Raw genomic sequence first — 222,680 nt, 5'->3', positions numbered from 1 at the left:
GAAGCCCCAGGAGGACCGCGATCCCGAGGTGCAGGCTCACCAGCATGATCAGGACGGGGTACTTGAGCCTGCCGAACAGGACGAACGGGAACGCGACCTGCAGCAGCACCGTCAGGTAACCGGCGATGGCCACCGCGACCGGGTGTTCGTCCAACAGGAGGGACAGCGCGGGCCACGGGCGGAAGAGGTCGAGGTTCAGCACGTAGTGGAGGGCGGTGCCGTTGCCCCAGGAGTCGCCCTGCACCTTGTAGAGGCCGGCGCATCCGTAGAGGAAGCAGACCTGGGCGGCGATGACGAACATGCCGCAGTTGTGCAGCACGGTGCTCGCGGTGTCGCGGAACTCTCGGAACCGGCGCCGGTGCCGGCCGCCGTCCACCGCCGCACCCGCCTTCCTGCGTGAGTCCAGCGACCAGCGGCGGCCGCACGCGGTGAAGACGAGGTACACGGCCATGAGGAGGAAGAGGTTGTCGCCTCCGTCCGTCATGAAGACCGCCCGGGCGTGGAACGACGCCACCACGACCGCGAACAGCACGGACACCGCTCTGGTGCGCCAGCCCAGCATGAACAGGGCGGACGTCACGACGGCAGCCGCGTAGCAGGTCTCGAAGTACGCCCGGCTGTCGGACAGCGTGAGGATGCTGAACCACTCGGTCTGGTCGAACAGCTGCCGCGCCAGCGCGGGCGTCCAGGGCGATCCCGGGCCCCAGATCTCGTCGCGGTGCGGAAACTCGCGCAACAGGAAGACGAGGTAGAGCAGCCCGTACCCGATGCGCAGGACCGCGGCGGCGTACAAGGAGACCGGCCGGTCGACGAGCAGGGCGATGAGCACGCTCATCCGGTCGAGTACGCGCTGCCCTGCCGGTGCCGGTGCCGGGTCAGTCCGTTCCATGGGGGGCCACCTTCCACCAGGGCAGGTAACGGGTGTCGATGGGGGCGGCCGGGCGGGCAGCGCCCGAGGCCGTCGGAGCGGCGACGGGGAGCGTGATCACCCGCAGCTGGATGGAGTCGAAGGGGCCGCGCCGGTGGGCGGCGACGCGGGCGGCCGCGATGTTGCGCAGGTACGTCCGCATCATGACGGCACGCTCCGAATGCGGCTCGTCGTCACCGCCGAACGCTTCGAGGTAGGAACTCCAGGAGCGGCGGAGCATGTTCTGCGCCGTGTGGCTCGGGAAGGCGTTGTGCTCGACGGCGGACTTGTCCACGGCGCTCAGGTCGAACCAGCCGCTCGTCCGCACGCTGCCGTCAGGGGCGGTGTGCCTGGTCCTCGCCGAGATCTGCCGGTTGACCGACTCCGGGTCCGGGGCGAAGAGGCGCCAGTTCTGCTCGAAGAGCGGATAGACCCATGCGTTGACCGGCCCGCTGTACAGCTGTGAGACGACGTTCGCCGGAGCCACGTGCAGGAAGACCACGAGCACATGGATCAGCGTGGCCGCCAGGCACAGCACGACGACGGCCGCTGTTCCCGGCCCGGGCGGCGGGCGTCGCGGCCCGCGGTCACCCGAGACCGATTCCGGACCACCGTCACGGCGCTTCCCCGCCGGCTCGGCTCCTGAGTGCTCCGTTCCCTCCACGTCCGCTGAAGTGACGCCACTCGGCACGACCCCACCCGGCCTTCCCATCCCGACTGTTCATCCATCCGATCCTTCCGGCTTGCGCGAGCGGCGCGCGGCGGAACCGAGGACGGTCCGCCGCGCGCCCCCGTCCTACTGGTGTGTCACGCGTGACCGCCTGGCCGTGCAGGCCCCCGCGGGAGCCACGCGCGACTCACCGTCCTCGGTCCACCCTGTGTGGGGAGTGGTCACCCGTCGTGGCCCGGGCCGTCGTGCTCACCGTGCTGATCCCCGTGGTCGGGCCGGCCCGGCTTTTCGTGCCCGTCGTGGCCGGGTCCGCCGGGTCCGTCGTGCCCGTCGTGGCCGTCGTGACCGGGCCGGCCGGGGCCGTCGTGACCGGGTCCGCCGGGTCCGTCGTGCCCGTCGTGCCCGTCGTGACCGGGCCGGCCGGGGCCGTCGTGACCGGGTCCGCCCGGACCGTCGTGCCCGGGCCAGCCGGGCTTGTCCGGCCAGCCGGGCCATCCGGGCTTGCCGGGCTTGCCCGGGGGCGGCTTGGGAATGCCGCCGGTCACGCCACCGTTGATCCCGCCCGTCGTCGCGCCCGTGACGCCACTCGTGGTGGTACCCGCGATGAGGCCGCCGCTCGTCGTCACGCCGCCGAGCACGCCGCCGAGAAGACCGCCGTTGGATCCACCCGTCGTCGTACCGCCGAGGACGCCACCAGTCGTGGTGCCTCCCGTCGTGGGGCCACCGGTCGTCGTGCCACCGGTCGTGGGGCCACTGGTCGTGGTTCCACCGGTCGTGGGGCCACCGGTCGTCGTGCCGCCCGTCGTCGTACCCCCGAGAACGCCCCCGAGGACGCCACCGGTCGTCGTGCCGCCGGTGGTGCCGCCGGCACACGATCCGCGGTTGATCTCGTTGGTGTCCATGGTCACCGCACCGTTGCGGGCCAGTGCCCGTCCGTCGATGTCCGCGCCCGTGGTCAGAGTGATGGAGGTGAGGGCCATGATGGTGCCGATGAAGTCGGTCTCGGTGCCGAGCGTGGCCGAACTGCCGATCTGCCAGAACACGTTGCACGGCGAGGCCCCGTTGATGAGGGACACGCTGCTGGAGCTCGCCGTTGTCAGTGCCGAACCGACCTGGAACACCCACACGGCGCTGGGGTCGCCCTGGGCGTCCAGGGTGAGCGTGCCGGTGAGTCCCAGGGTGGACGGGGCGGTGTACACACCCGGAACCAGCGTCAGGCCTCCGGCGTCCGGGGGAAGGATCGCGTCCGAGGCCTGCCCGGCGGCGTTGTTGTACGCCACGACCAGGTCGCGCTTGGCCCCGAGGCCCACGGCGTCGATCGGGCCGGCGTGCACGGTGCCGTTCACGGTGCCGGGCGGAAATCCGCTGATGGCGGTCCCCGGGCTCACCCCGAGGTCGCCGGTGATCACCGAGGGGCCGGTGTTGGTGATCTCCGAGCCGGCCAGCACGGCAAAGCTGGCGGCTGTGCCCAGAGGTACGGGTGTTGCGATCGCATGCGCCCGGATCGGCGTCACGGCGACCACGGCAGAGGCGATCACCGTGGCCAGTGCCGTCGCGATCCAGACGGGCGTCGTGCGCTTGAGCGCCGCGCCAGAGATTTTCAGCGTCATCGAGGGGGCCAACTCCTGTGAGTGGATGGTGGCGTATCTGATGGTCTCGGCCGCATGGGGCCGTCTCACTGTCGCTGGCATATTACGCAGCAACCTGCAAAAGGCCCGGGATTTGTCCGGCGATTTCTTCGCCCTCCGGCATTCGCCTCTACGGGTGAATAATCCAAATAGCCGAACGGCTTTAATGGGCCGTGTGGGGGAAATGGTGATCCCGCGTGTCCACGGCCCGGGCGGTGAGGATCCGTGAGGCGACGACGCCTGTGAGAGTGGCTGGAGCCCGTGCGCGACACGGTGCCGGGGCGGCTCCAACTGCCCCCGCCCCATGGCGGTCTGCTCGCCGGAGCAGGATCCCCCACCGTCGGCAGGCGCCGACTGGGTCGGAACTACGCCGGCTCCGGCAGACCAGCGGCATGACGACGCAGCAGGTGGCGGAGCGCCTGCGACCCGCTGCGCGTGTGGGCCGTACTGGTGAAGCGGCACTGCGGCGCGTCGTGGGCAGCCGCGAGGTCATGCGCCGAACAGCTGGAGCACCTGAACGGCCTCGGTGGCCGGCCGCACATCACCGTGCAGGTCCTCCGTCACGAGGTGGGGACGCACCCGGGCGTGGCCGGACAGTTTTCGCTGCTCGAATTCTCCGACGCCACCGATGCGAGCGTGGTGTATCCGGAGAGGTTCACCAGTGACCTCTACCTGGAGAAGCAATCCGACGCGCGTCTCTTCGGCGATATGTGTGCCCATTTGCAAGCCCAGGCGCTGCCCCCCGACAGCACCCGCGAGTTCCTGGCCGATGTGGTGAAGACATACCTCGGCACGAAATTCCCGGCGGCGCCCTGAGGAGCGGTGCCGGGTCGGTCGTACGCGCCTTCGACGTGGGGGCCGTGCGACGACGCGGGTGTGTGGCTTCCAGGGCGGCACGGTCCTACCGTGGAGAAACAGCCACCAGACCTCTGGAGCGCGCCATGCTCGTCATGTTCGGACTCGTCCTCCTGATCGCCGCGCTGGTCGTCGGCGTGGCCGGTGTCCTCACCAACGACGGCACCGCCCACCAGCTGACCAGCGGATTCTCCGTACTCGACTACAACGTCACCGGCTCCACGGGCACCCTCTTCCTCTACGGCATCGTCGTGGGGGCAGTGGGCCTGCTCGGGTTGAGCCTTGTCGTGGCCGGTGCCCGCCGTACCTCTCACCGCGGCCATGACGCACGCCGCGGACGCGCGGCGCGGCGGGGGACAGCCGCCGCCGACTACGACGACCGCGCAGACGTCGTGAACCGGCGTGACACCGGCGGCCCGGAGACGACGGGTGGGCGTGAGCCCCACCCGGAGGGCGAGCGCCGCAGGCGGCTCAACCCGTTCAGGCATCGACCGGAACCCCGGTAGCCCGCCGCATACCGGCACACGACCTATGAAGGGTGGCCAGCGATGGGTATGGGCAAGAAGATCGCGCACAAGGCCGAGGCGGTCAAGGGCGGCGCCAAGAAGACCGTCGGCCGTGTCACCGGTAGCCGGCACCTGCGGGCCGAAGGCCGTGGTGACCAGATCAAGGGCAATGTCAAGCAGGCCGCGGCGAAGATCAAGGACGCCTTCAAGCACTGACCACTGCGCCCGCCCTGTCGACCTCGCGGCAGGGCCCTGGAGGTGCCGACTATGGCCATCAGGAATGGTGCCGCCCAGGCCAGGTCCCAAGGGCGGCGTGTGTCCAACAGCCGCGCCATGGAGGTCCTGTCCAGGGTCGGACTCACCGCGCGGGGGGTGATCTACGTGCTGGTGGGGCTGCTGGCCGTGCAGATGGGTTTCGGCGGTGGCAGTGGCAAGGAGGCCGACCGGTCCGGTGCGGTGCGGACCATCGGCGAGCAGCCGTTCGGCCGCGTGCTGCTGTGGGCGCTGGTGGTGGGGCTGGCGGCCATGGCGCTGTGGAGGCTGTCCGAGGCCGCGTTCGGACAGGCGGTGACGGGCGGTGACAGGTGGACCCGGCGCCTGGGCTCTCTGGGGTTGGCGGTCTTCTACACCGTGATCTGTATCGGCGTGGTGCAGACCGCGCTGGTTGGCGGATCCGCCGGAGGCCGTCCCGGCGATGAGACGTCGAAGGAGTACACCGCAAGGGTGCTGGACTGGCCCCTCGGGCGGGTGCTCGTCGGCGTGGTCGGAGGCGGCCTGGTCATCGTCGGTCTGGTGACCATGGTGCGCAGTGTGATGCGGAAGTTCGAGGAGAATCTCCGGACGGGCGAGATGAGCGGGCCGACGCGGCGGGTCGTCGCGGGGCTGGGCATCGTCGGCGGCGTGGCGTGCGGCGTGGTCGCGGCGGCGGCCGGGCTTTTCGTCCTGCTGGCCGCTGTGCAGTTCGACGCCGCCCGGGCCAAGGGCCTGGACGAGACGCTGCGTTCGTTCGCCACCACACCCGCCGGGCCCGTGCTGCTGATCGCCGCGGCGGTGGGCCTCCTGCTGTTCGGCCTCTACTCCTTCTGCGAAGCCCGCTGGCGCAAAGCCCCTGAGCACGGCGTCTCGGCGGAGCAGCCGACCGAGGCCCCGGGCTCCGAGGACCGCCCCGGTGCACCCTAGCGAGGGCGCCTCTTCCGATGCCGTGGGCCGCTCGTCTCCGTTGGGGCGCTTGCGCAGCGGGATCCGCCGCTCGCGGGCAGGGCGCAGGTGGGGGTGGGGCAGCGATGTCGATCTGTGGCAGCGTGCACTGGGATTCGCGGCGCTCGGCTTCCTGACACTGGTGCCACTGCTGATCGTCGTGTCCGCGGCCGATCCGGCGAGCGGACGAGGGTTCGCGCAGTGGCTGGGAGACGGGCTCGGCGTCTCGGCGGCCGCCAGGGGGGAGATCGAGCGGTTGTTCGCCCTGCCGGGTCAGGCGTGGCGGACCACCACCGCGTTCGGCCTCGCCGTCCTCGCCGTGTTCGGTCTGTCGTTCGGGGCGGCGGTGCAGAGCGGCTACGAGAAGGTCTGGGACCTGCCCCCGGCCCGGTGGTGGGCCGGATGGCGGCACGTGCTGTGGCTCGCCGTCCTCATGGGGTCCTCTTCCTGTCCGCGCTCACACCCCCGTGGCGGGATCCCTCGGTACGGGGGGTGGTGGCGGTGGTCAGCGGCACCCTGTTCTTCTGGTGGTCCCAGCGGCTGCTGCTCGGTGGCCGGGTCGCCTGGGCCGCCCTGCTGCCCGGGGCGTTCGCCACCATGCTGGGGCTCCTCGGCCTCAGGCTGTTCTCCCGGCTCGTGTTCTCACCGCTGATCGCATCCAGCGCCGTCACCTACGGCCCGTTCGGAACGGTCCTGGTCATCCAGTCCTGGCTGGTGGGCGTGGGCATCGTCGTGTTCGGCGGCGCCCTGGCCGGCCGACTCCTCCACGACGAGTTCCCCCGCCTGGCGCGGGCGCCGAAGCACCGAGGGTGAGCGCGGCGTGGAGCGGGCGCCGCCGGCGCGACGGCGTTTCTCCCTGCCGTGTCCCTATGCGTCGGCCGCGGCGGGGTCGAGGGAGTCGACGTCCTCCATGAAGGACAGCATCCGGGCGTTGACGACATCGGGATGGTCGATCTGCGGGCCGTGTCCGGTGGCGGTGACGATCTCGGCGCGGGCCCCGGGGACCAGGCGCGGTACGCGTTCCAGTTGCCGCTTGGGGTGTACGAGCAGGCTGTGCTTGCCCATGATCACGTAGAGCGGGGTCCGGATGGAGCGCAGCGCGTCCTCGGCCAGCGGCAGGGGTGCGGGGCGGCGGATCCGGTACGCGCGGGCGCCCAGCTGGATCCACTTGCGCATCTCGGGGACGGCGAGCACCGGCTGGTCCAGCCACCTGGCGAGCCGGGGGCGCAGCGCCTTCGGGGCGAAGGTGGCGAACAGGCTCACGAAGACCCAGGCGAAGAAGCGCAGGCCGACCTTCTCCAGGCCGCCGGGGTCGAGGGCGGTGACCGAGGCGAGCCGTCCGGGCCGCCGGTGGGCCTGGTTGAGGACGAGCCAGCCGCCGTAGGAGGAGCCGACGAGGTGTACCCGGTCGAGGCCGAGTGCTTCGAGGGCCTCGTCCATCCACTGGGCGGCGCGCTCGGGCTGCCACATGGGCTCCCGGTGGACGCTGCGGTTGGCGTCGCCCGGGGTGTCGAGGGCGTAGACGGGGCGGTCGAGGCTGAGCCCGGGGGTGTTGGGGTACCACATCGCCGAGCTGTAGCCCGCGCCGTGGATCAGGACGATCGGGGTCCGGGACTCGGCCGCGGGGTCCGCGGGCCCGTACCGGTAGACGTGGGTGGTGCCGAAGCTCGTCTCGACGTCCGTCTCGGAGCGGACGGGTGCCCCCATCGCGTAGAGGACCTCTTCGGCGGCGAAGTAGCGGTCGCGCAGGGTGTCGTTGACGTAGCGGCCGACATCGCGGCGTACGCGGGCGGTGTTCTCGGGCACGGCGGCACCTCCTGTGAAGATCCGTTCTTCGTGGTACGACCGTATCATCAATGTGGTACGTCGGTATCATGAAGGTGTCCGGGTAGCGGAGCGCGCCCACTGTCGACAGGCGGAGATGCGGAAACATGCCGAAGCGTGTGGACCACGAGGAGCGGCGTGCGCAGATCGCCGAGGCGCTCATCCGGGTCGCGGGGCGGCGGGGGCTGCATGCCGTCGGGATGCGCGATGTGGCCGCGGAGGCCGGTGTGTCGCTCCGGCTCGTGCAGTACTACTTCGAGACCAAGGAGAAGCTGCTCTTCTACGGCCTGCGGCACCTCACCGACCGCTTCACCGCGCGGGTGGGCGCCCGTCTGGCCGCCGCGGGACCGGACCCGGGCCCCCGCGCCACGGTGGAGGCACTGCTGCTGGCCTCGCTCCCGACCGACGAGGAGAGCCGTACGTTCCACCTGCTGTACAGCTCCTACGCGATCCTGTCCGTGACCGACGGGGCGCTGGCCGCCCAGCCCTTCATCGACAACCCCGACGCCGCGGAGAACGCCCTGACCGGACTCCTCGAACAGGCGCAGGAGGCCGGCCTGGCCGACCCGGACGCCGACGCGCGCACTGAGGCGATCAGCCTGCTGGCGATGACGGCGACCATGGGCACCAGCATCCTCGTGGGCCAGCGGAGTCCGGAGGCCACGGTCGCGGTGCTCCGTCACCACCTGGACCGGATCTTCACGCCCCCCGCGACGCCCGGGAGGGGAACGGGACGGGCCTGACGCCGGGGGGCGCCGCCCGTGGCCGACGGGCGGGCGGCACGCGGAGGAAGCCCGCTCCGCTGCACCGGACGCCGTTCATCCCCAGGTGCGTGAGCACAGCACGAGGCGGTAGCCGTCCGGGTCGGCGACCGTCACCCCGTGCTCGTCCCAGTACGGGTTGTGGGCCGGGACCCGGGTGCCGCCGGCCTCCGTGAGACGGTCGATCAGGGCGTGGTCCACCGGCTTGCCGAGGTAGACGACGAACAGGTCGTCCACCGTCGGGGTCGGCTCCATCGGGTGGTCCGGGTCGTGCGTCAGCTCGAAGTGCCAGGTGCCGCCGGCCGGGCCGAGCATCAGCAGGTCGTGCTCGCCCGGCGCGCGCTCGGTCGTCCGCCACAGGACGGTCAGGCCGAGGCCGTCCTTGTAGAAGCGTTCGGCGGCGGCGAGGTCCCGCGAGGGCCGTGCGACCCGGATCGGGGCCGCGGAGTCGATCACGCGGAACGCTCCAGGGCGGCACGCCAGACGGGGCTGTCGACGTAGTGGTTGTCGAAGCGCTCCGAGGACTCGGCGATCTCCTTCGGGTCCGCCTCGCCGCGCATCACCCGGCCGAGCAGGCGCAGGTAGTCGAACCTGCCCATGCCGGGGGTGAAGACGAAGAGGACGTCCGCCTCACAGCCCGGGGCGGCCGCGAAGGCGTGCGGCGTGTGGGGCGGCACCGCGAGGAAGTCGCCCTCCTTCAGGATGGTGACCTCCTCGCCCACCAGGACCTGCAGGGCCCCGCTGATCACGAAGAACAGTTCTGTCGACCGGGTGTGGAAGTGGGCCGGCGCTCCCACCGCGCCCTCGGCGAAGGTGGACCGGTAGCTCGTGATGCCGCCTTCCGTGCCGTCCGAGTCGGCCAGGAGGGTCATCACGCTGCTCGGGTCGGCACAGGTCTCGGCATCCGCGTGGCGGGTGAGCACCGCCGCCGGAGGAGTCTGGGACGCGGGCACGGCGGGTGTCGCTTCGTTCATGATCATGATCCTAGGGTGGTGGGTGGTGGGTGGTGGTCGTACAGGTCGTCACGGGTGTCGCGTCGGAGGCCGGGCGGGCCTTTTCAGCCGCCTGGTGCGACCAGGACCGCGATCGCCGGGCCGAAGGCGCCGCCGAGCTGGTAGCAGAGGTTGAACAGCCCTGTCGCCGTAGGGCGTTGGGCGGGCGGCGCGGCCCGGGTGGCGTACACCGCGAGCGTCGCCTGGCCCGCGCTCGTCGCGAGGACGGCGAGCGCCGCGACCGGCAGGAGCAAGGGCGGCCAGGGGGTGAGTGCCGCGGTGAGCGGGGCCAGTGCTCCGGTCGCGAGCAGGACGGTCAGCACGCGCGGGCGGCTCATCCGGGCCGAGGCGGCGGCCAGCGCCATGGAGAGCGCCGAGCCCGCGAGGAGGGCGACCAGCTGACCGGTGCCGATGGTGGCGATCGGCCAGTCGGTACGGTCGCGCAGCAGCTGCGGGACGGTGAAGAGCAGTGTGAAGTACGAGGTGGCCAGGGTGCAGGCGAGCGCGGCGGAGAGGACGAACGTCCGGTTGCGCAGCAGCGATGCCGGGACGGAGCCCGTGGGGCGGGACCGGATGTGCAGGGCCAGCAGCACGGCCATGACCGACGAGGCGGACACCGCCGCGAGCGGGTAGCGCGGGATGAGGACCAGGGCCGTCGCCGTCAGGGCCAGCAGGCCGGCTCCCCGGCCGTCGAAGGGGGTGCTCTGTCGCGGGGCGGACAGGTCGGCGCGGCGCATGACGGCAGGAACGGCGAGGAGCGCGACCGCCCCGACGGCGAGGGATGCCCGCCAGGAGGCCGAGTCCGCGATCGTCGAACCGAGCAGCGGCCCGACCGCCCCCAGCGTTCCGAAACCCGCCGAGATCACGCCCATCCGGCGGACCGAGCCGGCCAGGCTCATCGCCGCGGTGACCAGACCGGCGCCGCCCACCGCCTGGCCCGCCCTGCCCGCCATGGCCACGGGCAGCCAGGGCGCCACGGCGACGACCGCGGTGCCGGCCACGACCAGTGCCGCGCTCAGCCGGAGCACGCTGCCCAGCCCGCGGCGGCGCAGCAGGCCCGCCATCAGCGGGGTGCCGACGGCTACGGCCCAGGCGAAGACGGTCACCAGCCAGGTCGCCGTGGCGGTGCGGATGCCGAGCGAGCCGGCCATGTCGGGAAGGATCAGGACCGGGCTGTTGGCGCTCGCGGCGAGCGGAGTGGCCAGCAACGCCAGCCATACGACAGGGACGTGGCGCCGATGTGCCGGCACGTCGGCCGCGGAGGGCGGGGTCCGCACGGCGTGGCGGGTATGGGTCGCGGACACCGGCTCACTCCTGTCGTTCAGCCTTGATAATCTCAACGTTGAGATAAAACCAGCTCGACTCTCTCAGCGTCAAGTATCTGAACGTTGAGAAGATGTCCATTGAGAGGAGTACCGGATGAGCGACGCCGTGGACGCGATCATCGGGCAGTGGGTCAAGGAGCGCCCCGACGTGGCGGAGGACCTCTGGCCGGTGGAACTCTTCGCCCGGATCCAGCGGCTGGCCCGGGTCGTCGACAAGTCCGCCAAGGCTTCCGCCGCCGCGCACGGAGTGGAGCACGGCGAGTTCGACGTGCTCACCACGCTGCAGCGCTCCGGGCCGCCCTACGCCCTCACGGCCGGGGCCTTCCTCAAGGCATCCATGGTGACCTCCGGTGCGATCACCAACCGCATCGACAGGATGGAGGCCAAGGGCCTGGTCGAGCGGGTGCGCGAGGACGACGACCGGCGCACCATCAAGATCCGCCTCACGGAACACGGACACGAGGTCACCCGGGCCGCCTTCGCCGACCATCTGGCGAACTACGCACGGCTGCTCGCCGACGTGGACCGCGACCTGGTCGCGAAGACCGCCGAGGGCCTCCGGCAGGTACTGGAGGCCCTCGGCGACACCAGCATCAAGTGACGGCCGTCCCCGTCTCGGCCTAAGGGCAGGCTCAGGAGGCGGCGGGGCTCCATGACTCGAAGTGGAACGCGCTGATGAAGCAGTCCCTGGGCTGCTGGATCGCGAAGGTGATGCAGTCGAGCAACGACTGGGCCGCAACGGGAGATCGCCCATCGCGCGCGACGGCGTCCCACCCCGGGGACAGGATGTCGCCGGAGCTGTCGAAGTCGGGCGGGAACAGGGAGATGACCCGGACCCCCTGGGGCCGCAACCGGCGCGACAGCGCCTCCGTGAATGCGCGTTGGGCGTTCTTGGCGGCGTAGTACGCCTCGTGGGCACTGGCGTGCCGGGCGCCGGGGACCCCGCAGTCGGAGACCATCGTGACCACGTCGGGCCGGCTGGATGCCATCAGCAGCGGCAGCAGGTTCTCGGTGACCAGGACGGTGCCGGTGCCGCCCGACGCCATGGTGTCGACGACGTCCTCGTCCGAGGCGGAGAGCAGGTCGGGACCTTCGAGCCAACGTGCCCCGTTGTTGACGAGTACGTCGATGTGGTCCGTGTGCTCGGGGAGTTCCTCGGCGAAGCTCCGCATCGAGGCGGTGGTGTCCTGGCCTTTGGAAGGAATCCTGACAGGCATCACGCGAGTCATTCCGCGTATGGCGCCGGCCCCTGCCGACCGGGTGGGCCGCGGTGGTCAGGGGTGCGTGCGCGGTGATCACCGGTCCGGAGCGTTCACCCGGCGGGTATACCCTGCTCGATGGTCTATGTCCCGTGCGTACCGAAAGGAAGGTGAGATCCACGATGTGTGGTGAACCTCCCAGTCGCGTGCCGCGGGACACCGCCACGACCTGCCCCTAGGCGGATCGGAAGGCGGTGTCGGCGGCGTGCCCCGTGCATCCCCAACGCCTCTCCTCCCTCCCCGCCTGCGGAAGGACTCCGTCGTGTCCGAGCGCCGTCCCCTGCGTGCCCTGCGCGCGTTCAAGAAGCCCGCCAAGCGTCCCGCCCCTCCCCGTCCCACCGCCGCCCGGCCCGGACCGGCCGCGGCGGCCGAGCCGCGGGCGGCCCGCGGGTCCAGCGTCATCACTGCCGCGATCTACCGCGACGGCGTGCGCACCAGCACCCACGACTCGCTCGCCGAGACCTTCGGCACACTGCGCGAAGCGGACGGCGGCATGGCGTGGATCGGCCTGCACCGGCCGACCGAGGCCGAGCTGCAATCCGTGGCGGAGGAGTTCGACCTGCACCCCCTGGCGGTGGAGGACGCCCTGGAGGCCCACCAGCGCCCCAAGCTGGAACGCTACGGCGACACCCTCTTCGTCGTCCTGCGCGCCGCCCGGTACCTGGACGACGCCGAGGAGGTCGACTTCGGCGAGCTGCACGTCTTCGTCGGACCCGACTTCGTGATCACCGTCCGCCACGGCGCCGCCCCCAACCTGGCCGCCGTCCGACGCCGCATGGAGGACGCCCCGGACCTCCTCAAGCAGGGCCCCGAAGCGGTGCTGTACGCGATCCTCGACGCGGTGGTCGACGGTTACGCGCCCGTGGTGGCCGGCGTGGAGAACGACGTCGACGAGATCGAGACCGAGGTCTTCCGCGGCGACCCCAAGGTCTCCCGCCGCATCTACGAGCTCTCCCGGGAGATGGTGGAGTTCCAGCGGGCCACCCGCCCGCTGAACCGGATCCTCGAAGGGCTGTCCGCCGGGTTCGAGAAGTACGGCATCGACGAGGAACTGCGCCGCTACCTGCGCGACGTCGCCGACCACGCCACCCACGTCAGCGAACGCGTCGACGGCTTCCGCCTGGCGCTCCAGGACATCCTCGCCGTGAACGCCACGCTCGTCACCCAGCAGCAGAACGAGGAGATGAAGGCGCTCGCCGAGTCCAGCCACGCGCAGAACGAGGAGATCAAGAAGATCTCCTCCTGGGCCGCCATCCTCTTCGCCCCGACCCTGGTCGGCACGATCTACGGCATGAACTTCGAGAACATGCCCGAGCTCAAATGGGCCGCCGGCTACCCCTTCGCCCTGGCGCTCATGGGCGTGGTGTGCGTCAGTCTGTACGTGGTCTTCAAGCGCAGGGACTGGCTCTGAACCGGTAGGGAGGGAGACGGACGGGAGCGGTGTCGTCCGGTCGCTCCGCGGGTCGGCGCGTCGACTGCCGCGGAATCCGACCAAGCCCCTGCCAGTGACCCGGGTCTGGGGTTTGGCGTTAGGTCGGCAGGTGGCGTCCTGGTCCGACGATGCCGCCCTTGTCGGTATCCGATGCCCGGCGGGCTGTGCTGGAGTCCGCGGACGGGGTATGTGGGCCGACGCGAGACCGCGACCGTGTAACGCCTCCGTCGACCGGGAGAGAAGCATGACCATCAAGGACATCGGGCCGGAACCTCAAAGCTTCGACCTCGAGAAGGCGACGCTCGAGAACACGAGCTATCGCGCGGTCGCCTGGTCCGGGAAGTACCTTCAACTGACCCTCATGTCGATTCCGGTGGGTGAGGACATCGGCTTGGAGGCGCACCCGGAGACCGACCAGTTCCTCCGGCTCGACGCGGGCCGGGGCCGCGTCCAGATGGGCCGCACGAAGGATCGACTCGACTTCGACCGGGAGGTCGAGGACGGCTGGGCAGTCTTCGTGCCCGCCGGCACCTGGCACAACGTCACCAACATCGGTGACGAGACGCTGCAGCTCTACGCCGTGTACGCGCCGGTCCACCACGCTTCGGGCAAGGTCCATGGGACGGCCGCCGACGCGGAGCGCGACGAGGACTCAGGCAACGACGAGCCGCCAAACTGGTCGGTCCAGCCTGCCCAGCAGCCATCGGACGAGCACGCCTGACCGGCGAGGCCCGTCACGCCGGTAGGGACGCGTCAGCGGTGCTCCGGGCCTACTCGCACGAGCCGGACGGACTGCTGGCGGCGGACGCGGACGTGAGGAGCGGAAACGTGATCAGGTCATCCGGTTGGTGGCAGATCATGTGACTTCTCGAGGAACCCACGGAGTACCTGACCCAGGACGTCCGGCTGTTCCAGATGAACGTCGTGTCCTGTCCCAGGGAGACTCAAGGCCACGGTCTCCGGCCGTCGCCGGAGCATCTCGTCGACCTCTTCGGGCGGGATGATGCCGGACTGGCCCAGGACGGCCAGGACCGGGCAGGTCACCTTCGACCACTCCCTCCAGAAGGACCGCTGGGAAATCTCCGCCAGCGACGCGACCATCACGCCGCGGTCGAAGCGCGGCCACCAGCCGCCGTCGCGCTCCACCAGGCCGACCGCCCAGCCCTCGCCGACCGGACCGCCGCCGAGAAACTCGACGGCGGCCTCCCGTGAAGGGAACGGCGTGGGCCAGGAATCGAGCCATCCGCCTATTTCTGCCTGCACGTTACGGTTCGGACCGCCCGGCCCGGCCTCCACCAGGACGAGCGCACGGAACAGCCCGGGGTGCGCGGCGGCGGCGAGCATGGCGGTGTGGCCGCCCAGCGACTGGCCCACCAGGACGGGTTGCTGCAGACCGAGCTGTTCGAGTACGGCGGCGGTGTCGGCGACGTACGCGGCCCGGGACACGTCCTGCGGGCGGCGCTCGCTGGCACCGTGGCCGCGCTGGTCGACGGCGATGACCCGGTAGCGGGAGCTCAGGTCTCGGGCGATGGCGTCCCACTCGCCCGCGTGGCCGGCCAGCCCGTGCAGCAGGACTACGGACGGTCCCGGACCTCCCCAGTCACGGCAGGAAATGCGGACACCCTCACGGACGACGATCTGCTCTGACCACGTCATGCGGGATCCTTCAGGCGGTGGGCCGGGCTGGGGAGGTGGCGGAGTTCGGGGGCGCTGGTGTCGGCAGAGTCGTCCGGGCCGATACGTGCCGGCAGGCCGAAGAGCGGGAACAGGCGCTCGGTGTCACGGAAGGCGTTGATGCCGCTGATGCGGTTGCCGCAGATCTCGATGACCTGGAGTGCCCAGGGTTCGTAGCCCGTTCCGTCGGCGCTGGGCCGGTACTGGCCGAAGGCAGGGGTGCCGTTCGCGGTGGTCGGGATCAAGCGGGAGCCGCGGCAGCCGACGGCGGGGCCGGTCAACCACGCCTGAATGTCGGAGACCCCGCGCATCCACTTCGCGTACGGGGGCAGGCACAGCGTGGCGTCCACGTGGAGCAGCATGTTCAGCTCCTCCATGTCGTAGCGGGAGAAGGCCGCGGCGTACCGCTCGGCCAGCACGCGGCGTACGGCATCGGACGGCCGTGGGCCCGGGGCGTCGACGGGTCCGCGGTGCGCGGCCAGCCTGGCACGGGCCCGCTGCAGCGCGCTGTTGACCGAGGCGATGGTCGAGTCGTGCAGGTCGGCGACCTCGCGGGCCGAAAAGGCCAGCACGTCCCGGAGGATTAGCGTGGCCCGCTGCTTGGGCGGCAGGTGCTGGAGTGCTGCGACGAACGCCAGCCGTACGGATTCGCCCGCTGCCACGGTTGCCTCGGGGTCCCCTCCTGGACAGGGCCCGATCCACGCGGCGGCGTCCTCCGGGGCGCCGGGGAGCGCGGCTCCGGGTGACGGCTCCCTGAGGTCCATCGGCAGAGCCCGCCGCCCGGCCGCTGCCAGGGCGTCCAGACACACGTTGGTGGCGATGCGGTAAACCCACGACCGCAGTGACGACCGTCCCTCGAACCGCTCGATGTTCCGCCAGGCCCGGACCATCGTCTCCTGCACGGCGTCCTCGGCCTCGGCGTACGAGCCGAGCATGCGGTAGCAATACCCGGTCAGTTCTGCCCGGTGCTTCTCCAGCCCGACCGCCGTCTCGCGCTCGCGGTCGCCCACGGCAAGATCCTTCACGCTTGATTCCGCCCCCTGATGCACTGTCCGAGGCCACCGACCAGGTGACTACCAGAGATGTCCTCGGCTGCACGAAATTACCGGCCGACAGGGGCGCACGGCCAGTGATCAAGATTCAGATCACGTCGACGGCCGTCAGGAAGCTGGCGCTCCGGACGACACAAAGGCCCCAGGTTTGTGACCTGGGGCTTCGTCGTGGAGCGGAAGGCGGGAATCGAACCCGCACCCCGTGCAGGGCGGGAGTGTTCCGCGACGCGCAGCGTGCAACGGCTCTTCCGGCAGACCGCGTTGAGCAGGCGTGCCGGCCGCGTACATCGACGCGGGTACTGTCCCCACCCTCCGCGTCGAGGGCGACACCAAGTCGGCGGCGGGAGTCCGCACCATCCACCTGCCGTCCTTCCTCTACATGGAGGTCAAGCGGCACCTGGACGGGATCGCGGAGGAGAAGCCGGACGGCGCGCTCCTGTTCGTGGGGGAGGAGGGGCGCCGCTCCGGTGCACCACCTTCGGCCGGAAGTGGGCCAAGGCCCGCCGCCGGGGTCGGCCTGCCGAAGGACTTCCGCTGCCGTTCAGATACTTGTCCATGCCTCGAGGAAGGCTTTCCGCCCGGCCGGATCGGCTGATTTGTGGTCCGCGTGCAGGACGCGCCAGGCCGTGAGTTCGAGGTCCCGGAGCCACAGTTCGCCGATGACCTGCGTTTTCAGGTCCGGGAGGTGGTCGGACTCGGCAAGTGCCTGGCCGATGACCTCTCCGGCTGCGATGCGCTGGGGCGGCGTCATCTCGTCGACAGCCGAAAGGATCTGCCCGGCGAGACCGGTGCCTTCTCCGGACAGGGAACTCAGCACGAAGGCCTTGATGTTGGCGGGCAGCAGGTAGAGAGAGCCCGAGGACCTCCACAACTCCGACCAGAAGCGTTCTCCGGCCGCGGTGGGAGCGGGGAGAGCGGCCAGCAGCCCGAGGAGGTGTGCGGTGGCCGCGTAGCCGTCGGAGTGGGCCGATGCGACGACGGCGATGTCCGCGACGCGCTCCACATCGATGTGGCCGGCTTCGAGGCGCGGGTCCAGTCCCAGTCGCTGTTCCAGCTGATGGGAAAGGGGGACGGATGCGTGGGAGCGGAACTCGGGAAGCATCGGCGTTCCTTGACCGTAGGAGAGCGGAGAGACCCGTTCGGGAGCCCTGATCGTTCCCCTGGCCCGTCGAATTACACGACTTCCAGGACCCCAGTTGGTGGCAGACCGCCAGGACCGGAACCATGGGGCGGCTGAACCGGCCACGTCAGGCGAAGCCGGTCCGGCGGTCTGCGGCCGACCTGGTCGAGCGGGCGGCCGATCTGGTGGAGCCGATCAAGCCGAAGCTACGAGGCTGGTTTCAGGCGGGAATGGTCCCCGCATCGCTGGCTGCGGGCAGCGTCCTCATCTGCCTGGCAGGGACACCGCAGGCCGCTCTGGCCTGCAGCGTGTACTCCGTCACCGCCTGGCTGCTGTTCGGGACGAGTGCCGTCGCACCGAGGCGACGGGCACACTCACCTCAGGCCGAGGCCGAGACCGACAGACAGGACGATTCGGCTACGCGGTGGTATTCGGCGTTGATGCGCTGCGCTTCTTCGAGCTGGTCCTCGAGGATCACGATGCGGCAGGCGGCCTCGATGGGGGTGCCCTGGTCGACGAGTTCCCGGGCGCGGGCGGCGGTGCGCAGCTGGTAGCGGGAGTAGCGGCGGTGGCCGCCCTCGGAGCGGAGCGGGGTGATGAGGCGGGCCTCTCCGAGGGCGCGGAGGAAGCCGTGGGTGGTGCCGAGCATCTCGGCGGCCCGGCCCGTCGTGTAGGCGGGGTAGTGGTCGTCGTCGAGACGGCCGAACGAATCGTCTGCTGTCATCGCACCTCACTGCGAAACAGGGGGAGGAAACGGGCGAGAACGTGCGGAGGGGCCCTGGTGCGTACAGCACCAGGGCCCCGAAGGAACTGCTACACCATCTGCCGGCCCTAGTCCTGCGCCGGCCTTCTGTGTCCGCCGACCCGGCCGAACTGCTGCCGGGAGTGCGGGGATCGCGGTTGCTTGACCGGAGACCACCTCACTATCGATGTCCTGCGGTACCCGGGCTCCGACTTCCGCCCGGGCGATCCTGATGGTGCTCTGCTCCTCCGTTCTTCCCTCGGTGATCAACTGCTTGCCCTACGGGAGATACCGCTCACTGCGGGGTACTGCACTCACTGCTGTACTGCTGGAACTGCGTTACTGCTTGCCCTACTGGTACTGCTTCTTTTGCGAACTGCTCAGTGACCTCACCCAGCGCCACTCTTCGGCAGCCAGCCCCGTTGCCCATCCTGCATCTGCTCTGGCTTAGAACCCCACTGCCGAACTTCCCGGTGCGCGCGCCCGCAGCCGACGCCTTCACCGAGGTGCTGCTCACTGACTTCACTGCTGGCACTGCGAACTGCGCTTACTGCGGTACTGCTCGTGGCGGCCCCTGATCACTGCGGGCCACCCGGTCCGGTCGTCAGCCCCGTCGCCGTCCTGCAACCACTCTGGCTTCGAAACTCCACCACCGCACCGTCCTGCGCACTGCAAATGCGGGTACTGCTGCCCGGCAGTTCGTCTCTGCCAGGCCCTACTGTCTCTCTGCGTTACGAGAGAAACTGTAACGACGGCACAGCCCAATGTCTACTCCGGCCGTTATAGATTTTCCGGTGTGCTGAGGACAGCTAGGCCTCAGCGGTCGGCCCAGCATGCCGTGAGCAGCTTGCACCGCAGGTCAGGCGATGGCCGCAGGAGCCGCGGACACCGTGGTCTTGGTCGTGTCCGAGCTCGTCACGAACGCCCTGCGCCGCGCGTGCGCACCCCTGAATGGACGGTGGCACCGGGGGATTCGGCCGGCCCCTCGTCAACCGACTCGCCCGAGCGACCGCGGTCACCCGTCCGGCCTGCGGCGGGAAGACGGTGAGTGCCCTTCTCGCCCGGCGCGACCTCTGGAGCGGGCGGAAAGGCCGGTGAATAGAATCGGCTCTCATGTCGAAGCCTGACCAGCTGCTCGTTGATGTCGCCACCCTGGTGGAGTCCGGGCAGAGCAATCAGATGTCCCTGACGGTGGTCACCAGCGGTGCCGTCATCACCGGTCGGCTGGCCCCCGAAGCCGTGTGGAGGCAGCGGGTGTCGGAGGTCCTGACGGACTCGCCCCGCCTGGCCGAGTTCTCCGGCGCCTTCACCGCCACGACTCGCCGGGACGGGCCGCCAACCCATCTGCACTTCCATGTGGCCCGCATCCTGCAGGGCACGGTGGGGATCCCGGAGACGGGTGGGATGTATCGAGTCTCGATCGCGGATGTCAGTGCCTGGACCGTGGGCGACTTCAGCTACTCCGACCACTGACCCTGCGCCGCGCAGAGAAAGCCGTCGGTACGCGGGAGGGCCCGACCGGCACGTGCCGGTCAGGCCCTCGTCGCTGTGTCCGTCCCGGCTCGCGCCGCGCCGGTCCCGCCCGAGCAGATGGTCCGCGCGGGCGCTGGTCATGACGGCCGGGGCCACCTCGACGGTCATGTCGTCACAAACCTGTGGACCGGCTGCTTCCTGGCGTCCAGCGTCAAAAGGTGCCTCCTGCTTCTCAGGCCGCCGCGTCGAAGGCGGTCTGTCGCAGGCTCGCGCGCCGGGCGGCCGAGATGGGCCGGCGCCGACCGCGAGGCCGTGTTGCGCTTGGGCCGCTCGGCCACCGGTGCGGTGATGGTGACCGGGATGCCGGAGGGTGCCTGGGCGCCGGTGATGCGGCTCAGGGCGAAGGCCTCGACGGCGGGCAGCGCGGGGGTGATCGTCTTCGGCGGTGCGAACTCGCCCTGGATCGCGGCGGGCCGCGGCCGTAGCCGCCCGAACGGCTCGGACCTCCGGAACGGCTCGGCGGACGAGCCGAAGCGGCTGCCCTGCCCCGAACCGGCGCCGGTGCCAATAGCGGGGCCGCCGGTGCGGCCGCGGGTGCGAGAGGAGCGCTCGGTCGTACGTGCGGGGTTCATGCGGAACCTTCCCTGATGCGGCACGTATCAAGGAATTCCCGCAGCGTAGGAGCGGCGCACGGAATTGCGGGAACGGGCCGAATGGGATGCGATAGCGGATCTGGCGGACAGGAATCTGTCGGGCTCAGACGCTGAAATAAGGTGGCGTCATGCGGACGCGACAACCAAGGAAAAAAATCGGGTGCAGTCCGAGAGGGCCAGTCGGCCGGATCTCTCAATGCTTGATACCGCGGGTGAACGCACCGCGGGAAACGCATGCAGCTGGGGCCCGCACCCCGAGGGATGCGGGCCCCAGCTGCAGAATGTGTGTCAGCGTCAGGCGGGAACGATGTTCTCGGCCGTCGGGCCCTTCTGGCCCTGCGCGATGTCGAAGGTGACCTTCTGGCCCTCGTTCAGCTCGCGGAAGCCCTGGGCGGCGATGTTCGAGTAGTGGGCGAACACGTCAGCGCCGCCACCGTCCTGCTCGATGAAGCCGAAACCCTTTTCCGCGTTGAACCACTTGACGGTACCAGTAGCCATGTCATATCTCCTTTGGGGCAATACATCAACGTCTGCACTGTGCGGACGTCGTGTCGCCGCGATGATGCCCCGCCCGGAAATTGACCGGGAAATACGAAGCGCTTCCTGCGGCCCGAAGTCCGACTGGAGGCGCTTGAAGTTTCTTGGGTACCAAAACTGCAACCGAGATCGACACTAGCACGCTCCAGCGGCTTGTGTGCGTTGAACATTTCCGCCTGCGGTGCGGCGGTAGAAACTCTCCCCGCGGGGTCCGTTAAATTCTTCGGTCGCGGTGACAGATATTGATTCACTCCCGAGCGCGGCGTTTTCACAGTTCGCCGTCGGCTGCAGGATGCGGTCTGCCGACGAGACGGTGCAGGCGCCGGACGCTGGATGGCGGCGGACATCGAGTGCGGCGGGGCTCTGACAGTCCGGCCTCGCGTGGCGTTCTCGTGGGCCGATATGCCTGAGCCGGCGGTGCCTACTGCTTTTCGGCGGCCCGGCGGAGCAGGGCAATCGGTTGGTCGACCGACGTCGACCTGGTCTTCATCCCGTAGGGCTCCTGCTCGTCCTCGCTGAGCACTTCGCGGCTGTCCGGGTCGCGGGCGATGTGGACCTGCATGTAGGGGATGGTGTCTCCCCGAGCGAAGAGTTAACCCTCGCGCCATTTCGGGATGACCCACCACATGGCCGCCCAGTCGGGAGCCTGCGTCATGTTCATGATCGCGCTGCTGCGACAGATCCTCGAGCGGTAGCGAAAGAAGTCATCGCCGGGGCTCGCCAGCCAGGGTGGGGCGTCCCAGACGTGCTTTCGATCGGCGGAGTCCACGTCCCACGAGTACGGGACCTTGGGCGGGGCGACGTACGGGGTGTACATGGCGGAGTACGCCACGCTCGCGGAACCGATGAGCGCTGACAGGGCGACTCCGGTCGCGAAGCTCTTCGGGTGCGGGATCCCCCGCCAGACCTTGTGCCGGCTCACTTCCCACAGTGCCCAGACGGACCACACCACCAGGGAGACCCATGACCCTGTGGCCATGGCGACAGGGCGGCGGCGGGACCGTCGGGAGGGCATCGGGCGGTGTTCAGGCGGCGCCGGGGTCGTACATGGACAGGGAGGCCTTGACCTCGCGGGCGTATGGGCCTTCCCACCAGGGGATCGTCTCCACCAGGACCGGTTTGGTGCCCGAGGCCAGGACGAGGGCCCGGCCGGGGGGCATCGAGCCCAGGTCGGAGACCTGCAGGACGCGTTCGCGGCGGACCGACTCGTTCACCGTGCGGTTGCCGGACCAGCCGCCGAACTCGGACTCCCGCGTCGCGGAGTACTCGCGAAGCTCGTACTCGCCCGCGAGCTCCGAGAGGTCGCCGAGGAAGCGGGTGTCGGAGACACCGCCGCCGTAGACCCGGATGTTCGCGGCGGACCAGAGCTTCTCCATGCCGCGGTCCCCCCACACCTCGACGCCTTGGGCCCAGGACTGGAGGATGGTCATCAGGACGATGCCGCGCGAGCCGTAGTGCGAGTAGAGGTCGGGCAGCGCGCGCCAGCGGCAGACGTTCGCCGCCTCGTCCAGGACGCCGACCATCGGGAGCGACAGCCGGCCGCCGCGCTGGGTGGTGGCGTACTCCTCGGCCGCCTCGACGACGGCCACGGTCAGGGCCGTCACCAGCGGGCCCGCGGAGTCACTGCCCTCGCGGGAGAGCGAGTAGAGCGTCGAGCGGGTGCGGACGAACTCGCGGGGATCGAACTCGGGGCGGTCGTCGGTCGGGCCGAGCGGGGTCACCCACTTGTTGACCTCGGGGTTGATCAGGCAGGACGCCATCTGCTGGGCGACGCCGTAGATGCCGCTGCGCTGCTTGTCGGGAGCCGTGATCACGCCGTTCAGGGAGTCGGCGGGCATGACGTGCCCGGCGCCGCGCAGGATGCGCTCGGGGGTGTCGTCCTTCGGGTTGGACAGCCAGGTGTAGATCTGGGTGATGGAGGTCTTGGCGGTCGCCGCCGCGAGCAGCAGGTTGGCGAGGAGGTCCTGGCCGGCCGGATCGAAGAACGCGTCGGTGGAGGCGTCGGCGTCGCGCGAGCCCGAGGCGAAGTGGTCGGCCAGCTTGCGGGCCTTGGCCACGTCGGTGACGTACGAGAGGGGGTTCCACCACCAGGCCGGCGGCTCCTGGGCCACCTGCTGCGGGTCGAAGACCCACACCTGCCCGTGGGCCTGGCGAGGTCCGCGCGTGCCGTCGACGATGTCGCGCTTGTTGGAGGTGACGAGCACCGCCCCCGGGGCGGACAGGATCGCCGGGATGGCGCGCCGGGTCGTCTTGCCGGTACGCGGGCCCCAGATGTCGACGTGCATGTCCTCGAAGGAGCCGAACAGCGGCTGCCGGCCCTTCACCGACCGGCCGATGAAGACGCCGGGCACTTGGGCCTGTACGCCGAGGCGCGCCGCGGTCGCGGCAGCCCCCTTCATGGTGAGCTTGCCGAGCTCCGCGCCGTCCGTCATGTGCTTGGCGGCCCGGTCCACGTCGGGCTTGTCGCGCAGCCGCCGGTGTATCCGGTACCCGGCCGTGACCAGGCCCGCGAGCAGCAGCGCTTCGGCGGCGGCGATGGCGTTCGCCGCGCCGCCCGGCCAGGAGTAGTCGCCCTTGGCCAGGGCGATGGCGAAGGAGAAGGGGTTGCCCGGGGGCTCCGGCTGTTCGGTGAACGCCGCGCCGAGGCGGGCCGCGAGCCAGGCGGCGGACAGGAGGGCCAGGACGCTGACGACGAGGAGGACGATCTCGATCGTCCAGTCGTCTTCGGCGCGCGGCTTCTTCTGTGGTTCGGGGGCCATGGTCAGGGCGTTCCTTCCGCCGGGCCCGGGGTGGACGTCGGCATCTCGTTCTGTCGGTGGTCCGGGGCGCGGTCCGCGCCGCTGGTCTAGGGGAAGCTCCCGGCCGTGGGCACCCGGTAGACGCCCGTGATCTCGCCCTGCCACTCCCAGCTGCTGAACTCGACGTTCTTGCCCGGCCTCGGGGCGTGCAGGATCGTGTGCTTGGCCGCATCCCAGACGATGCCGACGTGCTCGGAGCGATTCGGGCCGCTGGGCTGGAAGAAGATCACGTCCCCCGGCTTGGACTGGCTCAGGTCGACCTTGTACTTCGCGAGGTTGGGCTGCTGGTCGTAGGTGGTGTAACCGAGGTTGATCTTGCCGCCGCTGGCTTGGTAGTACATCCACTGCGTGAAGCTGGAGCAGTCGAAGGACGTCGGGTGGTCGCCCTGGAGGCGGGGGGCGCCCCACTTGTAGGGCTTGCCGATGCCGCGCTGGGCCCAGCCGAGCGCCGCGCGGACGACCGTGTCGTCGACGTCGGGCAGGGGTCCGGTCGAGCCGGCGCCGTCCGGCGGGACGGCCGTGCCCTTGCCGTTCTCGGCGCAGCTGCGGTAGTCGGCGTCCTTGCCGTTGCCGCTGCCTCCGGGAACGCCGCCGTAGTCGGGGCTGGCCGTGATCTTGCCGGCCAGCCATGCCGCCGGGTCGATCTGGCCCGGGCCGTTGTCCTGGCCACTGCGGAAGGGGTCGTCGACGCCCGGCATCAGCACCTCCCAGTGGAGGTGCGCGCCGGTCACGTTGCCCGTTTCACCGACCTTGCCGATCTGGTCGCCGCGCTTGACGGTGTCGCCCATCTTCACGGAGATGCTGCTCTGGTGGGCGTACAGGGTGATGACGCCGTTGGCGTGCTCCAGGCGCGTCTGATTGCCGTACGCGCCACCGCTGCCGATCTTCACGACCTTGCCGTCGGCCGGGGCGTGGATCGGGGTGCCGGTGGGCGCTTCCAGGTCGACCCCGGTGTGGTAGCCGAGGCTCCAGTGCGGGCCCTCCTGGTGGTACTTGGTGCCGAGCTTGTACGAGCCCTCCTTCATCGGCCACTGCCAGTCCTTGCCGCTGGTCGTCGCGGGCGGGTCGTCCGGGCGGAACGGGGCCGCGAGCGGACGGGAGAAGCCCATCGGTGCCATGGCCGTCGTCGTGCCGCCCTGTCCGCCTCCGCCGAGGGGCGGGGTGGACCAGCTGCGGGGGCCCTTGGAGCGGATGCTCAGCGCCTCGCTCGGCTGGGCGTCGTTGCCGACGGGCTCGGGGATGTCCGCGCTCTGGCCCAGGACCGGGAAGGAAGGATTCTTCTCGACGGTGGCCTTCAAGTGCGCGTACCAGCGGTTGATGAGGTCCTTGTCGCTGGTGAGGGTGCCGCGGTAGCGGGCGGCCTGGGTGAGGACCACGCGCGGGTAGACGGTGTTGGTCTTGAGCGAGCCGGAGTAGCCGAGCAGCGCGTCCCAGGCGTTGGTCTCCGCCTTCAGGGCGTGCATGTAGTTGGCCGCGGCGAAGGCCAAGTCGTCGATGCTGTAGCGGTCCTTCTGGCCGTCGCCGTTGCCGTCCTCGCCATACTGGCCCCAGGCCCAGTCACCGAACTGCAGCAGGCCCTTGTAGCCGAAGCCGTTGTCGCCGCCGGGGGCCGCGGACTTGTCCTGGCCGTACCTCGTCTCCTGGTACATCTGCCCGGCGATGATCGTCCAGTCGAGGCCGTCGTAGCGCGCGGCCGCCCGCATCGAGGCGAGGATCATCTTCGGGGGTATCTCGTCGCGGGCGGTGTCGCTCGGCATGTACATCTTGCCCGCGGGCATGATCGGGTTCGTCGCGGCCTTGTCGCCCGTGTTGCCCGCTCCCGCGTTCTCCCCGTAGTTGCCGCAGGCCGCCTGGGCGGCGCCGCCGCCGAGGCCCCCCACGAGGGCCGTGATCAGGAGCATGACGAGGAAGACGATGCCGAGGGTCGGCATCGAGCCGACGCCGGCGATGATCAACACCCACTTGAGGTTGCTCTTCTTCCCGCCTCCGCCTTTGCCGCCCTGTCCCGAAGCGACCTGGGCCGCGCTCTTGGCGGCCTTCGCCGCCTTGGCCGCCTTTGACGCCGCCGCCAGTACGGCAGGAGCCACCACGGGTGCCTCACCCTCCCTTGGGCTCGGGCGCGCCCACGTTGCCCAGGCCGTAGATGTCGAAGCCGTTCACCTGCCACTTGCCGCCGCTCTTGCGGGCGCTCACCAGCCAGGTGTTGGTCTCGGTCTCGGTCTTGCGACCGTCGCTGGAGCGGGTCGCGGTCACTTCCACCACGCTCGAGATCGCCTGGCCGCTGCCGCGCGTGAGCTCGTCGGCGATCAGCGCGTCCCGGCGTACGAAGGCCTGCCCCGCGGAAGAGCACTTGCTCTGCTGGCAGACGGCCCATGCCTTGTCGACCGGCAGCACGGTCAGCTTCTTCATCGTCTCGCCGCCGTCGGTGAGGGCCAGCAGACGGGGCGCCCAGGAGGCGGTGTTGTCGGTGTACTTGAAGGTGCTGAGGCCCGCCATGTAGTCGGCCATCGCGCGGTGGGCCTCCGCGAGGTCGGCAGGCTGGACGATGGGGGGTACTCCGGCGGCCGACCCGGACTGCGGCGTGGCCGCTCCGGCGGCGGGGCCGGCGCCCGTGCCGGTGGCCGCGCCCGTGCCTCGTGTGGCGGATGCCTTGGGCTTGGCGTCGGCCGCGGGTTCGTCCTCGCCGCTGAAGACGGTGAGCACGACGAGGCTGCCGACCAGCAGGACACCCAGTAGTGCCAGCGCCAGTACCGCACTTCGCTTGTTCTCGGCGGGTGAGTCCACCGTCCCGGCCCTCCCTCAGTCAGGTCGCCGAGACACCGTAGGTGGCGGGACGGCCAGGGGAGCGCGGGTTTTCCTCGCGGGGAAATCCGAGGAAAGCGAAGGGTTCGTCGTGAGGAAAAGAGGTCAGCCGAAGGGTTGTTGACGGATGTGGGGAAACGGTGAGGATCGCGCCGCGCGTCCTCACCGGTTCCTTACAAGGGCTGGGCCTCGGGGTCGTACTCCTCCAGCGGGAGGGGGTCGAAGGGGTACGCGGTGTGTCCGCCCGTCTTGGGCGAACAGGCCGCGAACGGGCCGAGGTCCGTGTCCATGAGCACCCGCAGGTGCGGGTCGGCGTGGTGCAGCCACCACGTGGACAGGCCGAGGGTGGGCTCCAGGCGCAGCTGTTCCCAGGCGAGCCAGAGCGCGGAGAGGCGCGCGCCGGCTTCGGGGTGCTCCCACCAGCGGGGGCACCAGGTGGCGGAGGATCCGTTCAGGCGGCGGCGGACGGTCGGGGCGAGGAACTCGCTGACGAAGGCGAAGACGTCCGAGAAGAAGAGCTCGACCTCCTCGCCGGGCGCGGGTACGTCTGCGGGGCCGGTCACAGGTCGATCTCCGGGGCCTTGGGGGCGGCCTCGACCGCCGGGTTCGTCACGCCGTGCGTACTCGCCACGGCCGGGGCGGGACGGGGCGGTACGACGAGGGTGCGGGGGAGGGTCGCCCCGTGCAGGAACGAGGCGCCGTGCACCGGTACATGGGGCGCGGGCGGGGCGGGCGCCGTGGGCGCCGACGCCGGCTGGTCCGGCGCGGGTTCGGTGAGCTCGGGGTCCTGGAACGTGAGGTGCCCCCCTGGCTGTCGGGGCTCCGGCGCGGTGAGTTCGGGTTCAGTGATCTCCGCCTGAGGCGGGGTCAGTTCCGCGTAGCTCTCCACCGCGTTCAGCTTCGCGACCGCCGCGGCGTGCGCCTCCTTCAGGTGCTCGGGGACGTCGATGGCGGCCAGCTTGCCGGCGAAGGAGGCGGGGGACTTGTCTTCTCCCTGTGCGTAGTCCTCCCTTCGCAGCTGGCACCGTACAGCCGGGTCCACCATGAGGCCGCGGATGTCCGCCGGCAGGTGCCCCTGGTGGGGGAAGTCGACCAGGAAGTCCACGTTCTCCTTGCCGACTCCCTCCGGTCCGAGGACCCGCTTCAGCTCCGTCGCACCCAGGACGGAGCCTTCACCGATCTCGGCCGCGAAGACCAGCACCTGGCCTTTGGCCGCCGCGGCGTAACGATCCGAGACGCGGGGCCAGATCTCGGCAGTGGTCTTCTGCAAGTCGGCTGCGCTCACGCCGTAGTCCGACGTGAGCACCTCGGCCATGAAGCTGTTGCCCAGGTAATACCCGTCCATCCGGGCTGCTGCCGGAGTGTCCTCCAGAACCTGGTACCCACGTGTTTCACCACACGCCTGGGCCAGGAACCGGTGCTTTATCTCCCGGTCCATGCCCGCCGGCTGAGACTGCCAGGACCAGAGCGCCCGGTCATCGCCCCGGTCAGGGCGGGTGACCTCCTCCTCCTCGGCGACGCTCCGGATGAAGGACATCAGGTCCGGGAGTTCGTTCTCGCCTGCAGGCTCTTTGCCTTCCCGCAGGGCAAGCTCCCTCTGCCGGTCGTGGGCCGCCTGCCGGTCCGCGAACATCTTGGCGACGATCTTGCGCGCGTCCGCTCGCGAGCGCGGCTCCCCGGCCTTGTGCTTGGCCTCGAGGCGCTGCGCGAGCTCGATCTCTTCCCGCGTGAGCGGTGCGACTGGGCTCACCGATCACCTACGAGGAACTCGAGCGGTGCGTAGACGTCCACGGAGATGGCCGAGCCACCGGGGCCGCCGTCCGTGGTCCAGGCCTGGAACGACACCGACTGGCTCAGCGTGATGCAGGGCTGCCCGGGGACAGCCGCCTCCGGCGCCCAGTAAGCGAACCGGAACGGGTTCCGGCTCAGCGCCCGTTCCTCACGGTCGCGCCAGTAGGCGGGGTGGGGAGGCTCGGGGAAGTCGGGGGAGTCCCACTGCCCGGACCAGGTCGGGGCACCCAAGGCGGCCTCGGCGGCCTTGAGGTAGGTGGACCACACTTCCGCCGCTGCCGTGTGTACGTCCGGGTTCTCCTGCCCGGAGCCTGCGGTGACGTGCCATCCCTGGTGTCTGAGGCTCGCGAGGGGGCTCCAGTCGCCGCCCAACACCGGGAACAGCGTCCAGTCTCCTCCGCTGCGCGTGCGGACCCAGAGGCTGCGCTCGGTCGTCTGAGGCTCCCAGCCGTAGCGCTCGCACCATGCGTAGAACTCAGCCGTCCCGCCCTGCGGCGGGCCCGCCCAGACCGAGGGCCAGTCGTTGACGGCCGCCACGGCCGTCAACTCGGCCGTGAGGTCCTGCGGCGTCCGGCCGGTCGTCTCCGTCAGCATGCTGGTCTCCTTCGTCCGTGGTGGGTTTGACCGTATCCCGTCAGGAAAGCAAGATCCCCAACACGAACACGGCGACGACGATCGCACCCATGATGAGGCGGACCTTCGGGTCCTCCCGCTCCCACAGTTCGTGGACCACGGCCCAGCCGGTCAGTCGCGCCGCGCGGCCGTTGTGGATGCTCGGGGTCTCCGCCGTCTCATGGGGCTCCGCGTCGTCCTCGGGCTCATCGGCCTCGGAGTCGTACAGGGCGTCCGCCCCCGTCACCCCCTGCTGCTCCTGTGCGACCACCACCAGGCCCTCCAGGAGGTCCGGCATGGTGTGCGGTGTGAGGGGGTACGCGACCGTGCCGTGCGGGGTGCGCAGGCAGAGCTTCGACTGCCAGGGGTTTCCCGGCTCGTAGCCGGAGATCCAGGCGTGCCCGGCCTCCACCAACGGCGGTTCGGGGGCCTCGGGGGCGGTGCCCGCGTCCTGCCACGGGTGAAGCTTCTGCTCGCTCAACTCTCGTCCTTCGGGAGGTCGGGGACGGCTCCGCGCCCGCGACTGGGGCACAACCCGGCATTGTGACGGAGTCGTGGGCGGGTGGCCGCGCCGTCGCCCCTCGGTTTTCCTCACAGGGATTCCTTATTTTTTCCTCACCTCTCCCCGTGAGGAAAAGCGAGAGGGGAATGTCAGCTCGATTTGCCACACTGCCGTCCGCACCTGGTCTCGCCAGGGCCCGCCGCACGCCCGACCGGCGGACGGGGATCACACGCGGGGAGAGAACCGACTCGATGACGGACCACAGCAGTTCTGCGGACGGGATCGGCGAGGACCGGCCCGCCGGGCACCCCGCACAGCAGGCGCCGGGTCCGTACGACTCCCCGGCCGTGCCCCAGCTCTCCGCCGAGGCGGCCCGCAGCCAGGTGGCCGCCGCGTGGGTGCGCGTGGCCCCGCAGTCCAACGTGCCGCCGGGTCAGGCGGCCGTACCGAGCCTGCCGCCGCGCGCGGACCGGCCCGCCGCCGAGTCGAAGAAGGACAAGCGGGAGCAGGCGAAGGCCGAGCGCAAGGCCGAGTACGAACGCAAGAAGGCGGCCCGCAAGGCCGAGTACGAGAGCAAGAAGGCCGCACGCGAGAGCCGCAAGGGGGGCGGCAAGGCTTCCGTCCCCGGGATGCCGGCCGCTGCCTCCGCTCCCGCTGCCGCCGCGGCCCCGTCCGCCGCCGCCGTGACCGCGCCCGGCCGGAGCGGCGCCAAGGGGCCGGAAGCCCGGTTCGAGGTGCCCCGCCCCGGAGGTCGGCTGCCCTCGAACGGCAGGAGCACGCACGTCGCCCTGCGTGCGACCCTGATGATCACCGCCTGCGCCTTCGCACTCGGGTCGTGCGGTGTCACCGGCCTGGTCATCGGCAGGTCATCCGTCTCCGTGAAGCCCGCCGCCCTGGACGGGCAGGACCTGAGCCGCTACCGCCTCACCGACTTCCCGGTCCAGTCGGCGGCGGTCTTCGCCGAGGAGTACGCGTCCCTCTGCATGACGTACTCGCCGGAGAACACCGACAAGCGCCGCGAATCCCTCTCCCGCTACATCTCGGCCGGCGTCGACCGCGACTGCGGCTGGAACGGGAAGGGCAAGCAGCAGGTCAAGCAGGCGAACTGGGACGGGACCGTCGAAGAGCTCCCCGAGTACGGGAAGAACGGCCGGTACCTCAACATCCAGGTCACCTACACCGGCGGCCGCACCACCACCCTGTCCGTACCGGTGTACGTCAAGGACCTCGCCGGTGCGTCCGGGCTGCGGGTCGTCGGCAACGTCGGCGAGATGCCGCTGCCGATCCGCGACACCGCGCCCGCGCTGGAGAAGGGCGAAGAGGTCATCGACCAGGAACTCTCCACCCAGCTCAGGGACCAGGTCCTGGCCGGCTACTTCAAGGCGTGGGCCGCGTCCGACACCACCGCCCTGACCCGCTTCACCACCCCCGACGCCACCCCCGCGGCGGTCTCGGGCCTGGCCGGCGTGCTGAACTCGCCCGTGGTCCAGGAGGTGCAGGCGCTGGCGCCCGAGGGCACCGAAGCCGGCAAGAAGGTCACGTACAGCCAGGGCCAGGCGGTCCCGGCACGGGTGACGGTCCTCTGGGGCGGCGGTGGGGCCGACGACGCGAAGGCGGAGGTGGCCCTGAAGCGCTCGTACCGGGTGACCGTGGTGAACACGGCGCAGGGCTGGTTCATCAAGGACATCCGCGGCGGTGTCATGGACCCCACGGGCGGGCGGGCGGACACACCCGGCACGGCCTCCCCGAGCGCCACCCCGCCCCCCGGAGCGAGCGCCCCGCCCGCCCCGTCCGGCTCGGCCTCTCCGTCCGGCCCGGCCTCCCCCAGTGCCTCCCCGTCACCCAAGCCGTCCGCTTCCCCGTCGGCCCACTGACGCGTCACGCGCAAGGCGGCGTACCGACCCTCCTGCACGACGCGACACCCATCCGTACGCCCCTCACGAACGAAGGACACGCCATGATCCTGGCAGCAACGACCCTCGAAGGCATGTTCGGCAAGATCCAGGGGATCCTGGCCGGCCTGGGCCTCACGGTGGCCTCCTGCGCCCTCCTCATCCTCGGCATCCGCATGCTGCTGTCGATGAAGCGCGGCGACGGCATGCGCGAGGCCTTCCAGGGCTTCGGCATGATCGCGCTGGCCGCGTTCATCATCGGTGGCGCCGCCGGTCTTGCCGGAATGCTCATCAGCCTCGGCGAGCAGATCGGCGGCAAGGGCTGATCCCGGGGACGGGCCGTGGGGAACGGAACCCGGCCCGCGACCGTAGACGTGCCGCCCGCGATCGCGGTACGGAGCACGCAGCCACACCAGAGAGGGGGACCGACTGATGACGCAGGACACGCCGGACGCACCGGCGCCCATGGTCGCCTACGACCACACGGACCTGCTGAACCGGCCCAAGCGCATCTGGAACTGGGGCAACATCCCGCTTCCCGGTCTGCTCCTGCCCGCCCTGGGCGCCGCCTTCGGTTTCGGCGTGCTGTGGTTCGTGCTGCTGCTGACGCTGTCGGCCCTCCTGCCCTTCCTGGGCCTGTCGCTCATCACGTCGGTCCTGTACCTCGGGCCGCCGGTCGCCGTCTACTTCGTCTGGGGCCGGCCACTGCCCTCGTCCCTCACCCTCAGCCAGCAGGTGGTGGTGTGGGCCGATTACTGGATGCAGCCCAAGCGCCTCCAGGGGCTGGCCGCGGACCGCGAGCCGGAGGAGCTGCACTGGCAGGTCATCCTCTGGCAGCCGGGCGCGAGCCGCTGGCACAAGCGGTACGACGCGGCACTCGTGACGGCGGCCCTGCACGGCTCCTCGTACGCCGCGTCCGCTCCACCCCCGGTCGCGCCCTCACCGAGCGCACCCGCCGAGACCGCAACCACCGAGACCGCAGGATGACTCCTCCATGTTCGTGCTGATCTTTTTTGGCGGGGCGGTCGCCTTCTTCCTGATCGCCATGCTCCTCGCGTCCACTTCCTCGAAGAAGAACGCCGGGGCCAAGAACGGCGGCTCCGGCAGTCCGGGGAAGCCGGGCGGCAGCTCCTCCCGCGGCCAGGCCCCGGCCAAGCGGCGCGAGGAGATGCGGCTGCCCTACCGGTACGCCGACGACATGATCTTCGTCCACGGGGACTCCGTCTGGACGGGCATCGCCCTGCCCACGGCCATCGACGAGTACCTCAACGCCGTCGAGCTCCAGGCCATGGCCGAGGCCCCGGCCCGCGCGCTGCTCAACCTCGCCCGCGGCGACCGCAACGTCGAGTGCCACTACCGCAAGGTGTACCGGCCGATCACCGCCCAGGACTGGGCCGAGCAGCTCAACGCCGTGGCCTGGGAGCCGACGGAGAACTACAAGGCGTACAACTTCCGCAAGGCCGAGTACCAAGAGCGCATCGGCGCGCAGCGCGAGCGCAACATTCTGCTGGTCAAGCTGGGTTCGATGAAGCGGAAGTCCGGCAACGACCACGGGGTGCTCCCCGGCGGGGACGACCCGGTCGAGGAGTCGGGCGTCACGCGCTCGGTGCGGGACGCCGCCGACGCGGCCGCGGCCGGTGCCACGGGCGTGCACGACGAGTACCTGTCGCCGGAGCTGCTGGCCCGGTGGACCCAGGTCGCCCGCGAGATCCACGAGGGCCTCGAGGGCCTCGGCGGCAGCCCGCTGAGCCGCGAGGAACTGGTCTGGCTGATCCGCAAGCCGCTCCACGGCGACCTGCCGATTCCCGCCGAGCCGGTGCTCGGCAGCCGGGCCTGGGGCCCCGACCAGTTCGACCTGGTCGTCGACTTCTCCGGTGAGAACCGCAAGACGCACATCGTGCTGCACCAGTACGACGAGATGACCGGCGAGCGGCGCACCAGCTACACGACCACCCTCGTCGCGGCCAGCTGGCCCACCGAGACCCGCTTCCGGCAGTCCACCGCGTGGGCCCGCTACGCGGCACAGCACGTCGACTTCCCGGTCGAGATCGACATGCGGTTCACCCTCATCCCGTACCTGAAGTTCCAGGACCGGGCGAAGAAGATCAGCGGCAACCTCGTCGACGAGATGAACGACATGGCCAACTCCGGCCGTGCCCCCGGCACCCAGCTCGCCGCCCAGGTCACCCGTGCCCAGAACCTCGTCGACGACGTGGAAGAGCACAAGATGCCGGGCATGGAGGCGCAGATACGCTTCACCATCTCCGCCCCCGACCTCACCGAGCTCGAGCGACGCCGCCGAATCCTGGAGATGCAGTTCAAGCAGGACCTGAAGGTCACCCTGCTGCGCCCGAGCCGCCAGCAGTGGCGCCTGCTGCAGTCGCAGCTGCCGGGTGACGCGCCCAAGCTGCCGATCGCGCCGTACCTGCGGCTCCAGGAGGTCGAGCAGCTCGGCGCCGGGCTGCCCACGGCCGGCACCGAGCTGGGCGACAACCCCGAGCGCCGGTCGGGCAAGCAGCTCGGCTGGGTCGGCAACCTGGTCGGCTGGGCCGGCAAGACTCCGGTCCACTACTCGCTGCACGTTGGCCCTGCCCGCAACGACGGCGGTGGCGTGGCCATCGTCGGCGCGTCCGGTGGCGGCAAGTCCTCGCTGGCCCTGCAGAAGTTCTACGAGGAGTCGGAGTCGGGCGTGCGCTGCCTGGTCATCGACCCCAAGACCGACTTCGCCCAGCTCTGCTACTACCTGGCCTTCGGATCCCAGGTCAACGACCCCGAGTTCCCCCTCGACGCCGAGGCGGGCCTCCTCGGCACCCCGCAGAGCCGTTTCCAGCCGGTGAACCCGGAGTTCTGGGCCGAGACCGAGGTCGTCGACCTCCTCAAGGGACAGGCCGGCGTGCTCGACCCGTGGGTGGTCGCGCGCGACGTGCCCTCCGGGCGACTGCTCGCCGAAACGATGCTGCGCGGTTTCCTCGGGGACGAGGACTACCAGCGGGTGCGCCTGCCCGTCATCGAGGCGATGGCCACGGTGGTCGGCTGGTACAACTCCGCGATCCGGCAGGCCACCGAACAGGGCCTGAGCGCCCGCGACGCCGAGCGGCAGGTGCCCCGGCCGACGCTGTGGCAGGTCGTCGACGAGGTCGTACGCGCCTACGACGACGCGGTGGCGAGCGGGGACCGCGAGGCCGTCAAGGACCTCAAGCTCGCCCAGATGCTGCTCACCGAGCTGCGTACCCTGCCGTACGCGCGACTCGCCTTCGCGGAGAAGCCACAGACGCTGTCCGCGATGCGCAAGCGCCGCACGGTGATCACCCTGCGCGGTTTCCAGACCCCGGCCTCCTCCGACCCGCGCAGCTGGAACCCGGCCGAGCGGCTGGCCGCGACCGCGCTGATGGCGGTCGTGGAGCTGGGCAGCCAGATGCTCGACGTCGGCTACGAGAAGAACCCCGTGACGGGCGAGGTCGGACTGCGGCCCAAGGCGCTGTTCGTCGACGAGGCGTACGTCGTCACCGCGACCGAGAGCGGCCGCGACCTGATGCGGCGCGCGCTCAAGCAGGGCCGTTCGTACCTGGCGGTCATCGTGCTGATCACGCAGCAGGCCATCGACCTCGTCCAGATCGAGGACTCCGAGGCCCGCAGCGGTGGCGCCAACCAGATCCACACCGTCTTCGCCTTCAAGCAGAAGTCCGCCCAGGAGGCCTCGATGGTGGCGCCGCTGCTCGGCCGGCCGGAGAGCGACACCAAGGTGTCCGACTCCCTCCAGGAACTGCGGACGGGTGTCTGCCTGCAGCGGGACGTGGACAAGCGGGTCGGCACGGTGGCGGTGGACCTGGTCTTCCAGGAGATCCTCGCCGCCACGGACACCAACGGCACCACCCGCCCCGGCCGCCAGTCCATCGACCCGCCGCTCAGCGTGTGGGACTGGACCTTCATGCAGGAGGCCGCCCGCGAGGAGCGGCCGGCCGCTGCGGATGCGGAGCCTGCTGCCTCGCGGTAGCGGAGCGCCTTCAGCCCAGCACCCACCTACCACAGGAGACCCCATGCGCATGTCCAGGATCCTTACCGCCACAGCCGCTCTCACTGCGCTCGCGGCCCTTACGGGCTGCGGCGGTGAGGGAGATTCCGAAACCGGAAGTGGCGGCAAGAGCCTGCCGAAGGCGAAGGACGTCGCCGCGATGGAGCGCTTCGTCAACCAGTACACCCAGTGCAATGACCTGGAAATGAACCCGCCGGAGGAGCGGCACGGCGGCACGGCGTTCGAAAACGTCCCCAAGGGCGCCGGAGCGGGCGTGAAGGAACAGGTGTACTGCGATGCCGAAAAGGGGCACATGGCCCTGGTCGCCATTTCCGACATGAAGAAGTTCCAGCAGGCGCTCAAGGCGAACGCCGAAGCCGGGAAGGAGGGCGATGCGGTCGCCCTGGTCGGGGCGGACTTCGCCGTCATTCCCAACGAGGGCGGCGGCCTGCGCGAGCTGAAGTCCTCCGGACTCCTGGTCGCCTCGTGCAACGCCAAACTCAACAGCCAGATCCCCAGCGGCTACATGAAGCGCGATGCCAAGGTCCAGGGCTGCATCCTGACGGATTACATCCCCGCGTAGCCCACGCCACCGCCTCTCCACTCGTCCGTTGCGGTAATCCAGAAGGAAGCTGATGTCCGTGCGCCGTAGCGCCAAGCCACGTGGAGATCTTTCCGCCCGCCCCTCGCCCCGCGAACGGGTGAAGGCGGCCGGGCGTGCGGTGCGGATCGGCGCATTCATGATGTTCGCGCTGTTCTCGTTGACCATGGCCGTGCCCGGCCCGGCACGCGCCATTGACTTCGCCTGTTCCTTCACGGGCGACGACAACTACCAGATGGACAACCCGGGCCACATCGAGTCGGTTTTCCCGGCCGTCAAACAGTGGGAGAAGTCGCGCCCCAAGACCCTCAACGACACCACGGGTCTGTTCGACGGGGCTGCCGAACTGCCCCAGGGCTACGAGTACTACACGATGTACGAGCTCGCCGGCATGCGTGGCATGAACTGGTCCATGACCATGCGCGGCCGGGGAGACGCCTCCCAGGACGCAGGGTTCCTGGATTTGAACGCCAACGGCGCGGACAGCTGTTCCATCATGGACTTCGTCAACAACGGCATAGCAGACACGGTGTTCGACCTCACCAAACTGCTCACCCGCGCGGGCATTTCCATCAAGGAGTACGCCTCCAACCCCAGCCCGCTCGCCGGTCTGTACGAGGGCCGCAACAATGTCGTGACGACGCTCAAGAACAACCTATTCGTACCAGCGGTTCCCGTCATGATCGCTCTCACCGGCTTCTGGGTGTTCGGCAAGTGGCGCAAGAATCAGATGCGAGAGGCCTGGTCGGGCATCGGCTGGGCGTCCTTGACCACCATCGCCGTTGTAGTCATGCTCACCGGCGGGAACTTCGAGAAGTTCATCGATACGGCCGACTCCGGCATTGCCCAGGCCAACGCAGCGCTCAGCGAGGCGGTTCTCAGCGGCCTCTCCGGAAACGCACAGCCCCCCTGCGATCTGCCGGCAAACAGTCAGGTGGAAAACCGGGGCGTCCGCATCAACAGCTGCGCCATGTACGACACGCTGGTGTTCCGTCCTTGGGCCTTGGGTCAGTTCGGCGAAGCCGGCACTGACTGCATCTTCCGGCAGAAAGAGGGCAGCATCAAGGACGGTGTGTGCGCCCCGACGTCGCACAACGACAAGTGCTATTGGGGCGTCAAGGGAAGCGCGCGCTGTGAGGACCTCCGCATTCGCCAGCTGGTGTCCCAGGCCCGGACCAACAAGGAGATCGGCAAGGACCTCAAGAAGTACGAGGACGAATGGATCCCCATCCGCTACGACATCGCGGGAGGTAAGGGATCGAACAACAGCAAGGCGGACCAGTACATCTACCCGGTCACCTTCGACCAGTGGGCCGGCAGGAACGCCGGGGACCGGATCGGGATCGCCTTCTATTCGCTGATCGCCGCGCTGATTGTCGCCATCATGGTGATGGTGCTCAGTGCGCTCACCCTGCTGTGGCACGCCGTGACGCTCATCATGATCATAATGCTGCCGCTGATCGCCACGTTGGGTATCCACCCTTCGCAGCAGAAACTGCTCAAGGGCTGGCTCCAGACGTTCATCCACAGTTTCGTCCTCAGAGCCGGCTTCGGCGTTGTCCTGACCGTGCTGCTCGTGCTGTACCAGATGATCCTGCCGTCCAGGATCTCCCTCGGTATGCAGCTGCTGATGCTGCTGCTGGTCACCGTCGCCGTCGTGATGATGCTGAAGAAGCTGCTGTCGGGGGCCTACAGTCCGCAGATCGCCGGGGCAGAGGATTCCCTGGGCGTCGGGGACATGGCGAACACGGTGGGCGGCAAGCTGGGTCAGTACGCCCCTGGGGCCGTGGTCGGCGCCGCGAAGGCGACGGGCCGTGTCGCCGGCGGCACGGCGAAGGTGGCGAAGAAGGGCACGCTGGCCGCTGTACGGACCTACGACAACAAGAAGAACGACGGTCGGTGGCAGAAGGAAGGCAAGCTTTCCACCCCCCAACCCTCCAAGCGTGAACAGCGCAAGACCGCCTACCAGACCGCAACGGTCCAGAAGGACCAGCTCGGGGAGCAGTACGCGGCAGTCGAGGCCAAGCGAGAGCGGCAAGCCGCAGAAGCCGACCAGGCCCAGAGCAGCGGCGGCCGTCTCGTTGGCGGTGGTACGCCGTCGGCCTACGTGCCACGGCCGCAGCCCGCACCGCCCCTGCCGGCACCGGCCCCCGCGCCCGCCGTTCCCGCACAGCACGACCCCCAGTCGTCCAGGGGCCGGGTCAACAGGCCGGACAACGGACCCGTGCACCAGCAGCCGCGTGTGCCCGCGCCCGACCCGCGCGCCACTCCGACACCGTCCACCCCGCCGACGCTGCCCACCCCGCCGACGCCGCGGGACGGCGGTGACGGCCGTGTGTCCCGCTAGGAAGGCCTGAGCCATGGCAAGCGTCATCACCGACCAGACCCCACAGGAGCTCGCCGCCGAGCTGGGCGCGCTCCTGCGGGTGGACTGGCGTGCCGTGTGGCCAGGCGTACCGGACGGTGAGGCCGAGCGCGCCGAGTGGTGCGCGGGCTTCGGCTGGGAGCCGCTGTGGTCCCAGTCGGGCCTGTGGGTGCGTACGCGGCGGGGCGGCCGCCTGCACCTGGCCTCACGGGCCGGCCTCGGCCGGCCCGTGACCCGGGCGTCGTACACGGTCTGGAAGGCCGCGGAGGGTGCGCCCTCCGACGGTGAGGCGGTCCTGGCCGCCGCCCTCGACCGCTACGCGGCCCACCTCGCCCGTACGACGGCCGCGTTGGGCGCACCGGGCTGGGAGGGCGCCTGGGACAGCACGGACTTCCCGGAACCGCCCGCGCCGGGCCGGTGGGGCGACGCCGAGGAGCGGCGGGAGCTCCGGGCCCCGTACCGGCTGGCCCAGTGGAGGTACGCCAATCCGCTGGCCCCGGTGATCGTGCTCGCGCTGGACCACCGGGAGGGCGGGTATTCGGGGGGTGGGACGATCTCTCTCACCTTCCACGGGCCGGCCGACCCGAGGGCCCTCGACGGCCCCGGTTGGCTGCTGTGACGTACGAGACGCGAGAAAGAGAGACCACGGACATGGGCACGCCCTTCGAACCGCCGGTGAACCGCACCCCGCAGGAACTCGTCACCGAGCTGCGCGGGCTGACTGACGTCCACTGGGAGACCGTCTGGAACGGCCCGCCCCTGCCCAGCCAGGGGTTGGACGAGTGGTGCGCCCAGTTCGGCTGGACACCGACCCAGTTCGAGTACGTCCTCAACGTGGTCACGCGGACCGGGGGCACGATGACGCTGAACGCGCTGGGAGGCAGCTGGGCACCGGTGCACAGCCTCTCGTACTGGGTGTGGGGCTCGTTGTCAGTCGCCCCCGAGGGCAACGCCCAGGTGCTGACCGATGCCGACGAGGCGTGGCCCCTCTACCGCGACGCCGTGTCCTCGGTGCTCGGCGCACCAGCCTGGGACGGCGCCTGGGACTCGGCGGACTTCCCTGACGAGCTCGGAGAGTACGCCGTGCCCAAGCTCGAGAGCCGCCTCAAGTACAAGCGCCCCTACCGCATTGCCTACTGGGAGCTCAACGCTCCGGACGGCGCACTCGCCAGCCTGACCATCACCCCCGCGACGGGTACCGCCGACGGGTCCCGTCCCGGAGCGGTCAACATGAGCCTCGACGTGTATCCGCGTCCGCTGAAGGCCGGGCGACGGTGAGCTCGGAGCCGATACCGAAACACATAGCGGAAGGCGCCTTGGCGCGGGCTCACGCCCGTGAGCTGGCAGCCAAGGACGCCCGGCTCGACCCGGACGCCGTGGTGGAGCAGATCTCGGCTTCCGCCGTGGCGGCAGGGCTGAAGGACATCGTGCTGGACGACGGCAAGTCGCTGCTGTCCAAGGAGAGGCAGTACATCGACGCCCTCGCGCGGGACAAGGCGAAGCTCACTCCGCCAGAAGGGGCCAGGCCGATCAGCGCCTTCTGGTCGCACGGCCTCGAGCACCCGGACGCGCCGAAGAACGACAAGGGCGTGCACTTCCTGTCCCAGCGCTTCATCGCGGAGCAGTGGGCCGCCGAGCAGAACACGATCAGCGCCGGCTCCGCCCAGACCCTGGAGACGACCCAGGGCGGCCGGGAGCTGGATGGCATGTTCCTGTGGGAACCGGCGATCATCCGGGCTCTCGGTGGTGAGAAGGCGGGCTTTCCCGAGGGCTACGCCAAGGCCAAATGGGACGAGATCTCCGCGACGTACGGCGGTTTGGCCGAAGGGCGGGTGGTGGTCTTCGCGGACATCGGCAACACCCGGGCGGTCCTGCACCAGAAGGAACTCGGCACGCTCTGCGAGAACCCGAACGTCGGGCTGCACAACATCAACTTCGTGTACGAGGCCCCCCAGTCCTGGCCCGAGGTGACCCGGGCCGAGGCCGGCACGAACGCCGTGCGGGCCGTCGCGCAGTTCGACAACAAGGACCTCCCCCGCTACATCGACCCGTACGCCTTCGCGGCCGACAGCCCCGAGGCCCGCAAGGCGAAGATCGACAATCTGATGGAGGCCGTAGCCCCGGGGCAGGCGCAGGTCCCCGCCGTCGAGGCGCCCGAGCAGCAGGCCACGCCGAAGCGCCTGCCCAGCCCGCTCTGGCAGATGGGCATCCAGCAGCCGACCACCGTCACCCGGCGCGAGACCGCTGGACCGGCCTCCGGAGCTGAAAGCGCGGGCGCTCCGGCCCTCACCCTCCGCGCCCCCGCACCAGGTATGGACGGTCCGTGATGACCCCGCGCCCCTCCCTCGACTCCTTCCGTCGGCTGCTCCGTCAGGAGCGCGACGACGCGTGGGCCGTGCGGCTGCTCCGCCGGATCGTCTTCGGCATCGCCGGCGCCTACACCCTCTTCATGCTCGCCTCGACCAGCATGGCCTCGTTCATCACGATGGCCGCGCTGCTGGTCCTCGCCGTGCTGGTGTGGCTGCTGCGCCGTCGCGGCCAGCTGCTGCTCGGTCTCGCCTCGACCGTCGTCACCGCCGCGATGACCGGCTACCTGGCGGCCGCGGGCGACATCGCGCGTGGGTCCTCCGGCGGACTTCTCAGCGGCCAGGCGGTCTTCGGCTACTGGGCGCTCGGCGGTATGGCGCTGCTGGGCGCCTGGATGCTCAAGCGGCCCAGGGGCCGCCGGGGCGTCACCGTCGTCCTGGCCGACGTACTCCTCGTCGGCGCGTCCGGGGTGGGTATGGTGGCGCCGCTGTACGGCGTACCCCTTGGATTTCTCGGCGTCGTAGGGGTTCTGATGCTTCGTAGCGGAACGTTCTCCCGCGTTAACCGGCGTGAACCGAGGCTGGAGCGCCGGGGTCTGCGCCGGATCGCGGCAGCCGCTGACACGGATGCGCGGTGAGCTGGTGGGCCGGCATTTCCGTTGTGTAATAAGTGATCGACAGCAGGTGGTACGGCTTTGCCGCTGCCAATTGGCCTGCTCTAGAGTCCCCGTTGGTCACAAAGAACATCGGGGGACTTCTTTCATGGCGAGGACAGCGATGAGTACCCGGCCGGCATCGATGCTGCCGGCCACCACGACGCTTCTGCCTTGCCAGCGGCGGCCCGACATCTTCGCGGAGCCGCTCCTGACACGTCCGTCCGCGGGTGCTCCGGAACTGCCCTTCCGCATGCGGCGGAGCCAGGCCCTCACCCATGCGGCCCGGCAGCTGTGCTTCTCCTGCCCCGTGTGGGCCGAATGCCTGCAGGGCTCTGTCGTCCGGTCCGATCCGGGCGGTTACGCCGCCGCCACCACAGAGCAGGACCGGCGCTGGATCCGCAGGTGGCTGCACATCGGCGACAGCCGGGGACGCTTGACCGCCACCGCGTCCGCCACGGGCGACGGCTGCGGTGAAGCGGTTGAAGCAGCCGCGGTACTGGACGCGTTCAGCGCCCTCCAGGAGCACCGGGCACGCCGGCCATCGGGTTCCGGCCAGGGGACGGTTCCCGCCCAGCGGCAGGATCCGGCACAGCACTTCCCGGCGGACCGCCGACCGCGCACCGACACGGACGAGATATCGAAGGCGGGCGCCCCGGCCCTGTCGGGAGCACGCATCGCCTACTCGCTCGCCGATCCGGCCCTGGCCATACAGAAGGCCGTGCTCGGTCCGCTGGCGTCGGCCACGCTCCCCATGCTCAAGGTCACCGAGCAGCTCGCCGGGATGCTCGCGTTCACCCCGTCCGCCGCCGTGGCGCCCGAGCTCCTCGCCGCGGTCACCCGGACCCGCATGAGCCTGGAGTCCTGGCGTGCGGCAGCAGGCGACGAGACCGCCTACGAGGTGACGGACGGCGCCCTGACCGGTTCCGTGAGCATCGAGCTCGCGACCAGCGACCCCGTCGCCGCGCTGCGGCAGGACATCTTCGAGCCCCTGCTGCGCCGCCTGGCCGACTCGCTGCACCACGTGGAGGCCATCACGGCGGTGCTCGTCCCCGCAGCCCACACCGCGGACCCGGCCGCCGTCGCGCACGCCGGGAATCTGGCGGCCGTACTGGAAGCGGTGCGCGAGCTCGGCTCCCACCTGGAGCGCTACCAGCCCCACACTCCGCGCCAGGACCACGGCGAGGGCCACGCGGGCATCCAGTGCGACAATCGCCCGCACCACTCCGCCACGGGGGCGGGCGGGTCCGGTCCCTGGGGCGTCCCCAGCCTGCGGCGCGCTGTGGAGACGGCGGTGTCCTCCTTCCCAGGTCACTTCACTAGCCGCGACGTGGTCGGCGCGCTGCCCCCGGGTGCCTACCAGGACGCGGGGAAGTCGGTCAGCAACGCCCTGTCCGCCATGGTCAAGGCGGGCCGACTCCTACGGGTCTCGCGCGGCACCTACACCGCGAACCGGCCGTCCACCGGCGAAGCCGTCCCGAACTCCTGAAAGGCAGTCGCCGTGCAGCCCACCCCTCCGGCCGCGGAAGTCCGCGTCTTCTCCCAACACGCGGGCCTGATCGACGAGGTCCCCGTGACGGCCCCGCCCTTCGGCAACATCCAGGACGTCGTCATCGGCATTCTCCAGCAGCGCGCCCAGCAGCTCGGCTTCCCGACCCCTGCTGTGATAACCGACGACCGCTACGGCGGTGCGGTCCGCCTCCTCATCCACCCCGACGGCAGCACCGAAGCCCTGCCCGACGCCCAGCCCTGAACGCGGTTCCGCAGGATGCGTCCCGCCCTGTCGCTTCCCTGACCCTCGGGGGTCTCGGAAACGGCCCTGTCCAGGCAACGGGCCGCCTCGGCAGCCGGGCCGGTGCCGATCAGCGCGGAGCCGGAATCCGCGGTACCGCCTGGAATCCGGGTCGATGCGACACCAGCCGGCGGGATCGACTCATGGGTACGGGCGGCCCGTGACAGGCCGAAGGTCCAGCTGAGACAGGCTCGTGGAGCTTGATGCCTTGTGGCCGGGGCGGCGGATGACGGGAATCGAACCCGCTCTATAAGCTTGGGAATCACCCGGTACCTGAGCATGGAAATGGGCTCTGACCTGCGAAAACGGTCGGCACCGATTTCGGCCTGACTGCCTCGTCGGCCCCCTTGCTGACCGCTGTTTACCGTCCCGACCGGCACGTTGTGGCACGACCCCTCATGCGGGGACAGGAACCTGCCCCTCGAAGTCCGTAGGAGCAGTTGCTCTCCGCGAGGTCCGCTGTCGGTGCCGGCCGGCGTGGGGGGCCGTCGTCTTACGGGCTGTCCGCCTCGTGTTCCCTGATCGCTGCCTCCACCAGGGCGCGCGCCGCCCAGGTGATGGCCTCCTCCTCGGCCTCCGGGCCAAGACCGCGGACGTCGCGCAGGGCGATCTGCGCCTCCCAGCCGACCACGATGGTCAGGGCCGAGATCAGCCGCTGGTACGACTCCGGGCTCAGGGTGTCGCGGAGCGGTTCGCAGGCCTGCTCCAGCCATTGGATCCGGCGGGGGCCGCGGCGCGGCCCGGCCGGCTCCGGAGTCTCGCCTGCCGGTTGATCGACGGTCAGGCGGATCAGTCGGCGGCCGAGGGGAAGCGACTGCGGTGAGTACTTCAACAGCGTCCTTATGAGGGCGTCCACCCGGCCCGCGGGGTCGCCGGCCAGTGCGGGGTCGTTCAGCGCTTCCTCGACCGGGGGCTCGTTGAGCGCGCCGGCGGTCGCGTCGATCAGCAGGTGGTCGAGGCTCGGGAAGTACGCGTAGACCGTGCGCCGCGACACGTCGGCGGCGGCCGCGATCTCGTCGATGGACGGCGTCGCTCCGCCGGCGCTCAGCCGGACCGCCGCGTCGACGATCGCCTTGCGGGTGCGGCGGCGCTGCGCTTCACGCCCGCCGCGGCGGACCGGATCGTCACTGGTCATCGTGGCCTCTCGCTCCCGGATCGGGTCGGTGGGGTCTTGACGCCCCCTCAGGGAATAAGTATATCTTCATGCAGTCGCTGCACAGGAGTGCAGTGAACGCACAGTCGTGTACTTGATGGTGGGGCAGGTCACACAGCCGTACCCGTCACAGGAACCGGGGCGTCGGTGTCTTGAGGCCGAACCCCTTGAAGTGGAGGACGCAGCATGAACGAGAACACCGATGTGGTCGTGATCGGCGGAGGGTACGCGGGCGTCATGGCGGCCAACCGTCTGACGCAGCGCGGCGACGTGACGGTGACGCTGGTCAATCCGCGCCCGGACTTCGTCCACCGCATCCGCCTCCACCAGCTGGTGGGCGGGACCGACACGGCGGTCGTCGGCTACCGGGAGGTCCTGGCTGAGGGCGTACGGCTGGTGGTCGACAGCGCGACCCGGATCGACTCGGCCGGGCGTGCCGTGGAGCTGGCGGGCGGCGGCACGGTCGGCTACGACTATCTGGTCTACGCGGTGGGCAGTGGCAGCGCCGACCCGAGCGTGCCCGGTGCGGCCGAGTTCGCCTATCCCATCGGCACCTTCGAGGAGGCCGGGCGGCTGCGGCCCGTCCTCGACGCCGCGCCCGCGACGGCCGCGGTGACGGTCGTCGGAGCCGGCCCGACCGGCATCGAGACCGCCGCCGAGCTTTCGGAGGCGGGCCGCGCCGTGACGCTGGTGTGCGGCGGGGCGCTCGGACCGTACCTGCACCCCCGGGGCCGGCGCTCGGTCGCCAAGCGGCTGGCCAAACTCGGGGTGACCGTCCTCGACGGCCCCGGCGCGAAGGTGACGGCCGTGACCCGCGACGCCGTACGGCTCGCCGACGGCCGCACGCTGTCGAGCGAGGTGACCATCTGGACCGTCGGCTTCGGCGTACCGGACCTGGCCGTGCGCAGTGGGCTGAGCACCGACGCCCTGGGCCGGCTGCTCACGGACGAGACGCTGACAAGCGTGGACGACGTCCGCATCATCGCCGCCGGGGACTCGGCGGCGCCGTCGGGCCTGCCGCTGCGGATGAGTTGCCAGGCCGCGATGCCGATGGGCGCGCGCGCCGCCGACACGGTGCTGGCCCGGATCGCGGGTGAGCGGCCCGAGACCCTCAACCAGTCCTTCGCCGCCCAGTGCATCAGCCTGGGCCGGGCAGACGGCATCTTCCAGTTCGCCAACCGGGCCGACGTCGCGGTGTGGTTCAACATCGACGGCCGCCTGGGCGCGAAGCTCAAGGAGACGGTGTGCACGGGCGTCGTCAAGCACCTGGCCGACGAGGCGGGCAAGCCCGGCGCGTACCGCCTGCACCGCGTCTCGGGAGGCGCCACGCGACAGCGACTGCTCCAGGCCAAGCAGGCTGGGCAGGCCGAAGCGCCGGTGGCAGTGGCCGCGCCGTGAGCATCGGGGCGCAAGGCGACGACAGGGTGACGTTCGGCCGTTTCCACGATGCCGTGAACAGCGGCGATCTGGAGGTCATCTCGAAGACGATCGACGAGGTCGTCGAGCCGGACGTGCTGTTCCACGCGCCGATACCGACAGGTGCGAGGGGGGCGCAGGCCCTCAAGCAAGTGTGGGAGGTGCTCCTTCGGGCCTTCCCCGACCTTCACGTCAGGGTCGAGGACGTGATCGCCGAGGGGGACAGGATCGTCTTCAGGAACACCGTCACCGGGACCCACCGAGGCGAGTACAGGGGCCTTCCGCCGACCGGAAGATCCGTGGCATACGACGAGATCTTCATCTTCCGCTTCGCAGGCGGCAGGATCGCCGAGATCTGGGGGGTCGTCGACATCTTCTCGCAGATGCGGCAGCTCGGCATGCTTCCCGCAGCGGGCCAGGGGGAGGCGCCAACTGAGCGAGCCGACGATCGGGCATGAGCCCCCATATTGCCCAGCACCAGCAGACAACCCGGCGCCCTGTCGTCGCAGTTGGGGCACGCGCATGGCGTGCGTGCCCCGAGAGGTCTGGGCAACAAACAAAGCCCCAGGTCGCTGACCTGGGGCTTTGTCGTGGAGCGGATGACGGGAATCGAACCCGCGCTATAAGCTTGGGAAGCTCATGTTCTACCATTAAACTACATCCGCAAGTGGGCCAGCTGCCTGGATCCCTACCGTTGCACACTGTACCCCATGATCGACCCCCGGTGAATTCTCCCCTCGGGGTCGTTCTCGTTTCCGGGGTGCAGGAGGGTTCGTGGGGGCGGGAGTTGGGGCGTACCGTGGGGGTGCGGAGCGGCGGCTGGAGTGGGTCCCGATCATCCCCTAATGTGGCGATTCATCGCAGTACGGCTCGTTGGGGAAAGGGACTCGATGGAGCACACAGTCGTCCGTTGTGCCGAAGGGCATGTTTTCAACACCGCTTCGTTCCCGTTGCAGCACCTCGGTGCCGGACGGATCGGCCCCGGGCGGCTGCTGCGCTGTCCGCGGTGCGCGCGGCTGCGGCACGCGGTGCCCGTCGGCGGCGTCAAGCGCTAGGGCGGCGGGCCGGTAGTCACGGGCGCGCGGGTTCCTTCCCGATTGGGGCGGCCCGCGCGCTCTGCGTATCCTCGGGACGTGCTTCTCTCCGACAAAGACATCCGGGCCGAGATCGACAGCGGACGGGTTCGCATTGACCCGTTCGACGAGTCGATGGTGCAGCCCTCCAGCATCGACGTGCGTCTCGACCGGTTCTTCCGGGTCTTCGAGAACCACCGCTACGCGCACATCGACCCCGCCATCGAGCAGCCCGACCTGACCCGCATGGTCGAGCCCGAGGGCGACGAGGCCTTCATCCTGCATCCGGGTGAGTTCGTGCTCGCCTCGACGTACGAGGTGATCTCGCTGCCGGACGACATCGCCTCCAGACTGGAGGGGAAGTCCAGCCTGGGCCGCCTCGGTCTGGTGACGCATTCGACGGCCGGTTTCATCGATCCCGGGTTCTCGGGTCACGTGACCCTGGAGCTGTCGAACCTGGCCACCCTGCCGATCAAGCTCTGGCCGGGCATGAAGATCGGGCAGCTGTGCATGTTCCGCCTCAGCTCGCCCGCGGAGTTCCCGTACGGCAGCGAGCGGTACGGCTCCAGGTACCAGGGGCAGCGCGGGCCGACCGCCTCGCGTTCCTTCCAGAACTTCCACCGCACCCAGGTGAGGCACGAGGCATGAGCGAAGTACGCGAGAACCTGAGCTACGAGGGCTTCGGCCGGGCCGTCCGCGAGCTGGCGCAGACCATCGCCGACGACGGCTACGAGCCCGACATCATCCTGAGCATCGCCCGCGGCGGGGTGTTCGTCGCTGGCGGCCTGGCGTACGCGCTGGACTGCAAGAACATCCACCTGGTGAACGTGGAGTTCTACACCGGTGTGGGCACCACGCTGGAGATGCCGGTCATGCTGGCGCCCGTGCCCGAGGCGATCGACTTCACCGACAAGAAGGTCCTCATCGCCGATGACGTGGCCGACACCGGGAAGACGCTCAAGCTCGTCCACGACTTCTGCCTCGGCCACGTCGCCGAGGTGCGCTCCGCCGTGATCTACGAGAAGTCCCACTCGCTCGTGCAGTGCGAGTACGTGTGGAAGCGCACCGACGACTGGATCGAGTTCCCCTGGTCCGTCCAGCCGCCCGTGGTGAAGCGCGAGGGCCAGGTCCTCGACGCCTGATCGGAGTACTAGTACGGAGTACGAGGAAGGGCCCGCCGCGCGACTCGCGCGGCGGGCCCTTCTCCGTACGGGTGCGTACCGGGCGGCGGCTAGAGCGTGCCCAGCTTGATCATCGAGAGCAGTGCGACCAGCTGGATCGCGGACGCGCCCAGCGCCTTCTGCCAGGGCAGGTCGTGCGACTTGCTGACCATCGAGGTGAAGAGCGCACCGGCCGCCAGCCAGGTCACCCAGCCCAGTACCTGCACCACCATGTTGTCGCCGCCCAGGAACACCGCCACCAGCAGGCGCGGCGCGTCCGTGATGGACATGACCAGCATCGACAGGCCCACCGTCGGCTGCCACGCGCCGTCACCGCCCAGCTGGCGGGCCAGGGTGTGGGTCACCGCGCCGAGGATCAGGCCGCAGAGGACGAAGGCCACGCCGGCGCTGAGGATGATCGGGATGACCTGGGTGAGGGTCGCCTTGATGGCGTCCTCGCGGGCCTTGTCGAAGCCGAAGACCGCGAGCATGCCGTAGACGAAGGTCACGACCAGCGCGGGACCCCAGACGGCGTAGTCCCGCATCTGGAAGAAGGTCGGCCCCGGCCGCAGCACGATGCCGCGCAGCAGGTCCTTCCAGTGCAGCCGCGGCCCGACGGGGGCCGCGGAGGCCGCGCCGGCCTGGTACGTCGCGCCCTGGCCGTACGGGTCCTCGCCGACCGAGAACGCCTGGGTGTGGCCCGGGTCGTTCGCGTACGAGGACCCGTGCGGGGCCGCGTACGGGTCGTGCGGCGGCTGCGGCTGGGCGTACTGGCCGTGCTGGCCCGCGGGGCCCGGCTGGCCGTACGGGTCGAAGTACTCCGGCTCGCCGTGGTCGCCCGTGGCGCCCTGGCCCGGCCAGTGCTGCTGCGGCGGCGGACCGGCGGGCGGGTAGGGCTGATGGCCGTACGGCGTCTGCGGCGCTTGCTGCTGACCGTACGGCTGCTGCCGCGGGGTGTGCGGGGGTTGCTGCGGGGGGTGGTTGTCGTCCCTGCCGCGTCCGATCCTGAATCCAGCCACGTGATCGAAAGTACCTGCTCCGCCGGGCGGCCGTGGCCGGGCCACCGGAACCGGCGGCCTTTGCGGCTGACCTGTGACATCCCCTAGGGGGAGTGGGGGGAGGGGGATTTGGGCTGTTGTGTGGGCTTGTGGGGCGGTTCGGCGCGCGGCCGACGGAAGGCGTACGTATCGGGGCCGTGGATCGAACCGGCCCCTGCCCCTCCCGGAATCGCGGAACGGCCGGTCCCCCGTACGTACGGGGAACCGGCCGTCTCGCTCGCTGTCCTGGCGGGCCTGCGGTTACTTGGCCGCCTCGGACTTCGTCCCGCCCTTGTCCTCGGCCTCGGGAGCCTCCGGAGCCTCGGCGGCCTCGGCCTCGGCCTCGGCCTCGGCGTCGGCCTTGGGCTCCGTCTTCGCCTCGGTGTCGGCTTCCGGCTTCGCCGGAGCTGCCTCGGGCTCGGCGGCCTCGGCGTCGGTGTCGGCCTTCGGCTCGGCCTCGGAGGCCTCGGCCTTCGGCTCGGCCTCGGCCTTGGGCTCGGCCTTCGGTTCGGCCTCGGCCTCCACCGGAGCGGCCTTGGGCTCGGTCTCGGCCTCGGCCGGAGCGGCCTTGGGCTCGGTCTCGGCCTCGGCCGGAGCGGCCTCCTCCTCGGCAGCGGCCTCGGCCTCGGCCGGAGCGGCCTCCTCCTCGGCAGCGGCCTCGGCCTCGGCCGGAGCGGCCTCCTCCTCGGCAGCGGCCTTGGCAGCCGCCTCGGCCTCGGCCTTCGCCTTGGCTTCCGCCTCTTCCTTGGCCTTCGCCTCGGCAGCGGCGGCCTCCGCCTTCGCCTTGGCCTCCGCTTCCGCCTTGGCCTTCGCCTCGGCCTCCGCAGCGGCCTCGGCAGCGGCCTCGGCCTCCGCGGCGGCGGCCGCCTCGGCCAGCTCCTCCTCCGTCGGCTCCGGTGCCTTCACCGACTCCAGCAGCAGCTGCGCCACGTCCACGACCTGGACGGATTCCTTCGCCTGGCCGTCGTTCTTCTTGCCGTTCACCGAGTCGGTCAGCATCACCAGGCAGAACGGGCACGCCGTCGACACGATGTCGGGGTTCAGGGACAGGGCCTCGTCGACGCGCTCGTTGTTGATGCGCTTGCCGATCCGCTCCTCCATCCACATCCGCGCGCCGCCGGCGCCGCAGCAGAAGCCCCGCTCCTTGTGGCGGTGCATCTCCTGCTGCCGCAGCCCCGGCACGGCCGACATGATCTCGCGCGGCGGCGTGTAGACCTTGTTGTGCCGGCCCAGGTAGCAGGGGTCGTGGTACGTGATCAGGCCGTCGACCGGCGTCACCGGCGTCAGCCGGCCCTCGTCGATCAGGTGCTGGAGCAGCTGCGTGTGGTGGATGACCTCGTACTCGCCGCCCAGCTGCGGGTACTCGTTCGCGATGGTGTTGAAGCAGTGCGGGCAGGTGGAGACGATCCGCTTCGCCGACTTCGGCTTCTTCGTCGACGGGTCGTCGTCGTCCTCGCCGAAGGCCATGTTCAGCATGGCCACGTTCTCCTGGCCCAGCTGCTGGAACAGCGGCTCGTTGCCCAGTCGGCGCGGCGAGTCACCGGTGCACTTCTCGTCGCCGCCCATGATCGCGAACTTGACGCCCGCGATGTTCAGCAGCTCCGCGAAGGCCTTCGTCGTCTTCTTCGCCCGGTCCTCCAGGGCGCCGGCGCAGCCGACCCAGTACAGGTAGTCGAACTCCGAGAGGTCCTCCGCGTCCTTCCCGATGATCGGGACCTCGAAGTCGACCTCCTTCGTCCACTCCACGCGCTGCTTCTTGGCCAGGCCCCAGGGGTTGCCCTTCTTCTCCAGGTTCTTGAGCATCGTGCCCGCCTCCGACGGGAACGCGCTCTCGATCATCACCTGGTAGCGGCGCATGTCGACGATGTGGTCGATGTGCTCGATGTCGACCGGGCACTGCTCCACACACGCACCGCAGGTCGTGCAGGACCACAGCACGTCCGGGTCGATGACGCCGTTCTCCTCGGCGGTGCCGATCAGCGGGCGTTCGGCCTCGGCCAGGGCCGAGGCGGGGACGCCGGCGAGCTGCTCCGCCGTGGCCTTCTCGTTGCCCTCCATGTCCTTGCCGCCGCCCGCGAGCAGGTACGGGGCCTTCGCGTGCGCGTGGTCGCGCAGCGACATGATGAGGAGCTTCGGGGACAGCGGCTTGCCGGTGTTCCAGGCGGGGCACTGCGACTGGCAGCGGCCGCACTCGGTGCAGGTGGAGAAGTCGAGGATGCCCTTCCAGGAGAACTGCTCGACCTGGGAGACGCCGAAGACGTCGTCCTCGCCGGGCTCCTCGAAGTCGATCTCCTTGCCGCCCGAGGTCATCGGCTGGAGGGCGCCGAGCGCCGTCGAACCGTCGGCGTTGCGCTTGAACCAGATGTTCGGGAAGCCGAGGAAGCGGTGCCAGGCCACACCCATGTTGGTGTTCAGGGAGACGGTGATCATCCAGATGAACGAGACGCTGATCTTCACCATGGCGGTGAGGTAGATGGCGTTCTGGAGGCCTCCGTACGAGAGCCCCTTGAAGGCCAGGACCAGCGGGTAGGAGGCGAAGTACGCCGGCTCGTACGACTCGACGCCGTGGATCGCGCCCTCGAGGCCGCGCAGGGCGAGGATCGCGAGGCCGATGGTGAGGATGACGTACTCGACGAAGTACGCCTGCCAGGCCTTCGAGCCGGCGAAGCGCGACTTGCGACCGGCCCGCGAGGGAAGGTTGAGCAGGCGGATCACCATCAGGACGACGATGCCGACGACCGTCATCACGCCGATGAACTCGGTGTAGAGCTCGAAGGGCAGGAAGTCGCCGACGATCGGCAGCAGCCAGTCCGCCTGGAAGAGCTGGCCGAAGGCCTGCACCAGGGTGGGCGGCAGCGTCAGGAAGCCGATCGCGACGAACCAGTGCGCGAAGCCGACGATGCCCCACCGGTTCATCCGGGTGTGGCCGAGGAACTCCCTGACCAGGGTGATCGTTCGGTCCTTCGGGCGGTCCGTGCGGCTGCCCGCCGGTACGGGTTGGCCGAGCTTCACGAACCGGTAGATCTGCGCCACGGCTCGGGCGATCAGCGCGACGCCGACCACGGTCAGGACCAGCGACACGATGATCGCGGCGAGTTGCATGGGAGGGCTCCTCGGGCGGGACTTACTAAGCGGTAACTTATTGAGTCAAGGCTTGAGGTTACCCAGTTCCCGCGCCGCACTGTAGGTGAGCGTGCGGTGATCTGTGTCGCTCAGGCTTGCCTCTGTCGGTAGGCCGCCCGAGGGGTCTTCGCGAGGATCGCGAGATCCATCCCCAGCCAATGGCTCTCCACATAGTGCCGGTCCAGCAGCACCATCTCCTCCCAGGGTAGGTCGGAGCGGGCGCTGACCTGCCACAATCCGGTCATTCCGGGGCGTACGAGCAGCCGTTCGGGGTGGTCGGTACGCGGCTCCGGGCGCGGCCCGACCAGCGACATCTCCCCGCGCGCCACGTTGAGCAGCCGCGGCAGCCCCTCCAGCGCGCACCGCCGCACCAGCGCGCCCGTCCGCCCCGCGCCCTCGGTGCGCAGCCGCCAGGCGCCGAACGGCCGCCCGCCGAGCCCGAGCGCGGGTTCGCGTACGAGGACCGGTGCGCGGGAGACCGCGTACAGGGCGGCGGCCGCCGCCAGCAGCGGGGCGGCGCACACCGCCAGCAGCAGCGCGGCCCCGATCAGGTCACAGACCCGCTTGGCCGGCGGCCGGGCCGGCCACCGCGGCCGGAGCCCCAGGCGCAGCCCGGGCCGGGCGGGGAGGGGGAGGAGCGAAGGCATGCCAGCACGCTGCCGGACGCCCGCCGCGGCCCGGGCGCGCCGCGCGGCGCGCCCGGGGCCTGGAACCCGTTCGGACGTGCCCCGCGGAGGCCCGCCCCGGGGCGGGTGTGAGTGTAGGGGGAGCCTAAAGGTTGAGCCCCCTCGGCTCACCTCTGTTGACGCTCGCCGAGCCTTGGGGCATCCTTGAGTCTGTTCCACTCAAGTCAGCTGGAGGAATCGAAATGGCACGTGCGGTCGGCATCGACCTGGGCACCACTAACTCCGTCGTCAGCGTTCTCGAAGGCGGCGAGCCCACCGTCATCACCAACGCCGAGGGTGCCAGGACCACGCCGTCCGTCGTCGCCTTCGCCAAGAACGGCGAAGTCCTCGTCGGCGAGGTGGCCAAGCGCCAGGCGGTCACGAACGTGGACCGGACCATCCGCTCCGTCAAGCGCCACATGGGCACTGACTGGAAGATCAACCTGGATGGCAAGGACTTCAACCCGCAGCAGATGAGCGCCTTCATCCTGCAGAAGCTGAAGCGCGACGCCGAGGCGTACCTGGGCGAGAAGGTCACGGACGCGGTCATCACCGTCCCGGCGTACTTCAACGACTCCGAGCGCCAGGCGACGAAGGAGGCCGGCGAGATCGCCGGTCTGAACGTCCTGCGCATCGTGAACGAGCCGACGGCCGCCGCCCTGGCCTACGGTCTCGACAAGGACGACCAGACCATTCTCGTCTTCGACCTCGGTGGCGGCACCTTCGACGTGTCGCTCCTGGAGATCGGCGACGGTGTCGTCGAGGTCAAGGCCACCAACGGTGACAACCACCTCGGTGGTGACGACTGGGACCAGCGCGTCGTCGACTACCTGGTGAAGCAGTTCCAGAACGGCCACGGCGTCGACCTGTCCAAGGACAAGATGGCGCTCCAGCGTCTGCGCGAGGCCGCCGAGAAGGCGAAGATCGAGCTGTCCTCCTCCACGGAGACCTCGATCAACCTGCCCTACATCACGGCTTCCGCCGAGGGCCCGCTGCACCTGGACGAGAAGCTCACGCGCTCGCAGTTCCAGCAGCTCACCGCGGACCTGCTCGACCGCTGCAAGACCCCGTTCCACAACGTCATCAAGGACGCCGGCATCCAGCTGTCCGAGATCGACCACGTGGTCCTGGTCGGCGGCTCCACCCGCATGCCGGCCGTCGCCGAGCTCGTCAAGGAGCTCACCGGCGGTCAGGACGCCAACAAGGGCGTCAACCCGGACGAGGTCGTCGCCATCGGCGCCACCCTCCAGGCCGGTGTGCTCAAGGGTGAGGTCAAGGACGTCCTGCTCCTCGACGTGACCCCGCTGTCCCTCGGCATCGAGACCAAGGGCGGCATCATGACCAAGCTCATCGAGCGCAACACCACGATCCCGACCAAGCGGTCGGAGATCTTCACGACGGCCGAGGACAACCAGCCGTCGGTGCAAATCCAGGTCTACCAGGGTGAGCGCGAGATCGCGGCGTACAACAAGAAGCTCGGCATGTTCGAGCTGACGGGCCTGCCGCCGGCCCCGCGCGGCGTCCCGCAGATCGAGGTCTCCTTCGACATCGACGCCAACGGCATCATGCACGTCACGGCCAAGGACCTCGGCACGGGCAAGGAGCAGAAGATGACCGTCACCGGCGGCTCCTCGCTCGGCAAGGACGAGGTCGACCGCATGCGCCAGGAGGCGGAGCAGTACGCGGAGGAGGACCTGCGCCGCAAGGAGGCCGCCGAGTCCCGCAACCAGGGCGAGCAGCTCGTCTACCAGACGGAGAAGTTCGTCAAGGACAACGAGGACAAGGTCCCGGCCGACGTCAAGGCCGAGGTCGAGGCCGCCGTCACCGAGCTGAAGGAAAAGCTCAAGGGCGAGGACACCGCCGAGATCCGCACCGCGACCGAGAAGCTCGCCGCGGTCAGCCAGAAGCTCGGCCAGGCCATCTACGCCGACGCCCAGGCCGCCCAGGCCGCCGGTGACGCGGGCCAGGCCGGCGCGGCGGACGCCGCCGACGACGTGGTCGACGCCGAGATCGTCGACGACGAGAAGCCGAAGGGCGGCGCTGCCTGATGTCGGAGGAGACCCCGGGTTTCGACAAGGAGCCTGAAGTCCCCACCGGCGCCGGCGCTGACGACGCGGAGCCGAAGGCCGCCGACTCCTCCACGGAGGGCGAGGCGGCCCCGGCCGGGGACAAGGCCCAGGACGTGGCGCTGCTGGCGCAGCTGGACCAGGCCCGTACCGCGCTCGGCGAGCGCACCGCGGACCTCCAGCGGCTCCAGGCCGAGTACCAGAACTACCGCCGCCGCGTGGAGCGGGACCGGGTCGCCGTCAAGGAGATCGCGGTCGCGAGTCTGCTGACGGAGCTCCTCCCGACCCTGGACGACATCGGCCGGGCGCGGGAGCACGGCGAACTGGTCGGCGGCTTCAAGTCGGTGGCCGAGTCGCTGGAGACCGCCGCCGCCAAGATGGGGCTGCAGCAGTTCGGCAAGGAGGGCGAGCCCTTCGACCCGACGATCCACGAGGCCCTCATGCACTCGTACGCGCCGGACGTCACGGAGACGACCTGCGTGGCGATCCTGCAGCCGGGGTACCGGATCGGCGAGCGCACGATCCGCCCCGCGCGGGTCGCGGTGGCCGAGCCCCAGCCGGGCGCGGCTCCCGCCGCGAAGTCCGAGTCCGGTGACGGCGACACGCCGTCCGACAAGGACACGGATGCCCCCGACGAGGGCTGACGCACACCATGTAGGGATCCGAGAGGAGGGACACCCGGGATGAGCACGAAGGACTTCGTCGAGAAGGACTACTACAAGGTCCTCGGTGTCCCGAAGGACGCCACCGAGGCCGAGATCAAGAAGGCGTACCGGAAGCTCGCCCGCGAGTTCCACCCGGACGCCAACAAGGGCGACGCCTCGGCCGAGGAGCGCTTCAAGGAGATCTCCGAGGCTAACGACATCCTCGGCGACGCCAAGAAGCGCAAGGAGTACGACGAGGCCCGCGCGCTGTTCGGGAACGGCGGCTTCCGCCCCGGCCCGGGCGGCGGCGGCTCGTTCAACTTCGACCTGGGCGACCTGTTCGGCGGTACGCAGCAGGGCGGCCAGGGCGGCTTCGGCGGCGGCCTGGGCGACGTCTTCGGCGGCCTGTTCGGCCGCGGCGCCGGCACCGGTGCGGGCCCCCGCACCCAGCCGCGCCGCGGTCAGGACATCGAGTCGGAGGTCACCCTCTCCTTCACGGAGGCCGTGGACGGCGCGACCGTCCCGCTGCGGATGTCCTCGCAGGCCCCCTGCAAGGCCTGCTCCGGCACCGGCGACCAGAACGGCACCCCCCGGGTGTGCCCGACCTGCGTCGGCACCGGCCAGGTCTCCCGGGGCAGCGGCGGCGGCTTTTCGCTGACCGACCCCTGCGCGGACTGCAAGGGCCGCGGCCTGATCGCGGAGACCCCCTGCGAGGTGTGCAAGGGCAGCGGGCGCGCCCGCAGCTCCCGCACCATGCAGGTCCGGATCCCGGCGGGCGTCTCCGACGGCCAGCGGATCCGGCTGCGCGGCAAGGGCGCGCCGGGCGAGCGGGGCGGCCCGGCGGGCGACCTGTACGTGGTGGTGCACGTCGGCACGCACCCGGTGTTCGGCCGCAAGGGCGACAACCTCACCGTGACGGTCCCGGTGACCTTCGCGGAGGCCGCTCTGGGCGCCGACATCAAGGTGCCGACCCTGGGCGGCCCCCCGGTCACCCTGAAGCTCCCCCCGGGCACCCCCGGCGGCCGCACCATGCGGGCCCGCGGCAAGGGCGCGGTCCGCAAGGACGGCACCCGCGGCGACCTGCTCGTCACGGTGGAGGTCGCGGTTCCGGCGGAGCTGTCGGACAAGGCCCGCGAGGCCCTGGAGACGTACCGGGACGCGACCGGGTCCGAGGACCCGCGCGCCCTCCTGTTCGAGTCCGCGAAGGGAGCATGACATGGACGGCCGCCGACGACAGCCCCGCTTCGGCGAGGGGGCGTACCAGCTCACCGACGAGACCCCGGTCTACGTGATCTCGGTGGCCGCCCAGCTCTCGGGCCTGCATCCGCAGACCCTGCGCCAGTACGACCGCCTCGGCCTGGTCTCCCCGGACCGTACGGCCGGCCGCGGCCGGCGGTATTCGGCCAGGGACATCGAGCTGCTCCGCACGGTGCAGCAGCTGTCCCAGGACGAGGGCATCAACCTGGCGGGGATCAAACGGATCATCGAGTTGGAGAACCAGGTGGCCGCGCTCCAGCAGCGCGTCGCCGAGCTGTCCGCCGCCGTGGACGGTGCGGCGGCCGCCCTCCGGGCCCGCGAGGCCCAGGTGCACGCCTCGTACCGCCGCGACCTGGTCCCGTACCAGCCGCCGGTGCCGGGCAACGCACTGGTCGTCTGGCGCCCCAAGCGCACCGGCGACTGACTTCCCCGAGCGCCCTGAAGGCCCCGTCAGCCCCTCCCGTCGCGGAGCGGGCCCCGACGGGGCCTTCGCGCGTCACGGGCGCTCCGAGGGCCCGTACGGCCCGCCTCAGCCCTCGGGGAGCTCCGCCGGGGGGTTGCCGCTGTGCAGGATCCCGGACTGGGCGATGAGGTAGCCCAGCTGGGCCCGGCTGCCGCTGCCCAGGGCGGCGGCCAGCTTCGCGATGTGCGCGCGGCAGGTGCGTACGTTCATTCCCAGCCGGCGGGCGATCGCCTCGTCCACGTGCCCCTCGATCAGCAGCTGGGCGATGGACCGCTGGACTCCCGAGATACCATCCGGGTGGTGCGTGTAGGTGACCTCCTCGCCCAACGGCACGGCTCTGCGCCACAGTTGTTCGAAGACCTTGATGAGGTAGTCCACCAGTCCCGGGTGCCGCAGTTCCAGGGCCACCCGCCGGTCGTCGCTGGCGGGGATGATGGCCACGGTGCGGTCGAAGATCATGAGACGCTCTATCAGCTCCTCCAGTGTGCGGATCTCCACCTTCCCCGTGGAGATCCGGTCCACGTAGGCGAGCGTGCCCTGGCTGTGCCGCACGGTGTGCTGGTAGAGCGTCCGGATGCTCACCCCGCGGTCGATCATCGGCGTGGCCCGCTCCAGGGACTCGCTGAGGACGAAGGTGGGGCGGGCGCCACCCGGCTGGACCGTCAGCGCCTCGGTGTGGCACTCGGCGGTGGCCAGGTCGATGGCGGCGTTGATCTGGTCGAATCCCTCCAGCACCGTGATGGCGTGGGTGTTGGCGGGGCTCTGCGCGCTGATGGTGAGGAACGGCTCGAATGCATCGGTGAGATCTACGGCGGTGCGTCTGCGTTCCTGGATCTCGCGTTCGATCGGATGGAGCCGCTGGGCCAGTGCGATGGACGGCGGAACCGCGCGCAGCTGGTTCGCGTCGTCCGGGTCGGGACGCAGCAGTGCGAATTCGAGCAGGCAGGGGGCGTTTACGGCCTCGCCGCGGGCCACGCGGCCGGTGCTCAGGGCGGCCGCGTACAGTCGCGCCCCCTCGCTGCACATCTCGGTGACGGGGTGGTGATGTGTCGGGTTTATGTCGCTCTTGGGCAAATCTCCACCCCCCAGGGTCCTGAACATGTAAGAACATGATGCATCGTCCCTGTGGCACTGACGTGCCTGAATGAGCCATCGTCTGTCAGTGCGGGGGAGAGGATTCCATCAAGTGAGGACGAAGCCGACCATGTATAAGAGAATGCTTCGCTCGGCGCTTGCCGTTGTTTTCTCCGCCGTCGCGGTCTTTGGAGCAGTCGTCGCCGTCAGCGGTGACGAGGGAAGCGCTCAGGCTGGTGCCAGCTCGTTGGCCGGGACGGCGGCCGAGAGCGATTTCGGCTGGAACAGCACCCCTGCGAAGGCGTCCTGATGACCCCCGACGACCGCGACTTCCGCCGCGAAATGGCTTCCGCCTACCGTTCCGGGTGGCAGTTCATCGACCTCGCCACGGCGATCCCCTACGCCGGCGACTCGCTGATGGTCACCCTTTTCGGCCAGCCGATAGTCGTCGTGCGCGAGGAGGACGAGGACGTCCGTGCCTACCGCTGCCTGCGCCGCCCCCGGGGCGCACCGCAGCCCGTCCGCTGCGAAGTGCGGTACGGCATGGTCTTCGTCAACCTCGACCAGCGTGACCACCAGCTCTTCGAACCCGATATCACCACCGCCACCCCCCGCAGTGCCTGAGGCGATTCCCCCGTCGTTGCAGATCGCTCCAGGTGCTACCCCCACACAACGGCGCCATCGTGGACCTGACCACGATGGCGCCGTTGTGATGTGCGCGTCCAGTGGTTGAACCGGACAATCGCCCGAGGGTCCGTCGGGAAACGCTCGAAGGCTCCCGCCGCCACTGACCGCCGCCCGCCGCCCGCCCTCAGGCCCGGCCCATGGCCCGGTCGAGGGTGATCTCCAGGACCACCCGGTCCGGGTTCGGCGAGGGCATCCGCCCGTACCGCTCCGCGTAGCGCGCCACGGCCTCGGCGACCGACGCCTCGTCCGTGCGGACGACCGCGCGCCCCTCCAGGGTGGCCCAGCGCTTGCCCTCCATCTGGCAGACCGCCGCCCGCGCGCCGCCGCCGGGCGCCGCCAGGACGTTGCGGACCTTCTTGCTGTGCTTGTTGCTGATCACCCGTGCCAGCCCCGCCTCGGGGTCGTAGGTCACGCCCACCGGCACCACGTGCGGGGTGCCGTCCGGGCGCGGGGTGGTCAGGGTGCAGACGTGCCGCTCCCGCCAGAAGGCGAGGTACTCGGGCGTCGGGTTGAGTACGTCATGGGACATGGGCGGAAGCGTACGCCCGCGGACCGGCCGATCCGGCAGGAGAACTCCTTGAGTGGAATAGACTCAACTTTGCGGATGCTGAATCTGTCAGAGTCCGCACGCCGCAGCCCGTCGCGTGCGAAGCGCCCCGTAGGCCCGCAGGAGAGGAGAAACCGAGAATGGACGCCGAGCTGACCAACAAGAGCCGCGACGCCCTGAACGCGGCCACGAGCAGGGCCGTCAAGGACGGCCACGCCGACCTGACCCCCGCGCACCTCCTGCTGGCCCTGCTCGCCGGCGAGGACAACGAGAACGTCACCGACCTGCTCGTCGCCGCCGACGCCGACCAGGCCGCCGTCCGCGCCGGGGCCGAGCGGCTGCTCGCCGCCCTGCCCAGCGTCACCGGCTCCACCGTCGCGCCCCCGCAGCCCAGCCGCGACCTGCTCGCCGTACTGGCCGAGGCCGACGCCGAGGCCGGCCGCCTGGGCGACGAGTACCTCTCCACCGAACACCTCCTCATCGCCATCGCCGCCAAGGGCGGACCGGCCGGTGAGGTCCTGTCCGCCCAGGGCGCCACGGCGAAGAAGCTGCTGGACGCCTTCCAGAACGCACGAGGAGCACGGCGGGTGACCACCCCCGACCCCGAGGGCCAGTACAAGGCCCTGGAAAAGTTCGGCACCGACTTCACCGCCGCCGCCCGCGACGGCAAGCTCGACCCCGTCATCGGCCGCGACCACGAGATCCGGCGCGTCGTCCAGGTCCTCTCCCGCCGCACCAAGAACAACCCGGTGCTCATCGGCGAGCCCGGCGTCGGCAAGACCGCCGTCGTCGAGGGCCTGGCCCAGCGCATCGTCAAGGGCGACGTCCCCGAGTCCCTCAAGGGCAAGCGGCTCGTCTCCCTCGACCTCGGCGCGATGGTCGCCGGCGCCAAGTACCGCGGCGAGTTCGAGGAGCGGCTCAAGACCGTCCTCGCCGAGATCAAGTCGAGCGAGGGCCAGATCATCACCTTCATCGACGAGCTGCACACCGTCGTCGGCGCCGGGGCCGGCGGGGACTCCGCCATGGACGCGGGCAACATGCTCAAGCCCATGCTGGCCCGCGGCGAGCTGCGCATGGTCGGCGCGACCACCCTCGACGAGTACCGCGAGCGGGTCGAGAAGGACCCGGCGCTGGAGCGGCGCTTCCAGCAGGTGCTGGTCGCCGAGCCCACCGTCGAGGACACCATCGCGATCCTGCGCGGGCTCAAGGGCCGCTACGAGGCCCACCACAAGGTCGTCATCAACGACAGCGCCCTCGTCGCCGCCGCCACCCTCTCCGACCGCTACATCACCTCCCGCTTCCTCCCCGACAAGGCCATCGACCTCGTCGACGAGGCCGCCTCCCGGCTCCGCATGGAGATCGACTCCTCTCCCGTGGAGATCGACGAGCTCCAGCGCTCCGTCGACCGCCTGCGGATGGAGGAGCTGGCCCTGAACAACGAGTCCGACCCCGCCTCCCGCGAACGCCTCGACAAGATCCGCAAGGACCTCGCGGACAAGGAGGAGGAGCTGCGCGGCCTCACCGCCCGCTGGGAGAAGGAGAAGCAGTCCCTCAACCGCGTCGGCGAGCTCAAGGAGCGCCTGGACGACCTGCGCGGCCAGGCCGAGCGCGCCCAGCGCGACGGCGACTTCGACACCGCCTCCAAGCTGCTCTACGGAGAGATCCCGCAGCTGGAGCGCGAGCTGGCCGCGGCCACCGAGGCCGAGGCCGCGGCCGAGGCGTCGAAGGACTCCATGGTCAAGGACGAGGTCGGGCCCGACGACATCGCCGACGTGGTCGGCGCCTGGACGGGTATCCCGGCCGGCCGCCTCCTCGAAGGGGAGACCCAGAAGCTCCTGCGCATGGAGGACGAGCTGGGCCGCCGCCTGATCGGCCAGACCGAGGCCGTACGGGCCGTCGCGGACGCCGTGCGCCGCACCCGCGCCGGCATCGCCGACCCGGACCGGCCGACCGGCTCGTTCCTCTTCCTGGGCCCGACGGGCGTGGGCAAGACCGAGCTGGCCAAGGCCCTCGCGGACTTCCTCTTCGACGACGAGCGGGCCATGGTCCGCATCGACATGTCGGAGTACTCCGAGAAGCACAGCGTGGCCCGGCTCGTCGGCGCCCCGCCCGGCTACGTCGGCTACGAGGAGGGCGGCCAGCTCACCGAGGCCGTCCGCCGCCGTCCGTACAGCGTGGTGCTGCTGGACGAGGTCGAGAAGGCCCACCCCGAGGTCTTCGACATCCTGCTCCAGGTCCTCGACGACGGCCGCCTCACCGACGGCCAGGGCCGGACGGTGGACTTCCGCAACGCCATCCTGATCCTCACCTCCAACCTGGGCAGCCAGTTCCTGAGCGGGCACGGCCCGGGTGAGCCCGTCACCTCGGAGGAGCGCAAGAAGGAGCAGGTCCTCGACGTGGTCCGGGCGAGCTTCAAGCCGGAGTTCCTCAACCGCCTCGACGACCTCGTGGTCTTCTCCGCGCTGTCCCGCGACGAGCTGACGCACATCGCGGAGCTCCAGATCGCCCGGCTCGCCAAGCGCCTCGCCGACCGCCGGCTCGTCCTGGACGTCACCCCCGCGGCCCTGGCCTGGCTGGCGGACAAGGGCTACGACCCGGCGTACGGAGCCCGGCCGCTGCGCCGCCTGATCCAGACGGCCGTCGGCGACCGCCTCGCGAAGGAGATCCTCTCCGGCGAGGTCCGCGACGGCGACACCGTACGGGTCGACGCCGCCGGCGACGGCCTGCTGGTCGGCCGGGCCGCGTAAGGGTCCGCCCCCGGACGGGTGAGCACCGTCCCGCAAGGGCCGCCGCGCCCCCGTGTCCGCCCGGAGCGGATCGGGGGTGCGGGGCTGGACACGGGGTGGGCGAGATGGGGGAGGATGGCGGTATCCGCACGAAGGGAAGTACACGGTGAGCATCGACCCGGCCTCGATTCCGAACTTCGGGGGTAAGCCCGAACCGCAAGGCCAAGGACCGGCGGGCCCCGTCGTCCCCGACCAGGACCTGGTCAAGCAGCTCCTGGAGCAGATGGAGCTGAAGTACGTCGTCGACGACGAGGGCGACCTCGCGGCGCCGTGGGAGGACTTCCGCACCTACTTCATGTTCCGCGGCGAGGGCGAGCAGCAGGTCTTCTCCGTCCGGACCTTCTACGACCGTCCGCACGCCATCGACGACAAGCCGCAGCTGCTCGAGTCGATCGACGACTGGAACCGCCGCACCCTGTGGCCCAAGGTCTACAGCCACACGCACGACGACGGCTCCGTCCGCCTGATCGGCGAGGCGCAGATGCTGATCGGCACCGGCGTCAGCCTGGAGCACTTCGTGTCCTCCACGGTCAGCTGGGTCCGCGCGTCGATCGAGTTCGACAAGTGGCTGCTCGAACAGCTCGGCCTGGAGAAGGAGGTCGACTCCGCCGAGGGCGACGACAAGAAGGAGGAGGACGGCGAGTAGCCGTCCGTCCCCCTTACAGGGGTACCCGCGCCATCAGGAGCAGATACGCCCCGTAGCCGTACGAGAGCCCGGCCAGGCCGGCGGTCACCGCGACCGCCGTGCGCGGCCGGGCTTTCGCCAGTGCGGCCGCCACCGGCAGCAGCAGCGGGAACGCGGGCAGCAGGAACCGCGGCTTCGACTCGAAGAAGCCCGCCCCGCCGAAGGTGATCACCAGCAGCGTCCCGGCGTACACGAGCAGCGGCAGCGGCGTCCGGTCCAGTACGGCCAGCGCCGCGAGCAGCCCGGCGGCGGCCAGAGCGGCCAGCGTCACCCCGGCCGGGATGGTCACGGGCCCGCCGGACAGCGCCCGCCAGGCCGTCTCCAGGGTCCCGCCGCCGAAGTCGAAGCGCGAGCCCCACTGCCGCTGCACGGTGAAGTAGCCGAGGGGGTCGTGCCGGTGCGCCCCGACGGCGACGACGTACGCGGCCCAGCCCGCGGGCGCGAGCAGCCCGGCCGCCCACACCGCGGGCGCGCGGTTGCCCCGTACCACCAGCTCCCGCAGGGCCAGCACCGTCACGGCGGCGGCCACGGCGATCCCGGTGGGCCGGGTCAGTCCGGCGAGCGCCGCCAGGGAGGCCGCCCACAGCCAGCGCTCCCGCAGCAGCGCGTACAGGGACCAGGCGGCCAGGGCGCACAGCAGAGGCTCCGTGTAGGCGAGGCTCAGCACCACCGCGTGCGGCAGCGCCGCCCACAGCGCGACCAGCAGCACCCCGGCCCGCGCCCCCAACAGCAGTTCCCCGATCCGGTACACGCCGACGGCGGCCACCGCCGCGGCCGTCCAGGCCACCGCGAGCCCCGCGACGGGGCCGCCACCGAGGAGGTCCACCAGCAGCGGGTACAGCGGGAAGAAGGCGTAGTCGCTCTGGATGGAGTCGGAGGCGGGCCACATCTGGGTGCGGCCGTAGCCGTGGGCGGCGATGGAGAGGTACCAGAAGGAGTCCCAGGAGCCGCCGAGCACCTTCACGGGGTTCCGGCCGTCCCACCAGGCGCCCAGGGCGATCACCAGCACCCCGGCGCCGCGCACCGCGGCGAACACCCCGAGCGCGAGCCCGGCCGGCCGGGCCGCCCCCGGTCTTCGTCCCGTGCGCGGGGAGGCGGGCGGGATCCGTCCCGTCGTCACGCCCATGCCGTGCCCTACAGCTGCCGGAGGCGGTCCACGGCCTCCTGGAGGACGTGGGTCTGCTTGCAGAAGGCCCAGCGGACCTGGGTGGCCCCAGCGGACGTGTCGTCGTAGAAGACCTGGTTGGGGATGGCGACCACCCCGCAGCGCTCGGGCAGGGCGCGGCAGAAGGCGAGGCCGTCCTTCTCGCCCAGGGGCGAGATGTCGGTGGTGACGAAGTAGGTGCCCTGCGGGCGGAAGACCTCGAACCCGGCGGCGGCCAGCCCGTCGCAGAGGAGGTCGCGCTTGGCGGCGAGGTCCGCGCGGAAGGCGTCGAAGTAGGAGCCGGGAAGGGCGAGGGCCTCGGCGACGGCGTACTGGAAGGGGCCGGAGGAGACGTACGTCAGGAACTGCTTGGCCGAGCGGACCGCGGAGACCAGCGCGGGCGGGGCGGTGACCCAGCCGACCTTCCAGCCCGTGAAGGAGAAGGTCTTGCCGGCGGAGGAGATGGTGACGGTGCGTTCGCGCATGCCGGGCAGGGACGCCAGCGGCACATGCCCGCCCTCGAAGACGAGGTGCTCGTAGACCTCGTCGGTGACGACCAGCAGGTCGCGTTCCACGGCGAGTTCGGCGATGGCGGCCAGTTCCTCGCGGGTCAGGACGGTGCCCGTCGGGTTGTGCGGGGTGTTGAGCAGGAGCAGCCGGGTGCGCGGGGTGACGGCGTCGCGCAGGGCGTCGAGGTCGGGGCGGAAGTGCGGGGCGCGCAGGGTGAGCGGGACGCGGACCGCGCCGGCCATGGCGATGCAGGCGGCGTAGGAGTCGTAGAACGGTTCCAGCGCGATGACCTCGTCGCCCGGTTCGAGGAGGGCGAGGAGGGAGGCGGCGATGGCCTCGGTGGCACCGGCGGTGACGAGGACCTCAGTGTCCGGGTCGTAGGACAGGCCGTAGAAGCGCTGCTGGTGGGCGGCGATCGCGGTGCGCAGCTCGGGGATTCCGGGGGCCGGCGGGTACTGGTTGCCGCGGCCGTCGCGGATCGCGCGTACGGCGGCTTCGGCGATCTCGGCGGGGCCGTCGGTGTCGGGGAAGCCCTGGCCCAGGTTGATCGACCCGGTGCGGGCGGCCAGCGCCGACATCTCCGCGAAGATCGTGGTGCCGAAGGAGGCAAGGCGGCGGTTGAGGAAGGGGCGGCTGCTGCTGCTCGCGGGTGCGCTCATGGGCGCCATCCTGCGGGGAACCTCTGGAGTTGCTCAAGTGTGCTTTCGGGGCGTTGGCGCGAGGGCATCCCCCCTGCACGCGGGCCACGGGGGTGCCGCGACCCGGGCGACCGGGGTGTGAGGAAGGGGGCGGGGCCGTGGTCCTTGTCCTGGTTCTCGTGGTGGCGGCGGTCCTGGGGATCGTCCTGTTGGTGACGCACTTCTCCGGGCCGGGGGGCAGCGGTTCCGGAGGTTCCGGCTCCGGCTCCAGCTGGTGGGCGGGCGGCGGAGGGTCCTCGTCGTCCTGCGGTTCCTCGTCGTCGTCCTGCGGTTCGTCCTCCTCGTGCGGGTCCTCGTCCTCCTGCGGTGGCGGAGGCTGCGGGTCCAGCTGACACTGGTACGGGTGCTGCGGGCGGCGAACCGGACGGTGCGGGGAAGCGTGCGCGGATCCGGTGTGGAAGGGGCGCCCGCAGGGGACAACTTCCTTCGGGCGTCCGCTTGTTCGGGCCGGCACTACGGCGTACGGGCGGCGTCGTGTTGAACACGTGAACCGTGAAGCCCCCGGGGGGATGTAAACCCCGTCAAGTTGGGTAAAAACGCTGTGAGTGCCGTGCCTTTCATGATTCCCTCGGTTGAGTAGACCAGGTCCCCGGACCTCCCGGGACTTCCTGCGGACCCGTGCCGGTGTCCCCCCACCCGTTGACTACCGCTGGCGGGCCCCGGCCCATCTCCCTCGCGCGTTTGCGGAGCCGACTCATGCTCACGACCCTCCAGACCACCTACACCGACACGCGTGCCGCCGATCTCGCCTGGGCCCTGGGACGCGACCGGCTGCCCGCCCTGGCCGTACTGAACCTCCAGCTCGCGGACGCGAAGGTGGAGTTGCGCCTGCTCGGGGCCTCTCACCAGGTGCTCCTGGAGGAGGGCGAGGTGCTCTGCTCGGAGACGGTCGCCTGTATGCCCGGCAGCAGTACGCCGCTGCCGCTCGGCGTGGCGAAGCGGGTGGGCGACTACGAGTACGAGTTCGCCGCGCGGGTCGAAACCCTCTCGCGGGGCTCCTTCGCGGGACGGGCCCAGGAGCTGCTCGCACTGGTCGCGGACCACCCCAACGGGCTAGCCGGCACCTTTCCCGGCGACCCGCACGCGTTCACCGCGATGCTCGCGCAGCGCCACGAGGGGCAGGTGCGCTGGCGCACCTGGCACGCGTACCCGCAGGAGGGGCAGCTGGTGGCCACCCGCACCCGGGTGGGCGTACGCATGGGCGCGCCCGTCTAGGGGGGTCTTCGGCGGATCACGGCCGGGCCGGGTCCGGTTTTCCCGGCCGCGCGGTCGCGGGCAGGATTACCCCGATTACTCCAACTGGTCTGCCCGACACGCCAGTTACACCCATGTGGGTGACAGGGTGTGGGTGGGCGGTGACGTACGGTTCGCTGCATGATCGACCGTTCCGCCCCCCGCGGGCTGCTCCCGGCGGCGGAGCCACGGGGCGTGCAGACCGTCCATGCCGCCCTGCCCGTACGCCCCCGGACCGGCCGACTCCTCGTGCTGGCCACGGTGTTCGTCTGCGCGGCCTGCGGGCTCGTCTACGAGCTGGAGCTGCTCGCCCTCGGCTCGTACCTCATCGGCGACTCCGTCACCCAGGCGTCGGTCGTGCTGTCCGTCATGGTCTTCGCCATGGGCGTCGGCTCCCTCCTCGCCAAACGCCTGCGCCGCCGGCCCGCGCTCGGCTTCGGTGCCATCGAGGCCGCGCTCGCCCTGCTCGGGGGCTTCTCCGCGATGGCCCTGTACGCGAGCTTCGCCTGGCTCGGCGAGTCCAGGACCGCGCTCGTCGCCTTCTCCTTCGGCATCGGAGTACTCATCGGCGCGGAGATCCCGCTGCTGATGGTCCTCATCCAGCGCATCCGCAGGCAGGACGCCGGCGGAGCCGTCGCCGACCTCTTCGCCGCCGACTACGTGGGCGCCCTCGTCGGCGGGCTCGCCTTCCCCTTCCTGCTGCTGCCCGTGCTCGGCCAGCTCACCGGGGCCATGCTCACCGGCACGGTCAACGCCGTCGTCGGCGGCGGACTCGTCCTGTGGCTGTTCCGCCACGACCTCAGCAGACGCTCCCGCTGGCTGCTGGTCACCGCCAACGCGACCGTACTCGCCCTGCTCGCCTGCGCCACCCTCCTCGTCGACGACTTCGAACGGGCCGCGCGCACCGCCGTCTACGGCGCGGAGGTACGGGTCGCCGCGCAGACCGGGGTGCAGGAGCTGGTGCTCACCGGGCCGTCCACCGGGTCCCCGCGCTCCCTCGACCTCTTCCTGGACGGCCGGCTGCGGGTCAGCGGCTACGACGAGTACCGCTACCACGAGGCCCTGGTCCACCCGGCCATGACCGGCCCGCACGCCCGCGTCCTGGTCCTCGGCGGCGGCGACGGGCTCGCCGCCCGCGAGGTCCTGCGCTACCGGGACGTCGCCTCCGTCACCGTCGTCGAGCTCGACCCCGGCGTGGTCCGCCTCGCCCGCACCGACCCGATGCTCTCCGCGCTCAACGCCCGGGCGTACGAGGACCCGCGCATGGACGTGGTCACCGAGGACGCCTTCCGCTGGCTGCGGGGACCCGCCGCCCGGCACCGCTTCGACGTCATCCTCTCCGACCTGCCCGACCCCGGCATCACCCCGAGCACGAAGCTGTACTCGCAGGAGTTCTACGGGCTCGCCGCGCGGGCCCTGACGCCGGGCGGACGCATCGCGGTGCACGCCGGCCCCCTCACCACGAGGCCGCGTACGTACTGGACCGTCGAGTCCACGCTGCGCGCGGCCGGGCTGCTCACCACCCCCTACAGCACGGGCGGCCGGCTCTCCGGCTTCGCCGCCGGGCCCGACCGGACCCAGGGCGTGGCCGACGCGCCGCCGCAGGACTGGGGCTTCGTGCTCGCCGCCCACGACCGGGTGCCCGAGCTGCGCGTGGACCGCGACACCCCCGCCCTGCTGGCCGTGTCGACCCAGGGGCTGCGGGACGCCGCCCGGGACGCCGCCCGGGTCCGGCCGGCCGGGCTCCCGCCGTCCACGCTGCCGCATCCGCGATACCACTGAGCCGGGGCGTCGTGTCCGTGTGCACGGGCGGGTCCCGTCGGTAGGCTCGACCGCATGGAGCATCAGGTGTTCGTTCCGGTACCGGTAGAAGACGTCCGCGCCGTGCTGCGTGATCCCGCCCGGGTGGCCCGCTGCGTCCCCGGGCTCCAGCAGGACGCCGACACCGCTGCCGGGCCGCCGGCCGGGCGGCTCAAGGTCCGGGTCGGCGGGCACACCGTGACCTACCGGGGCGTCCTGTCCCTCGTCGAGCGGGACCCCGACCACTTCGCCGCGGAGGGCGAGGGGACCGAGGTCCGCGGCAGCGGCGCCGTCAGCCTCGCGCTCGTGCTGCGGCTGGTGCCGTACGACGGCGGGACCCGGCTGGAATTCAGCGGCGGGGCCACGGCGGACGGCCGGGCCGCCGCCTTCGACCCGCAGGCCACCGCCACCGCCGCCGGGCGGCTGCTCGACCGCTTCGCCGCCAACCTGGCCGGCGTGGCCGGTGCCGCGGGCGACCCGGTGGCCGAGGCCGAGGAGGCCGAGGAGGCGAAGGCGGAGGAGGCGGAGTCCGGCCCGTCGGTCTTCGACACCGAGGTGCCGCCGCCGTCGCTCGACCCCTTCCTCGACGGCGATTTCACCGAGTTCGCCTCCTTCGACGGGGCGGGGAGGGAGGAGGCGCCGGACGCGGGCCCCGCCGGCCCCGGACGCCCGCCGGCCGAGGCGGCCCACGCCCGCCGCACGATGATCGGCCGCAGCGCGGAGGAGGTCGACCACGCGCCCCCGCGCGGCCGCTACGCCCCGGTCCCGGCCCCGTCCTCCGCCACCGGCCAGAACGGCCTGCGCTGGATCGCCCCGGCGGCGGCCCTGGCGCTGGCCTCGGCGGTCGTGGTCGGAAGGGCGTTGCGCCGGCGCCGTTGACGCGCCGTAGGGTCGCCGTATGACTACGCAACTGAGCGCCGGGGGCGCGGAACTCACCATCGATCAGGACAACGGCTGCAGGGTCGGCAGTCTGCGCGTCGACGGCATCGAGCTGCTGCGTCAGGGCCCGAAGTTCGGGTCCTTCCCGATGGTCCCCTGGTGCGGGCGTACGGCGAACGGCCGGTTCCATGACGGCGCCAAGGTCCACCAGATGCCGCTCAACCATCCGCCGCACGCCCTCCACGGCTTCGCCCGCGACGCGTCCTGGAAGACGGCCTCCGTCGACGGCACCACCGCGGCCTTCACCTACGACCTCGTCGACCCCTGGCCCTACGCCGGGCGGGTGACGCAGGTCTTCGAGCTGGGCGAGGACGCGCTGACGATCCGCATGGGCGTGGAGACGTACGAGGACTCATTCCCGGCGCAGGCGGGCTGGCACCCCTGGTTCAACCGGGTCCTGACCGACGGCGGGGAGCCGGCCCGGATCGGCTTCGACCCGGCCTGGCAGGAGGAACGCGACGAGGACCACATCCCCACCGGCCGCCGCATCGACCCGAAGCCCGGCCCCTGGGACGACTGCTTCGGGATGCCCTACGGGGTCGACGTCACCCTCACCTGGCCCGGGCAGCTGGACCTGAGGGTGACCAGCCCCGCCGAATGGGTGGTCGTCTACGACGAGCAGCCGGAGGCCGTCTGCGTCGAGCCGCAGTCGGGCCCGCCGAACGGACTGAACACCCTCCCGCGCCTGGTCACACCGGTGGACCCGCTGGAGATCTCCACGACGTGGGCGTGGCGCCGGCTCGGCTAGCCCGCACTTAAGCTCGTTGTCATGAGTGACGTCAACGAAGTAATGCCGTCCGGCACACGCGATGCGCTTCTGCAGCAGATCAAGGACAAGGCCGTCGTGCACGGCAAGGTGACGCTTTCCTCCGGCAAGGAGGCCGACTACTACATCGACCTCCGCCGGATCACCCTCGACGGCGAGGCGGCCCCGCTGGTGGGGCAGGTCATGCTGGACCTCACCGCCGACCTCGAGTTCGACTGCGTCGGCGGCCTGACCCTGGGCGCCGACCCGGTCGCCACCTCGATGCTGCACGCCTCCGCCGCGCGCGGCGAGCGTCTGGACGCCTTCGTCGTCCGCAAGGCGCAGAAGGCCCACGGCATGCAGCGCCGCATCGAGGGCACCGATGTGAAGGGCAAGCGCTGCCTGGTCGTCGAGGACACCTCCACCACCGGCGGCTCCCCGCTGACCGCCGTCGAGGCGGTCCGCGAGGCCGGCGGCGAGGTCGTCGCCGTCGCCACCATCGTGGACCGCGGCGCGGCCGACGCGATCGCCGCGGCGGGCCTGCCGTACCTCACCGGCTACCGGCTCGGGGACCTGGGTCTCGCCTGAGCCCTGCCCCGAGGCTCCGGCCGTCTCGGATCGTGGGCGTGAAGGGGCGGCGGCCGGCCGTGGGCCGGGGCGCGGCCACGGTCCCGGAGGTCGACGCTCCGGTCCTGACCTGCGCCTTTCCGGACGGCCGGGGTGTTTCACGTGAAACGCTCCGGCCGCCGCGCTGAGCGAGGGGTGACAGGCGGGGTGGAGTGTCGCGCCGAGTCTGGAAAGATAGGCGCGACGGCGACGTCGCCCCCAGGTCAGGGCCCGCAATAAGCACACTCCCCGCACATCCAAGGAGCGGACAGATGCCCATCGCAACCCCCGAGGTCTACAACGAGATGCTCGACCGGGCGAAGGCAGGCAAGTTCGCCTACCCGGCCATCAACGTCACCTCGACCCAGACCCTGCACGCTGCCCTGCGCGGCTTCGCGGAGGCCGAGAGCGACGGCATCATCCAGATCTCCACCGGCGGTGCCGAGTTCCTCGGTGGCCAGTACAGCAAGGACATGGTCACCGGCGCGGTCGCCCTGGCCGAGTTCGCGCACGTCGTAGCCGCCAAGTACGACGTCACCGTCGCGCTGCACACGGACCACTGCCCCAAGGACAAGCTGGACGGCTACGTCCGTCCGCTCCTGGAGGTGTCCGCCGAGCGCGTCGCCCGCGGCCTGAACCCGCTCTTCCAGTCGCACATGTGGGACGGCTCCGCCGAGACCCTGGCCGACAACCTGGCCATCGGCCAGGAGCTGCTCGCCAAGGCCGCCGCCGCGAAGATCATCCTCGAGGTCGAGATCACCCCGACCGGTGGCGAGGAGGACGGCGTCAGCCACGAGATCAACGACGAGCTGTACACCACCGTCGACGACGCGATCCGCACCGCCGAGGCCCTCGGCCTGGGCGAGAAGGGCCGCTACCTGCTCGCCGCCTCCTTCGGCAACGTGCACGGCGTCTACAAGCCGGGCAACGTCGTCCTGCGGCCCGAGCTGCTCAAGGACCTCCAGGCCGGCGTCGCCGAGAAGTTCGGCAAGGCCTCTCCGTTCGACTTCGTCTTCCACGGCGGCTCGGGCTCCACGCCCGAGGAGATCGCCACCGCGCTGGAGAACGGCGTCGTGAAGATGAACCTCGACACCGACACCCAGTACGCCTTCACCCGCCCGGTCGCGGACCACATGTTCCGCAACTACGACGGTGTCCTGAAGGTCGACGGCGAGGTCGGCAAGAAGTCCACCTACGACCCGCGCACCTGGGGCAAGCTGGCCGAGGCGAGCATGGCCAAGCGCGTCACCCAGGCCTGTGCCGACCTGCGTTCCACGGGCACCAAGCTGAAGTAGGCGGCGAGGACCCGAAAGGGTCCGCCGGGACCTGAAGGGGTCCGCCGGTCCGTCAGGGACCGGCGGACCCCTTTGCCGTACGCCCCCGCGCCGTGGATCCGGCTCGGCACGGCAGGGGCACGGCAGGGTCCGGGGGGATCCGGCGCGGTTTCGGTACGGATTCGCCCGAGGTGACATACGCCGGTGGACGGGGGAGGCGGCGATGGTGTGGAATCTAGGCAGAGAAACGTACCCGCCGGGATGTAATGCCGGCGGGCCAGGAGAGGCGACGCCGGCGATGAAGACAGTGCGACCCCAGGTGAAGCAGGACCGGGCGGTGCGCACGCGTCGGGCGATCCTGGAGGCGGCGGCGCTGGTGTTCGAGGAGTACGGCTACGACACGGCCAAGCTCTCGGACATCGTCAACCTCGCCAAGGTCACCAAGGGCGCGCTCTACTTCCACTTTGACTCCAAGGAAGGCCTGGCCCAGGCCGTCATCGACGCGCAGAACGAGTCGCAGCCGCAGATGCGGCCGCAGCAGTACAAGGCGCAGGAGTTCGTGGACATCGGCATGGTCTTCTCGCACCAGCTGCGGCACGACGCGCTGATGCGGGCCAGTGCCCGGCTCACGCTGGACCACGCCGGCCGCGGCCTCGACCGGGTGACCCCCTACCAGACCTGGATCGAGCTGCACGTCCCGTTGCTGGAGGAGGCCCAGCGGCGCGGGGAACTGCTGCCGAACGTGGACCCGTGGGTCCCGGCCCGCCTGATCGTGGGTGCGTTCGCGGGACTGAACACCATGTCGTACACGCTGGGGCTGGACCTGGACGCCCAGGTCTCGGAGCTCTACACGCACGTGATGCCCGGCGTGGTGGTCCCGGCCGTGGCGATCCGGCTGGACACGGCCCCCGGGCGCGGGGCGCGGGCGCTGTACGGGCCGCAGGGCGCGCACGAGTGCCGGTACGGCTGCCCGGGCGGCGTGCCGCCCCTGGAGGGGAAGGCGCCCGAGGAGGCGTGCGCGGCTGCCGAGGGAGTCCGCTCGGCCGCCGAGGAGATCTCCGCCTGAGGCCGGTCCGGCCCGCCCGCCCCCTTCCCAAAAAGATCCTTCCGGGTATGATTTTTCTGCTCGCCTGCCCAGGGAGATCACTGTGGACATTGAGGTACTCGGCGCACCACGGGTCACCGAGAACGGTGTGCCCATCACGGCCCCCACGCCGGAGTCCCGGCATGTCCTGGCGGTCCTCGCCGCCTGTCCCGACCGGGTCGTGCCCGCTACCGTCCTCGCGGACGAGCTGGCCCGCCGCGTCCCGCCCGAGCACGCCCACGCCGCCCTGCACACCGCCGTACGCCGGCTGCGCGAGCGGTTCGCGGAGGCACTGGGCGCCGGCTCGGTACGCACTCCCGAGACCGTGCTGTCCACGCGGCCCGGCGGGTATCTTCTCGACACCGGCGGCGGCCGCTGCGACGTCCGCGAGTTCGAGCGCGAGGCGGGCGCCGGCTACCGGGCCATGGGGCGGGGCGACGCCGCGCAGGCCGCCGCGAGGCTCCGCCGGGCACTGGACCTGTGGACCGGCCCCGTCCTCGACGGCATCGACGCCGGGACCTGGCTGCGCCGCCGCATCGCCTGCCTCGACGCCGACCGGCTCTCCGTGCTCGGCCAGTGGGTCGAGGCGGAACTCGCACTGGGACGCCACCGCGAGCTGCGCCTCGCGCTCGCGGGCCTGCGCGGCGCGGGAGCGTGCCGCCCCGGCGACGCGTACCTGGCGGCCCTGCACCGGGCCGAGGCCCGCGTCGAGGCCGCACGGATGGCCCGCCCGGCCCGCGGGCTCACCCTGAGCTGTGGCGCCCGCGCCTGACCCGGCGTCAGGCGCGCGGGCCGCTGCTTGACCCCTCGCCCGGCGGAACCTAGGTTCGGGTCCGGGGACGGAAAACGGCTGGTCGGGTGGGGGGAGCGGCGGTATGCGCGGGGACGGGGGCGGTCCGCTGGCCGTACTGGAACTGCTCGCTGCGGACGCCCCGCAGAGCCGCTACGAGGCCCTGCTCGCCGAGGCCCGCGGCGCGGGCATGGACGAAGCCGAACTCGCGGCCCTCACCCGGGCCGTGGAACTCGCCCGCTCGGTACGGGCCCGCGCGAGCAGGGCCAGACAGCGCGAGGCCGCCCTCACCGCCCTCGTCGACACCGCCCACGACCTGACCTCCCCGTACGACATCGACGGCCTGCTGCGCCTGATCACCCGCCGGGCCAGACGCCTCCTCGGCTTCGACATGGCCTGGCTGTCGCTGAGCCGCCCGGACGGGTCCGCGTACGTACGCACCTCCGAGGGCGAGACCACCGCGCTCAACGTCGGCCTCGAACTCGGCACCGGCCGCGGCCTCGGCAGCATCGCGCAGGCCCGCCGCTCCCCGGTGTGGACCCCGGACTACCTCGCAGACACCAGCATCGCGCACGCCCCCGGCATCGACGCCGTCGTCGAGGCGGAGGGCCTGCGCGCGATCATCGCGGTCCCGCTGCGGCGCGGGGACTCCACCCTCGGCGCCCTCTACGGATCCGACCGCGCCGTACGGGAGTTCACCCCGGACGAGATCGGCATCATGCTCTCCCTCGCCGACCTGGCCGCGGTCGCCATCGAGAAGGCCCGGCTGCTGGAGCAGACCCGCGACGAGGTCACCGAGCTGGAGGCCTACGGCTCGCGCACCCACACCGCCCTCACCCGGGTCCGCTACCTGTGGGAGTGCCACGCCCGGCTGGCCGGGCTGGTCCTGGACGGCGCCGGTCTCGCCACCGTCGCCCGGGCCACCGCCGACGCGCTGGACGGCGTGCTCCAGGTGCGCGACCCCGGCGGGCGGCCGCTGACCGCGACCGGGGAGCTGCCCGGCCTGGACGAGGAGGCGGTGACGAAGGGCGCCCTCCAGGCCCTCACCGACCGGCGTCCGGTGCGGCTGCCCGGCGACCTGTGGCTGGCCCCGGTACTGGCGGGCGCCGAGGACCTCGGGGTGCTGCTGCTCAGCGCCTCCGCGCCGCTCGCCGAGGAGGACGTACGGCTGCTCCAGCTGTCCGCCCAGTCCGTCGCCTCCCTGATGCTGATCCAGCGCGGCACGGCCGCCGCCGAGGGCCCCGTCCACGACGAACTCCTCGCGGACCTGCTGGACCGGCCCCACTCCGTCGACCTGCACCTGCTGGAGCGCACCCGCCGGCTCGGCATCGACCTGGACCGCCCGCACGTGGTGGTCGTCGCCCGGCCGGAGGGCGGCGAACTGGGCAAGGCCGTGGCCTGGGCCTCCTCGTACGCTTACCGGACGGGCGGGCTCAAGGGCGTCCGGCGGGGCTGCATCGTCCTGGTCCTGCCCGGCACCGACGCCTCCGCCGCCGCGCACCGGGCCTCCGGGGAGCTGTCGCCGCTGCTCGGCCACGCCGTGTCCACCGGGGCCGCCGGACCCACCGGGAGCCCGGGCGAGGTGGCCCGCGTCTACGCCGAGGCGGTGCGCTGCCTGGACGCGCTGACCGCGCTCGACGGGGTGGGCGGCACCGCTTCCCTGCGCGAACTGGGCTTCCTCGGCATGCTGCTGTCCGCCGACCACGACGTGGAGTCGTTCATCGCCGGGACCATCGGCCCCGTCCTGGAGTACGACGCGGACCGGCTGACGGAGCTGACCCGCACCCTGGAGGCGTACTTCGCCTCGGGCACCAGCCCCACCCGCGCCGCCGAGGCCCTGCACGTGCACCCGAACACCGTCTCCCGCCGCCTGGACCGCATCACCGAACTCCTCGGCCCCCACTGGCAGGAGCCCGCCGGCGCCCTGGAGATCCAGATGGCCCTGCGGCTGCGCCGGACCCGCACGGTCCTGCACGACCGCCGCGCCGCCGCCGACCGGGCCTGAGGCCCGCCGCCGGCCTTCCGGACCCTGCCGGGGGCGGGGTCTCACGCCGCCGCGTAGTGCTCCGTGGCGGTCAGGGCACGGGCCGCGTGCGCGACCGAGGCCAGCGTGACGTGCCGGTGCCAGCCCGGCAGGGCCCGGCCCGCGAAGTCCCGCAGCCCCGCCTCCCGTCCGCTGTGCTCGGCGGCGAAACCGACCCGCCGGCCCTGCTTCGTCAGCCGCAGCAGCGGGCCCACGGGGAGCCGTACCAGGTCCGTCAGCCACAGCTGCGCCGGAGGGCGGCGCGGGTCCGTCCACTCGCCGACCAGCAGCAGGTGGCGGCGGCGGGCCGGGGAGGGGTCGGGCATCATCACCCGCACCGCGACCGCCAGGGTGCTGCGGTGACGGCCCCCCGGCAGCGTCGGGTCCGGGTCGGTCCACTCCACCGGGGTGCACAGCCCCTTCACCGCCTGCAGGACGTCCCGTGCGGGGCGCGCCCCCGCGCCGTGGCCCGGCAGCGCCGGGTCGGTGACCAGCAGCGGAGTGGCCGGGCCGATGCGGGCGATGACGGGCAGCCCGGCCTCCGCGAAGCGGTTCATGGTGGAACGGCTGCCGATCCGCTGGATGTCGAGCACCACCGGGCGCCGGTTCCCGCTGCGCCGCACGGTCTCGATGACGGCGGCCGCCGCGGACTCCTCGTACGCGGCCTGCGCGTCGGCCGGCTCCAGCGGTTCGGGGCCGTCACCCTCCGGCAGGTGCATCCGCCACCCGACCGGGGTGACCAGCCCCGCCGAGGCGAACCAGGTCCCGAAGGCCTGCTGCCCCCGGAACATCTGCCCCTGGTGCGGGTCGAAGCGATGCGCCACCCCCACCGAGTGCTCCCCGCCCTTCGGGATCGCCAGCGGCTGCGCCACCCACGCGGTCAGGGGGGTGGCCGCCTGGAGGAACCCGGCGAGCGAGGCGCGGATCGGCTCCCAGTCCCAGGTGGAGCCGGAGATGAAGTGGTGCATGCTCTGCTCCGCGGCACCGCCCCCGAACTGCCCCGCGATCCCGCGCATCGACTTCCGGCCGGGCAGCGCCAGCAGCCCCCGCACGTACTGCCGGCCCTTCTCCCGCTGGTCCTTGCGGCGCAGCGAGCACAGGACCGCGGAACACAGGTCGTCGGCCGCCTCATGGACCGGGTCCCGCCGGACCGGCACCGCCGTTCCCGTCCCCCTGCTGTCGATGCTGCTCATGACCGCTTTCACGACATGCCCCCCTCGGCGTGCGTCCACTGCGCCTCTACCGTCCGCCGAGCACCCCTCTTCCGGGGAGGTGCGCCGGCCACCGCACTTCGCCGGATCGTGGTGGGGCCGCCACACCCCGCCGGACTTGACGGACTGCCCGGGCGGACCTGGCAGGACCCCCGCGCATCGGGCACGGTCGGATCGCGGGGCCCATGGGCCGCGGTGCCGGGCCCGCCCCGGCGCGGTGCCCCGCACGGCGGCGGTGCGACACGGGAGGGGCGGGGTGCAGTTCGGCGTCTTCTCGCTCGGTGAGGCCGTCCCCGATCCGTCGACCGGCCGCACGCCGACCGAGCACGAGCGGATCCGGGCCATGACCGCCCTCGCGGTGCGGGCGGAGGAAGCCGGCCTGGACGTCTTCGCCACCGGCGAGCACCACAGCCCGCCCTACGTGACCTCCTCGCCGTCGACGCTGCTCGGCTACCTCGCCGCGCGCACCCGGCGGCTGATCCTGTCGACCGCCACCACCCTGGTCACCACCAACGACCCGGTCCGCGTCGCCGAGGAGTACGCGCTGCTCCAGCACCTGGCGGGCGGCCGCCTCGACCTGATGACGGGCCGGGGCAGCACCCCGAACTGCTATCCCTGGTTCGGCCAGGACCTGCGCCAGGGCATCGCGCTGGCCCGGGAGAACTACGCCCTGCTGCACCGCCTGTGGCGGGAGGAGGACGTCGACTGGCGGGGCCGTTTCCGGGCCCGCCTCGACGGCTTCACCTCCGTGCCCCGCCCGCTGGACGGCGTACCGCCCTTCGTGTGGCACGCGTCGGTGCGTTCGCCGGAGATCGCGGAGCAGGCCGCGTACTACGGCGACGGCTTCTTCGCGGACAACCTGTCCGCTCCCGTCGAGCAGTGCGCGCGCCTGGTGGAGCTGTACCGCGCCCGGTACGAGGAGCACGGACACGGCACCGCCCGGCAGGCCGTCGTCGGGCTCGGCGGGCAGGTCTTCGTACGGGCGCGCTCGCAGGACGCGGTGCGCGAGTTCCGCCCGTACTACGACCGGTCCCGGCTCCACGGCGGGCGCTGGTCCCTGGAGGAGTGCGCGGCCCGGACCCCGCTGGCGGTGGGCAGCCCCGATCAGGTCATCGAGAAGGTGCTCACCTTCCGGGAGGCCTACGGGGACTACCAGCGCCAGCTCTTCGCCGTGGACCACTGCGGGCTGCCACTGGAGGCGGCCCTGGAGCAGGTCGACGCGCTGGGCGAGCGGATCGTGCCGGTCCTGCGCCGGGAACTGGCCGCCTCCCGGCCCGCGGGCGTGCCCCCGGCTCCCCGCCACCCGGCGGCCGGGCCGGCCGCGGGCACGGAGCGGCGCGCCGACCTGGGGGCGTGCGCGGCTTCCCGGACCGGCGCGTGATCCGGTCCTGACCGCCGGCCGGCCGCGGGCCGCGTTGCCTGCCGCTGCCCGGCCGCGGCCGTTTCGCCGCCGCCCGGCTTCGCCGCTGGGCGCCGTCGTCGGCCAGACTGGGCCCATGTCGATTCACCAGAACCTGCTCGGGGGCCCCGCCCCCACCCACCTGCCCGACGAGCCCGCGCCCCGCGAGGCGCTCGCCGCCGGTACCGACCCGGCCGAGGTGGCCGCCGCGCACCCCTCCTCCTCGCTCGCCTGGGCCGCCCTCGCCGACCAGGCGTACGCCGCCGGCCGGACGGTGGAGTCGTACGCGTACGCCCGTACCGGCTACCACCGCGGCCTCGACGCGCTGCGCCGGGCCGGCTGGAAGGGCCACGGCCCCGTGCCGTGGGAGCACGAGCCGAACCGCGGCTTCCTGCGCGCCCTGCACGCGCTGGCGCGGGCCGCCGGGGCCATCGGGGAGAAGGAGGAGCACGAGCGCTGCTCGACCTTCCTGCGGGATTCCTCGCCGACGGCGGCGGACACGCTCGCATAACGCTGTCGAGGCTCGCCCTAGAGGGCCTCCGGGTCCCCTGCTTATGATGCGTGGCAGGGGACCGGGGCTCCACTTACCTCACCGGAAGGAGCGGACCGCTACCCGGAAGCACGTGTCGAGGAGACAGAAATGTCGCACGCCCTTGATGCCTCCGGAGCCGGTTCGGACACCCCGAACCTCGACTTCGACGGCACGACTCCGTACGAGGACTACGTCCAGGCGGACGTCCTCACCCACCTCCAGCACCTGCGCTCGGACGACCCCGGCGAGATGGTGTTCCTGGTGACCACCCAGGTCATGGAGCTGTGGTTCACGGTCATCGTCCACGAGTGGGAGACGGCCGCCCGCGCCCTGCGCGAGGACGACGTCCCCGTCGCGATGGACGCGCTGAAACGATCCCTCCGCGAGCTGGAGGCCCTGAACGCCTCCTGGCGGCCGCTGGCCCAGCTCACCCCCGCCCAGTTCAACGCGTACCGCGCCGCCCTGGGCGAGGGTTCCGGTTTCCAGTCGGCGATGTACCGCCGGATGGAGTTCCTGCTCGGTGAGAAGTCGGCGTCGATGCTGGTCCCGCACCGGGGCGCGCCGCGGGTCCACGCCGAACTGGAGAAGGCCCTCCACGAGCCCAGCCTGTACGACGAGACCCTGCGCCTGCTGGCCCGCCGCGGCCTTCCGGTCCCCCGGGCGGTCCTGGACCGGGACCTCGCCCTGCGGTACGAGCCCTCCCCCGAGGTCGAGGCCGTCTGGACGGCCCTCTACGCGGACCCGTCCGGCCCGCACGCCGACCTGCACCGCCTCGGCGAGGTGCTGACGGACGTCGCCGAGCTGGTCTGGCGCTGGCGCAACGACCACCTGGTCGCGACGCGCCGGGCGATGGGAGCGAAGACGGGAACGGGCGGCTCGGCCGGGGTGACCTGGCTGGAGAAGCGCGCGTCGAAGAACGTCTTCCCCGAGCTCTGGACGGCCCGCAGCCATGTCTGAGCCCGGCCTGAACCCCCTGAACCCCATACCGGAGCTCCAGGAACGGGCCGCGAGGCTCGACGCCCAAGACGGGCTCGGCAAGCTCCGGGCGCGCTTCACCCTCCCCGAGGGGGTCGTCTACCTCGACGGGAACTCCCTCGGCGCGCTGCCGGCGGGCGTTCCCGGCGCCGTGGCCGACGTCGTGCGGCGCCAGTGGGGCGAGCTCCTCATCCGCTCCTGGGACGAGAGCGGCTGGTGGACCGCCCCGCAGCGGATCGGCGACCGCATCGCCCCGCTGATCGGCGCCGCCCCCGGCCAGGTGACCGTCGGCGACTCCACCAGCGTCAACCTCTTCAAGGCGCTGGTCGGCGCCGCCCGCCTGGCGGCGCCCGGCCGGACCCGGATGCTGGTCGACGCCACCACCTTCCCGACGGACGGCTACATCGCCGCGTCCGCCGCCCGGATGACCGGCCTCGAGCTCGTCCCGGTCGATCCGGCCGACGCGGCCGGCGCCTTCGGCGACGACACCGCCGTGGTGCTGCTCAACCACGTCGACTACCGCACGGGCCGGCTGCACGACCTGCCCGCCCTCACCGGCGCCGCGCACGCCGCGGGCGCGCTGATCGTGTGGGACCTGTGCCACAGCGCCGGAGCCCTGCCCGTGGGCCTCGACGCGCACTCCGTCGACCTCGCGGTGGGCTGTACGTACAAGTACCTGAACGGCGGCCCCGGTTCCCCGGCCTACATCTACGTGGCCGAACGGCACCAGGGTGCCTTCGACTCCCCGCTGCCCGGCTGGAACGGCCACGCCGAGCCCTTCGCGATGACTCCGGAGTACGTCCCCGCCGAGGGTGCGGCCCGGGTTCGCGTCGGGACCCCGGACATCCTGTCCATGCTGGCGCTGGAGGCGGCCCTCGACGCCTGGGAGGGCGTCGACATCGAGGCGGTGCGCGCCAAGTCCCTCGCGCTGACCGACTTCTTCCTCGAGTGCGTGGCCGCGTACGTCCCGGACGGGCGGGTCGAGCCGGTGACCCCGGCCGAGCACGGCCGGCGTGGCAGCCAGGTCTCGCTGCGGGCCGCGGGTGCCCGCGAGGTGATGGCCGAGCTCATCTCCAGGGGGGTCGTCGGGGACTTCCGCGCCCCCGACGTCCTGCGGTTCGGGTTCACGCCGCTCTACGTCGGTTTCGCCGACGTGGAGCACGCGGCGCGCACACTGGGTCACATTTTCGGGTGACGCGGTAGCGAAACGTCACACCACGGGGCGGGCGGGGCTACGGCTCCGCCCGCCTCCGTGCGGGCTCGATCCGGCGGCTGGCGGGGCGTGCGGGCCTGGTACGGTCCCGCTCTGCCGGAACACCGGAACATCTGTCCCCCCTGTCCCACGCGTTACCGAGAGGTCGAGCCGATGACGGACCCCGCAGTCGAACGGGACGCCGCCGAGGCCGCCTCGGCCTTCGCCCACCCCCCGGTCGCGCCCGAGGCGAGCGCCGCGTACGGGGACCACCCCGACCAGGTCATCGACTTCTACGCCCCCCGGGGCGAGGGGCCGGCGGGCTCCGCCCCGCTGGTGGTGGTCCTGCACGGCGGGGCCTGGCGGGCCCGCTACGACCGGCAGCACATCACCCCCTTCGCGGACCTCCTCGCCCGGCGGGGCTTCGCCGTCGCCAACGTGGAGTACCGGCGCGGCAGCTCCCTGCCCCACCAGGACGCCGGGGGGCCGGTGGCCGGGCGCTGGCCCGAGACCTTCGACGACGTGGCCGCCGCCATGGACGCCCTGCCCGGCCTGGCCGCGGCGGCCCTGCCCGCCGCCGACTCCCGCCGGACGGTGGTGACCGGCCACTCGGCGGGCGGCCAGCTCGCGCTGTGGGCGGCGGCGCGGCACGTCCTGCCGTACGGCGCGCCCTGGCGGCTGTCCGCCCCGCCGCCGCTGCGCGGTGTGGTGGCGCTGGCCCCGATCGCGGACTTCGGGGTGGCGGAGGAACTCGGCGTGTGCGGCGGCGCGTCGGCGCAGCTGCTGGGCGGGCCGGAGCACTGGGAGGCCCGGCTGCCCTTCGCCGATCCGGCGGCACTGCTCCCCACGGGCATCGCCACCACCGTGGTGCAGGGGCGGGAGGACATCGTGGTCCCGCCGGCGGTGGCCGAGTCGTACGTGGCCGCCGCCGCGAAGGCGGGCGAGATGGTCGGCCTGACCCTGGTCGAGGGCGTCGGTCACTTCCCCCTGATCGATCCGGCGGCGGACGCCTGCGCGGTGGTCGCGGAGGAGATCTCCCAACTCGCCTGGTAGCCGCCCGGGGGTGTGGAGCGGCCGGTCAGCGGCGGGACGCGGTCCGCTGCGGCGGGATGATGCGGACCCGCTTCCCGGCCGGGGCGCTCTCTATGTCGTCCAGCTGCGCGGTGATCGTCGCGCGCAGGTCGTCGTAGTCCTCGAAGCGGTGGTCGTTGAAGAGCGTGTAGCCCGTCCACATCAGGTTCGCGCAGACCCGCGCCGGCACGCGGCCGGTCCGGGCGCCCATGCCGACCAGCGCCACCGAGCGGATGCTGCCGGGCCGCGTCTCGTTCTGCTGGTGGATCGCCTGGAAGGCGGCCGCGCAGGCCAGGGCCACGTTCAGGGTCTCGCTGATGTTCTGCGAGGACGCCTCCATCGTCGGCGTCGAGATCAGGAACCGCGGGGTGACCGCCCCGGACGGCACGCACACCGCGCTGCCCACCGGGAGACTGCCCCCGAACCGGTCGCGAATCGCCCGCTGCACGCGCAGCTGGATGCCGGCGCCCAGGAACCGCTTGACGGCCGCGTCGACCCCGCCGTCCATCCGGCCCCGGGAGTTGGTCGGGCTGACCCACGCGTCGACGTCCTCGTCGAGGATCGATCCCCGGCGGATCTCGATCCCGGGGGTGTCGGCGAAGGCGGCCCGCCACGCCTCCACCACACCGGCGTTGACGTCGGTCAGTACGACCCTGAGCGCAGGCTGCACGCGGTCCTCGGTCATCATCCACTCCTATCGGGAATCGGTCTTTCCGACCGCTCACCACGTTAGCGGCGACCACTGACAATCGGTCGTCGATCAGGGTCTGGTGACGGTCGGTCAGTGATGTCAGTGCCCGCTGCTAGCCTGCGGAAAGATTCGAAGTCCGGTTCGACATTTCGGAGTTCCTCACCATGCCCGAAACCAACTCCCCGGCTCCCGCCGCACAGCCCGATCCGAATGACCCGCTGGCCCTGGCCGAATTGTTCAAGGGCGGCGGCGAACCGTGGTTTCCGCTGCTCAAGCCGGTCATCGAGGCGCAGCCGAACGCCGCCGCGTTCATCGGTGCGGGCCGCGGTCCGGACGTCGTGCCCGTCCGTGAACTGACCTTCCAGGCGCTCAAGCCGAATCCGCCGCACAAGTGGAAAGTCGTCGTCTTCGGGCAGAACCCGTATCCGCGGCCGGAAAGCGCCACCGGCATAGCGATGTTCGACAACACCTTCCACGACTGGAAGGACAGTCAGTTCGGCAGGGTCGTCAGCATTCGCTGCATCATCAAAGCGGCGGCGATGTGGAAGCACGGAATTCCGAAGAAGACCCCGATCGCCGACATACGCGCGCTCCTGAAGGAGCGGGACACCGTGCAGCCGCCGGAATGGTTCCAGGCGATGCTCACCCAGGGCGTGCTCCTGCTGAACGCGGCACTCACCGCGGAGTGCGGCGGGGCGCGGGGCGGGGCCGATCCGCACACCGCCTTCTGGCGGCCGGTCGCCGAGCGGATCGTCGAGGAGATCCTCAAGGCCAAGCAGGACGCCGCCGAGGAGGACCGCGGCGTCGTCTTCGCCTGGTGGGGGGCGCACGCGCGCAGCCTGAAGAAGGTCGTCCTCGAACTCCAGAAGAAGTACCCGGGGGTCGAGGTCCGGCACATCGACCACGCCAATCCCGCGGCCCAGGGCGACATCTTCTGCGACGGCGACCACTTCGCGACGGTCAACGACGCCCTCGCGTCCGTGGGCGCGGACCCGGTCGACTGGCTGCCGGCCAAGGGGTGGAACGAGCGGGCGGCCGCCGGGACCGGCGGGACGGGCGGCGAGGACGTCGCCGCCCGCATGGGCGCCTTCATCGCGTCCACGATGGAACTGCACCAGCTGTATCTGGAGCGCCTCGCCAGCGTCAAGGACGAGGGGCTCGTACTCCCCGCGATCACCGGGGTGTTCGACACCCCGCTCATGGAGTTCCGGGACGCCGTCGCGGCCGTCGCCGAGCTGCTGCCCGGTCTCGGCGGGCACGTCGACCGGTCTTACGAGTTCGGCAAGGCGCGGGCGGACGGAGCGGCCGGCGGGCTGTCCGCCGACGCGGTCTCCGCCCTCCACCTCTACACCTGCGAGTCCGCGTTCTACCGGGAGATCAACGCGGCCCTGCGCTCCCCTGACCGCTCGCGCCTCGTCCCGTACCTGCCGTACCTGCGGCTGCTGTTCGCGGCGGTCTCCGGGCTGCCCGCCCGCACGGAGCCGCTGTACCGCGGTGTCGCGCTGGACCTGCGGGCACAGTACCCGCTGGGCCGCACCGTCACCTGGTGGGGCGTGTCCTCCTGCACGCCCAAGCTGGGCGTGGCCCGGGGGTTCCTCGGCAGCCGCGGCAAGCGGACGCTGTTCGAGGTGGTGCCCGCTCGGGCGGTCGGCATCCGCGACTTCTCCGCGTTCACCGAGGAGGAGGAGTTCATCCTCTCCCCGGGGACGCAGCTGAAGGTCACGGACGTGAAGACCGAGCGCGGCGGCCTGTGCACGGTGCGGCTGACCGAGCTGGACGACCAGACCCTGGTGTCCTGACCCGGCGGCGGCCGCCGGCCCTCAGTCCCACTGCTGGTCGGCGAGGGATGCCACCGGCTGGGGCTTGCCGATCACGGCCACGGCGATGAAGAAGCTGATCTGGCCGATCGCGATGGTGAGGGTGGCCAGCGCCTTCTCGTCGTAGTGCTCCGCCACCTCGGCGTACAGCGCGTCCGGGACGCGCTCCTCGCCGTGCGGGGCGGGCTGGAGGGTGGCCTCCACCAGCGCGAGGGCGGCGCGCTCGGCCTCGGTGAAGTAAGGGGCGTCCTGCCAGGAGGAGACGGCGGTGATGCGCTCCTCCGTCTCCCCGGCCTTGCGGAGGAAGGCGGTGTTCAGGACGGTCAGGTAGGTGTTGCGGACGATCTGTCCGGCACGCAGGTGGACCAGGCTGATCGTGGTGCGCGGCACCGAGCGGTTGCCGGTGGCGCGGAAGAGGGCGGCACTGATGTCGCTCAGCTCGGGCACGAACTCGCCCGGGTCGGACATCCGCGAGACCGGGGTGGCGGTGGCGGAGGTGTTCGTCATGGCTGCTGTTCTCCTTCGGTCGGTGTCTTCACCGCACTGACGGACGGGAGAGCGGGGATGTGACAGATCCGGGGAGGAGATTCGGGAAACCTTCCCGGAAGGCCGATCCGGGAAGGTCTTCAGGCCGCCGGGGGCGGCGGCAGGTGCGCGACGGAGTGGGTGAAGTACGTCCGCAGGTCCTCGGCCCTCGCGTAGGCCCGCCTCACGTACACCTCCCAGGGTTTGACGATCGCCGGGTCCTCGTACCGTCGGCTGCCCGTGTGGACGCCGGCGGGGGTGTGGAGGACCTCGTACAGGACACGGCCGTCCAGGATCACGATCTCCGGCAGCGGACCGCCGCCGGACGCCTCGGCGAAGGAGAACTCCTCGGCGGACAGCACCCGCGTCTGGTGTCCGGCCTCCGCGCGCATGTGGAGCCGGTGCAGCTGCCACTGCACGTACGGGGACAGCGGCTCCTCCACCACCCGCAGCCGGCGGAAAGGCGAACCGTTGCGGCTGTCGTCGTCGGCGGCCCGGCGCGCGGTGGTGCGCTCCGCCTCGATCAGCCGGAGCACCTCCCGCCAGTCGCCCCGGCGCAGCGCCTCCCGGGCCGGGTCGCCGGTCTCCTCGAAGTGCTGGAGCCGCTCCAGCCGCCAGGAATCGCCGTTGCGGATCGCCGCGCGGCGGGTCCGCAGGTCCTCGGCGTAGGCGTCGGCGTCGAGCGCCTCGCCTCGGGTCGCCGGGAGCGCCGGCGCGCGGAGATCGTGCATGGAATCCCCAGCCCTGGGTGACGAATGCGCCGACTGTACCGAACGTGATCCGCCGGACGCGGTACGTGTTGGCGCGGTCTGCCGAATCGTGTCTTCAGGCCCGGGGCACGCCGAAGGGGCGGGGTGCGCGGTGCGCTCCCCGCCCCTTCGGACGCGGTCGGCCGTCGTGGCCGTTCTCGTCAGAGGAACGAGTTGATCTCGATCGTCTCGGTGCGGCCGGGGCCGACGCCGATCGCCGAGATCGGTGCCCCCGACATCTCCTCCAGCGCCTTCACGTAGTTCTGCGCGTTCTTCGGCAGGTCGGAGAAGGTCTTGGCCTTGGTGATGTCCTCGGACCAGCCCGGGAGGGTTTCGTAGATCGGCTTCGCGTGGTGGAAGTCCGTCTGCGAGTACGGCAGCTCCTCGACGCGCTTGCCGTCGATCTCGTACGCGACGCAGACCGGGATCTCCTCCCAGCCGGTCAGCACGTCCAGCTTGGTGAGGAAGAAGTCCGTCAGGCCGTTCACGCGGGTGGCGTAGCGGGCGATCGGCGCGTCGAACCAGCCGCAGCGCCGGTCGCGGCCGGTGGTCACACCGCGCTCGCCGCCGATGCGGCGCAGCGCCTCGCCGTCCTCGTCGAACAGCTCGGTCGGGAACGGGCCCGCGCCGACGCGGGTCGTGTAGGCCTTGAGGATGCCGATGACGCGGCTGATCTTCGTCGGGCCCACGCCGGTGCCGGTGCAGGCGCCGCCGGCGGTCGGGTTCGAGGAGGTGACGAAGGGGTACGTGCCGTGGTCGACGTCGAGCAGGGTGCCCTGGCCGCCCTCGAAGAGCACGACCTTGTCGTCGTCGAGCGCGTTGTTGAGGATCAGGGTGGTGTCGGCGACGTAGCCCTTGATCTGGTCCGCGTACTGGAGCATCTCCTCCACGATCGCGGAGGCCTCGATCGCGCGGCGGTTGTACAGCTTCGCGAGGAGCTGGTTCTTGCCCTCGAGGGCCGCTTCGACCTTCTGGGTGAGGATCGACTCGTCGTAGAGGTCCTGGACGCGGATACCGATGCGGTTGATCTTGTCCGCGTACGTCGGGCCGATGCCGCGACCGGTGGTGCCGATCTTGCGCTTGCCGAGGAAGCGCTCGCCGACCTTGTCGAGGGTGACGTTGTACGGCGTGATCAGGTGCGCGTTGCCGCTGATGAGCAGCTTGGAGGTGTCGATGCCGCGCTCGTTCAGACCGCGCAGCTCGGAGAGCAGGACGGCCGGGTCGACGACGACACCGTTGCCGATGACCGGGGTGCATCCGGGGGAGAGGATGCCGGACGGGAGAAGGTGCAGCGCGTACTTCTGGTCACCTACGACCACGGTGTGGCCGGCGTTGTTGCCACCCTGGTAGCGCACTACATAGTCAACGGATCCACCGAGCAGGTCGGTGGCCTTTCCCTTGCCCTCGTCACCCCACTGAGCTCCGAGCAGCACAAGAGCGGGCACAGGCGTACACCTCTTCCGGATGGGGCATGTCCAAGGTCAGGGGGCGTACGACGATGTACACCGCAGGCTGAGCCGTCGGACCGGTACCCCGGAATAGACGAAGGCCCTGGCGCAATAGCGCAAGGGCCTCTTGCACAAAGATGCTACCCGAGGAAGGACCGAGGTGTCGGCTCCAGAGCCCGCCATGAGCCATGCGGGCGCGCCGGTAGGCGGCCTGCTCGTGCTCGTCGACCCGGTCGCCCGCCGTCTTGACGGCGAGTCCGTGCGAATCGCGAAGGATGTGTTGTCAGCGGGAGCCGCGGCGAAAATCTGCCTCCCGGATTCGCAGGAGGAATTTGCGCGGGCCCTCGCCCGCCGGGGTCATCGGCGGCCGGTGATCGTGGGGGACGACCGGGCGCTGGTGCGGGCCGTGGGGCTGCTGCACCGGGAGCCGGAGCCGGGGGACGGGGTGGTTTCGCTGGTCCCGGTGGGTGCGCCGGGCTCCCTGGCGCTGGCCCGTTCGCTCGGGGTGCCGCTGTCGGCGGTGCTGGCGGCCCGGGCGGCTCTGGACGGGGTGGTCCGGCCACGGGACCTGCTGGTGGACGACGGCGGCGGCGTGGTGCTGGGCGGGCTGCGGATCAGTCCGCCGGTGCAGGCCGTGCGGCGGGGCGGGGGCTACCGCTCGCTGCTGCGGACACTGCTGCCGGGTCCGGCGGCGCCGGTGCGGCCGGTGCACCGGCTGCGGGTCGAGGTGGACGGGGTGGTGCTGGCCGACGGGGACCGGCCCGTGGAGGACGTGGCCGTACGGACCGCCGGGGGCGGGGCGGGGCCGGCGGAGGTGGTGGTCCGGCTGGCGGGCGCGCCGCCGCTGACGGGCCGCGCGGAGACGGTCACGGTGTCCGGGGTGTCTGGTATGTCCGGGTATTCGGGGGTGCCGGGGGTGCCGGGGGCATTTGGGATGTCCCGATTTTCCGGGGTGCCCGGGGTGCCCGGGGTGCCCGGGGCGTCCGGAGAGGACTTCCGCTACCGGGCGGACCATGCCCTGGCCGGCCCGGTGCGCCGGCGTACGTGGACGGTACGGCGGTCCGCGTGGTCCCTGACGCTGCCCCGGTGAGGCGGCGTACGGCCCGGCCGCGGCGGAGCGCGCCCGGTGGGCGCCCCTCCCGGCGCGGCCGGGCTCCGCGCTGCCCCGGCAGGCGGTCCTAGAACTCCACCAGCAGCTCCCGCAGGCCCCGGATCACATAGCCGTCCTGCCACCGCGGCTCCCGCACGAGCCGCATCGGCGGGCCGTCCGCGTCGAGCAGCGCCCCGAAGGAGGCCGCCAGCTCCAGCCGGGCCAGGGGCGCGCCCAGGCAGTAGTGGATCCCGGCACCGAAGGACAGGTGCGGATTGTCGGACCGCTCCAGGTCGAGCGCGTCCGGGTCCCCGAAGCGCGCCGGATCCCGGTTCGCGGACCCGAAGAGCAGCGCCACCTCGGCTCCGCGGGGGATGACGGTGTCCCCGACCTCGATGTCGTCGAGCACCCAGCGCTCGAACATCTGGAGCGGCGTGTCGTAGCGCATCAGTTCATCCACAGCTGTGGACAACTTTTCCGCGTCCGCCGCTCCGGGGCGCGCACGCAGCGCGGAAAGCTGCTCGGGATTGCGGAACAGGGCCCACCAGCCGTTCACCGTGGTGTTCACGGTCGCCTCGTGCCCGGCGTTCAGCAGGAGGACACAGGTCGAGATCATCTCCTGCTCGCTGAGCCGGCCCTCCTCATCGTGGGCGGCGATCAGCCCGGAGATCAAATCCACGCCGGGCTCCTTGCGGCGCTCGGCGATCAGCTCCCGCAGGTACGCGCTGAACTCCACGCTCGCCGTCACCGCCCGCCGCGCGGTCTCCGCGTCGGGCCGCAGCTCGAACATCCCGCAGATGTCCGCCGACCAGGGCCTCAGCAGCCCCCGGTCCGCCTCCGGGACCCCGAGGAGCTCCGCGATCACCGCCACCGGCAGCGGCTCGGCGACGGCCGTGAGCAGGTCCCCGCCTCCGGCCTCCCGCAGCCCGTCCACCAGTTCCCGGGCCAGCCGCTCGACCGACGGTGCCAGCTGCTCCACCCTGCGCGGGGTGAACGCCTTCGACACCAGCCGCCGCACCCGGGCGTGCGCGGGATCCTCCAGGTCCAACAGGCCGTTCCCGTTGAGCACGTGGAACGGTTCGTGCTCCGGCGGCGGAGCCTCACGCCCGAACTCCTCGTGGCTGAACCGGTGGAGGTACGTCCTCCCCAGCCGCCGGTCCCGCAGCAGGGCGCTCACATCGGCGTAGTGCGGCACCAGCCACTGACCCGTCGCCTCGCACCACACCGCCCGCCCCTGCTCCCGCAACTCCCGGTAGGCGGGGTACGGATCGGCGACGAAGGCGGCATCCCACGGATCAAAACCCATCCCCTCAGCCTAAGCGCTGCCCCCTCGCTAAGCGGGCGTCACCAACCGGGTCTCGTAGGCGTACACCGCGGCCTGGGTCCGGTCCCGCAGCCCCAGCTTCACCAGGATCCGGCTCACATGCGTCTTGATCGTGGACTCCGCGACCAGCAGCCGGTCCGCTATCTCCCCGTTGGACAGACCCTGCGCGATCAGCACCAGCACCTCCGTCTCCCGCTCCGTCAACTCAGCCACCCCCGACGGATCCGCCGTCCTCCGCACCTCCGAAAGCTTCGAGAACTCCGAGATCAGCCGCTTCGTCACCGACGGGGCCAGCAGTGCCTCCCCGGCCGCCACCACACGGACCCCCTCCGCCAGCTGCCGGGCGGAGGCGTCCTTCAGCAGGAACCCGGACGCCCCCGCCCGCAGCGCCTGGTACACGTACTCGTCGAGGTCGAAGGTCGTCAGGACCAGCACCTTCGCGTCCGAGTCCGCCGCCACGATCTGCCGTGTCGCCTCCAGACCGTTCAACTCCGGCATCCGGATGTCCATCAGCACCACGTCCGGCCGCAGGGCCGCCACCTGCGCGATGGCCTGCCTGCCGTCGACGGCCTCTCCGACGACCTCGATGCCCTCCATCGCGTTCAGCAAGACGGAGAAACCCTCGCGGACCATCATCTGGTCGTCGACGATCAGCACCCGGATCGTCATGCCGGCTCCTCCTCGGACTGGGGCCGGCTGCGCACCGGTATGAAGACGGCCACCTCGTACCCGCCCGCCGCGGTCTCCCCGGCCGTCATCTCCCCCTCCAGCATCGCCACTCGCTCCCGCATCCCGGTGATGCCGTGCCCGGCTCCCGGCGAAGGCCGGACGTCACCGGACGCCGGGCCGTTGACGACCCGTATCCCCAGGCCGCCCAGTACGTACGACACCTCCACCCCGGCCACGGCACCCGGAGCGTGCCGCAGGCTGTTGCTCAGGGCCTCCTGGATGATCCTGTACGCCGACAGCTCCACGCCCTGCGGCAGCTCGCGCACCGCACCCGTGACGGTCTTGTCCACCCGCAGCCCCGCCTCCCGCACATTGGCCAGCAGCCCGTCCAGGGAGGCCAGCGTCGGCTGCGGGGCGTCCGGCGCCTCGTAGTCCGCGGACCGCACCACACCCAGCACCCGGCGCAGCTCCGTCAGCGCCGCCACCGCGTTCTCCCGGATGGTGACGAAGGCCGCCTCCAGCTCCGGCGGCGGATTCTTCACCCGGTACGGGGCCGCCTCGGCCTGGATCGCCACCACCGACATGTGGTGCGCGACCACGTCGTGCAGCTCCCGCGCGATGGTCGTCCGCTCCTCGAGCAGGGTCCGCCGGTCCCGCTCCACGGCCGTCTCCTCCTGCTGGGCGATGACCGCCCGCCGTGCCTCCTTGCGGGTGTTGCGGACCGTCACCGCCAGCAGGGCCACCGCCGAGAAGAAGGCCATCGGCGCGACCGTGGTGCCGTCCCAGTCGCCCACCAGGACCGGGAGGACCGTCCCGTACAGCAGGGTGATGACCCACATCCACCCGGCGGCCCGGGGCCGGACCCGCACGGCCACGAAGGTCATGACGGCCAGGGTCGCGAGGAAGGTGCTCGGCGACCAGGGCCAGGTCATGGTCCGGTCGGAGACCATCGACAGGGCGGTGGTCACGGCCAGCACCACCCAGAACGCGCCCGCGGGCCGCACCAGGGTCATCAGCACCGGTGCCGCCGCCAGCAGCCCCAGCAGCAGGAACTGGAGCGGCGGCCCGCCGTACAAGTTGTCGGTGCTCGCGAGCACGGTCACGAAGAACGCCGTGGCGACCACCACCGCATGCGGCAGGTAGGCCGCCTTGGCGCGTATCCCCTGGGGCAGCCGGCGCACCAGCGGCCCGTCCGTACGCATCAGGGGAAGCGGCCGGTAGGCGAAGGCATCGGTGAGCAGGTCGTCCCGCAGGCTCTGGATCAGGCCCGAAGCCAGCCGCAGTTCGGGGGTCCGGGGGGTCACCCCGGTGGTCGTCTCGGTCATGTCCAAACCGTAGGCCGCCGCCCCCCTCGACCGCGTCGCCGCTGAAGGGGATATAACGGCCTCCCCCTCAGGTACTACACGGGCCCCTCAGTAGCCCGCCGGGCGGACCAGCCCCGTCTCATAGGCGAACACCGCGGCCTGGGTCCGGTCACGCAGGCCGAGCTTCAACAGGATCCGGCCCACATGGGTCTTCACCGTCTGCTCGGCCACCACGAGATGCGCCGCGATCTCCGCGTTGGACAGGCCTTGGGCGATCAGCGACAGGACCTCGGTCTCCCGCTCCGTCAGCTCCTCGATCCGCGCCCTGGACGGTGCGCGCGGAGCGCCCAGCCGGGAGAACTCGGTGATCAGCCGCCTCGTGATGTTCGGTGACAGCAGGGCCTCCCCGGCCGCGACCACCCGCACGGCCTCGGCGAGCTGGTCGGCGGAAGCGTCCTTCAGCAGGAAACCGGACGCGCCCGCGCGCAGCGCCTCGTACACGTACTCGTCCAGGTCGAAGGTGGTCAGCACCAGGACCTTCACCGCCGAATCAGGTGTCCCCGTGATGACGGAGGTGGCCTCGATACCGCCCATCCCCGGCATGCGGATGTCCATCAGGACCACGTCCGGCGCGAGTTCCCCGGCCTTCGTCACGGCGTCCGCGCCGTCCACGGCCTGGCCGACCACCTCGATGTCGGGCTCGGCGTTCAACAGGACGGTGAAACCCTGTCTGACCATCATCTGGTCGTCGGCGATCATCACCCTGATCGGAGTGCTCATACGTCCTTCTTCATCTCGGAGGGCGAACCTCCTGGCGGATCCAGCGGGAGGACGGCGCTCACCTCGTACCCGCCGTCAGGCCGCGGGCCCGCGGCCAGTTCGCCCCCCAGCATGCCCGCCCGCTCCCGCATGCCGAGCAGCCCGTGCCCCGCTCCGGGCGAGGGCGGGGCCGTCCGGGTCGGGGCGGAGTTCGCGACGCACAGGTGCAGATCGCGTGGCCCGTAGGCGATGCCCACCTCCACCCGGGAACCGGGGGCGTGCCGAAGGCAGTTGCTCAGAGCCTCCTGCACGATCCGGTAGGCGGTGAGCTCCACACCGGGGGCCAGCGGCCGCCGTATGCCCGCGATCTCGGTGGTCACCTCCAGCCCGGCCCCCCGCACGTTGGCCACGAGGCCGTCGAGCTCGGCGAGGGTGGGCTGCGGATGGTGCGGGTTCGCCGGATCGTCGGCCTGCTCGGAGCGCAGCACGCCGAGGACACGGCGCAATTCGGTGAGGGCCTCCAGCGCGTTCTGCCGGATGCCCGCGAGGTTCTCCTTCAGCTCCGCCGACGGGTTCTCCACCAGGTGCGGGGCGACCTGCGCCTGGATGGAGATCACCGACATGTGATGGGCGACCACGTCGTGCAGCTCGCGGGCGATCCGGCTGCGCTCCTCCAGCAGCGTCCGCCGCGCCCGCTCCTCCTCCGTCAGCGTCTCCTGTGCGACGAGCCGGCCGCGGGCCAGCCGGGTCGCCCGCAGGGCGTATCCGAGGAGCCCGGCGAAGCCGAAGGCAAGGCCGGACAGGAAGAAGCTGCTGGCGCTCCGCTCCGGCCTGAAGAGCAGTTCGGCCAGGCCGGTGAAGGCCAGGGAGATGGCCACGACCGCTCCGGTCACCCGGGCCGGTACCCGCAGGGCGACCAGCAGGACCAGCGGGACGAAGGAGAGCACGGCGCCCGGCATCCAGGGCCAGGTCTGCCCCTGCCCGACGTGATCGTGGATCGCGTAGGCGATCACTCCGGTCGTGATCAGACCGAGCCACCAGGCGGCGACCGGCCGCGACAGCGCGAGCCCGATCGACAGTCCCGTCATGAGGGACATGACCACTGGCGGTCCGCCCGTGACGTGGTAGTGGTCGAAGAGCTGCTGGTTGGTCAGGAAGCCGAAGAAGACGGCCAGGTACACGACCACCACCTGCGGCAGCCGGCTCAGCCACCGGGGCCGCGACATCTTCGGGAGCGGATCCCGCCGCAGGGTGAACAGTTCCTGGAGCAGGGCGCCGCCCTCAGCGGTGGACGGCTCGGCGGGCGGGACGGATCGCTGGGTCACACGGGCCAGACTAGGCATGGGCGGCCTCCCGGTCGGACGGCCGCAGGGGGCCGCGGGGCCGCGACGCCGGCCCGGTGCGGACCGTCCGCGGGGCCCGGCGGCCGCGCGGCCGCTCGTGGATGTGGAAAGCGGCCCAGCAGACGGCCAGGGCCGCCGCGAACACCGGAAGCCACAGCAGCCGGGCGGCTATCCAGCCCGCCGTACCCGGCACCGTGTGCAGGCCCGGCAGGTCGGACGAGACCAGCAGCCCGAGAGCGGTGACGGACATCATCGCGGTCTGGTGCCAGAGGAACACGGTCATCGCGGACAGGTTCATCAGGGCCACCTTCGCCCAGCTCCGGGGCCGGCGCCGCATGGCCCGCGCCAGCGGCCCGCGCGCCAGCAGAGCCAGCCCGCACTGGGCCAGCCCGAAGGCCACGGCGGCGAGCGTCGGAGGGTTCAGATTGGACACCGCCGCTCCGGGCACCCCCACCATCGACGCCGGATACCCGCCCCACAGGACCAGTGCGGCGGTGGCGGCCGCGCCCCCGCCCAGCAGCAGCAGGGCCGGACGGCGCCGGTTGAACGCGCCCCCGGCCCAGGCGGCGCCCAGGGTGTAGGGGACGAGCCAGCCCGCCGCGACATTGACCCAGCCGATCCACTCCGGCCCGCCCAGGCCGAACCTCCACACGTCGACCCCCGCCACCACGGCCACCGGCCACAGCGGGCTGAGCCGGGCCGCCAGCGGGGTGGCAGCGGTCAGCGCGGCGAACACCAGCAGGAACCACAGAGGCGACCACACCAGCCGGAGCAGGGTCCGGACGGTGTCCCACTCCGCGCCGCCCAGCAGCAGCCCTCCCGCCACGACGGCCCACAACACGAGCACCGCCGCCACCGGACGGAACAGCCGGCCCAGGCGCCGGCGGACCCAGCTGCCGTACGTGGTCCCGCGCGCCCGCGCCGACGCGTAGCCCTGGGCCGCGACATGCCCACCGACCAGGAAGAACACGGCCAGGGTCTGGAAGACCCAGGAGACCGGTGCCAGCCAGGGCATGTGGGCCAGCGGACTCGCTCCGCGCAGACCCCCGTCGGTACTGGTCAGCGAGGTCACCAGCCAGTGCCCGAGGACCACCCCGAGGATCGCCAGGGCCCGCAGGGCGTCCACGGACCGGTCCCGGTGGGCCGGCGTCGCGCCCTCGACGCGGTCGGCGAGGTCCGACCAGCGGCGGTGCAGCCTACGCATGCGGGGCCTCCGCTCCGAGGACGATGCGGGCCAGGCCGGCGAGGGACTCGGTGCCGGGCTTGAGGTAGTCGCTGTGCCCGGCGGAGCCCGTCGCGAAGACCCGCGCTCCGAACGCGGGATCCACGGGATCGGTACCGAACCCGACCCCGCCCAGCCGGACATGGGGAACACCGCCGATCCAGTCACCGGCACCCCGGCCGGCCCACACCCGGGCGGTGGTCGGCAGATCCGACGCGGAGGCCGCTCCCGCGCCCGGACTGCCGTAGAGGGCCATGTCCGTGACCTCGGGGCCGGTACGGGTCCGGCCGCAGACCACCGAGCCGTACGAATGGCAGAGCAGGGAGACACGGGCGCCGGCCGGGGCCAGGCCCCGCAACCGGGAGAGGAACGGCTCCAGTTCGGCTGCGGCCCGGTCGGCGCGAGCGGCGGTCAGCACGGTGGTGCTCACCGTGCCCGGCGTGTCGTAACCCAGCCAGGCCACCACCGCCGCGCGCGGATGCTCGGCCCGGAGCCGCCGCTCGAGGGCGAGCGCCCCCTCGCGGAAGCGCTGGTAGGTGTCCAGGTTCGTATCGGAGCCCGGTACCAGGACCGCGATCCGGTCCGCTCTGCCCAGATCGCCGAACACCTCTATCGCGCGGCCCTGTCCGCGGCCGTCGAAGGTGAGGAACTGCGCTCCGGACCCCGCCATCGCCCGCAGTCTCGACGCCCGGCCGCCGTGGCCCGTGTCCGCGGCCGTCCGTGCCGCCTCGGTGATACCGGTGAGGGCGGCTGCGTACCGGCTCTGCAGGGTGGCGGACTCGGGGACGGCGCCCGGCGCCGGCGCCGGGATCCGCGGGGACGCGGCGGCGGACACGGGGAGCACGACGGCCGCGGCGACGAGACCGGCGAGCAGGGTGCGGCGGAGGCGGCTGCCAGTGCTCATCTCGGGATCCTCTTCCTGTCCTTCGTTGCCAGGGCGGGCAGGCGCCCGCTCTGGCAACGAAGTTAGGAATCGGAACCCCTCGTCGGCGTCCCGCTGCGGAGCGGGCTTCAGAGGTGGCTCTCAGGTATGACCGGCAGTACCCGAGAGCCAGCCCACAGCCGTTCTCCACCGGTTCACGAACACCGCGACGGGCACACAGCACCCCACGCCGCACGGTCGCGGACGGACAAAGGGGCCTTCAACGCGGTCGGTTAGGGTCTCGGAATGAACGTGACCGACTGGCGGCACGACCGCATCGGCAGCGCCCACCGGGGCGAGAACCCCACCGTCCTGCGCCGCCTCGACGCCGGATTCGCGGTCATCGGGGACCGGCAGTTCCTGCCCGGGTACTCGGTGCTGCTGACCGACGACCCCGCCGTGACCCGGCTCTCCGAGCTGGCCCCGGCGCGCCGGATGGCGTACCTCACCGACCTGGAGCGGCTCGCCGAGGCCGTCGAGCGCGCCTGCGCGCGGCTCGATCCGGCCTTCCGCCGCGTGAACATCGAGATCCTCGGCAACACCGACCCGTACCTGCACGCCCACATCTGGCCCCGCTACGACTGGGAGCCCGAGGACCTCGTCCGGATGCCGGTCTGGCTCTACGAGGACGAGGAGTGCTGGCGCGGCGACCGCCACGCGCTGGCGCCCCGCCACGACGGGACGAGGGCCGCCATCACCGAGGAGCTCGACCGCCTGCTCGCATAGCCGCCGGGCCCCGGCCCCTACCCGGGAGCTACGCCGTGGACGTGGCCACGCGCACCCCGAAGCCGATCAGGACGATGCCCGTCACCCGGTCCATCGCCCGGCGGACGCGCGGCCGCGTGAAGAACCGCCGGGCGCGCGACAGGACGTAGACGTACGTGCTCAGCCAGGCCAGCGTCAGCAGTACGTGGACCAGGACGAGGAGCGCCATCCCCGCCGCCGGGCTCAGGTCCGGCGGCGCGAGGCTGGGCAGCAGACCGGTGTAGAACACGGCGATCTTCGGGTTGAGGGCGTTGCTGACCAGACCGGTGCGCCAGGCACTGCCGCGGCCGCGCGCGGCGCGGCCGACCGGCTCGGGGGCGGTGTCGTCCAGCACGGCCCCGGCGCCCGGACGGCGCAGGGACTGCGCGCCGAGGAAGCAGAGGTACGCCGCTCCCGCCAGCTTGACCACGAGGTACACCTCGGCCGAGGCGGCGAGCAGCGCCGCGAGCCCGGCCACCGTGAGGGCGCCCCACAGCAGAAGCCCGGCGGCGATCCCGCCGACGGTGCGCAGCCCGTCGGCCCGTCCCCTCGAGACGGCCCGCCGGGTCACGATGGCCATGTCGGGGCCGGGTACGAGGGTCAGCAGGGCGAGGACGCCGGTGGCCGCGGCGAGTTGCGTGAGCACACGGCTCAGTCTGCCACCAGGGGTTCTACGTAAACGGCTCTCCAGCGGGGCGCAGGGTCCTGTCCAGGGCTCGTCCAGTACTCGCGGGCTCCGACGACCTGTCCGTCGCGCACCGTCCACAGGGATACGGCCCGGTAGAGGACGTGGTCCTCGGGTATCTCCACCTCGGTGACGACGAGGTCTCCGTCCGCGAGGATGCGCAGGACCTCGACCGAGCCGATGGACCGCTCCTCGGTGCCTCCCGTGCCGCCGGTGCCGCCTGTGGCTCCCGGGCCGTCCGTGCCGCCGGTGCCGTCCGCCTCGTCACTGAGGACGGCGATGAAGTTGGTTCTGCCGACGATCCGCTCGCCGCTGACCGGCCATTCGATGACCGCGTCCTCGGCGACGAGCCCGGCCACGCCGTCCCAGTCGCGTGCCTCGATCCGCTCCCACAGTTGTGCCACTACCTTCAAGGGCTCCATGTGCCGCAGTGTGCGATGGGCGCCTCGTACGCAACAAGGTCTGTTTGCAGGCTTATTGACTTCGACACAAACGGCTTCCGGCTACTCCCTCTCATACCTGAGAGGGGGATTGGCTCCCCCGTCCAGCTCGCGGAGCAGGCTCCCGTCGGACAGCAGCAGCAGCCGGCTCCAGCCGCCCGGGGTGCAGGTGGGTGGGGCTCCGGAGGTGACGGTGGAGGCGTCGAGTTCCACCGGGTCCAGGGCACTGCGCAGGGTGGCCCGCCAGGAGCAGGAGTACGCCGGGTTCTCGACCCGCAACGACATGACGGAGTCGCCGACGGCGCCGGGGGTGAGGGTGAGGCGCCAGCTGGTGGAGCCGGAGGCGGCCCGCCAGGTGCCGGCGTAGGCCTGCGGGAACCGGCCCGCCGGGGTCCCGCTTCCCGGGCTCGCGGCGGCCGGAGCGGATCCGCTTCCGGAACCGGAAGCGGATCCGGAACCCGGTGCGTCCGTGGAGCCGCCCGGGCTGCCGGTGGCCACCACCGGCGGCGGGGACGCGGGGCCCTCGCTCATCACGGCGTACACCGTGCCCCCCCGCGGCTGCGGCGACGACCACTGCCACCGCGGCGAGGAAAACCGTCGACGCGGTCTCCGGGCGGGACGGGGGAACGGCGGGCGGCGGCCCGTAGCCATGAACCCGGACGAGCCGATGAGTTCCCCGGTCCGGGTCATGCCGCTGCCGGCGCCTTCCAGGGGGCGGGCGATGCCGAAGCCGATGACGCGGAAGCCGTCGGGGGTGAGCAGTACGTTGGAGGGCTTCAGGTCCCGGTGGATCAGCCCGGCGCGGTGGATGTCCTGGAGGGCGTACGCGAGTCCGGCCGCGAGGATCCGGACCGTGCGGGCGGGCAGTGGGCCGAAGTCGTGGCCACGACCTGGCGCAGGCTCGGTCCGGCGACGTAGCCGGTGGCGAACCAGGGGGTCGCCGCCTCGGTGTCGGCGTCGAGGACGGGCGCGGTCCAGTCGCCGCCGACGCGCCGGGCGGCGGCGACCTCCTGGCGGAACCTGGAGCGGAACTCCTCGCGGAGGGCCAGAGCGGGGTGGACGAGCTCGACCGCGACGGTGCGGCCGCGGTCGGAGCGCGCGAGGTAGACCTGGCCCATGCCGCCCGCCCCGAGCCGGGACAGGAGGCGGTAGGGGCCGATGTGGTGCGGATCGGCGGGGTGGAGCTGTTCCATCGCCGGGTGGTCCCTTCCCCCTGGGCCGGCCGGACGGGGCGAGCGTAGTGCGGTGCGGTGCGGCCGGCGGCGGGAGGGAGGTGGTGGGCGGGCGGCCGTGGCCGCCCGCCCGGGCTCAGGAGGCTTCCCGGTCCTCCGAGGCGATGGCCGCCAGGGCCGCCGAGAGGCGTTCCAGCGCGGCGGCCGTTTCGGCGAGGCCGGTTTCGCCCAGGGCTGCCGTCAGCCGGCTGGCCAGCGCCGCGTGGCCCGGGTCGATGCGGGCGATCGCGGCGCGGCCCGCCTCCGTCGGGCGGAGCAGCTTCGCACGCCGGTGGGCCGGGTTCTGGACGTACTCGGCGAGGCCGTCGGCCGCCAGCAGGTCGGCGACCCGTTGCACGCTCTGCCGGGTGATCCCCATGGCCCGGGCGATGCCGGCGACCGGCAGGGGCTCCCGCAGTACGGCGCCCAGCACCTGCCAGCGCGCGGCCGTCAGTCCGGCCGGGCGGGCCAGTTCCTCCGAGACGGAGAGGAACTGCCCGTTGAGCCGGAAGACGCCGAGCGCGGTGCGGCTGAGGAGGTCCTGCCGGGCCGGTACGGAGAGCGGGTCAGGCATCGCCCGCCTCCGCGGCGGCCATGAGGACCGGGAACGCGCTCGCGTCGGAGTCGTGGAAGAGGCGGTACCAGGCGTCGAGCACGTCCGGCTCGTACACGCCGAGCCGGGCGAAGACCTCCCGCGCGAAGGCCACCGGTTCGGTCGGGCCCGCCGTGATCAGGTCGCCCGCCGTCACGGCGTCGGCCTCCACGTATTGCCCCGCGCCGCCGTACCCGGGCTGCTCCGCGAGGTAGAACGCGGCCGCGCTGGTGTGCGGGCGTCCGTCCAGCAGGCCTTCCCGCGCGAGGCCCGCCGTGGCTCCGCAGATGGCCGCGACGGGCACTCCGGCCGCCAGGAACTCGCGGGCCTTGGCCGCGAAGGGGGCCAGGTCGTCACCGGTGTCCCAGAGCGCGGCGCCGCTCAGGACCAGCAATGAGGAGTCCTCGGGCCGCAAGTCGGCGAGGGACAGGTCCGGCAGGATCCGGACCCCGCCCATCGCGGTCACGGGGGTGCCGGCGGCGAAGCCGACGGTGCGGATCGCGTGGCCGCGCTGGGCGAGGTGCGCGGTGGTGTGGCCGGTCTCCCAGTCCGCCCAGGTGTCGTAGACCGCGAGGTGGACGGGCTTGGCGGGGGTCTCGGTCATGGTGCTCGCCTCCGGACGCAGGACGAAGTGTATGACAGAAGGCTGTCATTTTGGGAGGGTGCTGTCAATGGCGGTGCCGGCAGACAGACTGCCGAGAGCCGCCCCCCACCCCCATACAGTCCGCCGATATCCCTTCCGACCTGCGCACTTCTAGCGTGACCGCATGACCCCTCATGTCACCGGCGCGTCCGTCAAGGCCGCCGACCGCGCTCACGTCTTCCACTCGTGGTCCGCCCAGTCCCTGATCGACCCGCTGGCCGTGGCCGGCGCCGAGGGCTCGTACTTCTGGGACTACGACGGCAACCGCTACCTCGACTTCTCCTCCCAGCTGGTCAACACCAACATCGGCCACCAGCACCCCAAGGTGGTCGCGGCCGTCCAGGAGCAGGCCGCCAGGCTCTGCACCCTCGCGCCCGGTTTCGCCGTGGACGTCCGCTCCGAGGCCGCACGCCTCATCGCCGAGCGCACCCCCGGCGACCTCGACAAGATCTTCTTCACCAACGGCGGCGCCGAGGCCGTGGAGAACGCCGTACGCATGGCCCGGCTGCACACCGGCCGTCAGAAGGTGCTCTCCGCCTACCGCTCGTACCACGGGGCCACCGCCGCCGCGATCAACCTGACCGGCGACCCGCGCCGCTGGCCCTCGGACACCGCCTCCGCCGGTGTCGTCCACTTCTGGGGGCCGTACCTCTACCGCTCGCCCTTCCACGCCGCCACCGAGGCCGAGGAGTGCGAGCGCGCCCTCACCCACCTCGCCGACACGATCGCCTTCGAGGGCCCGCAGAGCGTGGCCGCGATCATCCTGGAGTCGGTGCCCGGTACGGCCGGGATCATGACCCCGCCGCCCGGCTACCTGGCCGGCGTGCGCGAGCTCTGCGACCGCCACGGCATCGTCTTCATCCTCGACGAGGTCATGTCGGGCTTCGGGCGCACCGGGGCGTGGTTCGCCGCCGGCCACTGGGGCGTCACCCCCGACCTGATCACCTTCGCCAAGGGCGTGAACAGCGGCTACGTGCCGCTCGGCGGCGTCGCCATCTCCGCCGCCATCGCCGAGACCTTCGCCACCCGCCCCTACCCGGGCGGGCTCACGTACTCCGGCCACCCCCTGGCCTGCGCCGCCGCCGTCGCCACGATCAACACGATGGAGGAGGAGGGCATCGTCGCGAACGCCGCCCGCATCGGCGCCGAGGTGATCGCCCCGGGGCTGGCCGACCTCGCCGAGCGGCACCCCTCCGTCGGGGAGGTCCGCGGGCTGGGCGTCTTCTGGGCGCTGGAACTCGTACGCGACAAGGAGACGCGCGAGCCGCTCGTCCCGTACAACGCCTCGGGTGCCGCCAACGCCCCTATGGCCGAATTCGCGGCGGCCTGCAAGGCGTCCGGGCTGTGGCCTTTCGTCAACATGAACCGGACGCATGTCGTCCCGCCCTGCACCGTGACGGAAGCCGAGGCCAAGGAAGGCCTGGCCCTCCTCGACGAGGCGCTGACGGTGGCCGACCGCCACACGGTCGGGGCGTGAGGTACCGGATGGTGGGCGATATGTCCGCATACCGGTCCTAGACCGCTCGGTTTCGGCCGCGCTGTCTGGCCTAAGGTGTCCGAAGATCTATGGAGGAGCGGACCCCCTATGCCAGGCAGCCGGAGCGGAGGTGTCACCCGCAACACCCTTCGGCAGCAGATCGCGGACGCGCTGCGTGACGAGGTGCTCGCGGGGCGTCTCCCTCCGGGTACCGAGTTCACCGTGAAACAGATCGCCGAGCAGTACGAGGTCTCGGCGACCCCGGTGCGCGAGGCGCTGGTCGACCTCTCGGCGCAGGGACTGCTGGAGTCGGTGCAGCACCGGGGCTTCCGGGTGCGGGTCTACACGGTCGACGACTTCCGGAGGATGATCGAGGCCCGGACGCTGGTCCTCGACGGGATCTTCCGGCGGCTCGTCGAGCGCGGCGCCCCGCTCGGCACGGGAGAACTGCTGGTCTCCGTGCGCCGCCGGGCCGAGGAGGCGCGGCGGGCGGCGCGCAGCGGTTCGCTCGAAGTGCTGATCGGCTACGACCTGCGCTTCTGGCGGGAGCTCAGCGAACTGGTCGGCAACACCTACATCTCGGACTTCCTGCACCGCATCCGCGTGCAGTGCTGGGTCTTCTCGGTGCCCCACCTCCAGGGGGCCCCGGAGCTGCGGGCCGCGCTCTGGGACGGGCACAACGAGCTGGTGGACGCGGTGACGCTGGCCGACGCCGACGAGGTACGGCGCATCATGCGCGCGTACAACCAGCACGGGCTGGACTGGGCCGCGAGCCTCTGACCCCGCCGGTCCGCCCGGCCGGGTCCTGCGCACCCCTTCGCGGAGCGTGTCCGGAGCATTACCCTGGCCCGATCGGCGGCAACGACTGATCGGAGCCCGCGTGGCCTGTGACCTGTGGCTGGTCCCTCTTGTCGACGTGCTGTGCCACAGCCCCGACAACCCCTTCGCGGAAGAGATCGCCTCGTACGACAAGGCGCTGGGCGAGGCGGGCCTGCCGTCGGTGCCCGTGTTCGCGTACATGCCGGGCCTGAGCGGGGACGTGGCCCCGGTGGCCGGCTTCGACTACGACGCCCTGCACTTCCTGCGGCGGGCGTACCTGCTCCAGATCTGCGGGCTGCCGGTGACGCCGGTGGACGAGCTGGGCGGGGACTACGAGCAGCTGCTGGAGATGTTCGAGGCCACGGCGCAGCAGTCGCACCTGGTGTGGCACTACGACCACGCGGGGGCTTACGTCCCGGTGGACTTCACGGCGCCGCTGGCGAACGAGGAGCTGCTGGCCGGGGGCGGCCCGCTGGGCTCGGCGCAGGGGCTGCTGCGGGAGCTCGCCTTCGTGGCCCCCGCGATCGGGATAGACCCGGCGAACCCGCCCGCCGCTCCGGCGCCGCCCGGGGGGCCGACCTCGCTGGAGGAGCCGGCGGGGCCCGTTCCGTACGACGAGAGTCCCTTCGCCCGGGAGCGGCACGTGTGGCTGGGCCTGCACGCGGCGGCGACCCGCAGCCTGGGCCAGGGCTCGATGATCATCTTCAGCTGACCCGCCTGACCCGCCTGACCCGCCTGACCCGCCTGACCCGCCCCGCCGGCGCGCCGCCCCGGGAGCGGCGCGCCCCCGTGTTCAGCGCGGCTGCTCCGGGGGCCGCTGCCGGGGCATGTTGGGGCGGGTGCCCGGGGGCAGCGGGAAACGGGCCGGGGGGATGCCGGGGTCCGGGCGGGCGGGCGCCCCGGTCAGGGACTGCATCAGCAGCGGCGCCGACCCGGCCCGGAACTCCACCATCCAGTCGGCCGTCTCCGAGCGCACGAGCTCCGTGATGTCCTCCGAGAAGCGGCGCAGCACGGTCAGGCACCGCTCGGCGGCCTCACTGGCGGTCCCCTCGGTGGGTCCCAGGACCTCGCGCACGTTCTCCGAGGCCCAGTCGAACTGGAGCGTCTGCAGCCGCCGCTGCACGGCCTGCGCCGTCGCCACGTCCCGCATCCAGCCGGAGGTCAGCCCGAAGAACCGGTCGCAGGCCAGGCAGGCCGCGGCCAGCAGCAGCGACAGGTAGCCGTACGAGGCCGCGCCCGGGGCGGAGCCCGTCAGCTCCAGCAGCGGCATCGCCGCGCCTGTGACGGCGCCGACGGCCGCGCCCGCCCGCAGCGTCCGCGCGCCCCGGCGCTTCCACGCCCGGTCGGACAGGTACCACTCGGCCGTGCGCAGCGCATCGGCCTCCACCCGCCGGTAGAGCTCGTCGAGCCGCTCGGCGGGCTCTCCCCAGTCCCCGAGAGGGAACGGCCGCCCGGTGAGGTCGCCGTCCTCTGCGGGATCCCGGGGTGGCCCCTCGGGCTGCATCTCCGGCTGACTCACCCGGCACTCCCTCTGCCTGCGCTGACGTGTGGTGCGCGTGTGCGCAATGGTGCGCATGCTCTTCCTACCTTCGAATGACACGCGATGGACGACGAATCCCCGGTTTTCCGCCCGCAAGGAGGGCTTCAGCAGGGACGCGCACGCCCGGCCTCTCACCCGAAAGAGTTGGTCCTCCCGGCGTAGGGCGCGGCGCCCGGGGAGCACGTAGGCTCGGATTGACCGAGCCTTCCCCGAAGGCGATCCGCAGCCGTTGCGACGTACGGAGTGAGTACCTGTGATTCCCGGTGGTGGCCAGCCCAACATGCAGCAGCTGCTTCAGCAGGCCCAGAAGATGCAGCAGGACCTCGCGGCGGCCCAGGAGGAGCTGGCCGTGGCAGAGGTCGAGGGCCAGGCCGGCGGCGGCCTCGTGAGGGCGACCGTCACCGGTTCCGGTGAACTGCGCGCCCTCGTCATCGATCCCAAGGCCGTGGACCCGGAGGACACCGAGACCCTCGCCGACCTGGTGGTCGCGGCGGTCCAGGCGGCCAACGAGAACGCACAGGCGCTCCAGCAGCAGAAGCTGGGGCCGCTGACCCAGGCGCTGGGCGGCGGCAGCGGCATCCCCGGCCTGCCGTTCTAGTCCCGCCGCCCCGGCAGACCCTTCCGCAGACCCACGACACCCCTCCCGCCCGTTACGAAAGAAGGCAGTCCGTTGTACGAAGGCGTGGTCCAGGACCTGATCGACGAACTGGGCAGGCTGCCCGGCGTCGGGCCCAAGAGCGCGCAGCGGATCGCCTTCCACATCCTGCAGGCCGAGCCCACCGACGTGCGGCGCCTGGCGCACGCGCTGCTGGAGGTCAAGGACAAGGTCCGGTTCTGCGCGGTGTGCGGGAACGTGGCGCAGGAGGAGCGGTGCGGGATCTGCCGTGACCCGCGCCGCGACACGACGGTCATCTGCGTGGTCGAGGAGCCGAAGGACGTCGTCGCGATCGAGCGGACCCGCGAGTTCCGGGGCAAGTACCACGTCCTCGGCGGGGCGATCAGCCCGATCGAGGGCGTCGGACCCGACGACCTGCGCATCCGTGAGCTGCTGGCGCGACTGGCGGACGGGACGGTGACCGAGCTGATCCTCGCGACCGACCCGAACCTGGAGGGCGAGGCCACCGCCACCTACCTCGCCCGCATGATCAAGCCCATGGGCCTGAAGGTCACCCGCCTGGCCAGCGGGCTCCCCGTCGGGGGAGACCTGGAGTACGCGGACGAGGTCACGCTCGGGCGGGCCTTTGAAGGAAGGCGACTTCTCGATGTCTGACGCAACGCTGCACGCCCAGGGCCAGGATCCGGACGACTTCGCCGTCCAGATCGCGGACCAGATCGAGTCCTTCATCGTCGCGGTCACCGAGGTGGCCAAGGGCGAGGACCCGGACAGCGCCGTTCCCTTCCTCCTCCTGGAGGTGTCCCAGCTGCTGCTGGCGGGCGGCCGGCTCGGCGCGTACCAGGACGTCCTCCCCGAGGAGCGCTACGAGCCCGACCTGGGCCCGGAGCCGGACGTGGACGACCTGCGCGAGCGGTTCGCCCTGATGCTGGAGCCGGTCGACGTCTACTCCGAGGTCTTCGACCCCTACGAGCCGCGCAAGACCCCGGTCGCCCACCGGATCTCCGACGACCTAGCGGACGTGGTCGCCGACCTGCGGCACGGGCTCATCCACCTCCAGGCGGGCCGGGTCACCGAGGCCCTGTGGTGGTGGCAGTTCTCGTACTTCACCAACTGGGGCCCCACCGCCTCGGCGATGCTGCGCGCCCTCCAGTCGCTGATCGCCCACGTACGGCTCGACCAGCCGCTCGCCGCCCTGGACGGCCTGGACACGGACGAGGACATGACCGAGGACGACCTCGCGGAGCAGGCCGGCGCGGTCATGGCCGAGGAGCTCGGCCAGCTGGGCCGCAAGTAAGCGAGTGCGTGCAGGGTGATTCCGGTCGGTTCCTGCCGGTTCCGGCCGGTTAGTGGTGTCCGCGTGGCAACCGTTCCGCTGATCTTTTCATCTCATGATGTGGTACGGGGCGGTCGGATCCCGGCCGCTCGTTAGACTGCACCAGCAAATGAGACGGACCGAGCGAGGAGCGCACGTGGGCCTTGTCGTGCAGAAGTACGGAGGCTCCTCCGTAGCCGATGCCGAAGGCATCAAGCGCGTCGCCAAGCGGATCGTGGATGCCAAGAAGAACGGCCACCAGGTGGTCGTCGTGGTTTCCGCGATGGGCGACACGACGGACGAGCTGATCGATCTCGCCGAGCAGGTATCCCCGATGCCTGCCGGGCGTGAATTCGACATGCTGCTGACCGCCGGAGAGCGGATCTCCATGGCCCTGCTGGCGATGGCGATCAAAAACCTGGGCCACGAGGCCCAGTCGTTCACCGGCAGCCAGGCAGGCGTGATCACCGACTCGGTCCACAACAAAGCGCGCATCATCGATGTGACGCCGGGCCGCATCCGCACCGCGCTGGACGAGGGCAACATCGCCATCGTCGCCGGCTTCCAGGGTGTCTCCGCGGACTCCAAGGACATCACCACCCTCGGCCGGGGCGGCTCGGACACCACCGCCGTCGCGCTCGCCGCGGCGCTGGACGCCGAGGTCTGCGAGATCTACACCGATGTCGACGGCGTCTTCACCGCGGACCCCCGCGTCGTGAAGAAGGCCCGGAAGATCGACTGGATCTCCTCCGAGGACATGCTGGAGCTCGCGGCCTCCGGCTCCAAGGTGCTCCTGCACCGCTGCGTCGAGTACGCGCGCCGCTACAACATTCCGATCCACGTCCGTTCGTCCTTCTCCGGACTGCCGGGTACCTGGGTCAGCAACGAGAAGCCCGAGTCGCAAGGGGACGAGCAGGTGGAGCACGCCATCATCTCCGGAGTCGCCCATGACGTCTCCGAAGCCAAGATCACCGTCGTCGGCGTTCCGGACAAGCCGGGCGAGGCCGCGGCGATCTTCCGCGCCATCGCGGACGCCGAGATCAACATCGACATGATCGTCCAGAACGTGTCGGCGGCCTCCACGGGCCTCACGGACATCTCCTTCACCCTCCCCAAGACCGAGGGCCACAAGGCCATCGACGCCCTGGAGAAGGCGAAGGCGCAGATCGGCTTCGACTCCCTGCGCTACGACGACCAGATCGGCAAGATCTCCCTGGTCGGCGCGGGCATGAAGACCAACCCGGGCGTCACCGCCTCCTTCTTCCAGGCGCTGTCCGACGCGGGCGTCAACATCGAGCTGATCTCCACCTCCGAGATCCGCATCTCGGTCGTCACCCGCCAGGACGACGTCAACGCGGCCGTGATCGCCGTACACACGGCCTTCGGCCTCGACTCCGACAGCGACGAGGCCGTCGTCTACGGAGGCACCGGACGATGAGCCCGCACCGGTCGGCCCCGGCGCTCGCCGTGGTCGGGGCGACCGGAGCGGTCGGATCGATCCTGCTCCAGATCCTGTCCCAGCGGGCGGACGTCTGGGGTGACATACGCCTGATCGCCTCCCCGCGCTCGGCCGGCCGGGTGCTGGCCGTCCGCGGCGAGGAGACCGAGGTGATCGCCCTCACCGAGGACGCCTTCGAGGGCCTCGGCGCCGGCGACGTCGTGCTATTCCTGACGCCGGCGGAGGTGTCGGCGCGCTGGGCCCCCGTGGCCACCGCGCGCGGTGCCGTCGTCGTGGACCAGTCCGCGGCCTTCCGGGAGGACCCCAGGGTGCCCCTGGTGGTGCCCGAGGTGAACGCCCACGCCGTACGGAACCGGCCGCGCGGGATCGTCGCGGGCCCGGACTGCGTGACGGCCGCGATGATCGCCGCCGTGGGCGCACTGCACGCCGAGTACGGGCTGGCCGAGCTGGTCGTCTCCTCGTACCAGGCCGCGAGCCGCGCGGGCCGGGCCGGTGCGGAGGCGCTGCGCAGGCAGCTGACCCAGGTAGCCGGGAGTCCCCTCGGGGAACTGCCCGGGGACGTACGCCGTGCCGTGGGCGAGGACACCGGGCCGTTCGCGGCACCGCTCGCGCTGAACGTGGTGCCGTGGTCCGGCGAGCTGCGGGCGGACGGCTGGTCCTCGCACGAGCTGGCCGTACGGGCGGAGACCCGGCGCATCCTCGGTCTGGAATCGCTGCCGGTCGCCGTGACCTGCGTACAGGTCCCCGTGGTGACCGGGCACTCCCTGACGGTGCGGGCGCGCTTCGAGCGGGAGGTGGCCGCGGTGCGCGCCCGGGAAGTCCTGGAGGCCGCGCCGGGTGTGGTGCTCGTCGACGATCCGGCGGCGGGGGAGTTCCCGACGCCGGCCGACGCGGCCGGTACAGATCCGGCCTGGGTGGGGCGGCTGAGGGGCTCGCTCGACGATCCGAGGGGCCTGGAGTTCTTCGTATGTGCGGACAATCTGCGCAAGGGCGCTGCATTGAATGCGACTCAGATCTCGGAACTGATCGCGGGTGAATCCGCGTAATTCGCTTTGTAGGATCGGTGGCGATCCCTTGATCAAGGTGATGGTCCGACTGCCGCCTGGATGAATGGGGCAATCGGGAAGAGCGGGTACGCATGAAGGCAATCGGGAAATTGCTGAAGACTCTGCCTCGCGCGTACAACCCTGACGGGGGGACGCGTGTCCAACGGGCGTGGCAGAGGCACTGTTGGACGCGGCCGTCCTACCGGCGCGCAGCGGGATCGTTCCCTCGCGGCGGCGCCCAGGCGCGCCCGGCGGCGGTTTCCCTGTGATCGTGCCCGTCCCGCCGGCCAGCGTGCCGCACGTCGCACCACCGACCCGGGGCGGCCGCGTGCCCTCGCCCCGCGATAGCGCCGACACCCCCACGAGCCCGCAGACGCCCGGTGCCCTCCCCCCGGAGGCTCTGATACCCGCCGACACCGCAGCCGTCGGCGCGCCCGGCGCCGGTGCCGGAGCCGACGCCGGCACCGTCGGCGACGCCGAACGGCCGCTCGTGGCCGGTACCACCGTCGACCACCTCACCGAGACCTACCAGGCCCACTACCGCTCCCTCCTGGGCCTGGCCGCGCTCCTCCTCGACGACACCGCCTCCTGCGAGGACGTGGTCCAGGAGGCCTTCATCCGTGTCCACTCGGCCCGCAAGCGGGTACGGGACCGCGACAAGACCCTGGCCTATCTCCGCCAGACCGTCGTGAACCTCTCGCGCTCCGCGCTGCGCCGCCGCATCCTCGGGCTCAAGCTCCTGTCGAAGCCGATGCCGGACATGGCCAGCGCGGAGGAGGGGGCGTACGACCAGCTGGAGCGCGACGACCTGATCAGGGCGATGCGCGGACTCCAGCGCCGTCAGCGCGAGGTGCTCGTCCTGCGCTACTTCGCGGACATGACGGAGGTCCAGGTCGCCGAGACGCTCGGGATATCGCTCGGCTCGGTCAAGGCGTACGGATCGCGGGGCATTGCCGCGCTGAGGGTGGCGATGGAGGCCGCGCAGTCATGAGGGACGACCACAGGAACCCGCCCGGCCCCGCCGGGACGGCCACGGCCGACGAGCAGGCGCTGCGCGGCCTGCTGGCCGGGGCCGTTTGTGGGCTGGAGCCTTCCGAGGGGGCACTGGAGCGGCTGCGGCACGCGGTGCCCGCCCGCCGGGCCCGCAAACGCCAGGCCCTCCTCGCGACCGCCGCGGCGGCGCTGCTCGCCGGCACCGCGGTCCCGGCCGCGCTGCACCTGGGCTCCGACGAGGGGACGGCGGCCGGGCACTCGGCCATGGCCGGGCACGGGGAGTCGCAGGGCGGCAAGCCGGGTGACCTCTCCGGCCCCCGCCAGAACGACTCCGAGGACGCGGCCGGGCCCCGGCCGGTGGCGTCCGCGGGCAAGGGCCGGGACGCCGGCGCCGGGCGCCCGTCCCCGCAGGCGAGCGGATCCCCCTCGGGCGGCGCGGTGGCTGGTCCCTCCAGCACCGGAGCGGGCGTCCCCACCGGCGGCGCCGGCCACGGCCCGCTTCCGCCGCTGGGGGCCGTGCCCGCAGCGCCGGAGTGCACGGCCGACCAGCTGGGCGTGTCGGGCAGCGCCCGGCCCCCCGGGACCGACGGCAAGGTCTACGGCAGCTTCAAGGTCACCAACGTCTCCTCCCGGGGGTGCACGGTCTTCGGCCCGGACACCGTGACGGCCGCCTCGGTGGCCCCCGCAGGCCCGCCACCCGCGCAGCCGGCCGCGCCGCCGGTGACGGTGACCGGCCACACGGCGGGGGACCCGGCGAGCGCGCTGCTGCCCGACCCGTCCGCCGAGGCACCGGTCGTGCTGCTCCAGCCGAACAGCGCCTACGAGGTGCGGTTCGCCTGGGTGCCTTCCGCCCGGTCCTGCCCGGCGGCCACGCCCAGCGCGTCGCTCAAGCCCCAGCCGCAGCCCGCCACCAGCCAGCAGGGCGGTACGGCGGACGGTACGGCCGGCGCCGGCGAGACGGCGGGCGCGGACGAGGTGCCGGCCAAGGACCCGCAGGGCGGCTCCGAGAGCCAGGAGGGCACCGGGGTGGAGGTCTCCCACACCCCGGGCGCGGGCGCCCCCGTCACCCAGACCACCATCCCGGAGGCCTGCGGCGGCACGGTCTACCGCACGGGTCTCATTCCGCCGGGCGCGCCGTAGCCGGTGCCGGTGCGGGCTCAGTGAGCGGTTCCGTGGCCGCCTCCGTGGCCGGGCCGGTGCCGGGGGCCGCGTCCGTGGCCGCCCGCGCCGCCGGGGCCGGGTCCCCGGCGGGCAGGAGCCCCGCCTCCGCGTCGCGCAGGGTCTCCACCTCGCGCCGGTAGAGCCGGAACCACATGAAGAGCACGAAGACGACGAAGACGAACCACTCGCCGGTGTAGCCGAGGTTCTGGAAGGCCTTCAGGTCCAGCCCGGTGTTGGCCGGCGCCTTCGCCGGCACGGGGGTCATCCCGTCCGCCGGCGTCTGCACCGTCAGCCAGGCGTCGTACAGCGGATCGTGCACCAGGTTGACCAGGGTGGCCGCACTGATCACCCCGAGCTGGCCCGGCGGCAGCCCGCCCTGCGCGTGCACGCCCTTGGTGCCCGAGTTCTCCGAGGCCTGCAGGGCCCCCGTCACCTCGACCCGCCCGGCCGGCGGGGCCGGTGCCTTGGCCGGGTCCGCCGTCCCCGGCAGCCAGCCCCGGACCACCGGGATCGTCCTCCCGGAGTCGGCGCGCAGCAGGGTCAGGACGTAGAAGCCGGGCTTCCCGCCGAGTTCCCGTTCGGGGACCAGGAGCTGCTGTCCGTACTCCCCGGCCGTGGAAGCGAGCTGTCCGGAGGTCCTCGTGTCCACCGGGAGCAGCGAGTCCAGCGGGGCGGCCGCGCGGGCGGCGGGACGCTCGGCCGCCGCCTCCTTGTGGCTGCCGACGCGGTCCTCGAACCGGCCGAGCTGCCAGGTCCCCATGAACAGGCAGAAGGGGATGGCGAGCGCGACGAAGATGTTGATCCCCCACCAGCGCGGGGTCAGGAGAAACCGGTGCACCCCACCAACGGTACGGGGGGTGCGCCGGCGCTCCGGTGCCGGGTCAGCGCGGCAGGCCCTGCGGCAGGTGCTTGAGCGCGAACTCGAGGTCCATCCGGACCTGCTTGATGCGCTCCTCCACCACCAGCGAACCGTGCCCCGCGTCGTACCGGTACACCTCGTGCACCGCGCCGCGCGCCGCGAGCCGGTCCACGTAGTTCTCGATCTGCCGGATCGGGCAGCGCGGGTCGTTCACGCCCGCCGCGATGTGCACGGGCGCCTTCACCGCGTCCACGTAGGTCAGCGGCGAGGACGCCTCGAAGCGCTCCGGGACCTCCTCTGGGGTGCCCCCGAAGAGTGTGCGGTCCAGGGACTTCAGGGCCTCCATCTCGTCGTGGTAGGCCGTCACGTAGTCCGCCACCGGTACGGCGGCCAGCCCGACCGCCCAGTCGTCGGGCCGCATGCCGATGCCCAGCAGCGTCAGGTAGCCGCCCCAGGACCCGCCCGACAGCACCAGCCGCGCCGGATCCGAGAAGCCGGAGGTCACGGCCCACTCGCGGACCGCCGTGATGTCCTCCAGCTCGATCAGGCCGACCCGGTGCTTGAGGGCGTCGGTCCATTCACGGCCGTAGCCCGTCGAGCCCCGGTAGTTGACCCGCACCACCGCGAAACCGTGGTCCAGCCAGGCCGCCGGGGTGGCGGCGAAGGCGTCGGAGTCGTGCCAGGTGGGACCCCCGTGGATCTCGAAGATCGTCGGGAAGGGCCCGTCACCGTGGCCCACGGGCCGCTGGGCGAGTGCGTGGATCCGCCCGCCGGGCCCCTCCACCCACACGTCCTCCACCGGTACCGAGCCCGGCGGCCGCATGCCCGGAGGGTCCAGGACGACGCCGCCGGCCGTGGACCGTACGGCGGCCGGTTCGGCCGCCGAGGACCACTGGTACTCCACCGTCCCGTCCGGGCGGGCCGTCGCGCCGGACACCGTCCCCGGCGGAGTGTCCACCCGTACGAGTTCCCGCGCGGCCAGGTCGTAGCGCCACAGCTCGCTGCGGGCCTCGAAGCCGTGTGCGATGAGCAGCGCGGTCCCGTCCGGGTACCACTCGGCGCTCACGTCGCCCGGCAGGTCGATGGCGAGGTCCTCCTCGGTCCCCGTGGCCAGGTCCCACACCATCGGCTCCCAGCGGCCGCGCCGCTGGTGCCCGACCAGGAGCCGGGTGTCCCCGGCGACCGGTGCGAAGCCGAGCACCTCGAGGCCCAGTTCCTCGGTGCCGCCCCGGGAATCGTCCAGTTCCGCGACGGTGGCGCCGTCGAGGGTGACCACGCGCAGGGCCGAGTGCATGGCGTCGCCGTGCTCGGTGTGCTCGATCGCGAGCAGGGTCCCGTCGCGGGAGAGGTCGCCCACGCCGGCCGACTCGCGGTGCCGGTAGATCACCTGCGGGGTCCCGCCGCCCGGGCGTACGACGTGGATCGTGGTGCCGTCCTCGTCGGTGGACCGCCCCACGACCGCCGTGCCGTCACGGCCGATGGCGAGACCGGCCGGGTAGGAGGGCTCCAGCCCGGGCGTGGCGGGCTCGTCGGGTCCGCCCGCGAAGGGCTGGCGGACCCAGGTGCCGAACTCGTCGCCGTCGGTGTCCGAGAACCACCAGATCCACTCCCCGTCGGGGGAGAGGGCGCCGTCGGTGGTGCCGTTGGGGCGGTCGGTGGCCTGCCGCTGCGTACCGGTGGTCCGGTCCCAGGCGTAGAGCTCGTAGGTTCCGGTGGCGTTCGAGACGAAGAGCGAGCGGTCCGGGGCGTCCTCGGCCCAGTCGGGCAGTCCCACGCGCGGCGCCCGGAAGCGCTTCTCCCAGTCGGGCATCCCGGAAGCGGAGTCGGTGCCGGGGGTCAGGTCGCTGTCGCTGGTCATGCGCTCCATTCTCACGGGTCCTGCCGCACCGGGCGGCCGGGATGCCGAGTGCGCCGAACGGGCGCATGGTGGTGTGCGTACGACGAGCGTTTCCGAGAGGGTGTTGATCATGGCCAAGAAAGCTCGTACCGGGCACCACGGCCACCAGGATTCCGAGCGCGCGCTGGCGAAGAACACGGCGGCCGAGGCACGTGCCAAGGCGGCGGGCAGGGAAGCGCAGTCGCTCTCGGCGAAGACGCGCGGCATGCAGCAGAAGGCCCAGGCCAAGCGAGGCTGAGCACCGGCACGGGCACCGGTCGGCCTGGCGCGTTCCACGTGAAACATGGGGGTGTCGTTCCACGTGAAACGTCCGGGCGGGTGCGTTCCACGTGAAACACCGGGCCTCGTGCGTACGCTGGACCGCATGCGGATGATCGTCCGAGGAGCCCGGCTGCTGCACGAGCACGGCCTGTCCGACGTCGAGGTCGCCGAGGACGGCCGGATCGCCCGGGTGATCCCGCACGACGACCAGAAGGAGCCGCCGGCCACCGGCGTGCTCATCGAGGCCCACGGCGGGCTGCTCACCGCCCCCTTCGCCGAGCCCCACATCCACCTGGACACCGCCCTGACCGCCGGTCAGCCCCGCCCGAACGCCTCCGGCACCCTCTGGGAGGGCATCGCCTGCTGGAGCGAGCGCAAGCGGACCCTGACCCGCGAGGACGTGATCGCACGGGCCACCGAGGTGCTGCGCTGGCAGGCGGCCAACGGCGTGCTGCACGTCCGTACGCACTGCGACGTCACCGACCCGTCCCTCACCGCGCTCGACGCGCTGCTGGAGGTCCGCGACCGGGTGCGGGACATCATGACCCTGCAGATCGTCGCCTTCCCGCAGGAGGGCATCGTTTCTTTCCCCGGCGGCGAGGCGCTGCTGCGCGAGGCCGTCGCGCGCGGGGCGGACGTCGTCGGCGCGATCCCGCACTTCGAGGACACCCGCGAGGACGGTGTCGCCTCGCTGCGGACCGCCTTCGCGGTGGCCGAGGAACACGGCCTGCGGGTGGACGCCCACTGCGACGAGATCGACGACGAGCAGTCCCGCTTCGTGGAGGTGCTGGCCACCCTGGCCCTGCGCTCGGGCCTGCGCGAGCGCGCCACCGCCTCCCACACCACGGCCATGGGCTCCTACAACGGCGCCTACAGCTTCAAACTCCAGCGCCTGCTGGCCCGTTCCGGCATCAACCTGGTCGCCAACCCCTTCGCGAACCTCAACCTCCAGGGCCGCTTCGACGCCTACCCCAAGCGGCGCGGACTCACCCAGGTCAAGGAGATGCTGGCCGCCGGGGTCAACGTGGCCTTCGGCCACGACGACGTGATGGACCCCTGGAACGCGCTCGGCACCGCCAATCCGCTCCAGACCGCCCTCGTCGGCCTCTACGCCGCCCAGCTCACCGGCGCCGACGACATCCCGCTGGCCTTCTCGATGGTGACGGACCGTGCGGCCCGCGTCCTCGGCCTGTCCGCCTCCGAGTACGGCATCGTGGCGGGCGCCCCCGCCTCCTTCGTCCTCCTCCCGGCGCCGGGCCCCGAGGAGGCGATCCGCCGGCAGGTCCGGCCCCGGTACGTGGTCTCGCGCGGCAGCGTCCTCGCCGAGTCCCCGCCCGCACCGGCCCGGCTGTGGTGGCCGGGGGAGACGGGCCCGTCGGAGGTGGACTTCAGCCCCCGCGTCTAAGGTGCGGTCCATGACGTGGACCCTTCACAACCTTGACTCGGACACGGCCCGTTCGGCCTTCGAGATCGCTTCGGAGTACGCCGACCCCGCCCTCCTCAACCACTCCGTGCGCTCCTACGCCTTCGGCGCGGAGTACGCGCGCGTGCACGGCCTCACGTACGACGCCGAGCTGCTCTATGTCAGCGCCCTGCTCCACGACCTGGGCCTGACCGCGCCCTTCGACAGCCACACCCTGCCCTTCGAGGAGGCCGGCGGGCACGTGGCCCGGCTCTTCACGGCCGGCCTGGGCTGGCCCCCGGCCCGCCGCGCCCGCGCGGAAGAGGTCATCGTGCTGCACATGCGGGATGACGTCACCGCCGCCCAGGACGTGGAGAGCCACCTCCTCCAGGTGGGCACCAGTGCGGACGTGTCAGGCCTGCGTGTGCCCGACTTCGACCCGTCCTTCGTGACGGGCCTCCTGGAGCACTACCCCCGCCTCGGCTTCGGCCCGTCCTTCCTCGCCCTGGTCGAGGAGCAGGCGAGCCGCAAGCCCACCTGCGCGGCGGCGGCCTACGTCGCGGCCGGCGCGGCCAAGCGCATAGCCGCCAACCCCCTGGACGCGTGACGCCGGGGCGGCTACCGCGCTGAGGGGTGCGTGAACCCCACCCACCTCTCGGCGCGGTACGGGGGTGAGCTGCCCGCCCCGCCCCGCACGCCCCCTCTAGAGCCCCCGCTCGATCATGGTGATCAGGTCCTGGCCGGCGTCGTGCGCCTGCTCCGGGGTGATGCCGCGGAGGGGGCCGTCGATGATCAGTGAGGCCAGGCCGTGGACCGCCGACCAGGCGAGGAACTCCGCGCCCGGGCGGCGGGAGTCCGGCAGGACGCCGGTCTCCACGAGGGCGTCCAGTGAGGCGCTGAGCAGCTCGAACGGCGTGAGCCCGCCCGCCCCGGCGGCCGTGGCGTCGGCGGCGTACGTCATGTCGTCCGGGACGTGGAAGGCCGTCCGGAACCAGCCCGGCTCGGTCACGGCGAAGCGGATGTAGCCCGTCCCCACCGCCCGGAAGCGGGCCCGGGCCCGTTCGGCGGGGGTCGGGGCACCGGGCAGGGCCTCGATCTCCGCCTCCATGGCCAGGGCCACGCGGGCCATCGCGGCTTGCGAGACCCCGTGCACCAGGGCGCCCCGGTCGGCGAAGTGACGGTAGGCGGCGTTCGGCGACACCCCCGCGCGCCGGGTGGCCTCGCGGAGCGAGACGGAGTCCGGTCCGCCCTCGCGCGCCAGCTCCAGGGCGGCTTCGAGCAGCGCGTTGCGCAGGTTCCCGTGGCGGTACGTGCTGCGCTTGGGCGGCGGAGGCGGTTCGGTTTCCGCAGGCATGGGGCTCGATTCCTCGCTAGATGTGGACGGCGTCAACTTCCAGGTATAGCCTACGGGGGAGATGTGGACGCCGTCCACATGGCATCAGGGGGTCAGACCGTGCAGAAGGCCATTTCCCGCGACGGGACCGTCATCGCCTACGACCGCACCGGCGAGGGTCCCGCCCTCGTCCTCGTGGGCGGCGCCTACCAGGTGCGGGAGGACCCGAGGTGGGCCACGCTCGCGGGCCTCCTCGGCGACCGGTTCACCGTGGTGACGTACGACCGGCGAGGCCGCGGCGACAGCGGCGACACCTCCCCCTACGCGGTGGAGCGCGAGATCGAGGACCTGGCGGCCGTCATCGCCGAACTCGACGGCTCCGTACGCGTGATGGGCATGTCCTCGGGCGCCGTCCTGGCCCTGGAGGCCGCCGCGCACGGCGTCCCCATGGAAAAACTGGCTCTGTACGAACCCCCGTTCGTCATCGACGACAGCCGTCCGCCCGTCCCCGTCGACTACGTCGACCAGCTGGACGCGGCCATCGCCGAGGGCCGGCGCGACGACGCCGTCACCCTCATGCTGACCACCGCCGTGGGCGTCCCGGCCGAGTTCGTCGGGCAGATGCGCGCGAGCGGCATCTGGAGCCACTTCGCGGCGCTGGCCCACACCCTCCCGTACGACGCCCGCGTCATGGGCGACACCATGTCCGGCCGCCCCCTGCCGGCGGACCGCTGGGCGGCTGTGCGGATCCCCGTACTGGCCATCGGCGGCGGCGCGAGCGACCCCTGGCTCCAGTCGGGTGCCCGCGCCCTCGCGGCCCTGCTGCCGGCCGGCTCTCACCGCACCCTGGACGGCCAGACCCACGACGTGGACCCGTCCGCCCTGGCCCCAGCCCTGGCCCAGTTCTACGCCCCCACCGGGCCCACGGCCTGACACCTGCGGCAACCCGGCCCACGGCCGGCAGAAGCGCCGCCGCGCCGGCATTTCGACGGCTCCCAAGACAGGGGCAAACGCCAAACAGGGGCCTGATCCACTGAGTGGATCAGGCCCCTGACCTGGTCTTACGAAGTCGGGGTGGCGGGATTTGAACCCACGACCTCTTCGTCCCGAACGAAGCGCGCTGCCAAGCTGCGCTACACCCCGATCGTCGCCCTGAAGTGTTCCTGTCCTGGCGACATCGATTACTTTAGCGGACCCTCGGCCTGAGACGAAATCCGGTTTCGCGCGGGTCCGGCGCGGGTGGTCAGGCCTTCGGGGCCAGGGTCAGGAGAGTCGCCTCCGGGGGGCAGGCGAAGCGGACCGGGGTGAAGCGGTTGGTGCCGCAGCCGGCCGAGACGTGGAGGTAGGCGCGCCGGCCCTGGGTCTCGTACGTGGAGAGGCCCTTCACCCGCTTCGTGTCGAGGTCGCAGTTCGTGACCAGCGCCCCGTAGAAGGGGACGCACAGCTGACCGCCGTGGGTGTGCCCGGCGAGGATCAGGGGGTAGCGGTCGGCCGTGAAGGATTCCAGCACCCGCAGGTACGGGGCGTGCACGACGGCCATCGAGAAGTCCGCGTCCGCCTCCGGCCCGCCCGCGACCCGCTCGTAGCGGTCCCGCTTGATGTGCGGGTCGTCCAGCCCTGTGAAGGCCAGCTCCATCCCGTTGACCTTCATCCGGGCCCGGGTGTTGGTGAGGTCCAGCCAGCCCGCGTCGTCGAAGGCGTCCCGCATTCCCTCCCACGGGTTGTGGACTGCGCCGACGACCGGCTTGTTGCCGTTCAGCCCGTGCCGGCCCTGCGCCTTCTCGATCAGGTAGCGCCCCGGGTTGCGCAGCCGCGGCCCGTAGTAGTCGTTCGACCCGAAGACGTACACGCCGGGGAAGTCCATCAGCGGGCCCAGCGCGTCGAGCAGCTCCGGCACGCCCTCCGTGTCGGAGAGGTTGTCACCGGTGTTCACGACGAAGTCGGGACGCAGCCCCGCCAGGGACTGCAGCCAGGCGCGCTTCTTGCGCTGGCCGGAGACCATGTGGATGTCGGAGACCTGCAGCACACGGAGCGGCCGAGCGCCGGCGGGCAGTACCGGGACCGTGATCCGGCGCAGCCGGAAGGACCGGGCTTCGAAACCGGCGGCATAGGCCACACCCGCGGCCCCCACCGCCGCGATGGAGGCGGTCACCTTCAGGGGGACTCCGTAACGCGCACGCATGCCCCCATCGTCGCAGACCCGGAAAACGGGTGGGCGCCACGGCCCCGGCACCTGGCAGACTCAGGGGCATGACCACGCTCAAGGCCAAGCTCCAGGAAGACCTCACCACCGCCATCAAGGCGCGCGACGAACTCGGTTCGTCCACCCTGCGCCTGACCCTCGCCGCCATCACCAAGGAGGAGGTCGCGGGCAAGGAGGCGCGCGTGCTCTCCGACGAGGAAGTCCTCAAGGTGATCGCCAAGGAGGCGAAGAAGCGCCGCGAGGCCGCGGATGCCTTCGCCCAGGGCGGTCGCGCCGAGCAGGCCGCGCGGGAGACGGCGGAGGGCGAGTTCCTGGACGCCTACCTGCCCAAGCAGCTCAGCGATGACGAGCTGACCGCGATCGTGGCGCAGGCCGTCGAGGAGGCCCGGGCGGCGGGTGCCGAGGGGCCGCGGGCCATGGGTGCCGTCATGAAGATCGTGAACCCGAAGGTCGCGGGTCTGGCGGAGGGCGGCCGGGTCGCCGCCGCCGTCAAGAAGCAGCTTTCGTAGGGACCAGCAGGGACCAGCAGGGATCCAGCGAGGACCAGCAGGGACCAAAAGGGAGGGCCCCGGTCGGTGATCCGACCGGGGCCCTCCCCTTCGTTATGCGCTGCCCGTGCGCCTACGGGGTCTCGCGGCCGCCGATCAGGCCCGGCTCCACCGGGACGACCGGGTCGGTCGGGGGCTCGGGGGTCTGGGCGCCGCCTCCGGTGAGGGTCCCGCCTCCGGTGGACCCGGTGGTGGTGCCGCCGGTGCGGGTGTCGCCGGGCTTGCCGTCACCGCCGGGCCTGGTGGGCTTGCCGGGCTTGCGGGGGGTGGCCGGCGGGGTCGTGGCACCCCGGCCGCCGTTGTTGCCGCCGGTGCCGGTGCCGGTGCCGCCGGTGCCGGTGCCGCCGCTCCCGACCGAGGGCTCGGGGACGCTGACCCCCGCGAAGCTCGGGGCCTCGCGGCCGGACAGCGCGCCCGTGACCGCGTCCTTCCAGATCGGGCCGGGCAGACCACCGCCGAAGACCTTCGGGTAGTACTGGCCGCCGATGGTGATGTCCTCCATCGAGATCTTCTTCGAGCCGCCGGAGCCGACCCACACCGCGCCGGACAGGTTGGGGGTGTAGCCCACGAACCAGGCGTTGTAGCGGTTGTCGGTGGTGCCGGTCTTGCCCGCGTTGTCGCGGTCGGTCAGACCGGCCCGCTCACCCGTACCGGAGTCGACCACCCCGCGCAGCAGGTGGTTGATGGTGTCGGCGGTGTCCTGGGACATCGCCCGGTCGCACTTGGCCTTCGGCACCGCGAGCGCCTTGCCGTGCGCGTCGGTGATCGACTCCAGGGCGATCGGGGTGCAGTAGACGCCCCGGTTGGCGAAGGCCGCGTACGCGTTGGCCATCGTCAGCGGGGACATCTCGGCGGAGCCGAGCGCGATGGACGGTGTCTCGGGCAGCTTCGAACCGTCGGCCGGGACCACTCCGAGCTTCTGCGTCATCTCCATCACCGGGCAGAGCCCGATGTCCGAGATCATCTGCACGAAGTAGGTGTTGATGGACTTCTCCATCGCCGTCCTCAGCGCGTACGGGCCGATCTCGTCCCGGGTCTCGTTCTCGGCCGTCTCCCGCTTGCCGCCCACCGGCACGTTCTGCCAGGCCGGGCCGGAGCACCGCGCCACCGGGCTCGGGTACTCCATCTTGTTCGGGGCCGAGTAGACCTTCGTCGGCTCCATGCCCTGCTCTACGGCGGCGGCCGCGATGAACGGCTTGAACGTGGAGCCCACCTGGAAGCCGAAGTTCGAGCCGCCCATCCGCTTGTCCACGGAGTAGTTGATCTGCGTCTCGTTCTTCCCGAAGCCGTACGGCTTGGACTGGCCCATCGCCAGGACCCGACCGGTGCCCGGCTGGACCATGGTCACGGCCGTGGCGATCGAGTCGTCCTCGTTGACGTGGTCCTTGATCGAGGCGTTGGCGGCTTCCTGGGACTGCGGGTCCAGGGTGGTGCGGACGGTCAGGCCGCCCTGGTTCCAGACCTTCGCCCGCTCCTCGCGGGTCTTGCCGAAGACCGGGTCCGAGAGGAAGGTGGCGCGCACGTAGTCACAGAAGAAGCCGGCGCCCTTGACGGCGGTGATGCAGCCGTTCTTGGGCCGGGTCACCTTCAGCGTGACCGGCTTCGCCTTCGCCTCGTCCGCCTCGGCCTGCGAGATGTCCTTCACGTCGGCCATGCGCTGGAGGACGACGTTGCGGCGCTTCATCGCCTCCTGGCTGTCGTTCACCGGGTCGTACCGGCTCGGCGACTGCACGAGGCCGGCCAGCAGCGCCGACTCCTCCAGCGTCAGGTCCTTGGCGGGCTTGCTGAAGTAGCGCTGGGAGGCGGACTCGATCCCGTACGCCCCCTGCCCGAAGTAGGTGATGTTGAGGTAGTTCTCGAGGATCTTCTTCTTCCCGAGCTCCTCCTCGACCTGGATCGAGTACTTCAGTTCGCGGATCTTGCGGCCGAGGCTCTTCTCCTGCGCCTCGCGCACCTTCGTCTCGTCGTCGCCGGCTTCCTCGACGAAGACGTTCTTCACGTACTGCTGCGTGAGCGTGGAGGCGCCCTGCGCCGCCCCGCCCTCCTGCGCGTTGCGGTTCACCGCGCGCAGGATGCCCTTGAGGTCGACCGCGCCGTGCTCGTAGAAACGAGAGTCCTCGATGGCGACGATCGCCTTCTGCATGTACGGCGACATGGCCGTGAGCGGCACGACCTGACGGTCCCGTGAATAGACGGTGGCGATCAAGCCACCCTCGGCATCCAGAATCGTGGTGCGCTGGCTCAGCGGAGGCGTCTTCAGATTGGCCGGGATCTCATCGAAACCCTCGACCGTGCCCTTGGCGGCGAGGCCCAGCGCACCGGCGCCCGGGATCGCGATACCGGCAAGTACGACTCCGGAGAGAACCGACACACCGAGGAACTTGGCGGCCTGCTGCGGCCCCGTCAGCCCTGCGCCCGAGCGCTTCTTTCCCATAGAGGGCAGCCTACGTTCTCATTCGCCGGACACGCGCGAATGCCTTGGCCTAAGCTGTCCCCAACTGTCACAGCAGCGCGGGGAGACATCAACCCCTCGGCTTGATTTTCACCCTCCCCGAAGGGGGTGGACTCATGTCCGAATCCCGCCCTTCCCTCTGACGGCCGCTTACCGGAGCCTCCCCGATTTCACCCGAATCGCCGGAATGGCCGGGCATGTCGCCGGATCACTCCGTCGGGTGATCTGCCGCTTACCCATAGTCCGTTCGGACCATTCAAGATTGGGCCCGTCGGGGGTGTTGCACTGTGTCCACCTTCCGTAACGTCCTCAACTGGCAGCGGTGAATATGCCGCTACCGCCGTGGGGGAGCCTCGATTCGGGAGAGGACGGCACCGGGATGGGCTGGGTTACCGACTGGAGTGCGCAGGCAGCCTGCCGCACTACCGATCCGGATGAACTGTTCGTTCAAGGAGCGGCACAGAACAGGGCCAAGGCGGTGTGCACCGGATGTCCGGTGCGGACCGAGTGCCTGGCCGACGCACTCGACAATCGCGTCGAGTTCGGAGTGTGGGGCGGCATGACCGAGCGGGAACGACGCGCCTTGCTGCGCAGGCGTCCCACCGTCACCTCGTGGCGGCGGCTGCTCGAAACCGCCCGCACGGAGTACGAGCGCAGTACGGGCATCCTCACCGTGGATGTCGACGCGGAGATCGACGTGACGTACGAGACCTACGCGGCAGCCGGGTAACCACCCGGGCACCGCGTCGGCACCCCTCGTACGCACGCCTACGCTCCGGCCGGCACCCCGGCCGAGAGTCGCTCTCCGATGGCCCGCAGCCCGGCGAGGTCGTGCACATCGCCGGGCAGGGCGGCCACTTCGGCCACCGCCACCTCGGGGTGAAGCGAAGTGAAACGGTCGCGTGTGCGCTGCTCACGCGCGATCACCTGCATCCGCTCGGCATGCAGGCGCAGCAGTCCTGCCGTGATCCGGTCCACGTCGTCCACATCGGCCGTGCCCTCCGCGTCAGCGGTCGTCCCGTCCGTGTGAGCCGCGCCGTTCATGCCGGGGGAGCCGTCGTCGGCGGCGTCACGAAGTCCAGCTTTCCCGGACTCCTGATCGACAATGCCGCCCTCTTCAAGATTCTCCGCGGCGGCCAGCGCCCGCTCCGCCGACAGCTGTTCCGCGTCACTCCCGTGCACCCGGTTCAGCACCAGGCCCGCCAGCGGCATCCGCTCCGCGGCGAGCCGCTCCACGAAGTACGCCGCCTCGCGCAGCGCGTCCGGCTCGGGAGCCGCGACCACCAGGAACGCCGTGCCCGGAGCCTGGAGCAGCCGGAACGTCGCGTCCGCGCGCGTCCGGAACCCGCCGAACATGGTGTCCATCGCCGCCACGAAGGTCTGTACGTCCTTGAGCAGCGAGGCGCCCATCAGCTTGCTCAGCGTGCCGGTCATCATCGACATGCCGACGTTGAGGAACTTCATCCCCGCCCGGCCGCCGACCTTCGCCGGAGCCATCAGCACCCGGATGAACTTCCCGTCCAGGAACGACCCCAGCCGCTTCGGCGCGTCGAGGAAGTCCAGCGCGGACCGGCTCGGCGGGGTGTCCACGACGATCAGGTCCCAGTCGTCCCTGGCCCGCAACTGCCCCAGCTTCTCCATCGCCATGTACTCCTGCGTGCCCGCGAAGCCGGCCGACAGGGACTGGTAGAAGGGGTTCGCCAGGATCGCCCGTGCCCGCTCGGCGTCCGCGTGCGACTCGACGATCTCGTCGAAGGTCCGCTTCATGTCCAGCATCATGGCGTGCAGTTCGCCGTCGCCGCCGGTACCGCCCCCTATGCCCGGCACCCGGCGCGGGGTGTTGTCCAGCGAGTCGATCCCCATCGACTGGGCCAGCCTGCGCGCCGGGTCGATGGTCAGCACCACCACCCGCCGCCCGCGCTCGGCCGCCCGTACGCCGAGCGCCGCGGCCGTCGTGGTCTTGCCGACCCCGCCCGCGCCGCAGCACACGATGATCCGGGTCCCCGGGTCGTCCAGCAGCGCGTCGACCGCCAGCCGCTGCGGCGTGTCCAGCCCCATGCTCTCCCCGCCCTCGCTCATTCGGCGCCCACCTGCTTGCGCAGCTCCGCCGCCAGCTCGTACAGCCCGGCCAGTTCCATCCCCGAGCCGAGCAGGGGGAGTTCGTACGTCGGCACGCGCAGCCCCGCCAGCACCGCGCGCTGCTCCCGCTCGAGCTCGACCCGGCTCGCGTGCTCGGTGGCCTGCGTGAGGAGCGGCTCCACCAGCCGCTCGGCCAGCCCGCCCCGTCGCGCACCGCCCAGCCCGGCCCGGGACAGGGCCTTGGCGATCTCCGCGCGGCGGCCGTCCGCCGCCGCGCGCAGGGTGTCCTCGTCGAGGTGGTGCGGGCGCACCATGTTGACGATCACCCGGCCGACGGGCAGGCCCGCCGCCACCAGCTCGTCGATGCCGTCCGCGGTCTCCTGGACGGGCATCTCCTCCAACAGGGTCACCAGGTGCACCGCCGTGTCGGGGGACTTGAGCACCTTCATGACGGCCAGGGCCTGGTTGTGGATCGGCCCGAACCGGGCCAGCCCCGCCACCTCGTCGTTGACGTTCAGGAACCGGGTGATCCGCCCGGTCGGCGGCGCGTCCATGATCACGTGGTCGTAGACGAACCGTCCCGCCTTGTCCTTGCGCCGGACCGCCTCGCACGCCTTGCCGGTCAGCAGGACGTCCCGCAGACCGGGCGCGATCGTCGTCGCGAAGTCGATCGCGCCGAGCTTCTTCAGGGCGCGGCCTGCCGAGCCCAGCTTGTAGAACATCTGGAGGTAGTCCAGCAGCGCCCGTTCGGCGTCGATGGCGAGCGCGTACACCTCACCCCCGCCCGCGCCGGGCGCGACGGCGATCTTCCGCTCCTCGTAAGGGAGCGCTTCCGTACCGAAAAGCTGTGCGATGCCCTGCCTGCCCTCGACCTCCACGAGAAGAGTCCGCCTGCCCTCGCGCGCGAGGGCCAGCGCGAGTGCCGCGGCGACCGTGGTCTTGCCGGTGCCGCCCTTGCCGCTGACCACCTGGAGCCTGCTCACAGCGTCCGAGCCTAACCACTCCCGCTCAGGCATTACGCTCGCCCCCATGACCAAGAAGTTCGAATACGCGACGGTCCCCCTGCTGGTTCACGCCACCAAGCAGATCCTGGACACCTGGGGCGAGGACGGCTGGGAGCTCGTCCAGGTCGTGCCCGGCCCGAACAACCCCGAGCAGCTCGTGGCCTACCTCAAGCGGGAGAAGGCATGAGCGGCGCCGTCGAGGCCCGGCTCGCCGAGCTCGGCCTGACCCTGCCCGAGGTCGTCCCGCCGCTGGCCACGTACCAGCCGGCGGTCCGGTCGGGCGCGTACGTGTACACCGCGGGCCAGCTGCCGATGGTGCAGGGCAAGCTCCCCGTGACCGGCAAGGTCGGCGCCGAGGTCTCCGCGGAGCAGGCGAAGGAGCTGGCGGCGACGTGCGCCCTCAACGCGCTGGCCGCCGTCAAGTCCGTGGCCGGTGACCTGGACCGGATCGCCCGTGTGGTGAAGGTCGTCGGCTTCGTCGCCTCGGCCCCCGACTTCACGGCGCAGCCGGGCGTGCTGAACGGTGCGAGCGAGCTGCTGGGCGCTGTGCTCGGCGACAAGGGCGTGCACGCGCGCAGCGCGGTCGGTGTGGCGGTGCTGCCGCTGGACGCGCCGGTCGAGATCGAGATCCAGGTCGAGCTGACCGACTCCTGACGCCCGGGCCCCGCGGCGCGCGGCGGCGCCGGATCTTCCGGCGTGCCGCCCGCGGGGCAGGGCGCCCTGCCGGCTCCGCCGCCGCGCGGGGCCGCGTCCGCCGGGCGGCGTCCGCCGGGCCGCGTCCGCCGGGCCGCGTCCGCCGGGGCGGGACCGTCAGGGAGCGGCCGGGGTTCAAGATCGGCCGGCCGGGGCCGGGGCCTCGAACATCGGGCCGGATGGCCGTAGCATCCCGCCATGCCGAATGGTCAGCACGGTCAGCCCTCGCCCAGCCAGCCGCCCGCGGGAGGGCAGTGGTACCCCCCGGAGTGGCCGGACCGCATCCGCGCGCTCGCGGACGGGGCCCTCACCCCGGTGGAACCCAGACGAGCCGCCACCGTGATGCTGCTCCGTGACACCACCGCCGGTCCGGCCGTGCACATGCTGCGCCGGCGCTCCTCCATGGCCTTCGCCGGCGGCGCGTACGCCTACCCCGGCGGCGGCGTCGACCCCCGCGACGAGGACCACCGCATCGGCTGGGCCGGACCCGGCCTGGAGCTCTGGGCGCGGCGCCTCGGCACGGATGCCGCCGGCGCCCAGGCGATCGTCTGCGGAGCGGTGCGCGAGACCTTCGAGGAGGCCGGGGTCCTGCTCGCGGGCGAGACCCCGGACACGGTCGTCGGCGACACCACCGGCGATGACTGGGAGGCCGACCGCGAGGCCCTCGTGGCGCGCGAGCTGTCCTTCGCCGAGTTCCTCGACCGGCGCCGCCTGCTGCTGCGTTCCGACCTGCTCGGGGCGTGGGCCCGCTGGATCACCCCGGAGTTCGAGCCGCGCCGCTACGACACCTGGTTCTTCGTGGCCGCCCTCCCGGAGGGCCAGCGCACCCGCAACGCCTCCACCGAGGCCGACCGGACCGTCTGGATCCGCCCCGCCGAGGCCGCCGCCGGGTACGACAAGGGCGAGCTGCTGATGATGCCGCCCACCATCTCCACCCTGCGCTCCCTGGAGCCGTACGGCAGCGCCGCCGACGCGCTCGCCGGGGCCGGTGCGCGGGACCTGACCCCGGTGCTGGCGGAGGCCTCGCTGGAGGACGGCGTGGTGGTGCTCAGCTGGCCGGGCCACGACGAGTTCACCAAGCGCGTCACCCTCGGGGGCTCCGCATGAGCGATGCAGTGGCCCTCCCCGGCCAGCCCCGCGGAGTCGTCGCCTCCGGGCCCGCCACGGCCCGCGCGGTCAACATCCTGGCGCCCAACCCCTCGGCCATGACCCTGGACGGCACCAACACCTGGCTGGTCTCCGAGCCCGACTCCGAGCTGGCCGTCGTCATCGACCCCGGCCCCCTCGACGAGGCGCACCTGCGGGCCGTCATCGCCACCGCCGAGCAGGCCGGCAAGCGGGTCGCGCTGACCCTCCTCACCCACGGCCACCCCGACCACGCCGAGGGCGCCGGCCGCTTCGCCGAGCTCACCGGTACGAAGGTCCGCGCCCTCGACCCCGCGCTGCGCCTCGGCGACGAGGGCCTGGCCGCCGGGAACGTCATCCGCACCGGCGGCCTGGAGCTGCGGGTGGTGGCCACCCCCGGGCACACCGCCGACTCGCTCTGCTTCCACCTGCCGGCCGACCGGGCCGTCCTGACCGGCGACACGGTCCTCGGCCGCGGCACCACCGTCGTCGCGCACCCCGACGGCCGCCTCGGCGACTACCTGGACTCCCTGCGCCGCCTGCGCTCCCTGACCGTCGACGACGGGGTCCACACGGTCCTCCCGGGGCACGGGCCGGTCCTGGACGACGCGCAGGGCGCCGTCGAGTTCTACCTCGCCCACCGGGCGCACCGCCTCGCACAGGTCGAGACGGCGGTGGAGAACGGTTTCACCACGGTGGAGGCCGTCGTCGCCCACGTCTACGCGGACGTGGACCGCTCGCTGTGGCCGGCCGCCACGTGGTCGGTCGAGGCCCAGCTCGAGTACCTCCGCGATCACGGACTGATCCCGGGGGGACCCGAATGAAAACGCGGAGGGCCGACCGGGCGGGGGCGAAGCTCTAGGCGCGCGGCGTCTTCGTCCCGAGCCGGGCCGTGTACTCGTCCGCGAGCCACGGCCCGAGGTCGTCGAGGTAGGCCCGCGCCACGGCCGGGTCGTCGACCGGGTCCATCGCCACGACGGCGGCGCGCCGCAGCTGTGCGGCCCGCTCCGGGTAGTACGCGCCGAAGATCTCCGCGGACTCGGCGAGGTCGCTGGTCCAGCCGCCCCACCGGGGCATGACCAGGGTGAAGGCGGTCCGCACCAGGTGCCGTGAGAAGAACCGGTTCATCCTGAGGAACTCGGCGGGCTCCGAGGCGGCCTCGAACCGGGCCCGCCACTGCGGGAGCAGGGCGGCCAGGTCGCCGTTCGCCTCGCGGGCGAGCAGGGCGTCGGGCCGGTACCGGGGGAGGTGCTCGGCCAGGTCGTCGCCGAGCAGCGGGGTGCACAGGCAGGCGAGGAACCAGCCCAGGTCGTAACGTTCCTGCTCGCTCAGCAGCCGCTCCTTGCCGTACAGCAGGATGCCGACCCCGTCGATCTGCGGGAAGTCCTGGTCGAGGCCCCGCCCGAGCACCTCGGCGGTGTCCCGGTCCTCGTCGCCCGGCTCCCGGTGCAGGGCGATCAGCAGGTCGAGGTCGCTGCGCCCCGGCCGGGCCGTCCCGCGCGGTACGGAGCCGTAGAGGTAGGCGCTGTGCAGCCGGCGCCCGTACGCCTCCGCGACGCGGGCGCGGGCGGCCGCGACCGGGCCCGCGAACTCGGGCTGGACCCGCCCGAGGGACCCCTCCCGCTCGAAGTAGCCGTACGCGTCCAGCCCTCTGCGCTCCATGGCCCTACTCTGCACGCCCCCGGCCCTGACCGGCCGGTATTACGGCCCGGTGTCCCGTCCCGGGGTCCCGCGCCGGAAACGGACGGAGGGGCCCCGTCCGTACCCGGACGGGGCCCCTCCGCGAAGACCCGAAGGCCGCGCCGCGTCAGCGTCAGCGCGAGCGCTTGGCGAGCCGCTCCACGTCCAGCAGGATCACGGCACGCGCCTCCAGGCGCAGCCAGCCGCGGCCCGCGAAGTCGGCCAGCGCCTTGTTCACGGTCTCGCGGGAGGCGCCGACGAGCTGGGCCAGCTCCTCCTGCGTCAGGTCGTGGACGACGTGGATGCCCTCCTCCGACTGCACGCCGAAACGGCGCGACAGGTCGAGGAGCGCCCGGGCGACACGGCCGGGAACGTCGGAGAAGACCAGGTCGGACATCTGGTCGTTGGTCTTGCGCAGGCGCCGGGCGACGGCGCGCAGCAGCGCGGTCGCGACCTCGGGCCGGGCGTTCAGCCACGGCTGGAGGTCACCGTGGCCGAGGCCGAGGAGCTTGACCTCGGTCAGGGCGGTGGCGGTGGCGGTGCGGGGGCCCGGGTCGAACAGCGACAGCTCGCCGATCAGCTCGCCGGGGCCGAGGACGGCCAGCATGTTCTCGCGGCCGTCGGGGGAGGTGCGGTGGAGCTTCACCTTGCCCTCGGTCACGACGTACAGCCGGTCACCGGGGTCGCCCTCGTGGAACAGGGCGTCGCCGCGCGCGAGGGTCACCTCGGCCATGGAGGCGCGGAGCTCCGCGGCCTGCTCGTCATCGAGCGCCGCGAAGAGCGGGGCGCGCCGCAGAACGTCGTCCACGAGTCTCTCTCCTATGTCGACCAGCCAGTGGGGACCGCTCCCCATTTTGCCGGACGGCTCAAACAGTGCGATCAATCACAAGGATGCCGGACGGATGGGTGTGCTGTGCGGCGAGAGGCCGATCGGGGTGGTGTTACCTGAGGTCCGGGCGGGTGTCGGCGCCCGGCCTTAGGCTGGTCGGGTGTCCAATAAGCCGGTGAGAGCACAGGCCAAGGGGTCCGCGGGAGTGACGGCGGGCCCGAATTCAGCCGTGGGCGAACAAGCCCCACCAGAGGCGTCCGAAAAGGTCCGACCTGTCCCGTTGGGCAAAGGTTCGGCCAAGAAACCGTCGGCGGCGAAGCCGGAATCCCGTCTGGCGATGGTCCGCCGGGCCCGTCGCATCAACCGCGAGCTCGCCGAGGTCTACCCGTACGCCCATCCGGAGCTGGACTTCCGCAATCCGTTCGAGCTGCTCGTCGCGACCGTCCTCTCCGCGCAGACCACCGACCTGCGCGTGAACCAGACGACCCCGGCCCTCTTCGCCGCCTACCCGACCCCCGAGGACATGGCCGAGGCCGTTCCGGAGGAGCTGGAGGAGATCATCCGGCCGACCGGGTTCTTCCGGGCGAAGGCGAAGTCGCTGCTCGGCCTCTCACAGGCGCTGCGCGACGACTTCGGCGGTGAGGTGCCGGGCCGGATCGAGGACCTCGTCAGACTGCCCGGAGTCGGCCGCAAGACGGCGAATGTGGTGCTCGGCAACGCCTTCGGGGTCCCCGGGATCACCGTCGACACCCACTTCGGCCGGCTGGTGCGCCGCTTCAAGTGGACCGAGCAGGAGGACCCGGAGAAGGTTGAGGCGGAGATCTGCGCGATCTTCCCCAAGAGCGAGTGGACGATGCTCTCGCACCGCGTGGTCTTCCACGGCCGCCGCATCTGCCACGCCCGCAGGCCCGCCTGCGGTGCCTGCCCCATCGCCCCGCTCTGCCCGGCCTACGGCGAGGGCGAGACGGACCCGGAGAAGGCGAAGAAGCTGCTGAAGTACGAGAAGGGCGGCTACCCGGGCCAGCGCCTCTCCCCGCCCCCGGACTACCCGGGCCTCCCCGCACCGCCGCTGGGAGCCCGTACGGAGCCCTGAGGGCGGCTGTAGGGGCCGTTACGGCGCCTACGGCCCGGCGGGGACCTCGGGGGGCGCGCGGCGGGCGCAGCACGCGCCCCCCGGCGGAACGAATCCGGACCCGGGCCGCGTTCAGCGGTGTGGAGACGGTGTCGACAGAGGAACGCGGACAGGGGTGCCCATGACGCGCGGTACGCAGGACGAGACCACGGCAGCCGCCCGGGAGGGCGACGGCCTGGCCCTCACGACGGCGGGTCTGCCCGCCTGGCTCGACCCCGTCGTGGAGGCCGCCCGGAGCGTCCGGCCGCGCCAGCTCAGCCGCTTCCTGCCCCCCGAGGACGGCCGCGGCCGGCAGTCCGCCGTACTGGTCCTCTTCGGCGAGGGCCCGCGCGGCCCCGAGCTGCTGCTCCAGGAGCGGGCCGGAAGCCTCCGCTCGCACGCCGGGCAGCCCTCTTTCCCCGGCGGTGCCCTGGACCCGGAGGACGGCGACCCGCACACCACCGGCCCGCTGCGCGCCGCCCTGCGCGAGGCCGAGGAGGAGACCGGCCTGGACCCGGCCGGGGTCCAGCTCTTCGGGGTGCTGCCCCGGCTGTACATCCCGGTCAGCGAGTTCGTCGTGACCCCCGTGCTGGGCTGGTGGCGCGAGCCCTCGCCGGTCGGCGCGGTGGACCCGGCGGAGACGGCCCGGGTCTTCACGGTGCCCGTGGCGGATCTCACGGACCCCGCCCACCGGGTCACCGTGGTCCATCCGCGCGGGCACGAGGGGCCCGGATTCACCGTGGAATCGGCCCTGGTCTGGGGTTTCACCGCCGGTGTCATCGACCGGATCCTGCACTTCTCGGGTTGGGAGCGACCGTGGGACCGCTCACGTCGCGTGCCGCTCGACTGGCACGCATGAGACGGTGACCCTCGTGAACGTGCTGGACATCCTGTTGCTGGTCGCCGCCGTGTGGTTCGCGATCGTCGGCTACCGCCAGGGGTTCGTCGTCGGCGTCCTGTCGGTGATCGGCTTCCTCGGCGGTGGTCTCATCGCCGTGTCCCTGTTGCCCCTGATCTGGGACCGGGTGACCGACAACGGCACCCAGGTGTCCACCACCGTCGTGGTGATCGCCGTCGTCGTGATCATCATCTGCGCCTCCATCGGCCAGGCGCTCACCACCCATCTGGGCAGCCGGCTCAGACGCCACATCACCTGGTCGCCCGCCCGCGCGCTGGACGCCACCGGCGGCGCCCTGGTCAACGTCGTCGCCATGCTGCTCGTGGCCTGGCTGATCGGCTCCGCGCTGGCCGGGACCTCGTTGCCCACCCTGGGCAAGGAGGTCCGCAACTCCAAGGTGCTCCTCGGTGTGTCGCGCGTGCTGCCCGAGCAGGCGAACACCTGGTTCTCCGACTTCACCTCCACGCTCGCCCGCAACGGCTTCCCGCAGGTGTTCAGCCCGTTCTCGAACGAGCCGATCACCGAGGTGAAGGCGCCCGACCCGGCGCTCGCCCGCAGCGGGGTCCCCCAGCAGGCCAAGCTCTCCATCGTGAAGGTCGTCGGCACCGCACCCAGCTGCAGCAAGGTCCTGGAGGGCACCGGCTTCGTCTTCGCCCCCGGCAAGGTGATGACCAACGCCCACGTCGTCGGCGGGGTCGTGGAGCCGACCGTGCAGATCGGCGGCGAGGGCAAGCTTTACGACGGCAAGGTCGTGCTCTACGACTGGGAGCGCGACATCGCCGTCCTGGACGTGCCCAGGCTGAAGGCCCCGGCACTGGAGTTCACCGACAAGGACGCGACGAGCAGCAGCGACGCGATCGTCGCCGGCTTCCCGGAGAACGGCGCCTACGACGTCCGCGCGGCCCGCGTGCGCGGCCGGATCAACGCCAACGGCCCGGACATCTACCACCGGGGCACCGTCCGCCGCGACGTGTACTCGCTGTACGCGACCGTCCGCCAGGGCAACTCCGGCGGCCCGCTGCTGACGCCCGAAGGCCGGGTGTACGGGGTCGTCTTCGCGAAGTCGCTCGACGACCCGAACACCGGCTACGCCCTGACCGCGGACGAGATCCGCGAGGACATCCGCATCGGGAAGACCGCCGAGCGCCGCGTCGACACCCAGGGTTGCGCCCTCTGACCCGTACGGGGCCGGGGGCGCCGCTCCGGGATCCGTGATTCCCACGCGCGCGTCCCCGGGTGCCCGTCCCGCGTGTGCGTCCTACATGCGGGGATGGCGCAGCCGGGCCGAGACCCAGCGGGCGCGGCGGCGCAGGATGCGCGGGATCCCGAGCCTGGGGTCGTGGCCGTCCCGGCCGGTCCTGTCGTGCGGGCCCGGCGCTGTGGCCGAGCGGCGTTCGCGTGCGGTGTCACCGTGGTCGTGCGTCCAGCTCATACAACGAGCTGTGCCCGGGCTCCAAGGTCCGTAACCCCGTCCGAGGCGGCCAATTGGCCTATGCGCCGGGCAATTGAATGACCGTAAGACCGTCGTACGGGGCCGGCTGTCGATGCGTCAGACCCCGCCGGCGGCCCGTCAGCGGTCGGGCTCGGGGTCCTTGAGCCAGTTCAGCAGCTCGGTGGTGAAGCCGTCCGGGTCCTCCTCGTGCGGGAAGTGCCCCAGGCCGTCGAAGAGCCGCCAGCGGTACGGGGCTTCGACGTACTCCCCGGAACCGGCCGCGCTGCGCGTGCGCATCACCGGGTCCAGCGAGCCGTGCAGGTGCAGCGTCGGCACCCGTACGGGCCGCTTCATCCGCCGGTAGAACTGGAGTCCGTCCGGGCGTGCCATCGACCGCATCATCCAGCGGTAGGGCTCGATCGAGCAGTGCGCGGTGGACGGGATGCACATCGCGCGCCGGTACACGTCCAGATCGGCGTCCTCCGGGAGCAGCGGCCCGGACCAGTCCCGGATCAGCTCGGCCACGAGGGCGCCGTCGTCGGCGACCAGCTGCCGCTCCGGGATGAACGGCCGCTGGAACCCCCAGATGTGCGAACTCGCCCGGGTCTGGCCGAAGTCGGCCATCATCGCCGAGCGCCAGCGGCGCGGGTGCGGCATGGAGGAGACGACCAGCCGGCGCACCAGCTTCGGCCGCATCACGGCCGCCGTCCAGGCGAGGTAGCCGCCCAGGTCGTGTCCGACGAGGGCCGCGTCCGGCTCGCCGAGGGACCGTACGACCCCGGTGATGTCGAGCGCCAGGTTCGCCGGGTCGTAGCCGCGGGGAGTGCGGTCGCTGCCGCCCACCCCGCGCAGGTCCATGGCCACCGCGCGGTATCCGGCGTCCGCGAGGGCGGCCAGCTGGTGCCGCCACGTCCACCAGAACTGCGGGAACCCGTGCAGCAGCAGCACCAGTGGTCCGTCGCCGGCCTCCGCGACGTGGAAGCGGGCGCCGTTGGCGGCGACGTCCCGGTGCGTCACCGTCCTCCCGCCGGGGAGGTCGAGCCGTACCGCCGTGGCGGCGGTGGGCGGAGTACCGGAGTCGGCCGAGGGCGCTGTCATGAGGACGAGCGTGCCACACCCACAGCCTGGTCACTCACCGCGCGGGGATGCGGCTTGACGGTTCCGACGAGCGCGGCGGTCTGCTTGACCGAGTCCATGGTCTTCACCGGCGGCTTGATCTTCTTGAACTTGGCCACCGCCAGGAGTCCGATCAGCCCCGCCAGCAGCCAGAACGCGCCGCCGACGATGAGGAAGGACCAGGCCAGCCCGAGACCCAGATTGTGGATGCCATAGGCCGCGGCGAAACTCAGTACGGGGAGGGAGAAGAGCACGAGCACGCCGGCCGCGATCGCGGCGCCGCTGCCGATGCCCGCACGCTTGACGTCCTGCTTGATCTCGACCTTCGCGAGGGCGATCTCGTCGTGCACCAGGGCGGACATCTCGGCGGTGGCCGAGGCGACCAGCTGGCCGAGTGTGCGCTCCGCTCCCGGAGCTCCTTGGTCCTCCACTGCGCTCATCCCTGTCTCCCTCTGTCGTCGTCCGCCGGCGGCTGTCCTCCGTCGTCCCTCAGATCATGCCGGACGGTCGGCGCGGGTGCTGGACCCGCCCGCCGCTTCGCCTCCGGCCGTGTCCGACGCCGCGGCCCGCCCGAGCACCGCGGCTTCGGCCATGCGGCGGTGTTCGGCGGCCTTCTCCTCGAGGATCCTCGCCATGCGCAGGTGGTATTCCGGGTTGTCCTGCTCGTAGATGTCCGGGATCCCGTCGAGGTCGTCGTCGCGCTCCTCGGCCTCGGTCAGCGCCCGGTACTTGCGGTCGCGCAGCTTGAGCATGGCGCTCGCGACGATCGCCGCGATGAGGGAGCCGATGAGCACGGCGGCCTTGACCTCGTCGGTGAGGACCTCGTCCCCCGCGAAGGCGAGTTCGCCGATCAGAAGGGAGACGGTGAAGCCGATGCCGGCCAGCGAGGCCACGGCGAGCACGTCGGGCCAGGCGAGGTCCTCGTTCAGCTCGGCCCTGGTGAAGCGGGCGGCCAGCCAGGTGCCGCCGAAGATGCCGACCGTCTTTCCGACGACGAGGCCGAGCACCACCCCGAGGGTCTCGGGGCGGGTGAAGACCTGAGCGATCGATTCGTCCGAAAGGGAGACGCCGGCGGAGAAGAGGGCGAAGAGCGGCACCGCCAGTCCGGCCGACAGGGGGCGCACCAGGTGCTCGATGTGCTCGCCGGGGGAGTGCCGCTCGCCTTCCTTGCGGGTGCAGCGGAGCATCAGGCCCATGGCCACGCCGGCGATGGTGGCGTGCACGCCGCTGTTGTACATCAGGCCCCAGATGACCAGGGCGAGCGGGACGTAGACGTACCAGCCGCGGACGCCGGCGCGCAGCAGGAACCAGAAGAGGACCAGGCCCGCGACCGCGCCGCCGAGCGCGGCGAAGTCGAGGTCGCTGGTGAAGAACACCGCGATGATCAGGATGGCGAACAGGTCGTCGACGACGGCCAGGGTCAGCAGGAAGGCGCGCAGCGCGGAGGGCAGCGAGGTGCCGATGACCGCGAGGACGGCGAGGGCGAAGGCGATGTCGGTGGCGGTCGGGACGGCCCAGCCGGCGCCCGAGCCGTTCCCCAGGGTGTTGACCAGCAGGTAGACGAGCGCGGGCACCGCCATGCCGCACAGGGCGGCGATCACCGGGAGGGCCGCCGCCTTGGGGTCGCGCAGGTCGCCCGCGACGAGTTCGCGTTTGAGTTCGATACCGGCGACGAAGAAGAAGACGGCGAGCAGGCCGTCGGCGGCCCAGTGCTGGAGCGAGAGGTCCAGGCCGAGGGAGGCGGGGCCGATGTGGAAGGACCGGACGCGGTCGAAGCTCTCCGCCAGTGCGGGGATGTTCGCCCACGTGAGGGCGGCGATCGCGGCCACCAGCAGGAGGACGCCGCCGACGGTTTCCGTGCGCAGAGCATTCGCGATGTAGCGGCGCTCGGGCAGCGAGAGACGGCCGAGGAGCTTGTTCCGGCGGTCGGGGCCGGGCGTGTGCGTGGGGCTGGCCACGGTGGAGAACCTCCGGGTGGTCGACGGCATGGCTATGCAGTTGCCGACCAGACTTCCCGGCGCACCCTGGGGACTTTCGTACGTCAGTTCTTGACGTTTCTTTGATTTTACAGGGTGTGCCCGGTCGTACCAGATGATCTTCGTCGTGAACGGACGGAGGGCGTCCGGCGCGCTGCGTGCCGGACGCCCTCCTCAGGCCGTGGCCTGCCGGTCTCAGTCCTCGTCGGAGCTGCTGGGCAGCTTCGTCTGGATCAGGTCCATCACCGAGGAATCGGCCAGCGTGGTGACGTCGCCGACCGCGCGGTTCTCCGCCACGTCGCGCAGCAGACGGCGCATGATCTTGCCCGAGCGCGTCTTCGGCAGCTCGGCCACCGGCAGGATGCGCTTCGGCTTCGCGATGGGGCCGAGGGTGGCACCGACGTGGTTGCGCAGCTCCGCGACCAGGCCCTCCGTCTCCGAGGCGCTGCCGCGCAGGATCACGAAGGCCACGATCGCCTGTCCCGTGGTCTCGTCGGCCGCGCCGACCACCGCCGCCTCGGCGACCGAGGGGTGCGAGACGAGCGCCGACTCCACCTCCGTGGTGGAGATGTTGTGGCCGGAGACCAGCATGACGTCGTCGACCCGGCCGAGGAGCCAGATGTCGCCGTCGTCGTCCTTCTTGGCGCCGTCGCCCGCGAAGTACTTGCCCTCGAAGCGCGACCAGTAGGTGTCGATGAACCGCTGGTCGTCACCCCAGATGGTGCGCAGCATCGACGGCCACGGCTCGGTGAGGACCAGGTAGCCGCCCCCGCCGTTCGGGACCTCGTTCGCCTCGTCGTCCACGACGGTGGCCGAGATTCCGGGCAGGGCGCGCTGCGCCGAGCCGGGCTTGGTCGCGGTGACGCCCGGGAGCGGGGAGATCATCATGGCGCCGGTCTCGGTCTGCCACCAGGTGTCGACGATCGGGCAGCGGTCGCCGCCGATGTGCTTGCGGTACCAGATCCAGGCCTCGGGGTTGATCGGCTCGCCGACCGAGCCCAGCACGCGCAGGCTGGACAGGTCGAACTTCGCGGGGATGTCATCGCCCCACTTCATGAACGTACGGATCGCGGTGGGCGCGGTGTAGAGGATGGTGACGCCGTACTTCTGCACCACCTCCCAGAACCGGCCCTGGTGCGGGGTGTCGGGCGTGCCCTCGTACATCACCTGGGTGGCGCCGTTGGCGAGCGGCCCGTAGACGATGTAGGAGTGCCCGGTCACCCAGCCGATGTCGGCCGTGCACCAGTAGACGTCGGTCTCCGGCTTGAGGTCGAACACGGCGTGGTGGGTGTACGAGGCCTGGGTGAGGTAGCCGCCCGAGGTGTGCAGGATGCCCTTCGGCTTCCCGGTGGTGCCCGAGGTGTACAGGATGAAGAGCGGGTGCTCGGCGTCGAAGGCCTGCGGGGTGTGCTCCGTGGACTGGCGGCCGACCAGCTCGTGCCACCAGACGTCCCGGCCCTCGGTGAAGGCGGTGTCCTGGCCGGTGCGGCGTACGACGAGGACGTGCTCGACCTGCGGGCACTTGCCGACGGCCTCGTCGATGGCGGGCTTGAGCGCGCCGGGCTTGCCGCGGCGGTAGCCGCCGTCGGCGGTGATCACCAGCTTGGCGTCGGCGTCCTGGATGCGGGAGGCGACGGCGTCGGCGGAGAAGCCGCCGAAGACCACGGAGTGGGCGGCGCCGACCCGGGCGCACGCGAGCATCGCGACGACCGCCTCGGGGATCATCGGCAGGTAGACGGCGACGCGGTCACCCGCCCGGACACCGAGCTCGGTGAGGGCGTTGGCGGCCTGCGAGACCTCGTCCTTGAGCTGGGCGTAGGTGATCGAGCGGCTGTCGCCGGGTTCGCCCTCGAAGTGGATGGCGACGCGGTCGCCGTTGCCGGCCTCCACGTGCCGGTCCACGCAGTTGTACGCGACGTTCAGCTTGCCGTCGGCGAACCACTTGGCGAAGGGCGGGTTGCTCCAGTCGAGCGTCTGGGTGGGCTCGGTGTCCCAGCTCAGCCGGCGTGCCTGTTCGGCCCAGAAGCCCAGCCGGTCCGCGTCGGCCTGTGCGTACGCGGCCTCGGTCACATTGGCGGCGGCGGCCAGATCGGCGGGCGGGGCGAACCGCCGCTCCTCCTTGAGCAGATTGGCCAGGCTGTCAGTGCTCACGACATCTCCCTTTCCCAGAGTTCTCGTTGTCCCCGGGCATAGCTGTGTCTCCGGGCATAGCTCATCAGTCGGATGTCCAGGTGACAAGGGGTAGCCGAAAATTGGTTTAGACCTATATCACGACTGGGGGCGTCCGCCGTACGTCCGCCGCATGCGAACGAACGGCCCCTTCCCGCCGCGGGTGCGGGAAGGGGCCGTCAGCTTGCACGGATACGGGAGGGTATCGGTTCAAGCGGCTCGTGGATCAAGCGTTCTGGCCGACGCTGTCGAAAACCCGACAGTCGAAGAAGTCCTCTCCCTCGGACAGCAGATAGGCCTGCGCCTCACCCACGTGGAAGTACATCCCGTGCAGCTCCAGCGTCCCCTCGGCGAGCCGGCGGGCCACCGACTCGTGCGCCCGCAGGTGTTCCAGCTGCTGCACCACGTTGGTCAGGCAGAGCTGTTCCACGGCGTCCGCCGGGAGCCGCCCGGAGATCCGGGCCCAGGGGTGGTGCCGGCTGCCCATCCGCTCCAGGCTGGGCCGGCCGTGCCGCAGCCAGCGCATCAGGGGGGTCATCGGGGCTTCCGGATGGGAGTTCAGCAGGGCTTGCATGGCCCCGCAGCCAGAGTGCCCGCAGACCGTGATGCTGGCGACCTCGAGCACGTCCACGGCGTACTCGATGGCCGCGGCGACCGAATCGTCGGTGGCCTCGGCGCCGGGCAGCGGGACCAGGTTGCCCACGTTCCGGACGGTGAACAGGTCACCCGGCCCGCTTCCCGTGATCATGCTGGTGACCAGCCGGGAGTCCGCGCAGGTCAGGAAGAGCTGGGAGGGCCGCTGCCCCTCACGGGCCAGCTGTGCCAGCTCGTCGCGGACGTGCGGGGCGGTGTCCCGCTGGAAGGTGCCGATTCCACTGGCCAGTTGGCCGGCGCCGCGCCCCCGGGGCGCCACCGCCGCGCCGGCGGTCCCGGCCGCGCCGGCGGTCCCGGCCGCTCCGGCGCTCGTACGTCCGCCCGTGCCGCCGGGGTGGGCCGCGTCACCGTGGCCGGCCGACGGGCCGGCGGCGTGCGCCGCGCGGTGGTCGCAGTGGTTCTGCCAGGGCGTCCAGGGGCGGCAGCACTGGTGCGCCGCGCGCCCGGAGTCGCTCCGGTGGTGCCCGCCTCCGCCGCCCGCACCGGAGAGGAGGGGGACGGGGCTGGAGACCGGGTCCGCTTCCGTGCCCTGCCCTGGACCCGTGCCCGCGAGCGCTCGCCCGCCGCGTCCGGTGAGTTCCAGCGTTCCGCCGTGTGCCCGGTGGGAGTTCTGCCAGTCGTGCAGGGTCTCGTAGGCGGCGTGGTCCATGAACGAGCCGTCCAGCTCGAGCACCACGTGCCCGCCGTGCGGGATCTGGCTCAGCACGCGGCTCAGCCTGGGTACGGCCAGGAAGGTCAGCTGGCCGCGGGCGCAGACGTGGTGTCCGCCGTCCAGCTGGGCCAGCGTGATCCGGGTCCGGGCCAGCCGGTGCAGGGCCAGGGCGACGGCGACCGCGATCCCCACGGCCACGCCCTCCAGTACCCCGCCCAGCACCACGGCCGCGATGGTCGTCGCGTAGACCAGCACCTCGCGGTGCCGGTTGACCGTACGCAGGTGGGTGATGCTGACCATCTGCACGCCGACGGCCATCACCAGGGCGGCCAGCGCCGCGAGCGGGATGAGGTCCAGGACGGGCACGAGCAGTCCGGCCGCGAGCACCACCCACAGCCCGTGGAACATGGCTGATTTCCGGCTGACGGCACCGGACTTGACATTGGCCACGCTGCGCACGGCCACGCCCGTGATGGGCAGTCCGCCCAGCAGCCCGGAGACGATGTTCGCCGCGCCCTGGCCGCGCAGCTCGCGGTCGAGGTCGGCGCGGGGCGGACGGTTGTCCGTACCGCGCTCGGAGGCGATCAGCTTGTCGGTGGCGACCGAGGACAGCAGGGACTCCACGCTGCCGACCAGGGTGATGGTCAGGACGGCGGCGATCAGTCCGAGGACCGGCCCCTCCGGCAGCTCGGGCAGCGCGTGGCTGCGCCAGGACGGCAGGTCCACCCGGGGCAGGGAGAGCCCGGCCAGCGTCGCGAAGGCGGTGGCGGAGGCAACGGCCGCGAGCGCGGCGGGCACCTTGCGCAGGGCGCGCCCCGCCCGCCCGGGCAGCCGGCTCCAGCCCAGCAGCACGCAGATCGTCAGGGCGCTCACCGCGAGCGCCGCCGGATGCGGATCGGCCAACTGGGCGGGAAGACCGAGAACATTGGCCACGGCGGAGCTCTGCGGGCTGCCGCCGAGCACGATGTGCAGCTGGGCCAGCGCGATGGTCACGCCGATTCCGGCGAGCATGCCGTGCACGATCGCCGGACTCACCATGAGGGCCGACCGGGCGGTGCGCAGGAGCGCGAGCCCGAGCTGGCAGACGCCGGCGAGCACGGTGATGGCACATGTGGTGCGCCAGCCGTAGCGCTGGATCAACTCCGCGGTCACCACGGTGAGTCCGGCGGCCGGTCCGCTCACCTGGAGGGGGGCTCCGCCGAACCGGCTGGCCACGATCCCGCCCACGGCCGCGGCCACCAGCCCCGCCTGGAGCGGGGCGCCGGTGGCCAGCGCGATGCCGAGGGAGAGAGGCAGGGCGATCAGGAAGACGGCGATGGACGCGGACAGGTCGGCGGGGAGGTCCTTGAGGGGACCGCGCGCCTGCGGGGCGGTCGGGGCTGGGGCTGGAGCTGGCGTTGTGGCTGTCATGGGTCCCGTCTCCTCTGAGGAGGGATGAAGCGGCGGGAGTCTCAACACTCGGTAAATGAACGGTAATGGAGAGTAAAGACCCGTGGTGGACAATACGGGCAAATGGCCCAGGAATTAGCGCTCAGGGATGAATAAGCATTTTGTCGGGCTTGTCACGTCTTCTTCTTCGCGGACCGCATGGGACGTTGCCTCGCGGAAGTCCTGCGATGGAACTGCGAGGGAGAGGTGTGCGGATGAGCACCGCCACGAAGAAGATCGCCGGCGGCCTCGTCGCCACGGCACTGGTCCTGTGCGCCGCGGGGTGCAGCGGTTCCGGCTCCGCAGAGCCCGGGGCGTCCGGCCGGGGTGCGCGCAAGGGCCCCGCCGCCCCGGACGCTCCCGGCAGCCTCAACCGCCTGATCGGGGACGGCTCGACGGCCTACACCGGCTCGCAGCCGAACGTGCGGGCGCCGCAGAAGCTGAAGCCCGGCGAGAAGCCGCCGCAGTTCGTGGTGTTCTCGTGGGACGGTGCGGGCGAGGACAGCCAGAAGCTGTTCTCGCACTTCCGCGAGGTGGGCAAGCAGTACAACGCCCGGATGACCTACTTCCTCAGCGGTGTCTACCTGCTGCCAGAGGAGAAACGTTCCCTCTATACGGCGCCGCAGCACGCGGCGGGCCTCTCCGACATCGGCTTCGGAGACCTCCAGGGCATCAAGGACACCGCCACCCAGATCCGCGCGGCCTGGCTGGAGGGCAACGAGATCGGCACCCACTTCAACGGCCACTTCTGCGGTCCCGACGGCGGCGTCGGCACCTGGTCCGTGGCGGAGTGGAAGAGCGAGATCAACCAGGCGAAGTCGTTCGTCAAGAACTGGAAGACGAACGCGGGCCTGAAGGACATGGCCCCGCTCCCCTTCGACTACGACAAGGAGCTGATCGGCGCCCGCACCCCCTGCCTGGAAGGCCAGAAGAACTTCATGCTGGCGGCCAAGGACATGGGGTTCCGCTACGACTCCAGCGGCATCAGCAAGCAGATCTGGCCCAAGAAGACGGACGGACTCTGGGACCTGCCGCTCCAGCTGGTGCCCATGCCGGGCCGTGCCTTCGACACGCTGAGCATGGACTACAACTACATGGTCAACCAGTCCGGTACGACGACCCAGGGCGACCCGTCGCAGCACCAGTACTGGGGCGACCAGATGCGCGACGGGCTGCGGCAGGCCTTCGACCGCGCCTACCAGGGGAACCGCGCCCCGCTGATCATCGGCAACCACTTCGAGTCCTGGAACGGCGGCACCTACATGCGGGCCGTCGAGGAGTCCATCAAGCACATGTGCACCAAGCCGGAGGTGCGGTGCGTGCCCTTCCGTGAACTGGCCGACTGGCTGGACGCCCAGGACCCGAAGACGCTGGAGTGGTTGCGCACCCTCGACGTCGGCGAAGCGCCGAAGGAGGGCTGGACGAAGTTCCTCACCGCGGGGCCGCCGGCGGCTCCGGCCGCCCCGCCGGGCGCGGACAAGGTCAAGCCGGCTGAGGAGCGGGCAGCGGAGCAGGACGAGGGCTGACCAGGGCCTCGTGGAGGACGAAGCCGGGGTCGATCTGGGCCGCCAGGTCGACCCCGGTCTTGGCGTTCCCCCAGCTCTCGGCGTTGCGCAGGTGGAAGTGCACCATCTGTTCGGTGTACCGGCCCCAGTCGCGGGCGGCGTAGGAGTCCTCCGCCGCGTCCTGGAGCGCCTGGAGCGCGAGCCGGTTGCTGGCCTCCAGCAGGTCGAACCCGGCCGGGCGGCCCCGCTCCATCGCCCGCACCCAGTCGGAGTGCCCGAAGGTGACGAGCAGGTCCTCGCCGACCTCGTCCTGGAGGAACTCGATGTCCTCCGGACCCTGCACCTTGTTCCCGACCACCTTGAGCACCACCCCGAAGTCCCGGGCGTACTCCTTGTACTGGCGGTAGACCGAGACGCCCTTGCGGGTCGGCTCCGCGACGAGGAAGGTCACGTCGAAGCGGGTGAACATGCCGGACGCGAAGGAGTCCGAGCCGGCCGTCATGTCGACGACGACGTACTCGTCCGGGCCGTCGACCAGGTGGTTGAGGCAGAGCTCGACCGCCCCGACCTTCGAGTGGTAGCAGGCCACGCCCAGATCGGACTCGGTGAAGGGGCCCGTCGCCATCAGCCGGACGGAGTCCCCGTCGTCGAGGGTCACCGTACGCGCGCAGGCCTCGTAGACCGGGTTGTCCTCGGTGATGCGCAGCAGACGGGAGCCGGCGCCGGGCGGCGTGGTCTTGATCATGCTGTCGGCGGAGGCGATCCGGGGGTTGGAGCCGCGCAGGTACTCCTTGATCAGCGGCAGGTGCGCGCCCAGGGCGGGCAGTGCGGCGGCCTCCTCGTCGGTGAGTCCGAGGGCGGCCCCGAGGTGCTGGTTGATGTCGGCGTCCACCGCGACGACGGGCGCTTCATTGGCTACGAGGTGGCGGATGAAGAGGGACGACAGCGTGGTCTTGCCGCTGCCGCCCTTTCCCACGAAAGCGATCTTCATGTTCACCAAGAGTAGCGGCACGATAGCGGCGAGTGGTCGAGGTGAGTGAAGAAGACCACTCCAAGGAGGGGTCGGTGCCGAGGCCGCGAAGTGCGTAGGCTCCCTACTTATGAGTAGCGCTTCTGACCCGCTGGCGGCCCTCGGATCACTCCCGGGAGTCGCAGAGTCCGTGGATTCCGTACGCAAGGCCGTGGACCGGGTCTACGGGCACCGGGTGATGCGCCGGCGCAGCGGTGAGATCACCTCGGAGGCCGCCCTGCGGGGCGCCCGGGGCAGCGCGGCGCTGTCGGGTGCCGACTGGGCGCTGGAAGAGGTGCGCCGCCGCACCGACTTCGGCGCGGAGGACGAGGCCCGGACGGTGGGCGCCGCACTGCGCCTGACGGCCGAGGCCGGGCAACTGCTGAGCATCTGGCGCCAGTCGCCGCTGCGGGTGCTGGCGCGCCTGCACCTGGTGGCGTGCGGGGCCACGGGCTCGGACGGCCAGGATGACGTGGTCGGCCGGCCGCGGCTGGCGGGCGAGCCGGTGGACGAGCCCCTGGTGGGCCTGCCGCTCCCGGACGCCGAGGAGGTGGCGGGCCGGCTGGACGGTCTGTCCCGGCTGGTGATCGCGGGGGGCTCCGCTCCGGCACTGGTGACGGCCGCGGTGGTGCACGGGGAGCTGCTGGCCCTGCGGCCCTTCGCCTCGTACAACGGGCTGGTGGCGCGGGCGGCCGAGCGGATCGTGCTGATCAACAGCGGGCTGGACCCGAAGGCGATCTGCCCGGCGGAGGTCGGCCACGCGGAGCAGGGGGCGGAGGCCTACCTGAAGGCCTTCGAGGGCTACGTCTCGGGCACCCGGGAGGGGATGTCGGCGTGGATCGCGCACTGCGGGCGCTCGATCGAGCTCGGCGTACGCGAGTCGACGGCGGTCTGCGAGGCGCTCCAGCGGGGCGCGGCCTAGGGTCGCGCCGGGCGGCCGGTCCGCGTCCGAGGGCTTGCCCGGCCGGGTTCCGGACGGGCGGGAGCCGGGCTGGGCGCAGGGTTGCGGCGACACCGTGTTGCTTTGGTGCCGCCGCTGGCATTCACGCCCAGTTACCAAGCGTCCTCGATGGTTGCCCATCAGGCCGGGAACTTTGCCCGTGGCCTGGTGCGGCTGGCCCGTAATCGACGGGTCGACGTCGCGTGGGTGCTCGGCGTTCCTGCTTCGGTCCGTGGGCCTTACTGCGTTTTAAAGATGATCCTCTCGGATGTTCTTTGGTCTCGCGGGCCGTGACTCCTTTCTACTCCGCTTCGGCGCCGAGCGAAACCCCTGACCGGAGTTCTTTACTTTCCGGTGCGAACGAGGGCAGATCGGGCACTCCATATCGGCCCAGGCCGGGACGTTTCCATGGTCGGCGGTGAGGGCCCCGGCGAGGGCGGCGAGGCCCTCGCGTGGGCCGGGCTTTCGCCCGCCCCGCCGGGTTTCAGGCCGGGGCGGGCGATTCAGGCCGAGGCGAGGGAGGTGCCCACCCGCCGCCGGCTCGCGTACCAGACCAGCCCGGCCGTGGCCGCCGCCGCACCGATCGCGGCCGCGGCGACGAGCGCCGGCCGCGTCGGCATCGACAGTCCGGGCAGGCGCTGCTTCAGCCGCACCGGCTTGTTGAACACCAGGACCGGCCACTCCCGCGCGACCGCTTCCCGTCGCAGCGCACGGTCGGGGTTGACCGCGTGCGGGTGCCCCACGGCCTCCAGCATCGGCACGTCGGTGACCGAGTCGCTGTACGCGTAGCAGCGCGCGAGGTCGTATCCCTCGGACTCGGCGAGCTCGCGGACGGCTTCCGCCTTCGTGGGGCCGTAGGCGTAGTACTCGATCTCCCCGGTGAAGCAGCCGTCCTCGCCGACCACCATGCGGGTGGCGACCACGCGGTCCGCGCCGAGCATCGAGCCGATCGGCTCGACGACTTCGGCCCCCGAGCTCGACACGATCACCACATCGCGGCCGGCCGTGTGATGGGCCTCGATGAGGGAGGCGGCCTCGTCGTAGATGATCGGGTCGATGAGGTCGTGCAGCGCTTCGGCGACGATCTCCCGGACCTGCTGGACGTTCCATCCCTTGCAGAGGGCGGACAGGTACTCCCGCATCCGCTCCATCTGGTCGTGGTCGGCACCGCCGGCCAGGAAGATGAACTGGGTGTACGCGGTCCGCAGCACGGCCCGCCGGTTGATCAGGCCACCCCGGTAGAAGGACTTGCTGAACGTCAGAGCGCTCGACTTCGCAATGACCGTCTTGTCCAGGTCGAAGAAGGCGGCGGTCCTGGGCGAGGAGTGCGGCAAGGGCTGATTTTCCACGAGCCGAGCATATGCGCCCACCATTCGGCGTAAGGTGTGGCGCGTGGGTTTGCCTGAGAAGGCTCTCGGGTACACCATGGAAGTCACGGATCGTTCGCGACCGTGCTAACCCGGTCTGGCTCCTCCCCCCCCGAGTCGGACCGTGGGGACGACCCCCGCTCTCCCCCCCGGCGGGGGTCGTCGCATGTCCGGACGCGGTTCGCGTCCCTTCGCCCGGCCTTCGGTAGTCATCTCCCCGGCCCTCCATCCTCGATGGGCCCGCCTGGCACAGGCCTTCCCCCCCTCAAACTCGTCACGCTGCGTAGTGGTTCCACAGCGCTCCGGAAGTCACCTGATGGTGTGGCGAAGTTATTCACAGGCGCCTTCTTGTCCACAGTTTTCGAGCAAGATCCACTTCTTTTTCCGGATCCCTCCACCGTGATTCCAGCCGCGAAGTCCGCGGCTCGTGGATTTGCTGTGAGAAGGGGGCGGAGATCGTGGCTGGATCGAAGTCGTGTGAAGCGCAGGCACCCGTGGTGGCCGGTGGAGGAGGACCGCCCGCCCGTGCCGCGGGGGCCGTGCCCGGAGGCGGGCGGCCGCTGATCCTCACCGAGGACCCGCTGCTCCTGGACGATCTGCTGCGGCTGTGCGCCGCCGCCGGCGCCGAGCCGCATGTGCACCACGCGGTGCCGGAGCAAACCGGAGCCGGCGGTCCCGGCGGCGACGGGAGTGTTGCCGGCGTGGCGGGTGCGGGCTGGGATTCCGCACCGCTCGTCCTGGTCGGCGACGACGCCGCCCGCCGGGTGCGCGGAGCGCCGCGCCGGGACGGGGTGTTCCTCGTCGGCCGGGACCTCGACGACCCCTCCGTGTGGCAGCGGGCGGTGGAGATCGGCGCCCAGGAGGTCCTGCGTCTCCCCGACGCCGAGAGCCTGCTCGTCGACCGCATCGCCGATGTGGTGGAAGGTGCCGGGCGGCCCGCCCTGACCGTCGGGGTGATCGGTGGCAGTGGCGGGGCCGGGGCGTCCACCCTCGCCTGCGCGCTCGCGCTCCGGGCGGCCAAGGCCGGCGAGCGCACCATCCTCATCGACGCCGACCCGCTCGGCGGCGGCATGGACGTGCTGCTCGGCGGTGAGAGCGCCGAGGGACTGCGGTGGCCCGACTTCGCCGCCTCGCGCGGCCGGGTCGGGGCCGGAGCCCTGGAGGAGTCCCTGCCCGAACTGCACGCGCTGCGGGTGCTGAGCTGGGACCGCGGGGAGCGGGTGGTCGTACCGCCCGCCGCGATGCGGTCGGTCGTGGCCGCCGCCCGCAGGCGCGGCGGCGTCGTGGTGGTCGACCTGCCCCGGCGGGTGGACGAGCCCGTGGCGGAGGTGCTGGCCCAGCTGGACCTGGTGCTGCTGGTGGTGCCGGGCGAGCTGCGGTCGGTGGCCGCGGCGGGGCGGGTGGCCGCCGGGGTGCGCATGGTGGCCCGGGACGTCCGCGTGGTCGTGCGGGGCCGCTGTCCCGACGGGCTCGACGCCGAAGCCGTGGCGGGGCTGCTGGGGGCGCCGCTGGCCGGCGAGGTGCCGGTCGAGGTGGGGCTTCCGGGGCGGGTGGCCGAGAGGGAACCGCCGGGCGCGCGGGGCACGCTGGCCCGCTTCTGCGACGGCTTCTGGCAGCGGGCTCTCGGCTCCGCCCAGGGGGTGCCGGCATGAGCGCGGTGCTGCTGGACGCGGTGCGCCAGCACCTCGCCGAGAGCGGGGCGGAGCCCACGCCCGCCCGGGTGGCGGCGGCCCTGCGCGCCCAGGGGCGGCTCCTCGGGGACGCCGAAGTTCTGGGAGTGGCCGCCGAATTGCGGTCCGAGCTGGTGGGCGCCGGGCCACTGGAACCGCTGCTCGCCGACCCCGGGGTCACCGACGTGCTGGTGGCCGCCCCCGACCGGGTGTGGGTGGACCGCGGTGGCGGGCTGGAGCTGACCTCGGTGACCTTCGCCGACGCCGAGGCCGTGCGCAGGCTGGCCCAGCGGCTGGCCGCCGTCGCGGGACGGCGGCTGGACGACGCCCGGCCCTGGGTGGATGCCCGCCTGCCGGACGGCACCCGGCTGCACGCCGTGCTGCCCCCCGTGGCGGTCGGGTCGGCGTGCCTGTCGCTGCGGGTGGTGCGGCCGAAGGCGTTCACGCTGGACGAGCTGGTCACCGCCGGGACCCTGCCGCCGGGCGGACACCGGCTCCTGCGGGCGATGGTCGAGGCCCGGCTGTCGTTCCTCGTCTCCGGCGGCACCGGGACGGGCAAGACCACCCTCCTCAGTGCCCTGCTGGGGCTGGTCGGACCGGGTGAGCGGATCGTGCTCGCCGAGGACTCCGCGGAGCTGCGCCCCGACCACCCGCATGTGGTGCGGCTGGAGACCCGGCCCGCGAACCAGGAGGGGGCCGGGCTGGTCACCCTCGCGGACCTGGTCCGCCAGGCCCTGCGGATGAGGCCCGACCGGCTGGTGGTCGGGGAGGTGCGCGGCGCCGAGGTCGCCGACCTGCTCGCCGCCCTGAACACCGGGCACGAAGGCGGCTGCGGCACCGTCCACGCCAATGCGGCGGGGCACGTTCCCGCCCGCCTGGAGGCACTCGGGACGGCCGCGGGGCTCGACCGGGCGGCCCTGCACAGCCAGCTGGCGGCCGCGCTGACCCTGGTGGTCCACCTGGTCCGGGACCGGTCCGGGAAGCGGAGGGTGGCCGAGGTGCACGTACTGGAGCGGGACGGGGCCGGGCTGGTGGTGACCGTGCCCGCCCTGCGCTGGGGAGCGCGCGGCTTCCTGCGGGAGGCGGGCTGGGCGCGGCTCGCCCCGCTGCTGGGAGGTGCGCGGTGATCAGCGGACCGCTCGGGTCGGTGCCCGTGTTCGCCGGGGTGCTGTGCGCCGGGGCGGCCGCGTGGGGGCTCGCCGGGGGTGAGCGGCTGCCCCGGCGGGCCAGGCTGGTCCTGGCCGGGGGCGGACCGCTGGTGCCGGGCGGGCCGGCGCCCGGCCGGCGGCTGGCGGCCGCGGTGCGGATCCGGGCCGCGGGGTGGCGGGAGTGGGCCGGCCTGGTGGCCGGGACGGTGGTCGCCGTACTGGGCGGGTCGGTGATCCCCCTGCTGCTCGGCGCGGCTTCGGTGCCGCTGCTGCGGCGCTGGCTGCGCGCCAGGGAGCGGGAACGGGCGCGCGCCGCCCGTGCCGCGGGGGTCGTGGCGCTGTGCGGGGCCGTCGTGGGAGAGCTTCGGGCCGGCGCCCAGCCGGGGCAGGCGCTGACCGTGGCGATACGCCGTACGGCGGCCGGCCCCGGCGGCCCGGGCGCGGCGGAGGCGGGGGTGCTGGCCGCCGCCGCCTTCGGCGGGAACGTGGCCGAAGCCCTGCACCAGGCGGCGCGTGAGCCGGGCGCGCGGGGGCTGGCCGGGATGGCGGCCTGCTGGCGAGTGTCGGTGGACGGGGGAGCGGGCCTGGCGGCCGGCCTCGACCGGCTGGAAGGGGCGTTGCGGGCGGAGCGGGACCGGGAGGAGTCCCTGCGGGCCCAGCTGGCGGGGGCCAGGTCCACGACGGTGGTGCTCGCCCTGCTGCCGCTGGTGGGGCTGCTGATGGGCACCGCGCTGGGAGCGGATCCGCTGAAGGTGCTGCTGCACTCCCCGGTCGGGTGGGGCTGCCTGCTGGCCGGCGGGGTGCTGGAGGCGCTGGGGCTGCTGTGGTGCCGGCGGATCGTGCGGACGGGGGAGCGGTGATGGACGGTTCCGCGGTCCACAGGCTGGGGACGGCGTTGTGCGTGGCCGCGCTGGTGTGGTGGCTGGCCTCGGCGGTGGTGGCACGGCTGGGGAGGCGGGCGGTCCGGCGCAGGACCGCGGTCCTCTTCCGGGCCGGGCCGGTGCGGCGGGGCCCGGTGTGGGGGCCGGGCGTCCGGGCCGCGGCGCTGTCCTGGGCGGGGCCGGCCGGAGCGCTGCTGGCGGGCTGGGTGCTGGTCGGCGGGACTGTGGGGGTCCTGGTCGGGTGCGGGGCGGCGTTCGCGGTGCGGTGGGCGCTCGCGCGGGCCCGGCCGTCCGCCGGGCCGGACCTGCGGGAGGCGGAGGGGCAGTTGCCGTTCGCCGCGGATCTGCTGGCGGCCTGTCTCGCGGCGGGCGCGGGACCGGTCGAGGCGGCCGAGGTCGTCGGGGAGTCGCTGGGCGGTCCGGTGGGCGAGCGGCTGGCGCTCGCGGGTGCGGAGCTGCGTCTGGGCGGCGAACCGGGGGCGGCGTGGGGGAGGTTGGCGGAGATACCGGGTGCCCGGGGGCTGGCGGAGTGCCTGGAGCGCGCCGCGCGGACCGGGGCGCCCGCCGCGGAGCCGGTCTCCCGTCTCGCGGCGGCCCTGCGGGCGGACCGCTCCCGGCAGGCGGGTGCGCGGGCGCAGCGGGCGGCGGTGCTCGTCACCGCCCCGGTGGGGCTGTGTTTCCTGCCCGCGTTCCTCGCGGTGGGAGTGGCGCCGGTGGTGATCGGAATGGCCTCCGGACTGCTGTCGGAACGGTGAAGCGCATCGGCCGGAGCAGCGGAATCGAAAAGCTGAAATCAGATCAAGAACGTAATCCCACAGGAGGGTGTCATGAGGATCATCCGGATTCGGGTGCGGGCGGCGCTGAAGGGCCGTGGGGGTGATGCGGGAATGTCGACTTCGGAATACGCCATGGGCACGATCGCGGCGTGTGCGTTCGCCGCGGTTCTGTACAAGGTGGTGACGAGCGACGTCGTCTCGGCGGCACTCCAGTCGACCATCGGCAAGGCGCTCGATGTGCCCTTCTGAGCGAAAGCGGCGGGTCTTCGAGGACCGCGGATATGTGACGGCTGAGGCGGCTGTGGTCATTCCGGCTCTGGTGCTGTTCGCGGCGCTGCTGGTGTGGGCGCTGATGGCGGCGGCCGCGCAGATCCGGTGTGTGGACGCCGCGCGGGCGGGCGCCCGGGCGGCCGCCCGGTCCGAGCCCGTGGAAGTGGCGGTCGCGGCGGCCCGGGAGGCCGCCCCGGCGGGGGCGGAGGTGCGGCTGGAGCGGTCCGGCGACCTGTGGCGGGTCCGGGTGGCTGCTCCGGCGCCCGGCCCGGCCGTGCTGCCGGTACGGCTCGGGGCGCTCGCGGTGGCCCTGGCGGAGGACAGCGTGGGGCCGCCGTCATGAGCCGGGGCGGGGACGGGCGTCCGGGGCGGGGGCCGGGTCTGCGCGGGTGTCCGGGGGACCGGGGCGTCGCGACGGTGTGGGCCACCGTGGTGGCCGCGGTGCTGGTGGCGGTGTTCGGGGGTGTGCTGCTGCTCGGGCAGGCGGTGGTGGCCCGGCACCGGGCGGGCGCGGCCGCCGATCTGGCCGCCCTGGCGGCGGCCGCGAGCTGGGCGCACGGCCCCGAGCGGGCCTGTGCGGCGGCCCGGCGGGTGGCCGGGGCCCAGGGGGCGGTGCTGCCCGCCTGCCGGGTGGGCGGCGAGGTGGCGGAGGTCCGGGCCGGGGTCCGGGCCGGACCCTTCACCTCCGAGGTGGCGGCGCGGGCGGGGCCGCCGGTGGCCTCCCCGGCCTCCCCGGCCTCGCCAGCCGGGGAGGCGGTCAGGGAGCCGTGGAGAGGAGGCGGGTGAGGAGCCGTACGGCGCCGCGCTTGTGCAGGGGGTCGTTGCCGTTGCCGCATTTGGGGGACTGGATGCAGGAGGGGCAGCCCGCCTCGCACTCGCAGGCGGCAATGGCGTCCCGGGTGGCGGTCAGCCAGGCCTCGGCCGTCTGGAAGGCCCGTTCCGCGAAGCCGGCGCCGCCCGGGTGGCCGTCGTACACGAAGACCGTGGGCAGCAGGGTGTCCGGATGCAGCGGGACGGAAACCCCGCCGATGTCCCAGCGGTCGCAGGTGGCGAACAGCGGGAGCAGGCCGATGGAGGCGTGCTCGGCGGCGTGCAGGGCGCCGCCGAGGATCTCCGGGCCGATCCGGGCCTCGTCCAGCTGGTCCTCGGTCACCGTCCACCACACGGCCCGGGTGCGCAGGGTGCGCGGCGGCAGGTCGAGCTTGGCCTCGCCGAGCACCTCGCCGGTGATCAGTTTGCGGCGCAGGTAGGAGACGACCTGGTTGGTGACCTCGACGGAGCCGAAGCAGAGCCTGGCCTCGCCCCAGGGGATCTCGGTCTCGGTCTCCAGGATGGAGATGGAGGTGGTGTCGCGGGCCGTGGTGGAGAAGGGCGGGTTCGCCTCCTCGACCAGGGCGGCGGAACCCTCCAGGTCCAGGTGTTTCACCAGGTAGGTGCGGCCCTGGTGGAGGTGGACGGCGCCGTCGTGGACGGCGGTGTGGGAGGCGGATTCGTCGACGGTGCCCAGCAGCCGGCCCGTCGAGGCCTCCACGATCTGTACCGGGCGGCCCCCGCCGCCGCGGATGTCGGTCAGGTCCGACGCCCGCTCCCGGCGGGTCCAGTGCCAGGCCGTGGCGCGGCGCCGCAGCAGTTTCGCCGCCTCCAGCTGCGGCATGAGGCCGCGCGCCGCGGGCCCGAAGAGGTCCAGGTCGGCTTCGGTCAGGGGCAGCTCGGCGGCGGCCGCGCACAGGTGCGGGGCCAGCACGTACGGGTTGTCGGGGTCCAGGACGGTGGCTTCCACCGGCTGGCGGAACAGGGCCTCGGGGTGGTGGACCAGGTAGGTGTCCAGCGGGTCGTCGCGGGCGATCAGCACGGCCAGGGCGCCCTGGCCGGAGCGCCCGGCGCGCCCGGCCTGCTGCCACAGCGAGGCCCGGGTGCCCGGGTAGCCGGTGATCAGCACGGCGTCCAGGCCGGACACGTCCACGCCCAGCTCCAGGGCGGTGGTCGCGGCCAGTCCCAGCAGTTCCCCGGAGTACAGGGCCCGCTCCAGGGCCCGTCGTTCCTCGGGCAGGTAGCCGCCCCGGTAGGCGGCGACCCGCCCGGGCAGGGACCGGTCCACCGCCGCGAGCCGCTCCTTGGCGATCACGGAGATCAGCTCGGCCCCGCGCCGGGAGCGGACGAAGGCCACGGTCCGTACGCCCTGGACGACCAGGTCGGTCAGCAGGTCGGCCGTCTCGGCGGTGGCCGTCCGGCGCACCGGGGCGCCCTTCTCGCCCTTGAGCTCCGTCAGCGGCGGCTCCCACAGGGCGAAGACGACCTCGCCGCGCGGGGAGGCGTCGTCGGTGATCTCGGTGACCGGGACGCCGGTCAGCCGGGACGCGGCGGCGGCCGGGTCGCTGGCGGTGGCGGAGGCCAGCAGGAAGACCGGCTCGGAGCCGTATCGGGCGCACAGCCGGCGCAGCCGCCGCAGGACCTGGGCCACGTGGGAGCCGAACACGCCGCGGTAGCTGTGGCACTCGTCGATGACGACGTAGCGCAGGGCCTTCAGGAAGGAGGACCAGCGGGGATGGGAGGGCAGGATCCCCCGGTGCAGCATGTCGGGGTTGGTCAGCACGTAGTTGGCGTACTGGCGCACCCACTCGCGTTCCTCGACGGGGGTGTCCCCGTCGTACACGGCCGGCCGTACGGCGTTCTTCAGCGGCGCGGCGAGCTTCCGGACGGCCCGCAGCTGGTCGGCGGCCAGAGCTTTGGTCGGAGCCAGGTAGAGGGCGGTCGCACCCCGCCCGTTGGGCGCTTCGGCGCCGTCCGCGAGCGCGGACAGCACCGGCGCCAGGTAGGCCAGGGACTTCCCGGAGGCGGTTCCGGTGGCGACGACCACGGATTCGCCGTCCAGGGCGTGCTCGGCGGCCGCCGCCTGGTGTTCCCACGGATGGTCGATCCCCGCGTCCCGGATCGCGGCCACGACATCCGTTCGGATGCGATGCGGCCAGACCGCATGACGACCCTCCCGAGGGGGCAAGTGCTCCGTATGGGTGATGCGCGCAGCCCGGGAAGGCCCCCGTGACAGCCGGTCCAGGACCGTGCCGGGAGCGGGTCGTGGATCGGCGGGTGCCGTGGGCGGACCGGGGCGGTGAGTGTTGGCCATTGGAACCGAGTGTGTCACTGGCGTGCGGGACAATGGTCCCAAGGCGTCGTGCGCGCCTGCCGGTAAGTGATTGAATGCCATCGCGGCAGCCGATCCCCTCCCCTACCTTCGGACGGGGAGGCCCCTGGGGGGCGCCGCTCGATAGCAAGGTGCTGGAGGATCCGTGGACCTGTCCCTGTCGACTCGCACTGTCGGCGACCGCACGGTCGTAGAGGTCGGTGGCGAGATTGATGTGTATACCGCGCCCAAGCTGCGCGAGCAGTTGGTGGAGTTGGTGAACGACGGCAGCTACCACTTGGTTGTCGACATGGAGCGAGTGGACTTCCTCGACTCCACCGGCCTCGGTGTGCTCGTGGGAGGCCTCAAGCGCGTGCGCGCGCACGAGGGCTCGCTGCGTCTGGTCTGCAACCAGGAGCGCATCCTGAAGATCTTCCGGATCACCGGTCTGACCAAGGTGTTCCCGATCCACACCACGGTGGAGGACGCCGTCCAGGCCACCGACTGACGTACGGCTCCGGATACCGAGGAGCCGTCCAGGAGCGGGGGTGCCGGGCCGTGGACGGTCCGGGCCCCTGTCAAGGCACGCCCGTAGTCCGAGGGGGACGCACATGGCCACCGTTGAACTGCGCTTCAGCGCCCAGCCCGAACACGTCAGGACGGCCCGCCTCGTCGCGGCCGCCGTGGCGCGCCGGGCGGGGGTGGAGGAAGCCGTACTCGACGAGGTGCGCCTCGCCGTGGGTGAGGCCTGTTCGCGTGCCGTCGGACTGCACCGCAGCAACGGCCTGACCGCGCCCGTGCGCGTCGTGCTGACCGAGGAGGAGAAGTCGTTCTCCATCGAGGTCGGCGACGAGGTGCCCGGACCGGCAGGCGGTTCCGCCGAGTCGGTGCCGGGCATCGCCGCCGTCCTCGACCCGGACACGGAGGAGGAGGACGAGATGGGTCTCGCGGTGATCAGCGGGCTCGTCGACGACGTCTCCGTGACCAGTGGCGAATCGGGCGGGACGATCCGGATGAGCTGGCCCGTCACGGCGGTGCCCCCGCTTCCGTAGGGCCGTTCCCGCCCTATCTTCCGATCTTCATCAATTTCTTCTGATCTTTGCCAAGGCCCTGCTGAGCAGGGCCTTTTTCGTTTTCCCGGAAAATCCTCTAGATCGCTGATCAAGCGTCAATGCCTTTGCCCCGTTACCTCTTTCGAGGGTAATGGAGTGACGTGATCTATTGCTGAGGAGCCAGAGTCTGCCAATTCCGTTTGACGCGCACTGTTTTGATCAGGTCCCGCTCCCTACAATCCGTCCACATCTTGAGCTCATCACGTCAAGGAGGACGAATGACGGGGCTCTTCACCCCTATCGCTCCGGATCACGCCCATGATCTGGCAGCCGCGGTACTCACTGATGACAACCGCATCATCGTGTTCGTCATCGCGGGCGTAGCCCTGGCCGCGCTCGTCGTCGCGCAGATCCTGGTCCGCCAGGTCCTCGCCGCCGACGAGGGCACCGACAACATGAAGAAGATCGCCGCAGCCGTGCAGGAAGGCGCCAACGCCTATCTCGGCCGCCAGTTGCGCACCCTCGGCGTCTTCGCCGTGGTGGTCTTCTTCCTGCTCTTCCTGCTCCCCGCCGACGACTGGACGCAGCGGGCGGGACGTTCCGCCTTCTTCCTCGTCGGGGCCATCTTCTCGGCCGCCACCGGCTACATCGGCATGCGCCTCGCGGTCCGCGCCAACGTCCGCGTCGCCGCGGCCGCCCGCGAGGCCACTCCCGCCGAGGGCGAACCCGCCAAGGACCTGACCGCCGTGGCCCACAAGGCCATGAAGATCGCCTTCCGCACCGGTGGCGTGGTCGGCATGTTCACGGTCGGCCTGGGCCTGCTCGGCGCTTCCTGCGTCGTCCTGGTCTACGCCGCGGACGCCCCCAAGGTCCTCGAGGGCTTCGGTCTCGGCGCCGCCCTGATCGCGATGTTCATGCGCGTGGGCGGCGGCATCTTCACCAAGGCCGCCGACGTCGGCGCCGACCTGGTCGGCAAGGTCGAACAGGGCATTCCGGAGGACGATCCGCGCAATGCCGCGACCATCGCCGACAATGTGGGCGACAACGTCGGCGACTGCGCGGGGATGGCGGCCGACCTCTTCGAGTCCTACGCCGTCACCCTCGTGGCCGCGCTCATCCTCGGCAAGGCCGCCTTCGGCGACCTGGGCCTGGCCTTCCCGCTGATCGTGCCCGCCATCGGCGTCATCACCGCCATGATCGGCATCTTCGCGGTCGCCCCGCGCCGCTCCGACCGCAGCGGCATGACCGCGATCAACCGGGGCTTCTTCATCTCCGCCGTGATCTCCCTCGTGCTCGTGGCCATCGCCGTCTACAGCTACCTCCCGGCCACCTACAAGGAGCTCGTCGGCGTCGAGGACGCCGCCATCGCCAACCACAGCGGGGACCCGCGCGTCCTGGCCGTCGTCGCCGTCGCCATCGGCATCGTGCTCGCGGCCCTGATCCAGCAGCTGACCGGCTACTTCACCGAGACGAACCGCCGCCCCGTCCGGGACATCGGCAAGTCCTCGCTGACGGGCCCCGCCACCGTGGTCCTCGCCGGCATCTCCGTCGGTCTCGAGTCCGCCGTCTACACGGCGCTCCTCATCGGCCTCGGCGTCTACGGGGCCTTCCTGCTCGGCGGCACGTCGATCATGCTGGCGCTCTTCGCGGTGGCCCTGGCGGGCACCGGCCTGCTCACCACCGTCGGCGTCATCGTGGCCATGGACACCTTCGGCCCCGTCTCGGACAACGCGCAGGGCATCGCGGAGATGTCCGGCGACGTCGAGGGCGCGGGCGCCCAGGTCCTCACCGACCTGGACGCCGTCGGCAACACCACCAAGGCCATCACCAAGGGCATCGCCATCGCCACCGCGGTCCTCGCCGCGTCCGCGCTCTTCGGCTCGTACAACGACGCCATCACGGGCGCGGTGAAGGAGGTCGGAGCCAAGGCCGGGGAGATGAACCTCAGCCTCGACATCGCCCAGCCCAACAACCTCGTCGGCCTGATCCTCGGCGCGGCCGTCGTGTTCCTCTTCTCGGGCCTGGCCATCAACGCCGTCTCCCGTTCCGCGGGCGCCGTCGTCTACGAGGTGCGCCGCCAGTTCCGCGAGCACCCCGGGATCATGGACTACTCGGAGAAGCCCGAGTACGGCCGCGTTGTGGACATCTGCACCAAGGACGCGCTGCGGGAGCTCGCCACGCCCGGCCTGCTCGCCGTGCTGACCCCGATCGCGGTCGGTTTCACCCTCGGCGTCGGCGCGCTCGGCTCCTTCCTGGCGGGGGCCATCGGCACCGGCACCCTGATGGCGGTGTTCCTCGCCAACTCCGGCGGGGCGTGGGACAACGCGAAGAAGCTCGTCGAGGACGGCCACCACGGCGGCAAGGGCAGCGAGGCCCATGCCGCGGTCGTCATCGGCGACACCGTCGGCGACCCCTTCAAGGACACCGCCGGCCCGGCCATCAACCCGCTGCTGAAGGTCATGAACCTGGTGGCCCTGCTGATCGCCCCGGCGGTCGTGCAGTTCAGCTACGGCCCGGACACCAGCCCGGTGGTGCGGGCCGTCGTCGCGGTGATCGCCCTCACGGTGATCGTCGGCGCGGTGTACATCTCCAAGCGCCGCGGCATCGCCGTCGGCGACGACACGGGGAGCGCGAACGCCGAACGGGTGGCCCAGCCGGCCGGCCCGGCGGTGGTCTCCTGACGCTCCAGGGCCCCTGAGACCGGCTCCCGCGGTACTCGCGGGCCGGCCCGGCTCGAAGATGCGCCCGAACGGCGGACGGGCGGCGCGGACTGACGCGCCGTCCGTCCGCCTTTGCACGTGCGCTGTTGGCAGGCGTGTATCTTCCGGCCGAGAGCCTTCGAAGGGACCAATCCGGTGAACAAGAAGCTTGCGGCCGCGGTGTCCGGCGGTGCGGTACTGATGCTCGTCCTGTCCGGCTGCGGCGGCGGGGACGACGGCGACAAGAAGGCCGACGCCTGGGCCAAGAAGGTCTGCGACAAGTGGGAGCCAGAGCTCACCAAGATCAAGACGACCAACGACGAGCTGAAGCGGGTCGCCACCCAGAGCAGCAAGCCCGAGGAGGTACAGAAGACCGACTCGGCCGCCTTCCAGACCCTCTCCGACGCCTACAAGACCATGGGCGGCGCCCTGACGGCGGAGGGCGAACCCCCCGTCAAGGACGGCAAGGCTGCGGCGGATTCCGTGGTCAAGAGCTACGGCGAGATCTCCAAGCGCTACACCGATCTCAAGACGAAGATCGACGCGCTCGACCCCAAGGACCAGGGCAAGTTCGCGGACGGCCTCCAGGAGGTCGCCGGCGGACTCACCGAGGTCGCGGCGAACGAGACGGCGGCCAAGGAGAAGCTCAATTCGAGCGGACTCAAGGTGATCTACAGCCAGAAGGGCTGCCAGGTCACGACGCCCGCCAACGGCTGACCGGCGCGATTTCAGGCCACCCACGCGCCGCGCGCGCCGCGCGCGGCCGGGGCATCCCGCGCGGCCGGGGCCGGCCGTCTCCGGGCTCGCCGTGGCCGCGGCGGTCGAGCCGGCGGGTCCACGGCGCCGGCAGTTCGTGTCCCGCGCGCGGGGGCTCGTACGGATCGCCGGTCCCAGCGGCCACAATGGTCGGGTGAGTACCACCAGCCTTCCCAAGCCCGACCGCGCCGCCGAGCTCCGCGAGGCCTTCCTCGCCGCGGGATTCACCGCCGACGGACTGCTCGACCTGCTCGGAGCCCCCGCCTACGCCGCGCTGGCCCGCAGCGAGACGGTCCCCGCCCTGCGGGCCACCCGCGGGGCGGGTGACGAGGCGCTCGCGGCTCTGATCCGGCTGTTCCTGCTCCAGCAGCCGGAGCCGTACGTGCACGCCGCCGCCGCGCTGCCCGTCGAGGCCGCCGTCGCCGACGGCTGGCTGCGCCGGGAGGGCGACGAGGTCCACGCCACCGTCGACGTGCGCCCGTACGGCGGGCCCGACGGCGAGGACTGGTTCATCGTCTCGGACCTCGGCTGCGCGGTCGGCGGCGCCGGCGGGATCGGCAGCCGTGAGGAGGGCGTGGTGCTCGGCGTCGGCGGTGCCTCCACCACCCTGGCCGGGATCACCGTGCGCCTCCCCGTCGCCTCGGCGCTCGACCTCGGCACCGGATCCGGGATCCAGGCGCTGCACGCCGCCCACCACGCCACCCGGGTCACCGCGACCGACGTCAACCCGCGCGCCCTGGAATTCACCCGCTTGACGCTGGCGCTCTCCGGGGCGCCGCAGGCCGAACTGCTCGCCGGCTCGCTGTTCGAGCCCGTGGGCGAGGCCACGTACGACCTGATCGTGTCGAACCCGCCCTTCGTGATCTCGCCCGGCGCGCGGCTCACGTACCGGGACGGCGGCATGGGCGGTGACGACCTGTGCCGGACCCTGGTCCAGGAGGCGGGTGCCCACCTCAACCCGGGCGGGTACGCGCAGTTCCTCGGCAACTGGCAGCACGTGGAGGGGGAGGACTGGCGCGACCGGGTCCGCTCCTGGGTGCCGCGCGGCTGCGACGCCTGGATCGTGCAGCGTGACGTGCAGGACGTCACGCAGTACGCCGAGCTGTGGCTGCGCGACGCGGGCGACCACCGCGGCGACCCGGCCGAGTACGCGGCGCGGTACGAGGACTGGCTGGACGAGTTCGAGGCCCGCAAGACCAAGGCCGTCGGCTTCGGCTGGATCACGCTGCGCCGCTCGGACGCGGCCGAGCCCTCGATCGTGATCGAGGAGTGGCCGCACTCGGTGGAGCAGCCGCTCGGCGACACCGTCCTCGCGCACTTCGCCCGCCAGGACTACCTGCGCGACCACGACGACGCGGCCCTGCTGGCGGGGTACTTCCAGCTGACCGCGGAGGTCGTCCAGGAGCAGGTCGGCGCGCCGGGCGCGGAGGACCCCGAGCACGTGGTGCTGCGGCAGAACCGGGGGATGCGCCGCGCCACCAAGGTGGACACGGTCGGCGCGGGCTTCGCCGGGGTGTGTGACGGCTCACTCAGCGCGGGCCGGATCCTCGACGCGATCGCGCAGCTGGTGGAGGAGGACCCGGTCGTCCTGCGGGACCGGACTCCGGAGGCGATCCGGATGCTGGTGGAGCAGGGGTTCCTGGAGCCCGTGCAGGGTCCCGCCCGGTAGCCGGCGGCCCTCCGGCACCGTGATGTAACCCGGGGTTCGCCCGCCGTACCCCCTCGGCTGGCAGGCTCCCGGGCAGCGGGGATCCGGGGGGATCCCCGGGCGGCCCGGGGGAAAAGGGGAACGGCATGGAACGCGGTCCGGCGGTCTTCGCGGCGGCCGTGTTCCTGCTGTTCGGGGCCGCTCTGCTGGCCTGGACCGGGGCGCGGACCCGGCACGGCGCGCCGGTGGCCGAAGGCGTGCGCCCCGGGGTGGCCGTACCGGTGGCCGTACTGGCCGGGGCGGGCTCCGTGGCCCTCGGCGTCTGGTGTCTCCAGCGGTTCTGAAGCGGGCGCCGGGGACGATCTCCGCCGGGGTGCGAAACCCGACGTCGAGACGGGTTCCGGTGCGGGGCCAGACGGCCCCCCGGCCACCCCGCCCGGTGACCGCGAGGGTCCCGGCGCGGCATCCGGGCGGCAGAAATGGCACTTGTCGGGTTACCGTTCGAGTGGCCGTTGCGGGCTTCTGCCGTTTGACACGGGGGCGGGTTGTACCGTCACACTCCGCAGCGTCGCCGTACCGCGACCGAGTGCCGACCGGAGAGAAGAGCCAAGTTGTCCCCGACTAGCGAGACCGCAAAGGGCGGCCGCCGACTCGTCATCGTCGAGTCCCCTGCCAAGGCGAAGACGATCAAGGGCTACCTCGGCCCGGGATACGTCGTCGAGGCGAGCGTCGGGCACATTCGCGACCTCCCCAACGGCGCGGCCGAGGTCCCCGACAAGTACACAGGTGAGGTCCGCCGTCTCGGCGTGGACGTCGAACACGACTTCCAGCCGATCTACGTCGTCAACGCGGACAAGAAGGCGCAGGTCAGGAAGCTCAAGGACCTGCTCGCCGAGTCCGACGAACTCTTCCTCGCCACCGATGAGGACCGCGAGGGCGAAGCCATCGCGTGGCACCTCCAGGAAGTCCTCAAGCCCAAGGTCCCCGTCCACCGGATGGTCTTCCACGAGATCACCAAGGACGCGATCCGCGACGCCGTCGCCAACCCGCGCGAGCTGAACCAGCGGATGGTCGACGCCCAGGAGACCCGCCGCATCCTCGACCGCCTCTACGGCTACGAGGTCTCGCCGGTCCTGTGGAAGAAGGTCATGCCGCGGCTGTCGGCCGGCCGCGTCCAGTCCGTGGCCACCCGCCTCGTCGTCGAGCGCGAGCGCGAGCGCATCGCCTTCCGCTCGGCCGAGTACTGGGACCTGACCGGAACCTTCGGCACCGGCCGCGCCGGTGACGCGTCCGACCCGTCGACGCTGGTCGCCCGCCTGAACGCGGTGGACGGCAAGCGCGTCGCGCAGGGCCGTGACTTCGGCGCGAACGGGCAGCTCAAGAGCGAGGTGCTGCACCTCGACGAGACCGGTGCGCGGGCGCTCGCAGCCGCGCTGGCCGAGACCTCGTTCGCCGTCCGCTCGGTCGAGTCCAAGCCGTACCGCCGCTCCCCGTACGCCCCGTTCCGCACGACGACGCTCCAGCAGGAGGCCTCGCGCAAGCTCGGCTTCGGCGCGAAGGCGACGATGCAGGTGGCGCAGAAGCTGTACGAGAACGGCTTCATCACCTACATGCGTACGGACTCCACCACGCTCTCCGACACCGCGGTGACGGCGGCGAGGGCGCAGGTCACCCAGCTCTACGGGGCCGACTACCTGCCGGAGAAGCCGCGCGTCTACGCGGGCAAGGTCAAGAACGCGCAGGAGGCGCACGAGGCGATCCGGCCTTCAGGTGATCGTTTCCGCACCCCCGCCGAGACTGGTCTGACCGGCGACCAGTTCCGCCTGTACGAGCTCATCTGGAAGCGGACCGTCGCTTCGCAGATGAAGGACGCGACCGGCAACTCGGTGACCGTGAAGATCGGCGGCCGCGCCGCGGACGGGCGGGACGCCGAGTTCAGCGCCTCCGGCAAGACGATCACCTTCCACGGCTTCATGAAGGCGTACGTCGAGGGCGCGGACGACCCGAACGCCGAGCTCGACGACCGCGAGCGGCGGCTGCCGCAGGTCGCGGAGGGCGACGCGCTGACGGCCGAGGAGATCACCGCCGACGGCCACTCCACCAAGCCGCCGGCCCGCTACACCGAGGCCTCGCTGGTCAAGGAGCTGGAGGAGCGGGAGATCGGCCGCCCGTCGACGTACGCGTCGATCATCGGCACGATCCTCGACCGCGGCTACGTCTTCAAGAAGGGCACGGCGCTCGTGCCGTCCTTCCTGTCGTTCGCCGTGGTCAACCTGCTGGAGACGCACTTCGGGCGGCTCGTCGACTACGACTTCACCGCCAAGATGGAGGACGACCTCGACCGCATCGCGCGGGGCGAGGCCCAGTCCGTGCCGTGGCTGAAGCGCTTCTACTTCGGCTCGGAGGAGGCCTCGGAGGTCGTACCGGCCGACGGCGACCACCTCGGCGGCCTGAAGGAGCTGGTCACGGACCTCGGCGCGATCGACGCCCGGGAGATCTCCTCCTTCCCGGTCGGCGACGGCATCGTGCTGCGCGTCGGCCGCTACGGCCCGTACGTGGAGCGTGGCGAGAAGGACGCGGAGGGCCACCAGCGGGCCGACGTACCGGACGACCTGGCTCCGGACGAGCTGACGGTCGAGTACGCGCAGGAGCTGTTCGCGAAGCCGAGCGGCGAGTTCCAGCTCGGCACCGACCCGGTCAGCGGCAACGAGATCGTCGCCAAGGACGGCCGCTACGGGCCGTACGTCACGGAGATCCTGCCCGAGGGCACGCCCAAGACCGGCAAGAACGCGGTCAAGCCGCGGACGGCCTCCCTCTTCAAGTCGATGTCCCTGGACACGGTCACCCTCGACGACGCCCTCAAGCTGATGTCGCTGCCGCGCGTGGTCGGCACCGACGCCGAGGGCGTGGAGATCACCGCGCAGAACGGCCGCTACGGCCCGTACCTGAAGAAGGGCACGGACTCGCGGTCCCTGGAGACCGAGGACCAGCTGTTCTCGATCACCCTGGACGAGGCCCTGGCGATCTACGCGCAGCCGAAGCAGCGCGGCCGGGCCGCGGCCAAGCCGCCGCTGAAGGAACTGGGCACGGACCCGGTGAGCGAGAAGCCGGTCGTGGTCAAGGACGGCCGCTTCGGCCCGTACGTGACGGACGGCGAGACGAACGCGACGCTGCGGCGGGACGACGACGTCGAGACGATCACGCCGGAGCGGGGCTACGAGCTGCTCGCGGAGAAGCGGGCCAAGGGCCCGGCGAAGAAGACCGCGAAGAAGGCCCCGGCCAAGAAGGCCCCCGCGAAGAAGGCGACGGCGACGAAGACCGCCGCCGCGAAGAAGACCGCGGCGAAGAAGACGACGGCCGCGAAGGCGACGACGGCGACGGCGACGGCCAAGAAGGCGACCGCCGCCAAGAAGGCGACCGCCACGGCCAAGACGGCCGCGAAGAAGGCGGTGGCCGCCCCGGCGGACGAGTAGTCGCCGCCCGCATCCGGGCAGGCCGGGGGCCCCGCGCGATTGGCGCGGGGCCCTCGGCGTACCCGGCTCCCCGCCCGGTCCGCCCCTGCAGCCCGCGTCGGCGCGACGGCGGCGCGGACGCTGCCCGGGAGGTGGGTGACGGGTCACACCCGGCGTCGTCCACAGGCCTCCGCAGCGGCCGGGCGCAGCGGATAGGCTGGGCGGATGACGCGAGCCGAGCAGCCGACGGTCGTGACCGACTCCGACAACACCCCCTACGACGAAGCCCTGGCCGCGGATTCCCGCGAGCGAGCGGTGCGCGCCCTGCTGCGCACCCCCGGGCTGCGCCGGCTGTGGAGTGCCCAGCTGGTGAGCGGCATCGGTGACGCCCTCGCCCTGCTGGTCCTGGTGCTGCTGACCCTCCAGGCGGCCGTCACGGCCGGTACGGAGAGTCCCTTCGGCGGCGGCTACCGCGGCGCGGCGTTCGCCGTCGCCGCCGTGTTCGGGGTGCGGATCCTCGCCACCGTCCTGTTCGGCGCGGTCCTGCTGGGCCCGCTGGCCCAGCTCACCGCCCCCGGAGGCAAGCTGGACCGCCGCTGGACGATGGCCGGTGCCGACGCGCTGCGGATCGGGCTGTTCGTCGTCGCCCCGCTGTGGCTCGACTGGATCCCGGCGCACGCCACGACCGCCCTGCTGGCCACCGTGTTCCTCTCCGGCGCCGCCGAGCGGGTGTGGACGCTGGCCAAGGAGAGCGCCGCGCCCGCGCTGCTGCCGGCGCCGCCGCCGGAGGGGGCGACCGTACGGCCCCTCCCGGACCACCTCGACGCCCTGCGGCGGCTCACGCTGCGCACCGCCTTCGCGGCGATGCCCGTGGCGGCCGCCACGCTGCTCGCCGCGACCCTGATCGGGCGGGCGCTGGGCCTGGGCGTGGACTGGTTCGCCGCGAACCAGGCGGCGCTGGGCTCGTACGTCGCCGCCGGCCTGTTCGCCGCGTCCGTCTCACTGCTGGTGCCGCTGGCGGTGCCGGCGGTCAAGACCCCGAGGCCGCGATCCCCGCTGGAGGGCCTGCGGGCTCCCAGGGCGGGCGACCGGCCCGAGAAGGGCCGTACGGGCGCGATCCGGCTGCTCGTGGTGGCCTGCGCCGCCGTCGCCGCGGCCGTCGCCCTCGCCGCCTCCGTCTCCGTGCTGCACGCCTTCGACCTGGGCGGCGGCCCGTCCGCGTACGCCCTGCTGGTGCTCGCCCTCGTCGGCGGTACCGCCCTGGGGATCCGCGCCACCCAGGCAGGCAAGGTGCTGCCCGCGCTGTCGCGACGGCGGCTGCTGGCCCTGGCCATGGCGGTGACCGGCATCGCGCTGCTGCTGACCGGGCTGGTCCCGGACACGGCGACCGTCCTGTTCCTGGCGCTGCTCGCGGGCACCGCCGCGGGCGTGGCCGCCAACACCGGGCACACCCTGCTCGACCAGGAGACCGAGGAGTTCCGCCGGGCCCGGGTCACCGAGCACCTCCAGGCCGTGGTCCGGGTGGCCGTCGCCCTCGGGGCGGTCGCCGCCCCGCTGCTGGCCGCGGCGATCGGCCCGCACCGGCTGGGCGGGAGCCAGGTCGCCCTCGCGCACGGCGGCGCCGCCTACGCGCTGATGCTGGCCGGCGTGCTGCTGCTGCCCGTCGCGGTGGTGGTCCTCGCCAAGGCCGACGACCGCAAGGGCGTACCGCTGCGCCGCGACCTGCGCGAGGCGCTGCGCGGCGGGGAGCCCGTACAGGCCCCCGCCACGACCGGGTTCTTCATCGCCCTGGAGGGCGGCGACGGGGCCGGCAAGTCCACCCAGGTGCAGGCGCTGGCCGACTGGATACGGAGCAAGGGCCACGAGGTCGTCGTGACCCGGGAGCCCGGCGCCACCCCCGTCGGCAAGCGGCTCCGCTCGATCCTGCTGGACATCTCCTCCGCCGGGCTGTCGAACCGCGCCGAGGCCCTGCTGTACGCCGCCGACCGCGCGGAGCACGTCGACACGGTCGTCCGGCCCGCCCTGGAGCGCGGTGCGGTGGTCATCACCGACCGGTACATCGACTCCTCGGTGGCCTACCAGGGCGCCGGGCGCGACCTGTCCCCGACCGAGATCGCCCGCATCTCCCGCTGGGCCACCGGCGGTCTCGTGCCGAACCTGACCGTGCTGCTCGACGTGTCCCCGGAGACCGCCCGGGAGCGGTTCACGGAGGCGCCGGACCGGCTGGAGTCCGAGCCGACGGAGTTCCACCAGCGGGTGCGGGCCGGCTTCCTGACGCTCGCCGCGGCCGACCCCGGCCGCTACCTCGTGGTCGACGCCGGCCAGGACCCCGGCTCGGTGACCACCGTCGTACGCCACCGCCTGGACCGGATGCTCCCGCTCTCCGAGGCCGAGGTGGCCGCGCAGATCGAGGCCCGGCGGCTCGCGGAGGAGGAAGCCCGGCGCAGGGCCGAGGAGGAGGCCGCGCGCAAGGCGGAGGAAGCCCGGCTGAAGGCCGAGGAGGAGGCCCGGCTGGCCCGGGAGGCCGAGGAGGCCCGGCTGCGCGCCGAGGCCGAGGCGGCCCGCCGGGCGGAGGAGGAGCGGCTGAGGGCCGAGGAGGAGGCCCGGGCCCGGGCCGAGGCCGAGCGGCTGCGCGTACAGGCCGAGGAGCGGGCGCGCGCCGCCGAGCGGGAGAGGATCCGGCTCCAGGAGGCGGAGGAGGCCCGGCTGCGCGCCGAGGCCGAGGAGCGGCGGCTGGAGAAGCAGCGCCGCGCCGAGGAGGCCCTGCTCCGGGCGGAGGAGGCCCGCCGGCTCGCGGAGGCGTCGGCCGCCGCGGCCGCGGCCGCGCAGGCGCCCGCCGCTGCCCAGGCGCCCGCCGCGCGGGAGCCCGCCACGCCCGAGCCCGCCGCTGCCGAAGCGCCCGCGCCCAAGGTCGTGATGCGCAAGGAGCCCCTGCCGGACGAGGCCGTCACGGTCGAGACCCCGGTGGTCCGCCGGTTCGTGCAGCCCGACGACGTGACCCAGACCGTCCCGGTGCCCAAGATCGACCCGCGCGCCCCGCGTCCCGTGGACGAGACGGCGGTCCTGCCCCCCGTACGGCCCGACGGCCCCGCTCAGGACGCGGCCCGTCCCGACCCGTCCGAGCGGACCCGTCCGGCGGAGCGGCCGACGGCCCCGCACTCGCAGGAGGCCCCGGCCGACCGGGTGCCGCCGGGCATCTTCCGGGACTCCGGGAACGACGTGACCCGCGAGCTCCCCGTCGTCGGCGACGACGGCCGCGAGCGCCGGGCCCCGTCCGACTGGGCCGAGACCACCCCGATGGACGACCTGCCGACGCTGGCGGACGAGCTGCTGGGCCCGCGCCCCGACGACGAGGACGGGCACGACGGCCCGGGCGGCGGTCGGCCGCGCCGCCGCCGTCGCGGCTAGGAGCACGGTTCACGGTCCGTGATCGCGGACCATGAACGCGGGCGGGATTGTCAGTGGCGGGCGCCACAATGTGAGCAGGCAGTATCCACGGAGAGTGAAAGGCGGTGGGCGGCATGCCCGTGTGGGAAGACCTGGTCGGTCAGGAGCGTGTGCAGACGCAGCTGGCCGCCGCCTCCCGCGACGCCGACGCCCTCGTCACCGCCATCGAGCAGGGGGAAGCGGCGCCGCCCGCTTCCAAGATGACCCACGCCTGGCTCTTCACCGGCCCGCCCGGCTCCGGCCGGGCCACCGCAGCCCGCGCCTTCGCCGCGGCCCTCCAGTGCGTCAGCCCGGACCGGGCCCTCGGCGGTGAGCCGGGCTGCGGATTCTGCGACGGCTGCCACACCACGATGGCCGGGACCCACGCCGACGTGGAGATCGTCCGCACCGATCTCCTGTCCATCGGCGTGAAGGAGACCCGCGACCTGGTCCGCCGCGCCCAGCTCTCGCCCGCCGTGGGGCGCTGGCAGGTCATCGTCCTGGAAGACGCCGACCGGCTCACCGAGGGCGCGGGGAACGTGCTCCTCAAGGCCGTGGAGGAGCCCGCTCCGCGGACGGTGTGGCTGCTGTGCGCGCCCTCTCTGGAGGACGTGCTGCCCACCATCCGCTCCCGCTGCCGGCACCTGACCCTGACCACCCCGTCCGTGGCGGCGGTGGCCGAGGTGCTGGTGCGCCGGGACGGCGTGGAGCCGACCGCCGCCGCGGCCGCCGCCCGCGCGACCCAGGGCCACATCGACCGGGCCCGCCGGCTCGCCACCGACGAGGCCGCCAGGACCCGCCGCGCCGCCGTCCTGAAGCTCCCGCTGCGCGTGGACGACGTGGGCGCCTGCCTCAAGGCCGCGCAGGAGCTGGTCGACGCCGCCGCCGAGGACGCCAAACAGGTCGCGGAAGAGGTCGACACCAAGGAGACCGAGGACCTGAGGGCCGCGCTCGGCGCCGGAGCGGGCGCCGGTGGCCGGCTGCCGCGCGGCACCGCCGGGGTGATGAAGGAGCTCGAGGACCGCCAGAAGCGCCGCCGTACGAGGACCCAGCGCGACAGCCTCGACCTCGCCCTGACCGACCTCATCGGCTTCTACCGGGACGTGCTGGCCCTCCAGCTCGGCTCGGCCGTCGCCATCGCCAACGAGGACATACGCCCGGACCTCGACCGGATCGCCCGCGCCTCGGGCCCCGAGCGCACGCTGCGGCGCATCGAGGCCGTCATCGCCTGCCGGCAGGCCCTCGACCGGAACGTGGCGCCGCTCCTCGCGGTGGAGGCCATGACGATGGCCCTGCGCGCGGGCTGACCGTTCGCGCGCCGGCACCCGACCCGGTTCACCCGTACGAGCGGTCCCGGCCGCCCGCCGCGGGAGCCGGGCCGGGCGGGGCGCCAAGCCCCCGCACGGCCGGAGGGCGTCCGCCCGGATTCCGCGCACCGGACAGGGGCCGCCCGCAGCACGTACGCTCGCCGCATGGACACCAGGCGCCTGCTGCGTACCGCCGGAACCGTGATCGCAGCCGCCGGGCTGCTGATCTCCGGGTGCACCACCGGGGGGCCGCCGGAGGTGGCGGCCTCGGCCGAGCCCGCCACCGTCCCGGACGCCCTGCGCCCGTACTACGACCAGAAGCTGAGCTGGCGCGACTGCGGTGTCCCCGGCTTCCAGTGCTCCACCGTGAAGGCGCCGCTGGACTACGCGGACCCCGGCTCCGGCCAGGACATCGAGCTCGCCGTGGCCCGCCGCCCCGCCACCGGTCCCGGCAAGCGGCTGGGCTCCCTGCTGGTCAATCCCGGCGGCCCCGGCGGTTCCGGCATCGGCTACCTCCAGGCGTACGCGGGCATCGGCTACCCGGCCCCCGTGCGCGCCCAGTACGACATGGTGTCCTTCGACCCGCGCGGCGTGTCCCGCAGCAGCCCCGTCGAGTGCCTGACCGGCCCGGCGATGGACCGCTTCACCCAGGTGGACCAGACGCCGGACGACCAGGCGGAGCGGGCCCGCCTGGTGGCCGCGTTCAAGGAGTTCGCGGCGGCCTGCGAGACGCGCTCCCGGCGGGTACTGCCGCACGTCTCCACCGTGGACGCCGCCCGGGACATGGACGTGCTCCGCGCGGTCCTGGGCGACGAGAAGCTGAGCTACGTCGGAGCCTCGTACGGCACCTTCCTCGGCGCCACGTACGCGGACCTCTTCCCGGCCCGGGTGGGCCGGCTGGTCCTGGACGGCGCGATGGACCCCTCCCGGCCGTCCCTCGACCTGAACCGCGACCAGACCGCGGGCTTCGAGACCGCGTTCCGCTCCTTCGCGAAGGACTGCGCGAAGCGGACCGGCTGCCCGCTGGGCCAGGGCGGCCCCGACGCGGTGGCAGAGCGCCTGAAGGGGTTCTTCCGCAAGGCCGACGCCCAGCCGGTCCCCTCGGGCGACCCGGCGCGCCCGCTGGGCGAGGCCCTGGCCACGACGGGCGTGATCGCGGCGCTCTACGACGAGAGCGCCTGGCCGCAGCTGCGCGAGGCCCTCACCGACGCGCTGAACGGTGACGGCGCCGGCCTGCTGGCCCTCGCCGACAGCTACTACGAGCGCGAGGCGGACGGCACGTACGCGAACCTCATGTACGCCAACGCCGCCGTGAACTGCCTCGACCAGCCGCCGGCCTTCAGCGGCCCCGAAGCGGTGGACGCCGCGCTGCCGTCCTTCGAGAAGGCCTCCCCGGTCTTCGGGGCGGGGCTGGCCTGGGCCTCGCTGAACTGCGCGTACTGGCCGGTGAAGGCCACGGGCTCGGCGAAGCCGCTGAAGGCGGCGGGCGCGGCCCCGATCGTGGTGGTCGGCACGACCCGCGACCCGGCGACCCCGTACAAGTGGGCCCAGGCCCTGGCCGGCCAGCTCGACTCGGGCACGCTCCTCACGTACGACGGCGACGGCCACACGGCGTACGGTCGCGGCAGCGACTGCGTCGACACGGCGATCAACCTGTACCTCCTCGAGGGCCGGCCCCCGGCGGACGGCAAGCGCTGCTGACACCCCCGGCCCGCCCCGGTTCGGGGCACCCGGATTGACCCTGTAGACTTGGCGCCGCTGCTGATGAGAGCGTCCTTCCGAGGAAATTCTTGTCTTCCAGCGGTGCCGCCTTAGCTCAGTTGGCCAGAGCAACGCACTCGTAATGCGTAGGTCTCGGGTTCGAATCCCGAAGGCGGCTCTGTAGAAGCCCCAGGACTCACTCGCCGTGACCTGGGGCTTTTGCTTTTTCGCTGCGTGCGCGGGCATGTGGCGGCCGGAGCTTCACCTGCCACCCGTAGTGGGACAGGCTCCCGACCTGGCTCCAGAAGCCACCGGACTCGAAGGTCAGCCGACCGCCGGTGGCCCTCTGTACCTTCAGTTGGCGGTCGGCCGTCTGCGGCTCCCAAGAAGCCCCGGACTGCCTGTCACGTGGTTCCGCCGCGGCATGTTCCTGCTGGAGGGCAAAGGCCCGGGCTATCTCCTCCGGGGTCGGAGGAGCGTCGGGGTTCACGGGGTCCTCCGTGAACCCTCAGGGGCATTTACGGTCAGCTGGATCCGCGAACCGCCCGGCGTGTCAGTGGCCCACGCTGTGAACGACACCGACTGCGCCAGCACGATGAAGGCCTGCCCGGGGTGGTCACCCACCGGCTTCCAGTACGCCATCCGGTAGGGGGCGCGGGTCTCGAGGCGGTATTCACGGCTCTCCCAGAACCCCGGTTCCATCGGCTCCGGGAAGTCTGGTGCATCCCAGGGGCCGGTCCATACCGCAGGCCCCAGCACACTTTCGGCCGCCTTGACGAAGTCGGGCCATTCGTCGGCCGCGCAGGTCAAGAGACCGGGGTTCTCGGACGCCTCGTCTGCCTTGAGGTGCCACGCCCAGTGGGTCAGGCGGCGTACGGGATGCCAGTTGCCGCCCGCTTCGAAGGTCCACCTGCCGCCGGCCCCGCTGCGCACCGCCAGGTTGCGGTCGGCCGTCAGTGGCTCCCACCCGTAGCGCTCGCACCACGTGCGGCATTCCAGGGAGCCGTCCTGCGGCGGACCCGCCCAAACAGATGCCCAGTCCACCCCCCGCAGGCCCTCCAGCTCGGCGGCAAGGTCCTGGGCCGTGCGGCCCGATGTCTCCGTCAGCATCGTCTCAAGCTCCTCGCCCGGTGTATGTGCGGGCATCATGACAGGCCGTCAGTACAGACCCGCGAGTCCCCTTCCTCCCACAGGTCGTGGACCACGGCCCAGCCCGTGAGGCGGGCGGCGCGGCGGTCGTGAAGGCTGATGCCCTGGTCCACGGCCTGGCCGGGAGCAGCCGGCACTTCCGTCCGGCCCGCACCCGTGATTCGCCGTGACCTGGCGCTTTTGCTGTTTCCGGGTCGGTCGGCGCGTGTGTCGGCCGGGGTCCGGATCCGGTTGGCCGGTGTCCTGTCCTGTGCATGGCGGTCGGGCATGTCGGCCGGAACGGTGTTGTACGCCTCTCCGGGCGACGGGCGTTCCTTGCTCTGGCGCGGAAGCGCGGGACATGATCACGGTGCCTTGTTCACGTCGTTCCTTCGGACGACCACCGTGAGGAGAGGGGAACGTGACCGTGGGGGAGGGCGTTGAATTCAGTGTGCTCGGAGCCGTGTCGATCCGCGTGAACGGGGCGGACGTACCGGCCGGGCCACGACAGCAGCAGGCCATGCTCGCCGTGCTGGCGTTGCGGGCGGGGTTCGCGGTGCCGCTGCATGAGCTGGTCGGAGCCGTGTGGGGGCAGCGGCCCCCGGAGTCCGCGGTGACGATCCTGCGTACCTACGCGTGGCGGCTGCGCCAGCGCCTCGGGTCCGGCCTGGTGGTCTCCGCCGGTGACGGATACCAGCTGGCGGTGCCGGCGTCCGCGGTGGACGCGCACCGCGCCGAGCAGCTGGCGGCCGCCGCGCAGGCTCACGGCGCCGGGCGGCTGGAAGAGCGTGCGGCGCTGCTCGACGAGGCAGTGGAGTTGTGGCGGGGGGAGCCGTTGGCAGGCGTTCCCGGGCCGTTCGCCGACAGTGAGCGCTCTCGGCTCCGGGAACTGCATCTGATGCTCCAGGAAAGGCGGTTCGGGCTGCAGCTGCTGATGGGCCGCCACGAGAGTGTGATTCCGAATCTGACCGCCTTCACCTGGGAGCATCCGCTCCGGGAGCGGCCCCACGGGTATCTGATGCGCGCGCTGTACGCGTCCGGGCGGCAGGCCGACGCGCTCGCGGTGTTCACCCGAGCCCAGCAGGTGCTGAATGAGGAGCTGGGGCTGGACCCCGGGCCCGAGCTGCGCGATCTGCACGAGCGGATCCTGGCCAATGATCCGGACCTGGATGCCCCGTCCTGTGCCCACGATGTGGCCGAGCCGTCGCCGCGGCAGATCGCGCCTCCCCCCGTGCGCGTCCTGCGACGGCCGGCCCAGCTTCCTCCGGATGTGGGCGATTTCAGCGGCCGGACGGGGCTGGTGGCCGACCTGTGCGCGGGCTTGACGCTGCCCGGCCGCGACGCGCTGGCGGTGGCGGCCGTCAGCGGTATGGGCGGGATAGGCAAGACCACCTTGGCTCTGCACGTCGCGCACCTGGTCAAGGAGCACTTTCCCGAGGGGCAGCTCCATGCCGATCTACGGGGCACGGGAGTGGACGCGGCCGAGCCCGGCGCGGTGCTGGGGAGCTTCCTGGCGGCGCTGGGGGTTCCGGGGCAGGAGATCCCGCGCGATCCGGAGGACCGGGGCCGCCTGTTCCGGACGATGCTGGACAACCGCAAGGTGCTGTTGCTGCTCGATGACGCGCGGGACGCGGCACAGGTCATGCAGCTGCTTCCGGGCTCGGCCGGCTGCGCGGTGATCGTCACGAGCCGCCCCCACCTCGCCGGGCTCTCCGCGTTCGCGCACGTCCCCCTGGAGGTCTTCAGTCCGGGCGAGGCGCTGGCCCTGCTCCAGCGGATCACCGGTGAGGAACAGGTCTGCCGGGAGGCAGAGGCGGCCAGGGAGCTGGTGGCCGCGTGCGGTCATCTTCCGCTGGCCGTGCGCATCGTGGCCGCCCGGCTGGCTGCCCGGCCCGGCTGGTCGGTGGCGGACCTGCTGGCCAGGCTCGGCGATGAGCGGCGTCGGCTGAGCGAGCTGCGGGCCGGCGACATGTCCGTCACGGCCGCCTTCGAGTTCGGCCACGGCCAGCTCACCGAGGTGCAGGCCTCGGTATTCCGGTCACTCGCGCCCTTCGCCCGGTCGAGCATCTCCCTGGAGGGAGCGGCGGCTGCCCTGGGGATGGCCGAGGAGGAGACGGAGCGCGTACTGGAGTCGCTGGTGGACGCCGCGCTGGTGGAGTCCCCGCTGCCGGGCCGCTACCGCTACCACGACCTGGTGCGGGTTTTCGCGTTGCAGGTACGCCCGGCCGGCCCGGAGAGGACGGCCGTCATGATGCGGCGCCTGCTCGCCCATCTGCTGGGGGCGGCCTCCTCGGCCTTCCAGCGGATGGCCCCGGGCGATCCGGTGCACACCACCTTGATGCCGGGCGCCCCGGAGGGTCCGCGCTTCACGGACGTGACGGAGGCCCGCGCCTGGATGGCGGCCGAGTTCGACGGGGTGGTCCACACGCTCCTGCTCGCGGCGGCCGACCGGACCGGCTCGGGATCCGACGTGCTGAACATGGCGGCCGATCTCCTGATCGCCTACAGCGCGTTCGGCCGGGACGTCCCGTACGCACGGCTGGCCGCGACCGCCCGGACGGTGGCCGACGCCGCCGAGGCGGCTGGGGACGACCGGGCCGCGGGGCGCGCCTTGTTCGTGTGCGGCAACGAGGCGCTCCAGGCGACTCGGCTGGCCGAGGCGGGGGCCCTGGCCGGACGGGCCGCCGAGGCCTCACACCGCGCCGGGGACACGGTCATCCTGTACCAGCACTTCAACGATCTCGGTGTCATCGCCAAGTTCGAGCACCGCTATGAGGACGCGGTCGGTCACTTCGACCGGGCCGTTGAACTGGCACGCGCGGCGGGTCACCGGTCCGGGGCACTGACGAGCATGCTGAACGCGGCTCTGGTGCGGGTCCGGGGCGGGCACGCCGAGGAGGCGGTACGCGCGTGTGACGAGGCGCTGGTGGCGTTGCGCGAACTGGCCGGTGAACGCGACACCGCGCACGCGTTGTGCGTGCGCGGACAGGCGCTGCACGCGCTGGGGAGATACGAGGACGCGCTGGCCTCCTACCGGCAGTGCCTGAGCGTGGCCGCGCGGGCGCGGCTTACCGGGCACGAGGCGCGGGCCCGGTTTCGCAGTGCGGAGACGCTGCTGGTCACGGGGCGGCCGACGGAGGCGTTCGCCGAGGCGCAGCGGTCGGTGGACCTGCTGGAGCAGACCGCCGAGCACAGTCGCGACCACGGCTACGCCTTGCTGGCCCTCGCCCGGACCGAGTCCCATCTCGACCTGCGGGAGCAGGCCCACACCCACGCCCGCCTGGCGTACGAGGTCTTCGCCCAGGCCGGCCTGCCCGAGACGAGCCAGGCCCAACGGCTCATGACGGGCACGCGCGCCCCCGGTCCGGGATTCCCGGTGCCCGAGGACGGCCCGGGCCGGGACGCCGTGGGCGTATAGCCCCGGGGCAGTCGGCGGGGCGTGGCCCGGCCGACTGCTTCGTCGCCCCCGCCCTACGCCAGCGGCTTCGGTCGGCTGCCCGCCTGGCTGCTCCAGTCCAGCGGGTCGGATGCCAGAACGGGACGGTGGTCGGCCTGGGTGCTCCACTCGGTCGGGAACTGGTCGTCCTCCACCCCTGCCCGGTCGTACGCCGTCGCCCCGTGCCGGTCCGGTCCCTCGTGCGCTGAGGCGGACGGGACGGCGGACGCGATCGCGGCCACGAGAGCGGCGGTGACGGCGGCACGGCAAAGACGCGGGAGCGGGATGCGGCTCATGAAGACTTCCTCTCTACGTGCCCGGGACGGGCCGGCTGATGCCTTCATCCTGCTTCGCGGGCATCTACATCCCATCTACGGGACGTCCGCGCGGCGGTCAGCGGGCGAAGGAGCGGTGCCGGCGCGGCCGGCTTCCCCAGCGCAGGAGGGCGACGGCGGCGACCAGGACCACCCCCAGCTTCAGCCATTCCAGGAGGAAGTCGCCGCGCAGCGAGAAGCCGCCCGGGAAGAGCAGCAGCGCCCCGGTGGCCTCGTTGCCGAAGAACGGGCCGGGGCCGAAGCCGAGGACCCAGGTGACCGAGGCCAGGAAGTTGTTGACGGCCTTCTCGTGGCGGAAGCCGAAACAGTATCCGAGGGCCGTCCCCAGGAGGAGGAAGGCGCAGAGCATCAGGGTCGCCGTGATCAGATGCCGGCGGCGGTCCGGCACCGGTACCACCAGGAGGAGGGTCAGGAACAGGGCGAACGGGGCCAGGGACTCCGTCAGCCCGACCAGGACCCGGGCGGCCATGACGCGTGCGGGGCGCAGGATGTATTCGTCGGCCACGCCCGCGAACAGTTCCACTTCCCAGGTGCCGACGGCCGCGGACAGCGCGGTCAGGGGGATGAAGTAGCCGTACTGCAGGGCAAGGGCGTCAGGGTCGGGACCGCGGCCGCTCGCGCCGGTGAAGATCGCGAACAGGAGCAGAACGTTCCCCAGGCTCAAGGGGACCAGGCGCGCGGCGTACTGCCAGCCGCCTTCCTGCCGGGCCCGGTTGAGCAGGATGAGGTGGGTGAGGGTCCAGGTCTTCACAGGGCGGCCCGGCCATCGGTGAGGGTGCGTTCGACGCGGCGGCCCACGGAGTCGCGGAAGACGAGCCACAGGGCGACCGTCCACGCGACCGCGACCACCAGGAACATCAGCATGGTGGCCGACCCCTGTGTCTCCCCCGCGAACCGCAGCACCCAGCCGCACGGCAGGATCAGCGCCGCGGCGTCGGCGCCGGGGAACGGAACCACCGACAGCCCGATGACCAGGAGGACCATGCGGAACCAGGGGACCGCCGCCGCGGGCCGGGTGAACTGGCAGAGGGTCAGGGTGGACTGGTAGCAGATGGCCGCGAGGCAGACGTAGACCATCGCGATGAGCACGGCGGTACGCGGGGCGACCAGTGAGGGGAATCTCACCGCCGCACCGATGTACGGCACCACGATCGCCGGGGAGGTCACGACCGCACAGGCGGCCGCCCTGATCGCGAGGAGCCGGAACAGGGAGAGCCGCCCGAGCAGGACGCTCTCCATCGTTCCGTAGCGGAACTCGTTCTGCACGCTCGACATGGCCGAGAGGAGCACGATGGTCACGCAGGTCAGCAAGGCCGCGCGGGTGGCCAGGACCAGCGCGTGGCCGGCGTCCGTCGCTCGGCCGTGCAGGGCGACGGTGAGCATCAGGGTCTGCAGGGTGATGCCGATCAGGAACGACGAGGTCGCCTTGCGGTCGATCCACTGCACTCGGACGAGGAAGAGCGAGAACCTGATCACGTCACCCGCCCGCCGTCGAGTACGAGGGTGCGCGTGGCGACCCGGGCCAGGAAGTCCTCGTCGTGGCTGACGAGCACCTTCGTCTTCCCCGGTGTCTCGGTCAGGAGCTCCTCCAGCAGCCGCAGACCGTCGCCGTCCAGCCCGTTGGTCGGCTCGTCGATGATCCACAGCTGGGACGGCTCCAGCAGGAGCCGGGCCAGGTGCAGCCGCTGCCGCATGCCGAGCGAGAACGTCGCGTAGGTGGTGTCGGCGCTGTCGGACAGGCCGACGCGGGCCAGCAGGTGCCGCGCCTCCTGGGCCGAGTACATCCGGCCCTTGATGCCCGAGAAGAAGCGGAGGTTCTCCACGGCGGTCAGCCGCGGGTAGAACCCCTGCGGGGCGCCCGCCGAGTAGCCGACGCCCGCCCGGTAGCGGGCGGGCGCCGGCCCGAGGCGAAGCCCCTGGTGCAGCAGGTGGCCGGAGGTCGGACGGAGCACCGTTGCGAGGATCTTGAGGAGGGTGCTCTTGCCCGAGCCGTTGCGCCCGACGACGGCCAGCGTCTCCCCCTCGTAGAGGCAGCCCTGGACGCCGCGCAGGACCGGGTCGCGGTGGCGTCCGGCGTGCGGGTAGGCGTACCAGAGGTCCGACATCTCCAGCAGGGGGGTCATGCCAGTCCCTGCGTTTCCAGCCACGTGCTGCGCTTGCGCAGCGAGAGCGGCACGTGGTCGGCGTACAGGCCGGCCTCCACGTCGGGCTCCCCGGCCCGCGGCAGGTAGAGCGGGACGTCGCGCTCCGGCGGCTTCACGCACTGGTTCTGTTCCCGGTAGGCACGCATGATGATCCTCCGCTCGCGGGGGAGCCGCTCCGCCCATGCGGGGTCCGAGACGACGCGGTCGCTCGCGGTCAACCAGGACGGGCCGTACTCCAGGAAAAGGTTCTGCCGGGTGGTCGTGCTGGAGTTGACGTCGACCCGGTGCCACAGCCCTCCCCACATCAGGGTCATCGCGCCGGGCCGTACGATCAGGCGCTGCTCCTCGGGGTGCGGGTCATGGGTGTGGTACTGGGGCAGGTGGTCCCAGCGGTGGCTGCCCGGGATGTAGACGAGGTTGCCCATGCCGGCCTCCGGCAGCGGAGTGAGCCAGTAGCCGATCTTGATGCGCAGCGGGACCCGGTTCCCGAAGACCTGGAACGGCAGCAGGCGCGGACCGTCGAAGTGCCAGTCGTTACGGGTCACCTGTCCCGGAGCGCGCTTGAAGTACTCGCTCCTGAGCAGTTTGAGCATGTCGCCGTAGACATCGTGCATGTAACCGATGTGCGCCGGGTGATCGATGAGACCGGCGAATCGGGGGTCGCCGGCGACGATGTTGCCCTCGTGGCTCTTGGCCTGGTCGTCGATGGTGGCGCGAAGGGCCTCGACGGTGGCGCTCGGCAGTGCGTCGTCGATGACGAGAAGGCCGTCGCGCGCGAAGGTCTGCCAGGTCTCCGCGCTGAATCCGGCGGGGGCGACGGCGAGCCCGTTCGTGTTCCGTTCCATGGTCATCCTTGGGTCTCAGTCCAGTGCGATGGGCCGGATGCCCGGGAACGGTGTCGTTCCCGATTCGAGGTAGTCCGCCGTCTCGAAGAGTCCGATCGCCGTCATCGGCAGGCGGGCTCCCGTCTCCGCCGCGAACACGCAGGGGAGTACCTTCTTGCGCTCCGCCACCCCCGGTTCGCCGCTGGCGCGGATGTGTTTGTGCGTGTGGACGAGGATCGGCATGAACCCGCCGCCCAGGAACGAGCCCTGCTGCAGCACCGCCCCCCCGACGCAGTCGACGACGCAGCCCTTGCCCAGAACGGCGTCGCGCCCCATGTAGAAGTACGAGGGGTGGGCGGCCGAGCCGTGCTCGACGTGGAAGACACCGGCGCTCAGGCCGATGATCGAGCGCCCGGAGATGCGCAGCACGGACCGGTAGAAGGAGACGAGCGCCGGGCGCACCCGGGCGTCGGGCAGCTTGAATTCGGGGCAGAGCAGGGTGATGCGCAGCAGTTCGGCCAGCGTCAGGGCCTGGCCATCCGACGAGGCCAGTTCCTGGTCCCAGGGCACCAGGTAGTCCGAAGGGCGGATGAGGGCCGCGTCGGCGTCCTTCGCGATCAGCTGCTCGGCCTCGGAGCAGAGGTACGGGCCGACGACGGCATGCTGCTCCGGGAGTTGCAGGACCCTGGTGGCGATGAGCTGTCGGCTCTCCCCGACCTTGAGGTCGCAGGCCTGGTCCAGCAGCGCGAGCCGCTCCTCGGCCGTCCCGGGAATCGGGAAGAGGTGGTCGATGCCGTCGGTGCGGGTGGCGGCCTTGGCGCGGAGCGACCGCAAGGGCAGCGGCGCGTGCGCCGCGGCCGCTTCCTCGAAGTCGCGCCGGAAGTCGCCGATGCCCAGGCGGAGGAGGCGTTCGGCGGCCATGGCGCGATAGTCGTACGGCAGCGCGGTGGAGGTGGACAACGCGACGCGGGCGAGCAGGGCCCGGTGCCGGCCGGTGTCGAGGGCCTCGGACGCCACCTCCAGGGAGAGGTACGCCTCGGTGGTGCCCGGTGCGTGGATCCAGCTCTCCCCGAAGGGGGCCTCGAAGCAGCAGGCCCGGGTGAAGACCTCGTCCGCGGCGGGATCTCCGCGCAGTTCGTCCACCACGCGCCTGCGGACCGCGTTGCGGCTCTCCTCGCTCGCGGCGACCTCGGCGAAGATGTCCGGGGTCAGCCGGAGCAGGGTGGACAGGTCGTCGAGGGTCGTGTCGTCCAGGATGGCGTCGATCACGCCGTCACCTCATCAAGGTTTCGGAGGGTCTGTGTGGGCAGATGCGCGGTGCGGGGCGCGACCCGGCGGGCCAGCTCGGCCATGTACCGGTGTTCCGGGAGGTAAATGCGGGACGTTCCCCCTTCAGCGCCGGTCAGAGCGTCCAACTGCGACAGCAGCGCGTGCTGGAGCTGGTTCCCCAGCACGTCCGTGGTGCGCTTCCTGCCCGTCCTGCTGACCGTGCGGACGACATGGACGTTCTTGTAGTCGGCCACTGCCGCGTGGTACGGCTCGAACACCAGGCTCGCCTGGGCCCCCGACGCGAGCTCCACATGGGCGAAGCGATATCTGAGGTCGGCTCCGTAGGGAATGTGGCCCCGCGCGATGTGGCGCCGGGACCGGGCGTTGGTGAGGGCGTGCGCGGCGATTTCCGGAAATCCGACCATCCCGTTCATGGACGCGTACAGGTCGACCTGGGGGAAACCCCGTCCGGTGGTGCGGACCCGGATTTCCTGGGTGATCTGCGAGGGCGCACTCTGCAGAAAGGACCGGTACGCGGCGGGGTCGAGGGTTTCGCGCAGGACTGCCAGCATGTGGAACCACTCGTAGCCGACTTCTCCGTAGTGCCGGTCCACGAAACGGCCGGCGTCCACGTCCGCCTGCCGGTTCTTGGTGAATTCGACGGTGACTCCGCGGATCGGGTCGTTCGCGCTCATGGCCCGTACTTCCGCGGCGAAGAGCCGGACGGCGGAGCTGTGGCCGTACACGTTGTTGACCAGGACGCGCGCGCCGGGGTTTTCCCGGATTTCCCTGGTGAGCTCGGGGATCGCCGCGGGGAGGGCAGCCGGTTTCTCCAGCAGGACCCGGGCGTCCGGCGAGGTCCGGAGGATCCGGCGCAGCACGTGGAGATGCGTTTCGGTCGGCGTGGACACGATCCAGGCGTCGATGTCCGACGCCAGACGCCGGGGGATCTCGGCCACGTCCGCGAAGTCCGATCCCCCGCGCGGGTCCACGGTCACGGTCGCGTGTCCGGCCCCGCGCAGATAGTCCGCGTAGTGGGATCCGATGCTGCCGACGCCGATGACTGCGATTCTCATGTGTGCCTCACCAGCTGGAGGTCCCGGAGGCGACCGCGTCGCTGAGCGCGTGCTGGGTGGCGAGCAGCCGGAAGTGCGGGGCCTTGCCGCTCGCGGTGGCCAGCTCGCCCAGCTCCACCGGGCGCACGGTGAGCTCTTCGAGGCTCATCGTGCCGGCCAGCTGCGCGAGGAGCCGCTCGGTCATTCGCGGGGCGTGCTCGGGGGCCAGCGGCACGATGAGGACCTCCAGCTTCCCGGCTTCCTCCTGGCGTACCTGCCAGCGGTGCAGCGGCTCGTTCTCCAGGATCAGGCGCAGCGGCTTGATGTTGACCAGCTGCCCCTCGGCGTCGGCGATCAGGGCGCGCTTGCGTCCGTCAATGCGTGTCAGCCGGACGTGCGGCCGGCCGCAGGGACAGGGCTCGCGCAGCAGCTGTCCGCCGTCTCCCGGCCGGTAGTTCAGCAGCGACATCGCCGTGTTCGTCAGGGAGCTCAGCAGGATCTGCCCGTCCTCGCCGACCGAGACCGCTACGCGTTCCTCGTCGATGTGGTACGTCCCGGGACTCCGCGGGCACTCCCAGCCGACGCGGCCGAACTCCTGCAGCCCGTACAGGTCGTAGTGCGGGCAGCCGAAGGCCTGGAAGATGGTGTCCCGTGCATTCGCGTCGAGACTGTCGCCGTGTGTGAGGACAGCCTTCAGCTGAGGTATGCGCAGGATGCCCTCACGCCCGCGCAGGGCCGCGAGCAGCACTTCCAGCGGCTGGCCCCAGAGGACGTCCGGCTTGAAATCGGCGCACAGCCGCTCGACGTAGTCGGCGTCCCGGGCGGTGAGGGTCGACACGTTGATCTGCAGGACCTTCGCTCCGCCGAAGTAGGGCAGCGTCTCGAACTCGAACGGGGCGTGCCGCAGATCGGCGGTGGCACGGATGACCCGCAGGCCGGGCTGGAGCCCGTACGCTTCCAGCATCCGCAGGTTGGAGGCCGTCGCTTCGGTGAGCTTGGTCTCGTCGTGGGTGATCCAGACGGGTTCTCCGGTGGTGCCGGACGTGTGGACGATGAGTTCGTCCCAGTCCTTGACCAGCCCGGTGGTGATGGCCTCTGGGGTATGGCGCAGGACGCCCTTGTCCAGAACGGGGAGTGAGGCGAGAACGTCCTCCGCGTTCTCGGGCGTCACGGCCAGGTCCTTCAGGTGCGCTGCGAAGTGTTCGGTGCGTGCCGCGCGTTCGAGGGACTCCACGAGCCTGGTGCGCCGGATCCGTTCCAGTGCGCCGCTGTCGTACTGAGTGGGCAGGTAGATCTCCTGGAAGAGCCGCCATCCCTCGCCGACTGCCGCCGAGGTACGCAAGCTGGCGTTGTGCCACCAGTCGTGGCCGGTCATTGTGCCTCCGTCGTTGCGGATGTCGATTGGTCGGTGCGGGGGAATCGGGCGGATGCAGATGCCGCGTGGGCATCTGCACCCGCCTATCCCGCGGTCAGATTCAGCTGACGCCCTCGAAGAGAGTGATCTTCATGGTGTTCCACCTCCTTTTCTGTTCCCCTGTGTAGCCGTGGACCGTTTTCACGGCCGGGATTACGAGACGCCCTCGAAGAGAGTGATCTTCACGGTGTCCACCTCCTTTCCTGTTCCGCTGTGCCGTGGACCGTTTTCACGGCCGGAATCAGGAAACGCCCTCGAAAAGCGTGATCTTCATCTGGCCCACCTCCTTCTCTCCGGTTTCCGTCGTGAGGGGCTGGCCCCCTTCGACACACCTGAGCTTGGACCCTGTGGATCGGCAGCGAATCCGCAGCCGATCTACAGCTGTTCTACGTGCGGGACATCGCCGTTACGCCGCCACGGAGAAGGGCGCCGCCCAGCCCGTCACCGGGCACCGAGAACGGGGGCCGGATGCGTCCCGGGCGGTCGTACGCTCCCCGGCGCCGCGCACAATGGAGCCGGGCGCGCGAGTGGATCAAGGAGAGACGCATGTTCGGTCGGATGGGAACGCAGGGCGGCACGGTCACGGACGAGGGCTCCGGCGTCGTTCTGCGCGTGGCGGGCGAGGCGGACCTGGACACGGCCGCGGAACTGTTCCGCGGATACCTCGACTTCTACGGGGTGACGGTCGAGGACCCGGGCGCCCCGAGGGAGTTCCTGGCGGAGCGCATCGCCAAGGGGGAGTCCCTGGTGCTGCTCGCCGACGCGCCCGGGGTCACCGGCACGGTCGGTTTCGCGCAGGTCTACCAGGCCTTCTCCTCCCTCACCCTGCGCACGGCATGGATCCTCAACGACCTGTACGTGGCCCCGTCCGGCCGCCGTACCGGCGCGGGCCGGGCGCTGCTGCGCGAGGTGCTGCGCCGGGCACGGGAGGCCGGGGTGGCGGGGGTGCAGCTGGAGACCGCGTACGACAACCGGATCGCGCAGGGGCTGTACGAGTCCGAGGGCTTCGTGCGCGAGGAGTTCCACGTGTACTTCCACGACCTCGGCTGAGGCCGCACCGGCCGGGAGGACGCCGTCATTTGGCGTCGGCGTAGCACTCCACGACAGCCGTGGTGAAGGGGAAGCGGACCGGGGTGTCCCCGAAGGTGATCCGGCCGGCCCGGTCACCGGCGGTACGGATCGCCTCAGCGACGGCCTCCGCCTCCTCGGCGGGGCAGTGCACGATCACCTCGTCGTGCTGGAAGAACACCAGCTCCGCGCGCATCCCGGCGGTCGCCTGGCGCAGCGCCGCGAGCATCAGCAGGGCCCAGTCGGCGGCGCTGCCCTGGACGACGAAGTTACGGGTGAACCGGCCGCGGGCGCGGGTGTTGGTGGAGGCGTAGCCAGGGGTCCAGCCGGTGTCCTCGGAGTCGGCGCGCTCCTGTTCCTGCGGGATGCCGGCCTCGTCCGCCTCGGCGGCGCCGGCGGGCGGCGGGCAGGTGCGGCCCAGCCAGGTCCGTACGAGGCGCCCCTCCTCGCCCGCGCGGGCCGCGTCGTCGACGTACGCGACGGCGCGGGGGAAGCGGCGGCGCAGGGCGGCCAGGTTCTTCAGGCCGTCGCCGGAGGTCTGTCCGTAGACGGCGCCCAGCACGGCGATCTTGGCCTTGTCCCGGTCGCCGGAGAAGCCCTGGCGGGAGATGGCCGTGTAGAGGTCCTCGGGGCGGCCGGCCACCTCCATGAAGGCCGGGTCGCGGGAGATCGCGGCGAGGACGCGGGGTTCCATCTGGTCGGCGTCGGCGACGACGAGCCGCCAGCCGGGGTCCGCGACGACCGCCCGGCGGATCACCTTGGGGATCTGGAGGGCCCCGCCGCCGTTGGTGACCCAGCGGCCGGTGAGGGTGCCGCCGGGGATGAACTCGGGCCGGAAGCGGCCGTCGCGGACCCAGTCCGCGAGCCAGGACCAGCCGTGGGCGGTGTAGATCCGGTACAGCTTCTTGTACTCGAGCAGCGGTGCGACGGCGGGGTGGTCGATCTCCTGGATCGCCCAGCGGCGGGTGGACTTGAGCTTGAAACCGGCCTCGGCGAAGGCCTTGATGACGTCGGAGGCCAGCTCGGGGCGCACGCGCCGGCCGAAGGCGGCGGAGATCCGGTCGGTGAGCTCGGCGAGGCGGCGCGGCTCGCCGCCGCCGGCGTAGCGCTCGCCGAGCAGCTCCGTCAGCAGGGCGCGGTGCACGTCGGCCCGCCAGGGCAGGCCCGCGCGGTGCATCTCGGCGGCGACGAGGAACGCGGCCGACTCGGACGCGATGAGCAGGCGCATCCGGTCGGGGTGCGCGGTGGCGGCCGTCCGGCGGGCCTGGTCGGCGTGGACGGCGAGAAGGGCGTCGAGGGGCAGGGGGGCGGCGGGCTGGGGGGCGAAGTCGAAGAGGGAGTCCTGCGCGGCGGCCCGGGCCGGCTCGGCGGCGCGCTGTGGGGGGTCCGGCGGGACGGGGGCGTTGTTGAGCCGGGCCCAGGCCGCCGCCGCCGAGCGGGGCTCGCCGGAGCGGCCCTCGTGGGCGAGGAGCAGCAGCTCGGCGTCCTCGATGTCGTAGCACCGCTCGACGCGGGTGCCGGCGGCGAGCAGGCGGGGGTAGACGGCGGCGGTGGAACGCCAGATCCAGCGGGTGCCGGGGGGCGCAGAGCGGATCGCTTCCGCGGGGGTGGCGGTGGCGATGGGCCGGGCGCCCGGGTGCAGGGGGGTGGCGTGCCACTGGCCGTCGGCGGCTTCGGCGAGGGCCCAGGGGGTGGTGGGGTGGTCGCTCACGGGTGCGAGTGTCCCACCGGGGTCTGACAACGGGCCCGCGCCCGGCCCGGGGGGTGTACGCGGACCCGTGCGGGGGACCGTCGCGCCGGGCGGGGTGCCGGCGGGGCCGGGTGCGCGGACCCGTGCGGGGGACCGCCTCGCCGGGCGGGGTGCCGGCGGGGCCGGGTGCGCGGCCCCGTGCGGGGGACCGTCCCGCCGGGCCGGGTGTGGGCGGGGCGCTGACCCGGGTCCCGCTCCCCGGGGGCTCGGCCCCGGACGCGGCGTACGGCGAATGGCCGGGCGGGCGGGGTAGCGCTGCGGCCCCGTCCCCGCTCCGGCCTTCGCCCCGCTGGGGTGTGCCCCTGTGCGGGTTGCTCCCCGCCGCCGTTCGCCTGTTGTGCGGCGGCTCGGCCCCCCGCGGCCCCGAACCGCGGCCCCGAACGCCGCCGGCCGCCCGCTCCGCACACGCCAGGCGGGGGCCCGGTATCGCGGCCCGTCCGCCTCCGGCCCCGGCCCCGGTCACGCCCCCGCCCGCCCCCCGCCGAGGCCGGGCGGGGGCGTGTAAAGCTGAAGGGGTGAGTCAGTGTGCCGAGATCGTCGACCGGGCCTTCGCGGCCGCCCTCTACGCCCAGGACGACGCCGGGCTCGACACCGGTGCCTCCGTGCTCGCCGCCGACGGCGGGCTGTGGGGCGGCGTCGGGCGGGAGTTGCTCGCGCGCGGGGAGGTGTACGTACGGCAGGCCTGGGAGCGGGGGTGGCGGCCCGCCGACGTGCTGCGGCTGGTGCGGCGGGACCTGGAGGCCGTGCACCTCGGGATCGCCGGTGACGTGATCGCCGCCGAGGCCCGGCGGTACGCGCGGCTCCCGGAGCGGTGGGGCGCGCCGGAGGCGTGGTGGGGGGCCGACGAGGAGTACGCCGACCGGCTCGCGCGCCGTGAGAGGGCGGACCGGTTCACCCTGGCCACCGCCGTCCTGGAGCTGTTCCGGCTGCTGGTGCGGCTGCCGTCCGTCGAGCCGGTGGGGCCGGTCCCGGGGGACCCGGCGGGCGATGCCCTGGAGCACGCGCACATCGAGCCGCGCATGCTGGGCCGGATCCGGGCGCTGCTCGCGAAGGCCGAGGCGACGACCTACCCCGAGGAGGCGGAGGCGCTCAGCGCCAAGGCGCAGGAGCTGATGGCCCGGCACACCGTGGACGAGGCGCTGCTGGCGGTGCGCGGCGGCGCTCCGGCGCAGGTGCCCGGCGCCTGCCGGATCGGGGTCGAGGCCCCGTACGAGGAGGCCAAGGCGGTACTGCTGGACGCGGTGGCCTCCGCCAACCGCTGCCGGGCGGTGTGGAACAGCGGGTTCGGGTTCTCGACCGTCGTGGGGTTCGAGAGCGATCTGGAGGCGGTGGAGCTGCTGTACACGTCGCTGCTCGTGCAGGGCACGGCGGCGATGACGCGGGCCGAGGCCGCCCAGCGGGCCGGCGGGCGCAAGCGGACCAAGACCTTCAGGCAGTCCTTCCTGCTCGCCTACGCGAGCCGGCTGGGGCGGCGGCTCGCCGAGACCGCCGAGCACACGGCCACGGAGGCCCCCGACAACCTGCCCGCCCTGGTGGCCCGGGACGTGGCGGTCGGCGCGCGGGCCGACGAGATGTTCCCCCGGACCACGACCACCCGGCTGCGCGGGGCCACCGACCACGCGGGCTGGGAGGACGGTACGGCGGCCGCCGACGCCGCCCACGTGGGCGGGCGGCGCCCGGCACTGCCCTAGACGCATGTTTCCGGCTTGATCGGAAGAAAAGCTGAAAAACGTGACGAACGGTTACGCTCGACGCCATGAGCTGGCTGCGCGCGCTGAAGGACACCGCGCGCGCGGGCATGACGGTCGAGCGGGCCCGCCTGGAGCCCCTCGTCGCCGTCCGGGCCGCCGTGGGGCTCGCGGTCGTCATCGGCGCCGCGCTCGCCCTCCTCGGGCCCGGCGCGGCGGTCAGTTCCGCGTTCGGGGCCTTCATGGCCGCCATCGCCACCTTCCAGCAGAGCTGGCGCCCGCGCCCCGTGCTCGCCCTCGCCTCCGGGCTGACGCTGGCGGTCTCCACCTTCACCGGGTACCTGGTCGGGTCGGCGGACACCGGGCTGTTCCTGCCGATGCTCGCCGTCTGGGCCTTCGCGGCGGGCTTGTTGTGGGCCGCCGGTCCCACGGCCGGGATCATCGCCTCCGGCAACGTCGCGGTCATGCTGGTCACCGTCACCCTGCCGACCTCCGTCCCGCAGGCCGTCGGGCACGCCGCGATGATCGCCGCCGGAGGGGTGGTGCAGGCGCTGCTCATCGTGCTGTTCCCGGTCCGCCGCTGGGGCGCCCAGCGCGACGCCCTGGCCGACGCCCTCGCCGCCGAGGCCGACTACGCCCGCCGGCTGCGGCACGACCCCGTCAGCTCCTTCGACCCCGCGCCGCTGATGAGGGCCCGGGACGCCGCCGCCGTCACCGTCCGGCAGGCCCGGCGGCGGCCCGCCGAGCTGCACGGGGCGCGGGGGCTCGCGGAGCGGATCCGGCCGGTGCTGGCCTCGCTCGCCGACCCGGCCGTCGGCGCCCCCGCCGGGGGGCCGGCCCGCGAACGGGTGCGGGAGCTGCTGGACGCCGCCGGGGCGGTGCTGGACGCCGCGGCGCACGCCATCCGCCACGGGGACCCCGTACGCCTGCCCGCGCCGGCGCTGGCCGTGCTGAAGGCACCCGATCTGCCGGAGGTCTTCACCGGCGCGCCGCTGCGGGCCGCGCGCAGGCTCGCCGCCCTGCTGGACGACGTACTGGAAACGGCCGATCCGGGTTCCGGGCGCACCGCGGACCCCGCCGAGGCGAGGCTGCGGCCCACCGTGCCCGCCCTGGTGCCGCTGGTGCTGAAGGCCGTACGGGCCGAGCTGCGCCCCGGCTCGCCCGTGCTGCGGCACGCCGTGCGGGTGACGGCGGCGGCGTGCGCGGGGTACCTGGTCGGGCAGGTGCTGCCGTTCGGGCACGGCTACTGGGCGCCGATGGCCTCGGTGATGGTGATGCGGCCCGACTTCACCCAGACCTGGTCCCGGGCCGTCGCCCGTTTCGGAGGCACCCTGGCGGGCGTGGGGGTGGCCACCGCGATCGTGCGGCTGGCGCAGCCGGGGACGTACCTGTCGGGGCTGCTGGCGGTGGTCAGCGCGGGCCTGATGTACGTGCTGATGCGCACCGGTTACGCCGTCGCCCAGGTCTTCGTCTCGGCCTACGTGGTGTTCCTGCTCGGGATGGGCGGCGTCCGCTGGGACCAGACGGTGCCCGACCGGATCGCCCTGACCCTGGTCGGCGGGGTCCTCGCGATGCTCGCCTACGCGCTCTACCCGGCCTGGGAGACCCCGAGGCTGCGCACCCGCCTCGCCGACTGGCTCGCCGCCGACGGGCGGTACGCGGCCGCCGTGCTCGGGCAGTACGCCGACCCGGCCGGGGCCCGGCGCGCGGACGTGCGGGAGGCGCTGCTGGCGGCCCGCGACGCCCGGATCGCCTGGCAGGAGGCGCTCGCGCGGGCGGAGGGGGAGCCGGTGCGGCACCGGGGGCTGTCCCGGACGGCCGCCGAGGGCGCGGGGGACGCGCTGGCGGCGCTGGGCCGCACCGCCATGCTGCTGGAGGCGCACCTCCCCGACCGGACCCATCCGCCCGTGCCGGGGGCGGCGGAACTGGCGCGGGAGCTGCGGGAGGCGACCGAGGCGGGCGCGAAGGCGGTGCGGGAGCGGAAGGTCCCCCGGTGGGACGGGGTCCGGGAGCTGCTGGCGGCCGGAGAAGCCCCCGGACCGGGTGTCCCGCGCGGGGCGGTGAAGCAGCTGCTGGACGCGCTGGACGAGGTGTCGGAGGCGCTGCGGCCCTGACACGGGGGCCGACGGCCTTGGGCACGGGGGCCGACGGCCTTGACGGGCGCGGGTCCCGCAGCCCCGCGCCCGCACCGAAACGGAGGGCCGGGGTCCTGGACCGCGGCCCCCTGGTGATCAACAGTGATGAGTGCAGCACCCCGCGTGCACGTGCATCTGCCCATGCATGCGGTCATGAACACAGCTATGATCCGGTGCAGTTGACATCTGCACTATCGGGGGCTTCCTGTGGACCACGCGTACAACGGGATGGCAGCTGCAGAACTCACTTCCTTGTACGAGCTGACCTGGCAGAAGAGCAGACACAGCAACTCGCAGGGGTCCTGCGTGGAGTTCGCCAGGCTGCCCGGGGGCGACATCGCCATGCGCAACTCGCGCTTTCCCGAGGGACCGGCGCTCGTCTACACGCCGGCCGAGATCGAGGCCCTGCTGCTGGGCGTCAAGGACGGCGAGTTCGACCATCTGATCGGCTGATCCGGCCGACGGCGGCCGAACGGGGAACGGCGCAGCGATCAAGCCATGCACGTGCACTGGCCGGGACCGATCGCCCTGATCGGTCCCGGCCGGTCGTTCCGACGGCACGGTGCGCGCGGCGGGTGCGGAGCGTCGGGTCAGTCCTGGAGCATGAACAGCGCCCAGACCACCTTGCCGCTGAGGCGTCCCGCGAGCGGGTGCCAGCCCCAGCTGTCGCTGTAGGCGTCGACCAGGAACAGCCCGCGCCCCGACTCCAGGTCGCAGTTCTCGTCCGTGCGCTCCGGCGCGAAGGAACCGCCCGGCCGGTCCTCGCTGGGGTCCCGCACCGCGCACACGAGCCGCGTGCTCCACCGCATCAGGTGCAGCCGCACCGCCGCCTCCGGCCCGGCGGCCGGCCGTGCCTCGTCCGGCAGGGCGTGGCGCAGGGCGTTGGTGACGAGCTCGGAGACGACCAGGGAGACGTCGTCGAAGCGGTCGTCCAGGTCCCACTGGGACAGGGTCGATCTGGTGAAGGAGCGGGCGCCGCGCACCGCTTCGAAGCGGGCCGGCAGAGCGCAGGAGGCGGATCCGGAGACAGCCGTGGGGTCGACCGGGGGCAGCCCCTGCCGTAACGGCTCGAGCACGGTCGATCCATTCGTCCCCATGCGAGGCACTCCCGGGATTCGCGGACGAAGCGGGCGGCTCCGTCCAAAGAGAACTGCGGGGTGGGTCCCGCGCCGGCGCGAAGAGCACGCAGGTGCGCGGCACCATCGTTCCGAATGGTGCAGCCGGATGCAAGGGCAGATGCACGTGCACGCGCCCGACCCGTCCCCTCCCGTGACGGTTCTTGCTCATTTCTTCCTACGCATACTTACGGACTTCTTTTCCGGGACGCCGGATTCCGTTACAGAACGAGTACGGGCCGATGCGTTTTGGTGGCAGACTGCGGCCCGGGGTGCGGGGGCCCCGCCGAGGCACGCGCACACCACGCGCACACCATTGCGATGGGGAGGGCAGTACTAGTGACCGCAGAAGCCAGCGGTTCTGTGGTGCGCCGCATCCTCCTGGGCTCACAGCTCAGGCGACTCCGAGAATCCCGCGGCATCACCCGTGAGGCGGCCGGCTACTCGATCCGCGCATCCGAATCGAAGATCAGCCGCTTGGAGTTGGGAAGGGTGAGCTTCAAGGCCAGGGACGTGGAGGACCTCCTCACGCTCTACGGGGTCACCGACGGTGCCGAGCGGGAGTCCCTGCTCGGTCTGGTCCGCGAGGCCAACGCGGCGGGCTGGTGGCACAGCTACGGCGACGTGCTCCCCGGGTGGTTCCAGACGTACATCGGCCTGGAGGGCGCGGCGTCCCTCATCCGGATCTACGAAGTGCAGTTCGTACACGGCCTGTTGCAGACCGAGGCGTACGCCCAGGCGGTCGTGCGCCGCGGCATGCCCGGAGCCGGCGCCGCCGAGATCGACCGCCGCGTCGCGCTGCGCCTGGAGCGCCAGAAGGTCCTGGTGTCGGAGAACGCCCCGGTGTTCCACGCGGTCCTCGACGAGGCCGCGCTGCGCCGCCCGTACGGCGACCGGGACGTGATGCGCGGCCAGCTGGAGCACCTCATCGAGATCAGCCAGCGGCCCAACGTGCGGCTCCAGGTGATGCCCTTCTCCTTCGGCGGCCACGCGGGCGAGAGCGGCGCCTTCACGCTGCTGCGCTTCCCCGAGTCCGACCTTCAGGACATCGTCTATCTGGAACAGCTGACCAGCGCGCTCTACCTGGACAAAGAAGAGGAAGTGGCGCAGTACGCGCGGGCGATGGAGCGGCTCCAGTCCGACTGCCCGGATCCCGGCCAGACCCGGGACCTCCTCCGCGGGCTCCTCCAACTGTCTTGATCCGCACGTACTATGACGTCGGATCAGTGCATGAAGACGACCGATCGGTCTCCGGTGCAGCGCAGGGGTGCGCGCTCGCAGTAAGGGATGGCATGTCCATATTCACCGACCTGGCTCACCAGTACATCGACGGCGAATGGCTGGCCGGCACCGGTTCGTGGGACATCATCGACGTCAACCCGTACAACGGGGAGAAACTCGCCGCGATCACCGTGGCCACCGTCGAGCAGGTCGACCGGGCCTACCGCGCCGCCGAGCGGGCCCAGCGCGACTGGGCGGCCACCGGCCCCCACGCGAGACGCACCGTCCTCGAACGCGCCCTGCGCATCACGCGGGAGCGCCAGGAGGAGATCGTCGAGGCGATGATCGACGAGCTCGGCGGGACCCGTCCCAAGGCCGAGTACGAGGTCCACCTCGCGATGGAGTTCCTGCGCGAGGCGGTCCAGCTGGCCGTCCGCCCCGAGGGCAGCATCCTGCCCTCGCCGGTCGAGGGCAAGGAGAACCGGGTCCAGCGCCTCCCGGTCGGCGTGGTGGCGGTCATCAGCCCCTTCAACTTCCCCTTCCTGGTGACCCTGAAGTCGGTGGCCCCGGCACTGGCGCTGGGCAACGCGGTCGTGATCAAGCCGAACCAGAGCGCCCCGGTGGCCGGCGGCGGGATCATCGCCAAGATCTTCGAGGACGCGGGCCTGCCCGCCGGACTGCTGAACGTGCTGGTCACGGACATCGCCGAGATAGGCGACGCGATCCTGACCCACCCCGTCCCCAAGGTCATCTCCTTCGCCGGCTCCGACCGCACCGGCCGGCACGTCGGCTCGGTCGCGGCCCGCCACTTCAAGCGGACCGTCCTCGAACTGAGCGGCAACAGCGCCCTGGTCGTCCTCGACGACGCCGACGTCGACTACGCGGTGGACGCGGCCGTCTTCAGCCGCTTCGTCTTCCAGGGCCAGGTCTGCATGGCGGCCAACCGGATCCTCGTCGACGCGAGCGTGGCGGACGAGTTCACCGAGAAGTTCACCGCCCGCGTGCGCGCCCTGAAGACCGGCGACCCGCGCGAGGCCGACACCCACATCGGCCCGCTCATCAACTCCTTCCAGGCGGACGCGCTGACCGCGCTCGTGGACCGCGCCCTGGACTCCGGGGCACGGGCGCTCGTACGGGGTTCTACGCGCGGCAACCTGGTCGAGCCGACCGTCCTCGCCGGGCTGCCCGAGGACTCCCCGCTGCTGGGCCAGGAGATCTTCGGGCCGGTCGCGCTGCTGGTGGTCTTCGACGGGGAGGAGGAGGCCGTACGCCTGGCCAACGCCACCCCGTACGGGCTCAGCGGCGCGGTGCACACCCGCGACGTCGAGCGCGGCGTCCGCTTCGCCCGGCGCATCGAGACGGGCATGATCCACGTGAACGACTCCACGATCGGTGACGAGCCGCTGGCCGCCTTCGGCGGCGAGAAGGCCTCCGGTCTGGGGCGGCTGGGGGGCGAGGCCACCGTGGAGGCCTTCACCACCCAGAAGTGGATCTCGGTCCAGCACGGCCGTACCCGGTTCCCGTTCTGACCGCCGCCCCCTGCCCGCGCCCGCCACGCCGCGCGGCTTTTCCCGTCCCCTCGCGAGTTGCGGACAGGACCTGACCGCAAGCCTCCGTAGCGTGGTTCTCGTCAGCGGGGGACGGCCCCGCTCAGGGGATGAAGAGGTGGTCGGTCATGGCACAGATTTCCGGTGAGGTCCTGGGTGACGAGCGCGGCACCCTGCTGGCCTTCGTCGAGTCCCAGCGGGCCGCGATCCGCGAGGCGGCGGCGGGGCTGACCGAGGAGCAGGCCGCGAGCCGCCCGAGCGCCAGCGAGCTGTCGCTGTCCGGGCTGCTCAAGCACGTCGCCGAAGTGGAGCTGGCCTGGCTGCGGATGGCGCAGCAGCGGCCCAACGAGAGCGCCCGTACCCAGGAGAACTACGCCGAGGCCTTCCAACTCGTCGGCGACGAGACCATCGCGTCCGTCCAGACCTTCTGGGACGGGGTGAGCGCGGAACTGGCCGCCTTCGTCGCGGAACTGCCCAGCCTGGACGAGACCTTCCCGCTGCCGCCGGCGCCCTGGTTCCCCGAGAACGCCAAGGTCTCCATGCGCTGGATGCTCCTGCACCTGATCGAGGAGTTCGCCCGGCACGCCGGCCACGCGGACGTCATCCGGGAGTCCCTGGACGGCACCAAGGCGATGGGCTGATCCTCTTTCCGCGGGCCCCTCGGGAAACGGGGCTTGCACCTCACGTGGCGTGAGGAACCACAGTGGGGGGCGTACCCAACCAGAGGAGCGGAAAGCGATGGGCTACTCCGTGGGCCAGGTCGCCGGGTTCGCCGCAGTGACGGTGCGCACCCTGCACCACTACGACGAGATCGGGCTGCTCCGCCCGAGCGGCCGCAGCGGCGCGGGACACCGGCGTTACGACGACGCCGACCTGGACCGGCTGCAGCAGATCCTGTTCTACCGGGAGCTCGGCTTTCCGCTCGAAGAGGTCGCGGTCCTGCTGGACGATCCGCGATCGGACCCGAGGGAGCACCTGCGCCGGCAGCACGCCCTCCTGTCCGACCGGATCGCCCGGCTCCAGCAGATGGCCAAGGCCGTTGAGCACGCCATGGAGGCGAAGAAGATGGGCATCAACCTCACGCCCGAGGAGCGGTTCGAGGTCTTCGGGGACGAGGACCCGGAGCAGTACGCGCAGGAGGCCGAGCAGCGCTGGGGCGGCACCGAGGCCTACGCGGAGTCGCAGCGCAGGGTCTCGGCCTACACCAAGGACGACTGGAAGCGGATCCAGGACGAGGCCGCGGACTGGGGTGCCCGGTACGCGGCCCTGGTGGCGGCCGGCGAACCGGCCGAGGGCGGGGCCGCGATGGACATGGCCGAGGAACACCGCCTGCACATCGGGCGCTGGTACTACGACTGCCCGTACGAGATGCACACCTGCCTCGGTGACATGTACGTCGCGGACGAGCGCTTCAAGGCGTACTACGACGCCATGGGCACGGGCGTCGCCGAGCACCTGCGGGACGCGATCACGGCGAACGCCGTGCGCAAGGCGTAGCCGGTCCCGCACCCGTACCGCCCCCTCCGGTCCCTGGAACCCGGTGGGGGCGGTGTGCGTTCATAATTAGACCGCCTGCCTCGTCGCGTCCCCCACCGCAGACGTCCCCCTGATCCAGGAGAGCCCGGAAACGTGGAACCCCTCTACACGCTTGCCCTCGGCCCCGAGTGGCTGTCCCCGGAGTACCTGATCGGGCACTTCGGCCTGATCGGCATCCTGGTCATCGTCTTCGCGGAATCGGGCTTCTTCGCGTTCCTGCCCGGCGACTCCCTGCTGTTCACGGCGGGCCTCTTCGTCGCCAGCGGCGACATCAGCCAGCCGCTGTGGCTGGTCTGCACGCTGATCGCGGCCTCCGCGATCATCGGTGACCAGGTCGGCTACCTGCTCGGCAAGTTCTTCGGGCCCAAGCTGTTCAACCGGCCGAACAGCAAGGTCTTCAAGAAGGAGAACCTGGACGCCGCGCACGACTTCATGGAGAAGCACGGCCCCAAGGCGATCGTGCTGGCCCGCTTCGTGCCGATCATCCGCACGTTCGCGCCCATGGTGGCCGGCGCGAGCGCGATGAAGTACCGCACCTTCCTGACCTTCAACATCGTCGGCGGCATCCTCTGGGGCGCCGGCGTCACCGTCCTCGGTTACCAGCTGGGACAGTTCGAGATCATCAAGAAGAACGTCGAGCCGATCTTCATCGGCATCGTGCTGATCTCGGTGATTCCGGTGATCTTCGAGGTGCTGAAGGCCCGCAAGACCAAGAAGGCCGAGGCGGCCGCCGGCCCGGCGCAGCCCGGTTACCCGCAGCAGGAGCAGCCGCCGGCCCCCGGCCAGCGCGGCCGCCACGCCAAGCGCTGACACCCGGCCGCCCCCCGGAACCCCCGTACGCCCCGGAGACCGCCCGTCTCCGGGGCGTACGCGTACCCGCGGTCACGCGGGGCCGCGCCGGGCCGCACGGGCCGCCACGGGCCGCCCACGGGCCCCAGGCGCCCCACGCGCCTCAGAAGCCCCGGGTCCGCTTCGCCGCGGCCCGGCGCTTGGCCGCGCTGCGCGCCCCCGGGATCCGCATGAACAGCCGTGAGGTCTCGGAGCCGAGGTTCACCCCGATCGCGATCGCGAGGGCGATGGCGGCGGCGTTGGTGAGGGAGGCGAGGCCCGCGTCGAGCCGGTTCTCGGCGATCGAGAGCAGCCCGTAGTACGTGGCCGAACCGGGCAGCAGCGGCCCGATCGCCGCCGTCACGTACGGCAGGGCGGAGGCGAAGCGGTAGCGCGAGAAGAGCTGCCCGAACAGGCCGACCAGCCCGGCGGCGATGGCCGTGGACGGCACGGGCGGGAGCTCGGCGGCCCGCAGCGCGCCGAAGGTGACCCAGGCGACCCCGCCGTTGAGGGTCACGATCCACACCGTGGAGCGCTCCTGCTGGAGCAGGATCGCGAAGGTGAACACCAGGACCATCGAGGCGAGGATCTGCAGCACCGGGCGGTGCGGGATCTGGAGCACCTCGTCCGGGTTGGGCGAGGCGCCGAACTGGAGGCCCACGTAGATCACCACCAGAACGCCCACGATGATCCCGATGAAGAGGTACATGACCTCCAGCAGGCGGGCTGAGGCGGTGATGTAGTAGCCGGTCAGCCCGTCCTGCACGGCGGCGACCAGGGCCCGTCCCGGCAGCAGCGCGAACAGGCCGCCGGTGATCACGGCGGAGGCGCGGACGTCGAACTCGGCGATCTTCAGGGCCACCCCGATGGCGGCCGGGGGCATGGCGGCGACCACGAACTGGTAGAACTCGGGCAGTCCCCGGCCGGCGAAGTACCAGGCCAGGCGGTCGCCGAGGACGGCGCCGAGGGCGGCGCAGAAGAAGACGGCCACCCCGCCGCCGACCAGCGTGGAGGCGGCCCCGGCGAGCAGCCCCGCGGCGGCGGTGAGCACCCAGGTGGGGTACGGGTGGCGGTTGCGCCGGATCACGGCGAGACGGCGGTAGGCCTCCTCCAGGGAGACCTCCACGTCGGGCGCGCAGATGTCGTCCACCAGCCGGAACACGGCGGCGAGGCGGGTGTAGTCGGTGCCGCGGCGCCGCACGATGCGGTTCGCGGAGACGGGGTCGTCCACCAGGGAGGGCTGGTGGGTGATCGACAGCAGGGTGAAGGTGACGGTGGGCTCGCAGCGGTCGAGCCCGTAGGAGCGGGCCACCGCGAACATCGCGGCCTCCACGTCCTCGGCGCCCTCGCCGCCCGCGAGCAGCAGCTCGCCGATGCGCAGGGTGAGGTCGAGGACGCGGCCCACGGCCGGGCCGGACTCGGTCTGCCGGTGCAGGGGTTCGGGTACGGGGCGGACGTCCACCGGCATGCGCAGCATCGTGCGCATCCGGTCCTGCCAGGGGGAGGAGGCGGGGAAGCCGGGGGCCGGCAGGGGGGTGTAGGCGGGCGGGGACTGGCTGGCGCTGTAGGTGGCCGGGGCGGCGAACGCGGAGCCCTCGGGGCCGGGCGAGAGGGTGGTCGCGCCCTCGGGGAGGGCGAACTCCGAGGTCGGCTGGTCCTCGTCCGGGACCTCCGGCTGCGTCCCGGGTGGGGGAGTGAACGCGCTGTGCGCCTCGTCGGACTTCGGCTTCCGGTCCTCGGGACCGTGCCCTTCGGCCTCCGCCACGCATCCTCCCACCCTTGATCACCTGGCGGTATCAGTATGCGGAATCGTTTCGTCCGTGGCGAAGGGAGCAGCGAGGGGAGCGGCGAAGGGAGCCGCCCGCCCCCGGAAAACGCCGCTGCGGGCGGCTCCCCCGGCATGGGGGAGCCGCCCGCAGCGGTCAGGCGTTACCGAGCGGCGGAGCTCAGTGGTGGCCGCCCTGGGCCTCCAGGCGCTTGTACGAGGCCTCGATCTCGGCCTCGGCCTCGGTCCGGCCGACCCAGTTCGCGCCCTCGACCGACTTGCCCGGCTCCAGGTCCTTGTAGACCTCGAAGAAGTGCTGGATCTCCAGGCGGTCGAACTCGGAGATGTGGTGGATGTCGCGCAGGTGCTCGACACGCGGGTCGGAGGCCGGCACGCACAGCAGCTTGTCGTCGCCGCCCGCCTCGTCCGTCATGCGGAACATGCCGATCGCGCGGCACTTGATCAGGCAGCCCGGGAAGGTCGGCTCGTCAAGGATGACCAGCGCGTCCAGCGGGTCGCCGTCCTCGCCGAGGGTGTTCTCGACGAAGCCGTAGTCCGTGGGGTAGCTGGTCGAGGTGAAGAGACGACGGTCCAGACGGATCCGGCCGGTCTCGTGGTCCACCTCGTACTTGTTCCGCGAACCCTTGGGGATCTCGATGGTGACGTCGAACTCCACGTCCTGCTCCTCCATGATCAGCTCCGGCCTCGTGCCGAAGCTTGATTGCTTCGAGTGATAGCGCGTCCGGCCCAGCCTCCCCCGGCCGGAGGCTGGGGGAGTACCCCCAGCCGGGTGGGGTGCCATGCTCGCGGCAAGACGCAGTGGTTAAGTGTCCCTCACGCATATGTGTGATCGCGAAAGGGGCTGGTTGAGGTGCCATTGGTCAAGACGTGGCAGCTCATCGTGGGGTCGGCCGTCGCCGGCCTCGCCCTCTCGGCGGCGGCGGTGGCCACCGCCGGTCCGTGGGACTCCGGCCAGCGTAAGGCCGAGCGGGCGAGGGCCGCCTCCTGGGGCCGTACGGGTGGCGCAGATCACGCCCCCGGGGCCCTGCCGCAGGCCGCGCCCAGCGCCCCCGGAGTGCTGACCGGGCTCGGCGGGCGCACGGCCGCCGACGGCGGGGCGCTCGCCGGGACGCTGGCCCCGCTGCTGGCGGACCCGGCGCTGGGCACCGTACGCGCGGCCTCGGTGGTCGACACCGCGACGGGCCGGGTGCTCTACGAGTCCGGGGCGGGCGAGGCCATGACCCCGGCCTCCACCATCAAGATCGCCACCGCGAGCGCCGCCCTGGCCGCGCTCGGCCCCGAACACCGGATCCGGACCACCGTGGCCCCCGGAGCCGGCCCCGGGGAGATCGTCCTGGTCGGCGGCGGCGACCCCTCCCTCACCGCCAGGAAGAAGAGCCCCGCCGGCTCCGGCGGCAGCCTCGTCGCCCTCGCCGCCGACACCGCCCAGGCCCTCAAGGCCGCCGGCACCGACACCGTCACCCTCGGGTACGACGACTCCCTCTACACCGGCGCCGTCCGCCACCCGATCGGCCGCAACGACAACATCGCCCCCGTCACCGCCCTCACCGCCGACGAGGGCCGCCCCGTGAGCACCTCCCAGGCCGGAGCCCCCGGGGCGGACGCCGCCGCCGGACCCGCCGCACGCACCGACGACCCCTCCGGGGACACCGCCCGCGCCTTCGCCGCCCTGCTGCGCGACCGCGGCATCAAGGTGAACGGCGAACCCGCCAGGGCGAAGGCCCCGGCCGGGGCGCAGCCGCTGGCCACCACCCTGTCCACCCCGCTCGCCGGGCTCGTCGAGCGGATGCTGACCCACAGCGACAACGACATCGCCGAGGCCCTCGCCCGCCAGACCGCCCTCGCCGCCGGCAAGCCCGCCAGCTTCGAGGGCGCCGAACAGGCCGTCTCCGAGAAGCTGGCCTCCCTCGGCGTCGACCTCACCGGCTCCCGCTTCGCCGACGGCAGCGGCCTCAACCGCGCCGACAAGGTCAGCCCCCGCCTCCTGACGGGCCTGCTCGCCAAGGCCGCCGACCCCCGCCACCCCGAGCTGCGGCCGGTCCTCACCGGACTGCCCGTCGCCGGCTTCACCGGGACCCTGCGCGCCCGCAACGCCGGCTCCTCCCCGGCGGCCGGCCTGCTGCGGGCCAAGACCGGCACCCTGACCGGCGTGAACTCGCTCGCCGGGACCGTCGTCGACCCGTCCGGGCGCCTGCTCGCCTTCGCCTTCCTGACCGCGAACGCCCCCGACGGACCCGCGGCGGAGAAGGGGCTCGACAAACTGGCCGCCGCCGTCGCGGTCACTTCCTAGCGCATCGGGCCGCGGAGGGGGGTCCGCCGCGGCGCGGGTCCACGTACGGTTGACGCATGACGAGCATCGGTGGTGCGGAGATGGTCGACTGGAACCTCGCGGTGGCGACCGCGACCCGGCTCGTACGGCCGGGTCCCGAGGTCAGCCGCGACGAGGCCCGGGCCGTGGTGGCGGAGCTCCGCCGGCACGCCAGGACCTCCGAGGAGCACGTGCGCGCGTTCACCCGGATGATCCCCGAGGGCTCGCCCCTCCCCGACACCCCCGTCCTCGTCGTCGACCGGGCCGGCTGGGTCAGGGCCAACGTCGCGGGCTTCCGCGAACTGCTCGGCCCGCTCCTCGGCAAGATGCAGGACCGGCGCTCCGCCACCCCCGGCGGCGCCGTCATCGGCGCGGTCGGCGGCAAGGTCACCGGGGTCGAGCTGGGCATGCTGCTCAGCTTCCTGGCCTCCCGGGTGCTCGGCCAGTACGAGACCTTCGCGCCCGCCGGCCCCGACCTGCCGGGCGGCGCCGCCACCGGCGGCCGGCTGCTGCTCGTCGCGCCGAACATCGTCCACGTGGAGCGCGAGCTCGAAGTGGACCCGCACGACTTCCGGCTCTGGGTGTGCCTGCACGAGGAGACGCACCGCACCCAGTTCACGGCGGTGCCCTGGCTGCGCGCCCACCTGGAGGGCGAGATCCAGACCTTCCTCGCCGCCACCGAGATGGAGCCCGGAGCCGTCCTGGAGCGGCTGCGCGAGGCCGTCCAGTCCTTCGCCGGAGCCCGCGCCGAGGGCGAGCGGGGCGACGAGGCCCCCTCCCTGGTGGAACTCGTCCAGACCCCCGAACAGCGCGAGGTGCTCGCCCGGCTCACCGCCGTCATGTCCCTGCTGGAGGGGCACGCCGACTTCGTCATGGACGGGGTCGGACCCGAGGTGGTCCCCTCCGTCGCCGAGATCCGCGAGAAGTTCCAGCAGCGCCGGGCCAGCGGCGCGGGCCGCCTCGACGTCGCCCTGCGCAAGCTGCTCGGCCTCGACGCCAAGCTGCGCCAGTACCGCGACGGCGAGCGCTTCGTACGGGCCGTCGTCGGCCAGGTCGGCATGGACGGCTTCAACCGGGTGTGGACCTCGCCGAACACCCTGCCCACCAAGGCCGAGATCGCCCGCCCCGCGGACTGGGTGGCCCGCGTCCACCGCAAGGGGGGCGCGGGGAGCGAAGAAGGATGAAGCCCGAGGCGTAAACATGTCTCACTGGGGGAAGCAGCATCACCCTTCCGAGGGACCGTGAGGCGTGGAAGGGCGTGCGATGCTCGGGGAACGGCTCGGTTCTGTCACCATCGACGCACTCTGAGTGACATTCCGCATCTTCCCCGCGCAACACCCGAAGCCTCCGAGCATCCGAACTCCACGAAGGGCACCGGACATGGGTCCCCATCCTGCGGTCGCGGCGATACGCCTGGCGGTCCGCCGCGTACTCCACGACGTCCTCACCGGCCTCACCGACAGTCCCTCCCCCCGCGCCACGGCAGGCACCACGCCGCTGGTCCTCGTCGCCTGCTCCGGCGGCGCGGACTCGATGGCGCTCGCCTCCGCCCTCGCCTTCGAGGCCCCCAAGCTCGGCATCCGGGCCGGCGGCATCACCGTCGACCACGGCCTCCAGGCCGGCTCCGACCTGCGCGCCGCGGAGGTCGTCACCCGCATGACCGCGCTCCGCCTCGACCCGGTGGAGTCCGTCGCCGTGCGCGTCGGCCGCGAAGGCGGACCCGAGGCCGCCGCCCGCGACGCCCGCTACGCCGCCCTGGACGAGGCCGCGGACCGGCTGGGAGCCTGCGCCGTGCTGCTCGGCCACACCCGCGACGACCAGGCGGAAACCGTCCTGCTGGGCCTCGCCCGCGGCTCCGGCATCCGCTCGCTGTCCGGCATGGCCGAAGTCAGCGGAGGCCCCGGCCGCACCCACCGCTACCGGCGCCCCTTCCTCCAGATCGACCGGCAGACCGCACGCAAGGCCTGCATGGTCCAGTCGCTGCCCGTCTGGGACGACCCGCACAACATCGACCCCGCCTACACCCGCTCCCGGCTGCGCCACGAGGGACTGCCCGCCCTCGAGAAGGCGCTCGGCAAGGGAGTCGTGGAAGCGCTCGCCCGCACCGCCCAGCTCTCCCGGGACGACGCCGACGCCCTCGACGCCTGGGCCGCCGACGCCGAGGCGGGGGTGCGCGACGAGGACGGCCGCCTGGAGTGCGCCAAGCTGTACGCGCTGCCCCCGGCCGTCCGCCGCCGGGTGCTGCGCCGGGCCGTGGTCGCGGCGGGCTCCCCCGCCGGCTCGCTCTTCGCCCGGCACATCGAGGAAGTCGACCGCCTCATCACCGGATGGCGGGGCCAGGGCGCCATCAACCTGCCCGGCCGCGTCGAGGCCCAGCGGCAGGGTGGCAGACTTGTCATCCGGCAGGGCTGATTGGTGCTGAAACACGGCTGAGTCCTCCGGGGGCACCCCCGGAGCCCCGGCCGACAACGAAAGTGATGCGGGTGGACGAGAAGGACATGGGCAACGACCTCCAGTCGGTGCTCATCACCAAGGAAGAGATCGACGCGAAGCTGGCCGAGCTGGCCGCGAAGATCGACGCGGAGTACGCGGGCAAGGACCTGCTCATCGTCGGTGTGCTCAAGGGCGCCGTGATGGTGATGGCGGACCTGGCGCGCGCCTTGTCCACCCCGCTCACCATGGACTGGATGGCGGTGTCCTCGTACGGCGCCGGGACCCAGTCCTCGGGCGTGGTGCGGATCCTGAAGGACCTCGACACCGACATCAAGGACAAGCACGTCCTGATCGTCGAGGACATCATCGACTCCGGCCTGACCCTGTCCTGGCTGCTGTCGAACCTGGGCTCCCGCCAGCCGGCCTCCCTGAAGGTCGTCACGCTGCTGCGCAAGCCCGAGGCCGCGAAGGTCGCCATCGACGTCGAGTGGGTCGGCTTCGACATCCCGAACGAGTTCGTCGTCGGCTACGGCCTCGACTACGCGGAGAAGTACCGCAACCTGCCGTTCGTCGGCACGCTCGCCCCGCACGTCTACGGCGGCTGACCCCGTCCTTCGCGGACGTCGTCACCGGCGGCGCCCCCGGGGAACCCGGGGGCGGCTTCCGACGTTGGAGCTTGGGAAGGCGGGTCTGTCAGCCGTCCCACGAGGCCGCGGGTGACAATTCAGGGGTACATTCCGAAGAACAGTCTTTACTCACAGCAGCATTTACCTACGGGCAGGAGGGACGGGGTGCCCGGCACCCCGTATGGATGGACGTGAAGCGATACTTCCGTGGGCCGGTCATGTGGATCGTGCTGGCCGTCCTCGCCGTGGTCGTGTTGATGAACGTCGTCGGCTCCGGCGGCGGCTACAAGTCGGTGGAGACCAGCGAGGTCATCAAGGCGATCAACAGTGGCCAGGTGGACAGCGCCAAGCTGACCACCGGTGACAGCCAGATGATCAAGATCGAGCTGAAGAAGGGCCAGAAGCTCGACAACAACAGCGGCACCAAGTTCCAGGCCAACTACATCGGGGATCAGGGCGTCCAGCTCGCCCAGAACCTCCAGACCAAGTTCGAAGCCGGTCAGATCCCGGACGGCTACTCCGTCACGCCGGACAAGACCAGCCCGTTCCTGAGCGTGCTGCTCTCGCTCCTGCCCTTCGTCCTCATCGTCGTCGTCTTCCTGTTCCTGATGAACCAGATGCAGGGCGGCGGCTCCCGGGTCATGAACTTCGGCAAGTCCAAGGCGAAGCTCATCACCAAGGACACCCCGAAGACGACGTTCGCCGACGTCGCGGGCTCGGACGAGGCCGTCGAGGAACTCCACGAGATCAAGGAGTTCCTCCAGGAGCCGGCGAAGTTCCAGGCCGTCGGCGCCAAGATCCCCAAGGGTGTGCTGCTCTACGGCCCGCCCGGCACCGGCAAGACCCTGCTCGCGCGTGCCGTCGCGGGCGAAGCCGGCGTTCCCTTCTACTCGATCTCCGGTTCCGACTTCGTCGAGATGTTCGTCGGTGTCGGTGCCTCGCGTGTCCGCGACCTGTTCGAGCAGGCCAAGGCCAACGCGCCGGCGATCGTCTTCGTCGACGAGATCGACGCCGTCGGCCGGCACCGCGGTGCGGGTCTCGGTGGCGGCCACGACGAGCGCGAGCAGACCCTCAACCAGCTGCTGGTCGAGATGGACGGCTTCGACGTGAAGGGCGGCGTCATCCTGATCGCCGCCACGAACCGCCCCGACATCCTCGACCCGGCGCTGCTGCGCCCGGGCCGCTTCGACCGCCAGATCGCGGTCGACCGTCCCGACATGCAGGGCCGTCTGGAGATCCTCAAGGTCCACCAGAAGGGCAAGCCGATCGCCCCGGACGTCGACCTCTCGGCCGTCGCCCGCCGCACCCCCGGCTTCACGGGTGCCGATCTGTCCAACGTGCTGAACGAGGCGGCCCTGCTCACCGCCCGCTCGGACAAGAAGCTGATCGACAACCACATGCTGGACGAGGCGATCGACCGCGTCGTGGCGGGCCCGCAGAAGCGGACCCGGATCATGTCGGACAAGGAAAAGAAGATCACCGCGTACCACGAGGGCGGACACGCCCTGGTCGCGGCGGCCTCCCCGAACTCCGACCCGGTCCACAAGATCACGATCCTGTCCCGCGGCCGGGCCCTGGGCTACACCATGGTCCTGCCCGACGAGGACAAGTACTCGACCACGCGCAACGAGATGCTCGACCAGCTCGCCTACATGCTGGGCGGGCGCGCGGCGGAGGAACTGGTCTTCCACGACCCGACCACCGGCGCCGCGAACGACATCGAGAAGGCCACGGCGACGGCCCGCGCGATGGTCACCCAGTACGGCATGACCGAGCGCCTCGGCGCCATCAAGTTCGGCGGGGACAACACCGAGCCGTTCCTGGGCCGCGAGATGTCGCACCCGCGGGACTACTCGGAAGAGGTCGCGGCGCTGGTCGACGAAGAGGTCAAGAAGCTCATCGAGACCGCGCACAACGAGGCCTGGGAGATCCTGGTCGAGAACCGGGACGTCCTGGACAACCTCGTCCTCGCGCTCCTGGAGAAGGAGACGCTGGGCAAGGAGGAGATCGCGGAGATCTTCTCCACGATCGTGAAGCGTCCGGCCCGCCCGGCGTGGACCGGTTCCTCCCGCCGTACCCCCTCCACCCGTCCGCCGGTGCTCTCGCCCAAGGAGCTCCAGCTGACGAACGCCGCGAACGGCACCTCGGCGGCCGCGGCCGCCGCCGCGCCGGTCTCGACGGAGAAGGGCATCGAGGTGGCCCCGGAGGACCGCCCCGAAGCCTGACCCACCCGGAATGGAAGCCGCGCCCCCCAGGTTCTAGCCTGGGGGGCGCGGCACATTTGCACGAGGGCCGCGCGTGCGCACAGGAACGAGGATGAGATGACCGACCCAGTGACCCTGACCGGTGGCGAGGGCACGATCGGCGAGTTCGACGAGAAGCGCGCCGAGGCGGCCGTCCGAGAGCTCCTGATCGCGGTCGGCGAGGACCCGGACCGGGAAGGCCTCCTGGAGACCCCGGCGCGCGTGGCGCGGGCGTACAGGGAGATATTCGCCGGCCTCTACCAGAAGCCCGAAGAGGTCCTGACCACGACGTTCGACCTCGGCCACGACGAGATGGTCCTGGTGAAGGACATCGAGGTCATGAGCTCCTGCGAGCACCACCTGGTCCCCTTCCACGGCGTGGCCCACGTCGGTTACATCCCGTCCACCGACGGCAAGATCACCGGACTGTCCAAGCTGGCCCGCCTCGTGGACGTGTACGCCCGCCGCCCCCAGGTCCAGGAGCGGCTGACCACGCAGATCGCGGACTCCCTGATGGAGATCCTGGACCCGCGCGGCTGCATCGTGGTCATCGAGTGCGAGCACATGTGCATGACCATGCGCGGCGTCCGCAAGCCCGGCGCGAAGACCATCACCTCGGCGGTCCGCGGGCAGCTGCGCGACCCCGCGACCCGCAACGAGGCCATGAGCCTGATCATGGCGCGCTGAACCGGTGGTGGAACCCGCCGTCTGGGAGCCGCTGAGCGAGGACGTACGGCGCACCCTGGAGCTGCTGCTCGACGGCGGGTCCGACGTCCACCGGGCCCTGCGGGCACAGATCCCGTACACCGAGATGCGGGCCGGCGGCTGCGCCTGTCCCTGCGTGTACCTGCGGGTGGACACCACGGCGGTGGCGGCCGCGCCGACGGGCCGGCGCTTCGGGCCCGTCGCCGGGGCCTCCCTGCTCGGCCCGGACGGCGGCTACGACGGCGAGGCGACCCTGTTCGCCTCCGAGGGCGGCCTGGCGGACCTCCAGTTCTGCGACTGGGAGGACCGCGGCCCCGGGCCGCGTCCGCTCTGGGAGTGGCTGGGGGACCGCCACGAGTGAGCCCCCGGGGTCAGGCGGTGGCCGGGGCCTTGCCCGGGTCGTCGTCCTCGGGGAGCTTCAGGACGTGCTCCAGGAAGAGCGCGGCGGCCACCACGGCGGCCCCCGCGAGGACCGAACCGCCCGCGTACCAGGCCTGGTCGCGGCGGGCGGGGACGTCCAGGGCATCCGTCAGCAGGAAGACGCCGACGCCGCCGTACATGCCCGCCACCAGGGCCGCGACCAGGGCGCTCGCCTGGCCGAAGACCACGGCCCGGGCCGCCATCAGCGGCTCCACGCCCTTGGCCCCCGGCCGGCGCTCGCGCTGGGCCTTCAGGCGGGCGCGCATCGACAGGGCCGTCGCCAGCAGCACGGCGGCGATCACCGCCAGCACGATCGGCGCGGCCAGCGGGACGCCCGGCAGGGTGCCGTACGCGTTCCACAGGCGGGCGCCCGCCCAGGACAGCACACCGGCGCTCGCGAAGATGCCCGCCAGGACCGCCGGCCTCAGTTGCTTCACTTGCACATCCCCACTCGGTGACTGGTACCGCACAAGCTAACGGCTATTCCGGCAGGCGGAGTTCCAGGTCGCGGCGCGCCGTGACACCGGTGAGCCCGATCGCGGCCAGCAGCTCCGCGACGGGGCCGCGGCCCGGGAGCTGGGCCCCGGCGTCGATGTCGTGCCAGGGGGCCAGCACGAAGGACCTCAGGTGCGCCCGGGGGTGCGGGAGGGTCAGCACGGGGTCGTCGGAGACCACGTCGGCGTACGTGACGATGTCGACGTCGATCGTGCGCGGCCCCCAGCGCTCCTCGCGGACCCGGTCGAAGGCCTCCTCGATGGCGTGGGCCCGCTCCAGCAGCGACGAGGGCGGCAGGGTGGTCTTCAGCGCGACGACGGCGTTCAGGTACGAGGGCTGCGAGCCGGGCTCGACGCCCCACGGCTCCGTCTCGTAGACGGGGGAGACGGCCTTGACCCGCAGCCCCGGGGTGTCCCCGAGGGCGTCGATGGCGCCCTGGAGGGTGTCCAGGCGGTTGCCGAGGTTCGCGCCGAGCGCGATGACGGCCCACTTGGGGTTCGAAAGGGTGACGTCCGCCGCGTCGACCGTCTCGACGACGGAGGCGGGCACGGGCTGGACCGTGGGGTCGCTCTGGGCGTTCAGTCCGTTGTTCATGCGCGGCTCCGGGTGATCGTGATGGTCACGTCGTCGAACGGGACGGTGATCGGCGCGTCCGGCTTGTGCACGACGACCTCCACCTGCGCCACGGCCTCGTGCTTGAGGCACTGCTGGGCGATCCGCTCGGCGAGGGTCTCGATCAGGTCCACGGGCTCGCCCTGGACCACGTCCACGACCTCCTCCGCGACGACCCCGTAGTGCACGGTCTTGGCCAGGTCGTCCCCGGCCGCCGCCGGGCGGGTGTCCAGGTGCAGCACGAGGTCGACGATGAAGGTCTGGCCCTCCTCGCGCTCCCGGGGGAAGACGCCGTGGTGCCCGCGAGCCTTGAGGCCGCGCAGCGCGACACGATCCACGCGAATCACTCCTGCTTTCGTAGGTTCTTCCGGTCCCGGGACTCCCCGGGGCCATGGGCCTACGCCGAGTGCGGTCGGCGTCGTCCACCTTCGAATTTACCTGCGACGAACCCCGGGTCCCGCCCTTGGGGTCAGCCGGAGGCCTCTTCTTCCTCGTCATCGGAGTCCGTGAGCACCGGAGAACCGTGGTGGGACCACAGGCGCCACCCCTCCGGTGTGCGTCGGAACACATTCGTGGCGACGACCAGCTGGCCCACCAGCGGACCCAGCTCCCCGGCCTGCTCGGCCGGGCCCCCGCTGAGGATGTTCTCGGTGCAGGTGACCAGGGCGGTGTCGCCTATGAGGGCCACCTTGGTGTCCGTCAGGAAGAACTGGATGTACTCGGTGTTGGACATGATCAGCGCGTACGAGCGCAGCACCTCGCCCCGCCCCGAGAGCACCGGCCACCCGGGGTGGACGCAGGAGATCTCGTCCTCGAGCCAGAGCGCCGACAGCGTGTCGAAGTCCCCCTGCTCCATGGCCGCGTAGAAGGCCGTGTTGGCCTCTTCCACGGCTTCCATGTCGGTACGGCTCACCGTGCCCCTTCCCTGTACGTCCGGCGGGTGTACGTCCGGCGGGTCACAGAGCCCCTTCCACGGCGCGGGCCACCCGAACCGCGTCGGCGGTCGCCCGTACTTCGTGCACCCGTACGGCCCAGGCACCCTGGTGCGCGGCGATGGCCGAGACGGCGGCGGTGGCCGCGTCCCGCTCGCGGGCCGGCGGCGGGGCGGCGTCGGGGGTGGCGGCCAGGACCCGGCCGAGGAAGCGCTTGCGGGACGCGGCGACGAGGAGGGGGAAGCCGAGGGCCCGCAGCTCGGGGAGGCGGGCGACCAGGGCCAGGTCGTGCTCGGCGTTCTTGGCGAAGCCCAGGCCCGGGTCGACGACGAGCCGCTCGGGGGCGATGCCGCCGGAGACGACGGCGTCGATGCGCGTGCGGAGCTCGGCGGTGACTTCCGCGAGGACGTCGTCGTAGACGGCGAGGCGGTTCATGCCGTCGCTGAAGCCGCGCCAGTGCATCACCACGAAGGGGACCTCGGCGGCGGCGACGGCGGGAACCATCCCGGGGTCGGCGAGGCCGCCGCTGACGTCGTTGACGAGGGCGGCGCCGGCCGCCACGGCCTGGGCGGCGACGGCCGCGCGCATGGTGTCGACGGAGACGGTGACCCCCTCGGAGGCCAGGCCCCGCACGACGGGGACGACGCGGCGGAGCTCTTCGTCGGCGTCGACGCGGGAGGCGCCGGGGCGGGTGGACTCGCCGCCGACGTCGACGAGGTCGGCGCCCTGGGCGACGAGCTCGAGGCCGCGCTTCACGGCGGCGGTGGTGTCGAACCACCGGCCGCCGTCGGAGAAGGAGTCCGGGGTGACGTTGACGACGCCCATGACCGCGCAGCGGTCCCAGTCGGGCAGCCCTGTGACGTTGCCCCTGGGGGCCGGCCCGAGGTTGCTGTTCATGGGCTCCAGGGTAGAGCCCCTGCCCTGGCCGGGCGCTTGCCCCTTCTCCACGCGCCGGTCGGCCGTGGCCGGCCGCGCCTCCTCACGCGCCGCTGCCTCGGACTCCGTCCGGCGGAGCCGGGCGGGGGTGCGGCCGGGGCCGGTGGTCGTCTGCGGGTGGGGGCCGCTCCGCGGGGCGGCCCCTCCCCGCCCTTCCCCCGTTCCCCGGGGCTGCGCCCCGGACCCCGTCTCCTGGGGGCTCCGCCCCCAGACCCCCGCGCCTCAAACGCCGGCGGGGCTGGCAAGGCTCGAACGCGGGCGGAGCCCGGAAGGCCGGACGCCGGCGGGGCCGGGAAGGCCGGACGCGGGCGGGGCCGGGAAGGCCCGAACGTCGGCGGGGCCGGGAAGGCCGCTCGCCGGCGGGGCCGGGAAGGCTCGAACGCGCGGGGCTGGGAAGGCCGGACGCCAGCGGGCCCGGGAAGGCCGGACGCGGGCGGGGCTGGGGAGGCGCGAACGTCGGCGGGGCTGGGAACGTCGAACGCCGGCGGGGCTGGAAATCCAGCCCCGCCGGCGTTTGAGGCGCGGTCCGGGCAGAGCCCGGGGAACGGTGGAAGGGTGGGTGGGGGACCGCTCCGCGCAGCGGCACCACCCGCCGGGCGGACCACCGGCCCCAACCCCTGGCCCCACACGGACCACCCCGGACGGAGTCCGGCGTAGCGGCGCCCAGCAGGGACGGGCGCCGGTGCGAGGGGCTACGCCATCTGGACCTCGCGTTCCTGCTGGGACGGGACCTTCGCCGGGTGGATGGTGTGGGCGCAGGTGCGGACCGGCTTGGGGCGGCGGCGGCTGGCGAACAGGCGCGGCAGCGCCAGCGTCACGAAGCCCTCGGCCTGCATCACGGCGAAGCCGATGCGCGGCAGGTCGCGGTTGTGCCGGAAGACCATGAAGCGCGGCTCCCAGCGGGGGCGGAACTTCTCGTTGAACTTGTACAGCGACTCGATCTGGAACCAGCGCGAGAGGAAGACCAGCAGCCCGCGCCAGGCCCGCAGGACCGGTCCGGCGCCGATCTTCTCACCGCGGGCGAGGGCCGAGCGGAACATCGCGAAGTTCAGGGAGACCTTCTCGATGCCCAGCTCGGGGGCCTGCTGGAGGGAGGCGACGATCAGCAGTTCGTTCATGCCGGGGTCGGCGCCCCGGTCGCGGCGCATCATCTCCAGCGACATGCCGTCCTTGCCCCACGGCACGAAGTGCTGGATGGCCTTGAGGTCGCCGAAGGGGCTGCTGTCGCCCTCCTCCACGCGGTGCGCGGTGGCGATGATGCAGTCGCCGTCGCCCGGGTCGCCGACGCGGCCCAGGGCCATGGAGAAGCCGCGCTCGGTGTCGGTGCCGCGCCAGGCCTCCGCGGCGCCGCGTACGGCCGTCAGCTCCTCCTCGGTGAGCTCGCTGACCCGGCGGACCTTGGTGGTGTAGCCGTTGCGCTCGATGCGCTTGACCATCTGGCGGACGTTGCGCATCGGGCGGCCCGACAGGGAGAAGTCTTTGACGTCGACGATGGCCTCGTCACCGAGCTCCAGGGCGTCCAGGCCGGTCTCGCGGGTCCAGACCTCGCCGCCGGTCTCGCTGCAGCCCACGACGGCGGGGGTCCAGGAGTGGGCCTTGGCCTCCTCCATGAACCGCTCGATGGCGCCGGGCCAGGCCTCGACGTCGCCGACCGGGTCGCCGGAGGCGAGCATCACGCCGGAGACCACGCGGTAGGTGACGGCGGCCTTGCCGCTGGGGGAGAAGACGACGGCCTTGTCGCGGCGGAGCGCGAAGTGGCCGAGGGAGTCGCGGCCGCCGTGCTTGGTGAGCAGCTCGCGCAGCTTCGCCTCGTCGTCGGAGGTGAGCCGGGCGGCCGGGTGCTCGGGGCGGAAGGCCAGGTAGATGGTGGTGACGGCGGTCAGCATGCCGAGGGCGCCGAGGGAGTACCCGACGGTCCAGGAGACCCGGCCGGCGTAGTCGACAGGGCCCTCGAAGCCGAAGAGGCCGTAGACGACGTGGGTGATCTGTTCGTACAGGCTGGGGCGGCCGACGACCTTGCCCGGGTGCACGTTGACGATGACCAGGCCCAGCCCGATGGAGCCGGCGCTCATCAGGACGAAGTTGGCCAGGGCCTTCCAGCGGCTGCGCGGGTCCGGCAGGGCCTTGAATTCACCCTGGTGGCGCACCAGCAGCGCGAGGAGGACGGCCGAGATGACCACGCCGATGACGGAGTGGCGGTACGCGAACTGTGCGACGGCGCCGGCGGGCAGCAGGATGACGGCGGCCCGCCAGGCCCGCCGCTTGCGGCGCTTGAGACCGTGCGCGAGGAGCAGGATGAGCACGCCCGCGCTGATGGACAGGGCCGCGGCGAAGGGGCCCAGGGAACCGGGCAGCACCTCGGTGACCGCGTGGATCCGGCTGTGGCGGAATCGCGGGAAGACGCCCGCCGCGATGTCCAGAAGGCCGACGATCATGACGGCCGTACCTACGAGACCGGGCACCGACTCCGGCCGTGGTCCGCGGAAGATTCGCCGGACCGTACTCGGAACCTGTCCCGACTTATCGCCATCTATCCTGCTAGACATCGCTTCCCGTTGCTCCGCGAGAGATCATGTGGCCGAAGGCCGTGACAGCCTCCGGAGTGTGGTGCGTCCATTAGGACGACATCCGTGGGGAGCGGGTTCACTCTTCCGTCGGAAAAATCCAGTCCTGCCATCAGAAAGTCGACTGACTGCTCATGGGTCTCACCAGTAATACGGTTCTGGTCCTGGCCATCATCGCGGGCGTGGCCCTGTTCGCGGTCACGGTCTGGGCCTGGCCGAAGCTCTCGGGGCGCGGCGTGCGCGCGGTTCTCAGCCGGATCGGCCTGCTGCTCGCGACCCAGCTGGCGCTGTTCTCGGCAGTCGGGCTCGCGGCGAACAAGTCGTTCCTCTTCTACGGATCGTGGGCCGACCTCTTCGGCCAGGAGACCGCCGTCGGCAAGGTCGTCGACCACTCGATGAGCAGCAAGGACATCAAGGTCGTCGACAAGCAGAAGCTGGACGTGCCCGGCGGGGGCAAGCCCCAGGTCGGCGGCCAGATCCTGAAGGTCTCCATCACGGGCCAGAAGTCGAAGATAACGAGCCCCGGCTACGTCTGGCTGCCGCCGGAGTACTTCCAGCCGCAGTACAAGGACCAGAACTTCCCGGCGTCGATCGTGCTGACCGGCTACCCGGGCACCGCCGAGAACCTGATCAAAGGGCTGAACTACCCGATGACGGCCTTCAAGCAGGCCAAGGCGGGCAAGATGAAGCCGATGATCCTGGTCATGCTGCGCCCGACCATCGCGCCGCCGCGCGACACCGAGTGCGTGGACATACCCGATGGCCCGCAGACCGAGACGTTCTTCGCGAAGGACCTGCCGCAGGCCATCCAGTCCACCTTCCGGGTGGGCAAGAAGGCGGAGAACATGGGCTTCATCGGGAACTCGACGGGCGGCTACTGCGCCCTGAAGATCGCCGCGCACCACCCGCAGACCTTCGGTGCGGGCGTGGGCCTGTCCGCGTACTACAAGGCGGCGGACGACGCGACGACCGGTGACCTGTTCCACGGCGACGACAAGCTGAAGGCCCGCGCGGACGTCCTCCAGAGCCTCCAGGCCAAGAAGCCGACCGGTACGTCCTTCCTGGTCACGACCAGCGAGAAGGGCGAGGACAACCTGAACGACACCAAGAAGTTCATCAAGCTGGTCAAGGGCCCGGACCGGGTCTCCTCGATCATCCTCGACAGCGGCGGCCACAACTTCAACACCTGGCGCCGCGAGATCCCGCCGATGCTGGTGTGGCTGAGCGGCCGGATCCAGGCCTGAGCCGCGCGCGGTGACAGGACGTACGTGAAGGGCCCGGCTCCGGCCGGGCCCTTCGCGCGTCCGCGGGGGTTCCGGGTCACGGGTCCGGGGTGTCAGGCGTCCTGGTGGCCGGCCCGGCGCAGCGCCCGGTGGACGCCGGCGGGGGTCAGTACGCCGGCCAGCGCGCCGGAGTCCGGGTCGGTGACGCCGATCCGGCCCGAGTCCTCCTGGAGCAGGGCGGCGAGGGCCTCGCGCAGCGACGCCCCCAGGGGCACCGAGGTGGCGGGGGCCGGGCCCTCGGCGGCCGTCACGTCGGCCGCTGCGACCGGGGTGACGGCGAGCCGCTTGAGTCCCCGGTCGGCGCCGACGAACGAGGCGACGTACGCGCTGGCGGGCGCGGCGAGCACGGCGGCCGGGCGGGCGAACTGCTCGATGGTGCCCTCCCCGTAGACCGCGATCCGGTCGCCGAGCCGGACGGCCTCCTCCAGGTCGTGCGTGACGAGCAGGATCGTCTTGCGGACGGTCCGCTGGAGGGCCAGGAACTCGTTCTGCAGCCGTTCGCGCACCACCGGGTCCACCGCGCCGAACGGCTCGTCCATCAGCAGGACCGGCGGGTCCGCCGCGAGGGCGCGGGCCACGCCGACGCGCTGGCGCTGCCCGCCCGACAGCTGCTGCGGGTACCGGCCCCCGTAGACGGCCGGATCCAGCCCCACGAGTTCGAGCAGTTCGGCCGCGCGGGCGCGGGCCCTCGCCTTCGGGGTACCGATCAGCTGCGGCACGGTCGCCGTGTTCTCCAGCACCGTCCTGTGCGGGAACAGCCCGACCTGCTGGATGACGTAGCCGATGCGGCGGCGCAGCTCGACCGGGTCGGCGGCCGCGATGTCCTCGCCGTTCAGCAGGATCCGTCCCGAGGTCGGCTCGATCAGCCGGTTGACCATCTTCATCGTGGTCGTCTTGCCGCAGCCGGACGGGCCCACCAGCGTCACCAGCTCGCCCTCCGCGACCTCGAAGGACAGGTCCTCCACGGCCGTCGTCCCGTCGGGGTACCGCTTGGTCACTCGCTCGAATCGGATCACCCCGCCATCCTCCCCCAGCGGTCCGCCCGGATGGGCGAAGGGTTCGTCAGGGGAGTGTTGCGACTGTGCGAATGATTCCGGCCAGCACGGGCACCGGGGGTTATGGTCGCTCGAGGGCCGGTCTCCGGCACACGCGTGCGAGGAGAAGGGGGTGGGCGGCATGGCCGGGCAGGGCTGCCTGGTGGCGAACGACTGGATCTGCTGGGAGTACGTCAGCTCCCGCTCCGCGGAACTCGCCGACGCCACGGCCGAGCACGTCTGGATCACCGCCGTGTCGGTGCTCATCGGTGTCGCCGTGGCCGTGCCGCTCGCGCTGCTGGCCCGCCGCGGCCGCCGCTGGGCGGCCCCCGTGCTGGGCCTGACGACCCTGCTGTACACGATCCCCTCGCTCGCCATGTTCTCGCTGCTGCTGCCCTTCTTCGGGCTGTCGGCGGCGCTCGTGGTGACGGGCCTGGTCCTGTACTCGCTGACGATCCTGGTCCGCAACGTCCTGGCCGGCCTGGAGGCCGTCCCCGAGGACGTACGCGAAGCCGCGCGCGGGATGGGCTACGGCCCGGCCCGGCTGCTGTGGCAGGTCGAACTCCCGCTGGCACTGCCGGCGCTGCTCGCCGGGGTCCGGATCGCCACCGTGTCGACCGTGGCGCTGACCACCGTCGGCTCCATCGTCGGCAAGGGCGGCCTGGGCAACCTGATCGCTCCCGCCGTGAACAGTTCCTTCAAGGCCCAGGTGCTCACCGCCTCGGTGCTGTGCGTGCTGCTCGCGCTCGCCGCCGACCTGCTGCTGCTCGGCGTGCAGCGGCTGCTGACCCCGTGGACGCGCCCCGGCCGTCCCGCGAAGGCCGAGGGGGCGTGAGGGCATGGGCGTGATGGGGCGGGCCTGGGACTGGCTGGCCGACGGGGCCAACTGGTCCGGGGAGGCCGGGGTGTGGCACCGGCTCGGGGAGCACGTCTACGTCAGCGGGATCGCCCTGGCCATCGCCTGTGCGGTGGCCCTGCCGGTCGGGCTGTGGCTCGGCCACCTCGGCAAGGGCGGCACGCTCGCGGTGAACGTCTCCAACGCGGGGCGGGCGGTACCGGTGTTCGCGGTGCTGGCCCTGTTCATGGTCTCGCCGCTGCGCAGCGCGGGCTACGTCCCGACCATCGCCGCGCTCGTGCTGTTCGCGGTGCCGCCGCTGCTGACCAACGCGTACGTCGGCATGCGGGAGGTGGACCGCGCGGTGGTCGAGGCGGCCCGGGGCATGGGCATGTCCGGCCGCCAGCTCTTCCTGCGGGTGGAACTCCCGCTCGCGCGGCCGCTGGTGATGACGGGGCTGCGCTCCGGTGCCGTGCAGGTCATCGCCACCGCCACGATCGCGGCGATGGTCGGCCAGGGCGGCCTGGGCCGGATCATCACCGCCGGCTTCAACACGTACGACACCCCGCAGGTGGTGGCGGGCGCCGTGCTGGTGGCCCTGCTGGCCCTGGTGGTGGAGGGCTTCCTGGTGGCGGCGGACCGGCTGCTGCCGCGGGTCCCGTCACGCTGAGGCGCGGCCGCCGTGCCGCGGCCCTCCCGGCCCGCGGCCCTTCCCCGATTCCTAAGGAGCATGATGAGCAAGTCCACGCGCATCCTCGGCGCGACCCTGGGCGCGGTGGCCCTGACCGTCTCGCTCGCCGCCTGCGGGGGCGAGAGCCTGGAGACGTCCAAGGACGGCGGCTCCTCCGCGGCGCCGGCCGGGGGCGGCAAGGGCAGGCTGGTGGTGGGAGCGGCGGGCTTCACCGAGTCCAACGTGCTGGCCGAGCTGTACGCGCAGCTGCTGAGGGGCGCCGGCTACGACGCCTCCATCACCACCGTCAACAACCGGGAGCTGTACGAGCCGTCGCTGGAGAAGGGCGAGATCGACGTCGTCCCGGAGTACGCGGCCACGCTCGCGGAGTTCCTCAACGCCAAGGTGAACGGCCCGAACGCGCCCAAGGAGAAGCCGGTCGCCTCCAGTGACGCGGCGGCGACGGTGGCGGCACTGGAGAAGCTCGCGCAGCCGCTCGGGCTGAAGGTGCTGCCGGCGGGCGCGGCGGTCGACCAGAACGCCTTCGCGGTGAGCCGGGAATTCGCGCGGAAGAACAACCTCAAGTCCCTTTCCGATCTTGGAAAGTCGGGGCTGAGGGTGAAGATCGCGGCGGGTGACGAATGCGCGGTGCGGCCCTTCTGCGCCCCGGGGTTGGAGAAGGCGTACGGAATCCAGGTTTCCGGCATCGACCCCAAGGGAGTCGGCACCCCGCAGGCCAAACAGGCCGTCAAGGACGGGGTGGACCAGCTGGTGCTGACCACCACCACCGACGCCACCCTCGACGGCTACGGCCTGGTCCTGCTGGAGGACGACAAGAAGCTCCAGAACGCCGACAACGTGCTGCCGGTCGTCAACGCCAAGGACGCCGGGGCCCCTGAGGTCGCGGCCGCCCTCGACGGGCTGACCAAGGTGCTGACGACCGCCGACCTCGTCGAGCTGAACCGCAAGGTGGACGCGGAGCGGGCGAAGCCGTCGGACGTCGCCAAGTCCTATCTCGACTCCAAGGGCCTTCTGCGGAAGCAATAGTTCCGTGTTTGTTCGCCAATTGTGGGGTAGCTGCCCGGGAACGGATTGCCGGGCGGGTACCCCACACGCCGCCCACGCCCTGTAAATTTCAGGCCATGCCCCGTGGACGTCACCGCAATCCCGAGCCCCTGCACCGACTTCTCACGCCGGCGGCCGTCGCCGGGGTTTCCGTGGCCGGCGCCGGCGCGGCGTGGCTGCTGGCGGAACCCCTCGCACTGCGCCTGCTCGTGGCCCTCACGGCCGCCGCGGGCGTCGGCGGTGCCGTCCTCATGCGCTCCTGGGACCGGGCGGCCGGCCGCCGGGTGGCGGAGCTGGCCCGCGAGCGGGTCAAGGACGAGTGGAAGACCGACGAGCGGATAGCCGCGCTCGAGTCCGACCTCGAGGAAGCCCGCCTGCTGCGCGCCCGGCTCGACGCCAAGCTGCGCGCCAAGCGCGTCGAACTGGCGGGCCTGCGCGGGGAGCACGCCGCGCTGCTGCGCCGGTACGCGACCGCCGAGACCGAGCGCGCCAGCGCCCTGGAGAAGCGCCGGCTGCTCGCCATCGAGGCCGCCTCGGCCCCGGCGGGCCCCAAGGAGCTCCCGGCGGTCTCCGAGGAACGCACCGGCGCCGGCGCGCCCACCCCGGTCGGCTACGCCCGGGCGCACGCCGCGATGTCGGCCCTGGCGCGCAAGGCGCAGGAACGGTCCGCCGCCGCTCCCCCGGCCCCCGCCGCCCCCGCCACGGCCGTCGCGCACACCCGGCCCGCCGCTCCCGCCCCGGCGGCGGCGGCCGTCGCGGCCCGCCGGCCGGCCGCGGCCGTGGCCCCGTACGCGGCCCAGCGCCGCACCGCCTCCCGCGTCGAGGGCGGCTTCGACTTCTTCGGCACCAAGAACGCCGCGCAGGCCCGCGCCGTGATCGAGTCCGTGCAGAACGAGGACCTGGCCGACGTGGTCGGCGCCGAGGCCCTCGCCGTCCACAAGGCGGAGACCGCGGGCGGCGGAGCGGAGCCGGAGTTCAAGGCGGCCACCCCCGAACAGGAGGCGATGGGCCAGGTCATCGACCTGACGGCGCACGACGAGACCGAGCCCATCGACGTGGTCCGGCTCCGCACCGCGATCTCGTAGGCCCTGACCGTTCGGCCCTGACCGCTCCGTCCTGACCGCTCCGCACTGACCGTTCGGCCGGGCACCCGCTGAGGGTGCCCGGCCGAACGGATTTTCCACAGCCTGTGCACAACCCGCGGGGTCGCGTCGGGCCCGGCAGGCCGGCCGGGCTCAGGGGAAGACGAGCACCAGCCCCGCCGCGGCCGGCTCCAGCACCAGCTGCGCGCCCAGAGCCCAGCCACGCAGCCGCTCCGGCGCGGCCAGGGCCAGCACCATCGCCACCGCCGCCGCACCGCACAGCACCAGGAAGAGGACCCCGGGGAAGGGCGCGCAGCCGCCGTACATCAGGCAGCGGCCACCCGTCTCGGTGGACAGCACCAGGATCTTCGCCACCACCAGCGCGGGCAGGAACAACGCGGCGGCGATCAGCGCGTGCACGCGCGTCCGCCCCACCCCGGCGGACGGGGGCGCGGCGACGGTCGGGGGCTGAGGGCTCCAGGTCATGCGGCCATCCTGGCGCGGCGGGCCGGGCGCGGGGATCCGTACGCGTACTCAGACGCCCCGGCCCCGTACCCAGTACCCGGTACGGCGACGGCCCGGTGGCTCAGAACAGCGGCAGCTGGCCCGGATGCGGCCCGAGGACGAAGCCGTCCAGGGTCGGGGCCGAGGCGCCGAGCACCACGCGGGCCCGGGAGCCGGGGCAGGACACCAGGTCGCCCCGGCCGCGCCCGGCCGGAGGGTCGTGGCGGGCGATCCGGCCGGCCGTCACCGCGCAGTCGCGGCCGCAGGCGGGGCAGGCCCGTCGGGGGGAGTGGGACATGCCCCCAGTCTGCCCTGCCGCACCGACACCGAAGCCGTCAGGAGGCCGCCGGGGCCTCCGCCGCCGCCCTGGACGCCAGCCACGCCCGGTGCGTCTCGTCGACCCGGGCCCACAGGGCGTCCCGGTCGGCGGCCGTCAGGTCGTCGAGGCTCCGCCGGAAGGTGCCCGCCACGGTCTCGAAGAACTCCCGCTGCCCGGCCACTTCACGCCGGCCGGTCTCCTTCCCGGCGGAGATCCGGGTCAGGACGCGGCCGCGCATGACGTCGATGCCGTCGGCGTCGCGCCGGAGCAGCGCGAGCGTCCGTACGAAGGGGGATTCCGGGGAGGTCGCCAGCCAGGTGTGCGTCTCCTGGAAGTCGGCCGTCGTGGCGGGCGCGTCGCGGAAGTTGACCCGCGGCGTGCTGCTGGCGGGGGACAGGAAGCTCCAGCCCGGGCCCTCGCCCTCCAGGGGCTCCAGCCGCTCCAGTGCGTAGCGGAAGCCGCCCTGCTCGTACGAGCCCTCGCGCAGCGGCAGCGGCTCGTACGGGCCGTCGCCGAGCCCGGCGTCCACCCAGTACGCCTCCCCGTCCACGCGGACCGTCAAGGTCAGGTGCTGCCCGTTGACCACGCGCGAGGCGGCATCGTCCTCGACGCCGCCGAGGTGGCGGGTCACGTCGTACCCCAGGTGTTCCAGGAGCGCGGCGAAAGCGCCGTTGAGGTGGAAGCAGTAACCGCCGAAACCCGCGCCCAGCCGCCGCACCGACAGCGCCGGGTCTATACCCGGCGGCCGGCCCGCGTGGATGTCGAGGTTGTCGTAGGCGACGTGCTCCAGGTGGGCGCGCTGGAGCGCGAACAGCCTTCCCGCGGAGGGAGCGCCGGGAGCGGTGATGCCGATCCTGCGCAGGTAGTCCGTGTACGTACCAGTGGTCATGGGGGCACCCTAGGGCGCCCCACCGACACCGCCCCGGCCGCCCTCCGCCGGACCGTCAGGTCGGGCGAGGAGCGGAAGCGGGCGGTCCCGGCTACTTGTCGATGTCGCCGACCACGAAGAAGAGCGAGCCCAGGATCGACACCATGTCCGCGACCAGCTGCCCCGGCAGCAGCACCGCCAGCGCCTGGATGTTGTTGAAGGAAGCGCTGCGCAGTTTCAGCCGGTACGGGGTCTTCTCGCCCTTCGAGACCAGGTAGTAGCCGTTGATGCCGAGCGGGTTCTCCGTCCAGGCGTACGTGCTGCCCTCGGGCGCCTTCAGGACCTTCGGCAGCCGCTGGTTGACCGGCCCGGGCGGCAGCTCGGCCATCCGGTCCAGGCAGGCCACGGCCAGGTCGAGGGCGTTGTGCGTCTGGTCGAGCAGCACCTCGAAGCGGGCCAGGCAGTCGCCCTCGGTGCGGGTGACGACCTTCAGTACGTCGGCCAGCTCGCCGTACGCGAGGTACGGCTCGTCGCGGCGCAGGTCGAAGTCGACGCCGGAGGCGCGGGCGATCGGGCCGGAGACCCCGTACGCGTGCACCGCCTCGGGGGACAGGACGCCGACGCCGCGGGTGCGGGCGCGGAAGATCTCGTTGCCGTGGACCAGCTTGTCGTAGACGTCCATGCGGGTGCGGACGTCGGCGATGGCGGCGCGGGCCCGGCCGAGCCAGCCGGCGGGGAGGTCCTCCTTGAGGCCGCCGACGCGGTTGAACATGTAGTGCATGCGGCCGCCGGAGATCTCCTCCATGACGGCCTGGAGCTCCTCGCGCTCGCGGAACGCGTGGAAGATCGGGGTGATTCCGCCCAGTTCGAGGGGGTACGACCCGAGGAACATCAGGTGGTTCAGGACCCGGTTCAGCTCGGCGAGGAGCGTACGCATCCACACCGCGCGCTCGGGGACCTCCATGCCGAGCATCCGCTCGACGGCCATGACCACGCCGAGCTCGTTGGAGAACGCGGACAGCCAGTCGTGGCGGTTCGCGAGCATCACGATCTGCCGGTAGTCGCGGGCCTCGAAGAGCTTCTCGGCACCCCGGTGCATGTAGCCGACCACCGGCTCGGCGCTGGCGATGCGCTCGCCGTCCAGGACGAGCCGCAGGCGCAGCACGCCGTGGGTGGAAGGGTGCTGGGGTCCGATGTTGAGCACCATGTCGGTGCTCTCCGCCGCACCGCCGATGCCGACCGTGGTCTCCGTCATGGGCGCATTGTCTCAGTCCTAGGGTGGGCACATGGATACGGGGACGCAGGGTGAGACGGGCCGTCCGCGGTGGGTGGGCCTGCCGGGCGGACTGCGCCGGATCAGGCGGCTGCTGCTGGTGATCTGGACGGTGCCGCTGACGGCGGCCACGGGCGTGTCGCTGGGTCTGGCGTTCGGGCCGGGGTGGGCGGCCTGCGGGGCGTTCTGGCTCGCGGTCCTGGGCTGGGGGTGGGTGCTGGTGGGGCGGAACTGGCGGTCCTGGCGGTACGCGGAGCGGGCGGACGACCTGCTGATCAGCCGGGGGGTGCTGTGGCGGGAGGAGACGGTGGTCCCGTACGGGCGGATGCAGCTGGTGGAGGTGACCTCGGGCCCGCTGGAGCGCCGCTTCGGCCTGGCCTCGGTCCAGCTCCACACGGCGGCCGCCGCGACGGACGCCAAGATCCCGGGCCTGGCCCCCGCCGAGGCGGAACGCCTCCGCGACCGCCTGACGGCGCTCGGCGAAGCCAGGTCGGCGGGCCTGTGACCGGCCCCTCCGCGGGAACCCCGGACGGGGACGCCCCGCCGCCGGCTTCCGCGACGCCCCCCGGCACCCCCGCCCCGCGGGGGAGCGGTGAGCGGCGGCTGCACGTGCTGACCCCGCTGCGCCGCGCATGGGTGCCGATCGCCGCCACCGCCGGTGTCCTCGTCCAGCAGGGCGACCGCGTCCAGGAGTGGATCACCGGCCTCACCCCCGCCGTGCGGCTGCTCGTGGTGGCCGGGCTGGTCCTCGTCTTCGGCACGTACGGCTTCCTCAGCTGGTGGTTCACCCACTACGCCGTCACCGACACCGAGCTGCGCATCCGCACCGGCCTGCTCTTCCGCCGCACCGCCCACATCCGCCTCGACCGCCTCCAGGCCGTGGACGTGACCCGCCCGATGCTGGCCCGGCTGGCCGGGGTCGCCAAACTCCGCCTCGACGTCGTCGGCACCGAGGAGAAGGACGAGCTCGCCTTCCTCGACGAACGCGACGCCGTCGCCCTGCGCGCCGAGCTGCTGGCGCGGGCGGCGGGCTTCGCGCCCGCCGAAGCCGTCGCCGTCGGCCAGGCCCCCGCGCGCGAGCTGCTGCGCGTGTCCGTACGGGACCTGGTGGCCTCCCTGCTGCTCAGCCTCGACGTGTGGGCGGCGCTCGCCGCCGGGCTCGTCGCCCCGCTGGCGGTGTGGCGGCTCAGCGACAGCGCCTGGGCGGCGGTGGTCATCCTGGTCCCGCTGCTCGGCGCGGTGTGGACCGGCAGCCTCGGCCGCTTCCTCGCCGGGTACGGCTGGACCGTCGCCGAGTCCCCCGACGGGCTGCGCCTGGACCACGGGCTGCTGGACCGGGCCCACGAGACCGTCCCGCCGGGGCGCGTGCAGACCGTACGCATCGTGGAGCCGCTGCTGTGGCGGCGGCTCGGCTGGGTCCGGGTGGAGCTGGCCGTGGCGGGCTCCGGGAACGGGGTGCTGGTGCCGGTGGCCACCCGCGCCGCCGCCCACGCCCTCATCGCCCGCGTGCTGCCGGGAGCGGACCCGGCGGGCCTGGAGTTCAGCCCCTCCCCGCGCACCGGCTCGCGGTGGGTGGTGCCGGTGTGGTGGAAGGGGTACGGCCTGGCCGTCTCGGAGGAGGTCTTCGCGGCCCGGCGCGGGCGCCTGTGCCGGCGTACGGAGATCGTTCCGCATGCGAAGGTGCAGAGCGTGCGCCGCTCCCAGGGCCCCTGGGAACGCGCCCGGGGGCTGGCCGACCTGCACGTGGACACCGGCGCGAACCAGACCGTCACCGCCCGGCTGCGCGCCGCCGCCGAGGCCCGCGACCTGCTGCACGACCAGGCGGTCCGCTCCCGCACCTCCCGCGCGGCGGCCCGCCCCGACCGATGGATGACCTGACATGGCGACGGCCTACGAGCGGCTGCTGGGCACGGATTTCGACGGCGCCCCCACCGACGACCCCTACGAGGTGATCTGGGAGGGCGAGGACCGTCCCGCCCACCGCGACCGCGTCCCCGGCCTCACCGCCCTCGTCGGCGACCCGGCCGCGACCGGCGGCGAACGCCTCATGGCCCTCGTCGCCCTGGTCCACTGGGCGGAGCCCGCCGGGTACGAGGCCGTGGTCCGGGCCGCCACGACCGACCCCCGCGCCGCCTTCTGGTACGACTGGTCCGTCGACCGCTGGTTCTCGGTGGACCGCAGCTACGGCCTCTTCTGCGAAGCCGCCGTCGCCAGCCGCGAGTTGGCCGAGGAGAAGGGCACCTCGGCACTGCGCACCGAGACCCTCCGCGCCCTGGTCGGGCTCGCCGACCGGGAGGGCTTCGACAACCGGCTGGGCGACTGCCTGGACGCGCGGGACGTACGGGACTGCCTGCCCGTGATCCGTGCCGCCGTCGAGCGGGGCCTCGCCCGGATGCGGGCCGGCGAGCGCTTCCGCTTCGATGTGGAGACCCAACTCGTCGGCCTCGCGGGCGCGGTGACCCTCGTGGACGAGGCACCGGCCGTGGAGCTGCTGCGGCGGCTCCTGGGCGACGCACCCTCCGGCCGCGCCCTCCGGCACGCCGCCGGCCCCGTCTCCCGCTGCCAGGGCCCGGCCGGCCGGGCCCTGGCAGCCTGGCTGTGGGACGCGGGGGACGACTACGTACGGAAGGTCCTGGGGCAACGGGGACCGGAGCGCGGCGATTTCCGGCCAGACGCCAAGGCCGGACGAAACCGTGTTTGTGTTCGCAACGTCCCTTCGGTAGACAGGTAGGCACGCAAATGACGGCACAACACGTCAGGGGTGGGTGAATGAAGTTCGACATGGGCAGCACGACGCTGTCCGAGCTGGGCAAGGCCACGACCGGTTCCAGCGACGACCTCGGCACGCTGATCAAGCTGCTGATCGCCGCGGCGGACCCGCTGGAGGGCAAGTTCAACGGCGTCGGCCGGACCGCGTTCGACTCGTTCAAGCGGCGCTCCGACGCGATCACCGCCGAGCTGAACGGATCCCTGCGGGCCATCCTCGGCGGTCAGGCCGGGATGGACACCTCGTTCACCACCGGTGACCAGGAGCAGGGCGACAACGCCCACCAGAACATGGGCTCCGCCAACTTCGACGCCGCGCGCTTCGGCGCGCGCTGACACCGGGGGACTGTGAGACATGGCTAACCAGGACCGCACCTCGTACGACATCGCCGCCTCCGTGGAGGTCCAGGGCGGACTCGGCGGGATCATCGGCCAGCTGGAGCGGGTGCTCGGCGACCGTGACGCCGCGGTGAAGGCGGCGATGGCCGAGTTCACGGCCGACGGCGTCTCGGACGACTACCACGGCAAGGAAGTCCGCTGGAACAAGGCGGCGAACGAGGTGCGCGACATCATCCGCCTCGTCCGCACGACGCTGGAGCAGAACGACGCGACCGCGCAGGCCACGCTGGCGAGGGCCAGGGCGGCCGTCGACGCCATCGGCTGACGCCGGGCCGGACGGACGCGGGACGCGACGAGGGACGCGAAGAGGGACGCGAAGGACACGGGGGTAGGGCATGGACTGGGACATCAAGCCGTCCGGCGTGCAGGGGGTCGTCAACAAGACGATCACCGCCGCGGAGGGCTTCCAGAAGGCGGGCAAGACGCTCCAGACGGAGCTGCCGGAGGCGGCGAAGCACGCGGGCACGGTCACGCCGGGCGGCGGCACCGGCGGCGAGGGCGGCGGCATGGGCCCGATCGCCGGCGCGCTGGGTGAGCTCATGAAATCCCACGAATACCGTCTCTCGTACATCGGCGCCCGTACGGAGGCCTCGATCAACGGCGTCGTCAAGGCCACGACGGCGTACGTGCAGGGCAACATCGAGCAGGCGCAGAACGCGCAGCGCGAGGCCCTGAAGGAACCGAAGGTCGACCTCCCGGGGGCGGGTCAGAAGTGACCGACCACGTACCGATCAATCCGTGCACGATTCCGCAGTTCACGGGTGATCTGGACGCGCTGGAGCAGGACCGTACGGCGATCGCGGCGGCGGCGGGGACGTTCCGTGATGCCGGTTCGAACGTGGACAGCGAGTTCCAGGGCCTGTCGGCGTTCTATTCGGCTCCTGAGGCGGCGCAGCTGTTCGCGACGACGAAGCCGGTGAAGACGGACAGTGATTTCTTCGCGGATCAGCTGGAGTCGGCGGCGAAGGCGCTGGGCGAGTACGTGACCGAGGCGCGTCCGATCGTGGCGCGCCTGAAGGAGTTGCAGGCGAAGGCGACCGCGTTCTCGAACAAGATCAGTGGGGATGAGCACTGGAAGGACGACGGGGACAAGATCGATGAGAA

The 222,680-nt window shown here is 72.0% G+C and carries 210 protein-coding genes, 3 tRNA genes and 5 pseudogenes (1 of these 218 running past the window's edge); 124 read left to right on the top strand and 94 right to left on the bottom strand.

Going from position 1 to position 222,680, the window contains the following annotated elements; genetic code table 11:
- The 3 genes from ACZ51S_RS09470 to ACZ51S_RS09460 all read right to left on the bottom strand — a co-directional run.
- Window positions 1-889 carry the 5' portion of an HTTM domain-containing protein gene (locus ACZ51S_RS09470; RefSeq protein ID WP_468960377.1) on the bottom strand. 221 nt of this gene lie to the left of the window's left edge, so 889 of the gene's 1,110 nt are visible here — the first part of the coding sequence; it begins with the start codon at window positions 887-889; its stop codon lies off the left edge, out of view.
- Entirely contained in the window at window positions 876-1,415 is a 540-nt protein-coding gene (locus tag ACZ51S_RS09465) for a DUF5819 family protein (protein WP_388933155.1), read from the bottom strand. Before ACZ51S_RS09465 ends, ACZ51S_RS09470 begins: the two co-directional genes overlap by 14 nt.
- A 383-nt stretch (window positions 1,416-1,798) precedes the next feature.
- Window positions 1,799-3,025, bottom strand: a complete 1,227-nt coding sequence (locus tag ACZ51S_RS09460) for an ice-binding family protein (protein ID WP_468960374.1) — start codon at window positions 3,023-3,025, stop codon at window positions 1,799-1,801.
- On the opposite strand from ACZ51S_RS09460, the gene ACZ51S_RS09455 reads away from it, so the two are divergent.
- From ACZ51S_RS09455 to ACZ51S_RS09430, 6 genes and pseudogenes are all read left to right on the top strand, one after another.
- Entirely contained in the window at window positions 3,000-3,434 is a 435-nt protein-coding gene (locus tag ACZ51S_RS09455) for a hypothetical protein (protein ID WP_468801380.1), read from the top strand. The genes ACZ51S_RS09460 and ACZ51S_RS09455 overlap by 26 nt on opposite strands.
- A gap of 200 nt (window positions 3,435-3,634) precedes the next feature.
- Entirely contained in the window at window positions 3,635-4,021 is a 387-nt protein-coding gene (locus ACZ51S_RS09450) for a Scr1 family TA system antitoxin-like transcriptional regulator (protein WP_468960567.1), read from the top strand.
- Window positions 4,022-4,146: 125 nt separating this feature from the next.
- Window positions 4,147-4,566: a hypothetical protein gene (locus tag ACZ51S_RS09445; protein ID WP_468960372.1), complete on the top strand. Its 420-nt coding sequence runs from the start codon at window positions 4,147-4,149 to the stop codon at window positions 4,564-4,566.
- 42 nt (window positions 4,567-4,608) lie between these two features.
- Window positions 4,609-4,782 (top strand): CsbD family protein, encoded by a 174-nt coding sequence (locus ACZ51S_RS09440; protein ID WP_468478057.1) that lies wholly within the window; start codon window positions 4,609-4,611, stop codon window positions 4,780-4,782.
- Window positions 4,783-4,881: 99 nt separating this feature from the next.
- Window positions 4,882-5,745, top strand: coding sequence for a DUF1206 domain-containing protein (locus tag ACZ51S_RS09435; protein WP_468478058.1), 864 nt, complete (start codon window positions 4,882-4,884; stop codon window positions 5,743-5,745).
- 49 nt (window positions 5,746-5,794) lie between these two features.
- Window positions 5,795-6,576: pseudogene (locus ACZ51S_RS09430) on the top strand (ribonuclease BN).
- A gap of 54 nt (window positions 6,577-6,630) precedes the next feature.
- Here ACZ51S_RS09430 and ACZ51S_RS09425 read toward each other — a convergent pair.
- Window positions 6,631-7,569: an alpha/beta fold hydrolase gene (locus tag ACZ51S_RS09425; RefSeq protein ID WP_468885603.1), complete on the bottom strand. Its 939-nt coding sequence runs from the start codon at window positions 7,567-7,569 to the stop codon at window positions 6,631-6,633.
- 125 nt (window positions 7,570-7,694) lie between these two features.
- On the opposite strand from ACZ51S_RS09425, the gene ACZ51S_RS09420 reads away from it, so the two are divergent.
- The gene (locus ACZ51S_RS09420) at window positions 7,695-8,330 is read left to right on the top strand and encodes a TetR/AcrR family transcriptional regulator (RefSeq protein WP_468478061.1); all 636 of its coding nucleotides are present in this window, start codon (window positions 7,695-7,697) and stop codon (window positions 8,328-8,330) included.
- 75 nt (window positions 8,331-8,405) lie between these two features.
- On the opposite strand, the gene ACZ51S_RS09415 is transcribed toward ACZ51S_RS09420, so the two are convergent.
- The 3 genes from ACZ51S_RS09415 to ACZ51S_RS09405 form a co-directional block, all read right to left on the bottom strand.
- Entirely contained in the window at window positions 8,406-8,804 is a 399-nt protein-coding gene (locus ACZ51S_RS09415) for a VOC family protein (RefSeq protein ID WP_468801377.1), read from the bottom strand.
- Window positions 8,801-9,328 carry a cupin domain-containing protein gene (locus ACZ51S_RS09410; protein WP_468478063.1) on the bottom strand — a complete coding sequence of 176 codons (528 nt, stop codon included), beginning with the start codon at window positions 9,326-9,328 and terminating at the stop codon, window positions 8,801-8,803. Before ACZ51S_RS09410 ends, ACZ51S_RS09415 begins: the two co-directional genes overlap by 4 nt.
- Window positions 9,329-9,405: 77 nt before the next feature.
- Complete coding sequence (locus ACZ51S_RS09405) at window positions 9,406-10,644, bottom strand: MFS transporter (RefSeq protein ID WP_468960370.1); 1,239 nt, start codon at window positions 10,642-10,644, stop codon at window positions 9,406-9,408.
- Window positions 10,645-10,759: 115 nt separating this feature from the next.
- Between ACZ51S_RS09405 and ACZ51S_RS09400 the strand changes: the two genes are divergently transcribed.
- A complete protein-coding gene (locus tag ACZ51S_RS09400; RefSeq protein ID WP_468960367.1) occupies window positions 10,760-11,266 on the top strand; it encodes a MarR family winged helix-turn-helix transcriptional regulator in 507 nt (168 codons plus the stop codon).
- Window positions 11,267-11,297: 31 nt separating this feature from the next.
- On the opposite strand, the gene ACZ51S_RS09395 is transcribed toward ACZ51S_RS09400, so the two are convergent.
- On the bottom strand, window positions 11,298-11,882 hold the full coding sequence (locus ACZ51S_RS09395) for an SDR family oxidoreductase (RefSeq protein ID WP_468960364.1): 585 nt from the start codon (window positions 11,880-11,882) through the stop codon (window positions 11,298-11,300).
- A 304-nt stretch (window positions 11,883-12,186) separates the two neighbouring features.
- Here ACZ51S_RS09395 and ACZ51S_RS09390 point away from each other — a divergent pair, with 304 nt between their 5' ends.
- Window positions 12,187-13,335, top strand: a complete 1,149-nt coding sequence (locus tag ACZ51S_RS09390) for a magnesium and cobalt transport protein CorA (protein ID WP_468478067.1) — start codon at window positions 12,187-12,189, stop codon at window positions 13,333-13,335.
- Window positions 13,336-13,600: 265 nt separating this feature from the next.
- Window positions 13,601-14,077, top strand: a complete 477-nt coding sequence (locus ACZ51S_RS09385; RefSeq protein ID WP_468478068.1) for a cupin domain-containing protein — start codon at window positions 13,601-13,603, stop codon at window positions 14,075-14,077.
- A 116-nt stretch (window positions 14,078-14,193) separates the two neighbouring features.
- Here the strand turns inward: ACZ51S_RS09385 and ACZ51S_RS09380 are convergent, their stop codons facing one another.
- The 4 genes from ACZ51S_RS09380 to ACZ51S_RS09365 form a co-directional block, all read right to left on the bottom strand.
- Window positions 14,194-15,012, bottom strand: a complete 819-nt coding sequence (locus ACZ51S_RS09380; protein ID WP_468478069.1) for an alpha/beta fold hydrolase — start codon at window positions 15,010-15,012, stop codon at window positions 14,194-14,196.
- The gene (locus tag ACZ51S_RS09375) at window positions 15,009-16,040 is read right to left on the bottom strand and encodes an RNA polymerase subunit sigma-70 (RefSeq protein ID WP_468960361.1); all 1,032 of its coding nucleotides are present in this window, start codon (window positions 16,038-16,040) and stop codon (window positions 15,009-15,011) included. Before ACZ51S_RS09375 ends, ACZ51S_RS09380 begins: the two co-directional genes overlap by 4 nt.
- 583 nt (window positions 16,041-16,623) lie before the next feature.
- Entirely contained in the window at window positions 16,624-17,184 is a 561-nt protein-coding gene (locus ACZ51S_RS09370; protein WP_388933181.1) for a hypothetical protein, read from the bottom strand.
- Between the two features lie 397 nt (window positions 17,185-17,581).
- Window positions 17,582-17,926, bottom strand: coding sequence for a helix-turn-helix domain-containing protein (locus ACZ51S_RS09365; RefSeq protein WP_468960359.1), 345 nt, complete (start codon window positions 17,924-17,926; stop codon window positions 17,582-17,584).
- Window positions 17,927-18,807: 881 nt separating this feature from the next.
- Here ACZ51S_RS09365 and ACZ51S_RS09360 point away from each other — a divergent pair.
- Window positions 18,808-19,042: pseudogene (locus tag ACZ51S_RS09360) on the top strand (hypothetical protein); the annotation flags it as partial.
- Window positions 19,043-19,057: 15 nt separating this feature from the next.
- Window positions 19,058-19,417, top strand: coding sequence for a hypothetical protein (locus ACZ51S_RS09355; protein WP_468478072.1), 360 nt, complete (start codon window positions 19,058-19,060; stop codon window positions 19,415-19,417).
- 398 nt (window positions 19,418-19,815) lie between these two features.
- On the opposite strand, the pseudogene ACZ51S_RS09350 reads toward ACZ51S_RS09355, so the two are convergent.
- From ACZ51S_RS09350 to ACZ51S_RS09300, 11 genes and pseudogenes are all read right to left on the bottom strand, one after another.
- Window positions 19,816-20,049 (bottom strand): annotated as a pseudogene (locus ACZ51S_RS09350) (DEAD/DEAH box helicase); the annotation flags it as partial.
- Between the two features lie 315 nt (window positions 20,050-20,364).
- A complete protein-coding gene (locus ACZ51S_RS09345; protein ID WP_403733636.1) occupies window positions 20,365-20,568 on the bottom strand; it encodes a cold-shock protein in 204 nt (67 codons plus the stop codon).
- A 460-nt stretch (window positions 20,569-21,028) separates the two neighbouring features.
- Window positions 21,029-21,169: a hypothetical protein gene (locus ACZ51S_RS09340; RefSeq protein WP_468478073.1), complete on the bottom strand. Its 141-nt coding sequence runs from the start codon at window positions 21,167-21,169 to the stop codon at window positions 21,029-21,031.
- A 30-nt stretch (window positions 21,170-21,199) separates the two neighbouring features.
- Entirely contained in the window at window positions 21,200-21,586 is a 387-nt protein-coding gene (locus tag ACZ51S_RS09335) for a hypothetical protein (protein ID WP_468478074.1), read from the bottom strand.
- Window positions 21,587-21,632: 46 nt separating this feature from the next.
- Entirely contained in the window at window positions 21,633-23,366 is a 1,734-nt protein-coding gene (locus tag ACZ51S_RS09330) for a type IV secretory system conjugative DNA transfer family protein (protein ID WP_468478075.1), read from the bottom strand.
- A gap of 86 nt (window positions 23,367-23,452) precedes the next feature.
- Window positions 23,453-25,495 carry a peptidoglycan DD-metalloendopeptidase family protein gene (locus ACZ51S_RS09325; protein ID WP_468960356.1) on the bottom strand — a complete coding sequence of 681 codons (2,043 nt, stop codon included), beginning with the start codon at window positions 25,493-25,495 and terminating at the stop codon, window positions 23,453-23,455.
- A gap of 7 nt (window positions 25,496-25,502) precedes the next feature.
- A complete protein-coding gene (locus tag ACZ51S_RS09320; protein ID WP_468478077.1) occupies window positions 25,503-26,189 on the bottom strand; it encodes a hypothetical protein in 687 nt (228 codons plus the stop codon).
- Between the two features lie 191 nt (window positions 26,190-26,380).
- Window positions 26,381-26,770, bottom strand: a complete 390-nt coding sequence (locus ACZ51S_RS09315) for a DUF4913 domain-containing protein (RefSeq protein ID WP_468960354.1) — start codon at window positions 26,768-26,770, stop codon at window positions 26,381-26,383.
- Entirely contained in the window at window positions 26,767-27,957 is a 1,191-nt protein-coding gene (locus ACZ51S_RS09310; RefSeq protein ID WP_468960352.1) for a hypothetical protein, read from the bottom strand. The genes ACZ51S_RS09315 and ACZ51S_RS09310 overlap by 4 nt, the downstream gene beginning before the upstream one ends.
- Entirely contained in the window at window positions 27,954-28,592 is a 639-nt protein-coding gene (locus tag ACZ51S_RS09305; protein ID WP_468960349.1) for a hypothetical protein, read from the bottom strand. The genes ACZ51S_RS09310 and ACZ51S_RS09305 overlap by 4 nt, the downstream gene beginning before the upstream one ends.
- A gap of 40 nt (window positions 28,593-28,632) precedes the next feature.
- Entirely contained in the window at window positions 28,633-29,091 is a 459-nt protein-coding gene (locus ACZ51S_RS09300; RefSeq protein WP_468960347.1) for a hypothetical protein, read from the bottom strand.
- 272 nt (window positions 29,092-29,363) lie between these two features.
- Here ACZ51S_RS09300 and ACZ51S_RS09295 point away from each other — a divergent pair, with 272 nt between their 5' ends.
- From ACZ51S_RS09295 to ACZ51S_RS09240, 12 genes are all read left to right on the top strand, one after another.
- Window positions 29,364-30,986 (top strand): conjugal transfer protein, encoded by a 1,623-nt coding sequence (locus ACZ51S_RS09295; protein ID WP_468960345.1) that lies wholly within the window; start codon window positions 29,364-29,366, stop codon window positions 30,984-30,986.
- An 83-nt stretch (window positions 30,987-31,069) separates the two neighbouring features.
- Entirely contained in the window at window positions 31,070-31,330 is a 261-nt protein-coding gene (locus tag ACZ51S_RS09290) for a hypothetical protein (RefSeq protein ID WP_388933220.1), read from the top strand.
- A 106-nt stretch (window positions 31,331-31,436) separates the two neighbouring features.
- Window positions 31,437-31,991 carry a hypothetical protein gene (locus ACZ51S_RS09285; RefSeq protein ID WP_388933223.1) on the top strand — a complete coding sequence of 185 codons (555 nt, stop codon included), beginning with the start codon at window positions 31,437-31,439 and terminating at the stop codon, window positions 31,989-31,991.
- Window positions 31,992-31,998: 7 nt separating this feature from the next.
- On the top strand, window positions 31,999-34,998 hold the full coding sequence (locus tag ACZ51S_RS09280) for an ATP-binding protein (protein ID WP_468885621.1): 3,000 nt from the start codon (window positions 31,999-32,001) through the stop codon (window positions 34,996-34,998).
- A 43-nt stretch (window positions 34,999-35,041) separates the two neighbouring features.
- Window positions 35,042-35,599, top strand: coding sequence for a hypothetical protein (locus ACZ51S_RS09275; protein WP_468801365.1), 558 nt, complete (start codon window positions 35,042-35,044; stop codon window positions 35,597-35,599).
- A gap of 52 nt (window positions 35,600-35,651) precedes the next feature.
- Entirely contained in the window at window positions 35,652-37,964 is a 2,313-nt protein-coding gene (locus tag ACZ51S_RS09270) for a hypothetical protein (protein ID WP_468960344.1), read from the top strand.
- Window positions 37,965-37,977: 13 nt separating this feature from the next.
- The gene (locus ACZ51S_RS09265) at window positions 37,978-38,601 is read left to right on the top strand and encodes a hypothetical protein (RefSeq protein ID WP_468960342.1); all 624 of its coding nucleotides are present in this window, start codon (window positions 37,978-37,980) and stop codon (window positions 38,599-38,601) included.
- Window positions 38,602-38,633: 32 nt separating this feature from the next.
- Window positions 38,634-39,260, top strand: coding sequence for a hypothetical protein (locus ACZ51S_RS09260; RefSeq protein WP_468960339.1), 627 nt, complete (start codon window positions 38,634-38,636; stop codon window positions 39,258-39,260).
- 38 nt (window positions 39,261-39,298) lie between these two features.
- On the top strand, window positions 39,299-40,309 hold the full coding sequence (locus ACZ51S_RS09255) for a hypothetical protein (RefSeq protein ID WP_468885625.1): 1,011 nt from the start codon (window positions 39,299-39,301) through the stop codon (window positions 40,307-40,309).
- Window positions 40,309-40,926, top strand: a complete 618-nt coding sequence (locus tag ACZ51S_RS09250) for a hypothetical protein (protein WP_468478089.1) — start codon at window positions 40,309-40,311, stop codon at window positions 40,924-40,926. Before ACZ51S_RS09255 ends, ACZ51S_RS09250 begins: the two co-directional genes overlap by 1 nt.
- Entirely contained in the window at window positions 40,916-42,430 is a 1,515-nt protein-coding gene (locus tag ACZ51S_RS09245; protein WP_468960337.1) for a WhiB family transcriptional regulator, read from the top strand. The genes ACZ51S_RS09250 and ACZ51S_RS09245 overlap by 11 nt, the downstream gene beginning before the upstream one ends.
- Window positions 42,431-42,442: 12 nt before the next feature.
- Window positions 42,443-42,694: a hypothetical protein gene (locus ACZ51S_RS09240; RefSeq protein ID WP_468478091.1), complete on the top strand. Its 252-nt coding sequence runs from the start codon at window positions 42,443-42,445 to the stop codon at window positions 42,692-42,694.
- Window positions 42,695-43,226: 532 nt separating this feature from the next.
- Here ACZ51S_RS09240 and ACZ51S_RS09235 read toward each other — a convergent pair.
- A complete protein-coding gene (locus ACZ51S_RS09235; protein ID WP_468478092.1) occupies window positions 43,227-43,868 on the bottom strand; it encodes a TetR/AcrR family transcriptional regulator in 642 nt (213 codons plus the stop codon).
- Window positions 43,869-44,072: 204 nt separating this feature from the next.
- Here ACZ51S_RS09235 and ACZ51S_RS09230 point away from each other — a divergent pair, with 204 nt between their 5' ends.
- Both ACZ51S_RS09230 and ACZ51S_RS09225 read left to right on the top strand, forming a co-directional pair.
- Window positions 44,073-45,284, top strand: coding sequence for an NAD(P)/FAD-dependent oxidoreductase (locus tag ACZ51S_RS09230; RefSeq protein WP_468478093.1), 1,212 nt, complete (start codon window positions 44,073-44,075; stop codon window positions 45,282-45,284).
- On the top strand, window positions 45,281-45,760 hold the full coding sequence (locus ACZ51S_RS09225) for an ester cyclase (protein ID WP_468960333.1): 480 nt from the start codon (window positions 45,281-45,283) through the stop codon (window positions 45,758-45,760). The genes ACZ51S_RS09230 and ACZ51S_RS09225 overlap by 4 nt, the downstream gene beginning before the upstream one ends.
- Before the next feature lie 133 nt (window positions 45,761-45,893).
- Here the strand turns inward: ACZ51S_RS09225 and ACZ51S_RS09220 are convergent.
- Window positions 45,894-45,967: transfer RNA gene (locus ACZ51S_RS09220), tRNA-Gly, on the bottom strand.
- Between the two features lie 468 nt (window positions 45,968-46,435).
- Between ACZ51S_RS09220 and dcd the strand changes: the two genes are divergently transcribed.
- Both dcd and ACZ51S_RS09210 read left to right on the top strand, forming a co-directional pair.
- On the top strand, window positions 46,436-47,023 hold the full coding sequence (dcd, locus tag ACZ51S_RS09215) for a dCTP deaminase (RefSeq protein WP_468478095.1): 588 nt from the start codon (window positions 46,436-46,438) through the stop codon (window positions 47,021-47,023).
- Window positions 47,020-47,517 carry a phosphoribosyltransferase gene (locus tag ACZ51S_RS09210; protein WP_388933271.1) on the top strand — a complete coding sequence of 166 codons (498 nt, stop codon included), beginning with the start codon at window positions 47,020-47,022 and terminating at the stop codon, window positions 47,515-47,517. The genes dcd and ACZ51S_RS09210 overlap by 4 nt, the downstream gene beginning before the upstream one ends.
- A gap of 89 nt (window positions 47,518-47,606) precedes the next feature.
- On the opposite strand, the gene ACZ51S_RS09205 is transcribed toward ACZ51S_RS09210, so the two are convergent.
- The 3 genes from ACZ51S_RS09205 to ACZ51S_RS09195 all read right to left on the bottom strand — a co-directional run bounded on the left by ACZ51S_RS09205 (window position 47,607) and on the right by ACZ51S_RS09195 (window position 52,342).
- Window positions 47,607-48,554 carry a Yip1 family protein gene (locus tag ACZ51S_RS09205; RefSeq protein ID WP_468478096.1) on the bottom strand — a complete coding sequence of 316 codons (948 nt, stop codon included), beginning with the start codon at window positions 48,552-48,554 and terminating at the stop codon, window positions 47,607-47,609.
- 279 nt (window positions 48,555-48,833) lie between these two features.
- Window positions 48,834-51,674, bottom strand: coding sequence for a heterodisulfide reductase-related iron-sulfur binding cluster (locus tag ACZ51S_RS09200; RefSeq protein WP_468960330.1), 2,841 nt, complete (start codon window positions 51,672-51,674; stop codon window positions 48,834-48,836).
- 110 nt (window positions 51,675-51,784) lie between these two features.
- Window positions 51,785-52,342, bottom strand: coding sequence for a sugar transferase (locus tag ACZ51S_RS09195; protein ID WP_468801276.1), 558 nt, complete (start codon window positions 52,340-52,342; stop codon window positions 51,785-51,787).
- Window positions 52,343-52,563: 221 nt separating this feature from the next.
- Here ACZ51S_RS09195 and dnaK point away from each other — a divergent pair, with 221 nt between their 5' ends.
- The 4 genes from dnaK to ACZ51S_RS09175 are packed head-to-tail and all read left to right on the top strand — an operon-like array spanning window position 52,564 to window position 56,751.
- Window positions 52,564-54,408 carry a molecular chaperone DnaK gene (gene dnaK, locus ACZ51S_RS09190; protein WP_468801274.1) on the top strand — a complete coding sequence of 615 codons (1,845 nt, stop codon included), beginning with the start codon at window positions 52,564-52,566 and terminating at the stop codon, window positions 54,406-54,408.
- A complete protein-coding gene (gene grpE, locus ACZ51S_RS09185; RefSeq protein ID WP_388933285.1) occupies window positions 54,408-55,070 on the top strand; it encodes a nucleotide exchange factor GrpE in 663 nt (220 codons plus the stop codon). The genes dnaK and grpE overlap by 1 nt, the downstream gene beginning before the upstream one ends.
- Before the next feature lie 39 nt (window positions 55,071-55,109).
- The gene (gene dnaJ, locus ACZ51S_RS09180) at window positions 55,110-56,285 is read left to right on the top strand and encodes a molecular chaperone DnaJ (protein ID WP_388933287.1); all 1,176 of its coding nucleotides are present in this window, start codon (window positions 55,110-55,112) and stop codon (window positions 56,283-56,285) included.
- 1 nt (window position 56,286) lies between these two features.
- Entirely contained in the window at window positions 56,287-56,751 is a 465-nt protein-coding gene (locus ACZ51S_RS09175) for a heat shock protein transcriptional repressor HspR (protein ID WP_467890142.1), read from the top strand.
- 105 nt (window positions 56,752-56,856) lie between these two features.
- Here the strand turns inward: ACZ51S_RS09175 and ACZ51S_RS09170 are convergent, their stop codons facing one another.
- Window positions 56,857-57,891 carry a helix-turn-helix transcriptional regulator gene (locus tag ACZ51S_RS09170; protein ID WP_468476319.1) on the bottom strand — a complete coding sequence of 345 codons (1,035 nt, stop codon included), beginning with the start codon at window positions 57,889-57,891 and terminating at the stop codon, window positions 56,857-56,859.
- Window positions 57,892-58,173: 282 nt separating this feature from the next.
- Here ACZ51S_RS09170 and ACZ51S_RS09165 point away from each other — a divergent pair, with 282 nt between their 5' ends.
- A complete protein-coding gene (locus ACZ51S_RS09165) occupies window positions 58,174-58,488 on the top strand; it encodes a Rieske (2Fe-2S) protein (RefSeq protein WP_030228709.1) in 315 nt (104 codons plus the stop codon).
- A 187-nt stretch (window positions 58,489-58,675) separates the two neighbouring features.
- Here the strand turns inward: ACZ51S_RS09165 and ACZ51S_RS09160 are convergent, their stop codons facing one another.
- Window positions 58,676-59,080, bottom strand: coding sequence for a pyridoxamine 5'-phosphate oxidase family protein (locus ACZ51S_RS09160; RefSeq protein WP_388933297.1), 405 nt, complete (start codon window positions 59,078-59,080; stop codon window positions 58,676-58,678).
- Window positions 59,081-59,238: 158 nt separating this feature from the next.
- On the opposite strand from ACZ51S_RS09160, the gene clpB reads away from it, so the two are divergent.
- Together clpB and ACZ51S_RS09150 are read left to right on the top strand one after the other, a co-directional pair.
- Complete coding sequence (gene clpB, locus ACZ51S_RS09155) at window positions 59,239-61,845, top strand: ATP-dependent chaperone ClpB (RefSeq protein WP_468476318.1); 2,607 nt, start codon at window positions 59,239-59,241, stop codon at window positions 61,843-61,845.
- Between the two features lie 145 nt (window positions 61,846-61,990).
- Complete coding sequence (locus ACZ51S_RS09150; protein WP_388933303.1) at window positions 61,991-62,530, top strand: type III secretion system chaperone family protein; 540 nt, start codon at window positions 61,991-61,993, stop codon at window positions 62,528-62,530.
- 13 nt (window positions 62,531-62,543) lie between these two features.
- Here ACZ51S_RS09150 and ACZ51S_RS09145 read toward each other — a convergent pair whose 3' ends face one another.
- Both ACZ51S_RS09145 and ACZ51S_RS09140 read right to left on the bottom strand, forming a co-directional pair.
- Window positions 62,544-63,695 carry a hypothetical protein gene (locus tag ACZ51S_RS09145; RefSeq protein ID WP_468801269.1) on the bottom strand — a complete coding sequence of 384 codons (1,152 nt, stop codon included), beginning with the start codon at window positions 63,693-63,695 and terminating at the stop codon, window positions 62,544-62,546.
- An 8-nt stretch (window positions 63,696-63,703) separates the two neighbouring features.
- Complete coding sequence (locus ACZ51S_RS09140) at window positions 63,704-64,891, bottom strand: pyridoxal phosphate-dependent aminotransferase (protein WP_468476316.1); 1,188 nt, start codon at window positions 64,889-64,891, stop codon at window positions 63,704-63,706.
- A 726-nt stretch (window positions 64,892-65,617) separates the two neighbouring features.
- Between ACZ51S_RS09140 and ACZ51S_RS09135 the strand changes: the two genes are divergently transcribed.
- The 9 genes from ACZ51S_RS09135 (at window position 65,618) to ACZ51S_RS09095 (ending at window position 75,397) form a co-directional block, all read left to right on the top strand.
- On the top strand, window positions 65,618-66,136 hold the full coding sequence (locus tag ACZ51S_RS09135) for a DUF2617 family protein (RefSeq protein ID WP_388933309.1): 519 nt from the start codon (window positions 65,618-65,620) through the stop codon (window positions 66,134-66,136).
- Between the two features lie 159 nt (window positions 66,137-66,295).
- Window positions 66,296-67,936: a polyamine aminopropyltransferase gene (locus ACZ51S_RS09130; RefSeq protein WP_468960325.1), complete on the top strand. Its 1,641-nt coding sequence runs from the start codon at window positions 66,296-66,298 to the stop codon at window positions 67,934-67,936.
- A 54-nt stretch (window positions 67,937-67,990) separates the two neighbouring features.
- Window positions 67,991-68,833, top strand: coding sequence for an SRPBCC family protein (locus tag ACZ51S_RS09125; protein ID WP_468476314.1), 843 nt, complete (start codon window positions 67,991-67,993; stop codon window positions 68,831-68,833).
- 19 nt (window positions 68,834-68,852) lie between these two features.
- Complete coding sequence (locus ACZ51S_RS09120; RefSeq protein WP_468476313.1) at window positions 68,853-69,641, top strand: aldose epimerase family protein; 789 nt, start codon at window positions 68,853-68,855, stop codon at window positions 69,639-69,641.
- Between the two features lie 21 nt (window positions 69,642-69,662).
- Window positions 69,663-70,226, top strand: a complete 564-nt coding sequence (gene pyrE / locus ACZ51S_RS09115; protein WP_388933319.1) for an orotate phosphoribosyltransferase — start codon at window positions 69,663-69,665, stop codon at window positions 70,224-70,226.
- Window positions 70,227-70,516: 290 nt separating this feature from the next.
- The gene (gene fbaA / locus ACZ51S_RS09110) at window positions 70,517-71,539 is read left to right on the top strand and encodes a class II fructose-bisphosphate aldolase (protein ID WP_388933322.1); all 1,023 of its coding nucleotides are present in this window, start codon (window positions 70,517-70,519) and stop codon (window positions 71,537-71,539) included.
- Window positions 71,540-71,816: 277 nt separating this feature from the next.
- Window positions 71,817-72,584: a ScbR family autoregulator-binding transcription factor gene (locus tag ACZ51S_RS09105; protein ID WP_468476312.1), complete on the top strand. Its 768-nt coding sequence runs from the start codon at window positions 71,817-71,819 to the stop codon at window positions 72,582-72,584.
- A gap of 82 nt (window positions 72,585-72,666) precedes the next feature.
- Entirely contained in the window at window positions 72,667-73,374 is a 708-nt protein-coding gene (locus ACZ51S_RS09100) for an AfsR/SARP family transcriptional regulator (protein ID WP_468960322.1), read from the top strand.
- A 103-nt stretch (window positions 73,375-73,477) separates the two neighbouring features.
- Window positions 73,478-75,397, top strand: coding sequence for a helix-turn-helix domain-containing protein (locus tag ACZ51S_RS09095; RefSeq protein ID WP_468801260.1), 1,920 nt, complete (start codon window positions 73,478-73,480; stop codon window positions 75,395-75,397).
- 41 nt (window positions 75,398-75,438) lie between these two features.
- On the opposite strand, the gene ACZ51S_RS09090 is transcribed toward ACZ51S_RS09095, so the two are convergent.
- The gene (locus tag ACZ51S_RS09090; protein WP_468960319.1) at window positions 75,439-76,608 is read right to left on the bottom strand and encodes an IS701 family transposase; all 1,170 of its coding nucleotides are present in this window, start codon (window positions 76,606-76,608) and stop codon (window positions 75,439-75,441) included.
- A 274-nt stretch (window positions 76,609-76,882) separates the two neighbouring features.
- Here ACZ51S_RS09090 and ACZ51S_RS09085 point away from each other — a divergent pair, with 274 nt between their 5' ends.
- The 5 genes from ACZ51S_RS09085 (at window position 76,883) to ACZ51S_RS09065 (ending at window position 81,777) form a co-directional block, all read left to right on the top strand.
- Window positions 76,883-78,007, top strand: a complete 1,125-nt coding sequence (locus ACZ51S_RS09085) for a CE1758 family FMN-dependent luciferase-like monooxygenase (protein ID WP_468476308.1) — start codon at window positions 76,883-76,885, stop codon at window positions 78,005-78,007.
- A 115-nt stretch (window positions 78,008-78,122) separates the two neighbouring features.
- A complete protein-coding gene (locus tag ACZ51S_RS09080) occupies window positions 78,123-78,536 on the top strand; it encodes a DUF3151 domain-containing protein (RefSeq protein ID WP_468476307.1) in 414 nt (137 codons plus the stop codon).
- A 129-nt stretch (window positions 78,537-78,665) separates the two neighbouring features.
- On the top strand, window positions 78,666-79,514 hold the full coding sequence (locus ACZ51S_RS09075) for a tryptophan 2,3-dioxygenase family protein (protein WP_468801256.1): 849 nt from the start codon (window positions 78,666-78,668) through the stop codon (window positions 79,512-79,514).
- The gene (gene kynU, locus ACZ51S_RS09070) at window positions 79,507-80,727 is read left to right on the top strand and encodes a kynureninase (RefSeq protein WP_468801254.1); all 1,221 of its coding nucleotides are present in this window, start codon (window positions 79,507-79,509) and stop codon (window positions 80,725-80,727) included. The genes ACZ51S_RS09075 and kynU overlap by 8 nt, the downstream gene beginning before the upstream one ends.
- A 171-nt stretch (window positions 80,728-80,898) precedes the next feature.
- On the top strand, window positions 80,899-81,777 hold the full coding sequence (locus ACZ51S_RS09065) for an alpha/beta hydrolase family protein (protein WP_468476305.1): 879 nt from the start codon (window positions 80,899-80,901) through the stop codon (window positions 81,775-81,777).
- A gap of 25 nt (window positions 81,778-81,802) precedes the next feature.
- Here the strand turns inward: ACZ51S_RS09065 and ACZ51S_RS09060 are convergent, their stop codons facing one another.
- The gene (locus tag ACZ51S_RS09060; RefSeq protein WP_468476304.1) at window positions 81,803-82,480 is read right to left on the bottom strand and encodes a macro domain-containing protein; all 678 of its coding nucleotides are present in this window, start codon (window positions 82,478-82,480) and stop codon (window positions 81,803-81,805) included.
- A 170-nt stretch (window positions 82,481-82,650) separates the two neighbouring features.
- Here ACZ51S_RS09060 and ACZ51S_RS09055 point away from each other — a divergent pair, with 170 nt between their 5' ends.
- Window positions 82,651-84,285 carry an ADP-ribosyltransferase domain-containing protein gene (locus tag ACZ51S_RS09055; protein WP_468801250.1) on the top strand — a complete coding sequence of 545 codons (1,635 nt, stop codon included), beginning with the start codon at window positions 82,651-82,653 and terminating at the stop codon, window positions 84,283-84,285.
- 21 nt (window positions 84,286-84,306) lie between these two features.
- Here the strand turns inward: ACZ51S_RS09055 and ACZ51S_RS09050 are convergent, their stop codons facing one another.
- The 3 genes from ACZ51S_RS09050 to ACZ51S_RS09040 all read right to left on the bottom strand — a co-directional run bounded on the left by ACZ51S_RS09050 (window position 84,307) and on the right by ACZ51S_RS09040 (window position 87,022).
- Complete coding sequence (locus ACZ51S_RS09050) at window positions 84,307-84,810, bottom strand: carboxymuconolactone decarboxylase family protein (protein ID WP_468476302.1); 504 nt, start codon at window positions 84,808-84,810, stop codon at window positions 84,307-84,309.
- A 119-nt stretch (window positions 84,811-84,929) separates the two neighbouring features.
- On the bottom strand, window positions 84,930-85,559 hold the full coding sequence (locus tag ACZ51S_RS09045; RefSeq protein ID WP_468476301.1) for a DUF6879 family protein: 630 nt from the start codon (window positions 85,557-85,559) through the stop codon (window positions 84,930-84,932).
- Window positions 85,560-85,738: 179 nt separating this feature from the next.
- Complete coding sequence (locus tag ACZ51S_RS09040) at window positions 85,739-87,022, bottom strand: adenylosuccinate synthase (RefSeq protein ID WP_388933359.1); 1,284 nt, start codon at window positions 87,020-87,022, stop codon at window positions 85,739-85,741.
- 184 nt (window positions 87,023-87,206) lie between these two features.
- On the opposite strand from ACZ51S_RS09040, the gene ACZ51S_RS09035 reads away from it, so the two are divergent.
- Window positions 87,207-88,115, top strand: a complete 909-nt coding sequence (locus tag ACZ51S_RS09035; protein WP_468801655.1) for a diacylglycerol kinase — start codon at window positions 87,207-87,209, stop codon at window positions 88,113-88,115.
- 88 nt (window positions 88,116-88,203) lie between these two features.
- Here ACZ51S_RS09035 and ACZ51S_RS09030 read toward each other — a convergent pair whose 3' ends face one another.
- The 7 genes from ACZ51S_RS09030 to ACZ51S_RS09000 all read right to left on the bottom strand — a co-directional run bounded on the left by ACZ51S_RS09030 (window position 88,204) and on the right by ACZ51S_RS09000 (window position 95,640).
- A complete protein-coding gene (locus ACZ51S_RS09030; protein WP_468960315.1) occupies window positions 88,204-89,421 on the bottom strand; it encodes a cytochrome P450 in 1,218 nt (405 codons plus the stop codon).
- A 27-nt stretch (window positions 89,422-89,448) separates the two neighbouring features.
- Window positions 89,449-90,108, bottom strand: a complete 660-nt coding sequence (locus tag ACZ51S_RS09025) for a response regulator (protein WP_468476299.1) — start codon at window positions 90,106-90,108, stop codon at window positions 89,449-89,451.
- Window positions 90,105-91,433 carry a sensor histidine kinase gene (locus ACZ51S_RS09020; RefSeq protein ID WP_468960314.1) on the bottom strand — a complete coding sequence of 443 codons (1,329 nt, stop codon included), beginning with the start codon at window positions 91,431-91,433 and terminating at the stop codon, window positions 90,105-90,107. Before ACZ51S_RS09020 ends, ACZ51S_RS09025 begins: the two co-directional genes overlap by 4 nt.
- Before the next feature lie 87 nt (window positions 91,434-91,520).
- Window positions 91,521-92,192 (bottom strand): response regulator, encoded by a 672-nt coding sequence (locus ACZ51S_RS09015; RefSeq protein WP_468476297.1) that lies wholly within the window; start codon window positions 92,190-92,192, stop codon window positions 91,521-91,523.
- Window positions 92,189-93,496, bottom strand: coding sequence for a sensor histidine kinase (locus tag ACZ51S_RS09010; RefSeq protein WP_468960312.1), 1,308 nt, complete (start codon window positions 93,494-93,496; stop codon window positions 92,189-92,191). The genes ACZ51S_RS09015 and ACZ51S_RS09010 overlap by 4 nt, the downstream gene beginning before the upstream one ends.
- Window positions 93,497-93,506: 10 nt before the next feature.
- Entirely contained in the window at window positions 93,507-94,718 is a 1,212-nt protein-coding gene (locus tag ACZ51S_RS09005; protein ID WP_468801244.1) for an acyltransferase family protein, read from the bottom strand.
- Window positions 94,711-95,640: an alpha/beta hydrolase gene (locus tag ACZ51S_RS09000; RefSeq protein ID WP_468476294.1), complete on the bottom strand. Its 930-nt coding sequence runs from the start codon at window positions 95,638-95,640 to the stop codon at window positions 94,711-94,713. The genes ACZ51S_RS09005 and ACZ51S_RS09000 overlap by 8 nt, the downstream gene beginning before the upstream one ends.
- Window positions 95,641-95,904: 264 nt before the next feature.
- On the opposite strand from ACZ51S_RS09000, the gene ACZ51S_RS08995 reads away from it, so the two are divergent.
- Window positions 95,905-96,384 carry an HIT family protein gene (locus tag ACZ51S_RS08995; protein WP_468801242.1) on the top strand — a complete coding sequence of 160 codons (480 nt, stop codon included), beginning with the start codon at window positions 95,905-95,907 and terminating at the stop codon, window positions 96,382-96,384.
- Window positions 96,385-96,412: 28 nt separating this feature from the next.
- Here ACZ51S_RS08995 and ACZ51S_RS08990 read toward each other — a convergent pair whose 3' ends face one another.
- The 6 genes and pseudogenes from ACZ51S_RS08990 to ACZ51S_RS08965 all read right to left on the bottom strand — a co-directional run bounded on the left by ACZ51S_RS08990 (window position 96,413) and on the right by ACZ51S_RS08965 (window position 99,934).
- On the bottom strand, window positions 96,413-97,048 hold the full coding sequence (locus tag ACZ51S_RS08990) for a LysE family translocator (protein WP_468476292.1): 636 nt from the start codon (window positions 97,046-97,048) through the stop codon (window positions 96,413-96,415).
- A gap of 5 nt (window positions 97,049-97,053) precedes the next feature.
- A complete protein-coding gene (locus tag ACZ51S_RS08985; RefSeq protein WP_468476291.1) occupies window positions 97,054-97,509 on the bottom strand; it encodes a nuclear transport factor 2 family protein in 456 nt (151 codons plus the stop codon).
- Between the two features lie 81 nt (window positions 97,510-97,590).
- Window positions 97,591-98,058: a hypothetical protein gene (locus ACZ51S_RS08980; RefSeq protein WP_468960586.1), complete on the bottom strand. Its 468-nt coding sequence runs from the start codon at window positions 98,056-98,058 to the stop codon at window positions 97,591-97,593.
- Window positions 98,059-98,172: 114 nt separating this feature from the next.
- Window positions 98,173-98,720, bottom strand: a pseudogene (locus ACZ51S_RS08975) (serine/threonine-protein kinase); the annotation flags it as partial.
- Between the two features lie 115 nt (window positions 98,721-98,835).
- On the bottom strand, window positions 98,836-99,312 hold the full coding sequence (locus tag ACZ51S_RS08970) for a MarR family winged helix-turn-helix transcriptional regulator (protein WP_468476289.1): 477 nt from the start codon (window positions 99,310-99,312) through the stop codon (window positions 98,836-98,838).
- A complete protein-coding gene (locus ACZ51S_RS08965; RefSeq protein ID WP_468960308.1) occupies window positions 99,305-99,934 on the bottom strand; it encodes a DJ-1/PfpI family protein in 630 nt (209 codons plus the stop codon). Before ACZ51S_RS08965 ends, ACZ51S_RS08970 begins: the two co-directional genes overlap by 8 nt.
- 163 nt (window positions 99,935-100,097) lie before the next feature.
- Between ACZ51S_RS08965 and ACZ51S_RS08960 the strand changes: the two genes are divergently transcribed.
- From ACZ51S_RS08960 to ACZ51S_RS08950, 3 genes are all read left to right on the top strand, one after another.
- Window positions 100,098-101,450 (top strand): aminotransferase class III-fold pyridoxal phosphate-dependent enzyme, encoded by a 1,353-nt coding sequence (locus ACZ51S_RS08960; RefSeq protein WP_468476288.1) that lies wholly within the window; start codon window positions 100,098-100,100, stop codon window positions 101,448-101,450.
- 108 nt (window positions 101,451-101,558) lie between these two features.
- Window positions 101,559-102,230, top strand: a complete 672-nt coding sequence (locus ACZ51S_RS08955; RefSeq protein WP_468801237.1) for a GntR family transcriptional regulator — start codon at window positions 101,559-101,561, stop codon at window positions 102,228-102,230.
- 100 nt (window positions 102,231-102,330) lie between these two features.
- The gene (locus ACZ51S_RS08950) at window positions 102,331-102,981 is read left to right on the top strand and encodes a hypothetical protein (protein ID WP_388933400.1); all 651 of its coding nucleotides are present in this window, start codon (window positions 102,331-102,333) and stop codon (window positions 102,979-102,981) included.
- 81 nt (window positions 102,982-103,062) lie between these two features.
- Here the strand turns inward: ACZ51S_RS08950 and ACZ51S_RS08945 are convergent, their stop codons facing one another.
- Window positions 103,063-103,788: an SLATT domain-containing protein gene (locus ACZ51S_RS08945; protein ID WP_468476285.1), complete on the bottom strand. Its 726-nt coding sequence runs from the start codon at window positions 103,786-103,788 to the stop codon at window positions 103,063-103,065.
- A 274-nt stretch (window positions 103,789-104,062) separates the two neighbouring features.
- Here ACZ51S_RS08945 and ACZ51S_RS08940 point away from each other — a divergent pair, with 274 nt between their 5' ends.
- The 7 genes from ACZ51S_RS08940 to ACZ51S_RS08910 all read left to right on the top strand — a co-directional run bounded on the left by ACZ51S_RS08940 (window position 104,063) and on the right by ACZ51S_RS08910 (window position 110,375).
- Entirely contained in the window at window positions 104,063-104,407 is a 345-nt protein-coding gene (locus ACZ51S_RS08940) for a YbaB/EbfC family nucleoid-associated protein (RefSeq protein ID WP_388933403.1), read from the top strand.
- Between the two features lie 72 nt (window positions 104,408-104,479).
- Window positions 104,480-105,079 carry a recombination mediator RecR gene (gene recR, locus ACZ51S_RS08935; protein WP_363057095.1) on the top strand — a complete coding sequence of 200 codons (600 nt, stop codon included), beginning with the start codon at window positions 104,480-104,482 and terminating at the stop codon, window positions 105,077-105,079.
- Window positions 105,072-105,719 (top strand): DUF5063 domain-containing protein, encoded by a 648-nt coding sequence (locus ACZ51S_RS08930; protein WP_467890258.1) that lies wholly within the window; start codon window positions 105,072-105,074, stop codon window positions 105,717-105,719. The genes recR and ACZ51S_RS08930 overlap by 8 nt, the downstream gene beginning before the upstream one ends.
- A 175-nt stretch (window positions 105,720-105,894) precedes the next feature.
- Entirely contained in the window at window positions 105,895-107,175 is a 1,281-nt protein-coding gene (locus ACZ51S_RS08925; protein ID WP_007264986.1) for an aspartate kinase, read from the top strand.
- A complete protein-coding gene (locus ACZ51S_RS08920; RefSeq protein WP_468960303.1) occupies window positions 107,172-108,242 on the top strand; it encodes an aspartate-semialdehyde dehydrogenase in 1,071 nt (356 codons plus the stop codon). The genes ACZ51S_RS08925 and ACZ51S_RS08920 overlap by 4 nt, the downstream gene beginning before the upstream one ends.
- A 328-nt stretch (window positions 108,243-108,570) precedes the next feature.
- Window positions 108,571-109,233 (top strand): SigE family RNA polymerase sigma factor, encoded by a 663-nt coding sequence (locus tag ACZ51S_RS08915; protein ID WP_468960301.1) that lies wholly within the window; start codon window positions 108,571-108,573, stop codon window positions 109,231-109,233.
- Window positions 109,230-110,375, top strand: a complete 1,146-nt coding sequence (locus ACZ51S_RS08910; RefSeq protein WP_468960298.1) for a hypothetical protein — start codon at window positions 109,230-109,232, stop codon at window positions 110,373-110,375. Before ACZ51S_RS08915 ends, ACZ51S_RS08910 begins: the two co-directional genes overlap by 4 nt.
- Here the strand turns inward: ACZ51S_RS08910 and ACZ51S_RS08905 are convergent.
- On the bottom strand, window positions 110,353-111,234 hold the full coding sequence (locus ACZ51S_RS08905; RefSeq protein WP_468960295.1) for an SURF1 family protein: 882 nt from the start codon (window positions 111,232-111,234) through the stop codon (window positions 110,353-110,355). The genes ACZ51S_RS08910 and ACZ51S_RS08905 overlap by 23 nt on opposite strands.
- A gap of 43 nt (window positions 111,235-111,277) precedes the next feature.
- The gene (locus ACZ51S_RS08900) at window positions 111,278-113,113 is read right to left on the bottom strand and encodes a S9 family peptidase (RefSeq protein WP_468801232.1); all 1,836 of its coding nucleotides are present in this window, start codon (window positions 113,111-113,113) and stop codon (window positions 111,278-111,280) included.
- A gap of 109 nt (window positions 113,114-113,222) precedes the next feature.
- On the opposite strand from ACZ51S_RS08900, the gene ACZ51S_RS08895 reads away from it, so the two are divergent.
- The 3 genes from ACZ51S_RS08895 (at window position 113,223) to ACZ51S_RS08885 (ending at window position 115,422) form a co-directional block, all read left to right on the top strand.
- Window positions 113,223-113,390 carry a hypothetical protein gene (locus ACZ51S_RS08895; RefSeq protein WP_388933421.1) on the top strand — a complete coding sequence of 56 codons (168 nt, stop codon included), beginning with the start codon at window positions 113,223-113,225 and terminating at the stop codon, window positions 113,388-113,390.
- Window positions 113,391-113,516: 126 nt separating this feature from the next.
- The gene (gene codA / locus ACZ51S_RS08890) at window positions 113,517-114,818 is read left to right on the top strand and encodes a cytosine deaminase (RefSeq protein ID WP_468801230.1); all 1,302 of its coding nucleotides are present in this window, start codon (window positions 113,517-113,519) and stop codon (window positions 114,816-114,818) included.
- Window positions 114,819-114,828: 10 nt separating this feature from the next.
- A complete protein-coding gene (locus tag ACZ51S_RS08885; protein ID WP_468476279.1) occupies window positions 114,829-115,422 on the top strand; it encodes an HD domain-containing protein in 594 nt (197 codons plus the stop codon).
- A 96-nt stretch (window positions 115,423-115,518) separates the two neighbouring features.
- Here ACZ51S_RS08885 and ACZ51S_RS08880 read toward each other — a convergent pair whose 3' ends face one another.
- The gene (locus ACZ51S_RS08880) at window positions 115,519-116,169 is read right to left on the bottom strand and encodes a TetR-like C-terminal domain-containing protein (protein ID WP_468960291.1); all 651 of its coding nucleotides are present in this window, start codon (window positions 116,167-116,169) and stop codon (window positions 115,519-115,521) included.
- Window positions 116,170-116,247: 78 nt separating this feature from the next.
- Here ACZ51S_RS08880 and ACZ51S_RS08875 point away from each other — a divergent pair, with 78 nt between their 5' ends.
- Entirely contained in the window at window positions 116,248-117,081 is an 834-nt protein-coding gene (locus ACZ51S_RS08875) for an alpha/beta fold hydrolase (protein ID WP_468960288.1), read from the top strand.
- Between the two features lie 136 nt (window positions 117,082-117,217).
- Here ACZ51S_RS08875 and ACZ51S_RS08870 read toward each other — a convergent pair.
- Both ACZ51S_RS08870 and ACZ51S_RS08865 read right to left on the bottom strand, forming a co-directional pair.
- A tRNA-Pro gene (locus ACZ51S_RS08870) sits at window positions 117,218-117,291 on the bottom strand.
- A 100-nt stretch (window positions 117,292-117,391) separates the two neighbouring features.
- A complete protein-coding gene (locus ACZ51S_RS08865; RefSeq protein WP_468960286.1) occupies window positions 117,392-118,330 on the bottom strand; it encodes a metallophosphoesterase in 939 nt (312 codons plus the stop codon).
- 68 nt (window positions 118,331-118,398) lie between these two features.
- Between ACZ51S_RS08865 and ACZ51S_RS08860 the strand changes: the two genes are divergently transcribed.
- Complete coding sequence (locus ACZ51S_RS08860) at window positions 118,399-118,860, top strand: GatB/YqeY domain-containing protein (RefSeq protein ID WP_388933441.1); 462 nt, start codon at window positions 118,399-118,401, stop codon at window positions 118,858-118,860.
- A gap of 112 nt (window positions 118,861-118,972) precedes the next feature.
- Here the strand turns inward: ACZ51S_RS08860 and ACZ51S_RS08855 are convergent, their stop codons facing one another.
- Window positions 118,973-121,333, bottom strand: a complete 2,361-nt coding sequence (locus ACZ51S_RS08855) for a transglycosylase domain-containing protein (RefSeq protein ID WP_468960284.1) — start codon at window positions 121,331-121,333, stop codon at window positions 118,973-118,975.
- Window positions 121,334-121,730: 397 nt separating this feature from the next.
- Here ACZ51S_RS08855 and ACZ51S_RS08850 point away from each other — a divergent pair, with 397 nt between their 5' ends.
- On the top strand, window positions 121,731-122,081 hold the full coding sequence (locus tag ACZ51S_RS08850) for a WhiB family transcriptional regulator (protein ID WP_361602800.1): 351 nt from the start codon (window positions 121,731-121,733) through the stop codon (window positions 122,079-122,081).
- A gap of 38 nt (window positions 122,082-122,119) precedes the next feature.
- Here the strand turns inward: ACZ51S_RS08850 and bagB are convergent, their stop codons facing one another.
- Window positions 122,120-123,430 carry an ATPase BagB gene (bagB, locus tag ACZ51S_RS08845; RefSeq protein WP_468887124.1) on the bottom strand — a complete coding sequence of 437 codons (1,311 nt, stop codon included), beginning with the start codon at window positions 123,428-123,430 and terminating at the stop codon, window positions 122,120-122,122.
- A complete protein-coding gene (bagA, locus tag ACZ51S_RS08840) occupies window positions 123,427-124,413 on the bottom strand; it encodes an ATPase BagA (RefSeq protein ID WP_468476274.1) in 987 nt (328 codons plus the stop codon). Before bagA ends, bagB begins: the two co-directional genes overlap by 4 nt.
- A 46-nt stretch (window positions 124,414-124,459) precedes the next feature.
- Here bagA and ACZ51S_RS08835 point away from each other — a divergent pair, with 46 nt between their 5' ends.
- The 4 genes from ACZ51S_RS08835 to ACZ51S_RS08820 all read left to right on the top strand — a co-directional run bounded on the left by ACZ51S_RS08835 (window position 124,460) and on the right by ACZ51S_RS08820 (window position 127,076).
- On the top strand, window positions 124,460-124,621 hold the full coding sequence (locus ACZ51S_RS08835) for a DUF4177 domain-containing protein (protein ID WP_007264966.1): 162 nt from the start codon (window positions 124,460-124,462) through the stop codon (window positions 124,619-124,621).
- Window positions 124,618-125,088: a RidA family protein gene (locus ACZ51S_RS08830; protein WP_388933450.1), complete on the top strand. Its 471-nt coding sequence runs from the start codon at window positions 124,618-124,620 to the stop codon at window positions 125,086-125,088. Before ACZ51S_RS08835 ends, ACZ51S_RS08830 begins: the two co-directional genes overlap by 4 nt.
- 237 nt (window positions 125,089-125,325) lie before the next feature.
- On the top strand, window positions 125,326-126,234 hold the full coding sequence (locus ACZ51S_RS08825) for an NUDIX hydrolase (protein ID WP_468476273.1): 909 nt from the start codon (window positions 125,326-125,328) through the stop codon (window positions 126,232-126,234).
- Window positions 126,231-127,076: an MBL fold metallo-hydrolase gene (locus ACZ51S_RS08820; protein ID WP_468476272.1), complete on the top strand. Its 846-nt coding sequence runs from the start codon at window positions 126,231-126,233 to the stop codon at window positions 127,074-127,076. Before ACZ51S_RS08825 ends, ACZ51S_RS08820 begins: the two co-directional genes overlap by 4 nt.
- 34 nt (window positions 127,077-127,110) lie before the next feature.
- Here the strand turns inward: ACZ51S_RS08820 and ACZ51S_RS08815 are convergent, their stop codons facing one another.
- Together ACZ51S_RS08815 and ACZ51S_RS08810 are read right to left on the bottom strand one after the other, a co-directional pair.
- The gene (locus ACZ51S_RS08815; protein ID WP_468801220.1) at window positions 127,111-127,914 is read right to left on the bottom strand and encodes a nucleotidyltransferase domain-containing protein; all 804 of its coding nucleotides are present in this window, start codon (window positions 127,912-127,914) and stop codon (window positions 127,111-127,113) included.
- A 151-nt stretch (window positions 127,915-128,065) separates the two neighbouring features.
- Complete coding sequence (locus tag ACZ51S_RS08810) at window positions 128,066-128,740, bottom strand: Crp/Fnr family transcriptional regulator (RefSeq protein ID WP_007264960.1); 675 nt, start codon at window positions 128,738-128,740, stop codon at window positions 128,066-128,068.
- Window positions 128,741-129,098: 358 nt separating this feature from the next.
- Here ACZ51S_RS08810 and nth point away from each other — a divergent pair, with 358 nt between their 5' ends.
- The 3 genes from nth (at window position 129,099) to ACZ51S_RS08795 (ending at window position 131,947) form a co-directional block, all read left to right on the top strand.
- Window positions 129,099-129,854 carry an endonuclease III gene (gene nth / locus ACZ51S_RS08805; RefSeq protein ID WP_468960565.1) on the top strand — a complete coding sequence of 252 codons (756 nt, stop codon included), beginning with the start codon at window positions 129,099-129,101 and terminating at the stop codon, window positions 129,852-129,854.
- Window positions 129,855-130,014: 160 nt separating this feature from the next.
- Complete coding sequence (locus ACZ51S_RS08800) at window positions 130,015-130,731, top strand: NUDIX hydrolase (protein ID WP_388933461.1); 717 nt, start codon at window positions 130,015-130,017, stop codon at window positions 130,729-130,731.
- 13 nt (window positions 130,732-130,744) lie between these two features.
- Window positions 130,745-131,947, top strand: a complete 1,203-nt coding sequence (locus tag ACZ51S_RS08795; protein WP_468476322.1) for a MarP family serine protease — start codon at window positions 130,745-130,747, stop codon at window positions 131,945-131,947.
- Window positions 131,948-132,028: 81 nt separating this feature from the next.
- Here the strand turns inward: ACZ51S_RS08795 and ACZ51S_RS08790 are convergent, their stop codons facing one another.
- From ACZ51S_RS08790 to ACZ51S_RS08765, 6 genes are all read right to left on the bottom strand, one after another.
- On the bottom strand, window positions 132,029-132,202 hold the full coding sequence (locus ACZ51S_RS08790) for a hypothetical protein (RefSeq protein WP_468476269.1): 174 nt from the start codon (window positions 132,200-132,202) through the stop codon (window positions 132,029-132,031).
- A gap of 138 nt (window positions 132,203-132,340) precedes the next feature.
- The gene (locus tag ACZ51S_RS08785) at window positions 132,341-133,300 is read right to left on the bottom strand and encodes an alpha/beta fold hydrolase (protein ID WP_388933466.1); all 960 of its coding nucleotides are present in this window, start codon (window positions 133,298-133,300) and stop codon (window positions 132,341-132,343) included.
- On the bottom strand, window positions 133,297-133,758 hold the full coding sequence (locus ACZ51S_RS08780; protein ID WP_388933468.1) for a phage holin family protein: 462 nt from the start codon (window positions 133,756-133,758) through the stop codon (window positions 133,297-133,299). The genes ACZ51S_RS08785 and ACZ51S_RS08780 overlap by 4 nt, the downstream gene beginning before the upstream one ends.
- 54 nt (window positions 133,759-133,812) lie before the next feature.
- Window positions 133,813-135,306 carry a Na+/H+ antiporter NhaA gene (gene nhaA, locus ACZ51S_RS08775; protein WP_468801217.1) on the bottom strand — a complete coding sequence of 498 codons (1,494 nt, stop codon included), beginning with the start codon at window positions 135,304-135,306 and terminating at the stop codon, window positions 133,813-133,815.
- Window positions 135,307-135,489: 183 nt separating this feature from the next.
- On the bottom strand, window positions 135,490-137,445 hold the full coding sequence (gene acs, locus ACZ51S_RS08770; protein WP_468476267.1) for an acetate--CoA ligase: 1,956 nt from the start codon (window positions 137,443-137,445) through the stop codon (window positions 135,490-135,492).
- A gap of 244 nt (window positions 137,446-137,689) precedes the next feature.
- Window positions 137,690-140,179 (bottom strand): SulP family inorganic anion transporter, encoded by a 2,490-nt coding sequence (locus ACZ51S_RS08765; protein WP_468960280.1) that lies wholly within the window; start codon window positions 140,177-140,179, stop codon window positions 137,690-137,692.
- A 233-nt stretch (window positions 140,180-140,412) separates the two neighbouring features.
- Here ACZ51S_RS08765 and ACZ51S_RS08760 point away from each other — a divergent pair, with 233 nt between their 5' ends.
- Window positions 140,413-141,723: a polysaccharide deacetylase family protein gene (locus tag ACZ51S_RS08760; RefSeq protein WP_468960278.1), complete on the top strand. Its 1,311-nt coding sequence runs from the start codon at window positions 140,413-140,415 to the stop codon at window positions 141,721-141,723.
- Here ACZ51S_RS08760 and ACZ51S_RS08755 read toward each other — a convergent pair.
- Window positions 141,680-142,693 carry an ATP-binding protein gene (locus ACZ51S_RS08755; RefSeq protein WP_468476264.1) on the bottom strand — a complete coding sequence of 338 codons (1,014 nt, stop codon included), beginning with the start codon at window positions 142,691-142,693 and terminating at the stop codon, window positions 141,680-141,682. The genes ACZ51S_RS08760 and ACZ51S_RS08755 overlap by 44 nt on opposite strands.
- A 109-nt stretch (window positions 142,694-142,802) precedes the next feature.
- Between ACZ51S_RS08755 and ACZ51S_RS08750 the strand changes: the two genes are divergently transcribed.
- Window positions 142,803-143,633 carry a Fic family protein gene (locus tag ACZ51S_RS08750; RefSeq protein ID WP_468476263.1) on the top strand — a complete coding sequence of 277 codons (831 nt, stop codon included), beginning with the start codon at window positions 142,803-142,805 and terminating at the stop codon, window positions 143,631-143,633.
- Window positions 143,634-144,154: 521 nt separating this feature from the next.
- On the opposite strand, the gene ACZ51S_RS08745 is transcribed toward ACZ51S_RS08750, so the two are convergent.
- A complete protein-coding gene (locus ACZ51S_RS08745; protein ID WP_468476262.1) occupies window positions 144,155-145,024 on the bottom strand; it encodes an HAD family hydrolase in 870 nt (289 codons plus the stop codon).
- Between the two features lie 488 nt (window positions 145,025-145,512).
- On the opposite strand from ACZ51S_RS08745, the gene ssd reads away from it, so the two are divergent.
- The 7 genes from ssd (at window position 145,513) to ACZ51S_RS08710 (ending at window position 150,549) form a co-directional block, all read left to right on the top strand.
- Window positions 145,513-146,670, top strand: a complete 1,158-nt coding sequence (ssd, locus tag ACZ51S_RS08740) for a septum site-determining protein Ssd (RefSeq protein WP_468960562.1) — start codon at window positions 145,513-145,515, stop codon at window positions 146,668-146,670.
- Window positions 146,667-147,815, top strand: coding sequence for a TadA family conjugal transfer-associated ATPase (locus tag ACZ51S_RS08735; protein WP_388933494.1), 1,149 nt, complete (start codon window positions 146,667-146,669; stop codon window positions 147,813-147,815). The genes ssd and ACZ51S_RS08735 overlap by 4 nt, the downstream gene beginning before the upstream one ends.
- Entirely contained in the window at window positions 147,812-148,696 is an 885-nt protein-coding gene (locus tag ACZ51S_RS08730) for a type II secretion system F family protein (protein WP_468476261.1), read from the top strand. The genes ACZ51S_RS08735 and ACZ51S_RS08730 overlap by 4 nt, the downstream gene beginning before the upstream one ends.
- On the top strand, window positions 148,696-149,472 hold the full coding sequence (locus tag ACZ51S_RS08725; RefSeq protein WP_468887145.1) for a type II secretion system F family protein: 777 nt from the start codon (window positions 148,696-148,698) through the stop codon (window positions 149,470-149,472). Before ACZ51S_RS08730 ends, ACZ51S_RS08725 begins: the two co-directional genes overlap by 1 nt.
- A 72-nt stretch (window positions 149,473-149,544) precedes the next feature.
- Window positions 149,545-149,742 (top strand): DUF4244 domain-containing protein, encoded by a 198-nt coding sequence (locus ACZ51S_RS08720; protein ID WP_468476259.1) that lies wholly within the window; start codon window positions 149,545-149,547, stop codon window positions 149,740-149,742.
- A 34-nt stretch (window positions 149,743-149,776) separates the two neighbouring features.
- Entirely contained in the window at window positions 149,777-150,106 is a 330-nt protein-coding gene (locus tag ACZ51S_RS08715; RefSeq protein ID WP_468476258.1) for a TadE family type IV pilus minor pilin, read from the top strand.
- Window positions 150,103-150,549, top strand: coding sequence for an Rv3654c family TadE-like protein (locus tag ACZ51S_RS08710; RefSeq protein WP_468801203.1), 447 nt, complete (start codon window positions 150,103-150,105; stop codon window positions 150,547-150,549). Before ACZ51S_RS08715 ends, ACZ51S_RS08710 begins: the two co-directional genes overlap by 4 nt.
- On the opposite strand, the gene ACZ51S_RS08705 is transcribed toward ACZ51S_RS08710, so the two are convergent.
- Window positions 150,521-152,968, bottom strand: coding sequence for a DEAD/DEAH box helicase (locus ACZ51S_RS08705; protein ID WP_468960274.1), 2,448 nt, complete (start codon window positions 152,966-152,968; stop codon window positions 150,521-150,523). The two genes, ACZ51S_RS08710 and ACZ51S_RS08705, sit on opposite strands and share 29 nt — an antisense overlap.
- 82 nt (window positions 152,969-153,050) lie before the next feature.
- On the opposite strand from ACZ51S_RS08705, the gene bldG reads away from it, so the two are divergent.
- The 11 genes from bldG (at window position 153,051) to ACZ51S_RS08650 (ending at window position 169,103) form a co-directional block, all read left to right on the top strand.
- Window positions 153,051-153,392 carry an anti-sigma factor antagonist BldG gene (gene bldG / locus ACZ51S_RS08700; protein ID WP_361602310.1) on the top strand — a complete coding sequence of 114 codons (342 nt, stop codon included), beginning with the start codon at window positions 153,051-153,053 and terminating at the stop codon, window positions 153,390-153,392.
- 103 nt (window positions 153,393-153,495) lie between these two features.
- Window positions 153,496-153,936, top strand: a complete 441-nt coding sequence (locus ACZ51S_RS08695; RefSeq protein ID WP_388933513.1) for an ATP-binding protein — start codon at window positions 153,496-153,498, stop codon at window positions 153,934-153,936.
- Between the two features lie 278 nt (window positions 153,937-154,214).
- A complete protein-coding gene (locus ACZ51S_RS08690) occupies window positions 154,215-156,617 on the top strand; it encodes a sodium-translocating pyrophosphatase (protein WP_468476255.1) in 2,403 nt (800 codons plus the stop codon).
- A 174-nt stretch (window positions 156,618-156,791) separates the two neighbouring features.
- Window positions 156,792-157,352: a small secreted protein gene (locus ACZ51S_RS08685; RefSeq protein WP_468163496.1), complete on the top strand. Its 561-nt coding sequence runs from the start codon at window positions 156,792-156,794 to the stop codon at window positions 157,350-157,352.
- A gap of 193 nt (window positions 157,353-157,545) precedes the next feature.
- Window positions 157,546-159,060 carry a DUF7059 domain-containing protein gene (locus ACZ51S_RS08680; protein ID WP_468801200.1) on the top strand — a complete coding sequence of 505 codons (1,515 nt, stop codon included), beginning with the start codon at window positions 157,546-157,548 and terminating at the stop codon, window positions 159,058-159,060.
- A 125-nt stretch (window positions 159,061-159,185) separates the two neighbouring features.
- On the top strand, window positions 159,186-159,383 hold the full coding sequence (locus tag ACZ51S_RS08675) for a hypothetical protein (protein ID WP_468960271.1): 198 nt from the start codon (window positions 159,186-159,188) through the stop codon (window positions 159,381-159,383).
- A gap of 267 nt (window positions 159,384-159,650) precedes the next feature.
- Complete coding sequence (topA, locus tag ACZ51S_RS08670; protein ID WP_468960269.1) at window positions 159,651-162,512, top strand: type I DNA topoisomerase; 2,862 nt, start codon at window positions 159,651-159,653, stop codon at window positions 162,510-162,512.
- A gap of 204 nt (window positions 162,513-162,716) precedes the next feature.
- Entirely contained in the window at window positions 162,717-165,899 is a 3,183-nt protein-coding gene (gene tmk, locus ACZ51S_RS08665) for a dTMP kinase (protein WP_468960266.1), read from the top strand.
- A gap of 113 nt (window positions 165,900-166,012) precedes the next feature.
- Entirely contained in the window at window positions 166,013-167,224 is a 1,212-nt protein-coding gene (locus tag ACZ51S_RS08660) for a DNA polymerase III subunit delta' (protein ID WP_468960263.1), read from the top strand.
- Between the two features lie 165 nt (window positions 167,225-167,389).
- On the top strand, window positions 167,390-168,925 hold the full coding sequence (locus ACZ51S_RS08655) for an alpha/beta hydrolase (RefSeq protein ID WP_468960261.1): 1,536 nt from the start codon (window positions 167,390-167,392) through the stop codon (window positions 168,923-168,925).
- A 104-nt stretch (window positions 168,926-169,029) separates the two neighbouring features.
- Window positions 169,030-169,103, top strand: a tRNA-Thr gene (locus ACZ51S_RS08650).
- Window positions 169,104-169,411: 308 nt separating this feature from the next.
- Here the strand turns inward: ACZ51S_RS08650 and ACZ51S_RS08645 are convergent.
- Window positions 169,412-170,035 carry a hypothetical protein gene (locus ACZ51S_RS08645; protein WP_468960258.1) on the bottom strand — a complete coding sequence of 208 codons (624 nt, stop codon included), beginning with the start codon at window positions 170,033-170,035 and terminating at the stop codon, window positions 169,412-169,414.
- Window positions 170,036-170,516: 481 nt separating this feature from the next.
- Between ACZ51S_RS08645 and ACZ51S_RS08640 the strand changes: the two genes are divergently transcribed.
- A complete protein-coding gene (locus ACZ51S_RS08640; protein ID WP_468960255.1) occupies window positions 170,517-173,471 on the top strand; it encodes an AfsR/SARP family transcriptional regulator in 2,955 nt (984 codons plus the stop codon).
- A gap of 53 nt (window positions 173,472-173,524) precedes the next feature.
- Here the strand turns inward: ACZ51S_RS08640 and ACZ51S_RS08635 are convergent, their stop codons facing one another.
- The 8 genes from ACZ51S_RS08635 to ACZ51S_RS08600 all read right to left on the bottom strand — a co-directional run bounded on the left by ACZ51S_RS08635 (window position 173,525) and on the right by ACZ51S_RS08600 (window position 180,491).
- Window positions 173,525-173,785 carry a hypothetical protein gene (locus ACZ51S_RS08635; RefSeq protein ID WP_468476245.1) on the bottom strand — a complete coding sequence of 87 codons (261 nt, stop codon included), beginning with the start codon at window positions 173,783-173,785 and terminating at the stop codon, window positions 173,525-173,527.
- Window positions 173,786-173,882: 97 nt separating this feature from the next.
- Window positions 173,883-174,575 (bottom strand): hypothetical protein, encoded by a 693-nt coding sequence (locus ACZ51S_RS08630; RefSeq protein ID WP_468801188.1) that lies wholly within the window; start codon window positions 174,573-174,575, stop codon window positions 173,883-173,885.
- A complete protein-coding gene (locus ACZ51S_RS08625) occupies window positions 174,572-175,300 on the bottom strand; it encodes a hypothetical protein (protein WP_468960253.1) in 729 nt (242 codons plus the stop codon). Before ACZ51S_RS08625 ends, ACZ51S_RS08630 begins: the two co-directional genes overlap by 4 nt.
- A complete protein-coding gene (locus tag ACZ51S_RS08620) occupies window positions 175,297-175,947 on the bottom strand; it encodes an ABC transporter ATP-binding protein (protein WP_468887163.1) in 651 nt (216 codons plus the stop codon). Before ACZ51S_RS08620 ends, ACZ51S_RS08625 begins: the two co-directional genes overlap by 4 nt.
- The gene (locus ACZ51S_RS08615) at window positions 175,944-176,813 is read right to left on the bottom strand and encodes a phytanoyl-CoA dioxygenase family protein (protein ID WP_468801182.1); all 870 of its coding nucleotides are present in this window, start codon (window positions 176,811-176,813) and stop codon (window positions 175,944-175,946) included. Before ACZ51S_RS08615 ends, ACZ51S_RS08620 begins: the two co-directional genes overlap by 4 nt.
- 15 nt (window positions 176,814-176,828) lie before the next feature.
- Window positions 176,829-178,061, bottom strand: a complete 1,233-nt coding sequence (locus tag ACZ51S_RS08610) for a hypothetical protein (protein ID WP_468960250.1) — start codon at window positions 178,059-178,061, stop codon at window positions 176,829-176,831.
- Window positions 178,058-179,137: a Gfo/Idh/MocA family oxidoreductase gene (locus ACZ51S_RS08605; RefSeq protein ID WP_468960247.1), complete on the bottom strand. Its 1,080-nt coding sequence runs from the start codon at window positions 179,135-179,137 to the stop codon at window positions 178,058-178,060. Before ACZ51S_RS08605 ends, ACZ51S_RS08610 begins: the two co-directional genes overlap by 4 nt.
- A gap of 7 nt (window positions 179,138-179,144) precedes the next feature.
- Window positions 179,145-180,491, bottom strand: coding sequence for a phenylacetate--CoA ligase family protein (locus ACZ51S_RS08600; RefSeq protein WP_468801179.1), 1,347 nt, complete (start codon window positions 180,489-180,491; stop codon window positions 179,145-179,147).
- A gap of 585 nt (window positions 180,492-181,076) precedes the next feature.
- Here ACZ51S_RS08600 and ACZ51S_RS08595 point away from each other — a divergent pair.
- Window positions 181,077-181,580 (top strand): GNAT family N-acetyltransferase, encoded by a 504-nt coding sequence (locus tag ACZ51S_RS08595; protein ID WP_468476237.1) that lies wholly within the window; start codon window positions 181,077-181,079, stop codon window positions 181,578-181,580.
- A gap of 25 nt (window positions 181,581-181,605) precedes the next feature.
- On the opposite strand, the gene ACZ51S_RS08590 is transcribed toward ACZ51S_RS08595, so the two are convergent.
- The gene (locus tag ACZ51S_RS08590; protein ID WP_468960245.1) at window positions 181,606-183,309 is read right to left on the bottom strand and encodes a bifunctional 3'-5' exonuclease/DNA polymerase; all 1,704 of its coding nucleotides are present in this window, start codon (window positions 183,307-183,309) and stop codon (window positions 181,606-181,608) included.
- 554 nt (window positions 183,310-183,863) lie between these two features.
- On the opposite strand from ACZ51S_RS08590, the gene ACZ51S_RS08585 reads away from it, so the two are divergent.
- The 3 genes from ACZ51S_RS08585 (at window position 183,864) to ACZ51S_RS08575 (ending at window position 187,624) form a co-directional block, all read left to right on the top strand.
- On the top strand, window positions 183,864-185,039 hold the full coding sequence (locus ACZ51S_RS08585; RefSeq protein WP_468476235.1) for a DUF2786 domain-containing protein: 1,176 nt from the start codon (window positions 183,864-183,866) through the stop codon (window positions 185,037-185,039).
- A 65-nt stretch (window positions 185,040-185,104) separates the two neighbouring features.
- The gene (locus ACZ51S_RS08580; RefSeq protein ID WP_468887169.1) at window positions 185,105-187,150 is read left to right on the top strand and encodes an FUSC family protein; all 2,046 of its coding nucleotides are present in this window, start codon (window positions 185,105-185,107) and stop codon (window positions 187,148-187,150) included.
- A gap of 228 nt (window positions 187,151-187,378) precedes the next feature.
- Entirely contained in the window at window positions 187,379-187,624 is a 246-nt protein-coding gene (locus ACZ51S_RS08575; RefSeq protein WP_388933576.1) for a DUF397 domain-containing protein, read from the top strand.
- 137 nt (window positions 187,625-187,761) lie between these two features.
- On the opposite strand, the gene ACZ51S_RS08570 is transcribed toward ACZ51S_RS08575, so the two are convergent.
- Entirely contained in the window at window positions 187,762-188,268 is a 507-nt protein-coding gene (locus ACZ51S_RS08570; RefSeq protein ID WP_388933578.1) for an ATP-binding protein, read from the bottom strand.
- 339 nt (window positions 188,269-188,607) lie between these two features.
- Here ACZ51S_RS08570 and ACZ51S_RS08565 point away from each other — a divergent pair, with 339 nt between their 5' ends.
- From ACZ51S_RS08565 to ACZ51S_RS08545, 5 genes are all read left to right on the top strand, one after another.
- Window positions 188,608-189,486 carry a helix-turn-helix domain-containing protein gene (locus ACZ51S_RS08565; protein ID WP_468476232.1) on the top strand — a complete coding sequence of 293 codons (879 nt, stop codon included), beginning with the start codon at window positions 188,608-188,610 and terminating at the stop codon, window positions 189,484-189,486.
- A gap of 92 nt (window positions 189,487-189,578) precedes the next feature.
- Window positions 189,579-191,036, top strand: a complete 1,458-nt coding sequence (locus ACZ51S_RS08560) for an aldehyde dehydrogenase family protein (protein WP_468887174.1) — start codon at window positions 189,579-189,581, stop codon at window positions 191,034-191,036.
- A gap of 146 nt (window positions 191,037-191,182) precedes the next feature.
- On the top strand, window positions 191,183-191,695 hold the full coding sequence (locus tag ACZ51S_RS08555; protein WP_468801168.1) for a DinB family protein: 513 nt from the start codon (window positions 191,183-191,185) through the stop codon (window positions 191,693-191,695).
- 97 nt (window positions 191,696-191,792) lie between these two features.
- Window positions 191,793-192,551 (top strand): MerR family transcriptional regulator, encoded by a 759-nt coding sequence (locus ACZ51S_RS08550; protein WP_468476229.1) that lies wholly within the window; start codon window positions 191,793-191,795, stop codon window positions 192,549-192,551.
- 132 nt (window positions 192,552-192,683) lie between these two features.
- Window positions 192,684-193,400, top strand: coding sequence for a DedA family protein (locus ACZ51S_RS08545; RefSeq protein WP_468476228.1), 717 nt, complete (start codon window positions 192,684-192,686; stop codon window positions 193,398-193,400).
- Window positions 193,401-193,542: 142 nt separating this feature from the next.
- Here the strand turns inward: ACZ51S_RS08545 and ACZ51S_RS08540 are convergent, their stop codons facing one another.
- Both ACZ51S_RS08540 and ACZ51S_RS08535 read right to left on the bottom strand, forming a co-directional pair.
- Window positions 193,543-195,183, bottom strand: coding sequence for a threonine/serine exporter family protein (locus tag ACZ51S_RS08540; RefSeq protein ID WP_388933593.1), 1,641 nt, complete (start codon window positions 195,181-195,183; stop codon window positions 193,543-193,545).
- A 181-nt stretch (window positions 195,184-195,364) separates the two neighbouring features.
- The gene (locus ACZ51S_RS08535) at window positions 195,365-195,859 is read right to left on the bottom strand and encodes an inorganic diphosphatase (RefSeq protein ID WP_361600844.1); all 495 of its coding nucleotides are present in this window, start codon (window positions 195,857-195,859) and stop codon (window positions 195,365-195,367) included.
- Between the two features lie 195 nt (window positions 195,860-196,054).
- Between ACZ51S_RS08535 and dacB the strand changes: the two genes are divergently transcribed.
- From dacB to ACZ51S_RS08500, 7 genes are all read left to right on the top strand, one after another.
- Entirely contained in the window at window positions 196,055-197,494 is a 1,440-nt protein-coding gene (dacB, locus tag ACZ51S_RS08530) for a D-alanyl-D-alanine carboxypeptidase/D-alanyl-D-alanine endopeptidase (protein ID WP_468960242.1), read from the top strand.
- A gap of 56 nt (window positions 197,495-197,550) precedes the next feature.
- Window positions 197,551-198,696, top strand: coding sequence for a zinc-dependent metalloprotease (locus tag ACZ51S_RS08525; protein WP_468476226.1), 1,146 nt, complete (start codon window positions 197,551-197,553; stop codon window positions 198,694-198,696).
- A gap of 196 nt (window positions 198,697-198,892) precedes the next feature.
- Window positions 198,893-199,924, top strand: a complete 1,032-nt coding sequence (gene tilS / locus ACZ51S_RS08520) for a tRNA lysidine(34) synthetase TilS (protein WP_468476225.1) — start codon at window positions 198,893-198,895, stop codon at window positions 199,922-199,924.
- A 65-nt stretch (window positions 199,925-199,989) separates the two neighbouring features.
- Window positions 199,990-200,550 carry a hypoxanthine phosphoribosyltransferase gene (hpt, locus tag ACZ51S_RS08515; RefSeq protein WP_007264874.1) on the top strand — a complete coding sequence of 187 codons (561 nt, stop codon included), beginning with the start codon at window positions 199,990-199,992 and terminating at the stop codon, window positions 200,548-200,550.
- A 206-nt stretch (window positions 200,551-200,756) separates the two neighbouring features.
- Window positions 200,757-202,796, top strand: coding sequence for an ATP-dependent zinc metalloprotease FtsH (ftsH, locus tag ACZ51S_RS08510; RefSeq protein WP_388933605.1), 2,040 nt, complete (start codon window positions 200,757-200,759; stop codon window positions 202,794-202,796).
- Window positions 202,797-202,892: 96 nt separating this feature from the next.
- Window positions 202,893-203,501: a GTP cyclohydrolase I FolE gene (gene folE, locus ACZ51S_RS08505; RefSeq protein ID WP_388933607.1), complete on the top strand. Its 609-nt coding sequence runs from the start codon at window positions 202,893-202,895 to the stop codon at window positions 203,499-203,501.
- A gap of 4 nt (window positions 203,502-203,505) precedes the next feature.
- Window positions 203,506-203,880 (top strand): hypothetical protein, encoded by a 375-nt coding sequence (locus ACZ51S_RS08500; protein ID WP_468960239.1) that lies wholly within the window; start codon window positions 203,506-203,508, stop codon window positions 203,878-203,880.
- Window positions 203,881-203,890: 10 nt separating this feature from the next.
- On the opposite strand, the gene ACZ51S_RS08495 is transcribed toward ACZ51S_RS08500, so the two are convergent.
- The 6 genes from ACZ51S_RS08495 to ACZ51S_RS08470 form a co-directional block, all read right to left on the bottom strand.
- Complete coding sequence (locus tag ACZ51S_RS08495) at window positions 203,891-204,376, bottom strand: DUF3180 domain-containing protein (RefSeq protein WP_388933612.1); 486 nt, start codon at window positions 204,374-204,376, stop codon at window positions 203,891-203,893.
- Window positions 204,377-204,419: 43 nt separating this feature from the next.
- Entirely contained in the window at window positions 204,420-205,028 is a 609-nt protein-coding gene (folK, locus tag ACZ51S_RS08490; protein ID WP_468960236.1) for a 2-amino-4-hydroxy-6-hydroxymethyldihydropteridine diphosphokinase, read from the bottom strand.
- Window positions 205,025-205,384 carry a dihydroneopterin aldolase gene (gene folB, locus ACZ51S_RS08485; RefSeq protein ID WP_030010912.1) on the bottom strand — a complete coding sequence of 120 codons (360 nt, stop codon included), beginning with the start codon at window positions 205,382-205,384 and terminating at the stop codon, window positions 205,025-205,027. Before folB ends, folK begins: the two co-directional genes overlap by 4 nt.
- Before the next feature lie 131 nt (window positions 205,385-205,515).
- Window positions 205,516-205,944 carry a nuclear transport factor 2 family protein gene (locus ACZ51S_RS08480; RefSeq protein WP_468960559.1) on the bottom strand — a complete coding sequence of 143 codons (429 nt, stop codon included), beginning with the start codon at window positions 205,942-205,944 and terminating at the stop codon, window positions 205,516-205,518.
- Between the two features lie 58 nt (window positions 205,945-206,002).
- On the bottom strand, window positions 206,003-206,875 hold the full coding sequence (gene folP / locus ACZ51S_RS08475) for a dihydropteroate synthase (protein ID WP_468960233.1): 873 nt from the start codon (window positions 206,873-206,875) through the stop codon (window positions 206,003-206,005).
- 731 nt (window positions 206,876-207,606) lie between these two features.
- Entirely contained in the window at window positions 207,607-209,460 is a 1,854-nt protein-coding gene (locus ACZ51S_RS08470; protein WP_468476222.1) for a phosphatidylglycerol lysyltransferase domain-containing protein, read from the bottom strand.
- 152 nt (window positions 209,461-209,612) lie between these two features.
- On the opposite strand from ACZ51S_RS08470, the gene ACZ51S_RS08465 reads away from it, so the two are divergent.
- On the top strand, window positions 209,613-210,722 hold the full coding sequence (locus tag ACZ51S_RS08465) for an alpha/beta hydrolase (protein WP_388933630.1): 1,110 nt from the start codon (window positions 209,613-209,615) through the stop codon (window positions 210,720-210,722).
- Between the two features lie 92 nt (window positions 210,723-210,814).
- Here ACZ51S_RS08465 and ACZ51S_RS08460 read toward each other — a convergent pair whose 3' ends face one another.
- Entirely contained in the window at window positions 210,815-211,777 is a 963-nt protein-coding gene (locus tag ACZ51S_RS08460; protein ID WP_468476221.1) for an ABC transporter ATP-binding protein, read from the bottom strand.
- Between the two features lie 160 nt (window positions 211,778-211,937).
- On the opposite strand from ACZ51S_RS08460, the gene ACZ51S_RS08455 reads away from it, so the two are divergent.
- From ACZ51S_RS08455 to ACZ51S_RS08440, 4 genes are all read left to right on the top strand, one after another.
- Window positions 211,938-212,630 (top strand): ABC transporter permease, encoded by a 693-nt coding sequence (locus ACZ51S_RS08455; RefSeq protein WP_388933734.1) that lies wholly within the window; start codon window positions 211,938-211,940, stop codon window positions 212,628-212,630.
- 4 nt (window positions 212,631-212,634) lie between these two features.
- Entirely contained in the window at window positions 212,635-213,300 is a 666-nt protein-coding gene (locus ACZ51S_RS08450) for an ABC transporter permease (RefSeq protein ID WP_468476220.1), read from the top strand.
- A 63-nt stretch (window positions 213,301-213,363) separates the two neighbouring features.
- A complete protein-coding gene (locus ACZ51S_RS08445) occupies window positions 213,364-214,347 on the top strand; it encodes an ABC transporter substrate-binding protein (RefSeq protein ID WP_468476219.1) in 984 nt (327 codons plus the stop codon).
- Window positions 214,348-214,442: 95 nt separating this feature from the next.
- Window positions 214,443-215,450 carry a hypothetical protein gene (locus tag ACZ51S_RS08440; RefSeq protein ID WP_468476218.1) on the top strand — a complete coding sequence of 336 codons (1,008 nt, stop codon included), beginning with the start codon at window positions 214,443-214,445 and terminating at the stop codon, window positions 215,448-215,450.
- Window positions 215,451-215,600: 150 nt separating this feature from the next.
- Here ACZ51S_RS08440 and ACZ51S_RS08435 read toward each other — a convergent pair whose 3' ends face one another.
- The 4 genes from ACZ51S_RS08435 to ACZ51S_RS08420 all read right to left on the bottom strand — a co-directional run bounded on the left by ACZ51S_RS08435 (window position 215,601) and on the right by ACZ51S_RS08420 (window position 218,393).
- Complete coding sequence (locus ACZ51S_RS08435; RefSeq protein ID WP_468801151.1) at window positions 215,601-215,933, bottom strand: hypothetical protein; 333 nt, start codon at window positions 215,931-215,933, stop codon at window positions 215,601-215,603.
- Window positions 215,934-216,033: 100 nt separating this feature from the next.
- The gene (locus ACZ51S_RS08430) at window positions 216,034-216,249 is read right to left on the bottom strand and encodes a hypothetical protein (RefSeq protein WP_382637860.1); all 216 of its coding nucleotides are present in this window, start codon (window positions 216,247-216,249) and stop codon (window positions 216,034-216,036) included.
- Between the two features lie 37 nt (window positions 216,250-216,286).
- Window positions 216,287-217,159 (bottom strand): arylamine N-acetyltransferase family protein, encoded by an 873-nt coding sequence (locus tag ACZ51S_RS08425; protein ID WP_468476216.1) that lies wholly within the window; start codon window positions 217,157-217,159, stop codon window positions 216,287-216,289.
- Window positions 217,160-217,250: 91 nt separating this feature from the next.
- Window positions 217,251-218,393, bottom strand: a complete 1,143-nt coding sequence (locus ACZ51S_RS08420) for an NADH-quinone oxidoreductase subunit D (RefSeq protein ID WP_388933650.1) — start codon at window positions 218,391-218,393, stop codon at window positions 217,251-217,253.
- 31 nt (window positions 218,394-218,424) lie between these two features.
- Here ACZ51S_RS08420 and ACZ51S_RS08415 point away from each other — a divergent pair, with 31 nt between their 5' ends.
- From ACZ51S_RS08415 to ACZ51S_RS08385, 7 genes and pseudogenes are all read left to right on the top strand, one after another.
- Window positions 218,425-218,916, top strand: a complete 492-nt coding sequence (locus ACZ51S_RS08415) for a PH domain-containing protein (protein ID WP_468476215.1) — start codon at window positions 218,425-218,427, stop codon at window positions 218,914-218,916.
- Window positions 218,913-220,289 carry a PH domain-containing protein gene (locus tag ACZ51S_RS08410; RefSeq protein ID WP_468887196.1) on the top strand — a complete coding sequence of 459 codons (1,377 nt, stop codon included), beginning with the start codon at window positions 218,913-218,915 and terminating at the stop codon, window positions 220,287-220,289. Before ACZ51S_RS08415 ends, ACZ51S_RS08410 begins: the two co-directional genes overlap by 4 nt.
- 1 nt (window position 220,290) lies before the next feature.
- Entirely contained in the window at window positions 220,291-221,142 is an 852-nt protein-coding gene (locus ACZ51S_RS08405; RefSeq protein ID WP_468476213.1) for a hypothetical protein, read from the top strand.
- Between the two features lie 38 nt (window positions 221,143-221,180).
- The gene (locus tag ACZ51S_RS08400; protein ID WP_468476212.1) at window positions 221,181-221,513 is read left to right on the top strand and encodes a hypothetical protein; all 333 of its coding nucleotides are present in this window, start codon (window positions 221,181-221,183) and stop codon (window positions 221,511-221,513) included.
- 19 nt (window positions 221,514-221,532) lie between these two features.
- Complete coding sequence (locus tag ACZ51S_RS08395; protein ID WP_468476211.1) at window positions 221,533-221,841, top strand: pore-forming ESAT-6 family protein; 309 nt, start codon at window positions 221,533-221,535, stop codon at window positions 221,839-221,841.
- A 70-nt stretch (window positions 221,842-221,911) separates the two neighbouring features.
- On the top strand, window positions 221,912-222,292 hold the full coding sequence (locus tag ACZ51S_RS08390; RefSeq protein WP_468476210.1) for a DUF6507 family protein: 381 nt from the start codon (window positions 221,912-221,914) through the stop codon (window positions 222,290-222,292).
- Window positions 222,289-222,680, top strand: a pseudogene (locus ACZ51S_RS08385) (hypothetical protein); the annotation flags it as partial. The gene ACZ51S_RS08390 and the pseudogene ACZ51S_RS08385, both read left to right, overlap by 4 nt.

The sequence above is a fragment of the Streptomyces sp. NPDC034043 genome (genome assembly GCF_055575675.1).
Note: the sequence above shows the minus strand (reverse complement) of the source record. Positions and strands in the feature narration are given on the sequence as shown.

What these genes read in the sequence shown, in the direction of transcription:
- ACZ51S_RS09445 (WP_468960372.1), top strand. Translation starts at nt 4,147, where the DNA reads ATGCTCGTCATGTTCGGACTCGTCCTCCTGATCGCCGCGCTGGTCGTC.
- ACZ51S_RS09440 (WP_468478057.1), top strand. Translation starts at nt 4,609, where the DNA reads ATGGGTATGGGCAAGAAGATCGCGCACAAGGCCGAGGCGGTCAAGGGC.
- ACZ51S_RS09420 (WP_468478061.1), top strand. Translation starts at nt 7,695, where the DNA reads ATGCCGAAGCGTGTGGACCACGAGGAGCGGCGTGCGCAGATCGCCGAG.
- ACZ51S_RS09410 (WP_468478063.1), bottom strand. Translation starts at nt 9,328, where the DNA reads ATGATCATGAACGAAGCGACACCCGCCGTGCCCGCGTCCCAGACTCCT.
- ACZ51S_RS09400 (WP_468960367.1), top strand. Translation starts at nt 10,760, where the DNA reads ATGAGCGACGCCGTGGACGCGATCATCGGGCAGTGGGTCAAGGAGCGC.
- ACZ51S_RS09395 (WP_468960364.1), bottom strand. Translation starts at nt 11,882, where the DNA reads ATGCCTGTCAGGATTCCTTCCAAAGGCCAGGACACCACCGCCTCGATG.
- ACZ51S_RS09385 (WP_468478068.1), top strand. Translation starts at nt 13,601, where the DNA reads ATGACCATCAAGGACATCGGGCCGGAACCTCAAAGCTTCGACCTCGAG.
- ACZ51S_RS09380 (WP_468478069.1), bottom strand. Translation starts at nt 15,012, where the DNA reads ATGACGTGGTCAGAGCAGATCGTCGTCCGTGAGGGTGTCCGCATTTCC.
- ACZ51S_RS09370 (WP_388933181.1), bottom strand. Translation starts at nt 17,184, where the DNA reads ATGCTTCCCGAGTTCCGCTCCCACGCATCCGTCCCCCTTTCCCATCAG.
- ACZ51S_RS09365 (WP_468960359.1), bottom strand. Translation starts at nt 17,926, where the DNA reads ATGACAGCAGACGATTCGTTCGGCCGTCTCGACGACGACCACTACCCC.
- ACZ51S_RS09355 (WP_468478072.1), top strand. Translation starts at nt 19,058, where the DNA reads ATGTCGAAGCCTGACCAGCTGCTCGTTGATGTCGCCACCCTGGTGGAG.
- ACZ51S_RS09345 (WP_403733636.1), bottom strand. Translation starts at nt 20,568, where the DNA reads ATGGCTACTGGTACCGTCAAGTGGTTCAACGCGGAAAAGGGTTTCGGC.
- ACZ51S_RS09340 (WP_468478073.1), bottom strand. Translation starts at nt 21,169, where the DNA reads ATGCAGGTCCACATCGCCCGCGACCCGGACAGCCGCGAAGTGCTCAGC.
- ACZ51S_RS09335 (WP_468478074.1), bottom strand. Translation starts at nt 21,586, where the DNA reads ATGGCCACAGGGTCATGGGTCTCCCTGGTGGTGTGGTCCGTCTGGGCA.
- ACZ51S_RS09330 (WP_468478075.1), bottom strand. Translation starts at nt 23,366, where the DNA reads ATGGCCCCCGAACCACAGAAGAAGCCGCGCGCCGAAGACGACTGGACG.
- ACZ51S_RS09305 (WP_468960349.1), bottom strand. Translation starts at nt 28,592, where the DNA reads ATGCTGACGGAGACGACCGGCCGGACGCCGCAGGACCTCACGGCCGAG.
- ACZ51S_RS09295 (WP_468960345.1), top strand. Translation starts at nt 29,364, where the DNA reads ATGACGGACCACAGCAGTTCTGCGGACGGGATCGGCGAGGACCGGCCC.
- ACZ51S_RS09290 (WP_388933220.1), top strand. Translation starts at nt 31,070, where the DNA reads ATGATCCTGGCAGCAACGACCCTCGAAGGCATGTTCGGCAAGATCCAG.
- ACZ51S_RS09285 (WP_388933223.1), top strand. Translation starts at nt 31,437, where the DNA reads ATGACGCAGGACACGCCGGACGCACCGGCGCCCATGGTCGCCTACGAC.
- ACZ51S_RS09280 (WP_468885621.1), top strand. Translation starts at nt 31,999, where the DNA reads ATGTTCGTGCTGATCTTTTTTGGCGGGGCGGTCGCCTTCTTCCTGATC.
- ACZ51S_RS09275 (WP_468801365.1), top strand. Translation starts at nt 35,042, where the DNA reads ATGCGCATGTCCAGGATCCTTACCGCCACAGCCGCTCTCACTGCGCTC.
- ACZ51S_RS09270 (WP_468960344.1), top strand. Translation starts at nt 35,652, where the DNA reads ATGTCCGTGCGCCGTAGCGCCAAGCCACGTGGAGATCTTTCCGCCCGC.
- ACZ51S_RS09265 (WP_468960342.1), top strand. Translation starts at nt 37,978, where the DNA reads ATGGCAAGCGTCATCACCGACCAGACCCCACAGGAGCTCGCCGCCGAG.
- ACZ51S_RS09260 (WP_468960339.1), top strand. Translation starts at nt 38,634, where the DNA reads ATGGGCACGCCCTTCGAACCGCCGGTGAACCGCACCCCGCAGGAACTC.
- ACZ51S_RS09250 (WP_468478089.1), top strand. Translation starts at nt 40,309, where the DNA reads ATGACCCCGCGCCCCTCCCTCGACTCCTTCCGTCGGCTGCTCCGTCAG.
- ACZ51S_RS09245 (WP_468960337.1), top strand. Translation starts at nt 40,916, where the DNA reads ATGCGCGGTGAGCTGGTGGGCCGGCATTTCCGTTGTGTAATAAGTGAT.
- ACZ51S_RS09235 (WP_468478092.1), bottom strand. Translation starts at nt 43,868, where the DNA reads ATGACCAGTGACGATCCGGTCCGCCGCGGCGGGCGTGAAGCGCAGCGC.
- ACZ51S_RS09230 (WP_468478093.1), top strand. Translation starts at nt 44,073, where the DNA reads ATGAACGAGAACACCGATGTGGTCGTGATCGGCGGAGGGTACGCGGGC.
- ACZ51S_RS09210 (WP_388933271.1), top strand. Translation starts at nt 47,020, where the DNA reads ATGAGCGAAGTACGCGAGAACCTGAGCTACGAGGGCTTCGGCCGGGCC.
- ACZ51S_RS09200 (WP_468960330.1), bottom strand. Translation starts at nt 51,674, where the DNA reads ATGCAACTCGCCGCGATCATCGTGTCGCTGGTCCTGACCGTGGTCGGC.
- ACZ51S_RS09195 (WP_468801276.1), bottom strand. Translation starts at nt 52,342, where the DNA reads ATGCCTTCGCTCCTCCCCCTCCCCGCCCGGCCCGGGCTGCGCCTGGGG.
- dnaK (WP_468801274.1), top strand. Translation starts at nt 52,564, where the DNA reads ATGGCACGTGCGGTCGGCATCGACCTGGGCACCACTAACTCCGTCGTC.
- grpE (WP_388933285.1), top strand. Translation starts at nt 54,408, where the DNA reads ATGTCGGAGGAGACCCCGGGTTTCGACAAGGAGCCTGAAGTCCCCACC.
- dnaJ (WP_388933287.1), top strand. Translation starts at nt 55,110, where the DNA reads ATGAGCACGAAGGACTTCGTCGAGAAGGACTACTACAAGGTCCTCGGT.
- ACZ51S_RS09175 (WP_467890142.1), top strand. Translation starts at nt 56,287, where the DNA reads ATGGACGGCCGCCGACGACAGCCCCGCTTCGGCGAGGGGGCGTACCAG.
- ACZ51S_RS09170 (WP_468476319.1), bottom strand. Translation starts at nt 57,891, where the DNA reads ATGTTCAGGACCCTGGGGGGTGGAGATTTGCCCAAGAGCGACATAAAC.
- ACZ51S_RS09165 (WP_030228709.1), top strand. Translation starts at nt 58,174, where the DNA reads ATGACCCCCGACGACCGCGACTTCCGCCGCGAAATGGCTTCCGCCTAC.
- ACZ51S_RS09160 (WP_388933297.1), bottom strand. Translation starts at nt 59,080, where the DNA reads ATGTCCCATGACGTACTCAACCCGACGCCCGAGTACCTCGCCTTCTGG.
- clpB (WP_468476318.1), top strand. Translation starts at nt 59,239, where the DNA reads ATGGACGCCGAGCTGACCAACAAGAGCCGCGACGCCCTGAACGCGGCC.
- ACZ51S_RS09145 (WP_468801269.1), bottom strand. Translation starts at nt 63,695, where the DNA reads ATGGGCGTGACGACGGGACGGATCCCGCCCGCCTCCCCGCGCACGGGA.
- ACZ51S_RS09140 (WP_468476316.1), bottom strand. Translation starts at nt 64,891, where the DNA reads ATGGCGCCCATGAGCGCACCCGCGAGCAGCAGCAGCCGCCCCTTCCTC.
- ACZ51S_RS09135 (WP_388933309.1), top strand. Translation starts at nt 65,618, where the DNA reads ATGCTCACGACCCTCCAGACCACCTACACCGACACGCGTGCCGCCGAT.
- ACZ51S_RS09130 (WP_468960325.1), top strand. Translation starts at nt 66,296, where the DNA reads ATGATCGACCGTTCCGCCCCCCGCGGGCTGCTCCCGGCGGCGGAGCCA.
- ACZ51S_RS09125 (WP_468476314.1), top strand. Translation starts at nt 67,991, where the DNA reads ATGGAGCATCAGGTGTTCGTTCCGGTACCGGTAGAAGACGTCCGCGCC.
- ACZ51S_RS09120 (WP_468476313.1), top strand. Translation starts at nt 68,853, where the DNA reads ATGACTACGCAACTGAGCGCCGGGGGCGCGGAACTCACCATCGATCAG.
- pyrE (WP_388933319.1), top strand. Translation starts at nt 69,663, where the DNA reads ATGAGTGACGTCAACGAAGTAATGCCGTCCGGCACACGCGATGCGCTT.
- fbaA (WP_388933322.1), top strand. Translation starts at nt 70,517, where the DNA reads ATGCCCATCGCAACCCCCGAGGTCTACAACGAGATGCTCGACCGGGCG.
- ACZ51S_RS09105 (WP_468476312.1), top strand. Translation starts at nt 71,817, where the DNA reads ATGAAGACAGTGCGACCCCAGGTGAAGCAGGACCGGGCGGTGCGCACG.
- ACZ51S_RS09095 (WP_468801260.1), top strand. Translation starts at nt 73,478, where the DNA reads ATGCGCGGGGACGGGGGCGGTCCGCTGGCCGTACTGGAACTGCTCGCT.
- ACZ51S_RS09090 (WP_468960319.1), bottom strand. Translation starts at nt 76,608, where the DNA reads ATGAGCAGCATCGACAGCAGGGGGACGGGAACGGCGGTGCCGGTCCGG.
- ACZ51S_RS09080 (WP_468476307.1), top strand. Translation starts at nt 78,123, where the DNA reads ATGTCGATTCACCAGAACCTGCTCGGGGGCCCCGCCCCCACCCACCTG.
- ACZ51S_RS09075 (WP_468801256.1), top strand. Translation starts at nt 78,666, where the DNA reads ATGTCGCACGCCCTTGATGCCTCCGGAGCCGGTTCGGACACCCCGAAC.
- kynU (WP_468801254.1), top strand. Translation starts at nt 79,507, where the DNA reads ATGTCTGAGCCCGGCCTGAACCCCCTGAACCCCATACCGGAGCTCCAG.
- ACZ51S_RS09065 (WP_468476305.1), top strand. Translation starts at nt 80,899, where the DNA reads ATGACGGACCCCGCAGTCGAACGGGACGCCGCCGAGGCCGCCTCGGCC.
- ACZ51S_RS09060 (WP_468476304.1), bottom strand. Translation starts at nt 82,480, where the DNA reads ATGACCGAGGACCGCGTGCAGCCTGCGCTCAGGGTCGTACTGACCGAC.
- ACZ51S_RS09055 (WP_468801250.1), top strand. Translation starts at nt 82,651, where the DNA reads ATGCCCGAAACCAACTCCCCGGCTCCCGCCGCACAGCCCGATCCGAAT.
- ACZ51S_RS09050 (WP_468476302.1), bottom strand. Translation starts at nt 84,810, where the DNA reads ATGACGAACACCTCCGCCACCGCCACCCCGGTCTCGCGGATGTCCGAC.
- ACZ51S_RS09045 (WP_468476301.1), bottom strand. Translation starts at nt 85,559, where the DNA reads ATGCACGATCTCCGCGCGCCGGCGCTCCCGGCGACCCGAGGCGAGGCG.
- ACZ51S_RS09035 (WP_468801655.1), top strand. Translation starts at nt 87,207, where the DNA reads ATGAGCCATGCGGGCGCGCCGGTAGGCGGCCTGCTCGTGCTCGTCGAC.
- ACZ51S_RS09030 (WP_468960315.1), bottom strand. Translation starts at nt 89,421, where the DNA reads ATGGGTTTTGATCCGTGGGATGCCGCCTTCGTCGCCGATCCGTACCCC.
- ACZ51S_RS09025 (WP_468476299.1), bottom strand. Translation starts at nt 90,108, where the DNA reads ATGACGATCCGGGTGCTGATCGTCGACGACCAGATGATGGTCCGCGAG.
- ACZ51S_RS09020 (WP_468960314.1), bottom strand. Translation starts at nt 91,433, where the DNA reads ATGACCGAGACGACCACCGGGGTGACCCCCCGGACCCCCGAACTGCGG.
- ACZ51S_RS09015 (WP_468476297.1), bottom strand. Translation starts at nt 92,192, where the DNA reads ATGAGCACTCCGATCAGGGTGATGATCGCCGACGACCAGATGATGGTC.
- ACZ51S_RS09005 (WP_468801244.1), bottom strand. Translation starts at nt 94,718, where the DNA reads ATGCGTAGGCTGCACCGCCGCTGGTCGGACCTCGCCGACCGCGTCGAG.
- ACZ51S_RS09000 (WP_468476294.1), bottom strand. Translation starts at nt 95,640, where the DNA reads ATGAGCACTGGCAGCCGCCTCCGCCGCACCCTGCTCGCCGGTCTCGTC.
- ACZ51S_RS08995 (WP_468801242.1), top strand. Translation starts at nt 95,905, where the DNA reads ATGAACGTGACCGACTGGCGGCACGACCGCATCGGCAGCGCCCACCGG.
- ACZ51S_RS08985 (WP_468476291.1), bottom strand. Translation starts at nt 97,509, where the DNA reads ATGGAGCCCTTGAAGGTAGTGGCACAACTGTGGGAGCGGATCGAGGCA.
- ACZ51S_RS08980 (WP_468960586.1), bottom strand. Translation starts at nt 98,058, where the DNA reads ATGAGCGAGGGCCCCGCGTCCCCGCCGCCGGTGGTGGCCACCGGCAGC.
- ACZ51S_RS08970 (WP_468476289.1), bottom strand. Translation starts at nt 99,312, where the DNA reads ATGCCTGACCCGCTCTCCGTACCGGCCCGGCAGGACCTCCTCAGCCGC.
- ACZ51S_RS08965 (WP_468960308.1), bottom strand. Translation starts at nt 99,934, where the DNA reads ATGACCGAGACCCCCGCCAAGCCCGTCCACCTCGCGGTCTACGACACC.
- ACZ51S_RS08960 (WP_468476288.1), top strand. Translation starts at nt 100,098, where the DNA reads ATGACCCCTCATGTCACCGGCGCGTCCGTCAAGGCCGCCGACCGCGCT.
- ACZ51S_RS08955 (WP_468801237.1), top strand. Translation starts at nt 101,559, where the DNA reads ATGCCAGGCAGCCGGAGCGGAGGTGTCACCCGCAACACCCTTCGGCAG.
- ACZ51S_RS08930 (WP_467890258.1), top strand. Translation starts at nt 105,072, where the DNA reads ATGTCTGACGCAACGCTGCACGCCCAGGGCCAGGATCCGGACGACTTC.
- ACZ51S_RS08920 (WP_468960303.1), top strand. Translation starts at nt 107,172, where the DNA reads ATGAGCCCGCACCGGTCGGCCCCGGCGCTCGCCGTGGTCGGGGCGACC.
- ACZ51S_RS08910 (WP_468960298.1), top strand. Translation starts at nt 109,230, where the DNA reads ATGAGGGACGACCACAGGAACCCGCCCGGCCCCGCCGGGACGGCCACG.
- ACZ51S_RS08900 (WP_468801232.1), bottom strand. Translation starts at nt 113,113, where the DNA reads ATGACCAGCGACAGCGACCTGACCCCCGGCACCGACTCCGCTTCCGGG.
- ACZ51S_RS08895 (WP_388933421.1), top strand. Translation starts at nt 113,223, where the DNA reads ATGGCCAAGAAAGCTCGTACCGGGCACCACGGCCACCAGGATTCCGAG.
- codA (WP_468801230.1), top strand. Translation starts at nt 113,517, where the DNA reads ATGCGGATGATCGTCCGAGGAGCCCGGCTGCTGCACGAGCACGGCCTG.
- ACZ51S_RS08885 (WP_468476279.1), top strand. Translation starts at nt 114,829, where the DNA reads ATGACGTGGACCCTTCACAACCTTGACTCGGACACGGCCCGTTCGGCC.
- ACZ51S_RS08880 (WP_468960291.1), bottom strand. Translation starts at nt 116,169, where the DNA reads ATGCCTGCGGAAACCGAACCGCCTCCGCCGCCCAAGCGCAGCACGTAC.
- ACZ51S_RS08875 (WP_468960288.1), top strand. Translation starts at nt 116,248, where the DNA reads ATGGCATCAGGGGGTCAGACCGTGCAGAAGGCCATTTCCCGCGACGGG.
- ACZ51S_RS08865 (WP_468960286.1), bottom strand. Translation starts at nt 118,330, where the DNA reads ATGCGTGCGCGTTACGGAGTCCCCCTGAAGGTGACCGCCTCCATCGCG.
- ACZ51S_RS08860 (WP_388933441.1), top strand. Translation starts at nt 118,399, where the DNA reads ATGACCACGCTCAAGGCCAAGCTCCAGGAAGACCTCACCACCGCCATC.
- ACZ51S_RS08855 (WP_468960284.1), bottom strand. Translation starts at nt 121,333, where the DNA reads ATGGGAAAGAAGCGCTCGGGCGCAGGGCTGACGGGGCCGCAGCAGGCC.
- ACZ51S_RS08850 (WP_361602800.1), top strand. Translation starts at nt 121,731, where the DNA reads ATGGGCTGGGTTACCGACTGGAGTGCGCAGGCAGCCTGCCGCACTACC.
- bagB (WP_468887124.1), bottom strand. Translation starts at nt 123,430, where the DNA reads ATGAGCGAGGGCGGGGAGAGCATGGGGCTGGACACGCCGCAGCGGCTG.
- ACZ51S_RS08835 (WP_007264966.1), top strand. Translation starts at nt 124,460, where the DNA reads ATGACCAAGAAGTTCGAATACGCGACGGTCCCCCTGCTGGTTCACGCC.
- ACZ51S_RS08830 (WP_388933450.1), top strand. Translation starts at nt 124,618, where the DNA reads ATGAGCGGCGCCGTCGAGGCCCGGCTCGCCGAGCTCGGCCTGACCCTG.
- ACZ51S_RS08825 (WP_468476273.1), top strand. Translation starts at nt 125,326, where the DNA reads ATGCCGAATGGTCAGCACGGTCAGCCCTCGCCCAGCCAGCCGCCCGCG.
- ACZ51S_RS08820 (WP_468476272.1), top strand. Translation starts at nt 126,231, where the DNA reads ATGAGCGATGCAGTGGCCCTCCCCGGCCAGCCCCGCGGAGTCGTCGCC.
- ACZ51S_RS08815 (WP_468801220.1), bottom strand. Translation starts at nt 127,914, where the DNA reads ATGGAGCGCAGAGGGCTGGACGCGTACGGCTACTTCGAGCGGGAGGGG.
- nth (WP_468960565.1), top strand. Translation starts at nt 129,099, where the DNA reads ATGGTCCGCCGGGCCCGTCGCATCAACCGCGAGCTCGCCGAGGTCTAC.
- ACZ51S_RS08800 (WP_388933461.1), top strand. Translation starts at nt 130,015, where the DNA reads ATGACGCGCGGTACGCAGGACGAGACCACGGCAGCCGCCCGGGAGGGC.
- ACZ51S_RS08790 (WP_468476269.1), bottom strand. Translation starts at nt 132,202, where the DNA reads ATGAGCTGGACGCACGACCACGGTGACACCGCACGCGAACGCCGCTCG.
- ACZ51S_RS08785 (WP_388933466.1), bottom strand. Translation starts at nt 133,300, where the DNA reads ATGACAGCGCCCTCGGCCGACTCCGGTACTCCGCCCACCGCCGCCACG.
- ACZ51S_RS08780 (WP_388933468.1), bottom strand. Translation starts at nt 133,758, where the DNA reads ATGAGCGCAGTGGAGGACCAAGGAGCTCCGGGAGCGGAGCGCACACTC.
- nhaA (WP_468801217.1), bottom strand. Translation starts at nt 135,306, where the DNA reads ATGCCGTCGACCACCCGGAGGTTCTCCACCGTGGCCAGCCCCACGCAC.
- ACZ51S_RS08765 (WP_468960280.1), bottom strand. Translation starts at nt 140,179, where the DNA reads ATGACAGCCACAACGCCAGCTCCAGCCCCAGCCCCGACCGCCCCGCAG.
- ACZ51S_RS08760 (WP_468960278.1), top strand. Translation starts at nt 140,413, where the DNA reads ATGAGCACCGCCACGAAGAAGATCGCCGGCGGCCTCGTCGCCACGGCA.
- ACZ51S_RS08755 (WP_468476264.1), bottom strand. Translation starts at nt 142,693, where the DNA reads ATGAAGATCGCTTTCGTGGGAAAGGGCGGCAGCGGCAAGACCACGCTG.
- ACZ51S_RS08750 (WP_468476263.1), top strand. Translation starts at nt 142,803, where the DNA reads ATGAGTAGCGCTTCTGACCCGCTGGCGGCCCTCGGATCACTCCCGGGA.
- ACZ51S_RS08745 (WP_468476262.1), bottom strand. Translation starts at nt 145,024, where the DNA reads ATGGTGGGCGCATATGCTCGGCTCGTGGAAAATCAGCCCTTGCCGCAC.
- ACZ51S_RS08735 (WP_388933494.1), top strand. Translation starts at nt 146,667, where the DNA reads ATGAGCGCGGTGCTGCTGGACGCGGTGCGCCAGCACCTCGCCGAGAGC.
- ACZ51S_RS08725 (WP_468887145.1), top strand. Translation starts at nt 148,696, where the DNA reads ATGGACGGTTCCGCGGTCCACAGGCTGGGGACGGCGTTGTGCGTGGCC.
- ACZ51S_RS08720 (WP_468476259.1), top strand. Translation starts at nt 149,545, where the DNA reads ATGAGGATCATCCGGATTCGGGTGCGGGCGGCGCTGAAGGGCCGTGGG.
- ACZ51S_RS08710 (WP_468801203.1), top strand. Translation starts at nt 150,103, where the DNA reads ATGAGCCGGGGCGGGGACGGGCGTCCGGGGCGGGGGCCGGGTCTGCGC.
- ACZ51S_RS08705 (WP_468960274.1), bottom strand. Translation starts at nt 152,968, where the DNA reads ATGGCATTCAATCACTTACCGGCAGGCGCGCACGACGCCTTGGGACCA.
- ACZ51S_RS08695 (WP_388933513.1), top strand. Translation starts at nt 153,496, where the DNA reads ATGGCCACCGTTGAACTGCGCTTCAGCGCCCAGCCCGAACACGTCAGG.
- ACZ51S_RS08690 (WP_468476255.1), top strand. Translation starts at nt 154,215, where the DNA reads ATGACGGGGCTCTTCACCCCTATCGCTCCGGATCACGCCCATGATCTG.
- ACZ51S_RS08675 (WP_468960271.1), top strand. Translation starts at nt 159,186, where the DNA reads ATGGAACGCGGTCCGGCGGTCTTCGCGGCGGCCGTGTTCCTGCTGTTC.
- tmk (WP_468960266.1), top strand. Translation starts at nt 162,717, where the DNA reads ATGACGCGAGCCGAGCAGCCGACGGTCGTGACCGACTCCGACAACACC.
- ACZ51S_RS08660 (WP_468960263.1), top strand. Translation starts at nt 166,013, where the DNA reads ATGCCCGTGTGGGAAGACCTGGTCGGTCAGGAGCGTGTGCAGACGCAG.
- ACZ51S_RS08655 (WP_468960261.1), top strand. Translation starts at nt 167,390, where the DNA reads ATGGACACCAGGCGCCTGCTGCGTACCGCCGGAACCGTGATCGCAGCC.
- ACZ51S_RS08645 (WP_468960258.1), bottom strand. Translation starts at nt 170,035, where the DNA reads ATGCTGACGGAGACATCGGGCCGCACGGCCCAGGACCTTGCCGCCGAG.
- ACZ51S_RS08635 (WP_468476245.1), bottom strand. Translation starts at nt 173,785, where the DNA reads ATGAGCCGCATCCCGCTCCCGCGTCTTTGCCGTGCCGCCGTCACCGCC.
- ACZ51S_RS08620 (WP_468887163.1), bottom strand. Translation starts at nt 175,947, where the DNA reads ATGACCCCCCTGCTGGAGATGTCGGACCTCTGGTACGCCTACCCGCAC.
- ACZ51S_RS08615 (WP_468801182.1), bottom strand. Translation starts at nt 176,813, where the DNA reads ATGGAACGGAACACGAACGGGCTCGCCGTCGCCCCCGCCGGATTCAGC.
- ACZ51S_RS08605 (WP_468960247.1), bottom strand. Translation starts at nt 179,137, where the DNA reads ATGAGAATCGCAGTCATCGGCGTCGGCAGCATCGGATCCCACTACGCG.
- ACZ51S_RS08600 (WP_468801179.1), bottom strand. Translation starts at nt 180,491, where the DNA reads ATGACCGGCCACGACTGGTGGCACAACGCCAGCTTGCGTACCTCGGCG.
- ACZ51S_RS08595 (WP_468476237.1), top strand. Translation starts at nt 181,077, where the DNA reads ATGTTCGGTCGGATGGGAACGCAGGGCGGCACGGTCACGGACGAGGGC.
- ACZ51S_RS08580 (WP_468887169.1), top strand. Translation starts at nt 185,105, where the DNA reads ATGAGCTGGCTGCGCGCGCTGAAGGACACCGCGCGCGCGGGCATGACG.
- ACZ51S_RS08570 (WP_388933578.1), bottom strand. Translation starts at nt 188,268, where the DNA reads ATGGGGACGAATGGATCGACCGTGCTCGAGCCGTTACGGCAGGGGCTG.
- ACZ51S_RS08565 (WP_468476232.1), top strand. Translation starts at nt 188,608, where the DNA reads ATGGGGAGGGCAGTACTAGTGACCGCAGAAGCCAGCGGTTCTGTGGTG.
- ACZ51S_RS08560 (WP_468887174.1), top strand. Translation starts at nt 189,579, where the DNA reads ATGTCCATATTCACCGACCTGGCTCACCAGTACATCGACGGCGAATGG.
- ACZ51S_RS08555 (WP_468801168.1), top strand. Translation starts at nt 191,183, where the DNA reads ATGGCACAGATTTCCGGTGAGGTCCTGGGTGACGAGCGCGGCACCCTG.
- ACZ51S_RS08550 (WP_468476229.1), top strand. Translation starts at nt 191,793, where the DNA reads ATGGGCTACTCCGTGGGCCAGGTCGCCGGGTTCGCCGCAGTGACGGTG.
- ACZ51S_RS08525 (WP_468476226.1), top strand. Translation starts at nt 197,551, where the DNA reads ATGACGAGCATCGGTGGTGCGGAGATGGTCGACTGGAACCTCGCGGTG.
- tilS (WP_468476225.1), top strand. Translation starts at nt 198,893, where the DNA reads ATGGGTCCCCATCCTGCGGTCGCGGCGATACGCCTGGCGGTCCGCCGC.
- hpt (WP_007264874.1), top strand. Translation starts at nt 199,990, where the DNA reads ATGCGGGTGGACGAGAAGGACATGGGCAACGACCTCCAGTCGGTGCTC.
- ftsH (WP_388933605.1), top strand. Translation starts at nt 200,757, where the DNA reads ATGGACGTGAAGCGATACTTCCGTGGGCCGGTCATGTGGATCGTGCTG.
- folE (WP_388933607.1), top strand. Translation starts at nt 202,893, where the DNA reads ATGACCGACCCAGTGACCCTGACCGGTGGCGAGGGCACGATCGGCGAG.
- folK (WP_468960236.1), bottom strand. Translation starts at nt 205,028, where the DNA reads ATGAACAACGGACTGAACGCCCAGAGCGACCCCACGGTCCAGCCCGTG.
- ACZ51S_RS08480 (WP_468960559.1), bottom strand. Translation starts at nt 205,944, where the DNA reads ATGGAAGCCGTGGAAGAGGCCAACACGGCCTTCTACGCGGCCATGGAG.
- folP (WP_468960233.1), bottom strand. Translation starts at nt 206,875, where the DNA reads ATGAACAGCAACCTCGGGCCGGCCCCCAGGGGCAACGTCACAGGGCTG.
- ACZ51S_RS08470 (WP_468476222.1), bottom strand. Translation starts at nt 209,460, where the DNA reads ATGTCTAGCAGGATAGATGGCGATAAGTCGGGACAGGTTCCGAGTACG.
- ACZ51S_RS08465 (WP_388933630.1), top strand. Translation starts at nt 209,613, where the DNA reads ATGGGTCTCACCAGTAATACGGTTCTGGTCCTGGCCATCATCGCGGGC.
- ACZ51S_RS08455 (WP_388933734.1), top strand. Translation starts at nt 211,938, where the DNA reads ATGGCCGGGCAGGGCTGCCTGGTGGCGAACGACTGGATCTGCTGGGAG.
- ACZ51S_RS08450 (WP_468476220.1), top strand. Translation starts at nt 212,635, where the DNA reads ATGGGCGTGATGGGGCGGGCCTGGGACTGGCTGGCCGACGGGGCCAAC.
- ACZ51S_RS08445 (WP_468476219.1), top strand. Translation starts at nt 213,364, where the DNA reads ATGAGCAAGTCCACGCGCATCCTCGGCGCGACCCTGGGCGCGGTGGCC.
- ACZ51S_RS08440 (WP_468476218.1), top strand. Translation starts at nt 214,443, where the DNA reads ATGCCCCGTGGACGTCACCGCAATCCCGAGCCCCTGCACCGACTTCTC.
- ACZ51S_RS08435 (WP_468801151.1), bottom strand. Translation starts at nt 215,933, where the DNA reads ATGACCTGGAGCCCTCAGCCCCCGACCGTCGCCGCGCCCCCGTCCGCC.
- ACZ51S_RS08430 (WP_382637860.1), bottom strand. Translation starts at nt 216,249, where the DNA reads ATGTCCCACTCCCCCCGACGGGCCTGCCCCGCCTGCGGCCGCGACTGC.
- ACZ51S_RS08425 (WP_468476216.1), bottom strand. Translation starts at nt 217,159, where the DNA reads ATGACCACTGGTACGTACACGGACTACCTGCGCAGGATCGGCATCACC.
- ACZ51S_RS08420 (WP_388933650.1), bottom strand. Translation starts at nt 218,393, where the DNA reads ATGACGGAGACCACGGTCGGCATCGGCGGTGCGGCGGAGAGCACCGAC.
- ACZ51S_RS08415 (WP_468476215.1), top strand. Translation starts at nt 218,425, where the DNA reads ATGGATACGGGGACGCAGGGTGAGACGGGCCGTCCGCGGTGGGTGGGC.
- ACZ51S_RS08405 (WP_468476213.1), top strand. Translation starts at nt 220,291, where the DNA reads ATGGCGACGGCCTACGAGCGGCTGCTGGGCACGGATTTCGACGGCGCC.
- ACZ51S_RS08400 (WP_468476212.1), top strand. Translation starts at nt 221,181, where the DNA reads ATGAAGTTCGACATGGGCAGCACGACGCTGTCCGAGCTGGGCAAGGCC.
- ACZ51S_RS08395 (WP_468476211.1), top strand. Translation starts at nt 221,533, where the DNA reads ATGGCTAACCAGGACCGCACCTCGTACGACATCGCCGCCTCCGTGGAG.
- ACZ51S_RS08390 (WP_468476210.1), top strand. Translation starts at nt 221,912, where the DNA reads ATGGACTGGGACATCAAGCCGTCCGGCGTGCAGGGGGTCGTCAACAAG.